Source organism: Thalassotalea crassostreae, assembly GCF_001831495.1.
In the GTDB taxonomy this organism is placed as follows: Bacteria; Pseudomonadota; Gammaproteobacteria; order Enterobacterales; family Alteromonadaceae; genus Thalassotalea_A; species Thalassotalea_A crassostreae.
This window is the reverse complement of record NZ_CP017689.1, coordinates 3,229,602-3,460,287: the sequence shown is the minus strand read 5'-3', so window position 1 is coordinate 3,460,287 and position 230,686 is coordinate 3,229,602. Positions and strand designations below refer to the sequence as shown.

Annotated in this window: 187 protein-coding genes, 7 tRNA genes and 6 rRNA genes (2 of these 200 only partly in view); 110 read left to right on the top strand and 90 right to left on the bottom strand. The window is 39.5% G+C overall.

What is annotated here, in order from left to right:
• A protein-coding gene (locus LT090_RS15020; protein ID WP_068544360.1) for a tetratricopeptide repeat protein crosses the window boundary here: on the top strand, positions 1–1,515 show its 3' portion. Its footprint begins 249 nt before the window's first position; 1,515 of the gene's 1,764 nt are visible here — the last part of the coding sequence; its start codon lies off the left edge, out of view; the stop codon is at positions 1,513–1,515.
• Between the two features lie 244 nt (positions 1,516–1,759).
• On the opposite strand, the gene LT090_RS15015 is transcribed toward LT090_RS15020, so the two are convergent.
• Both LT090_RS15015 and LT090_RS15010 read right to left on the bottom strand, forming a co-directional pair.
• Entirely contained in the window at positions 1,760–4,633 is a 2,874-nt protein-coding gene (locus LT090_RS15015) for a M14 family zinc carboxypeptidase (RefSeq protein ID WP_068544359.1), read from the bottom strand.
• 237 nt (positions 4,634–4,870) lie between these two features.
• On the bottom strand, positions 4,871–5,419 hold the full coding sequence (locus LT090_RS15010) for a hypothetical protein (protein ID WP_068544358.1): 549 nt from the start codon (positions 5,417–5,419) through the stop codon (positions 4,871–4,873).
• 355 nt (positions 5,420–5,774) lie between these two features.
• Between LT090_RS15010 and LT090_RS16870 the strand changes: the two genes are divergently transcribed.
• The 3 genes from LT090_RS16870 to LT090_RS15000 all read left to right on the top strand — a co-directional run bounded on the left by LT090_RS16870 (position 5,775) and on the right by LT090_RS15000 (position 8,622).
• Entirely contained in the window at positions 5,775–5,903 is a 129-nt protein-coding gene (locus LT090_RS16870; RefSeq protein ID WP_082897007.1) for a DUF3149 domain-containing protein, read from the top strand.
• A gap of 297 nt (positions 5,904–6,200) precedes the next feature.
• A complete protein-coding gene (locus LT090_RS15005) occupies positions 6,201–8,159 on the top strand; it encodes an alpha/beta hydrolase domain-containing protein (RefSeq protein WP_070796005.1) in 1,959 nt (652 codons plus the stop codon).
• A complete protein-coding gene (locus LT090_RS15000) occupies positions 8,152–8,622 on the top strand; it encodes a DUF6265 family protein (RefSeq protein WP_068544356.1) in 471 nt (156 codons plus the stop codon). The genes LT090_RS15005 and LT090_RS15000 overlap by 8 nt, the downstream gene beginning before the upstream one ends.
• Positions 8,623–8,642: 20 nt before the next feature.
• Here the strand turns inward: LT090_RS15000 and LT090_RS14995 are convergent, their stop codons facing one another.
• The 6 genes from LT090_RS14995 to cyaY all read right to left on the bottom strand — a co-directional run bounded on the left by LT090_RS14995 (position 8,643) and on the right by cyaY (position 14,560).
• A complete protein-coding gene (locus LT090_RS14995) occupies positions 8,643–9,833 on the bottom strand; it encodes an MltA domain-containing protein (protein WP_082897006.1) in 1,191 nt (396 codons plus the stop codon).
• Positions 9,834–9,901: 68 nt separating this feature from the next.
• Complete coding sequence (locus tag LT090_RS14990) at positions 9,902–11,086, bottom strand: heme biosynthesis HemY N-terminal domain-containing protein (RefSeq protein WP_068544355.1); 1,185 nt, start codon at positions 11,084–11,086, stop codon at positions 9,902–9,904.
• Positions 11,083–12,435: a uroporphyrinogen-III C-methyltransferase gene (locus LT090_RS14985; RefSeq protein WP_068544354.1), complete on the bottom strand. Its 1,353-nt coding sequence runs from the start codon at positions 12,433–12,435 to the stop codon at positions 11,083–11,085. Before LT090_RS14985 ends, LT090_RS14990 begins: the two co-directional genes overlap by 4 nt.
• A gap of 63 nt (positions 12,436–12,498) precedes the next feature.
• Positions 12,499–13,245: a uroporphyrinogen-III synthase gene (locus LT090_RS14980; protein ID WP_068544353.1), complete on the bottom strand. Its 747-nt coding sequence runs from the start codon at positions 13,243–13,245 to the stop codon at positions 12,499–12,501.
• Positions 13,232–14,164 carry a hydroxymethylbilane synthase gene (gene hemC, locus LT090_RS14975; RefSeq protein ID WP_068544352.1) on the bottom strand — a complete coding sequence of 311 codons (933 nt, stop codon included), beginning with the start codon at positions 14,162–14,164 and terminating at the stop codon, positions 13,232–13,234. The genes LT090_RS14980 and hemC overlap by 14 nt, the downstream gene beginning before the upstream one ends.
• Positions 14,165–14,239: 75 nt before the next feature.
• Positions 14,240–14,560, bottom strand: a complete 321-nt coding sequence (gene cyaY, locus LT090_RS14970; RefSeq protein ID WP_068544351.1) for an iron donor protein CyaY — start codon at positions 14,558–14,560, stop codon at positions 14,240–14,242.
• 131 nt (positions 14,561–14,691) lie between these two features.
• Between cyaY and lptM the strand changes: the two genes are divergently transcribed.
• The 6 genes from lptM to LT090_RS14945 all read left to right on the top strand — a co-directional run bounded on the left by lptM (position 14,692) and on the right by LT090_RS14945 (position 20,122).
• The gene (gene lptM / locus LT090_RS16865; RefSeq protein WP_157726574.1) at positions 14,692–14,844 is read left to right on the top strand and encodes an LPS translocon maturation chaperone LptM; all 153 of its coding nucleotides are present in this window, start codon (positions 14,692–14,694) and stop codon (positions 14,842–14,844) included.
• A 57-nt stretch (positions 14,845–14,901) separates the two neighbouring features.
• Positions 14,902–16,149, top strand: a complete 1,248-nt coding sequence (gene lysA / locus LT090_RS14965; protein WP_068544350.1) for a diaminopimelate decarboxylase — start codon at positions 14,902–14,904, stop codon at positions 16,147–16,149.
• Between the two features lie 41 nt (positions 16,150–16,190).
• Positions 16,191–17,021 (top strand): diaminopimelate epimerase, encoded by an 831-nt coding sequence (gene dapF, locus LT090_RS14960; protein WP_068544349.1) that lies wholly within the window; start codon positions 16,191–16,193, stop codon positions 17,019–17,021.
• Positions 17,018–17,752: a DUF484 family protein gene (locus LT090_RS14955; protein WP_226996491.1), complete on the top strand. Its 735-nt coding sequence runs from the start codon at positions 17,018–17,020 to the stop codon at positions 17,750–17,752. The genes dapF and LT090_RS14955 overlap by 4 nt, the downstream gene beginning before the upstream one ends.
• 1 nt (position 17,753) lies before the next feature.
• Positions 17,754–18,467 (top strand): HAD-IA family hydrolase, encoded by a 714-nt coding sequence (locus LT090_RS14950; protein WP_068544348.1) that lies wholly within the window; start codon positions 17,754–17,756, stop codon positions 18,465–18,467.
• A gap of 140 nt (positions 18,468–18,607) precedes the next feature.
• Positions 18,608–20,122, top strand: coding sequence for a S10 family peptidase (locus tag LT090_RS14945; protein WP_068544347.1), 1,515 nt, complete (start codon positions 18,608–18,610; stop codon positions 20,120–20,122).
• A 128-nt stretch (positions 20,123–20,250) separates the two neighbouring features.
• Here the strand turns inward: LT090_RS14945 and LT090_RS14940 are convergent, their stop codons facing one another.
• The gene (locus tag LT090_RS14940) at positions 20,251–21,519 is read right to left on the bottom strand and encodes a cytochrome-c peroxidase (protein ID WP_082897003.1); all 1,269 of its coding nucleotides are present in this window, start codon (positions 21,517–21,519) and stop codon (positions 20,251–20,253) included.
• A gap of 200 nt (positions 21,520–21,719) precedes the next feature.
• Between LT090_RS14940 and uvrD the strand changes: the two genes are divergently transcribed.
• On the top strand, positions 21,720–23,891 hold the full coding sequence (gene uvrD, locus LT090_RS14935) for a DNA helicase II (RefSeq protein ID WP_068544346.1): 2,172 nt from the start codon (positions 21,720–21,722) through the stop codon (positions 23,889–23,891).
• 64 nt (positions 23,892–23,955) lie between these two features.
• Here the strand turns inward: uvrD and LT090_RS14930 are convergent, their stop codons facing one another.
• A complete protein-coding gene (locus tag LT090_RS14930) occupies positions 23,956–26,397 on the bottom strand; it encodes a penicillin acylase family protein (protein ID WP_068544345.1) in 2,442 nt (813 codons plus the stop codon).
• Positions 26,398–26,409: 12 nt separating this feature from the next.
• On the bottom strand, positions 26,410–27,678 hold the full coding sequence (locus LT090_RS14925; protein WP_068544344.1) for an MFS transporter: 1,269 nt from the start codon (positions 27,676–27,678) through the stop codon (positions 26,410–26,412).
• Between the two features lie 181 nt (positions 27,679–27,859).
• On the opposite strand from LT090_RS14925, the gene LT090_RS14920 reads away from it, so the two are divergent.
• Positions 27,860–29,764 (top strand): DUF885 domain-containing protein, encoded by a 1,905-nt coding sequence (locus tag LT090_RS14920; RefSeq protein ID WP_226996490.1) that lies wholly within the window; start codon positions 27,860–27,862, stop codon positions 29,762–29,764.
• Positions 29,765–29,790: 26 nt separating this feature from the next.
• On the opposite strand, the gene rarD is transcribed toward LT090_RS14920, so the two are convergent.
• On the bottom strand, positions 29,791–30,699 hold the full coding sequence (rarD, locus tag LT090_RS14915) for an EamA family transporter RarD (protein WP_068544343.1): 909 nt from the start codon (positions 30,697–30,699) through the stop codon (positions 29,791–29,793).
• Between the two features lie 158 nt (positions 30,700–30,857).
• Here rarD and recQ point away from each other — a divergent pair, with 158 nt between their 5' ends.
• The gene (gene recQ, locus LT090_RS14910; RefSeq protein WP_082897001.1) at positions 30,858–32,783 is read left to right on the top strand and encodes a DNA helicase RecQ; all 1,926 of its coding nucleotides are present in this window, start codon (positions 30,858–30,860) and stop codon (positions 32,781–32,783) included.
• 26 nt (positions 32,784–32,809) lie between these two features.
• Here recQ and LT090_RS14905 read toward each other — a convergent pair whose 3' ends face one another.
• From LT090_RS14905 to LT090_RS14875, 7 genes are all read right to left on the bottom strand, one after another.
• Entirely contained in the window at positions 32,810–33,109 is a 300-nt protein-coding gene (locus LT090_RS14905) for an antibiotic biosynthesis monooxygenase (protein ID WP_068544342.1), read from the bottom strand.
• 28 nt (positions 33,110–33,137) lie between these two features.
• Positions 33,138–34,010: a 4-hydroxybenzoate octaprenyltransferase gene (gene ubiA, locus LT090_RS14900; protein ID WP_068544341.1), complete on the bottom strand. Its 873-nt coding sequence runs from the start codon at positions 34,008–34,010 to the stop codon at positions 33,138–33,140.
• Positions 34,011–34,074: 64 nt separating this feature from the next.
• Positions 34,075–34,638: a chorismate--pyruvate lyase family protein gene (locus LT090_RS14895; RefSeq protein ID WP_068544340.1), complete on the bottom strand. Its 564-nt coding sequence runs from the start codon at positions 34,636–34,638 to the stop codon at positions 34,075–34,077.
• Positions 34,638–35,522, bottom strand: coding sequence for a rhomboid family intramembrane serine protease GlpG (gene glpG / locus LT090_RS14890; protein ID WP_068544339.1), 885 nt, complete (start codon positions 35,520–35,522; stop codon positions 34,638–34,640). The genes LT090_RS14895 and glpG overlap by 1 nt, the downstream gene beginning before the upstream one ends.
• A gap of 3 nt (positions 35,523–35,525) precedes the next feature.
• The gene (glpE, locus tag LT090_RS14885) at positions 35,526–35,852 is read right to left on the bottom strand and encodes a thiosulfate sulfurtransferase GlpE (protein ID WP_068544541.1); all 327 of its coding nucleotides are present in this window, start codon (positions 35,850–35,852) and stop codon (positions 35,526–35,528) included.
• Positions 35,853–36,009: 157 nt separating this feature from the next.
• On the bottom strand, positions 36,010–37,035 hold the full coding sequence (gene tdh, locus LT090_RS14880; RefSeq protein WP_068544338.1) for an L-threonine 3-dehydrogenase: 1,026 nt from the start codon (positions 37,033–37,035) through the stop codon (positions 36,010–36,012).
• A 58-nt stretch (positions 37,036–37,093) separates the two neighbouring features.
• Positions 37,094–38,287, bottom strand: coding sequence for a glycine C-acetyltransferase (locus LT090_RS14875; RefSeq protein WP_068544337.1), 1,194 nt, complete (start codon positions 38,285–38,287; stop codon positions 37,094–37,096).
• Positions 38,288–38,595: 308 nt separating this feature from the next.
• Between LT090_RS14875 and waaA the strand changes: the two genes are divergently transcribed.
• Entirely contained in the window at positions 38,596–39,879 is a 1,284-nt protein-coding gene (gene waaA, locus LT090_RS14870) for a lipid IV(A) 3-deoxy-D-manno-octulosonic acid transferase (protein ID WP_226996489.1), read from the top strand.
• A 28-nt stretch (positions 39,880–39,907) separates the two neighbouring features.
• Here waaA and LT090_RS14865 read toward each other — a convergent pair whose 3' ends face one another.
• The 7 genes from LT090_RS14865 to LT090_RS14835 form a co-directional block, all read right to left on the bottom strand.
• On the bottom strand, positions 39,908–40,216 hold the full coding sequence (locus LT090_RS14865) for a DUF1272 domain-containing protein (RefSeq protein WP_068544336.1): 309 nt from the start codon (positions 40,214–40,216) through the stop codon (positions 39,908–39,910).
• A gap of 36 nt (positions 40,217–40,252) precedes the next feature.
• Positions 40,253–40,657: a hypothetical protein gene (locus LT090_RS14860; RefSeq protein WP_068544335.1), complete on the bottom strand. Its 405-nt coding sequence runs from the start codon at positions 40,655–40,657 to the stop codon at positions 40,253–40,255.
• 86 nt (positions 40,658–40,743) lie between these two features.
• A complete protein-coding gene (locus LT090_RS14855) occupies positions 40,744–41,118 on the bottom strand; it encodes a hypothetical protein (RefSeq protein ID WP_068544334.1) in 375 nt (124 codons plus the stop codon).
• 325 nt (positions 41,119–41,443) lie between these two features.
• The gene (locus LT090_RS14850; RefSeq protein ID WP_068544333.1) at positions 41,444–41,728 is read right to left on the bottom strand and encodes a hypothetical protein; all 285 of its coding nucleotides are present in this window, start codon (positions 41,726–41,728) and stop codon (positions 41,444–41,446) included.
• Positions 41,729–41,906: 178 nt separating this feature from the next.
• Positions 41,907–44,006 (bottom strand): alpha/beta hydrolase family protein, encoded by a 2,100-nt coding sequence (locus LT090_RS14845; RefSeq protein WP_068544332.1) that lies wholly within the window; start codon positions 44,004–44,006, stop codon positions 41,907–41,909.
• Entirely contained in the window at positions 44,006–44,566 is a 561-nt protein-coding gene (locus LT090_RS14840) for a hypothetical protein (protein WP_068544331.1), read from the bottom strand. Before LT090_RS14840 ends, LT090_RS14845 begins: the two co-directional genes overlap by 1 nt.
• Positions 44,567–44,727: 161 nt before the next feature.
• Positions 44,728–45,777, bottom strand: a complete 1,050-nt coding sequence (locus tag LT090_RS14835; RefSeq protein WP_068544330.1) for a glycosyltransferase family 9 protein — start codon at positions 45,775–45,777, stop codon at positions 44,728–44,730.
• Positions 45,778–45,834: 57 nt separating this feature from the next.
• On the opposite strand from LT090_RS14835, the gene LT090_RS14830 reads away from it, so the two are divergent.
• Positions 45,835–46,575, top strand: a complete 741-nt coding sequence (locus LT090_RS14830; RefSeq protein WP_082897000.1) for a 3-deoxy-D-manno-octulosonic acid kinase — start codon at positions 45,835–45,837, stop codon at positions 46,573–46,575.
• 2 nt (positions 46,576–46,577) lie between these two features.
• On the opposite strand, the gene LT090_RS14825 is transcribed toward LT090_RS14830, so the two are convergent.
• Positions 46,578–47,240, bottom strand: a complete 663-nt coding sequence (locus LT090_RS14825) for a TetR/AcrR family transcriptional regulator (RefSeq protein ID WP_068544329.1) — start codon at positions 47,238–47,240, stop codon at positions 46,578–46,580.
• A 189-nt stretch (positions 47,241–47,429) separates the two neighbouring features.
• Between LT090_RS14825 and coaD the strand changes: the two genes are divergently transcribed.
• Together coaD and LT090_RS14815 are read left to right on the top strand one after the other, a co-directional pair.
• Positions 47,430–47,903: a pantetheine-phosphate adenylyltransferase gene (coaD, locus tag LT090_RS14820; protein ID WP_068544328.1), complete on the top strand. Its 474-nt coding sequence runs from the start codon at positions 47,430–47,432 to the stop codon at positions 47,901–47,903.
• A 54-nt stretch (positions 47,904–47,957) separates the two neighbouring features.
• Positions 47,958–48,374: a MaoC family dehydratase gene (locus LT090_RS14815; RefSeq protein ID WP_068544327.1), complete on the top strand. Its 417-nt coding sequence runs from the start codon at positions 47,958–47,960 to the stop codon at positions 48,372–48,374.
• Positions 48,375–48,465: 91 nt separating this feature from the next.
• Here the strand turns inward: LT090_RS14815 and LT090_RS14810 are convergent, their stop codons facing one another.
• The 6 genes from LT090_RS14810 to radC all read right to left on the bottom strand — a co-directional run bounded on the left by LT090_RS14810 (position 48,466) and on the right by radC (position 53,079).
• The gene (locus LT090_RS14810) at positions 48,466–49,458 is read right to left on the bottom strand and encodes an oxidoreductase (RefSeq protein WP_068544326.1); all 993 of its coding nucleotides are present in this window, start codon (positions 49,456–49,458) and stop codon (positions 48,466–48,468) included.
• Positions 49,459–49,628: 170 nt separating this feature from the next.
• Entirely contained in the window at positions 49,629–50,462 is an 834-nt protein-coding gene (gene mutM / locus LT090_RS14805; protein WP_068544325.1) for a bifunctional DNA-formamidopyrimidine glycosylase/DNA-(apurinic or apyrimidinic site) lyase, read from the bottom strand.
• 64 nt (positions 50,463–50,526) lie between these two features.
• Positions 50,527–51,219: a hypothetical protein gene (locus LT090_RS14800; RefSeq protein ID WP_068544324.1), complete on the bottom strand. Its 693-nt coding sequence runs from the start codon at positions 51,217–51,219 to the stop codon at positions 50,527–50,529.
• Positions 51,220–51,723: 504 nt separating this feature from the next.
• Complete coding sequence (gene rpmG, locus LT090_RS14795) at positions 51,724–51,879, bottom strand: 50S ribosomal protein L33 (RefSeq protein ID WP_033078277.1); 156 nt, start codon at positions 51,877–51,879, stop codon at positions 51,724–51,726.
• 11 nt (positions 51,880–51,890) lie between these two features.
• On the bottom strand, positions 51,891–52,127 hold the full coding sequence (rpmB, locus tag LT090_RS14790; RefSeq protein ID WP_068544323.1) for a 50S ribosomal protein L28: 237 nt from the start codon (positions 52,125–52,127) through the stop codon (positions 51,891–51,893).
• A 277-nt stretch (positions 52,128–52,404) separates the two neighbouring features.
• A complete protein-coding gene (gene radC / locus LT090_RS14785) occupies positions 52,405–53,079 on the bottom strand; it encodes a RadC family protein (RefSeq protein WP_068544322.1) in 675 nt (224 codons plus the stop codon).
• A 183-nt stretch (positions 53,080–53,262) separates the two neighbouring features.
• On the opposite strand from radC, the gene coaBC reads away from it, so the two are divergent.
• The 4 genes from coaBC to LT090_RS14765 all read left to right on the top strand — a co-directional run bounded on the left by coaBC (position 53,263) and on the right by LT090_RS14765 (position 57,674).
• Positions 53,263–54,504, top strand: a complete 1,242-nt coding sequence (gene coaBC, locus LT090_RS14780; protein ID WP_068544321.1) for a bifunctional phosphopantothenoylcysteine decarboxylase/phosphopantothenate--cysteine ligase CoaBC — start codon at positions 53,263–53,265, stop codon at positions 54,502–54,504.
• 80 nt (positions 54,505–54,584) lie between these two features.
• Positions 54,585–55,169 (top strand): nucleoid occlusion factor SlmA, encoded by a 585-nt coding sequence (slmA, locus tag LT090_RS14775; protein ID WP_068544320.1) that lies wholly within the window; start codon positions 54,585–54,587, stop codon positions 55,167–55,169.
• 119 nt (positions 55,170–55,288) lie between these two features.
• Positions 55,289–56,746: an aminoacyl-histidine dipeptidase gene (locus LT090_RS14770; RefSeq protein ID WP_068544319.1), complete on the top strand. Its 1,458-nt coding sequence runs from the start codon at positions 55,289–55,291 to the stop codon at positions 56,744–56,746.
• Between the two features lie 154 nt (positions 56,747–56,900).
• Positions 56,901–57,674: a hypothetical protein gene (locus tag LT090_RS14765; RefSeq protein ID WP_193408707.1), complete on the top strand. Its 774-nt coding sequence runs from the start codon at positions 56,901–56,903 to the stop codon at positions 57,672–57,674.
• 63 nt (positions 57,675–57,737) lie between these two features.
• Here LT090_RS14765 and yrfG read toward each other — a convergent pair whose 3' ends face one another.
• A complete protein-coding gene (gene yrfG, locus LT090_RS14760) occupies positions 57,738–58,406 on the bottom strand; it encodes a GMP/IMP nucleotidase (RefSeq protein WP_068544318.1) in 669 nt (222 codons plus the stop codon).
• Between the two features lie 205 nt (positions 58,407–58,611).
• On the opposite strand from yrfG, the gene nudE reads away from it, so the two are divergent.
• The 3 genes from nudE to LT090_RS14745 all read left to right on the top strand — a co-directional run bounded on the left by nudE (position 58,612) and on the right by LT090_RS14745 (position 60,667).
• Complete coding sequence (nudE, locus tag LT090_RS14755; RefSeq protein WP_068544317.1) at positions 58,612–59,169, top strand: ADP compounds hydrolase NudE; 558 nt, start codon at positions 58,612–58,614, stop codon at positions 59,167–59,169.
• Between the two features lie 11 nt (positions 59,170–59,180).
• Positions 59,181–59,999, top strand: coding sequence for a 3'(2'),5'-bisphosphate nucleotidase CysQ (gene cysQ / locus LT090_RS14750; protein WP_068544533.1), 819 nt, complete (start codon positions 59,181–59,183; stop codon positions 59,997–59,999).
• A gap of 95 nt (positions 60,000–60,094) precedes the next feature.
• The gene (locus LT090_RS14745) at positions 60,095–60,667 is read left to right on the top strand and encodes a YceI family protein (protein ID WP_068544316.1); all 573 of its coding nucleotides are present in this window, start codon (positions 60,095–60,097) and stop codon (positions 60,665–60,667) included.
• Positions 60,668–60,674: 7 nt separating this feature from the next.
• Here LT090_RS14745 and LT090_RS14740 read toward each other — a convergent pair whose 3' ends face one another.
• The 3 genes from LT090_RS14740 to LT090_RS14730 all read right to left on the bottom strand — a co-directional run bounded on the left by LT090_RS14740 (position 60,675) and on the right by LT090_RS14730 (position 62,408).
• Positions 60,675–60,899, bottom strand: a complete 225-nt coding sequence (locus tag LT090_RS14740) for a YheU family protein (RefSeq protein WP_068544315.1) — start codon at positions 60,897–60,899, stop codon at positions 60,675–60,677.
• The gene (locus tag LT090_RS14735) at positions 60,899–61,873 is read right to left on the bottom strand and encodes a hydrolase (protein ID WP_068544314.1); all 975 of its coding nucleotides are present in this window, start codon (positions 61,871–61,873) and stop codon (positions 60,899–60,901) included. Before LT090_RS14735 ends, LT090_RS14740 begins: the two co-directional genes overlap by 1 nt.
• Positions 61,874–61,955: 82 nt before the next feature.
• Entirely contained in the window at positions 61,956–62,408 is a 453-nt protein-coding gene (locus tag LT090_RS14730; protein ID WP_157726573.1) for an META domain-containing protein, read from the bottom strand.
• Between the two features lie 224 nt (positions 62,409–62,632).
• On the opposite strand from LT090_RS14730, the gene LT090_RS14725 reads away from it, so the two are divergent.
• Positions 62,633–63,208 (top strand): PhnA domain-containing protein, encoded by a 576-nt coding sequence (locus LT090_RS14725; RefSeq protein ID WP_068544312.1) that lies wholly within the window; start codon positions 62,633–62,635, stop codon positions 63,206–63,208.
• A 59-nt stretch (positions 63,209–63,267) separates the two neighbouring features.
• Here the strand turns inward: LT090_RS14725 and LT090_RS14720 are convergent, their stop codons facing one another.
• Entirely contained in the window at positions 63,268–65,181 is a 1,914-nt protein-coding gene (locus LT090_RS14720) for an ATP-binding cassette domain-containing protein (RefSeq protein ID WP_068544311.1), read from the bottom strand.
• 85 nt (positions 65,182–65,266) lie between these two features.
• On the opposite strand from LT090_RS14720, the gene LT090_RS14715 reads away from it, so the two are divergent.
• Positions 65,267–65,458 (top strand): YheV family putative zinc ribbon protein, encoded by a 192-nt coding sequence (locus LT090_RS14715; protein ID WP_068544310.1) that lies wholly within the window; start codon positions 65,267–65,269, stop codon positions 65,456–65,458.
• A 15-nt stretch (positions 65,459–65,473) separates the two neighbouring features.
• Here the strand turns inward: LT090_RS14715 and LT090_RS14710 are convergent, their stop codons facing one another.
• Complete coding sequence (locus LT090_RS14710) at positions 65,474–65,704, bottom strand: SlyX family protein (protein WP_198360632.1); 231 nt, start codon at positions 65,702–65,704, stop codon at positions 65,474–65,476.
• Positions 65,705–65,980: 276 nt separating this feature from the next.
• Here LT090_RS14710 and LT090_RS14705 point away from each other — a divergent pair, with 276 nt between their 5' ends.
• Positions 65,981–66,721: an FKBP-type peptidyl-prolyl cis-trans isomerase gene (locus LT090_RS14705; protein ID WP_068544309.1), complete on the top strand. Its 741-nt coding sequence runs from the start codon at positions 65,981–65,983 to the stop codon at positions 66,719–66,721.
• 124 nt (positions 66,722–66,845) lie between these two features.
• Here LT090_RS14705 and LT090_RS14700 read toward each other — a convergent pair whose 3' ends face one another.
• Together LT090_RS14700 and LT090_RS14695 are read right to left on the bottom strand one after the other, a co-directional pair.
• Positions 66,846–67,313, bottom strand: coding sequence for an Rsd/AlgQ family anti-sigma factor (locus tag LT090_RS14700; protein ID WP_068544308.1), 468 nt, complete (start codon positions 67,311–67,313; stop codon positions 66,846–66,848).
• A 200-nt stretch (positions 67,314–67,513) separates the two neighbouring features.
• Positions 67,514–68,389, bottom strand: coding sequence for a S1/P1 nuclease (locus LT090_RS14695; RefSeq protein WP_068544307.1), 876 nt, complete (start codon positions 68,387–68,389; stop codon positions 67,514–67,516).
• 531 nt (positions 68,390–68,920) lie between these two features.
• On the opposite strand from LT090_RS14695, the gene hemE reads away from it, so the two are divergent.
• The 8 genes from hemE (at position 68,921) to LT090_RS14655 (ending at position 73,454) form a co-directional block, all read left to right on the top strand.
• Positions 68,921–69,988, top strand: a complete 1,068-nt coding sequence (hemE, locus tag LT090_RS14690; RefSeq protein WP_068544306.1) for a uroporphyrinogen decarboxylase — start codon at positions 68,921–68,923, stop codon at positions 69,986–69,988.
• Between the two features lie 158 nt (positions 69,989–70,146).
• Positions 70,147–71,178, top strand: coding sequence for a UDP-N-acetylmuramate dehydrogenase (gene murB / locus LT090_RS14685; RefSeq protein WP_068544305.1), 1,032 nt, complete (start codon positions 70,147–70,149; stop codon positions 71,176–71,178).
• A complete protein-coding gene (gene birA, locus LT090_RS14680; RefSeq protein ID WP_068544304.1) occupies positions 71,178–72,152 on the top strand; it encodes a bifunctional biotin--[acetyl-CoA-carboxylase] ligase/biotin operon repressor BirA in 975 nt (324 codons plus the stop codon). Before murB ends, birA begins: the two co-directional genes overlap by 1 nt.
• Positions 72,152–72,880, top strand: coding sequence for a type III pantothenate kinase (locus LT090_RS14675; protein ID WP_068544303.1), 729 nt, complete (start codon positions 72,152–72,154; stop codon positions 72,878–72,880). The genes birA and LT090_RS14675 overlap by 1 nt, the downstream gene beginning before the upstream one ends.
• A gap of 156 nt (positions 72,881–73,036) precedes the next feature.
• Positions 73,037–73,112, top strand: a tRNA-Thr gene (locus LT090_RS14670).
• 48 nt (positions 73,113–73,160) lie between these two features.
• A tRNA-Tyr gene (locus tag LT090_RS14665) sits at positions 73,161–73,245 on the top strand.
• A gap of 32 nt (positions 73,246–73,277) precedes the next feature.
• Positions 73,278–73,351, top strand: a tRNA-Gly gene (locus LT090_RS14660).
• A 27-nt stretch (positions 73,352–73,378) separates the two neighbouring features.
• Positions 73,379–73,454 (top strand) — tRNA-Thr (locus LT090_RS14655).
• Between the two features lie 190 nt (positions 73,455–73,644).
• Here LT090_RS14655 and LT090_RS14650 read toward each other — a convergent pair.
• A complete protein-coding gene (locus LT090_RS14650; protein ID WP_068544302.1) occupies positions 73,645–74,337 on the bottom strand; it encodes a FadR/GntR family transcriptional regulator in 693 nt (230 codons plus the stop codon).
• A gap of 232 nt (positions 74,338–74,569) precedes the next feature.
• On the opposite strand from LT090_RS14650, the gene LT090_RS14645 reads away from it, so the two are divergent.
• From LT090_RS14645 to LT090_RS14580, 14 genes are all read left to right on the top strand, one after another.
• The gene (locus tag LT090_RS14645; RefSeq protein ID WP_068544301.1) at positions 74,570–75,325 is read left to right on the top strand and encodes an SDR family NAD(P)-dependent oxidoreductase; all 756 of its coding nucleotides are present in this window, start codon (positions 74,570–74,572) and stop codon (positions 75,323–75,325) included.
• Positions 75,325–76,266: a 2-dehydro-3-deoxygalactonokinase gene (locus LT090_RS14640; protein WP_068544300.1), complete on the top strand. Its 942-nt coding sequence runs from the start codon at positions 75,325–75,327 to the stop codon at positions 76,264–76,266. The genes LT090_RS14645 and LT090_RS14640 overlap by 1 nt, the downstream gene beginning before the upstream one ends.
• Positions 76,267–76,360: 94 nt before the next feature.
• Entirely contained in the window at positions 76,361–76,981 is a 621-nt protein-coding gene (locus LT090_RS14635) for a 2-dehydro-3-deoxy-6-phosphogalactonate aldolase (RefSeq protein WP_068544299.1), read from the top strand.
• A gap of 34 nt (positions 76,982–77,015) precedes the next feature.
• Positions 77,016–78,578 carry a sodium/sugar symporter gene (locus LT090_RS14630; protein WP_068544298.1) on the top strand — a complete coding sequence of 521 codons (1,563 nt, stop codon included), beginning with the start codon at positions 77,016–77,018 and terminating at the stop codon, positions 78,576–78,578.
• Positions 78,579–78,584: 6 nt separating this feature from the next.
• On the top strand, positions 78,585–79,484 hold the full coding sequence (locus LT090_RS14625; protein WP_068544297.1) for an SMP-30/gluconolactonase/LRE family protein: 900 nt from the start codon (positions 78,585–78,587) through the stop codon (positions 79,482–79,484).
• A gap of 208 nt (positions 79,485–79,692) precedes the next feature.
• A complete protein-coding gene (locus LT090_RS14620) occupies positions 79,693–80,574 on the top strand; it encodes an aldose 1-epimerase (protein ID WP_068544296.1) in 882 nt (293 codons plus the stop codon).
• A gap of 346 nt (positions 80,575–80,920) precedes the next feature.
• Positions 80,921–81,865: a 2-dehydro-3-deoxygalactonokinase gene (locus LT090_RS14615; protein WP_068544295.1), complete on the top strand. Its 945-nt coding sequence runs from the start codon at positions 80,921–80,923 to the stop codon at positions 81,863–81,865.
• Between the two features lie 46 nt (positions 81,866–81,911).
• A complete protein-coding gene (locus tag LT090_RS14610) occupies positions 81,912–83,390 on the top strand; it encodes a sulfatase-like hydrolase/transferase (RefSeq protein ID WP_068544294.1) in 1,479 nt (492 codons plus the stop codon).
• A gap of 11 nt (positions 83,391–83,401) precedes the next feature.
• A complete protein-coding gene (locus tag LT090_RS14605; RefSeq protein ID WP_068544529.1) occupies positions 83,402–84,955 on the top strand; it encodes a sulfatase family protein in 1,554 nt (517 codons plus the stop codon).
• Positions 84,956–85,027: 72 nt separating this feature from the next.
• Positions 85,028–85,345, top strand: a complete 318-nt coding sequence (locus tag LT090_RS14600) for an EF-hand domain-containing protein (RefSeq protein WP_068544293.1) — start codon at positions 85,028–85,030, stop codon at positions 85,343–85,345.
• 107 nt (positions 85,346–85,452) lie between these two features.
• Entirely contained in the window at positions 85,453–87,018 is a 1,566-nt protein-coding gene (locus LT090_RS14595) for a sulfatase family protein (protein ID WP_068544292.1), read from the top strand.
• A 172-nt stretch (positions 87,019–87,190) separates the two neighbouring features.
• Positions 87,191–89,290, top strand: coding sequence for an Ig-like domain-containing protein (locus LT090_RS14590; protein ID WP_068544291.1), 2,100 nt, complete (start codon positions 87,191–87,193; stop codon positions 89,288–89,290).
• Positions 89,291–89,340: 50 nt separating this feature from the next.
• Entirely contained in the window at positions 89,341–91,368 is a 2,028-nt protein-coding gene (locus tag LT090_RS14585; protein WP_157726572.1) for a beta-galactosidase, read from the top strand.
• A gap of 16 nt (positions 91,369–91,384) precedes the next feature.
• Positions 91,385–92,863 carry a sulfatase gene (locus tag LT090_RS14580; RefSeq protein ID WP_068544289.1) on the top strand — a complete coding sequence of 493 codons (1,479 nt, stop codon included), beginning with the start codon at positions 91,385–91,387 and terminating at the stop codon, positions 92,861–92,863.
• 88 nt (positions 92,864–92,951) lie between these two features.
• On the opposite strand, the gene LT090_RS14575 is transcribed toward LT090_RS14580, so the two are convergent.
• From LT090_RS14575 to LT090_RS14555, 5 genes are all read right to left on the bottom strand, one after another.
• Complete coding sequence (locus LT090_RS14575) at positions 92,952–93,341, bottom strand: DUF3718 domain-containing protein (RefSeq protein ID WP_068544288.1); 390 nt, start codon at positions 93,339–93,341, stop codon at positions 92,952–92,954.
• Between the two features lie 225 nt (positions 93,342–93,566).
• Positions 93,567–94,139, bottom strand: a complete 573-nt coding sequence (locus LT090_RS14570) for an RbsD/FucU domain-containing protein (protein ID WP_082896996.1) — start codon at positions 94,137–94,139, stop codon at positions 93,567–93,569.
• Positions 94,140–94,176: 37 nt separating this feature from the next.
• Complete coding sequence (locus LT090_RS14565; RefSeq protein WP_226996589.1) at positions 94,177–95,973, bottom strand: LamG domain-containing protein; 1,797 nt, start codon at positions 95,971–95,973, stop codon at positions 94,177–94,179.
• Positions 95,974–96,055: 82 nt separating this feature from the next.
• Complete coding sequence (locus LT090_RS14560) at positions 96,056–98,833, bottom strand: GH116 family glycosyl hydrolase (RefSeq protein WP_068544287.1); 2,778 nt, start codon at positions 98,831–98,833, stop codon at positions 96,056–96,058.
• Between the two features lie 85 nt (positions 98,834–98,918).
• Positions 98,919–101,276, bottom strand: a complete 2,358-nt coding sequence (locus LT090_RS14555; RefSeq protein ID WP_082896994.1) for a glycoside hydrolase family 2 protein — start codon at positions 101,274–101,276, stop codon at positions 98,919–98,921.
• Positions 101,277–101,464: 188 nt separating this feature from the next.
• Here LT090_RS14555 and LT090_RS14550 point away from each other — a divergent pair, with 188 nt between their 5' ends.
• From LT090_RS14550 to LT090_RS14540, 3 genes are all read left to right on the top strand, one after another.
• On the top strand, positions 101,465–102,958 hold the full coding sequence (locus LT090_RS14550; RefSeq protein ID WP_089152972.1) for a sulfatase-like hydrolase/transferase: 1,494 nt from the start codon (positions 101,465–101,467) through the stop codon (positions 102,956–102,958).
• 96 nt (positions 102,959–103,054) lie between these two features.
• Positions 103,055–104,488 (top strand): sulfatase, encoded by a 1,434-nt coding sequence (locus LT090_RS14545; RefSeq protein WP_068544286.1) that lies wholly within the window; start codon positions 103,055–103,057, stop codon positions 104,486–104,488.
• Between the two features lie 179 nt (positions 104,489–104,667).
• Positions 104,668–105,948 (top strand): NADH:flavin oxidoreductase/NADH oxidase family protein, encoded by a 1,281-nt coding sequence (locus tag LT090_RS14540; RefSeq protein WP_068544285.1) that lies wholly within the window; start codon positions 104,668–104,670, stop codon positions 105,946–105,948.
• A gap of 142 nt (positions 105,949–106,090) precedes the next feature.
• Here LT090_RS14540 and LT090_RS14535 read toward each other — a convergent pair whose 3' ends face one another.
• From LT090_RS14535 to LT090_RS14515, 5 genes are all read right to left on the bottom strand, one after another.
• Positions 106,091–106,420 (bottom strand): hypothetical protein, encoded by a 330-nt coding sequence (locus tag LT090_RS14535; RefSeq protein WP_157726571.1) that lies wholly within the window; start codon positions 106,418–106,420, stop codon positions 106,091–106,093.
• A 154-nt stretch (positions 106,421–106,574) separates the two neighbouring features.
• Entirely contained in the window at positions 106,575–106,796 is a 222-nt protein-coding gene (locus tag LT090_RS14530) for a hypothetical protein (RefSeq protein ID WP_068544283.1), read from the bottom strand.
• A gap of 29 nt (positions 106,797–106,825) precedes the next feature.
• Positions 106,826–107,266: an acetyltransferase gene (locus tag LT090_RS14525; protein ID WP_068544282.1), complete on the bottom strand. Its 441-nt coding sequence runs from the start codon at positions 107,264–107,266 to the stop codon at positions 106,826–106,828.
• Positions 107,267–107,395: 129 nt separating this feature from the next.
• Entirely contained in the window at positions 107,396–107,854 is a 459-nt protein-coding gene (locus LT090_RS14520) for a hypothetical protein (protein WP_068544281.1), read from the bottom strand.
• 192 nt (positions 107,855–108,046) lie between these two features.
• Entirely contained in the window at positions 108,047–111,253 is a 3,207-nt protein-coding gene (locus LT090_RS14515) for a putative Ig domain-containing protein (RefSeq protein ID WP_068544280.1), read from the bottom strand.
• 351 nt (positions 111,254–111,604) lie between these two features.
• Here LT090_RS14515 and LT090_RS14505 point away from each other — a divergent pair, with 351 nt between their 5' ends.
• The gene (locus tag LT090_RS14505; protein ID WP_068544279.1) at positions 111,605–114,247 is read left to right on the top strand and encodes a di-heme oxidoredictase family protein; all 2,643 of its coding nucleotides are present in this window, start codon (positions 111,605–111,607) and stop codon (positions 114,245–114,247) included.
• 395 nt (positions 114,248–114,642) lie between these two features.
• On the opposite strand, the gene LT090_RS14500 is transcribed toward LT090_RS14505, so the two are convergent.
• Entirely contained in the window at positions 114,643–115,542 is a 900-nt protein-coding gene (locus tag LT090_RS14500) for a LysR family transcriptional regulator (protein ID WP_068544278.1), read from the bottom strand.
• Positions 115,543–115,682: 140 nt separating this feature from the next.
• Here LT090_RS14500 and LT090_RS14495 point away from each other — a divergent pair, with 140 nt between their 5' ends.
• The gene (locus tag LT090_RS14495; RefSeq protein WP_068544277.1) at positions 115,683–116,660 is read left to right on the top strand and encodes a zinc-dependent alcohol dehydrogenase family protein; all 978 of its coding nucleotides are present in this window, start codon (positions 115,683–115,685) and stop codon (positions 116,658–116,660) included.
• A gap of 356 nt (positions 116,661–117,016) precedes the next feature.
• Here LT090_RS14495 and LT090_RS14490 read toward each other — a convergent pair whose 3' ends face one another.
• Together LT090_RS14490 and LT090_RS14485 are read right to left on the bottom strand one after the other, a co-directional pair.
• Positions 117,017–120,049, bottom strand: a complete 3,033-nt coding sequence (locus LT090_RS14490) for a TonB-dependent receptor (protein WP_068544276.1) — start codon at positions 120,047–120,049, stop codon at positions 117,017–117,019.
• A 114-nt stretch (positions 120,050–120,163) separates the two neighbouring features.
• Positions 120,164–122,860, bottom strand: a complete 2,697-nt coding sequence (locus LT090_RS14485) for a glycoside hydrolase family 16 protein (protein ID WP_068544275.1) — start codon at positions 122,858–122,860, stop codon at positions 120,164–120,166.
• Positions 122,861–123,251: 391 nt separating this feature from the next.
• Between LT090_RS14485 and LT090_RS14480 the strand changes: the two genes are divergently transcribed.
• The 7 genes from LT090_RS14480 to LT090_RS14450 all read left to right on the top strand — a co-directional run bounded on the left by LT090_RS14480 (position 123,252) and on the right by LT090_RS14450 (position 133,294).
• Positions 123,252–126,701: a hypothetical protein gene (locus LT090_RS14480; RefSeq protein WP_068544274.1), complete on the top strand. Its 3,450-nt coding sequence runs from the start codon at positions 123,252–123,254 to the stop codon at positions 126,699–126,701.
• Positions 126,702–126,746: 45 nt separating this feature from the next.
• Complete coding sequence (locus LT090_RS14475) at positions 126,747–127,643, top strand: glycoside hydrolase family 17 protein (RefSeq protein ID WP_082896992.1); 897 nt, start codon at positions 126,747–126,749, stop codon at positions 127,641–127,643.
• 149 nt (positions 127,644–127,792) lie between these two features.
• Positions 127,793–128,734, top strand: coding sequence for a glycoside hydrolase family 17 protein (locus LT090_RS14470; protein ID WP_193408706.1), 942 nt, complete (start codon positions 127,793–127,795; stop codon positions 128,732–128,734).
• 377 nt (positions 128,735–129,111) lie between these two features.
• Positions 129,112–130,017, top strand: coding sequence for a sensor histidine kinase (locus LT090_RS14465; protein WP_332452269.1), 906 nt, complete (start codon positions 129,112–129,114; stop codon positions 130,015–130,017).
• A 29-nt stretch (positions 130,018–130,046) separates the two neighbouring features.
• Positions 130,047–130,889: a LytR/AlgR family response regulator transcription factor gene (locus LT090_RS14460; protein WP_068544272.1), complete on the top strand. Its 843-nt coding sequence runs from the start codon at positions 130,047–130,049 to the stop codon at positions 130,887–130,889.
• Positions 130,890–131,001: 112 nt separating this feature from the next.
• Positions 131,002–132,234 (top strand): imidazolonepropionase, encoded by a 1,233-nt coding sequence (gene hutI, locus LT090_RS14455; RefSeq protein WP_068544271.1) that lies wholly within the window; start codon positions 131,002–131,004, stop codon positions 132,232–132,234.
• A 190-nt stretch (positions 132,235–132,424) separates the two neighbouring features.
• The gene (locus tag LT090_RS14450) at positions 132,425–133,294 is read left to right on the top strand and encodes an acetoacetate decarboxylase family protein (RefSeq protein WP_068544270.1); all 870 of its coding nucleotides are present in this window, start codon (positions 132,425–132,427) and stop codon (positions 133,292–133,294) included.
• A gap of 20 nt (positions 133,295–133,314) precedes the next feature.
• Here LT090_RS14450 and rraA read toward each other — a convergent pair whose 3' ends face one another.
• Both rraA and rpmE read right to left on the bottom strand, forming a co-directional pair.
• On the bottom strand, positions 133,315–133,800 hold the full coding sequence (gene rraA, locus LT090_RS14445) for a ribonuclease E activity regulator RraA (RefSeq protein ID WP_068544269.1): 486 nt from the start codon (positions 133,798–133,800) through the stop codon (positions 133,315–133,317).
• A 218-nt stretch (positions 133,801–134,018) separates the two neighbouring features.
• Positions 134,019–134,231 (bottom strand): 50S ribosomal protein L31, encoded by a 213-nt coding sequence (rpmE, locus tag LT090_RS14440; RefSeq protein ID WP_068544268.1) that lies wholly within the window; start codon positions 134,229–134,231, stop codon positions 134,019–134,021.
• 275 nt (positions 134,232–134,506) lie between these two features.
• On the opposite strand from rpmE, the gene priA reads away from it, so the two are divergent.
• The 12 genes from priA to LT090_RS14380 all read left to right on the top strand — a co-directional run bounded on the left by priA (position 134,507) and on the right by LT090_RS14380 (position 145,117).
• Positions 134,507–136,753: a primosomal protein N' gene (gene priA, locus LT090_RS14435; protein ID WP_226996488.1), complete on the top strand. Its 2,247-nt coding sequence runs from the start codon at positions 134,507–134,509 to the stop codon at positions 136,751–136,753.
• 118 nt (positions 136,754–136,871) lie between these two features.
• Positions 136,872–137,459 (top strand): SPOR domain-containing protein, encoded by a 588-nt coding sequence (locus LT090_RS14430; protein ID WP_068544266.1) that lies wholly within the window; start codon positions 136,872–136,874, stop codon positions 137,457–137,459.
• 86 nt (positions 137,460–137,545) lie between these two features.
• Positions 137,546–138,064, top strand: coding sequence for an ATP-dependent protease subunit HslV (hslV, locus tag LT090_RS14425; protein WP_068544265.1), 519 nt, complete (start codon positions 137,546–137,548; stop codon positions 138,062–138,064).
• A gap of 87 nt (positions 138,065–138,151) precedes the next feature.
• On the top strand, positions 138,152–139,480 hold the full coding sequence (gene hslU / locus LT090_RS14420) for an HslU--HslV peptidase ATPase subunit (RefSeq protein WP_068544264.1): 1,329 nt from the start codon (positions 138,152–138,154) through the stop codon (positions 139,478–139,480).
• A 44-nt stretch (positions 139,481–139,524) separates the two neighbouring features.
• The gene (locus LT090_RS14415; RefSeq protein ID WP_068544263.1) at positions 139,525–139,893 is read left to right on the top strand and encodes a gamma-butyrobetaine hydroxylase family protein; all 369 of its coding nucleotides are present in this window, start codon (positions 139,525–139,527) and stop codon (positions 139,891–139,893) included.
• 8 nt (positions 139,894–139,901) lie between these two features.
• Positions 139,902–140,390, top strand: coding sequence for a YehS family protein (locus LT090_RS14410; protein ID WP_068544262.1), 489 nt, complete (start codon positions 139,902–139,904; stop codon positions 140,388–140,390).
• On the top strand, positions 140,390–140,770 hold the full coding sequence (locus LT090_RS14405; protein WP_068544261.1) for a YbaN family protein: 381 nt from the start codon (positions 140,390–140,392) through the stop codon (positions 140,768–140,770). Before LT090_RS14410 ends, LT090_RS14405 begins: the two co-directional genes overlap by 1 nt.
• Positions 140,771–140,965: 195 nt before the next feature.
• Positions 140,966–141,523: an RNA polymerase sigma factor gene (locus LT090_RS14400; protein WP_082896991.1), complete on the top strand. Its 558-nt coding sequence runs from the start codon at positions 140,966–140,968 to the stop codon at positions 141,521–141,523.
• Position 141,524: 1 nt separating this feature from the next.
• Entirely contained in the window at positions 141,525–142,019 is a 495-nt protein-coding gene (locus LT090_RS14395) for a hypothetical protein (protein ID WP_068544260.1), read from the top strand.
• A 12-nt stretch (positions 142,020–142,031) separates the two neighbouring features.
• Positions 142,032–143,012, top strand: a complete 981-nt coding sequence (locus tag LT090_RS14390; protein ID WP_068544259.1) for a DUF4097 family beta strand repeat-containing protein — start codon at positions 142,032–142,034, stop codon at positions 143,010–143,012.
• 269 nt (positions 143,013–143,281) lie between these two features.
• A complete protein-coding gene (gene dnaB / locus LT090_RS14385) occupies positions 143,282–144,709 on the top strand; it encodes a replicative DNA helicase (protein WP_068544258.1) in 1,428 nt (475 codons plus the stop codon).
• A gap of 183 nt (positions 144,710–144,892) precedes the next feature.
• Entirely contained in the window at positions 144,893–145,117 is a 225-nt protein-coding gene (locus LT090_RS14380; RefSeq protein ID WP_068544257.1) for a DUF2375 family protein, read from the top strand.
• A 17-nt stretch (positions 145,118–145,134) separates the two neighbouring features.
• Here the strand turns inward: LT090_RS14380 and zur are convergent, their stop codons facing one another.
• On the bottom strand, positions 145,135–145,569 hold the full coding sequence (gene zur / locus LT090_RS14375; RefSeq protein ID WP_068544256.1) for a zinc uptake transcriptional repressor Zur: 435 nt from the start codon (positions 145,567–145,569) through the stop codon (positions 145,135–145,137).
• Positions 145,570–145,776: 207 nt separating this feature from the next.
• On the opposite strand from zur, the gene dusA reads away from it, so the two are divergent.
• The 8 genes from dusA (at position 145,777) to LT090_RS14335 (ending at position 151,636) form a co-directional block, all read left to right on the top strand.
• Positions 145,777–146,760, top strand: a complete 984-nt coding sequence (dusA, locus tag LT090_RS14370) for a tRNA dihydrouridine(20/20a) synthase DusA (RefSeq protein WP_082896990.1) — start codon at positions 145,777–145,779, stop codon at positions 146,758–146,760.
• Positions 146,761–147,483: 723 nt separating this feature from the next.
• Entirely contained in the window at positions 147,484–147,822 is a 339-nt protein-coding gene (locus tag LT090_RS14365) for a hypothetical protein (RefSeq protein ID WP_068544255.1), read from the top strand.
• Positions 147,823–147,847: 25 nt separating this feature from the next.
• Entirely contained in the window at positions 147,848–148,510 is a 663-nt protein-coding gene (gene pspA / locus LT090_RS14360) for a phage shock protein PspA (RefSeq protein WP_068544254.1), read from the top strand.
• 252 nt (positions 148,511–148,762) lie between these two features.
• Positions 148,763–148,972: a PspC domain-containing protein gene (locus LT090_RS14355; RefSeq protein WP_068544253.1), complete on the top strand. Its 210-nt coding sequence runs from the start codon at positions 148,763–148,765 to the stop codon at positions 148,970–148,972.
• 13 nt (positions 148,973–148,985) lie between these two features.
• Positions 148,986–149,327 (top strand): hypothetical protein, encoded by a 342-nt coding sequence (locus LT090_RS14350; RefSeq protein WP_068544252.1) that lies wholly within the window; start codon positions 148,986–148,988, stop codon positions 149,325–149,327.
• Between the two features lie 119 nt (positions 149,328–149,446).
• Complete coding sequence (locus LT090_RS14345) at positions 149,447–149,893, top strand: copper chaperone PCu(A)C (protein WP_068544251.1); 447 nt, start codon at positions 149,447–149,449, stop codon at positions 149,891–149,893.
• Between the two features lie 10 nt (positions 149,894–149,903).
• Positions 149,904–150,896 (top strand): DUF2333 family protein, encoded by a 993-nt coding sequence (locus LT090_RS14340; protein ID WP_068544250.1) that lies wholly within the window; start codon positions 149,904–149,906, stop codon positions 150,894–150,896.
• Between the two features lie 29 nt (positions 150,897–150,925).
• Positions 150,926–151,636, top strand: coding sequence for a TIGR04219 family outer membrane beta-barrel protein (locus LT090_RS14335; RefSeq protein WP_068544249.1), 711 nt, complete (start codon positions 150,926–150,928; stop codon positions 151,634–151,636).
• 72 nt (positions 151,637–151,708) lie between these two features.
• Here LT090_RS14335 and LT090_RS14330 read toward each other — a convergent pair whose 3' ends face one another.
• Positions 151,709–152,629, bottom strand: a complete 921-nt coding sequence (locus LT090_RS14330; RefSeq protein ID WP_068544248.1) for a manganese-dependent inorganic pyrophosphatase — start codon at positions 152,627–152,629, stop codon at positions 151,709–151,711.
• Positions 152,630–152,857: 228 nt separating this feature from the next.
• Between LT090_RS14330 and fadB the strand changes: the two genes are divergently transcribed.
• Together fadB and fadA are read left to right on the top strand one after the other, a co-directional pair.
• Positions 152,858–155,029 carry a fatty acid oxidation complex subunit alpha FadB gene (fadB, locus tag LT090_RS14325; RefSeq protein WP_068544247.1) on the top strand — a complete coding sequence of 724 codons (2,172 nt, stop codon included), beginning with the start codon at positions 152,858–152,860 and terminating at the stop codon, positions 155,027–155,029.
• 13 nt (positions 155,030–155,042) lie between these two features.
• Positions 155,043–156,206 (top strand): acetyl-CoA C-acyltransferase FadA, encoded by a 1,164-nt coding sequence (gene fadA, locus LT090_RS14320; protein WP_068544246.1) that lies wholly within the window; start codon positions 155,043–155,045, stop codon positions 156,204–156,206.
• A 104-nt stretch (positions 156,207–156,310) separates the two neighbouring features.
• On the opposite strand, the gene LT090_RS14315 is transcribed toward fadA, so the two are convergent.
• Positions 156,311–157,051 (bottom strand): hypothetical protein, encoded by a 741-nt coding sequence (locus LT090_RS14315; RefSeq protein ID WP_068544245.1) that lies wholly within the window; start codon positions 157,049–157,051, stop codon positions 156,311–156,313.
• Between the two features lie 720 nt (positions 157,052–157,771).
• Between LT090_RS14315 and LT090_RS14310 the strand changes: the two genes are divergently transcribed.
• The 12 genes from LT090_RS14310 to LT090_RS14255 all read left to right on the top strand — a co-directional run bounded on the left by LT090_RS14310 (position 157,772) and on the right by LT090_RS14255 (position 174,007).
• A 16S ribosomal RNA gene (locus LT090_RS14310) occupies positions 157,772–159,312 on the top strand.
• Between the two features lie 80 nt (positions 159,313–159,392).
• Positions 159,393–159,468: transfer RNA gene (locus LT090_RS14305), tRNA-Ala, on the top strand.
• Positions 159,469–159,491: 23 nt separating this feature from the next.
• Positions 159,492–159,568, top strand: a tRNA-Ile gene (locus tag LT090_RS14300).
• Between the two features lie 467 nt (positions 159,569–160,035).
• A 23S ribosomal RNA gene (locus LT090_RS14295) occupies positions 160,036–162,926 on the top strand.
• Positions 162,927–163,146: 220 nt separating this feature from the next.
• A 5S ribosomal RNA gene (gene rrf, locus LT090_RS14290) occupies positions 163,147–163,261 on the top strand.
• The 16S, 23S and 5S rRNA genes sit together here with 3 tRNA genes alongside, the layout of an rRNA operon.
• Before the next feature lie 10 nt (positions 163,262–163,271).
• Positions 163,272–163,356 (top strand) — tRNA-Tyr (locus LT090_RS14285).
• A 381-nt stretch (positions 163,357–163,737) separates the two neighbouring features.
• Entirely contained in the window at positions 163,738–164,898 is a 1,161-nt protein-coding gene (locus tag LT090_RS14280) for an IS256 family transposase (protein ID WP_068545814.1), read from the top strand.
• Between the two features lie 387 nt (positions 164,899–165,285).
• Positions 165,286–166,437: an alpha/beta hydrolase gene (locus LT090_RS14275; protein ID WP_068547902.1), complete on the top strand. Its 1,152-nt coding sequence runs from the start codon at positions 165,286–165,288 to the stop codon at positions 166,435–166,437.
• A gap of 804 nt (positions 166,438–167,241) precedes the next feature.
• A 16S ribosomal RNA gene (locus tag LT090_RS14270) occupies positions 167,242–168,782 on the top strand.
• A gap of 572 nt (positions 168,783–169,354) precedes the next feature.
• Positions 169,355–172,246 (top strand): 23S ribosomal RNA (locus LT090_RS14265).
• Positions 172,247–172,509: 263 nt separating this feature from the next.
• Positions 172,510–172,624, top strand: a 5S ribosomal RNA gene (gene rrf / locus LT090_RS14260).
• Positions 172,625–172,846: 222 nt separating this feature from the next.
• The gene (locus LT090_RS14255; RefSeq protein ID WP_068545814.1) at positions 172,847–174,007 is read left to right on the top strand and encodes an IS256 family transposase; all 1,161 of its coding nucleotides are present in this window, start codon (positions 172,847–172,849) and stop codon (positions 174,005–174,007) included.
• Positions 174,008–174,504: 497 nt separating this feature from the next.
• Here LT090_RS14255 and LT090_RS14250 read toward each other — a convergent pair whose 3' ends face one another.
• The 3 genes from LT090_RS14250 to LT090_RS14240 form a co-directional block, all read right to left on the bottom strand.
• Positions 174,505–175,431, bottom strand: coding sequence for a mechanosensitive ion channel family protein (locus LT090_RS14250; protein WP_068545815.1), 927 nt, complete (start codon positions 175,429–175,431; stop codon positions 174,505–174,507).
• 11 nt (positions 175,432–175,442) lie between these two features.
• A complete protein-coding gene (locus tag LT090_RS14245; protein ID WP_068545816.1) occupies positions 175,443–178,118 on the bottom strand; it encodes a P-loop NTPase family protein in 2,676 nt (891 codons plus the stop codon).
• 273 nt (positions 178,119–178,391) lie between these two features.
• Positions 178,392–179,360, bottom strand: coding sequence for a class 1 fructose-bisphosphatase (locus LT090_RS14240; protein ID WP_068545817.1), 969 nt, complete (start codon positions 179,358–179,360; stop codon positions 178,392–178,394).
• A 194-nt stretch (positions 179,361–179,554) separates the two neighbouring features.
• On the opposite strand from LT090_RS14240, the gene LT090_RS14235 reads away from it, so the two are divergent.
• From LT090_RS14235 to LT090_RS14200, 8 genes are all read left to right on the top strand, one after another.
• The gene (locus tag LT090_RS14235) at positions 179,555–181,972 is read left to right on the top strand and encodes a zinc-dependent metalloprotease (protein WP_068545818.1); all 2,418 of its coding nucleotides are present in this window, start codon (positions 179,555–179,557) and stop codon (positions 181,970–181,972) included.
• Between the two features lie 27 nt (positions 181,973–181,999).
• Positions 182,000–183,364: a UDP-N-acetylmuramate:L-alanyl-gamma-D-glutamyl-meso-diaminopimelate ligase gene (gene mpl / locus LT090_RS14230; protein WP_068545819.1), complete on the top strand. Its 1,365-nt coding sequence runs from the start codon at positions 182,000–182,002 to the stop codon at positions 183,362–183,364.
• Between the two features lie 113 nt (positions 183,365–183,477).
• A complete protein-coding gene (locus tag LT090_RS14225; protein ID WP_068545820.1) occupies positions 183,478–184,095 on the top strand; it encodes a flavin prenyltransferase UbiX in 618 nt (205 codons plus the stop codon).
• A 124-nt stretch (positions 184,096–184,219) separates the two neighbouring features.
• Positions 184,220–186,481, top strand: coding sequence for a tetratricopeptide repeat protein (locus LT090_RS14220; RefSeq protein ID WP_068545821.1), 2,262 nt, complete (start codon positions 184,220–184,222; stop codon positions 186,479–186,481).
• Positions 186,481–188,769: a hypothetical protein gene (locus tag LT090_RS14215; protein ID WP_068545822.1), complete on the top strand. Its 2,289-nt coding sequence runs from the start codon at positions 186,481–186,483 to the stop codon at positions 188,767–188,769. Before LT090_RS14220 ends, LT090_RS14215 begins: the two co-directional genes overlap by 1 nt.
• A 210-nt stretch (positions 188,770–188,979) precedes the next feature.
• Positions 188,980–192,186 (top strand): amidohydrolase family protein, encoded by a 3,207-nt coding sequence (locus LT090_RS14210; protein ID WP_082897113.1) that lies wholly within the window; start codon positions 188,980–188,982, stop codon positions 192,184–192,186.
• Positions 192,187–192,530: 344 nt separating this feature from the next.
• Positions 192,531–193,175 (top strand): single-stranded DNA-binding protein, encoded by a 645-nt coding sequence (gene ssb, locus LT090_RS14205; RefSeq protein WP_068545823.1) that lies wholly within the window; start codon positions 192,531–192,533, stop codon positions 193,173–193,175.
• A gap of 181 nt (positions 193,176–193,356) precedes the next feature.
• Positions 193,357–195,051: an RluA family pseudouridine synthase gene (locus LT090_RS14200; RefSeq protein WP_068545824.1), complete on the top strand. Its 1,695-nt coding sequence runs from the start codon at positions 193,357–193,359 to the stop codon at positions 195,049–195,051.
• Positions 195,052–195,217: 166 nt separating this feature from the next.
• Here LT090_RS14200 and LT090_RS14195 read toward each other — a convergent pair whose 3' ends face one another.
• The 7 genes from LT090_RS14195 to LT090_RS14165 form a co-directional block, all read right to left on the bottom strand.
• Positions 195,218–196,072, bottom strand: coding sequence for a tryptophan 2,3-dioxygenase (locus tag LT090_RS14195; protein ID WP_068545825.1), 855 nt, complete (start codon positions 196,070–196,072; stop codon positions 195,218–195,220).
• Positions 196,072–197,448, bottom strand: coding sequence for an FAD-dependent oxidoreductase (locus tag LT090_RS14190; protein ID WP_068545826.1), 1,377 nt, complete (start codon positions 197,446–197,448; stop codon positions 196,072–196,074). Before LT090_RS14190 ends, LT090_RS14195 begins: the two co-directional genes overlap by 1 nt.
• 1 nt (position 197,449) lies before the next feature.
• Positions 197,450–199,495, bottom strand: coding sequence for a kynureninase (kynU, locus tag LT090_RS16860; protein WP_082897114.1), 2,046 nt, complete (start codon positions 199,493–199,495; stop codon positions 197,450–197,452).
• A 97-nt stretch (positions 199,496–199,592) separates the two neighbouring features.
• Complete coding sequence (locus tag LT090_RS14180; RefSeq protein ID WP_068545827.1) at positions 199,593–200,585, bottom strand: amidohydrolase family protein; 993 nt, start codon at positions 200,583–200,585, stop codon at positions 199,593–199,595.
• A gap of 1 nt (position 200,586) precedes the next feature.
• Positions 200,587–201,150: a 3-hydroxyanthranilate 3,4-dioxygenase gene (locus LT090_RS14175; RefSeq protein ID WP_068545828.1), complete on the bottom strand. Its 564-nt coding sequence runs from the start codon at positions 201,148–201,150 to the stop codon at positions 200,587–200,589.
• A 1-nt stretch (position 201,151) separates the two neighbouring features.
• Complete coding sequence (locus LT090_RS14170; RefSeq protein WP_068545829.1) at positions 201,152–201,592, bottom strand: RidA family protein; 441 nt, start codon at positions 201,590–201,592, stop codon at positions 201,152–201,154.
• 2 nt (positions 201,593–201,594) lie between these two features.
• Positions 201,595–203,064 carry a 2-hydroxymuconic semialdehyde dehydrogenase gene (locus tag LT090_RS14165; RefSeq protein ID WP_068545830.1) on the bottom strand — a complete coding sequence of 490 codons (1,470 nt, stop codon included), beginning with the start codon at positions 203,062–203,064 and terminating at the stop codon, positions 201,595–201,597.
• Between the two features lie 276 nt (positions 203,065–203,340).
• Here LT090_RS14165 and LT090_RS14160 point away from each other — a divergent pair, with 276 nt between their 5' ends.
• Entirely contained in the window at positions 203,341–204,174 is an 834-nt protein-coding gene (locus tag LT090_RS14160) for an alpha/beta hydrolase (RefSeq protein ID WP_068545831.1), read from the top strand.
• A gap of 64 nt (positions 204,175–204,238) precedes the next feature.
• Here the strand turns inward: LT090_RS14160 and LT090_RS14155 are convergent, their stop codons facing one another.
• Entirely contained in the window at positions 204,239–205,171 is a 933-nt protein-coding gene (locus LT090_RS14155) for a LysR family transcriptional regulator (protein WP_068545832.1), read from the bottom strand.
• A 163-nt stretch (positions 205,172–205,334) separates the two neighbouring features.
• Here LT090_RS14155 and LT090_RS14150 point away from each other — a divergent pair, with 163 nt between their 5' ends.
• The 3 genes from LT090_RS14150 to dmpG are packed head-to-tail and all read left to right on the top strand — an operon-like array spanning position 205,335 to position 208,058.
• A complete protein-coding gene (locus LT090_RS14150; protein WP_068545833.1) occupies positions 205,335–206,123 on the top strand; it encodes a fumarylacetoacetate hydrolase family protein in 789 nt (262 codons plus the stop codon).
• Positions 206,124–206,143: 20 nt separating this feature from the next.
• A complete protein-coding gene (locus LT090_RS14145; protein WP_068545993.1) occupies positions 206,144–207,037 on the top strand; it encodes an acetaldehyde dehydrogenase (acetylating) in 894 nt (297 codons plus the stop codon).
• Between the two features lies 1 nt (position 207,038).
• Positions 207,039–208,058, top strand: a complete 1,020-nt coding sequence (gene dmpG / locus LT090_RS14140; RefSeq protein WP_068545834.1) for a 4-hydroxy-2-oxovalerate aldolase — start codon at positions 207,039–207,041, stop codon at positions 208,056–208,058.
• A 117-nt stretch (positions 208,059–208,175) separates the two neighbouring features.
• On the opposite strand, the gene LT090_RS14135 is transcribed toward dmpG, so the two are convergent.
• From LT090_RS14135 to LT090_RS14125, 3 genes are all read right to left on the bottom strand, one after another.
• Positions 208,176–208,367 carry a hypothetical protein gene (locus tag LT090_RS14135; RefSeq protein ID WP_068545835.1) on the bottom strand — a complete coding sequence of 64 codons (192 nt, stop codon included), beginning with the start codon at positions 208,365–208,367 and terminating at the stop codon, positions 208,176–208,178.
• Between the two features lie 122 nt (positions 208,368–208,489).
• The gene (locus LT090_RS14130) at positions 208,490–209,605 is read right to left on the bottom strand and encodes an anhydro-N-acetylmuramic acid kinase (RefSeq protein WP_226996487.1); all 1,116 of its coding nucleotides are present in this window, start codon (positions 209,603–209,605) and stop codon (positions 208,490–208,492) included.
• Positions 209,595–210,926 carry a peptidoglycan DD-metalloendopeptidase family protein gene (locus LT090_RS14125; RefSeq protein ID WP_226996486.1) on the bottom strand — a complete coding sequence of 444 codons (1,332 nt, stop codon included), beginning with the start codon at positions 210,924–210,926 and terminating at the stop codon, positions 209,595–209,597. Before LT090_RS14125 ends, LT090_RS14130 begins: the two co-directional genes overlap by 11 nt.
• Positions 210,927–211,083: 157 nt before the next feature.
• Here LT090_RS14125 and tyrS point away from each other — a divergent pair, with 157 nt between their 5' ends.
• From tyrS to LT090_RS14110, 3 genes are all read left to right on the top strand, one after another.
• Positions 211,084–212,283: a tyrosine--tRNA ligase gene (gene tyrS / locus LT090_RS14120; RefSeq protein ID WP_068545837.1), complete on the top strand. Its 1,200-nt coding sequence runs from the start codon at positions 211,084–211,086 to the stop codon at positions 212,281–212,283.
• Positions 212,284–212,463: 180 nt separating this feature from the next.
• Entirely contained in the window at positions 212,464–213,006 is a 543-nt protein-coding gene (locus LT090_RS14115; RefSeq protein ID WP_068545838.1) for a DUF4136 domain-containing protein, read from the top strand.
• Between the two features lie 69 nt (positions 213,007–213,075).
• Complete coding sequence (locus LT090_RS14110) at positions 213,076–213,402, top strand: ribonuclease E inhibitor RraB (RefSeq protein WP_068545839.1); 327 nt, start codon at positions 213,076–213,078, stop codon at positions 213,400–213,402.
• A gap of 86 nt (positions 213,403–213,488) precedes the next feature.
• Here LT090_RS14110 and LT090_RS14105 read toward each other — a convergent pair whose 3' ends face one another.
• The 16 genes from LT090_RS14105 to gltB form a co-directional block, all read right to left on the bottom strand.
• Positions 213,489–214,115: a trimeric intracellular cation channel family protein gene (locus LT090_RS14105; RefSeq protein WP_068545995.1), complete on the bottom strand. Its 627-nt coding sequence runs from the start codon at positions 214,113–214,115 to the stop codon at positions 213,489–213,491.
• Positions 214,116–214,179: 64 nt separating this feature from the next.
• The gene (locus LT090_RS14100; RefSeq protein ID WP_068545840.1) at positions 214,180–214,587 is read right to left on the bottom strand and encodes a rhodanese-like domain-containing protein; all 408 of its coding nucleotides are present in this window, start codon (positions 214,585–214,587) and stop codon (positions 214,180–214,182) included.
• A 231-nt stretch (positions 214,588–214,818) separates the two neighbouring features.
• A complete protein-coding gene (gene mtnN, locus LT090_RS14095) occupies positions 214,819–215,529 on the bottom strand; it encodes a 5'-methylthioadenosine/S-adenosylhomocysteine nucleosidase (RefSeq protein ID WP_068545841.1) in 711 nt (236 codons plus the stop codon).
• Positions 215,530–215,594: 65 nt separating this feature from the next.
• Entirely contained in the window at positions 215,595–217,931 is a 2,337-nt protein-coding gene (locus tag LT090_RS14090) for an FdhF/YdeP family oxidoreductase (RefSeq protein WP_068545996.1), read from the bottom strand.
• 73 nt (positions 217,932–218,004) lie between these two features.
• Positions 218,005–218,754 carry a formate dehydrogenase accessory sulfurtransferase FdhD gene (gene fdhD / locus LT090_RS14085; protein ID WP_198360672.1) on the bottom strand — a complete coding sequence of 250 codons (750 nt, stop codon included), beginning with the start codon at positions 218,752–218,754 and terminating at the stop codon, positions 218,005–218,007.
• 76 nt (positions 218,755–218,830) lie between these two features.
• A complete protein-coding gene (locus LT090_RS14080) occupies positions 218,831–219,460 on the bottom strand; it encodes a dUTP diphosphatase (RefSeq protein WP_068545842.1) in 630 nt (209 codons plus the stop codon).
• Between the two features lie 138 nt (positions 219,461–219,598).
• Positions 219,599–220,048 carry a YaiI/YqxD family protein gene (locus LT090_RS14075; RefSeq protein ID WP_068545843.1) on the bottom strand — a complete coding sequence of 150 codons (450 nt, stop codon included), beginning with the start codon at positions 220,046–220,048 and terminating at the stop codon, positions 219,599–219,601.
• Positions 220,049–220,050: 2 nt separating this feature from the next.
• Positions 220,051–220,299: a DUF2164 domain-containing protein gene (locus LT090_RS14070; protein ID WP_068545844.1), complete on the bottom strand. Its 249-nt coding sequence runs from the start codon at positions 220,297–220,299 to the stop codon at positions 220,051–220,053.
• A 220-nt stretch (positions 220,300–220,519) separates the two neighbouring features.
• Entirely contained in the window at positions 220,520–221,200 is a 681-nt protein-coding gene (locus LT090_RS14065; RefSeq protein WP_068545845.1) for a response regulator transcription factor, read from the bottom strand.
• A gap of 23 nt (positions 221,201–221,223) precedes the next feature.
• Complete coding sequence (locus LT090_RS14060) at positions 221,224–222,993, bottom strand: sensor histidine kinase (RefSeq protein ID WP_157726607.1); 1,770 nt, start codon at positions 222,991–222,993, stop codon at positions 221,224–221,226.
• A gap of 4 nt (positions 222,994–222,997) precedes the next feature.
• Positions 222,998–224,656: a vWA domain-containing protein gene (locus LT090_RS14055; RefSeq protein WP_068545847.1), complete on the bottom strand. Its 1,659-nt coding sequence runs from the start codon at positions 224,654–224,656 to the stop codon at positions 222,998–223,000.
• Positions 224,657–224,915: 259 nt separating this feature from the next.
• Positions 224,916–226,652 (bottom strand): sugar phosphorylase, encoded by a 1,737-nt coding sequence (locus tag LT090_RS14050; RefSeq protein WP_068545848.1) that lies wholly within the window; start codon positions 226,650–226,652, stop codon positions 224,916–224,918.
• A gap of 28 nt (positions 226,653–226,680) precedes the next feature.
• Positions 226,681–227,925 (bottom strand): glycosyltransferase family protein, encoded by a 1,245-nt coding sequence (locus LT090_RS14045; RefSeq protein ID WP_068545849.1) that lies wholly within the window; start codon positions 227,923–227,925, stop codon positions 226,681–226,683.
• A 9-nt stretch (positions 227,926–227,934) separates the two neighbouring features.
• A complete protein-coding gene (locus LT090_RS14040; protein ID WP_068545850.1) occupies positions 227,935–228,765 on the bottom strand; it encodes an HAD-IIB family hydrolase in 831 nt (276 codons plus the stop codon).
• A 314-nt stretch (positions 228,766–229,079) separates the two neighbouring features.
• Positions 229,080–230,522 (bottom strand): FAD-dependent oxidoreductase, encoded by a 1,443-nt coding sequence (locus LT090_RS14035; protein WP_068545851.1) that lies wholly within the window; start codon positions 230,520–230,522, stop codon positions 229,080–229,082.
• Positions 230,523–230,531: 9 nt separating this feature from the next.
• Positions 230,532–230,686: the end of a glutamate synthase large subunit gene (gene gltB / locus LT090_RS14030; RefSeq protein ID WP_068545852.1), read on the bottom strand. The gene runs 4,306 nt beyond the window's last position; 155 of the gene's 4,461 nt are visible here — the last part of the coding sequence; its start codon lies off the right edge, out of view — the gene reads right to left on this strand; it ends in the stop codon at positions 230,532–230,534.

Sequence of the window (230,686 nt, the reverse complement as noted above, 5' to 3'; positions counted from 1 at the left end):
GATGGGGATACATGGTACATATTAGGGCTTACCTATTTTCAATTGGAGCAATGGGAAGAGTCAGTTAGTGCGTTTAAAAAAACGTTGGCCTTAGGCACAATCATTTCGAATATTCCTACAGGCTCAGCACCTTCGAATGACATTATGATTAATATTGCTGAAGCATATTCTGAGCTTGGAGAAGAGTCTAATGCGATTGCGTGGATCAATAAATCCTTGCAAGCACGTTACGATGGCAGAAAAGATTTGATTGGTAATGCTCATTTTAAACGAATTAGTGACTCTAAAGCATTTCAAAAAGTCTCAGGCAGTTTTCTTCCTAATAATTTAACCCGAATTCAGTCATGGCAATTTGACCTAGAATTTCTTGTTGCTGAAATAAAGCGACTTCATGTCAATATCTATCATTCCGTCAATCAAGAGAAGTTTGAACAAATGGTAGCTAGCATTAGCAAGAAAATACCTTCTCTTTCAGATCAGGCGATAGTGTTTGAATTTATGAAATTGGTTGCGGCTATGGATAATGGGCACAACTTTATTGTTCCAGCGTACGCTGACAAAGGTTCTTTCAATCAATTGCCGTTACAATTTTATCAATTTAGCGATGGTCTTTTCATCGTAAGAGCTGATAAAGGGTATCAACAGTTAGTGGGCAGTAAAGTTGTCTCTATCGGAAACACTGAGGTAAAAGAAGCATTAGAAAGAACTAAAATGGTTAATGCAAGAGATAATGAGATGCAACACCTTTGGTTGGGGCCTCACTACTTAGGATTACCTGAAGTACTTAAAGGGTTAAACATAGTTAATGACGCCCAAGATATTTCTCTTACTATTGTGGATATTAAGGGAAAGCAACGGGTGATAAATCCAAAAATAAAGACAATGGGGTTCAATGGCTTTCCTAAGTTACCAGCATTAGCTAATAGTGATGCAATCTATAACCTACGAATCAAAGAATCGTATTGGTATCAGCATATTCCAGAGCAGGCAGCAATTTACATTCAATACAACTATGTTCATAACGCAGCTTCGCAGTCTTTTGAAGAGTTTAATAGTGAGCTTAGAGAAAAAATTTCACAGTTTAAAGCTGAAAATCTTGTTTTAGATCTAAGACATAATGCTGGTGGGAATGGCAGTACTTACCCTCCTTTATTAAAAACACTTATTCAATTTGAAGCGTTAAGGCCAGATGGGAAAATATTTGTTCTTATTGGCCGGAATACTTTTTCAGCAGCGCATAACTTATTACTGGATATTAACCGATTTACTAACCCTATTTTAGTTGGTGAACCAAGTGGCTCTAGACCTAACGCGCTAGGTGAAGCTGGCTGGTTTAAACTGCCATACAGTGGTACTTGGGGCATTATTTCATCACAATTCCACCAAGCGTCGAAGGCCGAAGATCATCGAATTTGGGTACCACCCCACGTTCCTGTAAGTTTATCTTCCAAACAGTATTTCTCAGGAGATGATCCTGCGATGCAAGCAGTAATGAATATAATTTCTAAACTTTAATTCGATTATAGATGCATAATAATAAGCTTTACGTTTCTTTTGGTGAGTTCTGATAAAAGTACAGATATTTCATTAGTTGAGAGATATATGACCGCTCGACAGGCTGGGGACTATCAACCACTTACTTAACTCCATCCTAAAGATATTTGCTATGTATTCAAATATAAAAAAAGAGCTAGAAAAATATCATTTCTAGCTCTTTTATATCTGAAACCTGTAATGGTCCAGATTTAAACTAAACTCTCTATAGATTTAAAGGCTGATTTGTACCTAAACCAGGCCCATAAACAATGGCATTAAGTAACAGTCTTGCTGTGCCTTTTGTTGCCCCTCTAAAGTTAGGTGAATTTGCAAACATGATAACTTGACCATTGCCTTTTCTATCACGAGTCAGGTAGGCGGCGTTACTAATTCGTTGCGCTGCTTCAGGCCATACTAAGCCACTCATTCTAAGGTATAGATCTTTACCGTCAGGAATTGTTGACCAACCGATTAAACGCTCTTTAGCTTTGCCGTTATCGACTAACACACCAAATCGAACTACCGCGCTTGTTGGGCTTTTGGTCATTAACAATGGCGTATTGTCAGTGAGTACCGGTAAGGTTTCATCGACTCCGAAAGTTAACCAGCTTTTTTGATCGGTACGCGTCGCAAGTAAAGCACCGGATGGCATAAATTGCGCGGTCCAATTATCCCAGCGAATTAATTGCTCTTTACTCATAGGCTTTAAATCCTGGTGATTTTGCCATGGGTACCATATTGAATCAGATACCGTGTGATCAGTGATTAGCTTTTGATTCGATATCGTTGTTTGCTGTGCAAGCCATTCTTTGTATAGAGCAATATTATAGTCTTCTATCTTTTCGAATGAATCCGATAACACTGTGGTTTCAACAAATTTATCAGTCTTCGCAAATTGTACTGTCGAGTTGCTCGTAACGATTAAGGTTCCACCCGCTTTCACCCAAGTATCTATTGCTGCGATATTGCCACTAGTTAATTCGCCATACCAACGACCCGGAATGATAAGTACGTTGTATTGACGTAAATCCATTGAGCTAATTAGCTCTTGGCTTAAGTGCGAATGACGCACACCTAATTCAGTATCTAACATATGCCAAATATGACCATAGTCATAAGGGCTGATGCCACTTTGTGTAAGCATGGCGATTTGTGGGCGCTTTAACAACTTAAAGTGATCACCACCAATATCAGGTAGATCTTCATCACCTAAGCCTTGATTAATCGCATGAACATTAACGTTCTTGTCTTTGGCTGCTTGCGCAACAAGTTCTGTCACATTCGCAATATGTTTATTATCGTGAGTAGTAACAGCAATTGAACCTCGATTAAATGATAATTCGTTAAATATGCCTTCTTTATCTAGAGCTCGAACATTAACGCCTTGTTCTAACAATCTTGCTGCAAAGCCCACGGAGCCGTCATTAGCGCCATCTACTAGGTAAGCAATCGTATATTCTGTACTCGCAAAATCAGTAGAGACTTGGCGGGTCAAAGGTTTAAGGTTATCTTCAAAGTGATAACCAATTTCAAATGCTTGTAGGCCATACAGCATGGTTAAATTCCAAGCTGTCGAGTCATACATTACTGAACTACCGTCACGTAATGTCTTTTGTCGCTCCTCTAGCAGTACCGCATCATTTATTCTGGCGTCGAACTCCAAGATTGCCGCAATAAGTGGCGCATCATATTGCCTATTTGGAATGATGATTGAGCCAACAGGCAATTCTGTGGAGTAAAGCTTTTGACCGAGTTGATTTATTGCGTTTTGTACTTTCGTTTTACGCGTTAATTCAAAGTAGTCAATTCCTTGTAGATCGAGTAAGTCTAAGAATTTATTCAATCGGCTATGGTTTTCAGTTGGCAAAACAACGAAACTCTTGTCGGCGTATATACCTGAGCTTGCGACGTGACTTTTTCGGTTTTCAACGAAGTCTGAAAAAATCTTTTGTCGATTATTACTTAATGTTTTGAGGTTAGTCATTGAGCTATAAAATTGATGATCGACAGATTTTTTATAGCTACGGATCTGACCGTTCTCTAGTCTTACGCCGTCTTCTGCAGTGCGAGCTTGTTCGTATAAAATATGTATCGAGCCTTTGTACTCAGAATAATTGGAATATCCAGGGTATAGGTTTTCAAACCATTCACCGGTGTAGTAAGGCCAAGCCTTTTTATCAAAGGCTTCGGCTTGCTCTTTTGCGAAAACTTTACTCCATTGATTGATACTTGGGGCAATATGTTCATTTATAGGCTGACGCGGAGGTCCAAATAAGAAAGTATCTAATGCCCCCATTTCATGACCATCAATCATCAGTAGTGGCAACCATTGATTAATGGCTTTGATACGGCCTATTGATTCAGGGTTTTCCGCAAAATAAAAATCTCTATTCAAATCAAAGTGGTAATGGTTAGTTCGGCCGAAGGGCCAAACACCATTGTGCAATAAAGACTGGACATCAAAATTTGGTGTAGCACTTCTGTTTTGCTCTAATTGCTTAGTAAATCTGGCGCGACCGTCAGGGTTCATCATAGGATCGACGAGTACAACAAGGTTATCAAGTAAGTTGTTGACCTCTTCATCTTCACTTGCAATTAAATGGTAAATTAGGGCTAGCGAAGAGTCTGCGCCTGAGGATTCATTACCGTGAATAGAATAAGCCATCCACGCCGTAGCAGGGGTCTGCTCGATTAACTTGACAATGTCGCCTTTGGATAAGTCATCCGGTGTGCTTAGCGCAGTAATATTGGCTTTGATAGTATCTAAGTCATTAATGTTTTTGGCGCTAGAAATCGTAAGATAGTGCAGTGGTCTATTTTCATAGGTACGCGCATACTCAACAATATTGGCACGTTCACTTTGCTCAGCCCAAATATTCACTAAGGTATTAATTTGTTCCGGTGTAGCCGTTTTTTCACCAACTTCAAATCCGAGGAAATCCTTGGGTGAGGTTATTTTTGTATCATAAGTTCCGGTTAAAATATTTGGATATTTTGCCTCAGCTAGGGGAGTCGGCTTCATCACCGTTGTTGCGGTAGCGTTAAAAGCTGCTGCAAGCAGTAATAAAGGTGCAGCTAATCGTGTTGAAATTCTCATAGTCCCTTCTTTTATTTATTGTTTTTTTAAACATGTTAACTATAGAAGTGGATATCAAAAAGATAAAGGTAGTTGATTAACTGTAAAGGGTTAACAGCCATCGATAGCGATAAATAGGCAATAAATGCTTGCTCTGAAGGTAAATGAAAAAGCAGGCCAACGCCTGCCATTTAGTAATTAGAAGTTGAAAGCCTATAATTGAAGCCTCACTTTATAATCAATCTGATAGTTAACGGATTAATTAGCTGCATAGCAGTTAATGTTTTGTTGTTTGTTTTCAGCTGAAGAAATGCGCATTTGATCATATTTTATATCGGGAACATTGGCTTGAATTGCTTGTTCAAAAACCATTGCTACATCACCAATTTTTCGGCCTTGTTTATTGAGTTTATCGAATGATGGTTGATGCTTTTTCATTAACGTACTCAACTTTGAAGAGAGTTTATTTAGTTCTTTTACTTCGGCGGTATTGTGAAAATTACCAGCTTCAGTTTGCTGTTCAATTTTTTCTGATAAGCGTTCTATTTCATCGCTGTATTGCTCTATTTGATGCTGGATCTCTTCAATAGGTTGCTCTAAATCTTGCATTTCTTGCTCCGCATTTTGCAGCTCTTTGTATGCCTGAAACTGAGTACTGTTCATCGCATATTCACTAACAACTTTACAATTATTCATCAAAGTGATTGTGTATTCACCGTCCTTTAAAGCGTCTGCGTAACTGCTACTAAGTACCGCTGATACTAATAATGCAGCTACTGCTGTTGTGGTTTTTTGAACTAAATTCATTGTGTTAATCCTTAATTAATTTTTTAAACTTTTATTCAAAGATGTGGATCTAATCATTGATTAGAGCTTTTTATTTGTTGTTCTCTTAATTAGTTAGTCGCGTAAAAGGCGTAAAAGGTTTGAAATTATTTGAATGAATGAGTTAACTCAATTTTACAGGCCAAATTAACGAGTCAATTTAGCTGCTTAATCTACAAGTAACATTGTACTTCATTAATGCACACAAACATTCCGGCGTTCTAGTTACAAAAAGTAACGTAAGTTAATCAATTGTTGATCTAGATCAGAGTGGTCTTTATGCACTGTTTTATTCTATAGGAAACACATAGTTGAATAACTTTTATGGAGAATTTTTATGGATAACTTAGCTTTCTTATTATCGGACCCGATCGTACTATTTTCAGCGGGCGGACTATTAACTGTGTTGGTAATTATAGCGTACTACGTTTATTACTTTATGACTAAGATTAACAACAACGAGTAAACCATTACTGCTATTTTTGAAACACACTGTGTTGTTAATATGCCTCATATTCTGTGGGGCATAGGCACGTCTTTAATAAAATCTGCAATCAATCGAGCAAATACTAAACCTGCCAATTGACGTTACAGAGTAACTTGTCACGCTATGCCATTCTCAACGAATAGATTCAATCACTTGCAATTGATTTCAACAAGGTTAAGCTGTAGCTAAGTAAATAGAATTTAAGTTTTGACAATCTATCTAAGTAGAAATGGCTTTCTACACGCGCTTAGATAATTAAAAATAATGGAATTAGTAATGAAATTTGTTCAGGTATTGTTGCTTATATTAGCAGGGGTTTCGCTGTCTAGCCAAGCTGCCATAGTCAAGCATACGGTAAACAGTAGTAAAACTATTCATATGAAAGATATGACACTGCAAGTTTTTAGCGGTGAATTTTATTTTGAGTTTGATCCTAACAATGCGGTAAACAAAGAGATTGTCGATATTGAGTTAGCGATACCTAATGCTGAAGGCATGGTAAGCGCAAAAGCTAATTATTTTATTATCCAACCAAAGAATCCAAAAGATCGACGCGGCGCAATTGTCGAAGTAAGCAATCGTGGTGGCAAATCGGCTCTTTCATATTTTAATCTAGCTCCTAGAGTGGCAATGCCAGATAAAAGCGCCGCACTTGGCGATGGCTTGATCCAAGAATTAGGTTTGTCACTTGTCTGGGTAGGTTGGCAAGGCGATGTGCCCCATAAAGACGATTTAATGTACGCAGAATTACCACGTATTATTGATCTCGAAGGATGGGTTAGAAGTGATTGGACCGTTGATAATAACAAATCATTATTAACATTAGCGCACCGCGATAATATAGAAACAATTTACCCCGTAGACTTTGCTACTCAAGATGAAGCCTGGCTTACCAAGCGAATGGGACGTGATAGTTTGCGAGCAATTGTGCCTCGTAATCAATGGCAATTTAGCTCCGACGGTAAATCGATCGTTGGTGATTTCAGTCCTGGCATATATGAATTAGTGTACCCTGCGAGAGACCCTCAAGTTGCTGGCATTGGCTTAGCGATAATACGTGATACAGCCGCGTATATTAAAGAAGAAAGCAATCCGTTTTACGTACCCAAAGCAATTGCCTATGGGGTGTCACAAACTGGTCGATTTTTACGTCATTTCCTACATCAAGGATTTAATGAAACTGAAGATGGGATAATTGCCTACGATGGGATGTTTATTCATACTGCTGGCGCAGGTCGCGGCAGTTTCAATCATCGATTTGCGCAGCCGTCTCGTGATGCTCATCGCATGTCTGCATTTTTCTATCCAACCGATGTTTTTCCGTTTACCTCTCAACGTATTCGATCTGACATAACCAATCAAAAAATTGGTTTGTTAAAACGTAATCATGAACCATTTTATCCTAAAATTTTCTATACCAATACGGGATATGAATATTGGGGACGTGCTGCAGGTCTTACCCATAGCCATAAAGTATTTGATATGGCGCCATTAGAAAATGAGAGAATCTTTCACTTAGCTTCAGCTCAACACTTTGTTGAAAGCACCAACAATATAAAATTAGTTGATAAAGACAATCTAATTTTTCGCGGTAATAATCTTAATTTTAAACCTCATTTACGCTCGCTGTTATCGCATCTGAGTGAGTGGGTTATCGCTGACCGTAAGCCTCCGAAAAGTAAGTATCCTAGGTTTGCTGATCAAACCCTAACAAACTATGCTCACTTTCAACTTCCGAATTGGCTTGGTGTTGAAAAACCATTTAAACCGCATACCGCTTATGAGATTGATTACGGTAAGAATTGGCACAAAGGGGTGATAGATAATCATCCTCCAGTATTGCTTGCAGAAATACTACCGCCGGTACCCAAACTCGATAACAATGGCCACGAACTCGGCGGCATTTCACATCCTTTACTAAAGGCTCCAATCGCTACTTTTATGCCGTGGGTCTTACGCTATGATAAGTTTTCAAGCAATGAGATTGAAGACTTTCGTGGTGCTATAAAACAATGGAAGAAAAAGCGTATTCTTTCTCGTTATGCAAATAAACGTGCCTACATGACACATCTAAATAAGATGATTTTAAAAAGCTTAGCTGAAGGTTGGATATTAGCGCGAGATGTTAGCCGTATCAAACAGCAAGGTAGTTGGTTGTGGGATTGGAGTATGCTACAAAAAGACCCTGTTTATGAAGAAGAAGACGATAAAAAACGGAAATTATTAGATGATTAAAATTTTAAGCTTTTGTTTGTTATTGTTGCCTTTTTCTAGCCTTGCTAGCGCCTGTAATGAGCTTTCAAAAATCAGCTGGCTGTTAGGTGATTGGCAGTCACCTAGTAATAATAATATTATTGTTACGGAGCAATGGCGAGCGCAGGGGAGTAGTATATTTAATGGTATTGGCCAAACAATTAAAGAAGGCAAAGTGAGTTGGTCTGAACAATTACGTATTGGTGTTATTGATGACAAAGTTTATTATTTTGCGAAGGTGCCAAATAATGAAGAGCCAGTGCCATTTGAACTGACTAATTGTTCTGAGAATTCTGTTACATTTGAAAATCCAGAACACGACTTTCCCAAGAAAATCCATTATTTATCACCAACGCCAACTGAGCTCATGGTGATTGTATCCGATGGAAAAGATAAAATGTTTACCGTTGAATTTGGTAAGGTTACCCGCGCAAAAGACGAATAGCCGCTTTGCTAGGTCGTTTTTTATTCTGTTGTTTTTTTCTTAATTAAAATCCAAGTATTAGCGTAGTCAGGCAAGTGCTTATTTGCCTGATGGTAATCGCTCCAGCCATAGTAACTGTCTACAAGAAAGTCGAGTTGAAATAGATTGTTATCGAACGCGCCGCCGGTGTCTGCTAATACGCCTAGCTGGCTAATTGACTGCTGGCCTTGGGGATAATTAATCATCACCAACTTGCCCAGACCTAATTGTTTAATGTTACCGGCAAATGTAGCGTGGGCTTTGATCGCAATCTTAGTTTCCATGCTATTGCCGTAACCCATAATTGACGGCACCTCGGCAAAGTACCAATAACGGCCTTGTTGGTTTTTACCGATGGCATAATCATAACTAATGCCATTATTACGATGTACGTTGAAGTAGCGGGTTTTACCGTCAACATCCAACACCCCAGTGCCTTGTAATAATACGTCATGTAAACCGTCTTCAGTTATCCAAATGAGTGGTTTCGCTAGATTATTATTTTCCAGCGCTCCATCGATGATTTGTGCACGGGTATATTTGAATCGAGTTAGGGTCGCTTTGTGATTTTCAGCCTCTACTTTAGTCATGCCTTGTTCATCATAAGGCAGTGCATACAGTGCTTGGTTATAAAGTTCAGTTTTTACATTACTGGCTTTTAACTTTTTGGTGTAGTACTTGGTGATGAACAGCTTATCTTCAGGAATGTTGTTTAATAGCCTGTTTTTGACGTCGTTCGTGCTCTTTTCGCGTATTTTGTCAGCGTAGTCTTTATCAGGGTACCAACGGTAAAAGTCAAAATTAGCCTTTAAAAACTCGCTATCATGCATTCTTCCAGGGTGTTTGTTTTTAACATCTTGGCGGTAGGTTTCACATATAAAGGCTAATGTCAGGCCAACATCTTTCAAGCTTATTTGCTCATTTACCACGCTGCCAGGGTGAATCGCATCGTTATCATCGACCAGCATAAGGTAATCTAAAGTATTGCTAGCCACTGAGCAGAGCTCACTGGTTTTGGCGATCTTCATTTGACCAATGTCAGGGTTTTGCTCTAATACAAACTGGCCACTTTTATTTTCATTTATGCTTTCGTTAATAGCATCATTTGGGGTTGATTGTGCATTGGCTGCAGCGTGATCACTTATCGCGCTACAGGCAATGCATACGATAGTGATAAGCGGTAATAATTTCATTGACTGGCTATCTTAATTCTTGATGTTGTTAAATACTGACTATCGAAGGCGTATATCGACATAGGGCACTAATGGTTGGCCATAATTTCTTGGTAAACACGAATTGCCTGCTGATCTTCATTCATCAAAACCAGTACATTGGCGTAAACTTCTAGATCTTCTTTGTTTTGCTCTAGTTTTAACAGTGATACAAAGGCTTTTTGCGCTTTTTCAAGCTCATTATTACCAGCACATAAGTGCGCAAGTGCACTTAACCACAATGTGTTTTCTTGATCTTTTTGTAATAGTTTTTGAACTACTTGGATGATATGTTGGCTTTTAACGTAAGGCAGAGTTTTTATTTTATTAATGAAACTTGCTGACGCGCCTTTTTTCACTAACGGCAGCACTAAATCTTCTAACTGATTTTGTAAGCCATTGTTTGCCAAGACTTTTGCATAAGCTAGCGTAATACCTTCACTTTGCCTTTCCTTACGACCTAAACCTTTATAATGCTTGGCAACCGATTCAACGCTTTCAGCAGTGATTAATTGTTGATAATACGCAGTAAACGCTAAATGCTCCCAAGCACTTAATTGCTCTGCTTGGTGCTGTTTGTCTTTGCGGATCGCTTTTAAATTATCGAAGGCTTTGTCATAGCTCTGCTCACTAACTAAAAGCTCAACTTCTAGACCGAGTAGTCGCCAATCATGATTGATAAAACGATGATTGCTGTCGAGTAATGCTCTAAGTTTGGCAAACTGTTGTTGCTTTAAATAGATACGACCAGCGACTAATAGAGTTTCAAAGCTAAAATTCTCTTGAGCTTTAGGATGTTCATTGATCAACTGTAGAAAGTTTTGAGCTTGTGCAGTATCTGCCAATTCATCTGCAGATTTAGCGGCAACTAACCAAGCACTATTGGCCATTTCCGATTGCTCAGCACATTTAGACATTAAATCTTGCGAATGCTTATAGTCACCAACTAAGTAAGCGCCAATACCTTGTTGAAAACTGCGTTTGGCTTTGGTTTTATTGCCAAATGCGAAGCGCTTTATCGTAGTTGAGCCAAACTTAAAGCCAATACGCGTCCCCCAAAATAAGAACATTAAGACAAAGGCTAATAGGGTTAATAATACTAAGGCGCTTACGACTGTTAATTCATAAGTCAGATCGCCCATGGCGATCAAAATATAACCTTTCTCATCAATCAGCATCGGCGCCAATGCGATCAATGCAATGACTAGAACAAACTTAATAATGTTACGTATCATAAGTTGTTCTCCTCAACAGATTCTGCTGAACTTATGATTGGAGCTGATTTTTTATTAGCGTTCTTATTCGCTTTTAATAGCTTTTGTAATGCCACTGCAGATTGCAAGTTTTTAGGGTATTCAATATTCACTTCCATGTTTTTAACTTCACCAAGGCGAGCATTAAACTGCTGAGTCGTCGCTTTGGTCATATCAAAATATTTTGATAACCATAACTGCATATCGGTGACTGTTTTACGGAATAAAATGGTATTTCCTTGGGTTACTGCCCACTGAGCTTGCTGAAATTTCAGCTCAAAATTATGATATAAATTTTGCTCAAATTTTGGTTCCATCAATGGCTCAACATCGCCCTTACGACGTCGAATGGTAATAAATTCATCTTTAAATTGTTGCCACGATTTCGATAGGTTTTCACGCCAATCACTTATATCTTCGGATAATGCGGTACTTTCTTGTATTTCAGTAACGTCAGGCAATTCCACCGAGGCCAATGGCAAGTCATCAACCTGTTTTGATAGTCCCATTAAAGACAGAACGATGTCGTCACGCTCAAGTTTTGGTAGTACTTGTAGCTTCTCAATATCCTGATGTAACAATTCGCGGATTTCTAATAGTCTCGGGTCACGTAAACCTTTCAAGCGAGCGTCGGCATCTTCGATTAACGATATCGCTGTTTGCGCATCTTTTTGTAACCATAATACCCGACCAGCCATACGCACTAAATATTCAGCTTCAACAATTTGCCAGTTTGCAGGCTGACTATCGATAAGCTCTTGAATTTGGTTTTCAAGCTCTTTTATACGACTACCACTTTTTTCTTCAACTTCTTTAATTAATGCCGATATTTGTTGTCTCGATTGTGTTTGAAGTTTGCTTATTTGTTGCTGTAAATGTTGGTCAAGTCGCTCAACGGCAACTGCACTTTTTTCTGTTACTCGGCTTTCTAATAATTGACTTTGTTGCTCCTGCCACCAGTAATGGGCTCCGACACCACCACCGGCAGTAATCGCCACAAGTAGCGCTAATATCGCTGTTTTAGATATCTTTTGTTTAGCCGGTAATGATCTCGATGATGACTGAGATTTAGATAGCGGTTTAGCCGTTGATTTAGAAACTGGCTTGCTTGTTGAGGTCGTTTTAGCTGAGCTGCTCGTTGACGACTTTACCTTTGAGCTGGTGCTTTTTTGTTGACTGGCTGATTTTGCTTGCGCCGCTAATTTTGTCGCATTAACGACAGGTTTAGACGCAGAGCTGGCTGCTTCTTTAGATGCTGCTGAAGTGTCAGCCGCTTTATTGTCTGCAGGCTTTTTACTTTCATTTTCTTTGTTGTTGTCTTTATCAGTCATATTTATATTCCTGGCCGTTCCTGCAGCCTTGATGTACAGCATCTGCGCTAAAGATAAAGGATGTTAATCTATAGCCTTTAAAATTTGTTGATGGGACGCACCTTCGGCGTTAATGACCTTAGTCAAACCATACGCTTTTGCCTGTTCGGCAATTCGCTTGCTCGCCACAATCCAAGTGCAGCGATTCGCCCAATTCATATCATCTATATAAGATAAGGTTTTATCGAACAACTCGCCAGAAGTAATTACAATAAAATTAATATTATCTTTTCGCCATTTTTCAATAGTTTGGCTTTTGTTTAGTGACAACCAATTACGTTCATACACTTCATTATAGGCAACAATTGCACCTCGGTGCTGTAACTCTTGTTTTAGAAGTTCTCTACCACCATTACCTCGAATGATGAGGATAGACTTTTGTTCGACTTGTTGAAATTCTGGCAACGCCAAAATGCCTTCACTGTTATGGGTTGTCGGCACTGTGATTGGTTGCGATAAATATTCCTGCAGTACCAGTTTGGTTGCGCTACCAACGGTAATGATTTTGCACTTTGAAAAACAGCGTTGCATTTCTTCATTAGAATCAAAATGCTGAGATGCAAAACGCACCGCAGCAGGACTAATAAAAATAACAAAATCTGGAGAGAGTTGTCTTAGCTGGTCGCTTAATATTGAAAATTGCGGACCTTGGCGATAATTAAATAACGGCGTAATGTCGATATGATCGGCTATAGGTGCAAGCACCTTAGCCAATTCATCGGATTTGTCTTTAGGCCGGGTTAGCAGAATATTACGATTATTTTTGCTCATATACCTGCTTTAAAATCACATCGGCACCAAGTTTAAGTAACTGCTCAGCTAGCTGGTTGCCTAACTGCTCACCGTCGTTAACGTTACCGCTTACTTCACTGTGTAAAATTGTGCTGCCATCAATTGCGCCCACTAAGCCACGAAGGAAAACTTCATTACCAGTGATAGTGGCATAACTGCCAATTGGTACCTGACAACCACCTTCAAGTGCTCTGTTCATTGCTCGTTCCGCCAATACACGATGACGAGTTTCTGTATGCTCAAGTGGCGCAAGTAACGATTTAACTCGTTCATCATCAACACGACACTCAATACCAACAGCACCTTGACCATTCGCTGGTAACATGACTTCTGGCTCGATAAATTCACGAATACGCGCAGGCATTTCTAAACGAATCAATCCCGCTGCCGCGAGAATAATGGCATCGTACTGACCATCGTCTAATTTCGCTAAGCGGGTGTTAACGTTGCCGCGTAAATCTCTGATATCTAGATCAGGACGTAACGCCTTTATTTGACATTGACGGCGTAAACTCGATGTACCAACAATCGCGCCTTGTGGCAGTTCGGCCAAACTATTTATAGTGTTAGAAACAAAAGCGTCACGCGGGTCTTCACGTTCACAGATAATTTCCAAACCTAAACCTTCTGGAAACTCAACAGGAACATCTTTCATTGAATGCACAGCGATATCGGCGCGGCCTTCTAACATAGCAACTTCAAGTTCTTTGACGAACAAGCCTTTACCGCCCACTTTTGACAATGGTGAATCAAGGATAATATCGCCTTTAGTTACCATTGGCACTAATTCTACGGTGAGTTCAGGATGAAAGTGCTCCAGTCGAGCTTTAACAAATTCAGCCTGCCATAAAGCCAATGCACTTTTTCGAGTCGCTATTTTTAGCGTTTGTTGGGTCATTTTAAATTCTCTTGCTTACTAACGGTATTGACCATTAGTTAAATGTTAGAAGTTTAGCGATTAATTTGAATGCAATTATTCTGCGCTAAGTAAAACTTGTGCGTCTGCTTGTACGCTTACGGCGTTTGACATAAATTGCCAAAATTCACCGCCTTCGCGTTTATCAATCCATTTGCCATCGATATAATCAAAGTGGTGGCCGTTGAATTTTGTTGCCACCCAAACTTGATGCAGTGGAGCTTGCTTATTAATAATGATTTTTGTTCCATTTACAAAAGTTAACGTTAATAATCCGCCAACGCTTTCATAATCAATATCTTCACCGCAGTCTTCAATTGCCTCTTCAAGGGCGAGTAATAAGTCTTCGGCGAGGATGTTGTATTGACTATCGTTCATATTTTTTTCCAATGCTTTGGTAAGTAATAAAGTTCGGTATTGATACTATTTATGCTAAAAGTTGTTATTTTACTTAAATTTTTCAACGCTGCATGCGATTATAAAACGATATCTTGTTAATGGAAAATAAAATGATTAATAAAACCCGACTAAATGTTGTATTATCCATACTTATTTTTACGCTTGCAGGCTGCGGCTTAAAAGGGCCGTTGTACGAAACTGAGTCTGAAACTGAAAAGACAGTAGAACAAACTAAAAATAACGAACAACAAAACAATAACTGATTTTAATGAAAGAACATAAATAAATGTTTTTTTAATGGACAATTCCAGGAACAACTAGTGGATTTTTTTAACCGTCAAAATAATAGCTTATATGCAGAACAATGTTCAGTAAGCGAACTTGCAAAAACTCATGGCACGCCTTTATACGTGTATTCTCGCGCGACAATTGAGCGTCATTGGCACGCATTTAATGATGCTGCCAAAGGTATGAAACATTTGATTTGTTACGCAGTGAAAGCGAGTTCAAATTTAGCAATTCTAAATGTAATGGCGAGATTGGGTAGTGGCTTTGATATCGTATCAAAGGGTGAGTTGGCTCGTGTTATTGAAGCGGGTGGTGATCCGGCTAAAGTTGTGTTCTCGGGTGTTGGTAAAAAGGCTGACGAAATAGCCTATGCTTTAGACAAAGGTATTCATTGCTTTAATGTTGAATCCGAAGCCGAGCTTAGCCGTATAAATGAAGTTGCTGTAGCTAAAAATATGCGTGCGCCTATTTCGATGCGAGTAAATCCAGATGTAGATGCTGGTACACATCCATATATATCGACCGGATTAAAAGATAATAAGTTTGGTATTCCAATTGACCAAGCAGTAAGCATTTATAAGAAAGCAGCGGCGATGTCTAATTTAGATGTACGAGGCGTTGATTGCCATATCGGTTCACAGTTAACCGAAGTACAACCATTTTTAGATGCCCTTGATAGAGTATTGATGCTTGTAGACAGTCTTGCTGAAAACGGCATTAAGTTAAGTCACTTAGATGTTGGCGGAGGTTTAGGTGTACCTTATCAAGGTGAAACACCACCGCACCCGAGTGAATATGCAAAAGCAATAGCGGATAAAATGCAGGGTTACGATCTAGAGCTTATCTACGAACCAGGTCGAGCAATTATGGCAAACGCTGGCATTTTAGTAACTGAAGTTGAGTTTTTAAAAACCAACGAAGATAAGCATTTTGCCATTGTTGATGGGGCCATGAACGATTTAATTCGTCCGGCTTTATATCAAGCATGGCAAGAAATTGTACCTGTTACCATTAATGAAAGCGCCACTTCTCGTGAATACGATGTGGTTGGTCCGGTATGTGAAACCGGAGACTTTTTAGGTAAAGAACGTGAACTGGCAATTGAAGCTGGTGACTTACTTGCCGTTAGAAGTGCTGGTGCCTATGGGTTTACCATGAGCTCAAATTATAATTCACGTCCACGAGCGTGCGAAGTAATGGTTGATGGTGAAAACGCTTATGTAATCCGTGAGCGCGAAACTATCAAATCTTTATGGCAAGGCGAAGCCTTGTTACCGTAACCTTTTAGGTTGCATTCAAACTACGGAATTTAGACGTTACTATGTTAGTTAATTTTTCCAAAATGCATGGTCTAGGTAATGACTTTATGGTGCTGGACAATGTTACGCAAAGCGTATATTTGTCAAATGAGCAGATCAAAAAATTATCTGATCGTAATTTTGGTATAGGCTTTGACCAGTTATTAATTGTCGAGCCACCTTATGATCCTGATTTGGATTTTCATTATCGAATTTTTAATGCCGATGGCAGTGAAGTAAGTCAATGCGGTAATGGTGCTCGATGTTTTGCTCGTTTTGTCTTGATGAAAGGCTTGATCAATAAAAACAAAGTGAAAGTGACCACCGCTTCCGGTCGTATGACTTTACATATTGAGCGCGATAACCAAGTGACAGTAACCATGCCGATCCCTAAATTTGATCCGGCGAAAGTACCATTTACGGCGCAAAAAGAAGAAGGCACTTATATTTTACGTGCCGATGACCAAACGGTTTTTTGCGGCACAGTATCTATGGGCAACCCGCACTGTGTTGTGACCGTTGATAATGTGTTAGAAGCACCAGTAAATACTTTAGGTAAATCATTAGCTGAACATGAACGTTTTCCTGAAGGTGCGAATGTTGGTTTTATGGAAGTAGTTAGCCCTAAGTACGTTAAGCTTCGCGTATATGAACGCGGCGCAGCGGAAACATTAGCCTGTGGCAGTGGCGCTTGTGCTGCTGTGGTTGTTGGTATTACTCAGGGTAAATTGGCAAACAATGTAACCGTAGAATTACCAGGTGGAAAACTAAAAATTTATTGGAAAGGTCCTGGAAATCCAGTGAAAATGACCGGTCCAACTGAACATGTATTTGATGGACAACTACAACTATGAGCGACTCAAACGCAGTGAATAATAAAAATAATGCACCAATCAATGCCGATGATTTAGATGTAGAAACGTTGGCGATTACTGATGAGATGGTAAGTACTTACCTACAAGACAATCCAGATTTTTTCGCTCGTAACCCTAATGTCGTGGCCAACCTTAGGTTTTCTGACAGCAGTCGAGGTGTGGTGTCGTTAGTCGAGCGTCAGCAACAAATCCAACGTCAAAAGATTCATTTATTAGAAGAAGAAATTACCTCGTTATTAACGGTGGCTAATTACAATGAACAATTGTTCACGGTTTATAATGATCTGTATTTAAATCTTATTGATAGCAATAATCCAAGCGAATTTCTTGATTACTTAACCAACACCACGACTCAATTGTTAAACTTATCTTCGTTTAAATTATTTTTAACGAATAAAGAATTTGAGCTAGGTCATGAATCCATTGTTAAAAACGACTGCGGTTCAATTATAGAAAAACGTTTTGCTAATTCTGAATACTATTTTGGTCGATTAGCCGATGATGAAAAACAACAGTTATTTGATGATGCCGTTGTTGGCTCTGTGGTGTTAGTACAACTTTCTCATGAAGATGAGTGCTTAGGTTTTATTGCCATAGCATCGAGTGATGCAGAGCACTTCAACCCATCTATGGACACCTTGTTGTTGAATCAGTTTCGCACGCTAGTTGCTAAGTTGTTAGTAAAGCAGTTGCGCAAAATAGGCCTGTAACATGCGCTTTTATCGTCGCTTGTCCTCATTCAAGGCCATAAGCTTTGATCTTGATGATACGCTTTACGATAACCATCCTGTGATCAGTAAAGCGGAATTAGAGCTGCAGCAATTTTTAATGTCTGCAGCACCTGAATGTTCGGCATTGGGCAGTGATTATTGGTGGCAACACCGCCAAGTTTGTTTAACCAATCAACCTGAACTTTGTCATGATGTTACTGCTTTACGCCTCGCTTGTATCCAGTCAGGAATGCAAGCGCTAGGATACTCAAGCCTTGATGCTGCGAACAAAGCGCAACAAGGTTTAGACTTCTTTTTATCTCATCGTAATAACCTGCAAGTGCCACAACCCGTAAAAGAATTACTAGCACAATTGCAACAACGTTTCCCATTAGTGGCAATTTCCAACGGCAATGTTGGCATCGACGAAATCGGCATTAGTGAATATTTTGAGCATTGTTATTTTGCTGGCGCTGGTAACTTACAAAAACCTGAAAATGATATGTTTAGTAAAGCCTGCGACGATCTTGCGATAACACCAAGCGAACTGCTACATATCGGTGATTGTACTCACGCCGATATTTATGGTGCCTTGTCGGCAGGTTGCCAAACGATTTGGGTAAACAACAATGAGTTTGGTATTCGCAAAAAGCCTCTTAAAGTGCTGCCAAATGCAGAGTTTGATTTCGTTGAGCAGCTGACTATTTTCCTATAATAGATTCTGCAATAGACAAAGTAGCCAAGCCAATCTGTTTATCAGGTTTAATCAATTTGTATAATTTGCACTAGCCATCTAATATAACCTACAAAATCACCAACTTTGGTGACAACGATTGTTCTAAGCTAGAGAATACAATGAAAAATTTAATAATAAGTTCTTTCCTTTTCTGTATAGTTTCAACCTTTTCAATTGCACAAGCTGGCGATAATGCGCTGAGCTTTGATGCCGACCATAAAGTGGTTAGCAAACACAAAACTAAGGTTAATGGTGATACCTTCACCTATACCGCTACCGCAGGTACGCAGCCATTGTGGAATGATAATGGTGACGCTATTGCCAGTCTTCATTACACTTACTATCAACGAGATAATGTAAAAGACCGAGCATCACGTCCATTACTGATTTCTTTTAATGGTGGTCCTGGTTCAGCCTCTGTGTGGATGCATATTGCTTATACCGGACCTATGGTTATTAATATCGATGACGAAGGGTACCCGTTACAGCCTTATGGTGTGAAAACAAACCCGTATTCAGTACTAGATGTTGCTGATATCGTATTTGTAAACCCAGTAAATACCGGTTATTCACGCATTCTCAAAGATAAAGACGGCAAATACCCAGCTAAAGATAAACAAAAGAGTATGTTTTTTGGGGTCAATGCCGATGTAAAATATTTAGCCGAATGGTTGAATACTTTTGTGACTCGCAATGAACGTTGGCAGTCGCCTAAATACCTTATTGGTGAGAGTTACGGTACAACCCGTGTTTCAGGTTTATCTCTTGAATTACAAAACCGTCAATGGATGTATTTAAACGGCGTAGTTTTGGTATCACCTACGGGCATTGGTATTGAGCGTGATGGTCCGGTAAAAGTTGCTAATCGTTTACCTTACTATGCAGCAGCTGCTTGGTATCACAAAGCGCTTACCGAAGAATTACAGCAGTTAAGCCTTGCTGATTTACTTGCAAAAGTTGAAACCTTCACTATCAATAAATATCTGCCAGCGCTAGCAATGGGCGGCTTTATTGAAGCAGAAGAAAAACAAAAGGTTGCTGAGCAAGTAGCAAAGTACTCGGGTTTGACCGTTGATACTGTGATTAAGGCCAACCTAGATATTCCTACTCGCTTTTATTGGAAAGAATTATTGCGTGAACGTGGATTTACTATCGGCCGTTTAGATTCACGCTACCTTGGCATTGATAAGCAAGACATCGGCGATAGCCCTGATTTTTATGCGGAACTAACGTCTTGGTTGCACTCATTTACGCCGGCAATTAATTACTACATGCGTGAACATTTAAATTATAAAACCGACATCAAATACAACATGTTTGGTAATGTTCATCCATGGGATCGCGAAAACAATAATACTGGTGAAAACCTACGCCAAGCAATGGCGCAAAATCCATATTTAAATGTGATGTTCCAGGCAGGCTACTTTGATGGCGCAACAAATTACTTTGATGCCAAATATACAATGTGGCAACTTGACCCAAGTTCTAAAATGAAATCTCGATTGAGTTTTAAAGGTTATGAAAGCGGCCATATGATGTATCTTCGCCATGAAGATTTAAAGCAATCAAACGAAGATTTACGTCAATTTATTAAAGCGACTATGGTTGGTAAGGACCAAGCTGCAAAATACTAAATAAAGACTCTAAGATGCGAAATTTGTTTATCGCATTAGTTAAAGATAAAAAAGCGACCTAGTCGCTTTTTTATCTCTATTCGCTTTTAAATTACTATCTAATTCTAGCCCAGATTCTAAATCTGGAATTAAGGTTGAAGAAAGGGGTTGCTGTACTTTTCATGAGTAATAATGGTGGTATCGGTTAGGGTGTTCAAAAAACTCACTAAACTAATTTTTTCACTCTCGGTAAAGTCATAATTTATCACTTCACCCTGCTCATCAAGCAAACCATTGTCTAAATTCATATGCGGCATTATGCCGCTACTATAATGCTCCACTACTTCTTCTAAGGTATTAAAACGACCATCATGCATAAACGGCGCACCAACGGCAATATTTTTCAGAGAGGGCACTTTAAAACGACCAATATCTCGATTTAAATTGCTGCTTTCAAAGATACCTAGATCTTCACTACTAACAATATCTAAGCCATTGTTCGTTGCTGCACTACGGACGCCATCATTTGCGATACTGTTGCCGATAAATGCGTCGCCATTATGACACCCTGAACAAGCACGCGCTCCATTTTTTCCATTGAAAAACAATGATTTTCCGATGTTTTCATCGACACTGAAGTTATCGAAATCTGCGCGGGAATTGTTTGCTGTTGCCCTGCCTCTATCGTATTTAGTATCCGTGCTCACCATACTCCGAATAAATTGAGCCAATGCCTTCGCGATTAATTCGCTGTTTATCGAATTATCACCAAACGCGTCGCTAAATAGTGCAGGATAAAACGACTGTTGTTGAATCCTTAATTCCAATTGTTCAAGGGTTAACCCCATTTCGACAATATCTTGGATTGGCATTAATACTTGTTGCTCTAGTGAATCTGCCCGCTCGTCCCAGAAAAACTTACCAGACTGATAAAAACGTGCATTGGTTAAACTCATTGAGTGGCGGCGGGTTAAACCGTCTTCAAAACCAATACTTAATCTATTCTGGTCGGTAAATCCGTGTTCTTGTCGGTGACATGATGCACAGCTAACTGTTTGATTAAGGCTGAGTTGAGTGTCGTAAAAAAGTACGCGCCCTAACGTTGCTCCTGCATTAGTTATTGGATTATTCTGCGGGGTATTATCATGTTCAATAGTGATGAATCGGTTATTTCCAGAGGGTAAGTTTAAATAGCTGGGTAATTCAATGTCTGCATAGTTAAAATAGGAAATAGGTAAATTGATTTGTTGCTCTTCATCGTTGTCACTTTCTGAGCCATTTTCAGAGCTAGCTTCATCAGTTTGCTCGGTATTTATTATCATTAACTCTGGTTGCTCAGTATTGCTTTGCTCATCACAACTTGGCAAAAAACTAAGACAACATATAAGTATAATATCGGTACTCTTTAATTGACGCATGATGCAGTTCCCTCGAGTAATAAAAAGACAAACTGTATTGTTAAAAAGTTTAGCTAATTTACCGAAAAGTAGTGTCAGCCTAGCGTAAAGGTTTAGTAAATTTTAAAATGCGGCTCAAAATATAACTGTTTTTACATACAGTGCTAATTTTTATTGATATACTTGCCAATCATTAACTTTCAAGATCAAGAATAACGCTAATGGATGTTTCAGAATTACTCGACGGCTTAAATGATAAACAACGCGATGCAGTAGCGGCGCCAGCAAAAAATATGTTGGTCTTAGCCGGTGCTGGTTCGGGTAAAACACGTGTTCTAGTGCACCGAATTGCTTGGCTGGTGCAAGTTGAGCAAGTGTCAGCGCACAGCGTATTAGCGGTAACGTTTACTAATAAAGCAGCCGCTGAAATGCGCGGTCGAGTAGAGCAAGCCGTTGGTAGTAATGTTCATGGTATGTGGGTTGGTACTTTCCATGGGTTAGCCCATCGGTTGTTACGCATGCACTTTCAAGAAGCGAACTTACCGCAAACCTTCCAAGTATTAGATTCTGATGATCAGCTTAGATTAGTTAAGCGTGTTGTGCGCAGTTTGCAGCTCGATGAAAAAAAATGGCCAGCAAAACAGGCGATGTGGTACATCAATGGCAAAAAAGATGAAGGCTTACGTCCGAAACATATCGATGCGCAGTTCGATCCAACCGAGCAAACGTTCGTAAAAATCTATCAAACTTATCAAGAAACCTGTGATCGAGCTGGCTTAGTAGACTTTGCCGAGTTGTTATTAAGAGCGCACGAATTATGGTTAAATAATCCAGTGTTACTCGAACACTATCAACGTCGATTTTCTCGTATTTTGGTGGATGAATTTCAAGATACCAATGCGATTCAGTACGCTTGGTTAAACTTGCTAGGTAAAAAGCACGGCAACATCATGATCGTTGGCGATGATGACCAATCGATTTATGGTTGGCGTGGAGCAAAGATTGAAAATATTCAGCGATTTGTTGAAGACTTCGACGCTGAAACTATCCGTCTTGAGCAAAATTATCGTTCAACATCCAATATTCTAAACGCATCTAATTCATTGATTAGCAATAACAATAATCGTCTTGGTAAAGATTTATGGACCGACGATAAAGCCGGCGAAACCATTTCTGTTTATACCGCGTTTAATGAAATTGATGAAGCTCGCTTTATTGGCGATAAAATTAAGCAGTGGCTTGATGATGGTAACTCACTTGATGATGTTGCCTTGCTGTATCGTTCAAATGCGCAATCTCGTTTATTAGAGGAAGCGTTACTACAAGCACAATTACCTTATCGAATTTATGGCGGCTTAAAGTTCTTCGAACGCCAAGAAATCAAGGATGCCCTGGCTTATCTGAGAATTATTAACAACCGTAACGATGATGCATCTTTTGAGCGCATTATTAACACCCCGACACGTGGTATTGGTAACCAAACATTAAGCATTGTGCGTGACGCTGCTCGTAGCCATGGCTCGACGTTATGGGATGCTTGTGTGCATATGTTGAAAAATGATGAATTAACCGGGCGTAGTGCTAAAACCATTACCACCTTTGTTAATTTAATTAATCAATTAGAAGATGATGCAAAAGACTTAACCTTAGATAATCAAGCCAATCATGTGATTGTAAACTCTGGTTTGAAAGCGATGTATCAAGCAGAAAAAGGTGAGCGAGCAGCGGCTCGAATAGAGAACTTAAACGAACTTGTTACTGCCTGTTCTACTTTTGAAGTTGACCCTGAAGCGGAAGAAGAGTTGACGCCGTTAACGGCATTTTTGACTCATGCGGCATTGGAGTCAGGTGATTCTCAGGCCGATGAATATGAAGCCGCGGTGCAATTAATGACACTGCATTCTGCCAAAGGCTTAGAGTTTCCATTAGTGTTTATGGTGGGGATGGAAGAGGGAATGTTCCCGTCGCAACAATCAGCCGAAGATATTGTTCGTTTAGAAGAAGAGCGCCGCTTATGTTATGTCGGCATGACCAGGGCGATGCAAAAGCTATATATGACTCATGCAGAATCACGTCGCGTATATGGTCAAGAGAAATATCATCGTCAATCTCGCTTTTTAAAAGAAATCCCAGATCAATACATTGATGAAATCCGTATGCGCAACCAAGTATCAAAACCGAAAACTACCGGACGTTTCAGCAATACTATTACCATGGAAACCTTTGAAAATACTGGCTTCAAATTAGGACAACAAGTGCGACACAGTAAGTTTGGTGATGGCGTGGTATTAAACTTTGAAGGCACGGGCGCACAAAGTCGTGTGCAAGTGAATTTTGCAGATCACGGCACTAAATGGTTAGTTGTTGCTTATGCACGGCTCGAAGCAATTTAATAGTAATTTCAAACCGTTATTAAATACAAATAATGTAACTCAACATCACTTAGTGTCGTCGGCATTAGTTGATGACATTAGTTGGCGGAGTTTTACGTTTTAATATTGTTTTTCCCGAACTTTTCTCTATTTTCGCAGAATTTAACGGAACTTTTAATAACTCTTTATCTAGCCAAAGAGAAAACTGGTCCTCGTAATTTGGCGATAATGGATGTCCCGATTGCCCACCGGAGATAACAGAATTTACCGAAATTTCCTTTGCTAATTCAGCCGTTACTCTCAGGGTTGCACCATGTGTAACGGCTAACGAATCGTTGTATTTGTAACTGGTGTTACCTACCGTATTAGTCGAGCCACCAGTGGCGTACTTATTACTGTTAAGTAGTATTTCCAACTCTTCAATTTCTTTGGCAATTTCATGCTGTAATTGTACTGTATGAAGTTTTGCTAAATACCATCGGCCCGTGTTTTCAGAGATTAGTTTAGTCAACTGTTTCATGGTTAAGTCAAACGCCTCAGTAATAAATTTTGACCGTTGATGTTGCCACCATGGGTTTTCAATATCATCTAGCAATAGATAATCGAGAGCATGATTAACCAAATATTTTTGTGACAAGACTTTATTTAGTAATGGCTTTTCCAGTTTGCTCGAAAACAAGATTTGGGCTAAATTTTTGTACCAAAGTTGATAGATTAATGCGCCTTGACTGTATTCATCAGCAATCGGTTGTTGCAACCAGTCGACGACGATTTTCTGCACCTCTACGCTGACAGCATTTTTGCTGTTGAGCTCTGCTAACATGACTGGCAGCAACTTAGCCGCTTGTTGATCGTACCAATCATTTTGTAGGTTTTGTAGGTCGTCAATGGTCAACAAAGACGGCTTCGATAACACTTGGCTAATGCGGTTAAAACGGTATGCTGGGGCATTATCGGCGGATATCAAAACACCACTTTTAGGGGCGTTTTGGTTAGCATTGGCAGCCGCAATAAAGCCTGAGTCAGGATTAAATAACCGTGGCATATCTTTATCTGCGACAATTCCTTTCCATCGATTTTTCTGTATTGAACCATCCACTGGGACTAGTCCTTTACCTACTCCTCGGATCGGCAATAATCCAACGGTTCTTAGACCAATATTACCTTCGTTATCTGCATAACTTACATTTAGTGTTGGCGCTGCGATTAAATTACTTGCGTGATTAAATTCGGTCCAATTTCGAGCTAAGTTTAATGCCAAAATTGCATCGATATTTTTGTCGCCAATATCTTGTATCGTCCAACGTAAAGATATCGCAGGATTTTCTGAAATGAGTACGCCGTTTTTAGTGGTAACTAAAGTGAGTTGCTGTTTTTTAGTACTGCCTTTAACCGCTATATCGACTGTTGTAGTCGTCGCTTTATACCAATTATCACCGTCTTTAAAAGTATGAGGCTCTGTAGGATGAGCCGTTTCTAAAAACAGATCTTGAGTGTCTCCAATATTAGTGAAGCCCCAGGCGATGGACTCGTTATAACCGTTAATCACTCCCGGCATACCGGCAATTGACCATCCGCGTATTTGTCTTGGGGCTTGTTCATGTTCAAAGAACATATGTAGCTCATAATATAGGTTTGGTAATCCTAGATTATCGTGCGAATCAAATGCAAAAAGAGCATTTTTAGAAGCGCTTTTTTCACTACTAACAACAAAGCTGTTCGAGCCAAAAGCTAGCCTTGGCATATTTGAGTTGTAACTGGAATTGGTGCGTTCAAGACTGTCTATTACCGCGACAATGTCTTTGCTGTATAAGCTTTTGTTCTGCTTATTGTTTTGCTTTTTGATTAAATCATTACGGTGGCTAACTGCCGTTAACACTTCTTCGCTTCTTTGTTCTTCGCTCGGTTGTTCATCATGAGGAAGAAAAACTTTGGCTAATTCAACATCTAACTGCTGTTGCAAGGCAAGACGAATTAACTCTTTTTCGTGATTGTTGGCTGTTTGAAACGCTAACAGCGCACCAACGGCGTATACATCTTTTGCTGTCCAGGGGGCAACTTTATTGTCTAATAGCAAAAATTCAACAGGGGCAACGCTATAGCTTTCTATCGCTTTGTTGATACCCGATACATAGCGAGAAATATGGTGTCTATTTTGCTTTGATGCTGTATTGAATAACGTATTGGCAAGGGTAGGAACGCCAATTCGCCATAGTTCTTTATCAGTTTCAAGCAAAGACTGGCCAAATACTGTACTTAGCTGTCCTTGTGCAGCCTTGCGGAATAATTCCATTTGCCACAAGCGGTGACTGCCATGCAAATATCCTTGCGCATAAAGCGCATCATCTAGCGAGTTGGCATTGACAAAGGGCCGTTGATATTGGTCGTAAACTATTTCTATATCGTGATCTATATCGTCAATCACGACTTCTCCTTCTAGCGGCGCTAGAGAAGCATATACTAGCCAAAATAAAACAACGAAAAACGCGGCAATAATTGCCAATATAATCGAAGATAAAGTTTTCACAATGACCTCAAATTAGTATTTTACCGTTCTATAAACGCTGAACAGCATTAATGCATTAACGATGCAAATGGCAGAGATAACCCAAGTGCCATCACCATCACCTATTATAGGTGATACAACAAGTGGACCTAAACCTCCACCAACCATAGTTGTAATACCATTATATACGCCAGTGCCGGTCGCTACTTTTTCCTTTGGCAACAAACGTTGAATGATGGCATATTCACAGGCATTAAAAGACGCGATAAAAAGTATGGCAGTGGAAAAAAGAATCGCAATTATCCATAGAATATTCGCATTCAGAGCTAAATACAGCATTAATGCACAAGCTAAATAGCCTAGCCCAGCGATTAAGGCGCGTGCATTATGCTTGTCTCCTAGATACGACCATATGGCGATGCCAATCAAAGAAAATACGTAGGGCAAAGATACTAACCAAGCAATATCTGCAAAAGGAATGCTTTTTTGAGTGATGAAATATGTTGGGATCCAACTGGAAACACCAATGGCGACGATGTTATTGAAAATACCAATAGCAGTCAGCAATAAAAAGCTTGGGCTTGTCACGAGGAGTGATAAGCTATCGGTGGCACCAGTCAGTTGCTGTTCTTGCTCACCACTTTTTTGTATTAGTTCGATTTCATTTTGACTGACACCTTTGTGGCGATTAGGAGTATCTTGGATAAAGGTATAAACCAAAGGCAGTGAAATAAATAAGCCAAACATCGCCAGAACAATAAAGCCTGAGCGCCAGCCGTAAGAAGCCATCATTGGCACTAGGATTATTGGCGCACATAGAACTGCTACAAAAGCACCACTTATCCATACGCTATTTGCTTTTGCCCGCTCGGCTAACGGAAACCAATTTTTAGTTAATTGCGCCATCATCGGAAAGTGCACGCCTTGGCTGACACCAAGTAATATGCGGCTGGCAATGAATATCATCATAAATTGACTTACCCAGGCGCCAATAGCAGTAAAAAAAGACCAAAGTATCATGATTGCTATAAGGCTTTTTCTAGGGCCAAATTTAGCGGCAATGGGAGTAAGAAATATATTGGAAAAGCCGTAGCCTAAATAGAAAATACCCATTAATAACGAACCGTTATCGCGAACTTGTTGTTCATTCCAGTTATATTCACTGGCCATCAAAGGGATTGCAAAAGAGATGTTTAACCGATCGAAATATCCCACTAACACAGTACCAAATAGCACCAACGCTATACGCCAACGGTACTGTTCATGGTTATTAAAAAAATTGCGAAATGTGTTTTGCAGCATAAGCGCGAAAGTTAGTTATTTGTATTAATAGATTAACAGCTTTTTCTACATTCTGAAAAGTAGATAAAACTAACTGCCAAACATGGTGCTTATGACGTGCTAAATCAACACTGTCGATTTTGGCTGCTTTTATTTTTATAGACTATGCTTTGTTCTTCGAACTTAAAAAAAGAATAGTAAAGTGAAAGAAAATCATACCAATGCGCCACTTTTTAGTGGCCAATTAAATAGTAACCTATTAATTAGTAGCCAGGGCAAGCCGAAAATAATCTCATCTATTATCACAATGCTATTAGTTGTCGTCGCTATGGTGGTTTTGTCTAGTTGTTCTCAATCGCATAATGGCTCATCGGCACCTGACTCGGATAAAAGATCATTGTCGACATCAGAATCTCAACTGGAATCAGAAAAGCTTTATAGCATCATTGATGAAGATTGGCAGAGATTTATGAAGCAAGTGCCAGAAATGGCTTCTTATTTAGGAGATAAACGCTACAACCAAAAGTGGACTGATATGTCTATTGAAGCAATGAATGTGGCGCATCAACAGGATAAGGCCGTTTTAGAAAAACTCGCGACTATTGACGAAAAAATGCTAAATAGCACTGATAAAACGAACTACGATCTGTTTAAGTGGCAAACTCAATCGAATATTGAAAAATATAAATATTCAGCGCATTTAATGCCAATTAATCAATTAGAAGGTGTTCACACAGTTTATCAATACGCAAGCTTTTTTCCTTCAACCACATATCAGGACTTTGCCGACTGGCTGCAACGTTTAGAGGCTTTACCCGTCCTAATTGAGCAAAACATTAGTTTAATGAGGCAGGGGATAGAGCAGGGCATATTGCCACCTAAGATTACTATTTCGCGAATACCTGCGCAGATTCAGCAACTGTTAGTCAACAACCCCGCTGATAGTCTTTATTATAATAAATTTACGTCATTTCCTGACAGTCTAACTGAACAACAGCAAGCGCAATTATCTGAAAAGGCTTTGGAGGTCATTGCCAATAAGATAACGCCAGCCTATCAAAAGCTATATGATTTTATGAACGATGAATATTTACCGGCTTGTCGGGATACCGCCGGAGTATGGGGCTTAACCAATGGTAAAGATTATTATCAACATTTAATTCAATTTTACACGACCACATCGCTAACCGCTGACGAGATCCATGAAATCGGGCTTAAGGAAGTTGCTCGAAATAGAGCTGAAATGGAAAAGGTTATTCAAGAGGTCAACTTTGATGGTAGCTTTGAAGAGTTTTTACACTTCTTACGAACAGACCCACAGTTTTATTATCAAACATCGGAAGAATTGCTAGAAGGTTATCAGGCCATTAGTAAACGACTTGATCCACAACTGCCGAAGTTATTTGGCAAGTTACCGCGTATGCCATACGGAGTAATTCCAATCCCTGATTCTATAGCGCCAGATACCACTACGGCGTACTATTTTCCTCCGGCTGCCGATGGCACCCGAGCAGGTCATTACTATGTAAATCTATACCAACCTGAAACTAGGCCGAAGTATGAAATGGAAGTTTTAAGTGTTCATGAAGCCGTTCCAGGTCATCATTTACAAGTAGCGTTGCAAATGGAGTTGGGTGACTTACCAAGTTTTCGTCGCTATTTAGATTTTACTGTGTTTACCGAAGGTTGGGGTTTGTACAGCGAGCGTTTAGGGTACGATATGGGATTGTACACAGACCCATACTCTCGTTTTGGTCAGCTTACCTATGATATGTGGCGCGCAGTGCGCCTGGTTGTCGATACTGGGATGCATCACAAAGGCTGGACACGCAAACAAGCAATCGACTATTTCTTAGCAAATGCAGCGAAATCAGAAGAAGATATTACCAATGAAATTGACCGCTATATTTCTTGGCCAGGTCAAGCATTAGCCTATAAGATAGGGCAGCTAAAAATTATCGAGCTACGTGAACAAGCCGAAAATTCTCTTGGGGAGAAGTTTGATATTCGAAGTTTTCATGACATGGTTTTAGGCAGTGGTTCAATACCACTGAATGTTCTCGAGCAAAACGTTAATCAATGGATTAGCGACCAGCAGGGCTTGTAGCCATTATGTCATTGGTAAAGCCGCTGTTATGTAGCGGCTTTGTCTGCTTTACGTTTTTTAAGTTTTCGAATCGAATCCCAGCTGTATATAGCGATCGCTGTCCAAATAAAAATAAAAGTTAATAGCTTTTCAAAAATTAACGCTTCATTGAAGAGTACGATTGCTAGTACAAACATTAATGATGGGCCGAGGTATTGAAAGAAGCCCAGTGTCGCCAACGATAATCGTTTTGCTGCTGCAGTAAAGCACAGTAACGGCGCAGTTGTGACAATGCCAGCCGCTATCAAGGTGATATTTAATTCGCTGCTGTTGGCCATCATATCGCTCGTTGGCGAATCCATAAACAACCACCAGTAAAGCAATGCAAGTGGTAGCATTAATGCTGACTCAATCAGTAACCCTGGTACTGATTCAACCATAAGCTTCTTGCGCAACAAGCCATAGATACCAAACGACCCTGCAAGTCCAAGTGCAATAATGGGAATGCTGCCAAGACTTACCAACTGAATGATCACGCCTACCAATGCTAGTAATACGGCAATTAATTGCCATTTTCGCAACCGTTCTCCTAGAAACAACATGCCAAGCGCAACAGAGAATAAAGGATTAATAAAATAACCAAGACTAGCTTCAAGAATGTGATTGTTATTGATTGCCCAAATAAATATCAGCCAATTAATTGCTAAAACAAACGAGGTTAGCAATAGCCAGGCGATTGTTTTAGGGTGCACAATTATTTTTTGAACCTTGCGCCAATGACCCATGGCGACAACGACAACAATCAATAAAATAAATGACCAAATAATGCGATGCACTAAGATTTCAGGCGCAGATACATTTTCCAATAATTTGAAATATAGCGGCGCTAGCCCCCACATTGAATAGGCCGAAATTGCGTTTATTACACCGCTTTTGTTTTCATTCGATTGAGTCATATATTACTGTTTATTAATAGTTAGAGAGCGAGTTTTGTTGAACTAGATTGTAAGCGCCGCATTCTACCATAACACGTTGCGAATAAGGCCTTTATGGCGAAGAAATTCGCCAGTGCCGGTAAAAAACATTTTTTGCTTATTTTTCCCTAGAATAACAAATGCTTAAATATCAAATATTGGATTTACCTAATAAAGAACTGATAAATGTCTACCTGAACGCGGTTAAAGTCGGTAAAATAGCGAGCAATAATAATATTAAGTACCGAATCCCTTTGAGCCCAATTAGCGAAAGCAAATCACTAAACCTACAACATTCTCTTAAACATCATTTTGGTTTTGAGACATTTCGTGTTGGTCAAAAGCAAGTCATCGAACAACTGATGCAGGGCCGTGACAGTTTAGTGTTGATGCCAACCGGTGGTGGTAAATCTTTGTGTTATCAATTGCCTGCAACTTTGATGGATGGTTTGACGGTTGTCGTCTCTCCATTGATTGCATTGATGAAAGATCAGGTCGATGGCTTGGTTAGGCAAGGTATTAATGCTGGGTTCGTCAATTCAAGTTTAGATAGCCAGACCATCAATGAGACCATGAAAAAGGTTGGTTCCGGCGAAATCAAGATCCTCTATGTTGCTCCTGAACGCTTGCTTAGTTATTACTTCTTACAATCATTACAGCAAATGAAGATCAGCTTTTTTGCCATTGATGAAGCGCATTGTATTTCCCAATGGGGGCACGACTTTAGACCTGCTTATACCAAGCTAGGATCATTGAAAGAGCATTTTCCTTATACGCCGATAATGGCGTTAACGGCCACTGCTGATGTTACCACTCGTAAAGATATCTTAAATCAACTAAAGCTTAATAACCCGTTTGTTCACCTTGATAGTTTTGATCGCCCCAATATTCGTTATACGTTAACTGAGAAATACAGCGGTGAAAAACAACTGCTTGAGTACTTAAAACAAAACGTCGATGATAGCGGGATTATCTATTGCAACAGCCGCTGGCAAGTGGATAAGTTGGCTAAGTTTTTGGGTGAACGAGGCTTTAATTGTGCCGGCTATCATGCCGGTTTAGAACCAGAAATCCGTAATCTAATTCAAGATGGTTTTACTAAAGATAATATTCGCCTGGTGGTGGCAACTGTCGCTTTTGGTTTAGGTATCAATAAACCGAATGTTCGTTTTGTGATCCATTATGAAATGCCGCGTACCTTGGAGTCTTTTTACCAAGAAACAGGCCGAGCAGGGCGCGATGGTTTAGAGGCTGAAGCCGTGTTTTTATATGATTCGCAAGATATCGATAAAATTAAAAAGCGCATTCAGCAAAATGATAATGAACAACGAGTGAATGTAGAGTTACAGCGTTTCTCTGCCATGGCAGGATTTGCCGAGGCACAAACCTGCCGTCGCCAAGTGCTACTTAACTACTTTGCTGAATATACTCATTCAGGCTGTGGAAACTGCGATATCTGTCTCGACCCGCCGAGCCGTTATGATGCGACAGTCGATGCACAAAAAGTTCTGTCTTGTGTGTTTAGAATTAACCAATCGGGTGATATTCATTATGTGATTGATGTGCTTAGAGGTTTGGATAACGACAAAATCAAACAAAACCAACATCAGCAAGTCAGCACATTTGGTATTGGTAAAGACAAAACCCGTGGTTACTGGTTCTCGGTAATTCGCCAATTGATTCACTTAGGTCTGTTACAGCAAGATATTGAGCAGCAATCTGCGTTGTGTTTAACCAATGCCTCAAAATCTGCATTAAAAGGCGAACAGCCTTTAATGATAGCTCGTCCGCGATTACAGCATCAAAGTTACTGGCAGAAAAACAAAACCACAGGCGGTTACGATAAAGTATTATTTAAACAACTTAGAGAGTTGCGTAAGGAAATTGCTGATTTAGAAGATATTGCACCATTTATTGTATTCAATGATGCAAGTTTGATTGAAATGGCTCGTTTGAAGCCGACCAACTCGACTGAGTTTTTAGCAATTACCGGTGTTGGTGATACTAAGTTATCCCGCTACGGTAAGCCATTTATGGAAGCCATCGTTCGTTATTTAGGCCGATAAAGCTTTATAGAGTATTTTGCTGGACACTATTTAACTATTTCATCGGTCATTAGTGTCATTTCAAGTGGCTCAAAACGTTGTACTATATATTGCTGCATTTCTTGCACAATGTCATTGATTTCGTCAGAGCGACCAAAGGCTTCAATTCGAGACTTCTTATCTGCCCATTGGGCATAAGCAGCGTAATGGTTTTCACTCACTTGGTGTAAACGAAATTCCATTGCGCCATATTCATCAATGTAGTGGCGTGTCATTTTATGCCATGCTTTCACAAACTCAGTTTTCTTGCCTGGAATTATTACCCACTGATAAAGAATGCAGTACATTGTGTCTCCTTGAGTTCAGTTCAATTCATTAAGAATAATATTGAATGATGATAGCGATTAATACAATTAATAAACCGTAATGGTTGTTTAAAAATGCTTTAAAGCATTTATCACGTTCTCGGTCTTTAATTAAATCTTGCTGATAAAAGAATAAACCTGCGGCAATACTGATTCCGAAATAATAAAACATATTAAACTGTGAAATCTGACCTACTTTTACTAATAACATTATCGTTATTAACTGTAAAAAACCGATAATGACTTTGTCAAAACGTCCGAAAACAATCGCCGTTGATTTTACCCCAATTCGAATGTCATCATCTTTATCGACCATGGCATACATAGTGTCGTAAGCAATAGTCCAAAGTAAATTGGCAAAAAACAGCAGCCAAGCAATTGGCGGAATTTGTTGTTGGACTTCAGCAAATGCCATGATCATGCCCCAACTAAACGCCGCGCCTAAGACAACTTGAGGGAAGTGTGTAAATCGCTTCATAAACGGGTAACTAGCGGCAAGCGCCAAAGCAACAACGGACAAATAGATGCTTTTCCAAGACAAGCTAAAGACTAACATTAGAGCAATGCTAATAAGTCCAAAAAATAAGATTAATGCTTGTTTTGTGGTCATTAAACCACTGACTAGTGGTCTTTGATTAGTACGTTTTACTTGGCCATCGACTTTGCGATCGGCGATATCGTTAATCACACAACCGGCGCTGCGCATTACAAATACGCCAACGGCAAAAACAATGAAAAGATGCCAGCCTGGAAATCCTTGAGCAGCAACAAATAGTGCCCAAAATGTTGGCCATAATAATAGGTAAGTGCCAATTGGCTTATCCATGCGAGTGATGAGTTTTACTGCAGGCCAATGTTTTCTGATGTGACTAAATTCAATCATCTCGTTATTCTTTTTATATCAACTTAGGATGGTTTAAAATTTTTCTTAGTTTAACTTACTAAAGTTAAAGATGATAGGCTCTCGCACCGGGTAGAAACACCTCGGCTACCATCAGTGGTTTATCATCAATATAGAAGAGTGAGCGTCTACCCCAAAGGTTATGCTCAACCTTTAAATTGAGCGTGCTAGCGAGCTCAGAGACCCTTAAACTCGGCTCTATTTCTGCCACTTGCACTACTTTTCTGCGTAACTTGGGATTGTTAAATAGTACTTGCCCTAGCGGCTGCTCACCAAGATTAGCTAATGCTTTTTGTTCACCGGTAAGACTTTTTAATGGTAGTAGGCTGCGGGCAAATACGTGTGGCTTGTTGTCACATATCAATAATACTTCGCGCACTAACACTTGCTCATCAAGCAAAATATCATCATTTGCTTCATGAGCCTGACATGCTTCAATGTGTTGACCGACAACCTCTACTTTGAACTCAGAGCATTGACTCTTAAGTCTCGCGGTAAGGGATGCAGGATCGAGTAACCAATCATTTAGTCTAGCTGCTGCTGGTGCTTTTTCTGCGCTAACCCAATTTACATTCAAGCCCACAGGGAAATGCTGCTTAAGTTCAAACATTAGGTATTTTTCTTGCGATTATTTTTTTTGTTAAAAGTTACTAGTAAAGCTAGGCCAATGCCAGACAGTAAACCGACTAAATGAGCGGTATTAGCAACATTAATTGGCATAAATTCGGTAAAACCTAATATCAACCAAAACAACATGAAACCAACGATAGATTTAGATACACCAATGCCTTGATTTGGGTTTAGATGTTGATACCACCAGACAAATCCTAATGTTGCGTAAACAACGCCAGATAAACCGCCAAAACCAGGACCTGAGACTAAATATTGTGCGCTGTTTGAAATAATCGCGGACAATAAAAATAACGAGACAATGGTATTTAATCCTAAACGTTTTTCTATTTGGCCGCCAAGTTGCCACCACCACATAGTATTAAAAGCAATGTGTAATAGAGAATAATGAAATATCGCCGGTGTTATCAAACGCCAAGGTTGAGCCATTGTTTGGCTAATATCGCCGTGTTGGTTAAAAATAACTAGCTGATAAACGTCATCACCAAAAAGCAAAAACGTTGCCGCAAAAACGAACCAACACAGAGCAAAAATAAAGATGCTAAATGGCCCTGCTTGGGCAAGGAAGTTTGCTTTGAATTGTTTTCCGAACTCATCATTGCTGGTGAGTTTAACGCCATGGCCACTTTGCCATGCAGATTGTTGGTACTTGGGATGATTCGGCATGCTAATAAACTGTTCAAATTCAGCTTTAGCTTGATGATGATGGGCACCTTCTACTAGCACTGTCCAACCGTCAGTTGTACCGTTATCATCTTTAGCGGCAATAACTTTAGAGTTTATTTTAATCGAACGTAAATAGTCGACAAACTGCAATGCGACTGCCTTTTGATGAATATTTACTAATGCCTGAAGTTCTGCCATTAATTAGCGTTCCATTAATGTTGGAAATGCTTGCTGCCAACCTTCAAAACCACCATCTAATGAATACACTTCGGTAAAGTCTTGGCTGATCAAAAACTGAGCCGCTTGTTGACTTGAAATTCCATGGTAACAACATACTACGGTTGGTACGTCAAAATCAGCGTCACGTAGAAAGTCACCTAAATTATCGTTAGTTAAATGAATTGAACCAGGGATATGATTCAATGCAAAAGAGTTTGCATCACGAATATCAACGACGACAATTTCTTTATTACCCATCTGTTGTTCTAGTTCCACAACATTCATGTGGATAAATGTATCTTGTTCTATTGGCACTGAATGACCTTGTTTGATTGATATGTTAATAAGCGTATTATGCCAGAAAAAACAAATAAAAAAACTAGGGTCAGAGTCAAGTTATCTTAGTTTGAATTAGCTTAATTCCAATAACTTGACTCTGACCCTAGTTTATATTTTCAGTTAAGGATTAATCCCAACTTAAGATTACTTTACCTGAGTTTCCTGATTGCATGGCATCAAAGCCTTGTTGGAAATCATCAATGTGAAAATGGTGAGTAATGATTGGGCTTAAATCTAGGCCTGATTGGATTAAACTTGCCATCTTGTACCAAGTTTCAAACATTTCACGTCCGTAAATACCTTTGATGGTAAGACCTTTAAAGATAACTTTAGACCAGTCAATAGCCATATCTTGTCCAGGAATACCTAACATGGCAATCTTGCCGCCATTGTTCATGCTATCTAGCATGCTGTGGAAAGCCATTGGTACACCAGACATTTCAAGACCAACATCGAAGCCTTCGGTCATGCCAAGTTCTGACATGACGTCGTCTAGGTTTTCATTAGCAACGTTTACTGCGCGCGTCGCCCCCATTTTACGAGCCAAGTCTAATCGATATTCATTAATGTCAGTAATAACCACGTGACGAGCACCAACATGTTTAGCAACAGCAGCGGCCATTATGCCAATTGGGCCCGCACCAGTGATCAGTACATCTTCACCAACTAAGTCGAATGATAATGCGGTATGTACTGCATTACCAAACGGGTCAAAAATTGATGCTAAGTCATCTGAAATTTCGTCAGGTAATTTGAAGGCATTGTAAGCAGGGATCACTAAATACTCAGCAAAACTACCGGTACGGTCAACACCAACACCAACAGTGTTACGACATAGGTGAGTACGACCACCACGACAGTTACGACAATATCCACAAGTGATATGACCTTCACCAGAAACACGGTCGCCTTCGCTAAAACCTTTTACTTCGCTACCCATACCCATAACAACACCGGCATACTCATGACCCACAACCATAGGTACAGGAATAGTCTTTTGTGACCATTCGTCCCAGTTGTAAATGTGCATGTCGGTACCACAAATAGCGGTTTTATTAATTTTGATTAATAAATCATTCGGACCCACTTCTGGCTTTGGTGAATCTGTCATCCAAATGCCCGGTTCCGCTTTTAATTTTGCTAATGATTTCATATCAATATCCTAGACTTTATTCTTTCTTCTAAACGTAATTCTAATTCAATATTAAAAATTAAATTACGCCCATTTCTTTACCAATGCGGGTAAAGGCTTCAATCGCTTTGTCTAATTGTGCCTTGGTATGTGCAGCCGAGATTTGCGTACGAATACGTGCTTGGCCTTTTGGCACAACAGGGAAAGAGAAACCAATGACATAAATGCCTTCCGCTAATAATCGATTGGCCATATCAGCTGCAATTTTTGCATCGCCTAACATTACCGGTACGATTGCGTGATCTGCGCCAGCACAAGTAAAACCAACAGCTTCCATATTATTACGGAAATAGGCAGCGTTATCTTTTAAGGTTTTTCTAAGTTCACCACCATCAGCCAACATATCTATAACGCGAATTGATGCGCTAACAATTGCAGGTGCTAATGAGTTTGAGAAAAGGTAAGGACGAGAGCGTTGACGTAACCATTCAACGATTTCTTTTTTACCTGAAGTGAAACCTCCTGAAGCGCCACCCATAGCTTTACCTAAAGTACCAGTGATGATATCAACGCGATCCATTACTTCACAGTATTCATGTGAACCACGACCTTCTTCGCCAACAAAACCAACTGCATGTGAGTCATCAACCATAACCATAGCGTCGTACTTATCAGCTAAATCACAAACACCTTTAAGGTTAGCAATTACGCCATCCATTGAGAACACGCCGTCGGTTGCGATCAGTTTAAAACGCGCACCAGCCTCTGTTGCAGCGATAAGTTGTGCTTCAAGATCAGCCATATCATTGTTAGCATAACGAAAACGCTTAGCTTTACATAAACGCACGCCATCAATAATTGACGCGTGGTTTAAAGAATCCGAAATAATCGCATCTTCTGCTGTTAAAATAGTTTCGAATAAACCCGCATTCGCATCAAAACATGAAGAATATAAAATGGTATCTTCCATACCTAAGAAATTACTTAACTTGTCTTCTAATGTTTTATGAATATCTTGCGTACCACAAATAAAACGAACTGACGCCATACCAAAACCGTGATCATCAAGACCAGATTTTGCTGCTGCAATAAGCTGTGGGTGATTGGCTAAACCTAAATAGTTATTAGCACAGAAGTTTACAACTTCTTCGCCAGTGTTTACTGCGATATCTGCTTGTTGAGCGGTAGTGATCACTCGTTCAGCTTTATAAAGGCCTTCTTCTTTAACTTGATCAATTTGTTGTTGAAGATGGTTAATAAAATTTGATGACATATCAGCCTCAGTAATTTGTGGTTAAATTGGGCGTGATGGCCCATAAAAAATTTTGCCGCATTGTACGCTTTATTTTTCATCGTTCCTAGTACTAAAGTGCAGATAAAACAGACAGTTTAGTCAAGTTTTGTGAACAGCAATATTTGTCACAATTTACTAACAATAAAAGCGTTATTTTTCACAAGAAATTATAGCAGCAGATTACGTAATCGCAGTTATTCTTGTTTCGGTGTTGAAATCGCTTTCATTTATCTGCCGTCGTTGGTTATAATTTTTTATGACTTAACATGAAAAAATGAAGAATAAGATTGAATAAACAGAGCATTGCATTTCGACTATATCAACTAACGATTCTATTATTAGCGCCGATCTTAGTTATCGTATTTTTGATCCGTTCTATTAGCCAAAAAGAATATCGTCAGCGTATGACTGAGCGTTTTGGTTGGTTGCCTTCAAGAATGAGGACCGGTGGTATTGTTGTTCATGCGGCAAGTGTGGGCGAAGTAATTGCAGTAAAACCTTTTGTTGAGCAATTACTTATTCAGTATCCTGATTTACCAATCACGGTAACCACATTTACCCCGACAGGCTCGGCTCAGGTTAAGCGTTTCTTCCTAAATAAAGTACAACACTGTTATTTACCATTAGATATTTCATTTTGTGTGCATTTATTCTTTCGCTTATTGCAACCAAAAGCATTAGTACTCATGGAAACTGAATTATGGCCAACGTTGATTCATCGCTGTCATAAATCGCAAGTTAAGATCATGCTGATAAATGGTCGATTATCGGCAAAATCGCTAAAAGGCTATAAAAAACTAACACCATTAATCACTCCGGCTTTAAATAAGTTTGATGCGATTTTGTGTCAATCTGCCGATAACGCTCATCACTTTGTGGAGATGGGCGCAGAGCAGAGCATCGTTCATAATTCAGGTAATTTAAAATATGATATTCATGTGACCCAAGCGGTCGAAAATAAAATTGCGGAGCTGAAACAGCAACTGCCAGAAGGGCGCAAAGTTGTGGTGGTTGGTAGTACTCACCAAGGTGAAGAAAAACATGCAATTGAAGCATACAAAAAACTTAAACCGCAACATCCAGACCTATTATTGGTATTAGTGCCTCGTCACCCAGAACGATTCGATCGCGTTGCAGACATTTGTCTTCAACACGAACTTAATGTCGCGAGACGCAGTCAGTCCGATGCAGTAGAGAGCACTGATGATGTGTGGTTAATTGATACCTTAGGTGAGTTATTAGCTACTTATTCTTTTGCAGATGTCTGTATTGTTGCCGGTAGCTTTTCAGATATTGGCGGTCATAATCCGTTAGAAGCGGCACTGTTTGCCAAACCGATTATTGTTGGTACCAATATGGCTAACTTTAAAGATATTAACGACAAGTTCTTAGACGCAAATGGTATCGTGCAGCTAGAAGATAATATACATTTAGCAGAGAAGCTTCATGTGTTATTAACCGATAAAGAGTTGGCCGAAGGCATTGGTAAAAATGGTTATGACGTGGTGCGTCAAAATCAAGGTGCAACACAAACAAGTATTAATAAACTAGCGGCACTGCTTAACCAATAAGCTTGATAAGAAGTACTGCTACTGCTATTTACCTGTTTTCAGGCAAAGTATCTTTTAGTGTGCCAGCAAACTGTTTAATCTCATCAACACTGTATTTTGTATTCACTCGATTATTTGATTGTGGTTGGTGAGATAGGCTAACTCCTTGGCGGTGTGCTGTTGTCGGCCTAATTGGACGAGATGAAAAACCGCCACCACAATTTGGGCAGACGTTTTTCAGTAAGTTATCGACGCAATCACGACAAAAGGTGCATTCATAAGTACAAATGCATGCCTCGCCAGACGATGGCGGCAAATTTTTATCACAAGCTTCACAATTAGGTCTTAGTTCTAACATTAACACTCCCTCATTGTTCTTGATTTTGTTAACTTACTACTTAAAGTTAACAGCCAAGTTTGCTTGAGTCCAAAGCTTCCAACTACCATTCTCTTTTTTGAATATCTGCAAAGACTCTAGCTCATTGTTGCTAAACGCAGGTCCAGTTATCTTTTCGGTTAACTGCTTCACCCTTGCATATGCATAGCCGCCTTCTTCGGCGATAAATTTAAATTCAAGTAAACTATATTTTAGATCGTACGTTGAAAAAATCTGATTAAGTGCATTTTGAGATGGAGCAAAAGATGCTGATTGTGAATGAATGGTTTTAAGCGTGGCATTCAAATCTTCTGCTTGGGTCGCTCGAAAATTTTCTTCTACAACAGACTTAATTTCACTTTCTGTGTTCGCTTGAGCAAAAGGTGAAAGCAAACATAACGTTAATATTCCAAGTTTTTTCATTTTATTATCCATTAGTGAATTTATGCCTCATCAGAGGCTAAACAGTGTTTCAAAATAATATTGAGCTAAGAATTACTAATCTCGCTTCAATTTTGATTTGTTTTCAAATGTTGATGCTCTTTAATTGTTATAAAAATTGGCAAAGTACTAGCGAGCATTAATGAGTACATCATTTCCTGAACCGTAAAGAAATAAAAGGCTGCTAATACAAAAGCTATCCAATTAAATAAAAGTGCGAATTTATATATTTGTTTACTCGCTATTTCTTTAGATAGTGTTTTGTACAATTGAAAACTTGGAAAACCTAGTAAGATTGCTAACACAATAAAATAAAGCGATTCAGTTCTGTAGCCTTTTGAAAAGAAATCAAAAACAGGCTCGATTGTTTGAGGAGAAAACATCATTAGTAAATACGGTAAAATGAAAATAGAACAAATGCTGTAAGTAAAAACTCGACTCATAAATTAATCCTTATTATTAGTTTGTACAAAGTTTATATGCGTCTATCTATATTTGTAATAGAGGTATTATTGCCAACCTGTTTTTTAGGCTGTTTGATATTTATTTCTTCACGATTTATAAATATAACTAACAATGCGCCAATTAAAGGTACTAGCCAAATAAAGAGTAATTGATAAAACCGTCGCTCTTTCACTTTAAAGTAAGTCGTGGCAGCAACATAACTCGCAAATACATTTAGTACTAATAAGGGGCAAAAGAAAATTAGTATCGATGTATAGAAATTAATTGTGAGGCTCCTTAAATTCGTCTTGCTTGAGTAACTTTTTACACACTATCTAATTGGTTATTTAGTTCTATTCGGGTTTCTGTAGAAGCGTTTGGCTCATCGACCCGGCGAACGCCAAAAGTAACTGATGGTGGAACTCCCATACCAAGTTCAATGTCTGCAACCAGATAATTGCAACCTTTTTCTTTTAAAATTGCATTTACTCTTTCTTGTTTTTCGACGGCTTTAATTACCGTATTGGCAATAACTTCATCACTACTAAAAGACGTAACAGATTCAGAAACTTTATCTGTAATCTCTTTTGCTTTATCAAATATTTTCACAAATTAACCCTTATATTTTTTTGAGAGCCTAGGGCATATAACAACATGCTAAATAGAAAGTATCTATAATTTTTGTTAACAAATGCCAATATTAATTTACTTATACCAGTAACTATTACATCGCTTTTGTGTGTAGGCAATACTAGAACGTTAACTACCTAGCAACGATAAGAGGAGTTTACGGGCTTTCGGCATTATCTTTTATGTCGCTTTCTTCGCTTTCTTCAATGTCAGGTTCTTTTGAATTTGACGACACTTCATCTATTGGTTTTTCTTGATCTGCTTTTTCTTCAATAGGGTCAGTATCCCAGCCTTTACTAATTCTGCGTCGTTCTTGCGCTTTAATCTGCATATCGTTTTTTGCAGTAGGGTATGGCAACTCGAGCTTTCTGCGAATAAAATCTTCGATATAAACAATTTGATGTCGATCGCCGCCCCATTTATCGTGGTAACCGTGACCAACATTATTGTAAAAAATGGTTTCCAACTCTTTGTTTAATTGTTTTAAACGATACTTCATACGGTTGGATTGTTCGAAATAAGCTACTTTGTCTTTTTTACCTGCAATTAGTAATACTGGTGCCTTGATCTCATTGGCTAAATATATCGGTGATACACCTTTTAATGAGTCATTATATCCACCAATTACTTTATCAAGTGCTTCCTGGTGCTCATCGGTATAGACTCGGTTATTGGCATTGTAAAGATGAGGTAAATCATAAATACCATACATAGCAACTATACAGTCGTAATCGTTAGGGTTCTTGATCGCCAACATCATAGCTGAATACCCCCCATAACTGCTGCCAATAGAACACATTTTAGTAAAATTGTGCTTGCTTTTTACATGCTTTACGGCAGCACTAATATCGTGTTCAATCAATTTACCAAATTCGCCTCTTCCTTCATCCATGAAGTCTTTGCCATAACCTGAAGATCCTCTGAAGTTTACTTTCAACACAGCATAGCCACGGTTGGCAAAATATTGGGTAGTAGGGTCGTATGTTGCTAAATCTCTAATGCCGATTGGGCCACCATGTGGATTAACCAAAAGAACACCATTTGAATGCTCAAGTGGCACCGTAAGCAACGCTTCGACATACACGTTAGGTTCTACTTCAACTTGAAAAACTATGGTTGGGCTTAGCATTGAAGTGGATAAGTTTTTTTGTTTTCTAGCAATCAACGTCGCTTTATTTGTGTCAGTTTCATAGTAGTAGAAGCTCCCTGGATTGGTTGAACTAAAAGCACTAATTAGTTTTTGTCGTTCATCAGCACTCGAATCTATAATCGAGACCTGCTGGGTTTTAAAAGACTGTTTTAAATTGTTTGTCAGTGTTTCTTTTTCTTTAGCGAAGTAATGGTTATTTGGTATACCTTGCTCCAAGTAGGTGACAAAATTAACACCTTCCCCCATCTTATTAAGTTTAGCGCCAGTCAAATCGTAGTTAGGATGTTGATAAATAACTTGTCCAAGAGATTTTGATTCAAGATCAAATTCGACCAATGAAATACGATCTAAGTTTTTATTTGTTAACACCGCAATAGTGTTTTCATTTAGCAAGCCTATCGGAATAAATTGGTTTTCCTTTCCAAGTTCATAGTATTTTTTCCATTCTTTAGTGCTCGGTATTTGAAACCAGAATTCCAACGTTTCGTCATCTAAAACCGCGGCCATAAGGCTCTGGTTTGGTTCATTATAGATGTAATAAAATGCGCCATCTAAGGTGTTTTCAATTTCGATTGCTTGCTCATAATTACTCGAAGCCAATTGTTCCGGGGTTATTTTATAAAGCTTAAATTTAGGATACTTGATTTTTTTGGTGACGTTGCGGGCAAATAAGACGATATTGTCTTCATCTGGCAACGTTGAAACCATAAAGCCCTTTGTACCAAGCGGCATCCATTCACCTGATACTTGTTCGCCGTCTTCGACAATTTTGATAAAGCCTTTTTTTGCTTTCATTTCAAGATAAATGGTTTTGTCGTCAACCCATTGATAATCTTCAACACGCGAGTGACCATTTCTGTCCATACGAAACATCGGTACAGAAACACGCTTTTTGGGATCGATTAAGCTTACAATATTGTAGTTTTGCATGTGCTCATAAGAGAATATGTATTGCCCATTTGGGCTCAACTTCATTGAATACACAGATGAAGATCTCATTAACTCTTCAACAGGGATCAACTCTAATGATTTAGCCCATAGGTGGCTGCTTTGTAAAGCAAGAGCGATAAAAATTACACGAGAAAAGTTTGAAATTAGTTGGTTCATTATTCACTCTCCTCAACAGGAGTTTGTGGTTTAATTAATTCGAAAAAGTTTTCATTTCCAGGGCCGGCATAGGTGATCGGGTGTTTTTGCAATAATGGAGAAAAGTTATTTTCCATAAACTCTAAAGCAATTGAAGAGTTGTTATCTAACGACATTTTCGAATAAACATAATACCAAAATAAATAACTATTTAGCTTTAAGTGACCAGCATAATTTACCTTTTGGGCTTCTACCGTAAATGACCAAATATCGTCTTCAAAACTTTTTATGTAAGCATAATTATTGTACTTAACCTTGCTGATTTCATATTGACCGGCAGGCAAAGGAATTAGAATGTAATTACTTCCCTTTTTAAGGTCTTCTTGAGATAGGGCGATGCGCTTAGTACCGGTAAAAACGATTTCTTTCAGTGAGCGGTTGGTGTCGACAGCGAGTAATAAGTAACCTGAATTTTCTTCGAGTATATGCTGGTTTTCTAATTTAATGCTTTGAATCTGTGTCGTACAACTAGTTAAAATTAGTACACCTAAAAACAGGCTAATTAATTTTATTATTCTCATTTTTGTTATGCTGCCTTGCTATTTATTTAATCGCTAATCCGATCAATCCCTTGCCAGACTTCCAGTCTATCTAATTCTATTTTAATTGTACATATGTAAAATCAATGTTAAAAGATTGGGTTTTATTGAAAAATGAGTGTGAGCAAGGAGCAAGAAAAGCTCTAAATTAAAGTACTTTCTACTTTCTCAATAACCATTTCTGTGCTGATCAAGTGCATTAAATTTCCTTTGGCACGTATTCCCCAAGGTAAGTCTTTAACCGCTTTTCCTTGTTGCTCAGCTATGCATTGTGGGTAAACACTAACGACATGGTCAAGAGAGTTATAGGGACCAGTGCGTTGCGGGTTTGAATGAGCGTATAAACCAACTACAGGAGTACCGACCGTGGTCGCCATATGAGCTGGACCGGTGTCTGGTGCAATAACCAGTTTTGCCGACTCAAGTACTGCCAATAATTGTTTTAGGTTAGTTTTGCCAACTAAGTTGACTAGCTTGGTGTTGGCATGTTGTTCGATATCTTTTGCTAATGTTTTTTCTAACTCGGTTGGGCCACCACAAAGTATTACTTGCAGACCTTTCGCAACGATATGATCGGCTACCTGCGCGTACCCTTGAGCATGCCAATTACGCTCTGCTTTACTTGCAGCAGCGCTGATCACTACATAAGGCGTGTCTTGATTAATGTGTTCTTTAACCCAGCTACGTTCGTTGTCGCCAAATGGCATATTCCAATTTGGCGTTTTGATATCGACGCCGATAGCTTTGGCAAAGCCGTTAAAACCATCAAGTACATGGGGCTCGCTTTGAGCTTCAATGCGCTTATTAGTAAACAGCCATTGGCCTTCTTTTGCTCGGCTTTTATCAAAACCTACTTTTATTTTTGCTGGGACAAATAAACTGGCAATGCTGGCTCTTAAAGCGACTTGCATATGCAACAGAACATCAAATTTGCGGCCCTTCATTTGCTGGCGCAATGCCTTATAACCGTCTATTCCTTTCGATTTATCAAAGACAATAAACTCAATGCCCGGTAAGTCTTTTAATAACATATGCTCAACTTTACCAAGGATCCAAGTGATCTCAATTTCTGGATATTGAGTTTGAATTTGTTGTACCATAGACACCGCATGGCAAACATCACCAATAGCGGAAAGTCTTAATAAACAAAGAGATTTTGGTGTCGCAATTGGTTTAACAATTTGACCTGGCATAAAGCATTCACCACAATAAGCGTATAACGCTAATAAAATAAATTAAGGTCTATTATCTTGAACCTAGCGAGATTTGTAAAACATTCAAAGCTAAATCTTTTTAAAGAAGGCAATATAACCTGTTTATATGAGCAAGAATTGCTGCCAGATTTTTGTCTAGAAATGTTCGATGCAGACTATTGGCAAAATAAAGATGCCGTGCTTGGAAAAGCGACAGGCCGCGGTATTACTTGGTTTGTTAAACATGAGAATGTCGAAATAGTATTGCGCCATTATTATCGCGGTGGGCTTATAGGTAAAATAATCAACGACAGTTATTTTTTTACTGGAATAATGAATACGCGAGCGGCAAAAGAGTTTGAATTGCTAGCGCAGATGAATAAAGTTGGCTTACCGGCGCCTAAACCTGTGGCGCTAAAAATCAATCGCAGTGGACTTACCTATCAAGCCGATATTTTGATTGAGCTTATTGCTGGTGCAACTGATTTAGTTGGCATTTTGTCGAAATCCGAATTGCCTGAATCATTATGGATCGAAATTGGCAAATGCATCCGCCAGTTCCATCAGCACAACATTTATCATCACGATCTAAATGCCCACAACATTATGATTGATGGCGATAACAAAATTTGGCTTATCGATTTTGATCAAGGTAAAGAAATGGAAACGGCCGGGCACTGGCAACAACAAAATTTGCAGCGTTTACTTCGTTCGTTTAATAAAGAGAAAGGAAAATTGCCAGAATTTAATTTTACAGATAAATGCTGGCAATTATTAGAGCAGGGTTACCAAGGCTAAGCTTATACGGCTAGATCTTGTTGTACCTGTTGTTGTAAGTTTCGATAATGCTCTCGAGCTTGTTCAAATTCTTCACGAGCATTTTCAGTTACGTATGGGCTGAACAGTGCGAAGATTTTCAATAGACCTTCATACAAACTCACATCATCTATGGTGATATCTTCAGATTGAGTCTGTAGATAACTTAACCAGAATGTCGTAGTGATTCTTACTAAGGTAGTAAGATCTGAAATTTCTTCATCTTTGATGGCAATAATGTCTGCATCTTTTAATGACACTAACATTGTTCTAACCTTGACGATGATGTCTTTTTGTATTTCTGAATATCGTTTTTTTAGAGCAGGGTTTTTAGCTAATAGTACGGGCAAATTTGAATAGAAAAAACGGAATTTTGAAATCAACGCAAAAACGATATCCATATAACGCATAATGCTGTTAAGTGGGTTCTTATCGAGTGTATCCATTGATTTAAATTCATTAATTAAATCATCTGCATACTCACTATAAATTGCGAAAATAATGTCTTCTTTATTACGGAAGTGGTAATAAAGGTTGCCTGGACTAATACCTAAATGAGATGCGATGTGATTTGTGGTGATATTACGCTCACCTTCTGCATTAAATAATTCGATACTGGCGTGAATTATTTTTTCTCTTGTTTTCATTGCCAATAAACCTATCTGTGTTTGATATCTAACTCATCATACAATCAAAAACGACTAAATTGAAAGAATTTTGAGTAAATACTTTAACATTGTATTAATAATTTCATTATTGAATTTAAATCAATAGTTTGCTTTGTTTGATGTGACAGCTAAAATGACATCATAAACACTATCTTGAAAATACTTAAAATGAAAAATACAGCTATATATCCGGGTACTTTTGATCCTGTAACCAATGGTCATTTTGACTTAATAGCCAGAGCGTCACAGTTATTCGATAAAGTGATCGTTGGAGTAGCCGCTAGCCCTAGCAAGAAACCGCGTTTTAATCTTGAGCAAAGAGTACAGATGATCAGTGAAATTACCAGTGATTTAGATAATGTTACTGTAGTTGGTTTTAGTGGCTTATTAGTCGATTTTGCAAAAGACTGTAAAGCGCAGGTTTTAGTTCGAGGTCTAAGAGCAGTTTCAGATTTTGAATATGAGTTTCAATTAGCAAACATGAATCGACGATTATACCCAGAACTTGAAAGTGTTTTTCTAACGCCAGCGGAAGAAAACTCCTTTATCTCTTCGACTTTAGTGAAAGAGGTATCATTGCATGGTGGCGATGTAAGTGAATTTGTTCACCCAGTGGTTAAATTAGCCTTAGAAAATAGTTAATCATCCACAGTATCATTTATTAATCAAAAAACTTTGAGTATATAAGGAATCATTATGTCTCAACCTTTAGTTGTTGGCGCTCGCGCTTCAATAAAAAAAGCTTTTACGTCTGCCGATGTAGAAAAATTCGCTCAGGTATCACTTGATACCAACCCTATTCATTTAGATGAAGCTGCAGGTGCTGCGTCAATCTTTAAACAACGCGTTGTTCATGGTGCATTGGTGAGCAGCTTATTCTCTGCAATCCTAGGCTGTGACTTACCTGGTGAAGGCACAATCTTTATGGGACAAACGGTACAGTTTAAAGCGCCAGTGTTTTTAGATGATGAAATAACGGCGTCAGTTGAAGTAACTGAAATTCGAGCAAGAAGAGCGGTTGTGACATTCAAGCTAGAAGCAGTTAATTCAGAAGGCAAAGTAGTAATCGCTGGTGAAGCGACAGTAATGGCGCCTAAACATTTGATTGCTTAGGCGTGTTTTAAAACCCAATAACAATTAATGAAATAGTAAAAAGCCCTAAGGTTGTATCAACTTTAGGGCTTTTTGTTGTGAAAAATAATCGCTATTGCAGGTTGACCAAGTAGCGACCAACGACACTGCCATTGATAAACTTATCTAAATACTCGGGCACTTGTTCAAGGGTAATTTCTTCGCAAAATTGGTCAAGATTATCTAATTTCATATCAGTCGCAACGCGATCCCAAATATGCTGCTTAGCGGCTAATGGAATTTGCACCGAATCAACGCCAAGTAAGGATACTCCACGGGTGATAAAGGGGAATACATTAGTCGGAATATCCATTGATGAAGCGAGTCCACAGGCAGAAACACTGCCACCAGGAATTATTTGTTTTAGTAAATTGGCGAGATAATCACCGCCTAAGGTATCAATCCCGTTGGCCCATAATGGCTTACCAATTGGGCGTTTGCCTATCTCGTTAATTACATCACGATGTAATACTTCGTTGGCGCCTAATGCTTTTAATTTCTCGCTTTGCTCTGGCTTTCCAGAAAACGCTGTGACTTGATAACCAAGTTTGGCGAGTAAGGCGATACTGACGCTACCAACACCTCCGGTTGCCCCTGTTACTGCGACATTTCCATGTTCTGGAGTTGCGCCCATACGCTCCAATTTTTCAATACAAAGTGCAGCAGTTAAACCTCCTGTGCCGTATATCATTGATTCACGTAACGTTAACCCATGCGGACACATCACTGCCCAGTTGGCTGGAATTGCTATACGTTGGCCTAAGCCACCAGGTGTATTCATACCCAAGTCATAACCAAATACTAATACGTGGTCGCCTTTAGTGTAGGTGCCGCTTTTGTCAGAAATAACCACACCAGCGGCATCAATGCCTGGTGTGTGTGGGTAAGATTTAGTAATGCCTTTGTTGCCATGTGCAGACATGGCATCTTTAAAATTAAGTGATGAATAGTGCACATCAATCAATAAATCATTATCAGGCAGGTGAGTTAATGGTAATTCTTTTATCGATTTTACGAATTCTTTTTCGCCGACTTCTTCGACATACAACGCTTTATAATTGGTCATGATATTCCCAAGCTTTGTGAGTGATAGGTTTTAAATAATATTTTAATACTAGTCATTAAAATTAATCGTGTTCATTAAAACCTAGCACTGAGAATCTACAATCGCAATTAGACTAAAGAGTAATATCAACATTGATGCTCACTTTGCACTGAAAGAGCAGTGGTTGATTGCTATTTCTTTTGACAGCTTGGGCAAAATACTGACGCTCTGCCTGATTGGCGAATTTCTTTTAACGTGGTTTTACAGCTCACGCATTCTTCACCGCCACGGCCATAGACTTGCAAAGATTGCGCAAAGTAACCGGGTTTACCGTCAACTTGAGTAAAATCTTTCAGTGTCGTGCCGCCTTGCTCTATGGCCTTAGCCAATACATCTTTGATAATAACCGTTAAATTGTTGTATCTCGCTTTGCTAACTTTTCCGGCAATAGCTGTCGGTAAAATGCCTGCTTGGAATAGCGCTTCGTTGGCGTAAATGTTGCCAACCCCGACAACAATATGGTTATTCATAATAAAGGTTTTAATTGGCACGGTTTTTTTGCGTGATTTTTCAAATAAATAGTCATCAGCAAAATCAGAGCTAAATGGCTCAGGGCCGAGTTTTGCTAATAATTCATGTTGAAGCTCATTATTTGGGTTTTGATGATCGCGCTTTATCCATAAAACAGCGCCAAAACGGCGAGGGTCATTGAGACGAAGTGCTACATTAGTGTTGAGTACCAAATCAAAATGGTCGTGTTTTTGTATCGCAGATTCTTTGGGGATCACTCGGATGGTGCCTGACATTCCTAGATGTAACATCAGCGTACCTTTGTTTGTTTGTATCAAAAGGTACTTGGCGCGACGTTCGACTGCGGTAATTGTCTCGCCGATGATTTCGTCAATGGTGTCAGTAATAGGCCAGCGCATCTTACTGTTACGAACGACAATGTCAGTAACTTTTTGATTTAATATGTGTGGCGAAATACCGCGTCGACATACTTCTACTTCTGGTAATTCAGGCATGATTCACTATTGCAGATGCAAAATTAACATAGAAAAATAGTGTAAGAATTATCTTCATCGATTGTTACTCTATAGGCATTGGTAGTATACAAGGAAAATCAGGATCTTCCTTTTGTAATTCTTTACAACTCTTTGGTGTACCATTAACAAACTTCTTTACTGTTAATCTTCTTGTAATATTGCGATATTCCGGCCCATAAAGAGGAGAATCTTTAAAGTTCTCTTCTAGATGTTTGTAGACAACATGTAATGGGCCTTCAAAAATTAGCCCTTCACGCTTAATGATAACGAATGTATTTGGATCTAAGCGGCCAAACTTTTTAAATGTTGTACTAAATGCTGAATTTAGGAAATTCCTCTTTAAAAGAAAATCACCAAGGCTCGCTGATGGATAATAACATGGTAAACTCATTGCATACTTATAAAAGAACTCCCTTGGATCACCATAGTACTTTCGAATGTCTTCCATCGATGCTCTAAAACTTGAAGCGTCTGTTGCCTTCATTAAACTGTCACAAAGACCATCAACATTCCCCCTAGTTATTCTATCAAAGTTAGGTGGAAGCTTAGGATAGCGTTTTCGAATATACCTTGGTGGCTTCTTTGGTTTTTTTTCAGGCCCTGCTAGTCTTTCAAGCTCGGCCATATTGCTTTTATCTAGTGTTTGAGGATCTTTCGACTTATCACTCTCCTCTGCAGCAATTGCTAAATTACAAACTAAAAGAAATGGAACAATTATCCTTAATGCTCTATGCATAAATACTCCTAACAGTACAATGGGTGTTCTTATATAGTATACGATGACATTAGTTTGAGTAAAACCGCTATTCTTTGTCCATAATCGAATCATAAAAGTTAGAAGATTTATATCCTGAAAATATGTGGAAACTAATGGTTTTGGGTTAAGTGATTGTTTATTAACAACTTGTTCTCAATGTAAATGATTGCGTTTATATTAGCTTTTGTGAATAACTTTAAGGTAATTTTCCGCTACGGTTAAAGGGTGATATGTAGTTAACCTTTTAAAAGTAGTAAGTTTTTATATTTATATTTATGTATATATTTAGATTGGCTTAAGTAAACATGTTCATGGTGTAAAGCACAATCTATGCTCTGTAGACAAACACAACTATTAATGGATGAAGAAATTGTGTACTAGGAAAGATAGTTTGATAACAGAAGTTATCATTTGAATGGATTTCAAAAATATATGGAAAAAAAAACCCAGCAATAGCTGGGTTTTTTATGAGAAGAAAATCAATTACTTGATTTTAGCTTCTTTGTAGATCACGTGCTTGCGAGCTTTCGGATCAAACTTTTTGATTTCCATCTTTTCTGGCATAGTCTTTTTATTCTTGTCAGTAGTATAAAAATGACCAGTACCTGCAGATGAAACTAAACGGATTTTATCGCGCATGATTCAGTTCCTTAGATCTTTTCGCCACGGGCACGGATGTCTTTTAATACAACATCAATACCATTCTTATCGATAATACGCATACCTTTCGGTGTTAAACGTAATTTTACAAAACGGTTTTCACTTTCAACCCAAAAACGGTGTGTTTGTAGGTTTGGTAAAAAACGACGACGAGTAGAGTTCAACGCGTGAGAACGGTTGTTACCTACCATCGGTTTCTTGCCTGTTACTTGGCAAACTTTAGACATGTGAGTCACTCCAAAATATTTCAGCTATAGCTTATTTGTAAATCCCCAGGCCGTCGCCCACGGGATCCTGAAAAGGGCGCAGATTATATATAGCCCTCACTAAATGATCAAGCTTTATCGGCTACAAATTAAACTGATGTTAAGATTTGCCGCGATTATACTGATCTTTGGGCTAATTCCAAGTAAAAAACGCTATTTTGCTTCAAATTATAGGATATTTTTCGTTATTAATTGTTACTGACGTTTTTTACAACGACTTAAAAATCAATTTTTGACCCTACATATCGCCTCGTTCAGCTAATGAACAGGTAAGATGGCCGGCAATAATAATGTGATCTAATACTCTAATGTCTATTAATGCCAACGCTTTAATTAGCCGTTGGGTAATTTGTTTGTCGGCTAAACTTGGCTCGGCAATTCCTGACGGATGATTATGGGATAAAATTATTGCTGCCGCTCGATGCTTTAATGCCGTTTCAACAACAACCCGTGGATAAACTGTTGCGGCATCTATAGTGCCAAAGAATAATTTCTTGAAACAAATAATATTATGCTGGTTATTTAAAAACAGCACGGCGAAGACTTCATGGGGCTCATGACGTAACTCAGCAATAAGATAGTCTTTGGTTTGGCTTGAAGAGGTTAGATTTTTACCATTAGCTAATTGTTCGGCTAAATAACGTTTTGATATTTCTAAGCAGGCTTGAAGCTGCGCGAAACTGGCACTGCCCAATCCGTGAATACCACAAAAGCTTTCACAATCGGCACATAGTAAATTATGCAAGCTACCAAAATGCTTCAACAGCCGGCGAGCTAGCTGAACAACGTTTTCACCTTTTACGCCGGTGCGCAGAAATATTGCTAATAATTCAGCATCGGTTAATGTGTTTGCGCCCTTATTTAATAATTTTTCTCGCGGTCGATCTTGGTTTGGCCAGTGTTTCAACATAATTGCATCCTTGCATTAATGGTATTGGGTTAATCGTGGAACATTCCGTGTACACTTATATATGTACGCCACTTTTTAATAAAATGTGAATACTTACTATTTCACAACTTACTGTTTTATATAGCGCTAAGTTCGTGTTATCGTAGCCTCACTTTTATCTATCTTATGTAATTTTAGCAGGTGCAGATGTTTTTACAGAATAAAAATATCGTATTAGGCGTTACTGGCGGTATTGCAGCATACAAAGCGGCAGAGCTGGTTCGTCGATTAAAAGATCAAGGTGCTGACGTGCGCGTTGTTATCACTAATGGTGGTAAAGCATTTATTACGCCACTTACTTTGCAAGCGGTTTCAGCAAACCCAGTAAGTGATAGTTTGTTAGATCCTGCGGCAGAAGCGGCAATGGGACACATTGAATTAGCTAAATGGGCTGATTTAATTCTTATAGCACCAGCAACAGCAAATACCCTAGCTCGTTTAACCGCTGGTATGGCAGATGATTTGCTTTCGACAATTTGTTTAGCAACTGCTGCACCAATTGCTATTGCTCCGGCAATGAACCAACAAATGTGGCATGCGCTACCTACCCAAGAAAACTTAGCACGATTAATTAAACGTGGCTTATTGATCTTTGGCCCTGGTGCTGGTGAACAAGCCTGTGGCGATGTTGGCTATGGTCGAATGCTAGAGCCGCTAGAAATTGTGGATTTGGTGGTAGAACACTTTCAATCAGATTCTCAAAGCTCAGCTCAAACCTTAGCTCAAACCTCAGCTCAAACATTAGCAGGACAACACTGGGTGATCACAGCAGGGCCGACGCGCGAAGCAATCGATCCGGTACGTTATATCTCTAATCATTCTTCTGGAAAAATGGGCTACTCTATTGCCGCCGCCGCTGCAAAGTTAGGTGCGAAAGTGAGTATCGTTAGTGGACCTGTAAATTTATCAACACCTAATAGCTGTGACCGTATTGACGTGGAAAGCGCTGTTGATATGCATAAAGCGACGATGGCATTAGTTGAACAAGCAGATGTCTTTATTGCCTGCGCTGCGGTAGCCGATTATCGTGTTGCTAACGTTAGCGAACAAAAAATTAAGAAAACAGCCGACAATGACGATATGTCTATCGCGTTAGTTAAGAATCCAGATATTGTCGCCGATGTTGCGGCATTAAAAACGAAACCGTTTACCGTAGGCTTCGCTGCAGAAACACAAGATGTTGAACGTTATGCATTGGCTAAGTTAGCAGCTAAGAACCTGGATCTAATTTGTGCTAATGACGTTGCTAAGGCCGGCCAAGGGTTTAATAGCGATGATAATGCTTTACGAGTTTTCTGGACTAATGGTCATCACGATTTACCTTTAGCGAATAAGCAGCAAATTGCCGATTCGTTAGTAAATCTTATTGCCGAAAAGCAGCAAAATTAGCTCGATGCTAAAACAAATACAAAAACACTACACAAAAAACTATACAAACAAAAAGAACAATCATTTAAGTAAGAATTAATATGTCAGAGAATCAAAAACCAAACCGTCGCCAGCAAATTTTAGAGTGCTTAGCTCATATGCTTGAGACAAGTCCAGGTCAGAGAATTACTACGGCTAAATTAGCGGCCGAGGTTGGCTTTTCAGAAGCAGCTCTTTATCGTCACTTTCCGTCGAAAGCGAGAATGTTCGAAGGTTTGATTGAGTATATTGAAGAATCAATATTTTCACGGATCAACATGATTTTAGCCGACCAAAAAGAAACATTAGTTCGTTGTCACCATATTACTCATGTGTTCTTAATGTTTGCAGAAAAGAACCCGGGTATGTGTCGCATCTTAGCTGGTGATGCATTAGTTGGTGAAAATGATCGACTGCGAACTCGTGTTCATCAATTTTTTGAAAAACTAGAAACTCAATATAAGCAAATTTTACGTGAACGAAAATTACGTGAAGGAAAAAACTTCAATATTAGTGAAGCTGCATTAGCAAATACACTATTGAGTTACAGTGAAGGTAAAATTTCAGGCTATGTACGCAGTGGCTTTGCCAAAAAGCCGAGCGACAACTTTACCGAGCAATGGCAATTTTTAATGGCTGGCGTTTAGCCCATATAAATTTGGTGTGGTTATTAATCTGTAATAGCCATCAACCTTTAATCAAAAATTAATAATCGTTTTGGCAATAGAGCTCTCTATTGCTTGTAGTATTCAATTAGAGAAAAGTTATGAGTGAATTAAATCAATTACATCCACAAGGTTTGTGGGAAATATTTGCTGGCATCTGTAGCATTCCACATCCATCTAAGCATGAACAAAAAATATCTTTATGGATCCAAGAGTGGGCCAAAGAGAAAGGTTTAGATGTTAAAGAAGATGCGGTCGGCAATCTATTTATTAAAAAGCCGGCGACCGCTGGGATGGAAGATCGTAAAGGCGTTATTTTGCAAGCGCATATGGATATGGTACCGCAAAAGAATAATGACACTGCCCATGATTTTTTAACTGATCCTATTCGTCCTTATATTGACGGAGAATGGGTAACTGCTGAAGGAACAACATTAGGTGCTGATAATGGTATTGGTCTAGCTTCGGCAATGGCTGTATTGGCAAGCAACGATGTTGCCCACGGTCCTCTTGAAGTATTGGTTACTATTGATGAAGAAGCGGGAATGAGCGGAGCTTTTGGACTTGAAGCAGGTTGGTTAGAAGGCGACATTTTAATTAACACCGATTCTGAGCAAGAAGGTGAAGTGTACATGGGGTGTGCTGGTGGTGTTGACGCTAGTGCTACTTTTACCCTTGAAATGGAAGATGTACCGAGTGGTTATGAGTCTTTCAATATCTCAATCTCAGGTTTGAAAGGTGGCCACTCTGGTGTTGATATCCATACCGGACGCGCTAATGCCAATAAGTTACTAGTACGTTTCTTATTACAGGCAACAAAACAGTTTGGTATTCAGTTAACGGAACTTAATGGCGGTAGCTTACGTAATGCAATTCCACGTGAAGCCAATGCAAGTTTTGTTGTGGCGAGTGAAAATATTGCTGCACTTAAAGTAGCATTTGAAAGCTACCTTGCGACAATCCAAGAAAACTTAAAAGTAATCGAAACTGATTTAACCATGATGTTGATTCAACCTGAAACATTTGATCAAATGTGGACTAAGGCTTGTCAATCTAACATCTTAAGCGCATTAAATGGCGTTTCTAACGGCGTTATTCGCATGAGCGATGATATTGCCGGAGTTGTAGAAACCTCGCTTAATTTAGGTGTGCTACGTTGCAAAGGACCTAAGTTTGTTGCCTTATGTTTAATTCGTTCACTGCACGATGATGGTCGTAGTGAAACTGAAGAAATGATCGAGTCCGTATTTACCTTAGCTGGCGCAAAAGTTGAGTTTTCGGGTGCCTACCCTGGATGGAAGCCAAGCACTGATTCAGCAATTATGAATATCGTTCGTGAAACTTATCAGCAAAACTTTAATAAATTGCCTGAAATAATGGTAATTCACGCGGGTTTAGAATGTGGTTTATTTAAAACTGAATACCCGCATTTAGATATGGTATCAATTGGACCAACGATTAAATTCCCACATTCACCAGATGAAAAAGTGGAAATTAAAACTGTTGGCGAATACTGGAAATTGTTAACCGCAGTGTTAGCCAATATTCCAAGCAAATAATATCTGCTCCAACCTTGATAACAACACTTATGTAAAACATGGGGTTATTACCTATGTGCATAAGTGTTGACTCATTAAAGTCATTATCGTTATAAGTCTTAACCAGTTAAAATCACCTTATTAAATATTAGGTAGTTCTTTAATGAGGTGATTTATGAAACTGATGAACAAAACTTTACTAGCAAGTATGATGTTGCCTTTGGCATTTGCAGCAAGTGCTGAAGAAGAAGTACAAGACATGTCAGATCCAACCGCCGTTTATACACAAGGTGGTGTTGGCGTAACCAATAAAGGTTTAAATTTTAAGTACGGTGAATCCTATGATACAGGTGATCCGACTAAAATGGGCATGAACATAGTGGAAATTATGGGCGTTGCCGGTGAAGAGTTGGGTTGGGATAGCAATGTTGCTAAAGATAACTCTATTGATTCATTTCGTTTTCGAAACTTTGAGCTAAATACCGTTAACGGCCGCGGTACGCAAATTGATATAACCTACGATGTGGAAAGTGAAACAGGTAATGCTGGTTACAGTTTTATGCAAGCCTTACCGAAAATGGGCGCGTTTCAATTCTTCCCTCTCGCTGGTGCAGGTGTTGCATTTGGCAATAACGTGGTTGAAGATGACGGCACTATCGATAGCGGTTATTCAGTTCGTGGTACATACGCAATGGTGGGTATGTACTCAAAAGTGACGATTACCGACAAGATTTGGTTAAACTACAATCCATTCTTTAGCAAAACTATCTCGGGATCTGATAACTACAAAGATTTCGGCATGGAAGGTGATGATGCAGTATTAACTCACGAATTTGCAGCATCTTATCAAATTACGCCGAGAATGAACGTGCGTTACTTTGCTAACTGGTCAGAGAATGTTGATATTAGCGACGGTAACCATCGCATAGAAATGAACTATCAATTCTAAACGCAAACGTTATCGTTAAAAAAGCCCAAATTGCAATGCAATCTGGGCTTTTTTCTTACTAAACTATTTACTATTTTTAATACCGTCTAACAATATTGAATAATCAGCAATATAAGGGTATTCATCTATTTGTCGATGCGGCTGTTTGCTGTCTGGATTGGCAATGGCAAGTAAATGTTTTATGCCAAATTGTTTGGCTGAGTCGAGTATATTAATACTATCGTCAACAAAGATAGTCTTGTCTGGATCAAAGTTTAAATGCTGCTGCAGGCGCTGCCACAACAATTGAGATTCTTTAGTGACACCAAACTGATGACAAGAAATCAACTGATCAAAATACTTATCTAATTCCGTTCGCTCTATTTTTAAACTCAAACTATCCGGATGGGCATTAGTGACGAGAATAATATCTTTACCTGCCGCTTTTAATGCCTGTAAAAAATCATGGGCATCTGCTCTTAATTGAATCAAATGCTGTACTTCTTGCTTAAGCTCAACAATCGGCATATTGATTTGCTCAGCCCAATAATCAAGACAATACCAAGAGATCGTTCCTTCAACTTGTTGATAACGAGAGCTTAAATATTGTTGAGCTTGCTCTAAGCTTATTTCGGCAGTTTCTGCGTAACGTTTGGGTAGGTGTTCAAGCCAAAAATGATTGTCAAAATGTAGGTCTAAAATCGTACCATCCATATCAAGTAGTACTGTTTCAATTTTTGACCAATCAAACATGCATATATTCCTGTAAAACAACGAACTTATTGAGTATATTAATATTTAAGCCAAATCGGTAAGTGCTATGCTCATTTTCATCACTAAAAAGTAGCAAATACAATTTATCGAAATGGTATTAAATTAACGCCTAGCTATGGTAGGCATATTTCCCTGTAAGTAAAAGAATTACTTTTCACATTTCCAATTTTAGGTTGAAAATTAAATGAATAAATCAGCTAAACTTATATTACCAGATATTTTAGAGAGTAAGGAAGTTGCTAAAAGCCGCTTAATTACTGTCGAACAAGTTGATTTAAAGTTCAGTAATGGTGAACAGCGAAGCTACGAAAAAGTCAAAGGTAAAGGTCGCGGCGCCGTGCTGATTGTACCCATGCTTGATCAGGACACTATGATATTAATTCGTGAATATTCAGCTGGTACACACTCGTATCAGTTAGGATTTCCAAAAGGCTTAATTGACGAGGGCGAAGAATCAATTGAAGCAGCAAACCGAGAGCTGCAAGAAGAAATAAACATGGCCGCTACCGATTTAACTTACGTACACCAATTAAGTCTGGCGCCGCAATTTTTTGACGCTAAGATGGATATTTTCCTTGGTCAAAATTTGTATGAAAGTTCATTAGTCGGTGACGAACCAGAACCGTTGCAAACGGTACACTGGAAATTAAGTGATTACCAACAACTATTAGCGCAACCTGATTTCACTGAAGCTCGCAGCATTGCCGCGTTAATGTTAGTTAAAGATTTATTAAAGGCCTAACGATGTCAACAATGGACAATTTATTAGAAATCGCTATCAGCGCTGCCAAAAAAGCAGGGCTGGAAGTGATGGATTATTATAAAGACGGAAACTTTGAAGAGTTTACTAAAGATGATCAGTCGCCGCTTACTAGCGCTGATTTAGCGGCGAATACTGTGTTGACTGATATGTTGACGCAACTAACGCCAGATATCCCAATTATCTCTGAAGAAAGTACCTATTTGCCGTTAGCAGAACGTGAACACTGGAATCAGTATTGGTTATTAGATCCAATAGATGGTACCGGTGAGTTTATTGCTGGTTCCGGCGATTTTGCTGTAAATGTTGCCCTTGTAACGAATGGCTGGCCAAGTATCGGCGTTATACACGCTCCGGCGCACAATCTTACCTACTTTGCTCAAACTGGCAAAGGCGCATTTAAAGACGATGGCAACGAAACTAAACAAATATTTGTTGCTGAATATGATGGTAAACGAGCGTTAAATGTTGGTGTCAGTCGTCGTCAAAAAGTCTCTGTAATGGGGCAATATTTAAATGATGAATTAGACTATGCACATATCCCGCTTGGTAGTTGTTCACTTAAAAGTTGTCAAATAGCTGAAGGCACGACCGATTGTTATTTACGAATTGGCCCTACTGGAGAGTGGGATACCGGCGCAAGTCAATGTATCCTAGAAGAAGCTGGTGGCACGATTTTAGATAGCGAACTTCAAGATTTAAGCTATAACAAACGAGATAGTTTAATGAATCCAGATTTTGTTGGCTTAGGTAATCAAGCTATCGATTGGTCACATGTAATCATCAAGCACCGCTGCGAACGCGAATATTAGCTCGCGCAAATATTTGCTAAGCGCGAATAATATACTCGCGCAATTATGACAACATCGAAAATACAAAAATTGCGAAACAAAAAAAAGGAATAACAATGCGTTTATTAGTTCTACTTGTTACGACACTGTTTAGTTTTCAATCATTAGCCGTTTGGACTCTGCAAAGCGATGATTCGATCATTAGTTTTACTAGTACCAAGAATCACCACATTACCGAAGCACATTTATTATCGACCTTAAAAGGCAATATCCAAGCCAGTGGTTCGGCCAAAATTATCGTTGATTTAAACGACGTTGACACCAAGATTGATATACGTAACCAGCGCTTAAAAGAAATGTTTTTTGAAACGGTAAAATTTCCAACGGCTGAGTATCAAACAAATGTAGGTCAGAAGTTTATTAAAGAGCTGCAAGTTGGCGAGAGTAAAGAGCTAATGTTACAGGGCAAGCTATCTTTACATGGCGAAAAGAAATCAAAACAAATACCTGTGTATGTAACCAAGGTCTCAGAAAAGAAAATACTGGTGGTAAGTATTACCCCATTAATCATCAATACTGATGAATTTGCACTCACTCAAGGTTTAATGAAGTTACAAGAGATAGCTAAGCTAGATATGATCAGTAAGAGTGTAAACGTAAATTTTGTACTTACTTTTGCTTTTGAATAAATAAAAGTTATGTTTGAGCATTAAACTGGCTTATCGGCATTAGATTTACTGTTTCGTGCAGTTCAGAATAAACAACAACGATTTCACCGTTAATTAACTGTTGATTGAGTTGTTGTTTTTTTTCATCTAAAGACCACTCATGCAGGCCGTAGTCGGTACCTTCACGCAAAATAAAAGACTCAATAATATTATCTAACGTTTCTGCGTTAATTTGGTCAATTGGAATGATCACTAACTAAACTCTCCAGCAAAAAAGTCTAGTACTCGTTGCTCTAAGTAGTATTGAGGTTTTAATGGATTATTACCACCAATAAAGCCCACATGACCACCGTATTTGCTCACTTCGAAGTGTACGAGCGCATTATCTAGATTTAAATTGTCGATATAGTTATGACACAAAAACGGATCGTCTAATGCATGAATTACCAAAGTAGGCGTCTGAATATCATTTAGTACATATATACCACTCGCTTTTTCGTAGTAGTCATTAGCACTTTCAAAGCCATTAATGAGCGCTGTTACTTTATGATCGAAATCATATAGTGTTTTAATGCCCTCCAATTCATTCAAAGTGAGGTGATTTACCAAGCCCAACTTTATTTTCTCGGACGTGCTGTCTTTTAGCATATCAACCAAATACTTTTGGTATACCTTAGAGAAACCTCGATTGATTCGTTCGGCACAGCTTGCCAGGTGTAATGGTGCACAAAGTACCGCTGCGCATTTAAAAGGGTTGCTAGTATCTTCTGCTAAATACTTAGCGAGAACATTGCCACCTAATGAAAAACCTAGAATGCCCATTTGTCTTTGCGCAAACCGCTTTGATAGCCAATCAACGCAATAATGTACATCGAAAGTATCACCACTATGATAAGACGGACCCTGACGATTAGGTTTGCTGCCACAGCCTCGAAAATGCATTAACATGCCAACAAAACCACGCGCTTTTATCGAGCTCATCATACCTTTTGCATAATGGCTGTCGATTGAACCTTCTAGGCCATGTAATACAAATACTATTGGCTTAGTTGGGTATTTATCTGGATCTTCGGTCCACGCCAATTCAACAAAGTCTCCGTCAGGAAGCTCTAAAACTTCTTCAATAACAGGTAATTGTTGTTTTCGGCGTAAGATCTTCCCTGCCATGGTTTGTAGGTGGCGATTAGCAAGCCACCAAGCTGGCGTGAATTGACTTGTTTGTTTCATTGTATTCTCAGCAGTTTAAGCGCAAGAATTATAACCTTTCTTTACGCTTAATAAACCTTTTTCTCAATACTACTGGGATGTGCTATTTGCTGCTGGGAGTTGGGCCTTGCATGACAAAGACAGCAAGCACCTGATTTACATCACTACCCACGGTTAATGTATCTTTACTTAATTTGTATGAACTTGCTTTACTTAGTATCTCGAACAAGGCTGATTCTTGGTCCATAGTGGTTTGGCAAAACTTACGAGTTGCACGCGCAGGACCAAAGCTAATCGTGTTTTGTTCTTTTTCGAAACTACCAGAATAATTATTACAACCACCGAAACCGCGATAAATATTGTTTTCAGCTAGAAATTCGATACTAACCGGCTTATTATTTTCGCCTTTAATGGCGCTCTTGCCAGCTATTGTTTTCAATACCCAATAATGCCCTTCAAGAGTTAGGTTTTCTTCATTTTCTGCTGCGTTATTATTTTGACAACCCATGGTAATTGTCATGGCTGTGATTATTGCGATTATATTTTTAAAATTCATTGCTGTTCTCATTTTGCGCCTTCAGTTTTACAAATGTCGTTTAAAGAAGTTATTGAGTCTTGTCGTTAAGCATAGTGTGTTAATGGTCTATAGGAAATAGTGAAACTCTATTTTTTCTATTAACCTATTATATTTGCTCTAAATTAAAGGCTAAATGTGGTTAATTCTTTTTTTATTGCTAAATTTATGGATAATGAGCGGCTTTTATCATCCAGGAAATCTTCATGTCAATTGAACAAACTTTAAAAACACGTTGTGATAGCAAATGCGAACTATGCGGATCCGTAGATAGTTTAAGTGTTTACGAAGTCCCGCCGGTTGCTGAACCTAATTCTGACAAAAGTGTATTAGTTTGTGCGTTATGTGAAAGCCAAATAAATAGCACCGATGGTAAATACGATACCAATCACTGGCGTTGTTTGAATGACAGCATGTGGTCACAAGTACCTGCTGTACAAGTAATGGCTTACCGAATGCTTAAACGCCTTGATTCTGAGGGATGGGCACAAGATTTACTTGATATGATGTACCTTGAAGATGATGTACGAGCATGGGCAGATTCTGCTGCCGGCGACGCTTTAGAAGCTGACGAGCCAACGTTAGATAACAACAAAGCGCCATTAGCTGCCGGTGATAATGTCGTATTAATTAAGGATTTAGTGGTAAAAGGTGCCAATTTTACCGCTAAACGAGGCACGGCAGTACGTGGTATTTCATTGACGTCAAACCCTTTACATATCGAAGGCAGAGTCAACGGCACACGCATTGTTATCATCAGCGATTACGTGAAAAAGATGTAATAAAAACTGGGGTCAGAGTCAGGTTTAGCGAGCTAAACCTGACTCTGACCCCAGTTTATTTAGCCGTTGATAATTTCTTCGATTTGCTCTTCTAGCTCCATCCATTGCTCTTCCGCTTCTTCCAATTGCGGTTTGATTTTCGCTTGTTGTTGCATTAATTCGTTAAGCTTGGCTTTATTTTCAGCTTCATAGGTTTCAGGCAATGCAAGTTGGCTTTCAATTTCCTCTAATTGTTGCTGCCATTTTTCTACTTGTTGTTCTAACTTTTGCGTTTTTTTACGCATTGGCGCTGCTTTTTGACGGAGTTCAGCTTGTTGCTTACGTTGCTCTTTCTTATCAACTTTTTCTTTGCCTTGGCGCTCTGATTGTCCATCTGCTTTACTTTTGCTTTTGGCTGCTTTATTTTCATCGCTAAGCCATTTTTGATAATCGTCGATATCGCCGTCAAACTCTTCAACTCGGCCATTGCCAACAATGTAAAACTCATCAACACATGATTCTAATAAATAGCGATCATGGGCTATAAGGATGATTGCACCACTAAATTCTTGAAGTGCTAACACTAAGGCTTGACGCATCTCTAAATCAAGGTGGTTAGTTGGTTCATCTAAAAGTAATAATTGTGGTTTCTCCAGGACGATTAGGGCAAGCACTAAGCGAGCTTTCTCACCACCAGACATAGTGTGAATGACATTAAGTGCTTGGTCGCCACTAAAGCCAAAACGGCCTAAATGATTTCTCGCTTGTAATTCGGTGTATTCAGGTTTAGCCAGTAATATTTGATTCAATGCTGTTTCGTCGGTGCGTAACTGCTCAAGTTGATGTTGAGAAAAGTAACCTATGGTAAGCTCTTGTGCGCAAAATCGCGTACCTTGCAATAATGCTAAGTCGCCTGCTAACGATTTTATCAGCGTAGATTTACCTGCGCCATTTCGACCTAATAGACCGATGCGGCTACCAGGCACTAAATTGATTTTAACGTCCGTTAGTATTTTAGCTTGTTCCGAATAGCCGCAATCACTGTGTTCAAGAGATAACAGTGGATAAGGCATATATTCTGGATTTTCAAATTGAAAACTAAATTGACTATCGACGTGTGCTGGCATCAAATCAGGCAGCTTTTGTAAACGCTTTAAACGGCTTTGTGCTTGTTTGGCTTTTGTCGCTTTTGCTCTAAAGCGATCGACAAAAGAGGTAAGGTGTTTAACTTCTCGCTGCTGTTTTTGATACATCGCATCTTGCTGGGCTAAATGTTCGGCACGTTGGCGTTCAAACGCTGAATAATTGCCGTTATACATTTTCGCGTGTTGATGTTCGATATGCAAAATTTGACCTATTACATCATCGAGAAAGTCTCGATCATGAGAGATTAGTACTAGTGTGCCTTCGAAACGTTTTAACCAACGTTGCAACCACAAAACCGCATCTAAATCTAAGTGGTTGGTTGGTTCATCGAGCAATAATAAATCTGCACGGCTAATAAGCGCCTGAGCAAGGTTTAAACGCATTCGCCAACCACCAGAAAAGCTACTGACACTATCGCTTAATTGTGCTTGCATAAAACCCAGTCCATGCAGCAATTCGCCAGCGCGAGCAGGAAGGCTATAGCCTTGAATCACATCTATTTGATTGAGTAGGTGAGCTTCTTCGCTACCATTATTGTTTGCACGGGCCTGCTCTAATTTTTGTTCTAAGAGACGATATTCGGTGTCGCCATCAATTACGTAATCGAGCGCCGATTGAGTAAGCGCAGGTGTTTCTTGTTTTACCGTGGCTATTTTCCAATTACGCGGAATTTCTAAAGAACCACTGTCGATTTGTAATTCACCAAGTAAGGACGCAAACAATGATGATTTACCGCAGCCATTAGCGCCTACTAAGCCAACTTTATGTCCAGGATGGACGGTAAAGCTAGATGACTTTATTAAGGTTTTAACCCCGCGGTATAAGCCCATTTCAGATGCAAAAATCAAAATTTAATCCTTTGCTAATTTTTAGCTGTTACATCTGCGTTATTTCACGGTAAAATAACGCAAATGCTTTAGTTTGTAGACACCAATGAAAAAACGATTTATTTCTGGCGCTAAATGCCCTAAATGTAATGCCTTAGACACTATGGCGTTATACAAAGAACATGATGTTGAAAAAGTTACTTGTGTAAGCTGTGACTTTGAAATGACCCAACCTGACGAAAACGTTGAGCAAGAAGTACGTTCAACGGAACAGGTGATTGGTGTTTTCAAGCCTTAGCATATTGCCGCTACTTTAATAATGTGGCGGTGGTGTTTCGTCTTCTACTTTACCAACGGGTGATGAATTCATATCTTTAACTCGTTGGCCAATCAAGTGCAGTTGTTCGACTAAATCTCTGATCTGTTCTTGATGCACGGCAATCTCATTATTCAATTGTTCTATGATATGGTCTTGAAACGCCGTTTTTGTCTCTAAGCTTTCAATTTGCTGTTGCATAGTCGCCAATAAATTTTGCTCTGTCATGATATTCATTCTCAAATAATTTCCGCCATTATCGCTAAAAAACAATAACCATTAAAGAAAATTTACCACTGTTGTGCATATTTCATTAAATTTACCCTTTAAAACTCTAAAATTGTCACAATATTAAACATACGTATAAAAATAACTCCTAAATAGAGGCATTTTCGGTCTATGAAACCATCGAATTAGTCGCTAGTATATGGTGTCTTTTTAATAAACTTAATAATTATCGATGTATTTGGGGTTTTCTCCTTATATGTGGTTCTGGAGAAATAAATGAAATTTATCGTTAAACCAACTTTGGTTGCTGTTGCCGTAATGGCAATGATGGGCTGTCAAGAAAAAGAAGCTAAGCCTGCTGTACTTGAAACTGATCTACAAAAACAAGCGTATGCATTAGGTTCTAGCATGCATTTAAATATTGCTGATCTTGACGAAATGGGTATTCAATTAGACCACGATCTAATTATGGCTGGTTTTGAAGAAAGCGCAGCTGGTAATGGCCAGGTTGATAAAGAACAAATCCAACAATTACTAATGGCCTTAGGTCAAACTGTGCAAACGAAACAACAAGAACTTGCTGCCATTGAAGCGGAAAAAGCACAAGCTGCAAGCGCTGCTTTCTTATCGACTAATGCTCAAGTAGACGGTGTTGTAACAACTGAATCTGGTCTTCAATACCAAGTATTAACTGCTGCTGAAGGTGCTAAACCAGCTGCAACTGATACAGTAAAAGTTCATTACCATGGCACATTAACAGACGGTACAATATTTGATAGCTCTGTTGACCGTGGCGAGCCAATTGAATTTCCTTTAAACCGTGTTATCCCTGGTTGGACTGAAGGTGTTCAGTTAATGAGTGTTGGTTCTAAGTACAAGTTCGTTATTCCGTCAAACTTAGGTTACGGTGCGAACCCAGCTGGTCAAATCCCTGCAAACTCTACACTAATTTTTGAAGTAGAATTATTAGATATTACTACGCCTGCTCCAGCTGCAGAAGACGCGGCTGCAAAATAGCATCTGCGTTATAATATTTAAGGTATTAATTAGCGGCTAACGTTATTTATAACCTAGCAAATATAAACAAAAAACGAGGCTTTAGCCTCGTTTTTTTATGTATATTGTATGAACTATGAAACGTTTAGCTATGCTTTTTATATAACGCTTCAATTAATTGATCTTCAAGCTCAAACCTTTCTTCGAGAGCTTGTCCTAGTACTGACAAACTTGCATCAAAACTTTCTAAAAACGAATCATCTTCTGGTTCGGCAAATTTATCATTAAATGCCAGCGCAATGTCGGTAGTTTTTGAGATCTCGGGATAAATCTTTTGGGCTAGTGCTAATGAGTCTGGACCATTCTTTTTACATTGGGCAACGATTTGATCGAATACTTCAAAATGTCCGGCAGATAAGTAGTCCATTAGTAACTGACAAAATGCTTGGATATCGGCAGCGTTAGGCAAAGCTCTATCTGTTTGATCTGATGGTGCTAAGCCTGCTAGTTGATAGTAACTAACTAAAACTTCTTGACGTTCATTGAGCCAATTATCAATTGCACTGAGTGAACCGCCCCATTGTTGTTGTGCTTGTTCTAAACGAGTTAGCATTTTCCCTCCGACAAGTCGTCAACGCATTAAAGATAATTAATATAACACTGAATTTTGAAGCAAATTGCAACACTTATTTTACAATTGTCGGTCAGCAATTTATTGTAATAATACAAATGTACGGTTAAATACAATGATATTTTTATCACTATTTTGAGTATAGATCCTATTTCTGGTTTATAAACTCATCGTTATTATAATTATAAGTCACTGTTAATCATCAAGAATAATCTTTTTGCAGCAAGGTTTATTTGAGTAAGTAGAACTTCTTGTTGCTCAAGTTGATAGTTCTTAGGCAAGATGATTGGCTGCTTATGTGGTTGGCAGTGACTATCAATAATCTGACAATACATTGTCTTGGGTAGACGACTAATTTTGAGTGATTGCGTCGCCCAATAATTTATATTGTCTTGACTATAATGGTCTTTGCTATCGATTTTAAAGGTTTGATCAATAACATAAGTTTTTCGATTCAGATGATTGATTAAACAGCTATCCCATACTCGATGTAAATTTGAACAATATTTGGAAGCGTCTTTAATTAAGCTTTTGTTGCCCCCTAAGTCTGATTTGAAACTTACATGCAATGGTTGATGAATATCACCAAGCCAATGACCTAAAAACAACAATGCTTGCAGTTTTAACCATCCTTTTTGTTGCGACTGCAATTGTTTTTGATGATAGCTAATCGCATCGATGATGCAGTTTAGCTTACAGTTACTTTTGACAAAACTACTATCTATTATCGTGCGATCGCGACCAACGTTAATAAAATGCCATTGGTTGAACTGTTTATATTGCTTTAATTGTTTGATGCTGTCGGGCCATGAACAGGCATCAGCAAACGTTAGTTGATGTTTTTTAGGTAATCGTAAATGTTTTTTCAGACGTTTCCTTTCACTTTCAGGAAAATAGCTCATTAGTTGTTTAACGTCTGTTTGTTGTGCTGCTGAAAGTTGCTGGTAAGCAAGTTGACAAACAAGGTAGTGACCTTTCTCACCTAAGGCATAGGCTTTGTCCCCCCAAGCATAAGAGGTGATTAGAATGAAAATTAATAAGTAGAATTTATTTAGCATCTCAATATCATAGCTAGAAATTCACAAATTGTCTGGAACAATATTTCTTCGAACGGAGTGAGCCCCGAAGGGACTTGAATCCATAAAATCAAAAATTATCGGGAATATTTTTTCTTCGAACGGAGTGAGCCCCGAAGCAATCCTTTACCTGAAATACAAATCTTTCGGGAAAAGATTTGATACGCGAAGCGGCCCCGAAGGGGTTTTTACATGGATGTAACAAATAAAATATTGTCTGGAACAATATTTCTTTGCGAAGCAACCCCGAAGGGGTGAGTATAGGGATATACGAAATAAAAAGGCCTTATCAATGATAAGGCCTGAAATGCTCGCTGTTTGGTCTAGTTAAACTAGCTTCTTATTAGTTATTTTTTAAAAGCTTGCCAATTTTATAACAAAGGGTTTTCATTAGTGCAACACTTTTTTACAAAAAACTTTCAAAAGATAAATTAGTTTTCGCTGCTTTATAGTATCTTTTTCGATTATTAGTTAGAATACTTTCAATTTTTCAACACCATATCTAAATAGAAAATGACCAACTTAAAAAATGATACTTATTTACGCGCTTTGATGCGTCAACCTGTAGATTACACTCCAGTATGGATGATGCGCCAAGCCGGTCGTTATTTGCCTGAATATAAAGAAACGCGTAAAGATGCTGGCGATTTTATGAGTTTATGTCGTAATACTGAATTGGCAACCGAAGTTACTATTCAACCATTGCGCCGCTTCCCTCTAGATGCTGCTATCTTATTCAGTGACATCTTAACTATCCCAGATGCAATGGGACTTGGTTTGTATTTTGAAACAGGTGAAGGTCCAAAATTTGAACGTCCGATCACTTGTGCGGCTGATGTGAAAAAAATTGGCCACCCAGATCCAGAAGGCGAGCTGCAATATGTAATGAACGCCGTTCGTTCTATTCGTAAGGCATTGGATGGTCAAGTTCCATTAATTGGATTCTCTGGTAGCCCATGGACATTAGCAACCTATATGGTTGAAGGTGGTAGTTCAAAGGCTTTCACTAAGATCAAAAAGATGATGTTTGCTGAGCCGCAAACATTACATTTGTTATTGGACAAGTTAGCAGACTCTGTCATTTCTTATTTAAATGCACAGATCGCAGCTGGCGCTCAATCGGTAATGGTTTTTGATACATGGGGTGGTGTTTTGTCACCTGCAATGTACAAAGAGTTTTCTTTGCAATACATGGCAAAAATCGTTGACGGACTTACTCGTGAAAATGAAGGCCGTAGAGTGCCTGTAACGCTGTTTACTAAAAACGGTGGCATGTGGTTAGAGTCAATCGCTGCAACGGGCTGTGACGCGGTAGGTCTTGATTGGACTATTAACATCGAAGATGCGAAGGCTCGTGTTGGTGATAAAGTTGCTTTACAAGGTAACATGGATCCATCAATGTTATATGCACCTAAAGAGCGTATCGAACAAGAAGTTAAAACTATCTTAAATGGTTTTGGTGACACCGGAACTGGCCATGTATTTAATTTGGGCCACGGTATTCACCCTGACGTAAATCCTGAACATGCAGGCTATTTTATTGATGCTGTGCACAAGTTTAGTAAGCCATACCATAAATAAGCCTAAAAGAGCTTAGGTTATTTATGTCGGTATTATCTGAGGAGCTTAGGCTCCTCTTTTATTTGTTAACTGCAAACATCTCGTATATAGAATCTATTGCCCTTATCCGCTACAATCGAATCCACATTAACTAAAGCAGTGTTAGTACAGCAATATTCATGCATTATCAAAATTACTCATTAGAACAGCTCAATAGTTTCGCATTAAAGGCTAACGCTAAGTCAGTTGTCATAGCCGAGTCTGTAGACGCTGTTCGTCAATTTAGTGAGCAATTACCTGAACAGTTTTATATTTTAGGTGGTGGTAGTAACTCGTTATTTATTGATAATTATCAAGGCACAATCTTTTGCCCTAATATAAAGGGCATTGAAATTAGCGAAACCAATGAAGATTACCTATTGCATGTCAGTAGCGGTGAAGATTGGCACGACTTAGTAGAATATTGCTTAGCGAATAATATGCCAGGCCTTGAAAATCTGGCGCTGATACCGGGTAATTGTGGCGCTGCACCAATTCAAAATATTGGTGCTTATGGGGTAGAATTGGCTCATTTTTGTGACTACGTACAATGGTTTGATTTTCAAACTAATAAAGAGGTTCGACTAACCGCCGAGCAATGTCAGTTTGGCTATCGAGACAGTATTTTTAAAGGTGCGTTGAAAAACAAAGGCGTAATTATTGCGATAGGATTACGTTTAACGAAAAAATGGCAACCTACGTTAAAATATCAAGGACTAAATCAATTAGGTGAAACCCCTACCGCTAAACAAGTTTTTGATGCTGTAGTCAATATTCGCCAAAGTAAATTGCCGGATCCTGAAGTGTTACCAAATGCTGGAAGCTTTTTTAAAAACCCGGTCGTTAGTCATCAAGTATATGCAAAGATAAAAGCTCAGTACGAGCAAGTTCCGGCGTATCCTGCAAATGGCTGTGATATGAAATTAGCCGCTGGTTGGCTAATCGAACAAAGTGGCTTAAAAGGCGTTAGTATAGGCGGTGCAGCGGTGCATACATTGCAAGCATTGGTGCTAGTGAATAAAAACAATGCGACAGGCCAAGATGTTGTCGCTTTAGCCCAGCATGTGCAGCGTGTAGTCAATGAAAAATTCAATGTCATGCTTGAGCCTGAGGTTAGAGTCATAGGCGAAAGTGGTGAACAATTAATTGCCGATATAGAAGTAGTAAAATAATGGCTAAAGTAGTTAGAGAAGAATTAATACGACGATTATCAGAAGGTAAGTTTGTGTCAGGGCAGTTACTGGCAGAACAATTAGATGTAAGTCGTACCGCCATTTCAAAGCATATAAAAGCACTCGGAGAAATGGGCTTAGACATTTTTTCTGTGCAGGGCAAAGGTTATAAGTTAGCAAGTCCAATTCATTTGTTAAACCAACAACAGATGCAAGATAATCTGCGTGAACTTGACTGTAACAATATGGTTGAAGTACATAGTATTATTGACTCAACTAACTCGTATTTAATGCGCCGCTTACCGAATAATGTTGTGCATGGGCAAGCCTGTGTTTCGGAGTTTCAGTCCGCTGGCAGAGGCCGTCGTGGCAAACAATGGGTTTCACCATTTTCATCTCATCTATACTTATCAATGTATTGGCGTTTGGAGCAAGGCATCGCTGCGGCAATGGGGGTGTCTGTCGTTGTAGGTCTAGCTGTAAGTGATGTATTGCAAAGGCATTATAATTTAGACGTCGAATTGAAATGGCCTAATGATATTTATGTTGAAGGTAAAAAGCTTGCTGGTATTTTAGTGGAGCTTGAAGGGCAGAGTATCGGTCCGGGAAATTGCGTTATTGGCTTGGGCTTAAATATCAATATGCCTCAGATGATGGCAGAGCAAATTGATCAGCCGTGGACCGACTTAAATCGAGAACTTGCTCGACAGGTAGATCGAAATCTATTGGCGGCGCAACTTATCGCAAGTATAAGCGCTCGTTTAGAGCAGCATTTGCAATTTGGCTTAGCGCCAATGATTTTAGAGTGGCAACGCCAGGATTACTTTTATAACAAACCAGTTAAGCTCATTGCCGGCAGCAACGAGACCCGCGGGATCTGCAAAGGTATCAATGCCAGTGGTGCACTGTTGTTAGAAGTAGACGGTAAAGTTCAACCAGTTTATGGTGGTGAAGTAAGTCTAAGAGGTGGTTAATGGATCTACTCGTTGATGTAGGTAATACACAAGTTAAATTTACCAAGGTTGAAAGTGGTGTATTTGCCAATATAGAACGCTGCTTGGCCACTGACTTTCTCGATATTATTGGTCAATATACTAACATAAAGAGAATTATGTTGGTCTCTGTGGCCAATCAGAGCTTCTCTCAATCTCTACAAACTTGGGCAGGACTTAATGACGTTGAGTTCACTCAGGTAAATACTCAATCTGAAACCTTTGGTATTCAAAACAGTTATCTTCAGTACTCAACTATGGGGGCCGATCGTTGGTTAGCTGTGCTTGCAGCAGAAGCGCTTTATCCAAATAGAAATATACTCATTATTGATGCCGGAACGGCAACGACGTTTGATTTACTCGATGCCAATAAACAACATCAAGGTGGTTGGATATTACCGGGCATAGACATGATGATGCAGAGTTTATTTCAAAATACCGACAATGTATTCGGTGAAACTGGGGTCATTGATTCAGTCGCATTCGGCAAAAGTACAGCAGACAATGTTAAATATGGCGCATGGTCGACGACGGCTGGTGCAATACAAACTGCCCTTAATGTTGCACAGCAGCAAAATTTAACTATCGATGAAATTATTCTTACCGGCGGATATGGTGAAGAGCTAGAAAAACTGTGTAAGCAACTTGGTCTTAACAATTGTCATTTTATTGAGCAGTTGATTTTTGTTGGTTTACAGCGTTTCTTATAAATCGTTTTGTTAAAAATATTTTTTTGCACAAAAATTAATATATTTCTAACAAATTAGAGCGAAAAATAGGCAAACAATAAAAAAGCTGAAGTTTTTTTAATTTTTCTATTGCAAGGTACAAAGCATTGCTCTAAAATTCGCTCCACTTAATGTAGTGCCGTCTTAGCTCAGTTGGTAGAGCAACTGACTTGTAATCAGTAGGTCGCCAGTTCGACTCCGGCAGACGGCACCATTAATACACAATGACTGTTCATATAGTTAATTGTGGCGAAAAAATAATGGAGGGGTTCCCGAGTGGCCAAAGGGATCAGACTGTAAATCTGACGGCTCCGCCTTCGGTGGTTCGAATCCACCTCCCTCCACCATTTTTTCAACTAAAGATAATCGTAATAGATATGCGGACGTCGTATAGTGGTAATACCTTAGCCTTCCAAGCTAAAGCTGCGGGTTCGATTCCCGCCGTCCGCTCCACTATCTTTATTATCTTCATCTTATCGTGCTGATATAGCTCAGTTGGTAGAGCGCACCCTTGGTAAGGGTGAGGTCGGCAGTTCGAATCTGCCTATTAGCACCATTTCTCTGAATATCCCTAGCTTTAAATATTAAATTTAAACAATAAATCTAGAATAATATAAACGAATTTATCAAATATATTTTTTCGTAACACTATTTATCCACATATAACATTACACAAAATTGCATGCGAAAAAAAAGGATGCAATTGCACCCTTTTAAATAAATAAGTATTAACTACCTAATTCAAATTAGCTCAAATTGCTTTCAATTAAGGCTAGTGCTTCGTCTAAGATCTCTTTTACTGCTAAATGAGCCTTTTCAGGATTTCTAGATTTAATGGTATTTAAAATATGAGCATGCTTTTCGATATCACCAGATTCACCTTTAGTTGCATTGGTATAACGAATACTAACTTTTAATGCGGTACTGATAAATTCGGTTAATTGCATGATAAAAGGGTTACCACTCGCTTTAAGAACACCTGTATGGAAAGCGATATCTGAATCTAATGGATCATCTAACCCTTTCTCTGCAGCTTCCATTCTTGCTAGAGCTTTTTCAATTTCTTCTAGTTCTTCGAAAGTCGCGTTTACTGCCGCTAATGCTGCAGCTTGTGGCTCAATCGCAGCGCGAACTTCAGTAAATGATTTCAATAATGTTAATGATGGATTAGAGCTAAGGATCCAGCCTAATACATCAGTATCAAACATATTCCAATCCGACTCAGGTAATACTTGAATACCTTTTTTAGGTCGTGAAGCAATCAATCCTTTCGCGGCAAGCATTTTTACGGCTTCGCGTGTTGCACTGCGACTTACGTCATATTGTTCACAGAGCTCTGCTTCCGTTGGCAGGCCTTGGCCTATTTGATATCGACCAGTGACTATTGCTTTACCAAGGTCGTGCGTTAGTTGATAAGTTAAGTTATGTTTTTGAGCCATGACCAAATTCCCTTAATTATATTATTTGATATTAAATCATATAATTATGCAAAAGAGTATCTTGTTGTGCATATAAGATTGATTTAATTAACGAAATAATAATCATTCTTGTTTAAAGACTGTTTTAAGAGCTTTATTGATTGATTAAAACAGATAAATATGTGAAATTGATGTTATTAAAATAATTATAAATTTGATATCAAATGATATTTGAAAATCCTGGGAGTCAGTTGTGAGTTATTCTTCTCATTACCCGTGTATAAAAAATAAAGTCGTATTTATCACCGGTGGGGCGAGTGGTATTGGCGCAGAAATGGTACGTTGTTTCGTCGGACAAGGAGCAAAAGTTGCTTTTATCGATCTAGATGAAGAAGCAGGCAGATCATTATGTGATGAATTGCAGGATAAAGTATGGTTTCATGCGTTAAATGCGACCGATGAAAATGCATTGCAGCAATCTGTCCAAGATGCCGCAAAAGAGCTAGGCACAATAAATGTTTTGATAAACAATGTGGCTAATGATATGCGTCATCACGTATCTGAAATCACCGAAAAGCAGTGGCATAACTGCATGAAAATCAATCTTGATCCAACCTTCTTTGCCTCGCAAGCGGTTTATCCTTACCTTAAAGAAAATGGTGGTGGTAGCATCATCAATTTCAGTTCAATTAATGCCATAGTTGGTTTAGCCAATATGTCTGGCTACGTAACAGCAAAAGCTGGAATTATCGGCATGACCAGAGGTATGGCAAAGGATTTCGGCGATGATAATATTCGTGTCAACGCTATCCTACCGGGTTGGGTTGCCACTGAAAGACAGTTAGATACCTGGTTAAATGCCGAGGTTGAAGCCCAGTGGATGGAATCTATGGCAATCAAAAAACGCATACTTGCAAGTGATGTGGCTAAGTTGGCGCTATTTTTAGCGTCGGATGACAGCTCAATGATCACTGGACAAAAACTGGTTATAGATGGCGGTAAAATTTAATGACCAGTCAATACGTAATTACAGTCGATTGGGGAACCAGTTTTCTGCGTGCCTATTTGTGTGAAGTATCAGACCAAACACAACTAAAATTAATCGATACGCAAATTGCTCGCGGTGTGTGCAAGTGTGACGGTGAGTTTGAAAAAGAATTGATGACCTGTATTGCTGTTTGGGAAGCGCAATATGGAAAATTACCTGTCTATTTAGCAGGCCAAATCAGCTCAAGTCTAGGCTGGCATAATACTCAGTACCTCCCGTGTCCATTAAAACCCAAAGATATCGCTTTTGGCGGGATTAATTTTACCGCAAATGGTCACGACTTATATATTCTTCCCGGAACATCTTGCCAATATCCTGATCAAAGCTTTGATGTTATGCGCGGTGAAGAGCTGCAAATATTAGGATGGCTGCAATTAGATCCTACTCACGCACAAGGTAGACACATGCTATGTTTACCGGGCACGCATACTAAGTGGGTTTTAGTCGAGGATGGCATCATAAAGTTGTTTAAAACGGCAATGACGGGTGAGCTGTTCGATATCATTTCAAATAACAGTATTATTATTGAAGAACCAAGTCAGGATTTTAACCAGGATGCATTTAATGACGGTGCAAACTATGTTCTAGCGGGGGATATTGGTGATTTTAGCCACGACCTATTCAGCGTTCGTACGAAGCAAGTTATGGAGCATTTGAGCAAACAAAAAGCGACTTCTTATTTATCTGGGGTATTAATTGGTACTGATGTAAGGGCTGCTCAACGCTCATCACATTGGAAGCTTGACCACGTTGAATCTATCCACATTATTGGTTCTATCAAGCTTAGTGAATGCTTCGCAACGGTTTTAAATCTCATTGATTGTCCGAGTAAAATTTATGATGCTAAGCAAACATCAATTCAAGGTTTCACTTCGATAATTATGCAAAGAAACAATACTTAATAGAGTTTTTAAGCCGCGATTAACAATAAAAGCTTTTAATTACGTATGATTTATATTATAAAACAGGTGTAATGTAGAATCTAAAGGTAATAGTGTGCTTCAACTGTCAATAAATCCATGCATTGCAATTCTTAGAGGATTGCAACCTGCGCAAGCAAAAGATATTGGTGATTTACTTTATCAGGCAGGAATTAGAATAATGGAAGTGCCTCTTAACCGTGATAATGCCTATAAAAGCATTGAAGTATTACAGCAGGAAATGCCGGAAAATTGTTTAATTGGTGCAGGTACAGTTACAACAATTGAACAGTTAGAAACATTACATACAATGCAAGTGAAATTAGCAATATCACCGAATACTGATATCGCAATTATTAAAAAAGCTAACGACTTTGGAATGATTCATACACCTGGTGTCGCAACGCCTTCAGAGGTTTATCACGCGTATAATAGTGGCGCACGTTGGCTAAAGTTGTTTCCTGCTGGGTCATATGGAACTGGGCATTTAAAGGCATTAATAAGCATTGCTCCCCAAGATGCTAATTTTGTTGCTGTAGGCGGCATTAATGCCAATAATATGCAACAATGGATGGAGACTGGTGCGAAAGGCGTTGGTATTGGCGATAGTATTTATAATGAAAAAGATAGCTATCAGCAAAGTAAAGTGAAAATTGAGAAGTTTTCGAATTTTACTGACGAAATAAATTTAAAATAACAATAATCTTAACGAATATTTTCAGAGGAAAATTATGAACTTATCAACCTTAGACATTTCAGTCTTTGTATTTTATGTAGTCTCACTTATTGCGGTCGCATATATGGTTTCTCGCGAAAAGGCCGGTCATGAGAAAAATTCAAATGACTATTTTTTGGCAGGTAACTCTCTTCCTTGGTGGGCAATCGGTGCTTCTTTAATTGCAGCAAACATTTCCGCTGAGCAAATCATCGGTATGTCAGGCTCTGGTTATAAGATTGGCTTAGCAATTGCTTCTTATGAGTGGATGGCGGCAATTACGCTAATGATTGTAGGTAAATACTTTTTACCGATATTTTTAGAGAAAAAAATATACACCATGCCGCAGTTTTTGGAACAACGCTTTGATCATCGCGTTCGTACGGTAATGGCAGTATTCTGGTTAGGTGTTTACGTATTTGTTAACTTGACCGCAATCCTTTGGTTAGGCGCATTAGCAATTAACACTATCACTGGTGTTGATGTTGTCTATGGCATGATATTTTTAGGTGCATTCTCTGTCGCTTATTCATTATACGGTGGACTAAAAGCCGTTGCACTTACCGATATAATTCAAGTTGTCTTGCTTGTTGCTGGTGGCCTGTTCTTGTCGTACATGGCGCTTGATTTAATCGGTGGTGGTCAAGGTATCGTTGCAGGCTTTAATAGTTTAGTTGAGCAAACTCCTGAGAAGTTTGACATGATTCTAGCCGAAGAAAGTGAACACTATATGGACCTACCGGGGCTATCTGTATTGGTTGGTGGTATGTGGATTATGAACTTGTCTTACTGGGGCTTTAACCAATACATTATTCAACGTACATTAGGTGCTAAAAACTTACGTGAAGGCCAAAAAGGTATCGCGTTTGCTGCATTCTTAAAGCTATTAATGCCTGTAATTGTAGTATTACCGGGTATTGCTGCAGTACTTCTTGTTCCGGAATTACAAAAACCTGACCAAGCGTATCCTGCACTATTAAATATGATGCCAGAAGGCTTAAAAGGTTTAGTGTTTGCTGCATTAGTTGCCGCAATTGTTTCTTCACTTGCCTCTATGACTAACTCCATTGCGACTATCTTCACTATGGATTTATACAAAAATGATAACAAACCTAAGAGTGAAGAACATTACGTAAAAGTGGGTCGTATCGTAAGTTTATCAGCTCTTGTAATTGCGATGCTTGTTGCTAAACCTTTACTTGGTCAATTTGATCAAGCGTTCCAATATATCCAAGAATTCACTGGCTTCTTTACCCCTGGTATCGTGGTGCTATTCTTCTTAGGTATGTTTTGGAAGAAAACAACAGCAAACGCAGGTTTGGTTGCGGCAGTAGGTTCTGCAGTACTTTCTTTTGCACTTAAAATGTTATGGCCAGAATTACCATTTATGGACCGTGTTGGTTTAGTCTTCGTACTATGTATGTTACTTGCTGTTATCGTTTCACTTATTGAAAAGAAAGGTGAGCATGAACATGCAGTTGATTTAAAAGGCATCGACTTCAGTACTTCGAAAAGTTTTAACGTATCAACCGTTGCAGTTACTTTAATTCTTATCGGCTTCTATTCTGCTTGGTGGTAAACACTGATGGCAAACGTAACAGTAGGTAAGCTTTTAAACGTTATCGATGTTACCAATACTTTAGGCGAGGGCGTGCAATGGCACGCCCTTAGTCAATGTATATGGTGGACAGATATTCAAGAGTCCTGTTTATACAGTTACTCGACAAAAAGCAGTCAATTGAATAAGCATACAATGCCTGAGCGTGTCGGATGCTTCGCCTTTATTGAGAATGACCCAAGAATTATTGTCGCCTTTGCATCAGGTATTGCGTTTTACGATTTTAGCTCTAAATCATTAGAGTGGATTGATAAGCCAGAAGAGCATATCAAAGGTAACCGATTCAATGATGGCCGCGTCGATCGCCAAGGCAGATTTTGGTATGGCTCTCTGGTTGAAAACAAAGAAAGCTCCGAACAATCTGCTTTCTTGTACATGCTGAATTCGCGCGGCAAATCTATTGCTAAAGAAACCAATATTGAAATTGCCAATGGCCTTTGTTGGAGCCCTGATGGCAAAACACTTTATCATGCCGATTCTCCTCAACAAAAAATACATCAATACGATTTCAATACAGCAACCACAGAACTATCAAACAAAAAGCTTTTCGCTAAAACTGCACCAGGCTCATTTCCTGATGGATCTACAATAGATTCAGATGGCTACCTTTGGAATGCACAATGGGGTGGTTCAAGGGTTGTTCGCTATAATCCCCAGGGTGAGATTGATCTTTGTATAGATGTACCAGTGTCACAACCTAGTTGTGTTGCTTTTGGTGGGCCAAATTTAGATTGGTTAATGATCACTTCAGCGCGGCAGGATCTAAGCGAAAACGAGCTTTCGCAACAACCACTCGCTGGAAATTTATTTATTTACCAAGTTAACGGAACTACAGGTCTAGAAGAAAATAAATTTATCTTACCGTAATAAGTTTGTTGGAAAATAAGCTGATACAAAACCAATTATCAAGTTGAAAATAGGGATTTTCTCTGTGTGACAAATTGCTAATTGGTGAATTTGTATGAAGATTCTCATTTCTGATACAAATTAATACACAAAATCAGTTACTTCTTATTGCATTATTGCCAAACAAAAGGTAAATTATTATATATTATAAATAGTATTTTTGATATCGATGAACATTACCATTAAAGACAATATAAGCGAAGTAGTTATAGCACCTGATTTAGGTGCTAGTATTTTAGCTTATACTTATATTGCCAATAATAAATCTATATCAATTTTCCCTAATCGAATCGGCGTTGAAGATGTTACAAGCACCGCTTGCTTCCCATTAGTACCGTTTTCAAATCGCATCCGCGAAGGCAAGTTTACTTGGCAAGATAAAGACATCCAATTACCACTAAATCAATTACCTGAGTTACACGCTAATCATGGTCATGGATGGCAAGTTAAATGGCAAGTTATAGAGCAAAGCGATGCTAGTGTCACTCTAAGTTATTCGTATACGTCAAATGATTGGCCATTTCCTTACCAAGCGATTTATCGTTTCGAACTGCAAAATGGCGAATTACTGCAAACATTAACATTGAAAAATGTCGGTACATCTGAAATGCCTGCGGGACTTGGATTGCATCCATATTTTTCTCGTACAAAACAAGCCTCTTTAGTTGCTGATGTAAGCAAGATGTGGGAAGTAGACCATGAATCTATGCCGATAAAAGTGATCGATGCCCCAAGTTGTATTCAAAGTACCAGCGGCATGGTTATGAATAGTCATCAATTAGATAATACCTTTATCGACTTTCCTGCAAAAGCTGAAGTGTCTTGGCCAGAGTGGAATGTTAAAGCAGATATTACCGCATCTGAAAACTGTAAGTTCATGGTGGTTTATAGCCCTAAAGAAGAAGACTTCTTTTGTGTTGAACCAGTCACCCATTCGCCAGATGCAATCAATATGCACTCTCAAGGAATTGAAAATACTGGATTTTCAAGTTTGAGACCGAATAAAGAAATGAGTATTTGGATGAAAGTAGCTCCTAAAATGAGTCACTAGTCAAAATTTACCAGCTCCCATAGTAAAAGGCCCTGATATTTATGATTAGGGCTTTTTGCTTTCTCATATTTAGTGAGCAGCTGTTCGATTTTAATCATACAAAGTTTCTTGTGTTATAGGAGCTCAGTATTAAGGACAAAATTGACGTTCAATCAAAATAATTCTTCCCTTAATCACTAAAATATTATATATAATACAATAAGGTTTTTTAATTACCCTTATATAATCTAGTTGCGATTATAAATTAGCTTCTAAAAAACTTATGTAGTTGGCTAATAAGCCAATCGAGAAAATGGAAAAGATGTAGATTACGGGCTTAGGACAAAGCGCGTAACGAAGGAATATTTTGTTAAACATTGAACATGTCATAGTTGCAGATTGGGGCAGTACTCACTTACGAGCCTATTTATGCAAAGTAAACGATACTAATAATTTAGATGTAATAGATACAGCTAAAGGCTTAGGCATAACTAAAATTGACAAACAATTTGAACAGCATTTATTTCAGCTTATTGCACCTTGGAAGGATTATGGCCAACTGCCAATCATTCTTTCTGGTCAAGTTGGTTCAACAGTAGGTTGGAAAGAAGCTGACTACTTATCATGTCCGGTGTTGCCGAAAAAACTAGCGTCTTCTTGTTTTGAGTTTTCTTGCCAAGGTCACCAGATATTTATTGTACCAGGCTTAAGTTGCGAGACAGCAGATCATAACAGTGATGTAATGCGCGGCGAAGAGTTGCAGATATTTGGTTTGCTATTAAACAAACCACAATATCAGCAAGGCCGTCATCTAATTTGTTTACCTGGTACTCATACCAAATGGGTGTTAATTGATAATGGCGAAGTTCAATTATTCAAAACCGCGATGACCGGTGAGTTGTATGACCTACTCACCAATCATAGTGTGTTGATTCAAAAACAGACTGATAATTTTGATTTAGATGCTTTCACTCTCGGTGTTAACCAAATTAAAAATAGTGAAGTTGCCAGTTTAAGTCACAACATTTTTAGTGTTCGAACCAAACAGCTATTTGGCCAAATTAACGAAGATAATGCCTGCTCCTATTTGTCGGGAATATTAATTGGTAGTGATGTTCATGGTGCCATTCATGCAAACGAATGGGATATATCAAATTTTGAAAGTGTTCTAATCGTCGGTTCTAAAAAATTAGTGCAAAGCTTTGCCACGGCCTTGAATATATTTGGCTATGAATCAATTTTGCTTGAAGAAGCAGATGTCGCGATTGCAGGTTATTCACAGTTATATAAGAGCCTTTTTTCAAAAACATAAGGTTATAAATTCTAATAACAAAGAATTAACCTTGTTAGGGGACACAATGAAACATCCATATTTTAAAAATACGCTTAAATTTAATGCCTGTGCAGTATTATGTGTTGTTTTTAATTTTTGTTTTTCAACTACTTTGCATGCCAGTGAAAAACCGAACCTAATTGTCATACTGACCGATGATCAAGGTTATGCAGATGTCGGCTTTAATGGTTCTAAAGAGATCTTCACGCCGCACATTGACCGAATCGCAACTGAGGGCACACGATTTACTCAAGGTTATGTTTCATATCCTGTTTGTGGACCTAGTCGTGCGGGCTTATTAACGGGTCGATATCAAGACAGATTTGGTTTCGTTGGTAACCCCACCATTGATCCTACGGTAGACAACGCCGGTATTCCAAAAGACGAAAAAAACATTGCAGAAGTGTTGAAACCAGCAGGATATACCTCAGGCATTCTTGGTAAATGGCATATGGGGACTCACCCAGATTTGCACCCAAACAAACGTGGCTTTGATCATTTCTTTGGTTTTCTATCCGGCGGACACCGTTATTTTCCTGAAGAATTAAATATCAACGACCTTTCGCAAGTTACCAAAAAATGGCAGTGGTATAACACTCGTTTATTGCGCAACAATGAACGAGTCGATATCAAAGAGTACTTAACCGATGAGTTATCTAACGATGCCGTTGACTTTATCAAGCGTGAAAAAGACAATCCTTTCTTTTTGTATGTTGCCTATAACGCCCCGCATGCACCATTGCAAGCCACCCAAGAATACTTAGATAGATATCCACATATCAAAAACAAGCGTCGTAAAACCTACGCGGCGATGATCAGTTCTGTCGACGATGGCGTTGGTAAAATTTTAGATACCTTAAAAGAGCAAGGTATAGATGACAATACCATCATATTTTTCTTGTCTGACAATGGTGGTCCATTAGAAAAGAATGCGTCGGATAACGGTGTATTGCGCGGTGGCAAAGGTGCGCCATTTGAAGGCGGTGTAAGAGTACCATTTGCTGTGCGTTGGCCAGCTAAGATACCTGCCGGCCTCGACTACCATGAGCCTGTGATCTCATTGGATATTCTAGCGACGATTGTTGATGAAGCAAAAGTAGATATCAGTAAAAACAAACCACTCGATGGTGTCAACTTAGTTCCGTTTTTGACCGGTGAAAATAAAGGTCAGCCACACGATGTTCTGTTTTGGCGCAGCCATGGTCGTTGGCAGGCATCGCTTACTAACAATACGAAAATGATCAAACAGAAAAATAGTCAAATGCTCTACGACATAAATACTGATATTTCTGAGCAGAACAATGTCTATAAGAAAAATAAATCACAATACAACAAGCTACAACAGAGTTACCAACAATGGAATGAAGAGCTTGAAGATGGAGCTTTTCCTAAGCTTGGTTCGTGGGATTTTAAAAAACAAAATGCAGAAGCTGTAAATGCAGAAGCTTCCAAAAACCAAAAAAATAACAAGAAAAGTGCTGAACAAAGCGACGCACAAGAATGAGAAACTTCAATATGAATAGTAAATTTAAACTGGCATTGGCAGGTGTTGTATCCATTGCGTTAACCGCGTGCTCTCAGCCTGAATCAAACGAACAAACAAAAGTACATGACTTAAGCAAAACAGCAAAACCAAACGTGGTTATCTTCTATATTGACGACTTAGGTTATGGTGACCTGAGTAGTTATGGCGCGACTAAAGTTCAAACGCCTGAGATTGACAGGATTGCTAATAACGGCATTCGCTTCACCGATGCGCACAGTTCTGCTGCAACGTGTACACCATCTCGTTATTCCTTACTTACAGGTGAACATGGTTTTCGCAGTAGTGCAAAAATTCTTAAAGGTGATGCTCCAGCGTTAATTCAACCGGGTAAACCAACGCTAGCGAGCATGCTTAAAAAAGCCGGTTATGCAACCGGTGTTGTTGGTAAATGGCATTTAGGTTTAGGTAACGGTGATGTTGACTGGAACAGTGATGTAAAACCAGGGCCATTAGAAATTGGCTTTGATTATAGTTTTTTATTACCAGCAACAGGCGACAGAGTACCGGCGGTATATCTTGAGAATCATCGCGTGGTAAACCTAGATCATAACGACCCAATATCTGTTAGTTATAAGGGTAAAGTTGGTAATCGTGAAACCGGCTATGAAAACCCAGAATTATTGCGTTTTGTTGCTGATAAACAACATAACGAAACCATAATTAATGGCGTAAGTCGCATTGGTCATATGGCTGGCGGTGAATCAGCGCTTTGGACTGATGAAGATTTTGCCGAAGTATTTTCTGATAAGGCGATTAACTTTATTCGTAGCAATAAAGATAAACCTTTCTTCTTATTCCATTCTTACCATGATATTCACGTACCACGTTTACCTCATCCAAAATTCATCGGCTCAACCGATATGGGACCACGCGGTGATGCAATTGCACAAATGGATTGGATCACTGGGCAAGTGATCAGAGAACTTGAAGCGTTAGGCATTGCTGAAAATACGTTATTAATTTTTACCAGTGATAATGGCCCAGTACTTAATGATGGTTATGAAGATGAATCAGTAACTAGACTTGGTGACCATAAACCGGCGGGCCCATTTAAAGGCGGTAAATACAGCCGTTATGAAGCAGCCACTCGCGTACCAACAATCGCTTATTGGCCAGGTACAATTCCTGCGCAAGTAAATGATGCTTTGGTTTCGCAAATCGATATTTATGCGTCACTTGCAAAATTAGTAGGCCAACCACTGGCGGAAAATGAAGCACAAGATAGTCAGCAACAACTAGCAGTTTGGTTAGGGCAATCTAATGAAGGGCGCGTAGATTTAGTTGAAGAGTCTATGGGTAGCGGTGCGTTGCGTGAAGGCAATTGGAAATACATTCCAGGAAGTAAAAAGAAACATACTTTTATTAAGGATAATAAAGGCATTGCTGGCGGTTATATGAAAAAACCACAATTATTCGATTTATCGAATGATGCAGGCGAAACTAAAAACTTAGCTGAACAATATCCTGAACGTGTCAAGCAAATGGATGCAAGACTAAAACAAATTATGGCTACAGGTTACTAACCCAAATTTGTTGAGATTAGGAACAACTCAAATAGAAAGAGCTAAGAAAAACAACGACAAAAGGTGATAACAATGAAAACAAAATTATTAGCATTATCAGCGTTAATGGCATTAAGCTTTTCAGCCGCTGCCAACGACTACTTTAATAAATTCGATACAAATAAAGATGGTTCTATCGACGTTAACGAGCATAAACAAATGACTAAAGGCTGGATGGATAAAGCCGGTCTTAAAGGCGAAAAACGGGCTCAAATGAACCAAAATGGCTTTAATAAAAAAGACACTAACAAAGACGGCAAAATTTCGTTAGAAGAGTTTAAAGCAGCAAAAGCTCAACAGAAAAAAGCTAAAAATAAAAACAAGAATAAGAACAAAAATAAAAACAAATAATTAAATTTGTTTTATTAAAGCCGAAGTTTAAGTATCAGCAATATTTCCAAATGCTTTTGTTTATTGCTTCGGCTTGCTTATTTCTAATGGCCTAACAAAGAGAAATTATGTTGAATAATACATTTAAAAAAATACAACAAACTTTATTAGGGGTTCTTGTATTGACCGCTATGGGGTGTAGTGAACAATCGACTGTTGTAGATTCCAATGATAAAAATACGCCAGCAAAGAAAAAGCCGAACGTAGTTATCTTTTATGTGGATGACTTAGGTTTTGGTGATTTATCAAGCTATGGCATGACGGCAACTCAGACACCTAATGTTGACGAATTAGCCGCCCAAGGCATTCGTTTTACTGACGCACACAGCTCTGCTGCAACGTGCACACCGTCACGATATTCATTACTGACCGGTCAATATGCATTTCGAAATAATGCCGCTATTTTGCCTGGCGATGCGCCATTGATTATTGATTACACTAAGCCGACGCTGCCTAAAATGATGAAAAAAGCTGGCTACAAGACCGCAGTTGTCGGTAAGTGGCATTTAGGTCTTGGCCGTGGAACCGTCGATTGGAACAAAGACGTAAAACCGGGGCCATTAGAATTAGGTTTTGATTACAGCTTTTTAATGCCTGCAACGGGGGACAGAGTGCCTACTGTGTATTTAGAAAATCACAAGGTTGTTAATTTAGATCCAAATGACCCGATCGTTATTAGTTATGAAGACCGTATTGGTGAACGACCTGTAGGGACTGAGTCGCCTGAGCTATTAAAACAAACAGCTGATTTGCAACACAGTGCCACTATCGTAAATGGCATAAGCCGAATTGGTTGGATGCAAGGTGGGAAATCAGCTGAATGGATTGATGAAGACTTTCCTCAAGTATTCACTGATAAGGCAATAGACTTTATTCAACAATCAAAGGATGAACCATTCTTATTGTTTTTCCCATTTCATGATATCCATGTACCAAGAGTGCCTAATGAAATGTTTGCAGGTAAGTCAGGAATGGGGCCAAGAGGCGATGCCATTTTACAAATGGATTGGATGACAGGGCGCATTGTTGATGAACTTAAAAAACAAGGTATCTATGACAATACGCTGATTATTTACTCTAGTGATAATGGCCCGGTCATGGACGATGGTTATGACGATCAAGCTGAAGAAATGCGTGGCGCACACGATCCAAGCGGTGGTTTTAGAGGTGGCAAATACAGTGCCTATGAAGCCGGTACTCGCGTGCCAATGATTGTTACCTATCCTGATGGTATGGTAGCTGCTGGTGTAAGTGACGCGTTAATTAGTCACATTGATTTATATCGCACGCTTGCCACGTTTACCGGTGTTGAGTTAGCAGAAAATGAAGCAGTGGATAGTGAGAACGTTTTAGCTGCATTACTTGACAGCAACGCTGATGCTAGAGATGAAATGTTAGAAGAATCTTTTACTATTTCACTGCGCAGTGGCAAGTGGAAATATATCGAACCGTTTAATGGTGTAACTCCTGACTGGTTAGCGAATAAAACAGCGATAGAAAATGGATTAATGACCGTGCCGCAATTGTTTGATATGAGCAACGATGTAAAAGAGCAAGTAAATATTGCCGACAAATATCCCGAAAAAGTTGCTGAATTGCAGCAACGAATTGATGATATTCGTTCGTTAAAATAATACCTTCAACAAAGTTAAATGAGCGTTAAATTAACGCTCTTTATAGTTTAAGCCAGTTTATTGATAGTCTTGATAAACTGGTTTTTTATTTGTCAAAAATGCGGTCTAAAGATTGATCAATTTATCCATCTGTTATAATGTGTGATTTATATTATAAAATAAAAAGAACACTATGAAAGTTATCACATCAGTTATTAAAAAAAGTACTTTAATTGCAAGTATTGTCTTATCACTTCCTGCTTTTGCTACCGATTACTATGTGGACAACACTGGTAGTGATAATTTTGATGGATTATCGCCAGAGCAAGCATTCCAATCGTTAAGTAAATTAAATTCTTTAGCGTTGCAGCCGGGCGATAACATCTACCTTGCTGGCGGCCAAACGTTTCTAGGAACCATTAAGCTAAGCAACATCTCTGGCAATGCAGAATCACCCATTTCAATCAGCAATTTTGGCGATTTAGAGCAACGAGCAATTATTGATGCTGCAGGGGAATTAGCCGGCATAGAGCTGATAAATCCACGCCACATTAATGTCAGTAATATCGAAATAACTGCCGATGGCGGTATTAAGAAAAAGTATCGAGGCTCGAGTCCAATGCGTCTTGGTATATTAGTTGATATAAACTCGTTTGATAATGCTGCAGACTTTGGTCACATTACTTTTGATAATTTGTATATCCATGACGTGTACTTTGAAGAGTTTGGTTACGAAGGTCGTGGTAGCGATGTTAATACACCAAACGGTACACAAGCATATGGTTGGGGCGTACGCTTATACAATAATAACAACGGTACGACCAAGTTAACCAATGTCACTATGCAAAATTCTGAAATAGGCGATGTAGCGCACACTGCGTTTAAGGTGACGTCTAATTCAAATAGGAACATAGAAGAACGTCGTTGGGGAAATGTTTATGATGTTGAGCTAACTAACAATTACTTCCATGATATTGGTGGACCAGGAATTCAATTTGGCGGCACTAACAGTGGTTATGTTGGCCATAACAAAGTACACCGAACGGGTAGCGGCAGTGATAGCCGCAAATGGAATCGTGGCAGTGGTATGTGGCCATGGGGTAGTAAAAACTTATTAATTGAGCATAACGAATTTTTTGATGCACAAGGACCGGCAGACTCTGCAGGTTTTCATATCGATTTTAACTGTACCAATATTGTGGTGCAGTATAACTTGAGTAAAAACAATGCCGGTGGCTTTATAGAGATTTTAGGCAACAATGAAAACAACAGTTATCGCTATAACGTTAGTGTTAATGATGGTAATCGCAAAAAAGGTGTGAATGGTGCTTCACATGACGGCAAAATATTGTGGACAAGTGGTTATGTTGGTAAGAATAATCCACAAGTTGCCGCCAAGAATAACTACATATACAACAATACTGTTTACGTAAAAAGTGATCAGCTAGCTCAGTTCGCCGTACATAATGAAACCAATGGTCTGCTAGTGGCTAATAACCTATTTATTATCGAAGGTGATACTCACTATATCACGCAAGATATATACAATTTGGTGGACGGCGAAAATCCGACTCAAGATATCTTAGTGACTAATAACGCTTTCTTAGATGCGACAGATTGGCCTGTTGAATCCTTGGCTGTAAGCACAAATCCGATTGTTGGTGATCCGCAATTTGCTAATCAAGGTGGATTTACCCTTGCTGATTACATCCCTGCAAATCAAGACTTGATAAGTAATCAAGGTATCGAAATTGTTGCCTTTGCGGATGACCCAATCGGGTTGGTAGCAGGGTTTGCGCTAAGTGAAGATATCTTAGGAAATCCAATCACCGGTAATCAACATTTAGGGGCAATTTACCCATTTGATAGCACGGCGCCGCAAGCGGACTTTTCATCTGACGAAACCGATACTACTTCATTAACAACCTTTACCGTTACCATTTCTTTTGATGAGTTAATCAGTGACTTTTCATTATCTAATTTAACAGTTAGTAATGCTGAATTAAGTAATTTGATTAAGCTTTCTGATAAGCAGTGGCAATTTGATGTCGCGCCAATAAGTGATGGCGAAGTATCAATACAGCTTGCTGAAAATAGCGTTGTTGATGCAAGTGAAAATGGCAATGTTGAAGCACACTATACAATTACATACCAAGCAAGCACTACTGAAACCGAAACTGAAAGCTCTAATGAACAGGAAACTAAATCGTCAAGTGGCTCGGGCGGTACGTTTTACTATGTGTTGCTGCTACTTGGTTTAACTTCTTTTAGACCAAAAAGAAGACATTTATAATGACTCTTTACAGCAAAGGAAGGGCACAACCTAGGTTCAAATTAGCATCAATGATGTTGTTTTTTTTAATGCTAATTAACGTGATTGTGTCTTTTTCATTTGCGATAGAAATTGAGTTAAAAGAACAGTCCATTAAGTTACAGCGACAAAACGCTAATGCCAGTTTTTCCCTCGACAACAGTCTAAGTATTGAATTTAGTTCAAGAAAGAATAGTAAAGTTGTCCTCGTACCAACAGCTGGGAAAGGTTGGGATTTCTCAAAATTTCACGGATTACAAATCAAGTTAACCAATACTGGCAATGCGCGATTTATGCCAGCAGTTCAACTCACCTCTCCAAATAGTGCCAAGTGGCAAAAGATTGAAAATTCTTTATATCTAGACTCCGGCGAGACAAAAACATTAGTGGTTTATTTTTATCAAACTGGCGAAAGTTTCGCCGCTGCGCATCCTCAATATCAACAAATGAACGCCGGGCCATATACAGTCCCAAGTCATTGGGCAGGTATTGATAATGCAAATATTGATAAAATCACAATTTCACCGTTAACAGACGATGGTTATATTTCCAAAGGCGGCTTAATTCGAATCGAGTCAATAATACCTTTTACTCTTGATCAATTACATGATTATCAATCATCGCATCAATTTCCTTTTGTTGATAAGTTTGGTCAATACCTTCACGGTGATTATCCGTCAAAGTTAAAAGACAGTAAGCAGTGGCAAGTGCGCGAACAGCAAGAGCAAGCCGATTTAAGCGCGAATCCTGGCCCTGATGACCGTTCAAAATATGGTGGCTGGCTCAAAGGTCCAAAGCAAACAGCAACAGGCAATTTTTATACTAAGCAAGTCGATGGTAAATGGTGGTTTGTTGATCCTGAAGGCTATTTGTTTTGGTCTCACGGCGTAACTGGAGTAGGGTTTAAAGGTGCAAATACGCGAGTTCAAGGTCGCGAGCATTACTTTAAAGACTTACCTAATATTAATGGTTACTATAAAAAATTCTATTCAAGCCATGGTCCTCTGCGTTTCGACTATACCATGGCAAATTTATATCGAAAGTATGGTAGCAATTGGAAGCAAATATCAATTGATCGCAATCATCAACGACTAAAAAGTTGGGGGATGAATACTTATGGCAATTGGTCAACGGCAGAAGATTATAGCGAGGAGAAGACCCCTTTCACCGTCGCAGTAAATTATAAAACTAGAATGCTCGAGGAGAAGTTTCCAGATCCATGGGATAAGGATTTTGCTAACAATATTCGTCGTTCGTTAGTTGATAAAAAGAAAAATGGCAAAGCTGATTCACCATTCAATATTGGATTTTTTGTCGACAATGAATTGCACTTTTTCCAATCGTGGAGCTATGCAAAAATTATTACCAGTAGCCCAAAAGATCAGCCTGCTAAACAGTTTTTTGTTAGCCACTTGCAGGATAAATATAAGACTATCGAGCAACTAAATATCGCATGGAAAACGTCATTCCAGTCGTTTGAAGAATTACTCGCTAATCGCAAAGAGCTTAACAAAGATACAGTAGGTGAAGACGGTGAGTGGTTCTATCAGCAGATGGTTGAACAGTACTATCGAATTTGCCGAGAATCAGTTAAATCTGTGTTTCCAAATCATTTATACCTTGGTAGCCGAGTACATGGTGACACTAACGCCGTGGTATTGCGAGCGGCAGAAAAGTATGCAGATGTGATTTCTTATAATCTTTATCGCAGGAATTTACGTGACTTTACTAGCAAGGCAAAAGGTCTAACTAAACCATTAATGGCAACAGAGTTTCATTTTGGCGCGCTAGATCGAGGTGTTTTTCATACTGGTTTACAAGAAGTTTCAAATCAACAAGAACGTGCTCAGCATTATTACGAATATGTGCGCAGTGCGTTATCCAACCCTTTATTTGTCGGTACCCATTGGTTTCAATATCGTGCACAAGCAATCACAGGCCGAGGAGATGGTGAAAACTATCAGATAGGTTTAGTTGATATCACCGATACACCTTATGTAGAAACAATTAAGGCTGTCAGAAAAATTGGTTATTCACTATATGAACATCGTAAACAATAATTATAAGAGTAGTTATATGAAAAATTTGAGTGTGAAAGTCATATGCGCTGTGAGTATATGGGCGACAAGTTTCGGTTTGCTCGCCAATGACGCTAGCCAAACCAAATCGGTCGCTAAAACATCGATACAAGCAGAGCAAAAGCCGAATATATTATTTATCGCTTTTGATGATTTAAGACCGCTGATTGGTGCTTACGGTGAACCAGAGCCTATAACCCCAAATATTGATGCATTTGCGCAAGATGCAGTAAGGTTTGAGCGCTCTTATGTAAGTTACCCATTATGTAATCCATCGAGAGCGTCTATGTTAACGGGCGTTCGCTTTGATCTTCAGGCGGAAAACTGGAAAGACAATAAGCACCCTAAGCTTATTAGCAAACAAGATACTTGGCCGGGTGTTCTAAGGGATAACGGTTATTGGACTGCCACTAGAGGTAAGTTATATCACGGAAAAGTGCCGGGCAATGAGAAAAAATCATGGGATTTAGGCGGTAAGTTTTGGGGCAAGATTCAAGATGGCGGTCCTAAAATCTTAGAAAAAATTGTCGATATGGGCGGCCGTGAAGATCAGATCCAAATATACAAAGACAAAGGCGCTGGACCAGGTTCATTGATGTATGCTGCAGTTGATGGTCCTGATGAAATATTAAATGATGGTAAGGTTGCTGTAGATGTCGTCGATTTTATTAAAAATAAACGTGATAAAAGTAAACCCTTTATGATCGCATCTGGTTTTGCCAGACCTCATATGCCTTGGGTTGCGCCGAAGAAATATTTTGATATGTACCCTAAAGATGCCGGTAAATTAGCGTATTTTCCTCAGGGCGCAAAAGCCGCATTTGATAATGCAAAGTATAAAAGCAAAACCCGTGACCATGGGTGGAATGAAGGCGTGGATGATAATACTGCGCAAAAACTTATACGCGGTTATATGGCTAGTACTAGCTATGCAGATGCGCAAATGGGTAAGGTTATAAAAGCGTTAAAAGACGAAGGTCTGTACGACAATACCATTATCATTGTTTGGGGCGATCATGGTTATCATTTAACTGATCATGGTTTATGGCGCAAGAACACGCCATTCCATATTTCACTACGCAGTCCATTGCTTATCAAAACACCAAAGACAATTGGCGGCACAGTAGTTGACAAAATCGTGCAAAATATCGATTTGTATCCAACGCTTATGGAGCTTACGGGTGCTAAGGTAGATAGCAAGATTAAATTGCATGGCACGAGTTTAGTTCCTTTATTACATGCAAACGGCAGTGATGTTGAATGGGAAAATATTGCTCACACCAGCGCTAAAGGAAGCCATGGCGTTGTAACCGACAGATATCGATTTACCGTAATGGCAGACGGCACTCGTCATTTATACGACTTAGAACAAGATCCTGATGAATGGAATAATTTAGCAGGTGACAAACAATATAAAGATTTGATCAAAGATTTTGAGCAAAAAATGAGTGAGGTTGTTTGGAATAAAGCCGAGTGATAAACCTAGCTCTGAATAAGAGTGTACTCAAAAAGGCATTAGCTATTTTGGATTAGCTAATGCCCATGTTACTCAGATTTAAACCGCTCTAGTTACTTACAACATAAATAACCTGACCTTGTGGGTTTTTAGCAATATCTTCAATTTCTATATCATCGATATTAATTTTATATTTTTTAGGTGCGTGCATACTTAAATATTTTGTCGTCTTTGAAGCGCCATACTGGGCGGCAAAACTGGTAACGTCTGTATTATTACAGGTTAAATTTTCAGTGATATCTCTAACACCATATTCATCCATTCTCGATAGGGCTTTTAGCTTTCTAATGTTGTTGCTGGCTGAGGCGATACATATCAGAGTATTTCGCGAGTTATCCATAGCCTCAAATTTAAGCGCAACATTATCTAGTGCCGATAAATTAAAGGAAGTCATTGCGGTAGCAATTAGAGTCGATAATAAAAGCGGGCTAAGTTTCATAAATCCTCCTAGATTTGTGACTTACCCGGTAAAATTAGTCGTTTATAATTTTCATGTATAAAATAAAGCTAATTTTATTCATATTTTTTTCAATAAATAAGGTAATAAATAGCTTAGAGGTAAGCTATATAATAGAGCACTTATAGGATTCAATATCTGTAATATAAATAAGACCAGCCAGTTTGGTCGAGTTCGAGTTTGTTGTATAACGACAGGTCTTTTGGTTTATTTCATGCTGTTTCTAAGTTCGCTTTCTGACTTTTCGTCCCAATAACCCGCACCGAGCTCAATAAATACCGAAGTGTAAGGTAATGTTAAGTCGGTTTTTAAGATTAATACATTAAACAGGTCACTGCTGGCATCAAGCTTTTTAATTATTTCCATATGTTCAAGGCGCTGAATGTCACGGTTAGCTAAGGTTTTATCGAGTGCCTCTCTGTACGCCTCAATACCTTTAGCGTTGTGCTCTGGAATAAATGAAAGTTCTTTATCAATATAGATTGTACCATTGACATGCGACGCTTTATCGACTGCAGCAAGAACTTCTTTCAATACTGCAATTTGGCTATCACCTGTATAAATGGTTTTGATACCTGAATTACTCTGCTGCGGGTAAGCAGAATCGGCAATAACAATAAAATTACGATGGCCAAGCACAGGGAGTTGTTTGGCTAGTTCAGCGCGCCAATCTTGCACTATTTTTAAGTTTTCATTTGATTCTTTCGCGTAAGAATATGGTGCGATGTATGCACTAATGGTTAACAGCAGGCCAGTTATCATTAAAGTCAATTTATTCATTATTACAATCCCTTCTTATACGTTAGTCCACTGCTTGCTACAGAGTCCATAGCGACACATCGTCAATCAAGCCAATAAAATTAGTCACCGGCACTGCCTTTAAGGCATTACGGCTATAACCCATACCGCCAATGGTAAAACGCATACTTTGATTGAGCTTTATTTGTCCATCGCCGTTAGTTTGCGTTGCCTCGACAACCTCGCCGTCAATTTCAATAATAAGTTGTGAAAGCTTTGCATTGTCATGTGGCATACTCACCTTAATGCGATGCCACTTGCCATCATTAAGCTTATTTGATTGAGCTTTAAGCATTTTTGAATCTGATATTGCAACCGTCGCCACTCCGTCATCTAAATATAGATTTAGAAAATCCCTCGTTCTATTACCCCAAATGGTTGCCGTGTTAATTAAAATTTGATTGGCTTTTGAGTCAGTTTTAAAGGACAGTTCAAACGCAACAGCATGTTTACCTTGTAATGGCCCCATGGCAAAAGAAGCCATACGTGATTCTTTTGAGAACTTCCCAGCGTTACCATTTTGCCCCTTTACAAGTTTTACGTCACACTGCAAGGCGTCATATTGATCGCCAAACGTACCTAAATTAGGCAACACTCGCTCACAGCGCTTACCATCAAGAACATAACTGCTTTTCTTTTCGCTAAGTCCATTGATAGGGCGGTCTTGCTCGGCATAATCTTGCTCAAAGGTGTAATTCAATAGTTTAGATTTTGTCGCAAGTAATGCTAATTCACCACTGCTGCTTATCTTTGTAGAAGAGCCTGATTTATCAACACTTAATATTCCTGCTTCGCGATAGTTTCCATCTGATGTGTCTTCGCCATAATGTCGCAACAAAGTCATTTTAATTTTGTCATCGCTAACATCAATGGTTTGAAAATTGGTGAAGAAGTTACCCCGAGTTACTACTTGCAGTAAATCAGACTCTGGATCTTTGGTCACGGTATTAGCATGAACTTCGCCGGCAAAATAGATGTCCACTTTATATTTCCGCATTAATTGCCAAAACGGGCTTTCGACGCCATCATCAATCAACATGCCACTGCTACTTACTTTACGAACAGGGTAAATTACCGGCAAATGCGATTGCACAAATATATGTTTTATTGAAGTATCTTTACGTGCTTCGGATAACACCGACTCTAACCAAGCTAAATGTGGACCTACAACGGTGCCGGTAACACTACCTTGCTCACCTAAAGCGGTTTTATAATCGACTTGATGGAATACATCCATAGTGACAAATAACGCGTTTTTATGCTGATAAGCGTACGATGTATCTTGATACTTTGTTGCTAATGGTCTTGAGTCAGCACTGCCAATTTTTTCACTGTACTTAAACCGACTTCCATCTTTTGTGTAGTTAAAAGCGTTTGCAAAACTTTCTCTAAACTCAGCTTGGTACTTGGATACATCTGAGCCTACAGGCCAAGGGTTGTCGCCTACTTCGTGATCGCCCACAGCCATTAGTAAGGTGTCATAACCGCCTCTGGTGAAGGTATCAATCATACCGTCATAACAAAGTTTTCCAGCTTGTAATATCGATTGCTGAGGCGTTAATTTTGGATTGAATTTTTTGATGAACTTCGGCGTATCCCAATGACCACCATTGCTGTCACCAGGTAAAATAATAAGATCGCCACCATAATCACGCTTCATCATTTTTAAGGTATCAATGTTTTGATCAACCGAAGCGGGGTAATCCTTGAAACGTTCCCCCATAATGTGTTTTTCAGCCCAGTGCCAATCGGCAAGGCTGATAAAGCGCCAACTCTTTTCATCTTCTGCGTAGGCATTAATATTAGTCAGTAACACTGTTGTCAAAACACATGACAGTTTTATAAATGAGTTTTTTATCTTGGTGTTTCTCATATTAAAGTTTTTCATATTAAAAAGGTTAAACCTCAACGTTAAATGTTTCGCCTTTGGCGAGTTTAATTGCTGTGGTAAAAGTCAGGGTAATGTCTTTACCTTTGCTTATTATTGATGCGTTTCCATGTGATGTTTTCACCATTGATGGAATACTCTTTGGCAACAGTTCGTTAGCTTCAGTTCTAAACGAAAGTGTGTTTAGCGATAACGTACCGTAATGCAAAGTAATATTTATTTTAGAGGCTGATTTTTCATTATTTATATCAACTGAACCCCAGCCTTCGGCGCTAGTAAAGGCCGATTTAAAACTGCCTTTGTCCGTCATCCTTGGTTTAAACCCTAAATGACCTTTAGGAGCATTACTTTCAAAACCAGCTGCGGCTAAATACACACCATAAGATGCCATAGCGCGGGCGTAGTGATCGGAACATTCAATTTCATTATATGGGTTACGTTTGCTGCCATGGTATCGGTCATGAATCGCTCGAGTGATGGCTAAGCCTTTGGTTAAAAATTCTGGTTCTTCATCACTTTCCCAAACCATATGGCCGGCAACTTGATATTCAAAGCCGGTCATACATTCTTGGAAATAACCGTATTGCCAATATTTTTCCCAGTCGCCTTGACGGCCGCCTTTTGGCCAAGTACACATGACTAAGCCTGCTTCGCCGGCAAGAGCATAAGTGCGACCTTTTGCAGTTGGTGTTGCTATCGAATCTCTAAAAGGTCCCATATCAGGGCAAAAGTTATAATCCCATAAACTCGATAGGGCAGAGCGAATGGTATCGCCATCGTATAAGCGGCCAAGGTTAAGCTGATTTGCCCACCATTGCCCCATCACTTGGTCAATATAACAACCTTCACCTATGCCAATAGCATCACTGTGATTAGGGTCAATTTCTTGGGTAAAAAAGCCATGCTCAGGGTTAAATAATTTCAGTATATTCTTTTGCCCTTGCTGATAAATTGCCGCGCAAAGTTTGGCAAACTCTTTATCGCCTACCACATCAGCCATTTCTTCACCGGCGCGCAATGCTGCAATATAAAGTGAGCTTAATACCGGTATTTTTCCATACCAATCGGCATCCAAGGTATTGTGTTGTTCACCTTCCGTAATACCGTCAGGCATACCGCCTTGAGCATCTGTTAAAATGAGATACTCTAGAGCCTTTTTAGCCTTTGGATACACGCGCTTTAAAAACGCGTCATCTTCACTCATTTGATGTTCGCGATAGGTTCTTAAAATAACGCCAGCTTGACCATCGGTAGCATCTTTGTTGTTGTATTCACCTCGAAACAGAATTGCGCCATTGTCTTGAAAGCCAATCTCGTAATCGGTGCGTTCACGTAAATCTCGTTCTAAGTCAGGGAATAAGCGGCCAACAGCCTGTGCATAGTGCCATACGTGAGTACAAGTTCCAGCACAACAACCTACTCCTTCCCATGCCCAAAAACGGTTGTTATCGAAGCGATAAGCGGTATTTGTTTGTAAGGCGTTTGTTGGAATAATGGCGCGCTCTAACAACCAATGCGGTAAAGTGCTGTCGTACCAAGTATCGCGCCATAATCGGGTTAAGCTGGTTAAGTCGTTAATAGAATTTGCGATATCTAATGCCACTTCTTTCGCATCGTTATAGTTGCAGGCATACCAACGTTTAATGTTTTTGTGTTCTTTTTTAAATAGCGCCGTTTGATTTGGGAAAAACCAAGACACAATAAAAGAGACTTCTTTTGTTTCACCAGGCTCAAGTTCTAAGTTTGCTGTTAACGTGGCTAATTCTGAGTCAACAGCCACAGAGCTGTTACTATCAAGGCACATCATTGCAAACGAACCAAAGTCTGGCAGGGCGTTGATCGCCTGTTGTGCTGTTGCGTCATTACCCTGTGCGGTGGAAATAAAGCCAATACCGCTTTTATCCGAATACTCTGATGTTAATAAACGGGCATTTTGCTGTTTAGCCTTTCCTTGCAAAACAGGGTTTTCTGACCAACCTTCTACCGACAAAAGCATTGAACTTGCGCTTTTATTGGTGAAAACATAACGCATAATAGTTGCAGGATAACTTGAACGGTCTGTATCAAGCGGAATGTAAGGCGTCATTGCTTCAAGCTCAACGTTTAACTTTGTTGAAGCGTCATAGTAACTAATATCAGCAATTGGTGATTGACCTTTAAAGGTAATATCAGCAAATCCTTTATGGTCTAAGGTACGGCGAATTTTGTGTCCTTGTTGTTCAATAGAAACAGCAAAACCTTGCTCAAAATGCCATGGGCTTGTTTGTGCAGGAGGGCTAATATAATTGGCCCCATTACGCTCTTTAATTTTACTATCTCCATGTTCATTACGCAGAGTAGGGTGGTTATAGACTTGCGGCACAACGCCTTCGTGGTGCTCGTTAAAGATGTCCCAAACCCATAACTTACCATCACCACCAATATAAACGGTGCCGGTGCCAAGACCACTAATCGGCATACCAATATATTGAAGTTGTTGCCAGCCTTTGTAGGTAGTAGCACTGCCTCTTGCATAGAGAGATTTAACCCAGTCTTTATCCAGCTTTTTATCGATCGGAATAGGGCCTTCAGCTTTAGTTGTAAAAGAATCGGCACTATGAAAAGGTCCCGCCATTCTTGGCATAGAGAAAGTTGGCATAGAGAAAGCTGGCATAGAAAACGCGCCGGTCATCGTCGCCATCCCCGCACTCAAACCTTTAAGCATTTGACGTCGCTCGATACTCGGTGCACAACTGGTATTTGATGCGCAACATGAAGAGTTGTTCGATGTTTTTTTTATATCAGTCATTTAAAGCCAAAATTTTTTATTTAAAAAAAAGCCATCAAACAGTGATGGCTTTGTATTTTGTTCATTTAAGTGCTTTGCCTAAACGTTAAAACGTAAAGGTTTGCTTAATACCTGAAGCATGTGTTGCTGTTATTGTTGCACCCTTTAACGTGTCACCAATTTCAATCAATGTTGATGCAATACCTTGTTCAGATTTAACCGCAATTTTGCTGATTAGGCTGATGTCACCTTGCGTCGTAAATACAATATCTTCATGATTTACTGGCACTTTATTACCCTTAGCATCAACAAAGGTCGCGTGTACAAAGACAACATCTTTGCTGCCAGTTGCTGGCGCAACACCACTTTCATCAATGGCTACGGTAAGCTTGGCGAACTGCTCAGGTGTAGTCACGCTATGAGTTGCCACTTCGTTACCGTCAATAAATGCTTTTGCGGTTAGCGTACCTGTACTAAAGCCATCTAAATTAAATACAAACGGAGGATGATTAAGCTCGGTTGAGTACTTATCATCTGTTGGTTTGTTGCGACTAATAAGCGTGTCGTTTAAGTAAAGCGCTACTTCGTCGGCATTACTAAATACTTTTACGTCAGTGCTTGAACCTTCGCGCCACTCGTTAGCGATAAACACCATAGGACCTGATGCATATTCATCTGATTGAATGCTCGCATCACGTTGACTTTGGTAAAAGTAATAACTGTATTTCGGCAGACGATTAATGCTCATGATGCCTGATGATTCTAAGTCGTGATAATAACCACGGTTATAATCGAACATTACCCAGTAACCATCGGCAAACGCAGGGTAAGTAAGGTTGTCATTGTGCGATTCTTGTAGATTAAACGCTTGTTGTAATAAGCGCTGTTCGCCGGCGCTTAGCAGTTGACGACTTGTTCTTTCTTCTTTCTTTAAGTCTTTCCAAGCATCTTGGTTTAAACCAGCATTTTGGGCGTAGTATTCCCAATCGCCATATTCAGAAACGTTATATGGTTGAGTTGGCTCATGATAATGGCCTTTCTTTCTACGGTGTTGACGGGCCTGTAAATAGATATCAAAGTCTGGTTTCCAGCCCGCCGATAAACGAGTGTGATCTTCAGCGTGAACAATATTATTTAGTTGCTTCATAAAGCCTTTGGTCATCTTAGATTCATTTAGCGAACATTCCCACGCTAGCACGCTAGCATGGTTACGATCGCGGCGGATCATGTCATGACAAGTACGTAAAACTTGAGCTTTAAATTCTGGTGTATTAGCAAAGAACTGCCAACCTAAAATCGCATCGAGTAATACCAAACCAAGTTCATCAGCGGCATTCATAAATGCTTTAGAGTGAGGGTAGTGAGACAAGCGTACATAGTCAAAACCAGCAGATTTAATTTTTACTGCATCACGATAATCTGCTTGTGGCGACGTTGCATAACCTACATATGGGTATTCCTGATGACGATTCACACCGCGCAAAAATGTTACCTTGCCATTAATTAATAATTCGTGTTTTTCATTAAACTCAAACGAGCGAATACCAATACGAGTACTTTGACTTTCTACTAACGCATTGTCTTTAATAAGGTCAGTTTTTACCGTATACAAATTTGGTGAATTAGGGCTCCAAAGTTTGGCATTATTTACCAGTAAGTCTTGGCTAAATTGCTTGTCGGTGTTAGCTGGTAAAGAAACTAATTCAGAATAAGAGGCAACTTCTGAATTGTCACTGTTATAGATAGTTTGACGGATAGTAAATTTCGTTTCGCTATCTTCAGTATTAGCAATATGTGTTTTTACATTAACACTCGATTGTTTTTCATCAACTACTGGCGTGGTAATGAATATGCCGCCACTCGCCACTTTGTTTGCGGCAATTTCATCGGTAATGTGTAGTGGGTTTTTAACGATAATATTGACATCGCGGTATAAGCCACCATAGGTATTAAAATCTAATCGTTTTAATGGCTTAGGACCAATATCAGGATTGTCTTGGTTATTTAACTTAACCACTAAGGTATTTTCTTCACCAAGTTTAATGATGTCAGACATGTCTAAAGCAAATGGTAAATAACCACCCATATGCTCGCCTATTTTTACGTCATTTAAAAATACATGGGCATGACTCATTGCCGCTTCAAAACGAACTAAAAGTGTTTTGTTTTGCCACTCTTTCGGCGCAGTAAATACTTTTTTGTATTCTGCTAAGCCTTGCCATTGATCGTTGACGATAATAGGTTCGACATTGGCGGTATGTGGTAAAGTGACATCAACCCACTTAGAGTCAGTTAGCTCGACCTCTTTATTAGTAAGCTTTTTGAACTGCCAGTCTTGGTTAAATGGAACAATTTTGGCAGTAGCGGAAATATCTAATGTGGCATCTGCTTCACTCTGCTGACAAGCCACTAAGGTTGGCAATATTAAGAGACCAATAAAAAAAGATTTAAATAAAGTTTGCAACGTATTTCTCCTGAAGCGCTGTTACATGTGCGTTGTCGATTTGATTCGTAGATCAAAAAATTAACAATTTTCATTAGTATCTAACAAAATTTAAATTAAATAAACATATTTATCATATAAAATGTTGATTTGCATAAATGTAGGCATTACTATCTAGAGATAATAATATCAATTGGTTTGGTTTTTTCATGCTACAACGTTCAAAAAAAGTCACGACAAAATTATCAATAGCGTTTACATTAATAACTGCTTGTTTCACTTCTATGGCTAGTGCAGAGCAATCTAAAAATGCCGCTCAAACATCTGAAAATAAACGTCCTAATATTGTGTTTTTACTCGCTGATGACTTAGGTTATGGTGAAATAGGCGCCTATGGGCAAACTCAAATTAAAACCCCTAACTTAGATAAGCTTGCGACAATGGGTATGCGCTTTACCGATTTCTACGCGGGTAATGCGGTTTGTGCACCATCTCGTGCAGTATTGATGACAGGTAAGCACTCAGGACATGCCACCATTCGCGGTAATCAAGGTTACTATGAAGACAGGCAGCAGTGGGATCGAGTAGCGCTTCGAAAAGACGAACAAACATTAGGCGAATTAATGCAAGACGCGGGCTATAACACCGGGTTTGTCGGTAAGTGGCATTTAGGATTACCAGAGGATACGTCTACTTGGGCTCATGGTCGTGGGTTTAATTACGCAGTACAAGAACAATGGGGCAAAGCCGATGACGACACAACCTTTGATGAACGTGAGCATTGGGTAAATGGTCGTGAATCTAGCAGTTTTTATGATTACACTCAATTTGATAATCTAGATGAATTTAGAACTAATTTTGCCATTAAATTTTTAGATAAACATAAGCAAAATAAAGCCACGAAAGAACAACCTTTCTTCTTATTTATGTCGTACCGTGCTCCACATGGACATGAATGGACAGTGCGTAATGTGAATATGTATAAAGAATACAACTGGCCTGAAGGTGAGCGCCATCATGCCACTAAAGTTACGCTATGGGATCAACAAGTAGGTCGTTTAATTGATTACCTAACGCATATTGGCGAAATCGATAATACCTTAATCGTGCTTACTAGCGACAATGGTCCTCATAATGAACGCAGTACAACATCGGGTGAGCATGACTATCGATTTTTTGATAGTAATGGCCAATATACTGGCTTTAAACGAGATTTGTACGAAGGCGGCCTGCGCGTTCCACATATTGCTGTTTGGGCAAATAAGATTAAACCTGGTTCAGTATCAAAACACATAGGTGCATCACAAGATTTCATGACAACGTTCGCTGAAATTGCTGGCGTAGAAACTGATAAAAATCTTGATGGTATTTCGTTATTGCCAACTTATTTACAACAGGGTACGCAGCAACAGCATCCTTATTTATATTGGGAAGAGCAGCGCAAATTCACTGAACAACCGAGAAAATCACTATTGCGTGCTGTAAGAGAAGGTACCTGGAAGGCGGTACAAGTTAACCTTGATAGACCAATAGAAATTTATAATTTGGATAATGACCCTAGTGAAAAAAATAACCTAGCCAAGCAATACCCAGAAAAGGTAGAGCATTTCAAAAAGTTATTTGAGCAATCGAGTGTACCTACTGAGTTGTTTCCGTTTGCTCATAACGATAAACCAATTATCGTAAAACCTAAAAAGAAGTAATTGAGTAACTTTACAGTAAGTTGAAAACGCTAAGGCTGATAATCGATTATCAGCCTTTTTTATTTAAATTTGAGCATAATTAACCTTAGGAATCCGATGCAAAAGTTAGCAAAACTGTTATTTGTTTTATCAATCTTCGTTGGCTTTAACAATGCAAATGCACAGACAGAGGGTGAAGAATTACAACCCAATATTTTGTTTATTATTGCTGATGATTTACGTATGAATATTGGCTGCTATGGGGATAAGCTGGTGGTCACTCCAAACCTGGATAGATTTTGCAAGCAAAGCATGCAATTCAATCGCTCTTACGTTCAATTCCCAAGCTGTAATGCGTCACGAGCGTCAATGTTAACCGGCATGCGCCCCGATTCAATTAAGGTGTGGAAGTTAAATCAAAACTTTCGAAAAATAAATCCTGATATCATCACTTTACCTCAATATTTTAAGCAACATGGTTATCATACCGAGTCGATAGGCAAGGTTTTACATAACTATAATAAGATTCAGGACAATGACAAGTCATGGTCGGTACCTGCAAGGTTCGATCAAGAAAATCACTTTAGAGATTACGCACTAGAGTCTAATAATTGGCAAGGAAAAATACGTGGCACAGTGACTGAAAGTGTTGATGTCAGTGATGACTCCTATGTTGATGGACGCATAACATCAGATGCAGTGAATACCATCCGTCAGTTGGCCAAAAAAGATAACCCTTTTTTTCTTGCCGTTGGTTTTATGAAACCGCATGCGCCATTTAATCCTCCTAAAAAGTACTGGGACTTATATCAGTCGAATGATATTCAGCCACTTAGTTCGATACAACGAGTAGAAAACGCTGGCGCTTACAATTGGTTTAACTATAGAGAAATAAGAACGCTAAAAGATGTACCAAAGCAAGGTGAAGTATCAGCGCAATTAGCTCAACGTATGCGTCATGGGTATTATGCCGCAACCAGTTTCTTTGACGCCAATGTGGGGCAGTTACTCAATGCATTAAAACAATATGGATTAGATAAAAATACCATTGTTATCGTGTCTTCCGATCATGGTTATCACTTAGGTGAAAACGACCATTGGACAAAGGTGATGGTACGCGAACTAGATGCACAGGTACCACTCATTATTAAAGTGCCAGAAAAAAATGCTGGGCAAACACAGGCCATTGTCGAATATACAGATATCTTTCCAACACTTATTGAGCTTGCTAACCTGCCTGAACTTGAGGCATTAGATGGACAAAGCTTTAGCCAAGTTTTTAATGACCCCAATTCAAAAGCCAGGCAAGCAGCGCTCACCCAAGTCAGTAGACCGTGGCCCCAAGGCGAAATAAAGAAGATGGCTTATTCACTAAGGGATGAGCGGTACCGTTACACGCAATGGGTCAACTTTGAAAATCAAGAAATTATCTCAGAAGAGTTATATGACCACTTTAATGATCCCGCAGAACAGTATAATTTGATGCCACAAGACGTTAACCAAAAGACGTTACAAAAGTTTAGAATTTTAATGAAAAACAATCGTGAATAACACTGATGTGCGATATGATAGGCACAGTTTTAGCGAAGTTTGTTACTTTTTACCCTAAGTTCCGTTTATGCATATTGTCCTTTTAACTTGTTAAACAATCATCTGTTTGACGAGTATCGAACAACTTTTCACCTCAATGTGTCTATTTATAATTTTTATTAAACAGTAAGGTTTTAGCGATGACAGATACTGCCGAAAAAGCCAGTGTAACCAAGTCTAGTGTGATTAAGTTAAATGATAACTTTGTTCTTACAAACGGACAAACGATTAAAAACCGTTTGTTTAAATCGGCAATGAGTGAGCAGCTAGGTACAAAAAACCATGAACCACAACCGGGTATCGCAACGCTTTATGGCCGATGGGCGAAAGGCGGTATAGGATTGGCAATGACTGGTAATGTGATGATTGACCGCACTGCGTTAGGCGAACCAAAAAACATCGTTTTAGATGACCAAAGTGATTTGCAAAAATTTAAGCAGTGGGCAGAAGCGGGCAAACAGAATAATGCGCATATTTGGGTGCAGTTAAATCACCCTGGTAAACAAATTCCCAGCTTTTTGTGTGATCAACCTGTTGCTCCGTCTGCTATTTCATTAGGTCGAGGTTTAGATAAAGGCTTTAATACACCGCGCGAACTCACCGAATCAGAAATATTAAGCATCATTAATAAGTTTGCCATCAGCGCAAAACTATCACAACAAGCTGGGTTTAGCGGCGTTCAAATACATGGCGCACATGGTTATTTAATCAGTCAATTCTTATCTTCTCGACACAATCAACGAACTGACAAATGGGGCGGAAGCCTAGAGAATCGTATGCGTTTCGTATTGTCGGTGTATCAGGCAATTCGATTACAAGTAGGACCAATCTTTCCTGTCGGTATAAAGTTAAATAGCGCTGACTTTATGAAAGGCGGCTTTACCGAAGAAGAATCAATGCAGGTTGTTCAGGCTCTTTCTGATGCTGGAATAGATTTAATTGAAATATCTGGCGGTACGTACGAAAGCCCTTCTATGATGGGCGCAAAAGACAAGAAAGAAACGGTAAAGCAGAGCACCATAAAACGCGAAGCTTACTTTCTAGATTATATGGAAAAAGTTCGTAAATTGGTGGCAACGCCGCTAGTTGTTACTGGTGGATTTCGCAGTGGTTCGGCAATGAATGAAGCGTTACAAACAAGTGCGACCGACTTTGTTGGTCTTGCTCGTACCATGGCCATTGATCCTGAGTTTCCTAATAAATTGCTAGCCGATAACAGTCATAGTATGCCTTTAGCTGTGCCAACGACAGGCAAACCCGTATTAGATAGAATGGCTTCGGTTGGCTTGGTTTGGTATGAACACCAAATGTGGCGAATAGCAAAAGGTAAAAATTCAAAGCCAAATTTAAGCGCACTAGGTGTTGTGTTTAAAACTTTGTTAAGTGCAGGTTTGTTCGCATTTAAGAAGCGCAGAGCGTAACCCAAATATCCATAATAATTGCTTTTGTTATTCGAGCAAAAAATAAAACTGTTCAAATTGTTTTGCAGCGATATTTGGCCTATTGAGTCTCCGTTAGCCGTATATACACTATTTAAAAACTTCCTTAGAACTCATTCTTGCTTTAAAAATAGCGCTGCATTTCAAAAGCAAAGAAAAAAGCAGATAAAGCTCCTGTTAGCACCAAGCCTAAAGCGTAAAACCTGGAATTGACCGATGTAGAGTAATAACGCCGAAATTTTGATAAAACAAAGTGAGTGAAGAAAAAAAAGGAAATACCAAACCAGAAACAGGCTACTAGATAGGCTGAAAAACCGTAGAAATAAACTGGATAATCGTCAAAATAAAATACGGCTTCAGAATCAATAACTAGATACGGCAATGTCCAGATTAAAATAGCAAGGGGGAGGAATACACCTAAAACCCAAAGTTCTACTTTTTCATACTTTGTCAAAGGTGAGAATTCCGCGTAATGCATCTTAAACCTAACGCCTCAATTGTAAACTTTTAATCGTTGGCTACAATGTAAAACTAAAATGTAAAACTAAGCAGAACCGAACCAACAATTAAAAGTCCTGCTTGAATGCCTTGTAAGGATAGTTACTTATTTAATAAAGCAAACTTTGTAAAGATAAAGCTACCATTAAAATACCAAGAAATAAAACTAGACCCGGACGAATTTTGGCTTCTTCTTTCGGAATACTTCTTAAACTTAATTTATTACTGAATCTAAAAAATATGGAAAGAATATTGGCTCCGGTTACGGGCTTAGCAATTAGAAATAAACCGCTGCAGCCTATTAAAATAGCAATAACTAATAGAAAATCCATTTTTTAACCTAACCTCCTTAAACAGTTTGTTATATTTCGCTTAATATCATGTGCAGTAATGGAAAAGGGTTACCCTGACCATCTAGTGGAGAGCGACCTACAACTTTAAATCCAAAATGCTTATAAAAACCTATTGCATCAGGGTTTTGTTCATTTACATCAACCTTGGTTGCAGATTGAGTCTGAATTGCGTTTTTAAGTAACAGCGAGCCAGCGCCACAATTACGAAAATTAGGTGTGATAAATAACATTTCAATATTACCTTCAGCAACACCAATAAAACCAACAATATCCTCTTTGTCATTTTTAGCGACTCTTAAATCAACAGCATCAAAGTAATGTTTAAGAATAAGAGGTTTTAACGATTTTATATTTTCTTCCGGTAAAAAGTCATGAGTTGCTCGGACAGATAGCTCCCAAATTTCAATTAAAGTTAAGTAATCTTCTTTTGATGTGATGTCAATTTTCATGGTGAACCTTTGTGATATATAACGCCCTGTTAAGGGGCTGACAAATGTTTGGCTAAACTGGATAGCGTAGTGGAACCGAGCCAAACTTGAACATTGTCACTTAAACAGCTTGCATGTTTTGACCTCAACTTATCGCTTCTTTCGCCATAACGACAAAACGAGCATTAGAGTAAATAAAAGCATGAAAGGCAGATTAATTAATGCCCCTGGAGCTTCTCCTAAAGTTTCAACTGACTTATGGGGACCGATATAGAAAGCTCGCACACCGTACTCAATTATTCCTAGTAAGTACATTAAAGGAATTATTGCTCGATATCTTACGCACGCAAATAGATAAATAATACCTATTATTAATTGCGACAGTCCCCACAACGCAAAAATACCGATAATCGTTAGCGATGCTCCTTGTGCATATGCATCGAGAGGAATTGTAGCTATAGATTGTGCTCCACCGTCAGACGAAAACAAATGATGCTGGCTTCGCCATAAGGTTACAGCGGTCAATAAATAAAAAAACCAAAGGGCAATCTTATTACCAAGAAAACTGTTGTCGATTTTTTTTGGCAGCAATAAGCTTAAATCCAACATTTATAACTCCTTTGGTTGGCAAAACGATAAAATCAAAACACCTTATTAACAAGAGAACATCTACATCTTAACGATTAAATGCAGATTATAAAACTAAGTATTTTATTTAATAAGTATATAAGTCGAGCCAAAAAAAAAGCGATAACTTTCGTTATCGCTCTTTACTTGTCTTTAAAACTATTTGGATGTTAACTACATTGCCTCTACGAAGCTTGCTTCATCCCAGTAGTAAGTCTTCTCGCCAGCAGTGGCACCATCAGTACCAAAGTTGAAGAAGATAGATGCTTTGTCGAATACCCAATCAGGGTGAATCAACGGTTCAGTACCTGTCGCTTCATTATTGAAGTCAAAGGTAAGCTCTTCCCAAGCGTTAGCTACTGTAGTCATTGCTTCAGTTTCAACGGTATGAGTTGCGTCATCGTGATCTTCAAGCTTCAAACGAACTGGAATATTTGCGTCTGGAGAATAAACCCAAACTTTCATTTTACTGTTCGTTGTAGTTACTGGGATCACTGTCGCAAAACCTTCATCCGTACCCATTGTAGTACCAGCCCACAATGCTGCGGAATCAGACTTAGTTGTTTTCACAACAGTACCTTTAGTGCCTGCAGGATCTGCAACCAATTCACTTGTATTACCACCAAAGTCAGTAAGCGTGTAATCAACATCCATCGCTTCGAAGTTAAGTGGTAAGTCAATTTGTGAACCACTAGGTACAACTACATCAGAACCAGTGTTAAGAATTTGAACATTGTCGATGCGGTATACGGCATTGGCACCAGTTCCCCAACCTGGGAACATCATAATGACATCAATCTTACTTAAATCTAAGCCTGCTGAAGCTAAATCTGAAAGATTAAATGTATAGGTCTGCCATGTATCTAATACTGGAGCAGCATGACCTTCTTGACTAGAAGATAAAGCGATATCGCCTGTACTTGTCGCAGCGCTATCACTTTCAACTTTAAGGAACCAGTTAACATCACCAGGTGTTGCAACAAGTTTTAGATCAAAAGTTAATACACCGGTATCTTTACTGCCACTTGCGTCAAATGGCATGCTATCTACAGCACCATCAGCTGCTCGTGAATTAAATCCATTCACTGTTTCTGGGTTAACGATACTAAATTCAATAGTATTACCGTGATCACCATCAACTACTTCAGCGAGTGAATTCACATCAGTGTTACAACAAACCCATGCAAACCAGTCAGCTCGATTTGTTTCATCAAAAACAGTAATTTCGTTACCGTCAGGGGCAGGTGGTTCTACATCAGAGTCGTTTCCTGTTTTAAGTATTTTTACGTTATCAATGCGGTATACCGCGTTAGCACCAGTACCCCATGCTGGGAATACCATAACAACGTCAAGTTTACTTAAATCTAATCCGGCAGCTGCTAAGTCTGAAAGATTAAATGTATAGGTCTGCCATGTATCTAATACAGGAGCAGCATGACCTTCTTGGCTAGACGATAACGCAATTTCACCCGTAGATGTCGCAGCATTATCACTTTCAGCTTTTAAGAACCATGTAGTATCACCAGGGGTAGCAATAAGTTTTAAGTCAAAGGTTAATACACCTTCAGCAGCTATCGGACTTGCATTAAATGGCATACCACCTACTGCACCATCGCCAACGCGTGAATTAAACCCATTCACCGTTTCAGGGTTTACAATACTAAATTCGATAGTATTACCGTGATCTTCATCATCAACAACTTCAGCTAGGCTATTCACGTCAGTGTTACAACAAACCCATGCAAACCAATCAGCACGATTTGTATCATCAAAAATAACGATTTCATCTGGTTGTGGTTCAACAGGTGGCTCAACCGGTGGATCAACAGGCGGTTCAACAACCGAGTCGTTACCATCTTTTAAGATTTGCACATTATCGATACGATAAACGGCATTAGCGCCAGTGCCCCATGCAGGGAATATCATCACAACATCGATTTTACTAGTATCTAAACCTGCAGCTGCTAAATCTGAAAGGTTAAACGTATAAGTCTGCCATGTATCTAATGCAGGAGCAGCATGACCTTCTTGGCTAGAAGATAAAGCGATATCGCCTGTACTTGTCGCAGCATTATCACTTTCAGCTTTTAAGAACCATGCGGTATCACCAGGTGTTGCTACAAGTTTTAAATCAAATTTAATTACACCCGTATCTGTAATATCGCTCGCATCAAATGGCATGCCATCAACAGCCCCATCACCAACACGTGAATTAAATCCGTTAACTGTTTCAGCATTTACAATACTAAATTCAATTGTATTGCCATGATCTTCATCATCAACTACTTCAGCTAATGTATTTACGTCAGTATTACAACATACCCATGCAAACCAATCAGCACGATTTGTATCAGCAAAAATTGTAATTTCATCAGCAGATGGTTCTACTGGCGGCTCTACCGGAGGCTCAACCGGTGGCTCTGGCTCATCATCGCCACCTTCAGGAGCAAACATCACGTTATCGACTAGGTATACAGCACCTTCACCTGTACTCCATGCTGGGAAAATCATGATTACGTCGATTTGTGTAGGATCAAAACCTGCAGAAACTAGGTCTGAAATTTTGAATGTATAATGCTGCCAAGTATCTAATTCTGGTGCAGCATGTGCTTCAACACTTGTTGAAAGAGGGACTTCAAGTGCACTTGCACCACTATTACTTTCAAGCTTTAACATCCAAGTAGTGTCACCTGGAGAAGAAGTCATTTTTAAATCAAATGAAAGGGTTCCGCCCGGTAATAACTGCTCACTAGCGTTATACGGCATAGGGTTAACAGCACCGTCACTTGCACGGCTAATAAAGCCCATAACGGTAGGCTCAGCGCCAATTGAGAATTCAACTGCATTACCATAGTCACCACCAGCATTTACCATTACTGGAGTAGAGCCACCACAACAGTCCCATGCTGGCCAACTAGCTAATTGATTGTCAGCAAAAACGACAAAGCTAGTAACATTTACTTCGTAATCTTCTGGTAAAACAACCGTGATTTCGAAGGTTTGTCTTTGAACATCAAAGCCATCACTGACCGCTAGACTAACAGTATGAACACCTGCATTTGCCGCAGTCGGTGTACCTGATAACACCCCTGTGTCAGGGTCAAAGTTTAACCAATTTGGCAAAGTGCTTGCAGACATTGTAAGGCTTGTATCTGCATCTGAATCGGAAGCAATAAATATATACGTATATTCTTGATCTACTTCAATAGAAGCTGCCGCTGTGCTTTCAATTACAGGAGCGGTATTCGCTGTCACTGTAGAAGCACTAACTACTTCCTCGTCAATTGTTGTTGAATTTCCACCACATGCTGTTAATGCGACCGCTAAACTCGCGGATAACAAAGCTCTTTTTAGGTGGACTTTGCTGTTAACTAAAGTCATTTCTTTCCCCATTTAGATTTATATATTTTTTAGGTAAATTGATTAAGATTAAAAAATATCCAATATCACCATGGAACATCGAAAATCTATCATCAACTATAAAGCGGTGAAGTGGGATGAGGGGAGCGATGAAGTGGAATATCGGTTGTTTTTTATTCTTGTAACCGTAAAAAAAATAACCATTTTTGCCAATAATTATCGTTTACTTGTCCAGTTTATCGCGATAGTAATCCATCCTATCTATTTAGCCTTGAGAAACCAGAGTTGCTGTTGTGTTATGTATAAATATAAAAGTAAAAACATTAAAACTATAAGCATATAAAGAAATGATAAAATGATAAGAGTTTATCTATGAACAAATTGACCACCTATGGCATCAAACACATAAGAAAAAGAGTTGAGAAGATTCTCGTTTTATTTTTGACGACGCTAATTTTTTCATGTGGCGGCGGTAGCAGCGACGAAGTTGATACAGTTGACACTCAGGTTGACCAAAATGCAGGTTCTGAACAACAGAACTCAAATAATAACAATTCAGATAACAGCGATGCCGACAATGACGGTGTAGTTGATTCTGAAGATAGTTGCCCAAATTCTGAAGCGCAGGCTAATGTTGGTGACGATGGCTGTGATATTCACCAAGACTTGTTAGAAGTAGCAGTAAACTATGGTGTTCTTGTTGGTGGTGAGAACGCTGATAAACCTGGATTTACTTTGTATGTTTTTGATGATGACTTAAATACAGATGGCAGCAATTGTATTGATTCATGTGCTAGTGCCTGGCCACCAGTATTAGTTACTGATGGAATCGCTAGTGGTATTGATGACCTAACAACAATTGTTCGAAGTGATGGTACCTTACAAGCGGCATATCGAGGCCGACCTTTATATTACTATGTGAACGATTTAGCTGCCGGCGATGTTAATGGTAGCGATATAAATGGCTGGGATATTCAGCTTTTTCAATACACTAATGTGGACCCAGATAAAGATAAAGATGATGATGTGGTTCCTGAGCCGGATCCAAATTTAGGCGATATCGTACCCTTATACAACGCTTTAACTGAACAAGAACCGGCTATTTTATATGAAACCGATGACGCGGTAATTACCAAGTTTGCCGATCGTGGTCGTGACCGTCATGCCAAAGAAGACCAATTTCAACAATACGACCATTATCTGTCACATTATTGGACCCATCGCACGGCGAGATTTAAGTTTACCGATTATGTTGCTAAAGGTGGTTCTTCGATTAAAGTAGAGTGGGTATCTGAATGGAAGCTGCAAGCACTAGAATTTAGAGCTTGGTATTCTGGCATGAATACAGTGGCAGAATATCACGGTAATTACGAGCCACAAGTTGTTGTTGAAGGTAAGGGAACCTTTGATAATGACCTACAAAAAACCAGTAGCCAAGGCGATCAATATAAGTACTCACTTGTTATCAATGATTATAGAGCGTTAAATGGCAGCAGTTCAGCGTTGGCAATTGGTCAATATATGGAAGTGGAAATCAGCCAATTTCTCGATGGCGTACCAGAAGGGCGTGCGAACTACTATGGAACTACATATCTTTATCAGGTAGGTAAAGGTGGTATGGTGCCATGGAAAACCGTTGGTGACTTTGCCATAAAATCTTCAGAGCGTGAAAATTCTCACCCTATTGACAAAAGCGGTTGGTTAGGTGGCGATACCACATTGCCATATCAATATACCAACGAACCGAACGATCACTTTATGCAAATGGCGACTAACCTTTCTAGTGTTAATGGTCAGCCTTTCGTCTTAGGTAGAAGAGTTCTACATACTTCATTTGTGGACGGTCAACACGATGAAGATCCTGCCAATGGCAAATTTAATGAATTATCTGGCAAAGCTGGACCTCATTTTATTAACGAAAGCTGTACTAGCTGTCACGAACGTAATGGCCGCGCGGCTCCTGCTGAAGTGAATGAGAACCTAGATAAGTGGGTATTTAAGATCGCGGATAGTTACGGCGATAGTGAATCGTCACGCGGTAATGTATTACAGCCTAGAAGCTCCGGAGATGTGATAGGTGAAGGTGAGGTGTCAATTGCATCTTGGACTGAAGAAAATGGCTTACGCTCACCAAATTATCAATTTTCAAAAGGTGCGCCAGCGAAATTCTCTGCGCGCATAGCACCACAACTTGTTGGTTTGGGTTTATTAGAAGCCGTGTCTGAAGAAAGTATTTTAGCGTTAGCTGATGAAAACGATGAATTTGCTCCATTTGGTATTTCAGGTAAAGCACAGAAAGTTATCGATCCTGTGACCAAACAAACTCGCCTCGGCCGATTCGGTTGGAAAGCGGGTACTGGCAGTATTAAACATCAAGTCGCAGCGGCGCTTAATACTGATATGGGGGTAATGACTAGCGTATTACCAACCCCTGATTGTGGTGCAACCCAAAAACAAAATAATGAATGTGGAAGTAACACTACTGAGCTAAGTGATGAACATCTAGAAAATTTAGTTAAGTATATCTCTTTATTAGGCGTAAGAGCGCAGCGTAATTTAGACGATGCTGGCGTACAAAATGGTAAAGTGCTATTTAACAATATCGGATGTGTTGACTGTCATACAGATACGCTGACAACAAGCGAACATCATCCTCTAACCGAATTGGTTGGCCAAACAATCCATCCATACAGCGATATGCTATTGCACGACATGGGTGAAGGCTTAGCTGATAATTTAGGTGAAGGCCTTGCAACCGGTGCAGAGTGGCGCACAACACCGTTATGGGGTATCGGCTTATCGGCTTGTGTTACAGGCGGTGTAATTAATCCGATTGGCGGTCAAGGTAATGAAGTTTGTTCGCCAGTTCACAGCTATTTACATGATGGTCGAGCTCGTACCATTGACGAAGCGATACTATGGCATGGTGGTGAATCAGAGGCATCGAAAGTTAAATACCAACAACTTAGTGCCAGTGATAAAGAAGATTTATTGAGCTTTTTAAATTCGCTGTAAGTTTAACTGATATTCCCGTCTGCCACCGATACTATTCATTAAATTGAATACTATCGGTGGCTTTTTTAGTTCTTCGCTACTCATAAATCTAATGCGAGAAAAAATAGACTTCTTGAACACACTTGATTCGACTTCCTGAACACACTTGATTCGACTTCCTGAACTAGTTTCAGGATCTGTTTCAGCAACGCAGTGACCAGCTTAAAAGTGCATTAGCGGAATAAATATAACCTAGTAAAACCCCCGAAGAAGTACACACATAATAAGAAAAAATACAACGTCATCCTCGAGGAGCATAAGCGATATCGGGGACCTTCTGAAGCAAGTTGTGACTAAATTATTGAGATGCTTCTACGATTGTTTTGTACCAGAAGGAAAAGTCGATAAGAGCAGCGTCAAATACCCAGTTTAGCAATACTTTCAACTAAGAAATTTAAAAAAACCTTTGTTTTAGGTGGGATCATATCTCGACTTAAATAAATGGCATAGGTAGAACTCAGCTCTTCATAGGGACTAAATACATCTTCTTTTAGTACTTGGGTTAGCTGCCCATTTTCTAATTCTTTTTTTACCGCCCAAAAGGGCATTAAAGCTAACCCGGCATCATTAAGAACTAATTGCTTTTGACCGTTGACTGAGTTCACAGTAAGAGCATTACCAATAACAAGCTTTGATCTTTCATCGGTCATTAAATACCAATCCTTCCATCGAGAATAACCATATCGAATACATTGAAAGTTAACTAAATCATCAGGGTCTTTAGGAGTACCGTGATTCGCTAAGTAGGAAGTACTTGCACATAATATAAAGTTGTTTGATGCTAAACGTCGGGAAATAAGGCTTGAGTCAGGTAAGCGGCCACTGCGAATGGCTATATCGATATTTTCTTCCACTAGGTCAACCACTCTTTCTGTCAATTCCAGCTGTACATTGATGCTTGGATACAAGAGCATGAAGTCGTTAATTAAAGGCAGCACAACACTTTCACCAAAACCAACCGTCATACTTAATTTGAGCTTGCCTTGTGGCTTTTCTTGCAGGTCATTTACTGCTCTTTTAGCATCATCGAATTCGGTAACTATTCGTTGTGAGTATTCATAGTATTTTTTTCCAGCTTCTGTTAAACCGGAATTTCTGGTGGTCTTGTTTAATAGTTTTACTCCAAGCTCTTGCTCAAGTGCGGCTAGCTGTCGCGAAATTGAAGATGGCTGGACATCATAGATTCGACTAGCTGCTGAGATGCTGCCTGTTTCAACTACGCAGTTAAAATACAACAATCGATTTAATGAGCTCATGACTTTACCTTTCAAGTTAGTTAGTAATAACTTTAACTCTGCATTGCTTAAAAGGCAAAGGTGATTTGCTTTTGTGATTATTGTTTGCCTTATCAGCAATCGGTAAAATGCCCTCACTTTAAACCAACAGAGTAAATATTATGAAGGCAATGATAATTAAAGAGATCGGTACAACTGATGTATTCCAGATGGCAGACAAAGCTAAACCTGCTCTCAAACGTGGCCATATGGTAGTAGAAGTCAAAGCGACGAGTGTAAACCCGATTGACGTCATGTTGAGATCTGTTGAACTTCCTTGGTCTGCTAACTTACCAGAAATACTACATGGTGACGTTGCCGGTATCGTTGTAGAAGTTGGCGAAGATGTGAGCGACTTTGCTATTGGTGATGAAGTGTATGGAATGGCTGGTGGTATAAATGGTGTAGACGGCGCTTTAGCGGAGTATATGTTAGTTGATGCTCGTCTTATGGCTAAAAAGCCTAAAACACTTTCTATGAAACAAGCCGCGGCACTCCCATTAGTTGCAATAACTTCATATGAAGCACTTGTAAATAAAATGAATGTCTCTGCAGGTGATAACGTTTTGATTCATGGAACAACAGGCGGAGTTGGCCATATTGCAGTGCAGCTTGCTAAGGTATTAGGAGCTAATGTTACTTCAACACATTCACCGGCTAACGCAGAACTTGCTAAAACGGTAGGTGCAGATAATTTGGTTGATTACACCAGTGTAAAAGTTGAAGATTATGTGCAAACTTACACAAATGGTGTGGGCTTCGATAAAATATTTGATACTGTCGCAGGTGAAAATATTCAACAATCATTTGAAGCTGCTAGGTTTAACGGTCATGTATCCACTATTTTACCGATTGAGGATCCGTTACAAGTTGCGCTTAAAAGCTTGTCGTTTCATAGTGTATTAATGTTGATCCCACTTGTTCATGGGATTAATCAACAATCACATGGTCGTATTCTCACTGAAATTGCAGCGTTAGTTGATGCTGGAAAGATCACCCCAATTATTGATGAGAGCAATTATTCGATCTGGGATGTGGCTAAGGCTCACGATAGATTTTCATCAGGTAAAGTGGTAGGAAAGCTTGTACTAACAGCTTAAAATTCATCAGAATGAAAGGTATCGGCAGGATTTGTGTTATTTCCTACCCGATACCTTAAACAACAATAGAAATAAATACGATGGTCTTTTACTAATATTGTGCGTCTGAATCTTCGCTTATTCGAGCTAATCACTACTTCTTCTTTTTAGATGATTTTGCTGCGATAAAAATAATAATCATTACCACGACAATGCCACCAATTGCTGACCAAGTCATAAATACTCCTTTTTAATTTATTTCCGTAACTATTTATATGAGCTTAGGGTTACTTTAATAATTTACGCTATTTAACATGACTTTGTATAGATAGGCATAAAAAAGCCGCTCAGGAGAGCGGCTTTAGTTCACAACATTATTAGTCACCTAAAGTGTATCTAAATCCGACTGCATATCTTGCACCGTATTGAGCTGCACTTAAGAATTGACTCTCGAAACGACTGTATGAACGCTCGGTTTCTTCAGTTAAGTTTACACCTTCAAAGAATACGGTCATATTTTTCGTCACATCGTAGTTAATGCTTAGGTCCCATTGAAGAAATTCTTCTGCGTATTGCGGAGGAGAACCTGCTGCATCTGGAAGACCTTGGCCAATTAGGTACTCATCGCGCCATGCACCAGTGATCTTAACTGACAATCCATCTTTTTCATAGAATCCCTGCAAGTTAGCTGAATCACTTAGCCCGGCCAGTACTGCTTGTGATAACAAGCTATAATTATCGTATTCAACATCGCCATCAACAAACGTTGCATTGAATCCAGTACCAAAACCAGAGTCACCAAACATGTGTTGAATTGCTAACTCGATACCATTAACTTTACGTGAGCCAACATTTTCTGGAGAACTAATTGTCCAGTCAATCAATGGGTCACTGGCAGGGTCTGGTAGAACTCGATTGTTCTCACCAATACCTACGCCGTTGCTCACGATCTCATTGTATATAGCAGTGTCAGTCGCTTGCTCACCTCGTCCTTCTATAGTGCTTACAGCATTGTTCCAGCGTTGACCTTGGTAGACATCATGTAAATGATCATACGTAGTAGTGACTTCTGTATTGTCAATCCAATCATCTACATCTTTCCAAAATAAACCTGCAGCTGCATAACTTGCATCGTCATAGTAATATTCTAATGTAAGGTCTATGTTAGTCGATTTAAATGGCTTCAAATTTGGGTTGCCTCGGCTACCACTTCTTGAACCAATTTTCGGTGATGGTGTTAAGCTTAGGTTTCCAAGCATATCACCAAGTGTAGGTCTGGTGATTGATTGTCCCCAAGATGCTCTAGCAACTAAATCGTCGGTAATATCAAGTTTTATGTCTAGCATTGGAAGAAGTACGTCGTAGCTACCTTCATAGTCAACTTCAACAAGTTCACCACCACTAGCAAACTGTGTTATCCATTCTGAACCACCTGCCCAATAAACGAGCTCAGCTACTTGACTCTTTGCAGGGCTCACTATTTCGGTTTCTTCATAGCGCACACCAACATTTACTTCGATGTAATAATCGCTAATTTCAAAGTCCCAATCTGTTGATACATAGAAACTGGTTGTATCTTCTTCTATTTTATTCGTTGGAAAACCATCGAAGGTTCCAATTTCATATGCATCACTACCAAGCACTTCTTCAGTTAATACAGCTTCTTGTCTAGCGATTGCTTCTTCGATATCGTACGTATACGCGTAACCTGGAGCTACGCCACCTGAACCGAAAGAAAACTGATCAAGGAAGCCGCCTAGGTCGACTCTTGTAAACATACCGTCTGGAAAGATCTCAGCAAAAGTACCATTATTGAAACCTGGTGCATTTGCGTTGTTTGAACCACCCCAGCCACTAAGAGATTGTTCCGTGTAAGCTGCGCCAAACTTCACGGTGTTTAACCCGATGTCAGTTTCAACTAACCACTTACCGTCTAACTGAATTTGGGAAACTTCAGACTCACCTGGTGTTCTTGTAAATATACTGAAGTTTGAACCGATTTGACTTGGGTGTATTTCTTGAGAACCGTTATTCCAGTTGATATTAAAGCCTGGAATGTCGCCTCCTCGGAAAAAGTATTCTTTGCTTGCAAGATCGGCAGAGCCTAAGATAACTCTTGCGTTTGCCCCAAGGCCAGAATCTGCACCATTGTCGGTTTCAGTTTTAGAATTATGTGCATCAAGGGTAAAGCTCAAATCATCAGTCACGTACCATTCGATATTGATACCGGTTGCAGCTGAGTCAACTTCACTGGTTTCTCTAAAGGAAGTAAATGAACCATCATCGCCTGATGAATTGTAATAAATCGCAGTACCGTTTTCATCTACCTCATATGAATTTGCGTTACCACCAAAGGAGCCATTCCATATCCCCCATGAAAGAGAGTTATTGCCTGTTTCTGCTTTAGTGATGGTATGGTCAACGGTAAAAATCAGATCATCCGTTGCTGCAAATTGAAAAGTTACTTGCGCATTGATACGTTCACGCTCTACGTCATCTCTAGAAAAGCTGATTTCTTGCGGGAAGAAAGTTGCAGCCATTGGCCCTACAGATTGTTCACCTGTTTCTGGATCCGTTCTCATACCGACATACTGTTTAACTACTTCACCATTAGCATCCACAGGTCTGTTGTCAGTGATATTTTCATCGTCTACTGACAATGAAGGGTTAACTATCCAAGAGCGAACATTCGCTGCTTGTCTCTGAAAATCCCTACGCTGATAAGAGAAATTGGCCGATATACCATATCTATCGTCATCAAAGGTATTACTGTAAATACCTGAAATTTCAGGCGTTAAATCATCTCCAGCTTCAACTGAAGTGTCGTGTATTCCTTTGGCCATAAACGAAAACTTTTGACCTGGATTTTGAAATGGCTTAGACGTTACAACATTTATTGTTGCACCAAGACCACCTGTTGGAACATCTGAACGTGCAGTTTTGTATACTTCTAATGTACTTACACCTTCAGATGACAGGTTTTCAAAATTAAATGAACGAGTAAATCCCGTTCCTGCCATTTGTCGACCGTTTAGAGTTACTAAGTTGAATGAAGGACCAAAACCACGAACCGTTACTTGGCTACCTTCACCGTTGGCACGGCTTACTGAAACACCAGTAATACGTTGCAAGGATTCAGCTAAGTTGGTATCCGGAAATTTACCCATTTCTTCTGATGAAATTGCATCAACAACACCAGATGAACTACGTTTTACATCCATTGAGCGAACTAAACTGCCTTTGATACCTTGAACTTCAATGACTTCTATTTCATCTTCTTGCTGCTCTGTGACAATCGCCTCATTAGCAGCCTGTTCTTCTTCGGCATAAGCCGGCATTAGCATACTTGTGCCTAGTAGTATTGAGATAGTGGCAGCAAGTTGTTTTTTATTAAAGTTAACTTGTTTCATAATTTTCCTACTTATTTTTTAAGTATTTATGTTCAATGTGAAGTCAACGTATGACTGATTTATTGTCATTTTTAATGTCATACGTCGCACATTAATATTTGTTATTGATTAATATTAAGGGTTAGCAATTTTCAGATTATCAATTCGATAAACCGCGCCTTCACCCGCTCCCCATGCTGGGAAAATCATCAATACATCAATATCACTAATATCAACTTCAGCATCGAATATATCTAGAATAGTAAATGTGTAGGTTTGCCATTCACCTGTTACTGGTGCTGCACCTTCAAGACTTTCAGTTAAAGAAAATTCTTTAGCTTTATCACCGCCGCCCGATTCAATTTTAAATTTCCAATCGGCACTTGAGTCAATTGGCGCAGATACAACTTTCATATCAAATTGCACGACACCACTTGATAATAACGCGCTGGCATCAAATGAAACACCGCCACCGCCATCAACAGAACGTGAAGTAAGACCCATTACCGTCGCTGTTGCCCCGATAGAGAATTCTGCTGTCGCACCGTGATCTTCATCATCGGTTTCAACCGTTGGTGTAGAGCCTGCACAACAATCCCATAACACCCAACCTGATGTCGCGTTGTCTTCGAACAGCATGCCAGACGCTGAACCGCCACCACTACTTGCTGCACTTGGAGAATAAATCTTGGCATTATCTACGCGGTAAACTGCACCGGTACCTGTTCCCCAAGCTGGGAATATCATGACAACATCAATGGCACTAACATCTAGACCCGCTGCAGACAAATCTGCTAACTTGAATGTATAGGTTTGCCATTCCCCTACTACTGGTGCGACTTTTTCTTGGCTATCTAGAACAAAATCTAAATCAAGAGTAGTATCACCTTCAGCCGATTCTAATTTTGCTTTCCAATCAACATCACCACCATCAGCTGGTGTCATTAGTTTTAATTCGAATTGGAATACGCCATCAGCGAGAATTGCTGTTGCATCAAATGGAATACCTGCACCACCATCACCTGAGCGAGAGTTGAAGCCCATAACAGTTGCGCCGTCACCGATAATTGTAAATTCAACGGTTGTACCGTGTGCTTCGTCATCGATTTCTTCTGTAGGCATAGTGCCGCTACAACAGTCCCATACCGCCCAATCAGAGTTAGCCGTATCTTCGAATAAAATAAGCTCTGGAGCAGATACGCCTTCTTGTGCAATAGTTACGTTATCAACATGATAAACCGCACCTTCACCTTGACCCCATGCTGGGAATATCATTACCACGTCAATTGCTGAAAGGTCTAAACCAGCATCAGCTAACGTTGAAAGGTTAAATGAGTAACGTTGCCATTCACCAACAACCGGAGCAACACCTTCTATGCTTTCGGTCAGTTGGAACTCAGCTTCAGTAGTACCTTCACTACTTTCTACTTTCAGGTGCCATGTAGCAGTAGCATTAGCCGGTGCTGTGACAATTTTCATATCAAAAGCGATTTTACCATCTGCAATCATAGGTGACGCATCAAAAGGACCACTGCCTTCAACGCCGTGACCTTCACGTGTGGTATAACCCATTACTGTTGGGGCAGCGCCGATTTCAAATCTTGAAACCGCACCGTAATTAGCATCTTCGTCATCAACGACTTCTGGAGTTGAACCGCCACAGCAATCCCATAATTGCCATAAAGGATTTTCAGCGTCATCAAAAATAGTTAAGTTAACCGGGATACCTGATGAAGGTGGCGATGGAATAGGCGCTGCACCTATAACAAGTGCGTCTTCTTCATCTTTATAACCGGCACGTACTGTGTCACAACCTTTACCCGTGTCTGGGTCTATAGAACACTCATAAACACGTACGTAATCAATTGAATAGGTTTGACCATCGGCAAATGCTGCCGGGTCGATACCGCCGTCATTTACATTACTTGCCCAAGTACCGCCAACAGCCAAGTTGAGTAATAAATGAAATTCTTGATCAAACGGTGCTTCATCCCAATGAGTTTCAAGCTCACCAGTAACTTGGTTGTAGTATTCTACAAACCAACCACGATGACTTAGTCCAATTGCGTCACCTTTTGAGTTATATCTCACTTTTGAAGCCATTTGAGTCGCGTATAAGTAACCATCTACATACCAACGCATTTCACCTTCTTGCCACTCAACTGCATAGGTATGGTAGTCATCAGCAGGATTTGAGTCAGCTGGCATCATGTATTCTTTACCAGAGCGAGAATTGTTCGGTGAATCTTTACCGTAATGTAACGTACCGTAAATGTGAGATTCAGTAACGCCTTCATCGTTAATTGTTTTTAAATTAACGGCTTCTAAAATATCGATTTCACCAGAATTTGGCCAGCCACCGTATACGTCATCCGTAGGTAGCATCCAAAATGCGGGGTGTGAACCTTGACCGTATGGAAGTTTCGCTCGCATCTCAAAACGACCATATTTAAAGTCGCCTAAGTTTTTTGTGTTTAAACGAGCTGAAGTGTATGGCTGAGGTGCGCCTTCTTCTGCTGGTAATGCGACAATGTTTAATACACCATCGGCAACATATGAGTTTTCAGGGCTATCTGTATAACACTGCTCTTCTTGGTTACCACCACCATCACAATTAATTTCATGGAACCATTTGCTCGAATCGATTGAATCACCATCGAATTCATCATTCCAAACCATTTCCCAATCGCTAACCGGCTGGCTAACGTCGATTGATTTATAGTCCGTGTCTGTGTTTGTGTCGTCACAGCCTGCTAAGCCTACTGTTACGGAAACACCGATCATTGTTGCAATGGCGCTAGACTTAAGTTTTGCGCTACCTATTTTAGTCATGTTCTCTCCCCAGAGATTTTGTTCAGCTCGCATTCTTATAGTTGTAGAGATTGAATGTAAAAATGAACAAATTGTTAATGTCTTAGCTTAGTGGTACCACAGCAAAATTTTAAATAGTAATGAAATACGGTAAAACGGATTAAGGAAAAGTTAAAATGGACAAATCCATTTTTTCGTCCTGAATTTGCTGCAATATTGCTTTCTATAGAACAACATAAATAGCAGTCATCATCCAGCTAAATTATCGACAAAGTGGACTTCCTGTCGCTCCTTAAGTCCGCTTGAACTTATTTCGATTGCACTAGATATTTTATTGATTAATGTCGGCATTAAGTAAAATTACGCAATATGCAAACGCAAAACATTTAAACCTATTTAGGTTGGACTTAATATGAACCCTAAAGCGATAAACGGTAACTTCGTTACTTTAGCTGACGAAAGATACTATGCAATTAATAATATGGATCAAATGGATCCATTTTTTATAAGCGTTATATCAAACAGTGATCATTGGTTATTTATTTCATCTACTGGCGGCTTAACCGCAGGTCGTGTTTCACCCAATACGCCACTTTTTCCTTACGTTACCGTGGATAAAATTCATGACAGTTATTTACACACTGGCAGTAAAACTCTTTTTAGAATCAAAGATAATAACAACTACCTTCACTGGGAAGCATTCAATAAGGAGCATGACGGTAGATATGATATAACTCGTAATCTCTATAAAAACATCTTAGGTAATAAATTGTGCTTCGAGGAAATTAACCACGATTTACAACTTACGTTTAGATACACCTGGTTGTTCAGTGAAGAATATGGTTTTGTCCGTAATAGTGAACTTATAAACCATGGTTCAATGGCAAGAAATATAGAGCTAATCGATGGCTTACAAAACTTGTTGCCAGCTGGTACCCCGCGTTTTACACAGACCAACTCAAGTAACTTAGTCGATGCTTACAAATGGAGTGAGGTCGATGTTCAAACAGGACTAGCGTGTTTCACTTTGTTTTCTGCCATTACCGATAGAGCAGAACCTGCTGAGTCATTAAAGGCTAATACCGTATTTAATCTGGGTCTTGATAACGCATCTGTACTACTTTCGGCTGAGCAATTAAAAGCATTTAGACAGGGACAAAGTATTAATGCAGAACCGCATAAACGCGGGATCCGTGGTTGCTATTTTGTTAACTCAAGTTTTGCATTGAGTGGCCAAAGCAGTAAGAGCTGGCAAATAGTTTCCAATGTAGAACAGACACAGACACAAGTGGTTAGTTTAGCAAGTCAGCTAAATGACCGCAGCGCTTTAGCCAATACGATTGAGCAGAGTATTGCTCATGGCAGTGATGAATTATCTAGAATCATGGCTTCAGGTGATGCATTCCAGATGACCGCAGAAGAAGAAGTTTCGGTGCATCACTATGCCAATGTACAGTTCAATTTGCTTCGCGGTGGTGCCGTTGATAATCAATATTTGATTAATACGTCCGATTTTGTTCATAGCATTAAACACTTCAACCTTGATGTATTTAATCGTCATCAAGAGCTACTGTCTGGATTACCAAAGCAAGAACTTTTCCCAAGTCTGTTAACACATATTAAACAGGCTAATGACCCGCAATTATTGCGCATTTGTTATGAGTATTTACCAATCGCTTTTGGTCGTCGTCACGGTGATCCGAGCCGTCCTTGGAATGACTTTGCCATTAAATTGAAAGACGAAAATGATAATCGTTTGCTGACTTATCAAGGCAACTGGCGTGACATCTTCCAAAACTGGGAAGCGCTAACGTTTAGTTATCCTGAGTTTATCGAAAATGTCATCGCTAAATTTGTTAACGCCTCGACGATTGATGGCTATAACCCATATCGGATCACCAAAGATGGCATCGATTGGGAAGTAGAAGATGAAGCGGATCCGTGGAGTTATATCGGCTACTGGGGTGATCACCAGATCATCTATCTTGAAAAGCTACTTGAGCTTTCTCAACAGTTTCATCCGCAACGATTAAATGAATTATTAACTAAACAGATATTTAGTTATGCCAATGTGCCTTATCGCATAAAGCCTTTTTCTGATCTTGTTTTTAATGCTAAAGATACCGTACTTTTTGATGAAGAATTAGCGCAAAAAATTGAACAGCGAGTCGAAAAAATTGGTGCTGATGGCAAGTTGTTGCTCGATAACAATGGCAATGTTTACTTAGTTAACTTACTTGAAAAATTACTGGTAACCTTGCTGGCCAAACTTGGCAACTTTGTTGTTGAAGGTGGTGTCTGGTTAAATACACAACGCCCGGAATGGAACGATGCTAACAATGCGCTCGTTGGACAAGGGTTATCCATGGTAACGCTGTCTTACTTGCGTCGCTATGTAACGTTTTTGCAAAAGTTATTAGTTGATCAAACAAGCGATGTTTTGCTGTCAACGGAAGTGAATCAGTGGCTACTCAAAACCGCTGAGGCAATGAATGAACTAGAGCCGCTGATTAGTGGTGGCAAGCTAAATGGTAATCAACTGACAGATCAGCAACGCTATGAACAGTTAGAAAAACTTGGTAATGCTGCCTGTGAATACCGTCAAACTATTTATAAACAACAAGTATTTTCTGGACAACAATCACAATCTGTTGAAGTGATTAATAACATGCTCAGTAATGCTCTAGCGGCAATTGATCATACAATGGCAGTTAATGAGCGCAGTGATGGTCTGTATAATGCGTACAACTTGATCAGCTTTGAGCAGCAATCGGCACAAGTTGATACTTTATATCCAATGTTGGAAGGACAAGTTGCTGCATTAAGCTCAGGTACCTTAAGTTCAGAACAATCGATCAAGGTATTTGAATCATTGTTTGCAAGCACCGTTTATCGTCAAGACCAGCAAAGCTTCTTACTTTACCCAGAACGCAAATTACCAAGCTTCTTAGAGAAGAATGTTATTGCAAGCGATGACGTTTATGGCTCTACCATATTACGTAAAATGCTGACTTTAGATGACCGTCAAATTATTGAAAAAGATTCAAATGGTGCATTTAGATTTAACGCAGAATTTAAAAACGTTAATGATTTAATCGCAACTATCGATGCGTTAGAAGGACGCTACGGTGATGAAATAATTGCTGAGAAAGAAGCTCTTATTGCGATATATGAATCGGTTTTCAATCATCAACAATTTACCGGCCGTTCGGGTGGTATGTTTGGCTTTGAAGGTTTGGGTTGTATCTATTGGCATATGGTATCGAAACTATTGTTAGCGGCAGAAGAAGTATTCTTTAAAGCGGTTGAAAATAACGAAGATGCCGAAGTTTGTCACCAATTAGCAAACTATTACTATCGCGTTAGAGAAGGCTTAAGCTTTAACAAAACGCCGAAAGAGTATGGCGCATTCCCAACCGACCCTTATTCACACACGCCAAAACATGCTGGTGCACAACAACCAGGTATGACCGGACAAGTAAAAGAAGAAATCTTAACTCGTTTTGCTGAGTTTGGTATTCGAGTGAACAATGGTTCAGTATCATTTTCACCTTATCTATTACGTCAATGTGAATTCTTAACTGATGCAAGTGAATTCCGCTATTTAGATGTGCACAGTGAATGGAAAACTATTGGTTTGTCGGCGAAGCAGTTGGCGTTTACTTGGTGTCAAATTCCGTTTGTTTATAACTTAACAGAAGACAATGCAGCACCAGTAACTGTTAAGTTCAACGATGGCAGTACACAAGTAATAGATTCACTTGCATTAACTACTGATTTAAGTGCCGATGTATTTGAAAAAAATGGCAACATCAGTCAAATAACAATCAATGTTTCGCCAGCTAAATTGCATGGCGAATAACACTAACTAATTTTATTTTTACTACTATTTTCTTTGGAGTTTAACGTGTCAGGTAATGCTTATAAAAGACAGCTGTTGGCAGGAAACGATTATAAAAATGTTTCGACTGATGAGCTAAAATCAATCGCGAAAGCTGTGCTTGATGACAAGATACACGGTATTTCTTTTAGTCCTTACGTTGAAGGGCAAGGGCCGGGCAGTCAAATTAGCAAACAGCAAATTAAAGACCGTCTGCAAATAATACAAAACAATATTAATTGGGTGAGAACGTTTTCTTGTACTGAAGGCAACGAACAAATTGCTGAGATAGCAAAGCAACAAGGGTTAAATACCATGGTTGGCGTTTGGTTGGACGATGACTTGAAAAACAATGAATTAGAGCTGAATAATGCGATTGAAATCGCAAAAGCAGGTCATGTTGATATTCTTGCGGTCGGCAATGAAGTGCTACTTAGGGGCGATTTAACCGAAGACCAATTAATCGATTATATCAATCGTGCAAAACAGGCGTTGCCCGATATCGAAGTTGGTTATGTTGATGCATATTATGAATTTGAAGACCACCCAAGAGTAACGGATGCGTGTGACTTAATCCTTGCCAATTGTTACCCGTTTTGGGAAGGGTGTGCACTAGAATATTCATTGCTTTATATGAAAGATATGTACCAGCGCGCATTAAAAGCAGGTAATGGTAAGCGGGTTATTATTACTGAAACTGGTTGGCCAGAAATGGGCACAGCGGAATACGGTGCTATCCCATCTACCGATAATTCTTTGAAGTATTTTATCAATACATTCGCTTGGGCTGAGCAAGAAAATATCGACATTTTCTATTTTTCATCATTTGATGAGGCATGGAAAGTTGCTGCCGAAGGTGATGTTGGTGCCTATTGGGGAGTATGGGATAAAGACGGAAATCTAAAATACGATCAAGCGGTTTAGGTTAAGCGGCTTAGATTTAGGGGTATATAACTAGCATTTAACAGCACCGTTTAGTTTTTAGACGTTTAAAACATAAAAAATTAAAATCAAAACTAAAGTAAAAATAAGAATAAAAAACAAAATAAATAACAAATAAAGGTTGTAACGAAATGAACATAAAGCATGGTAGCGCAATTTGCTATTCAGGTTACCGCGAGGACCAAAATCCACGACTAGGAATTTATCCAAGCTATGACCAAGTTAAAGAAGATTTATTAATATTATCAAAGTATTGGCAACACATTCGTATTTACGATTGTGGGCCACATGCAGATATTGTTTTCAATGTTCTTGAAGGCGAAAAAATTGATCTTAAAGTGATGTTAGGCGCTGATATTGGCGCAGAAGTTGGCAATCCAAACTGTCCTTGGGGAGCCCAATACTCAGATAGCCAATTGCTCGAAAACAAAAATGCAAATGAAGCGCAAATTGAACGTTTAATCGTGCTCTCAAAACGCTATGAGGCTTATATTTCTTCAGTTTCGATAGGCAATGAAGCCAGTGTTGATTGGAGTGATCACTTAGTACCCGTTGATCGCTTAATTGGTTATGTTCGTCGTATTAAAGAAGAGATAAAGCTACCGGTAACTTTCTGTGAAAATTATCTCCCTTGGGTTGAAAAACTTGCGCCGTTAGTTGCTGAGCTAGATTTTATTTCGATTCATACCTATCCGGTATGGGAGTATAAGACTATTGAAGAAGCAATTGATTATACAAAACAAAATTATGATTTTGTGGCTAACAGATACCCGGATAAGCAAGTCGTTATAACTGAAGCTGGTTGGGCTACTCAATCGAATGGTCGAGGTATTGAAACATGGAATGCATCGCCAGAGTTACAAGCGACATATTATCAGCAGTTACTTGATTGGAGTTACAGCGATAATATCTTGATTTATGTGTTTGAAGCCTTTGATGAACCTTGGAAAGGCTCTGACCATCCACAAGAGCCGGAAAAACATTGGGGTTTATTTGACGTAAATCGCAAACCTAAAAAAGTCATGGCGGAACTATTTAAGACTAGCGATAAGGAGCTGACAGCTGCTTGTTAGTTTTTTAAGGTGTTGATAGTAAAGAAATGTTTATAAATGTCAGCAAGAAATATAGTATCTTTATTTAAATTTATAGCTTTAAATACTGAAACTAAGTACGATAAAGTTAACCTTACCCTAGTAACTTATATTCTAGGGTGTTGCTTACTGAGATTTATTGAATGTTTAAAGATATCCTCAAAAACCAATCAAGCCATTTTTGGTTAATTCAACTAGGCTATTGGTTTTTTATATGTCTGATTAGCTTATTCACGCTAACCGTTTGGTATGGGCCTTTCAATATCACCAATGTGATGCATACCTTTGTGCAGTCGGTATTGGGCTTTATACTTTCAATTCCTTTGTGTAAATTCATTATGGCTTTTTGGGAATCCCCGATGAGCCGCAGATTATTCGCAACACTTATTGGTGTAATATTTATTTCATTGGTTTGGACTTTGATCCGAATGCAAATATTCATCGTAATGATGGTACCAGAGGATAATATTTGGGTTGAGTTTGGCGGTTGGTTTTTTTCTAGTATTTTCGTATTTTTGAGTTGGACAGGTGTCTTCTACGGCGTTAGGTATTATCAACTTTTGCAATTAGAACATCGCATCATGTTAAAGGCTGAAGCCGAAACCAAGCAAGAGTTAATGAAGCGAATTATTGCCCAAACTGAAGCTAGAGAAGCGCAAATTAAGATGTTGCGCTATCAATTAAACCCCCACTTTTTATGTAATACGTTAAATGCGATTAATGCGTTGATAGAAACGGAAGAATCTAAGATCGCACAAGATATGACAGTCAAATTGAGTAAGTTTTTACGCTACTCATTAGATCATAACCCCGATAATAAAATTGCTTTGCGCAACGAAATCAATGCATTGAATTTATATTTAGATATTGAAAAAACTCGCTTTGGCGACAGATTAGCACTGGATTTTCAAGTAAGCTCTGAGGCGCAAAATGCAAAGGTGCCGAGCTTGATTCTACAGCCAGTAATTGAAAACTCGATGAAACATGTGATTGCCCAAAATGAAGAAGGCGGTACGATTAGCCTCAAAGCTGATGTTATTGATGACAAGTTAGTTTTGGAAATGTCAGATACAGGCTCTGGTATTAAAGTGGGGCGCAGTAAATTACAGATATCTCAAGGCAGGGGCGTTGGACTTCGTAATATTGACGAACGTCTTAAGGTACTTTATCGTGAGAACTTCAGCTTTGAGTTGAACATCTCTGCATCGGGGGGGTTGAAAACTACGATCACCATCCCGTATGAATCAGCAGTTAGTTCATCATAAATTTTATTAAGCAGTAACGTTGAAACACTATGACTAAATTAAAAGCTATTATCGTCGATGATGAACCACTTGCATTAAAACTGCTTCGCTCAAAGCTTAGTAAGTTTGACGAATTGGAAATAATTGCTGAATGTAAAAATGGTCGCGAAGCCATTCAAAAGACAATGGATTTGGCACCAGATATTATCTTTTTAGATATACAAATGCCTGGCACAGATGGCTTTGGAGTCATTAAAAAATTACAAACCGATGTTGTGCCTATGGTTGTTTTTACTACTGCTTTTGAACAGTATGCTTTAGATGCGTTTGATGTTCATGCGGTAGATTACATTTTAAAGCCTATCGATGAAGAGCATATCCAGCGTGCAGTAACACGAGCAATTAATCGCTTTAATCGTGGTGATGGCGAAAATAGTGAAGATAACAAAACGAGAATTATTGGTGCTATCGATAGTATCAATGAAAAGCAAACTGTTGAAACTCGATTTACCTCACAATTTAACGACACAGAGCAAGGTTATGACCTACAACAAGCAGCTGTAGAGCGTAAAGTCGTGATTAAAGACAGAGATGATATCACTTTGCTTAAACAAGCTGATATTGAATGGATTGATGCTGCTGGAGATTATGTTTGTTTGCATGCCGACGGCGTAACTCACATTAAACGCAGTACACTTAAAAGCTTATTAGAAGAATTAGATCCGAGTATCTTCAAGCGTGTGCATCGTTCGACCATCGTAAACCTTAATTTTATTCAAAAAGTAATTCCGCACACTAAAGGTGAATTCTTTCTAAAACTTGGTGAGTACGACCAGGTTAAAGTCAGCCGAAATTACCGCGATGTCATTAAAAAATTCTTAACGGATATGTAATTTTTAAAGCGTTTTTGCAGCGACACTTGTATATACATGTGTTGCTCATTACTGCATTTTGGGTTACATTGCCCATCGTTTTCAAACAGCAGTAAAATCATAGGAACGTCTTATGTCTTCATCACATTCTTGGCAAACTCTTTTTATCAATGTAAACCTTGCGACTATGACTCAAGGTGGCACTTCCTATGGTGAAATTGAAAATGCGGCACTTGCTCTAAGTGACGGTAAAATTGCTTGGTTAGGTAATATCGAGCAACTGCCACAATACGACACAGAAAACGTTGAGGTGATCGACGCCCAAGGTAAATGGATCACCCCAGGTCTCATTGATTGTCATACTCATATTGTCTATGGCGGCAACCGTGCAAACGAATTTGAATTACGTCTAAAAGGCGCGAGTTATGAAGAGATTGCCCAAAATGGTGGCGGTATTGTTTCAACGGTAAAAGCGACGAGAGAAGCGACTGAAGATGAATTGTTTGCAAGTGCTTACAAACGTCTTGGCGCCCTACATAATGAAGGTGTAACAAGTTTAGAAATAAAATCTGGCTACGGTCTCGATTTAGAAAATGAAGTTAAAATGCTAAAGGTCGCAGCACGTTTACAACAAAGTTTACCGGTCAGCGTACAAAAAACATTTTTAGGTGCTCATGCATTGCCTGTCGAGTATAAAGATGACAGTGATGGCTATATCGATTTAGTTTGTCAGCAAATGATCCCGGAAGTTGCCAATCTTAATTTAGCCGACGCAGTTGATGTATTTTGTGAAGGTATAGGTTTTAGTTATGAGCAAACCGAACGCGTATTTAAAGCAGCTAAAGAACATGGCATTAATGTTAAAGTACACGCCGAACAATTGTCTGATTTAGGCGGTACTGAGTTAGCCGCTAAATACAATGCGCTTTCTAGTGATCATCTAGAGTATTTGTCTTTAGCTGGCGTCAAAGCAATGCAGCAAAGTGGCATGACTGCAGTATTGCTTCCAGGTGCTTTTTACTTCTTACGTGAAACTAAATTACCACCGGTACAGATGTTACGTGATAATAATGTGCGTATTGCAATTGCCACGGATGCTAACCCTGGCTCTTCTCCTATTAACTCGATTCAATTAATGCTGAATATGGCCTGCACCTTATTTAGATTAACGCCGACGGAAGCACTGGCAGGAGTTACTTGTAATGCCGCGCGTGCATTAGGCATCCAAGATAAAGTAGGCGAGTTAGCAGTAGGTATGGATGCTGATATTGCCCTTTGGGATATTCAACAACCGGCCCAATTGTGCTACCAATACGGTGTAAACCCATTAAGTAGCCTCTACAAACAAGGTAAGAAAGTTATCTAAACCGTTTTCCTTGTTGCTGCGGTTAAGTCACTATTATGCCGGAGTATAGAGTGAGCAATTCGGCCGAGTAATTTGCCCGGCAGTATCATTAGGTAATTTTTACTATTACACTTATCGTGATTTTCACTTAAACTTTAGCTAATACAAATGATATACCATTAATAGCCAGAGTTTATTTGAAAGTGAGCCTATGAAAGCTAACAATAATATAGATGTAGATTTACTTGATAACCTAAGTGAATTTAACGACCCTTTTTTCAAACAGTTTACTGTGAATAAAAGAGATACACCGCTGGAATTAACACCAAGCCTATCTAAAGACTATTTATTTCCAACTTTTTATGGCGATACATCGTGTGCAATCGCGGTTTTCCTTTGTGATTATGAACAAGCGAAAAAGCTTCTGCCGCATTCATCATTAAAACCTGTCAGCATGCTAAAAGGCCGAGCGTTAATTACCTTTTCCTGCTATCAATACCGAAATGTTTTAGGTGTAGCACCTTATAATGAAATAGCGATGACTATCCCGGTGATGACCGACGACGGTATTGATATGCCACTTCTACCGATGGTGGCGGAAAAATTATTTAAAAACTTTGGCTATCATGTATTTCATATGCCGGTAACGTCTTTGGAGAATCAAATCCGAGGTCGTAAAATTTGGGGCCTGCCAAAAGTAGTTGATGATATAAACATCGACGTTGTTAATGATGTAAGTCATATCGCGGCGACAGACGAGTGGGGCAATGAATATTTTTCGTTAAAAGTGCCAACTAACGGCAAACCAGTGGCTTTTGACGTGCGTTCAAACTTGTATTCGGTTCTAGATGGCAAACTAAAACAAAGTGCGACTCAATTTAAGGGAGAATTTAATCTTATCAAACATATGGATAGATTATTTAAATCTGGCGGAGATGATCCAGGCGTATTAAAGATAGGAGAAGGGCCTTACGGCGATATGCTGAAAAAGTTGAAAATAGAGCCTCAACCTTTCCAGTTTAGACATGCAAACTCTATGAATGCATGCTTTGAATTACCAAACAAAAACTTTAACGGTTAATGTTTAAAAGCTAAAAATTACTAGTCTATATCGAGCGCTTCTTGCGATAAGATAATGCCAGTATTGTCAGCATAGATAAAATCGTCGGGTAAAATAGTTACGCCGGCGAAGTTCACCGCAACGTCATCCTCTCCAACATTACTATCGTCAGCTCCGACTGGAATAGAAACCATTGCTTGGATACCAATTTCAATATCTTCTAGTGCATCTACATCGCGAACACTACCGTAGCAGACGATACCTTGCCAGCCATTTTTAGCCGCAGTTTCTGCAATATATACGTCAATTAACGCGCGTCTCGTAGAGCCACCACCATCGATAACTAAGACTTTACCTTCACCGTTTTGCTCGACGGTTTCGCTGATCAAACCATTCGCTTCAAAACATTTTATTGTCACTACACTGCCACCAAACGAACTGATGCCACCATAATTGCTCAACATTGGCTCTAAAACATCGATAGAATCAGCGTAAAGGTTGCATAGCTCAGACGTGTTGTATTCCATCGGGAACTCCAGTATTTGTATGGTTTGAATTAACGTTAGTATTAGTAAGTATTTGAATTAACAATAAGTATAACGTCTTTGATATTGTCGACAAGTGAAAATTTATTATTCATTGCTTGAATAAAACGATGTGACTTTTCTTTAGGCATTAAAAAAGCGCCTTTTAGGCGCTTTTTTCAAACTGTCAGACTTAAGTAGTCCAAGTAAGTAATGTAATATTACTTCTTGCTTAAGATGCTGAAACGCTTGTTGAACTTGTCTACTCGACCACCAGTTTCTACAGCTTTTTGCTTACCAGTGTAGAATGGGTGACATTCAGAACAAACATCTAAGTAGATGTCTTGGCCTTTAGTTGAACGAGTTTCAATAACGTGACCACAAGAACAAGTTGCTTTCATGGCTACATAATTTGGGTGGATACCGTCTTTCATGGGATTACCTTATTTAGGCCGTATCGCCATCTGGTCATTATTGCCAGACACCATACGAGTTACATTTATTTAAGGGTGCGAATCATACGGCAACATTCGCATGAGTTCAACTAAATCAGTTAAAAAATAGCCAAAAACATAAAAACTTTACAATTTGAAACGGATTTTAGCGCGCAATCAATAAAATTTCCGTTAAATTGTCTTGGCAAAGTGATCATTACTAGTCAAAATGAATGTATTAATAAAAGTATAAATGAATAATTTGAATCACTATTTTGGCTAATAAACCTAACTATCTGAGCGTTGCTGTTCCTGTGCCTATGCGGCAGAGTTTTACTTACTCGATCCCAGATAAATTGGCTGATCTAGAGTTTAGTATTGGCGATCGTGTGCTCATTCCATTTGGCAATCGACAAGTGGTAGGCATAGTTCTCAAAACAGTCTTTGCCGATGAGCTTGGTGATATAGGCCTTGGTGATATAGATAAGGACAAACTTAAACCAATAATTAGCCGATTTGATAACACTACTCGCCTATCGAAGGAGCAAGTTAATTTTCTAAATACCTGCTCCCGCTATTACCATCATCCAATTGGGGATGTTATCTCTCAAGCGTTGCCGGTATTACTTCGACAAGTAAAGCCTGTTGATTTAACGCCACCAGCATGTTGGCGAATAAATGATGAGCTATCAGCGGCAGATTTTGAAAAAACAAAAGCCACTATTAGCAAAACAGCGAAAAAACAAGTCGCTTTGCTTGACTATATTGCCAACCAACAAGAGTTAACTTGGCCAGAAATTCGACTGGCGGGTTTTACTAAGGCTCAAATTAACGCGCTACTAAAAAAACAGCTGATTTTTGAAGATCAAATTAAGCTGCGCCCATTTAGCATGTCTAAAGCAGCGGTAAATGAAGCTGATAAACCGCAATTATCCATTGAACAATCGGTAATTGTTTCTGCTATTAATCAGCAACTCGATAAGTTTTCTTGTCATTTAGTCGATGGCATCACCGGTAGTGGTAAAACCGAAGTGTATTTGCAAATAATTGAGCAAGTATTACTTAATAGCAAACAAGTACTGATTTTGGTTCCTGAAATTGGTTTAACGCCGCAAACCTTATCGCGTTTTGAGAAACGCTTTAAGGTACCGGTGGTCTTGCATCATTCTGGACTCAATGACAACGAACGCTTACAAACCTGGAGTCAGGTTAAGCAAGGACAGGCGGGTATTGTCATTGCCACTCGTTCGGGGGTATTTTCACCGTTAGCTAATCCCGGCATCATTGTTGTTGATGAGGAGCATGACGCGTCATTAAAACAACAAGAAGGGTTTCGATATCACGCTCGTGATTTAGCCATTTTAAGAGCACGAGCGCTGAATATTCCTATCGTGTTAGGTAGTGCCACACCATCGTTAGAAACACTGCAAAATGGTTTGCAGGATAAATACCAATACCATCAACTAACAAAGCGTGCAGGAAAAAGCAGCTTAGCAAGTATAAGTTTGGTTGATATGAACACCGAACAAGTTGAATTTGGCTTATCCGGTACATTAAAAGCACAAATAGCAAAGACTCTAGAACGCGGCGAGCAGGTCCTAATCTTTCTAAATCGACGTGGTTTTGCGCCGGCAATTTCTTGTGAAGAGTGTAATTGGATTTGTGAATGCCAACGTTGTAATAAACCCTATACATTGCATCAAACTCAGAACCTTTTGGTTTGTCATCATTGTGGTAGTCAAAAACGTATTGTTCGACAATGTGGTGAATGTGGTAGTGTTCGCATAAAGCCGCTCGGACAAGGTACTGAGCAGCTGGAATATCGAATCCAAGAATTATTTGCAGACTATTCGTCAGTGCGCATCGATAGAGATAGCACTCGTCGCAAAGGTGAATTGGCAAAACTATTGGAACAAGTGGCGAACAAAGAACATCAAATCTTGATTGGCACACAAATGTTAGCCAAAGGTCACCATTTTCCCGACGTGACCTTAGTTGCCATTCTAGATGTTGATGGCGCTCTGTTTAGTTATGACTTTAGAGCGCCAGAAAAAATGGCACAATTGTTAGTACAAGTATCAGGTCGCGCTGGACGAGAAAGTAAACCTGGTAAAGTTATTGTACAAACAAGGTTTCCTGAACATCCGTTACTACAGGACTTGGTTAATAATGGCTATGGTCATTTTGCTCGATATGCACTTATCGAAAGGGAACAAGCCATGCTACCACCATTTTCTTTTCAATCATTGTTTCGCGCTGAAGCAAACTATGCAGACTTACCCATGTCGTTTTTAAGGGATATAAGTCAAGGTCAATTTGAACAATGCATGGTTAGTGGTCCTATCGCTGCCGCACAAGAAAAGAAAGCCGGAAAATATCGCTTTCATTTGTTGTTACAGGCGAAGAGCCGCAATCATTTACACCAAGCGGTAGCGCAGATCATTGCCAATATCCATTGCCATCCGGCACAACATAAAGTACGTTGGTCAGTGGACGTCGATCCGCAAGAGTTATCTTGGTAGTATTGAATAATCATGCGCTAACTTAATATTTACAGCAGTATCAAGATAAAACACTGTACATTAAGGTTTGGTTGGTTAAAATTGACCTTAATATTCTAATAATAAGTTTTTTGATTGTATGGCTCATCAAGATTACATTTCCCGTCCTCGTACGACAAAAAAAAAGAAAAACCCTTATCAAAAAAAAGCTAAGGGTAAAAAAGCTACGCCACAAAACGGTATGAAAGCAATGATCAATATCTTTACCATCGTAGCTATTATCGCTGCTGTGGTATGGGCGCTAACAAGTTTACGAGCGAATAAACCAGATGATGTCACGGTACCTGAAATAGAGTTAACGCCAGCGGAAACGACTAAGCCGAAAACAAAAAGCAGCGATTTACCTGAGCCGCCAGAAGACAAATGGACCTACGATGATATTTTAGAAGAGCGTGAAGTCTCTGTTGAAGGAACCTATGAAACAAAGTCTAAAGGACCGCAAAAATTACAATGTGGTTCGTTTAGAACATCAGCCAAAGCAGAAGAGTTAAAGGCAAAAATTGCATTTTCTGGGTTAAGCTCACAAGTTCGAAAATCTAATGGTAAAAATGGGGTTTGGTACAAAGTGGTTTTAGGACCGTACGAGAACAAACGCGGTGCTGAAAAAGCCAAACATAAATTACGCGCCAATCAAATTAATTACTGCAAAATTTATCCTTGGACTTGAAAACCAAGGGATCTATTCCCACATTAAAGTTAAGACATTGTCCGGAGTGCCTATTTGCACTCCGGTTTTATTTATAGAGGTTTAATGTGACTACTATCGTATCTGTTCGACGTAACGGCAAAGTATGTATTGGCGGTGATGGCCAAGTTTCCCTAGGTAATACCGTAATGAAAGGTAACGCCCGTAAGGTTCGTCGTTTATATAATGACAAAGTATTAGCCGGTTTTGCTGGTGGTACAGCAGACGCTTTTACCCTGTTTGAACGTTTTGAAAGCAAACTTGAAATGCATCAAGGCCACTTAACTAAGTCAGCTGTTGAACTTGCCAAAGACTGGCGCAGCGACCGTGCACTTCGCAAGCTAGAAGCGATGTTAGTTGTTGCCGACGAAACCGCATCATTAATCATTACCGGTAACGGTGATGTTGTGCAGCCAGAAAATGATCTTATCGCAATCGGCTCAGGCGGAAACTACGCACAATCAGCAGCCATTGCGCTACTTGAAAATACTGAATTAAGCGCCCGTGATATCGTTGAAAAATCTTTAACTATCGCTGGCAATATCTGTGTGTTTACCAACTTAAATCACACTATTGACGAAATTTAATCACAGTGAGTTTTAATCAAGTTGCTAACAATTAACAATTAACTATCAACGATTGAAATTCGCTGTCAGACATATAGGAATGTTTTCATGTCAAATATGACTCCACGTGAAATTGTTCACGAACTAGATTGCCATATCATTGGTCAAAATGACGCTAAAAAAGCCGTCGCAATTGCATTGAGAAATCGCTGGCGCCGCATGCAACTTGACGATGAATTACGTGCAGAAGTAACGCCTAAGAATATTTTGATGATAGGTCCAACGGGTGTTGGTAAAACTGAAATTGCCCGCCGACTAGCCAAGCTAGCTAATGCACCATTTATCAAAGTGGAAGCGACCAAATTTACCGAAGTAGGTTATGTTGGTAAAGAAGTTGAAACCATTATTCGTGATCTTGCAGATATGGCAGTAAAGCTGACTAAAGAACAAGAGATGAAGCGAGTAAAGCATTTAGCCGAAGAAGCTGCTGAAGAACGCATTTTAGATGTTTTGATCCCTAACCCCCGCAATAACTTTGGTGAAGAAGAAACAACGGATAATTCATCGACTCGTCAGGTATTTCGTAAAAAGTTACGTGAAGGCAAATTAGACGACAAAGAGATTGAGATTGATGTTGCCCAGCAGCAAATTGGCATGGAAATCATGGCACCTCCTGGAATGGAAGACATGACCAACCAATTACAAGGTATGTTCCAAAACCTATCTCAAGATAAAACTAAAAAACGTAAACTGAAAATCAAAGACGCGTTTAAAGCATTGCAAGAAGAAGAAGCGAGCAAATTAGTTAATCAAGACGATTTAAAAGAAAAAGCGATTTATGCGGTAGAGCAAAATGGCATTGTCTTTATCGATGAGATTGACAAAATTTGTAAGCGCGCAGATACCTCTGGTCCTGATGTATCTCGCGAAGGTGTACAACGTGATTTACTACCATTAGTCGAAGGCTCAACAGTAAGCACTAAACATGGCATGGTAAAGACAGATCACATTTTGTTTATTGCCTCTGGTGCATTCCAGATGTCAAAACCGAGTGATTTAATTCCAGAATTACAAGGTCGTTTACCAATTCGTGTTGAGTTAAGAGCCCTTAAGGTTGATGACTTTGTTCGTATTCTTACCGAACCTAATGCGTCATTAACAGAGCAATACATTGCTCTTATGGCGACGGAAGGGGTGAAGGTTGAGTTTACCGAAGACGGTATTAAATCGATAGCTACTGCAGCATGGCAAGTAAATGAAACAACCGAAAACATTGGTGCCCGTCGTTTACATACAGTTATGGAACGCCTGATTGAAGAATTATCTTTTAGTGCGGACTCAAAAAGCGGTCAAACCATTAGTATTGATAAAGCATTCGTTGAATCTAAATTAGATGTGTTAGTTAAAGATGAAGACTTAAGTCGCTTTATTCTATAATTAACGACATACTGATAGCAGACGGTTTTAACGAGGGAGCATAAATGCCAATCGAACGCATAACAATTGATCGTAGCAATAATCAATTAAGCATTGAGTTTGCCGATAAATTTCAACAAAACTTAAGTTTTGAGTTCTTACGTGTTTATTCTCCCGCAATTAAAGCCGCGAAAAAAGGTCAACCAAACCAGCCGGTAAGCAACCAAAAAATGGTGAATTTAGTCGCGATTGATACGGTTGCTAAACATGGTTTTCGATTGCACTTTGATGATACGCATAATGCTATCTACAGCGCACAGATCCTAGAAGAATTCGCCCACAATAAAGCTCGTCTATGGCAGGAGTATCTTGATGCGCTTGCCACGACTGGTCATAGCCGCGAAGCTATGATCGAAATAAAACAAGTACTATAGGCATTGTAATGACCAATAACGATATTTTACGCCGCATCCGCTACATCTTTAATTATGGCGATTCACACATGCTTAGTATTTTTGCTGAAGCGGATTTGACCGTTGATATTGAACAATATCATCACTGGATGCGAAAAGAAGAGGATGAGAAATACGTTAACTTAACGGATACTAATTTAGCCATCTTTTTAAACGGATTTATCAACAAAAATCGCGGCAAAAAGGACGGTCCTCAAGCAAAACCTGAGTCAAATTTAAATAACAACATTATACTACGTAAGCTTAAAATCGCATTAAACCTTAATGACGTCGATATGATAAACATTATGGAACTAGCCGATGTTCGCATAGGCAAGTCAGAATTAAGTGCGTTTTTTAGAAAGCCTGCCCACAAAAACTTTCGACAGTGTAAGGATCAATTTCTGCGTAACTTCTTAAAAGGTATGCAAGTTAAGTATCACGACGGTGATCCTTGGGCTAAACCAGCAGCTGAGTAATGAAGCGCTACCTTCTTATCGCGGTTGGTTTTGGTTTCGTCGCGCTGGCACTTGCTGGCGTCGTCTTACCGGTATTACCGACCACGCCATTTTTATTAGTCGCAGCGGCTTGTTTTGCTAAATCATCAAAACGCTGCCATCAATGGCTGCTAAACAATAAACTATTTGGTCCAATCCTACATAACTGGCATCATCGTCGCTGTATACCTCTAAAAGCGAAACGTATCGCGATGCTAAGTATTATTGTTTTTGGCGGCAGTTCAGTAATCATGTTGCCTAACGTATATGGCCAAATCGCGACAATTGTGCTGCTGTTAATTGGCTTTTTAGTGGTTTATAACTTAAAAGTTTGTCAATCGACTGAGCCTTCTCATAAGTAGTTTTCCTTTCTAAATAAACTCTAGTGTTTCTAATTTCTGATAAATTTAAATAAGTCGTTGATTAATGTTGTATATTTAAATCAATAACAACAATCTTAGTGTGCGAAAAATAAATTTAATTTTTTTTAAACCTTTTCAAAAGTTTTCGCATCTTATTTAACAAGCTTACAGAATAACTAAAAACTGGAAATAAAATTGTCAGCACAAAGTTCAGTCATCGATGCCAAACAGGTATTCGCCGAAAAGCAAGAGCTCGAATGGATCTTGCAGGCGAAGCAGGGCGATAGACAGGCGTTTAATCACTTATACCAACTACATATTGGTCGTGTTTATGCACTATGTTATCGCATGCTATCAAGCGCCGACCAAGCAGAAGACGTCGCCCAAGAGGTGTTCGTACAAGTGTGGCTGAAAATGGACAATTTCCGTGGTGATGCAAAATTTTCTACCTGGTTGCATTCCGTGGCAACCAATACGGTATTAACTCATATTCGTAAGCAAAAAAATTGGCTGCAAAAAGTGTTTAGTATTGAAGAGCAGCCACAGGCGGAACAAGCGGGTAACGAAATTTCAGATCTTTCTGATATGGATAAAATGATTTTACGGTTACCAGAGAAAGCTCGATTAGTTTTTGTATTATTTGCGGTGGAAGGATATCGCCATGAGGAAATAGCGACCATGTTGAATATGGCGGTAGGCTCAAGCAAATCACATTATCATCGAGCGCGTAACTTACTTAAAGAGTGGTTGTAGTATGAATAAATCAATGACAGATGCCGAACTACAAAAGCAAATCGATAATTTGCAGTCAGAGATCAAACCTAGCCGCGATTTATGGCCAGGCATAGAGCATGCGTTAGAGCACCAACGCCAAACGGCTGAAAAGCCTAAAAGTATAAAGCCTTATGCGTTTGCTGCCTCATTAGCGTTAGCGATGTTATTAACGTGGAAGGTCGATTTTAATAAATCTGAGGTTGTTGCCAAGGTAAGTGCGATCGACACGCTAACTGAACAATATGATCAACATAAGCAAACCATGTTGGTGAGTTTTGGTAGACCGGATTTAACTGCGTTGCCTATTGATATGCAAAAGCAATTTGCTGACTTACAAGCAGCCAGAGAGTCCTTACTAACAGCATTAAAAGATGACCCAGAAAATGCCAACTTATTGAATTTGTTGCAGTGGACCCAACAACAAGAGTTGAATTTACTTGAACAAATTTATACGCCGAAATGGCAAACTATCTAATTTGGAAACGTTATGTCTGATTACAAAATAATTAACAAATCTATCTTCGCCATTTTCTCCTTAGTTATGGCAGCCACAGTGATGGCTGGCAGTGCGTTTGCCAAGGCAGTTGATCAACGTATTACAGTTAAAGATGCTGACAATGTCATTATCGAAAATATGCGCGGTAAAGTAACTATCGTCGGCACATCAAATCAAGAGGTTTGGGTAGTAGGTCGTTTAGACGAAAAGTCGACAGAATTTATCTTTGAACAACAGGGCAAAGATGTTGTTGTTAAAGTAAAAATGCCGAGCCACGTTGGTGGCAGTTTTTGGAATAGTGAAAGTGAAGAATCTAATTTACTGATTGAAATTCCGGGTGGATTGAATGTTGATTTTTCTGGTGTCTCTACCGATGTTGAAATTTCTAATGTAAACGCCGATGTAAATTTAAATAACGTCAGTGGAAAAGTATTAGCGAGCCAGTTAACCGGCGAAATTAACGTTCAAAGTGTTAGCGGAAATGTTAAAACTACAGCATTAAGTGGCAGTGTTACGCTATCTACAGTTAGTGGCAATATTATCGACAAAGGCTCTAAAGGCGACTTGCGTTATCATGCGGTGAGCGGTGACGTAAATGCAACGAGCGATGCTGAAAAAGTGAAAGCATCGGTTGTATCAGGTGACATGATCCTTGCTCTAGCTAAGGTTGTTGAACTAAGTATGAATACTGTTAGTGGTGATATCGACGGCGAATTAGATTTAAGCGACGATGGCATAGTAAAGTTTTCTACCGTAAGTGGTAATGTTAGCTTAGCTTTAAATGAATCATTAAATGCCGATATTACCATTCGCAGTGATGCTGGCGGCCGCTTGATTAATAAATTAAATGATACACCGGTTGATAAAGCCAAACATGGACCTTCTTCAAGACTAGATACCGTTGTAGGCTCAGGCGGCGGTGTGATTAAAGCATCAACAGTGAGTGGCCGCATTAAACTGTCTTATCAATAACATCGACAAATAAATCAGCATTATATTATCGAGTGACAAACTTTGTTGTCACTCGATTTTTTATATTAGTTAAGTCTTTGATAAACATATGCTCATAGTAAACTCATAGCCAATTGACCCTAATAAAAAAAATAACGTTAAAAATAATTTATTCTCATCTACCGAACTTTTACTTCTATATTTCCCTTAAATAGCTTAAATTATGCAGTTCAATAAAATCTCGTCTAGCTCGAGTAAATTTCTCAAATTATCACAGGAAAACGGCAGTAATGGCGCAAAACCAGGCTAAGGGCCAGTCTAAAAAACAGGCTAACAATCAGTTTAAAGATAAACAGGTTGAGCAACTTAAAATGACTCCACATTCTATGGAAGCTGAGCAATCGGTGATAGGTGGTTTACTGCTTGATAATAGTGCCTGGGATAACGTAGCCGAACGAGTTGTTGCTGCAGATTTTTATTCACGTGCGCACCGTATTATTTTTGAATGCGTTGCGGAATTAATTGAAAAAGGCAATCCGGTTGATTTAATCACTTTGTCAGAGGCGTTAGAAAGCCAACAACAAATTGATGATGTTGGTGGTTTTGTATATCTTGCTGAAATGATGCGAAATACGCCATCAGCTGCAAATATTTTGGCTTATTCCGATATTGTTCGTGAACGAGCGATTACTCGTGAGTTAATTAAAGTCGCCAATGACATCGCCGACGCAGGTTATGATCCGCAAGGTCGAGATAGTGCAGAATTACTTGATTTTGCCGAGTCGAAAGTATTCAAAATCGCAGAGCAGCGTGCCAATAAATCAGAAGGCCCTGAAAATATTCATTCTGTAATGGAAAAGACCGTTGATAGAATTGAAAAACTATATGGAACACCACACGATGGTGTAACTGGTGTATCGACCGGTTTTACCGATTTAGATAAAATGACTGCTGGTATGCAGCCGTCGGACTTAATCATCGTTGCTGCCCGTCCATCAATGGGTAAAACAACATTTGCGATGAACTTGGCAGAAAATGCCGCGATGATGCAGGACAAACCTGCCCTGATCTTTTCATTAGAGATGCCATCAGAACAGATCATGATGCGTATGTTGGCATCATTGGGTCGTATTGACCAAACCAAAATCCGTACTGGCCAATTAGGCGATGAGGATTGGGCTCGCCTATCTTCAACGATGGGCTTGTTGATGGAAAAAGGTAAAATGTTCGTCGATGACGCTGCAGGTCTAACACCAACAGAAGTTCGTTCTCGAGCTCGCCGTATTCATCGTGATAATGGCGGCCTATCAATGATCATGATTGATTATCTACAGCTTATGCGGGTGCCTCAATTTAGTGATAATCGTACCTTGGAAATTGCTGAAATTTCTCGTTCATTAAAGGCATTAGCAAAAGAATTAAATATTCCAGTTATAGCACTTTCTCAGTTAAACCGTGGCCTAGAGCAACGTGCTGATAAACGTCCTATCAACTCAGATTTGAGGGAGTCAGGTTCCATAGAGCAGGATGCTGATTTGATTATGTTTATCTATCGTGACGAAGTATATAACGAAGACTCTCCTGATAAAGGCACCGCAGAAATCATCCTCGGTAAACAACGTAATGGTCCGATAGGACGCGTTCGTTTAACCTTCCAAGGTCAATTTTCACGTTTTGATAATTTTGCCGGACCTGGCGGAATTATGGATGAAGATTAAGCTTTATTTTTGTCCCCGACCTCCTAACCAATGTAGCAGTTAAGATTGTCTTCCACTTTAACTGCTCATAAAATAGACGAATGTACTAATAACAGCTATAGTGTGCTTAGCTCAAAAGAATGTTAAGAGCAAAGGGATACTCACTAAGTGAGGTATATCTATACTTTTCAAAGGGTTAGTGTAATGGGAAATAACGTAGATAAAATCACTGTACTTTATTACGATCACAACGATATGACTTCAATATGCTCGGATGTGCTAACAGATCTGGATGTTGGCGAAGATGAACGAGTTGTTTTTCCATCTTCTTATCGAGATAACAAAATCATTGTCGCGGTTTTAGATGGTATTTGTAATGTACGAAATGCATTGGGTGACCGTTCTATATTTGCGAAAACAGCAAGATAAAGTAATGGCGGGCGTCTTTACTGGCAGCTTTGACAGTGGCCGTGTGCCTCTACTATTTGCTGGCTGATCTTAAATCCACTTGCATCTGCCATCGCTCGAATAGCTAAATCTAGGTTGTTCGACTGAATTTCCTCTACACTCCCACAATTATCACAAATAAGTAACTGTACTGGATGATTGCAATCACTGAAATGGTGGCATAACAGAAATGAGTTAATAGATTCAATTTTATGGACAAACCCTTGGGCAGCAAGAAAATCAAGTGCACGATAAACCGTGGCAGGTTTAGCTCCAGGGTCGATTACTTTAAGCTTTTCTAATAAATCATAAGCACCTATAGCACCTTCATTTTCTGCCATAAGCAAAAATATTTGTTCTCGAGCGGTAGTTAAACGCGCTCCACTTTGTTGACAGCGCTTGCGGGCTTGTTCAAGTAATTGTGTTGAGTCCATCTGAGTTATCGTAAGTTTGTAAAAATGCTAAGTAATGCCGACAGTGTATCACAGTGTTTATTAAGTAACAGCCTCACTCATATTGTGAGTTAAATTTCTATAACACTTAAGAGTACCGTAACATTTGCTTGCAGTAGCGAAGTGAATTAGTGATATAATAATTCACTTAACGTCTTTTCATAATCATCTTGTTTAAGGTTTTTAGCATTGAATTCTGCACCATTTATTGAAAAACTCTCAGTCGCTCCAATGCTTGATTGGACTGATCGCCATTGTCGTTTTTTCTTAAGACAGCTTTCGAGTCACACCGTGATGTATACCGAAATGGTTACGACCGGTGCTATCTTATTTGGTAAGGGGGATTACCTGTCTTATAACCAAGAGGAACATCCATTGGTGTTGCAATTAGGTGGCAGTGATCCAAAGGCATTAACTGAATGTGCGCAAAAAGCAGAGCAGCTAGGTTATGATGCGATAAACATTAACGTTGGTTGTCCTTCCGACAGAGTTCAAAATGGTCGTTTTGGTGCCTGTTTGATGGCAGAGCCTGATCTAGTCGCTGAATGTGTTCAATCAATGCAATCAGCAGTGTCTGTGCCTATCACTGTTAAGTCTCGAATTGGTATTGACGACCAAGACAGTTATGAATTTTTACATACATTTATCGACAAAGTTTCTTCAGCAGGTTGTGAACACTTTATCGTTCATGCTCGAAAAGCTTGGTTAAGCGGCTTAAGCCCAAAACAAAACCGTGAAATACCGCCGTTAGATTATTCCCGTGTGTACCAGATAAAGAAAGACTTTTCTAATTTACAGATTTCAATAAATGGCGGCATTAAGACATTACAAGAGTCCGTTGACCATCTACAGCATATTGATGGTGTAATGATTGGACGCGAAGTTTATCAAAACCCTTATCTGTTGAGTGAAGCCGATCAACTTGTCTATGGCGCCGTTAAAGCTCAAATTACTCGCGAACAAGTTATCGAAATTATGTGTGACTACATTGATCGAAACGTTGCAAACGGTGGGCGAGTTTGGCATGTAGTGAGGCATATGCTCGGCCTTTGTAATGGTTTGCCCGGCGCAAGACGCTACCGCCGCTATCTAAGTGAAAATGCTGGCCGCGAAGGGGCTGATTCGAGTGTGTTGCGTGAAGCGTTTGCGCTGACCGGCCAACTCGATTTTTAATTCTTATTAAAATCTCACTACCTAGTATCAATTTCAAGTTTCACTCATATCACACGACTTCCTAGCTAATTCCTCATATGGAGAAAATAGGTTCCATATGGGGTGTTAAAAAACTTTTAAAAAATAATTAACAAAAAATTAAACCTTTTTGTAATTAGCTGCGACTAATAGGTATATTCACAAGATCTTGATTGAGGTTTTTTATGGTTTTTTTAATTCAAATGTTTTGGTTATTGCTGCTACCGGGAGCTTGTTTATTAACAGGTTCGCTATTAGTTAGTCTAATGGAGACTATTAATGGTAACTCTTTATAGCCATTGCTCAGCATTATAATTCTTGCACTAACCCATAGAACAACCTTGAATGATAGCCTTAACACTTTGATGTTAAGGCTTTTTTATTTCTCCTATCTCGACCTATAGCAATTTTAACTAGTTTTAAGCAGCTTCTATTTATCCTTTCTTAGATACTTTTTGTGTGTTTTTGTTCGTCTAGAATTGTTTGGTCAAAATAACTAAATAGTTGGTGTATTTGACTATATTGTTTTTGTTGAATAGTGGTTTTTCTGAAACTGTTAAATTTATTAATAGTGCTGTAAGCCAATTAAAATAAAGGGTTAACAAGTTTTTTACATAGTTGGCACGGCACTTGTATTCATATCGGCAAGTTAACAAATTTATTATAAACAGATTACACCTAAACAAAATAGGCGAGGAAAACAAAATGAACACAGTAACTAATTCGGTAACTAAAAATGTAACTAAGAAAGTAGGTATTTTAGCAACATTATTAACAGTAAGTGCAATGGCAATGACTTCAGCTAAAGCTGAGCAACTAGTATCTCTAGAAACCGCTGTTGGCATGATGGTGAAACAACAAGCGTCTGCTGTGTTTAACCAAATTCAACAAGACATCAGTTATAGCATTGAAGAAGGCTTAGGTAATTTTAATATCAACTCAAGCTTTAAATCAGACAAGGGTATGCCAAAAGTTCAAATTCGTGAGATTGCACAAGTGGCTCATAACAAAGATCTAAAGCAAGTAGAAGTAGACCAATACTAATTAAACCATAATAAGGAGATAACTCATGGGAATGTTTTCAAGATTAACAGATATCATCAATGCCAATATCAATAGCTTATTAGAAAAGGCAGAGAATCCAGAAAAACTATTACGTTTGATCGTGCAAGAAATGGAAGAGACTCTAGTTGAAGTTAGAGCACAAGCAGCCAAAAGCATCGCAGAGAAAAAAACGTTTTCACGTCAACAACGTAATGTAGACAATCAACTTAATAGTTGGCAGCAAAAGGCAGAATTAGCGCTTGCTAAAGGCCGTGAAGATTTGGCTCGCAGCGCCCTTGTTGAAAAACAAAAGTACGTTCAACAACAACAAGAACTAGCTGAACAGGTTGCCATAATCGATGAAGGTTTAAATTCGATCCAAGAAGACTGTCAGCGTTTACAAGACAAACTGGCTGAAGCTAAGCAACGTCAAAAAACGTTTACCATGCGTCAACAATCTGCAGTAGTTCGTTTAAAAGCAAAGCAGCAACTTGATAGCGGTAATATCGATAACGCGATCGAAAAGTTTGAACGTTACCAGCAAAAAGTAGACGACTTAGAAGCTCAAGTTGAAGCATTTGATTTAACCCAAAAAAGTAGCTTAGAAAGTCAGTTCGCTGAATTAGAAAATGACGATTTAATAAACGAGCAATTAGCTCAATTAAAGAAAAAAGTAGTGAACGGCTAAGCCGTTCATGTTTAAACAGGTAGGATGTTATGTTTCCGTTTTCAATTATTTTTACACTTTGGTTAGTTCCAGTATTAACATTTTTTGTTGGTGCAGGGGTATTTGGTTTAGCAAGACGTTTACAGGCTTAAAAATTAAGTTGTGATATCACAACAAATAAAACAGCCCTGCAAAGCTAACAAAGGCAGCCAAGACTGAGAAAGTAAATTAGATTTAATTGCAATTGTTTAACTAAGAAATTTGGAGAAGATTATGACTAGCAGAAAATACGGCGTGGACCACGGGTTACGTAAAGATTTAGTCCACAAGAAAATAAGCGGTGTTTGTGCAGGTATTGCGCGTCACTTTGATTTACCAACATTTGGTGTAAGAGCTGCAACAGTAGTACTAGGTTTTATGATGCCAGTTGCAACCGTAGTCGCATATTTTGTAGCGGCGCTTTTAATGCCAAACAGATACTAATAAAGAGTTCGAAATGACTTTTTTCAAATCTTTATTATTGGCAATTATGGCGACGATACTGATGACCTATATACTAGGTATTAGCGTTATCGATTGGTTCAATATCGATATTTATATCGATCAAGATAAAATAGAACCAATCCAAGCTATTAGCATGTCAGCATTGGCTGCAGTAGTAATGGTGTTAGTCGCGTTGGCGATTATACTAAGTATATTCGGAGCGTTAATTTTTACCGTGATGGCGTTAGTAGCAACGTTTGTTGTGTTCGGCCTATCTGTTTTTTGGCCGGTACTGATTGTCGCATTGTTAATCTACGCTTGTACTCGAGACAAACCTCAAAGCCAGTATAATTAGGATAAAGTCTGATTTATTGGCTTTATTTCCATTTATTTCAAAATAAACCCAAAATTTCATTGTTCAATGTTAATAAATAAGGGATTATTCAAATAGTTAGTGTTAAATGGAATATCTTGATGAATATTAGACAAACTTTATCTATCCTTTCTTTATTATCAATTACTTTTAATGTTTTTGCCGCAGATATCGAAGTGAGCGAACAATATGTTCGTGAAACGATCCCTGGTACTAAAATTAGTTCTGCTTATATGTTGATCACCAATAACTCAGATAAAGAACTAATACTAACGGCTGCTAAGTCTAATGTCAGTTCTCGAATTGAGTTACACCAACATATAATGACAGAAGATATGATGAAAATGCAGCAAGTTGATTCTATTATTATAAAAGCAAATGACAATGTGAAATTACAGCCCCATGGCTATCATATAATGATTTTTGATATTGATAAGCCGCTCGTTGCTGATACTGAAATTACCATGGCGTTGGAGTTTGAAAATCACCCGCCAATTAAAATTTTAATGCCGGTGAAAGGCATTAAAAAGAAACGTCATCATCACTAAGGATTAGATCATGAAATTTAATTTTTCATTTAAATCAGTTACAACCATATCGCTGGTTGTGGTTTTTCTATTTTATTTATTGGGTGTGTTTTGGAGTTTTGAACCAGACATGTTTGATGTTCGTGAACAAGCTATTGCAGACGCCAAGGCAGAAGGTGTTAAGCCAGTTGTTGGCTATACCACAACAACGACATTAATCAGAGTTGCTGAAAAACTACAGGACAAACCAGGTGGTTACCTTTCTAATGATATAATGCCGCCATCATTATTTTTAGACAATATTCCTGCATGGGAATTCGGTGTTTTAGAAATGGTTCGAGATATGTCGTTGGCAATGCGTCAATCGTTTAGTCGTTCGCAGTCTCAATCATTAGAAAATAAACATTTAAAAGAAGCACAACCTAAGTTTAATATTGATGCATACAACTGGGCTATCCCAAGTGCTGAAGGTGAGTATTCGTCAGCAATTGAAGATTTATATAAGTATCGTAATAATTTAGCTGATCCTTTGATTCAAGATGCTCAGTTTTATGCTCGAACTGATAATTTAAGAGATTGGTTAAGAGAAATCGAAAAGCGTCTTGGTAGTTACTCTCAACGTTTAAGTTCTAGCGTAGGTAGAAACCAATTAAACACTGATTTAGCTGGCGAAAGAAATGCTCAACAGTCAACCATGTCTGCTTCAGCAGTTATTGTGAAAACAAGTTGGTGGAAAATAGATGATGTATTTTATGAGTCGCGTGGTGCATGTTGGGCATTACTTCACATGTTACAAGCGATAGAAGTAGATTTTGCTGATGTTTTAGAAACTAAAAATGCATCAGTAAGTGTAAGTCAAATCATTAGAGAACTTGAAGCGACACAAGAGCCGGTTTGGAGTCCAATGATTTTAAATGGCAGTGGTTTTGGTATTGGTGCAAATCATTCATTGGTAATGGCTAACTATATATCAAGAGCAAACGCCGCATTAATTGATTTAAGAGAATTATTAAGTCAAGGTTAATTCCAATAATAAAAACAGGGTAATAAAATATGAATAAAACAGCTGCGTTAATTAGTTCGTTAATGTTGTTAACAAGTACTTCAGCTGCTGCCGACACACTTTTTGGTGTTTACGTTGGTGCTCAAGGTTGGGATATGGCCGCTTCTGGTAGCCATGGTGAAACAAAAGACTTTCAGGATAATCAGTATTCATTTGAAGATGAAACGCTCGGGCGTTTTTATATTGAATTAGAGCACCCGGTTCCTTTTATTCCTAATTTGAAAGTAGCTCATTCAGAACTTACAACTAGCGGTATGTTGATTGATAACGCGAGTATCAGTATCGATAGTGAAGTTGACCTAACGCACACGGACTTTACGCTTTATTATGAAGTGTTTGATAACGGCCTTTTTTCATTTGATTTTGGTATAACAGGTAAACAATTAGACGGTGAAATCTCCGATGACTTTGATATCGATGAAGTAGATGAAATTATTCCATTATTGTACTTATCAACTGAAATCGGATTACCTCTTACAGGTCTGAGTTTGGTCGCCGAAGGAAACTTCTTAAGCATTGACGACAATACGTTATTAGATTATCAAGCGGGTGTTGCTTGGAAAGTTATTGATAATATGATCGTTGATGTTAGTTTGATGGCCGGATATCGAGTATTAGAAGTTGAATTAGATGATGTTGATGATGTTTATGCAGATCTAGAATTTGACGGTGCATACGCAGGTATTGAAGTTCATTTCTAAAAAATTCATATTCGAATTGATAAGATACAAAAACGGGAAGCATTTGCTTCCCGTTTTATTTTCTAACTCTGACTATGCTAGTGAGTCTTGCAGCGGTGGCACGACTTGTTTTTTACGACTAAGCACGCCATCCAACCATACTTTTCCGTCAGTCGTTGCTTTACCGTAAGCGTTCAAGGTTAAGTCATTATCATCACTTACCACTAATACTTCTGAGCCTTCTTTCATAATGTCTGTTAATAACAACATAACACTATGACGTTCACCTTCTGCTTTTAACGTGGCAATATCTGCTTGTAAGTCGTCTTTCATTGCATCGAAAATCGATAAATCTAGAACTTCCAACTGACCGATGCCAACCTTTTTACCGCCCATATTGAAGTCTTTAAAATCACGTAATACTAAATCCCTAATTGGTGTACCTAGCACTGCAGATTTCACTGTAAACATTTCCATACCGAATGCTTTGTAATCTTCAATTCCTGCAATGTCAGCTAATGCTTCTACACATTTGATATCTGCAGTCGTACAAGTTGGTGATTTAAAGATAACGGTATCGCTTAGAATAGCGCCCATCATTAAACCTGCAATCTCTTTAGGGATTGCAACATTGTGAAAATCATACATCATTTTAATGATGGTATTAGTACAGCCTACAGGACGAACCCAAATTTCTAGAGGTGTTGATGTAGTAATGTCACCTAACTTGTGATGGTCGATAATGCCTAATATTGTTGCTTCATCTATATCGTCTGGCCCCTGAACTTTATCAGAATGGTCTACAATATAAATCTCTTCACCTGCATAACTTGTTTTTAGCTCTGGCTGTTCAAAGCCAAATCTTTCTAACAAAAATAAAGTTTCTGGTGAAAGTTCACCTAAACGTGCAGGAACCGTTGGTTCGCCGATAGATGTTTTTAAATATGATAAAGCAATGGCAGACGCAATTGAGTCTGAATCAGGGATTTTGTGTCCCACAACGTAAGCTGGCATATAAGTAGTCTCCTTTAATTGCCCGCTATTCTAGCAAAATATTGTGAAAATGGGATATTTAATAAAAAATAATTTGTAGATTAAAACAACAAATTAAAACGCTTGTTTAAATAATGGTTGCTTTGCTATTTCAGACAAGGCAAACTTTGGCAACAAAATTAAAAAATATTGAACATTAATTTATTATGTTTGGTAATCAATAATCTAGCTATAAGAAGGAGTTAAGGTATGATCTATCAAGGCAATAGCCTGTCAGTTCAGTTACTTGACGATGGTATCGTTGAATTGTGTTTTGATGCAAAAGGTTCTGTAAATGCGTTAAATATTGCAACCTTACAAGAATATAAAAATGCGATAATTGCTATCAATGAATGTTCAGAAGCAAAGGGCGTAATCGTCACCTCTTCTAAATCAACATTTATTGTTGGCGCCGACATTACCGAATTCACTGAATTATTTAAAACCCCAGATGAAGAAATTGCTGGCGTATTTAAATCAAGTAGCGATATTTTTGATTTATTTGAAGATATAAACATCCCTACCGTTGCAGCGATTAATGGTTTCGCTTTAGGTGGCGGTTGTGAAGTTACCCTAGTTTGTGATTACAGAGTTGCTGATACTACTGCGAGCATTGGTTTACCAGAAGTTAAGCTAGGATTAATGCCTGGGTTTGGTGGAACAGTTCGCTTACCTCGTGTCATTGGTGTTGATAACGCTCTTGAATGGATGACTACGGGCAAAGCGTATAAAGCACAACAAGCACTCGACTTTGGTGCCATTGATGCCGTTGTTGCGCCAGAAAACTTAAAAGCTTCTGCTATTAGTATGGTTAAAGATGCAATCGCTGGTAATTTAGATTGGCAAGCTCGTAAACAAGAAAAACTATCTCCTGTATTATTATCGCCGATAGAACATGCAATGAGCTTTAATACCGCTAAAGGTATGGTGTTTGCAAAAGCTGGTAAACATTACCCAGCACCGATGGTGACAGTTAACTTATTAGAGAAAGCAGTAAAACTAGATCGTACCGGCGCGATGCTGCTAGAAAACGAAGCCTTTGGAAAGTTGGCTAAAACCGATGCATGTGCTGCACAGGTTGGTTTGTTTTTATCTGATCAAGTGGTTAAAGGTAAAGCCAAAAAGGCATCTAAAGTTGCTACCAAGAAAGTTGAACGTGCGGCTGTTTTAGGCGCAGGTATTATGGGCGGCGGTATCGCTTATCAATCGGCTTATAAAGGCACACCGATTGTTATGAAAGATATTAATAACAAAGCGTTAGATCTTGGATTATCGACAGCTGCAGGTATTTTAACAAAATTAGTTGATAAGGGGCGCATGGCACCCAAGAAAATGGCGCAAGTCCTTAATAGTATTACACCAACATTAACTTACGACAGCATGACTGACGTTGATATCGTGGTTGAAGCGGTAGTAGAAAATCCAAAAGTTAAAGCTGCGGTATTAAAGGAAGTTGAAGCAAGCGTTGCTGATGATGCGATTATTACCTCGAATACGTCTACAATTTCGATTGACTTATTAGCACAAAGCATCGACAAGCCGGAACGCTTTTGTGGTATGCATTTCTTCAATCCAGTTAACAAGATGCCATTAGTTGAAATTATTCGTGGCAAAGAGACTTCTGAGGAAGCCGTTGCAGCAGTTGTTGCATATGCAACGAAAATGGGCAAGTCAGCTATTGTTGTAAACGATTGCCCTGGTTTTTATATTAACCGAGTTCTATTCCCTTACTTTGCTGGGTTTGGGCAGCTATTAGTTGAAGGTGCAGACTTTACCGCCATTGATAAGGTAATGGAGAAGCAATTCGGCTGGCCAATGGGACCTGCTTATTTACTTGATGTTGTTGGCATTGATACTGCTGACCATTGTACAGATGTAATGGCTGCAGGATTTCCAACTCGAATGGCTAAAAGTGATAAAGATCCAGTGCAAGCGCTTTATAAAGATAATCGTTTTGGTCAGAAAAATGGTGTTGGCTTTTATGAGCATTCTAAAGACAAACGCGGTCGTCCACAAAAAGTGGCAAGTGAATCAAGTATTGCATTAATGTCGAGTATTTGTGCTGAACCTGCGCAATTTGAAGCGGACGAAATTATTGCAAGATTAATGATCCCTATGATCAATGAGACAATTCGCTGTTTAGAAGAAGGGGTTGTCGACACTGCTGCTGAAGCAGATATGGGACTAATATATGGTCTTGGTTTCCCTCCATTTAGAGGCGGACCAATTCGATACCTTGAAACTGTAGGTTTACAGTCTTTCATTGACACTGCCGATAAATATGCCCATTTAGGCGAAATATACCAAGTTACTGACGGTCTTCGCGAGATGGCGAAAACTGGCAAATCGTATTTCACTTCTGATGTTAAAACAGCTAAGTAGAGCGGAGTAAGTTATGAACGAAGTAGTTATTATTGATTGTATCCGCTCGCCAATGGGGCGTTCAAAAGCGGGTGTTTTTCGCAATGTTCGAGCGGAACAATTATCAGCAGATTTGATGAAGCAAATCTTGCTACGTAATCCTAAATTAGATCCTAATGACATTGAAGATGTTATCTGGGGTTGTGTAAAACAAACTAAAGAGCAGGGGTTTAATATTGCTCGCAACGCAGCACTACTTGCTGGCATACCTAAGTCAGTGGCTGGTGTTACAGTTAATCGCTTATGTGGTTCATCTATGCAAGCTTTACACGATGCATCTACGTCAATTATGGCAGGTCAAGGAGATGTATTTTTAATTGGTGGCGTTGAGCATATGGGTCACGTACCAATGATGTACGATGTAGACTTTGCTCCAGCGATGGCTAAGTATATGGCTAAAGCTGGTGGCAATATGGGCTTAACAGCAGAGTTACTTGGTAGACAGCATGGCATATCCCGAGAGTTGCAAGATGAGTTTGGTGCACGTTCCCATCAACGAGCTTTTGCTGCTCAACAAAAAGGTCGTTGGGATAATGAGATTGTTGGAATCAATGGTCATGATGCTACAGGAACATTGAAGCTTATTACTCAAGATGAAGTGATTCGTCCAGAATGTACCGTTGAAAGTTTATCTGGTTTGCGTCCGGTATTTGATCCTGTTAACGGCACTGTTACTGCTGGTACTTCATCTGCGTTATCGGATGGTGCAAGTGCGATGCTTGTCATGTCTGCGAAAAAAGCCAAAGAATTAGGCTTAACTCCAAGAATGAAGATCCGCAGTATGGGCGTTGCTGGCTGTGATCCTGCGACTATGGGTTACGGGCCAGTTCCGGCAACCAACAAAGCACTAAAACGTGCAGGCCTTAGTGTTGCAGATATAGATGTTGCTGAATTTAACGAAGCATTTGCAGCACAAGCGCTATCGTGTATGAAAGCTCTTGATATGTTAGATGTAATGGATGATAAAGTTAACCTTAATGGTGGAGCAATAGCACTGGGTCATCCGCTGGGCTGTTCTGGTGCTCGTATATCTACCACCTTGGTTAACCTAATGGAGGCAAAAGATGCAAATATTGGACTGGCGACTATGTGTATCGGTTTAGGGCAGGGTATCGCCACTGTATTTGAACGAGTTTAAAATCACAGAATTAAAAAAGGGAAGCATTAGCTTCCCTTTTTGATTTATTAACTTGTATTGTTAAGCTACAACGAACATATAATACGATAGAATAGTTTTACAATTTAACTTGGAAATATCTCTTCTACCGCTTCCTTTTCTACACCTGCATTTATAGCCGCATCGATTATAGTGCTATTACTTAATCCTGCTTTAGTTGCAGATTCTACAATTTCTTTTAAGTTTTTATCAGTACTATTTTTAAGTGATAAATTCAAAATATTCTCGCCATTATCGGGAAAATTCGTGTATGCGTTATTAGTCAATGATGTTACTGAATCAGGTAATTGCTCAAAAGCAATATTTAATAATTCGTCGAAATCATCTGGATATCGATGAATAACTGAGTTTACAACACTTGGTGCCATTACCGGTTTAGCATTAAGTGCAGTTATATATACTTGATTACGATCGTTTGGGTGGAGTTCACTTGCCATCAAAACAATGTCATCAGCATAAGCGGGTTCAAAGTTTATTGCGACTTTAATGATCTCATCGCAGTGTGCAACTTCTTGTTCCATACTAATTTCAATTACTTTATGTGCATGAGAAGGAGCTGCACTAAGAGAACCGCGGATCACTTGTTTATATTTATCTGGGTATTTTTTAAATGCTAATGTAATGATGCTCTCTTGTAATTCTGGATAACTCTTTAATAAGCTACTCACACTTCGTTCAACTGAAATTTGTTGTTCGTTATGTTTGTTGAACATCTTATTTAGAACTTGCTCTTGATTAGTAGCAGCAGTTGTAAGGCTACTTATACTAATACTGACGATACAGACTAAAATCTTTAGTACTTTCATTATTATCCTAAGAGATACTTTTATTATTTTTTTGAACATATATCTAACTATAAGTTCCCTCAATAAGCAATTAAAGATCCTTTTAATTTTAAGGTTCTCAAATTTTTAAGGCTGTTTTTTAATCATGATCTTTTCTTTTTGAGTGTTTTTTGCGCAAACGATCCTTATTTTTACTGGTTTAGAAAAAAAGCTATTGACGTTAACCAAAAAATCCCTAAAATGCGCACCTCTTCTACGGCGATTGCCTAGAATAGTTTGAAGGTTTGGGATTGCGTTTATCGCTGATTACAAACGTTGACAATTTAATTTGAAAATACTTTAAATTAGCTGTTGACTTCAAAACGAGGATGAGTAAAATACGCATCCTGCTTCGGGCCAAGGCCAACGGGGCACCAAGTGAATAACGAATGCGATTATCACTTCTACATGAAAAGAATACAAATCAATACGTTCATCCATGAACAGATTTGCATAACTACATCGTGTAGCCATCTTTAACAATTAGTTATCATGCAATTTGTGTGGACATTCACGTTGATGTAGATTTTACCAGAGTCTTCGGACTCAAAACTTACTCAGTGAATGACTACACAAATATACATACTTAAACGATGTTTTTATAACATTAGATAAGTACGTTTTATTTGAAACTTACTTCTTCGGAAGTAAGAGTACAGAATTCATTGAGCCGAACCACTTGTTGGTTCACATTACACTTTTTAATTGAAGAGTTTGATCATGGCTCAGATTGAACGCTGGCGGCAGGCTTAACACATGCAAGTCGAGCGGTAACATTTCTAGCTTGCTAGAAGATGACGAGCGGCGGACGGGTGAGTAATGCTTGGGAATATGCCTTTAGGTGGGGGACAACAGTTGGAAACGACTGCTAATACCGCATAATGTCTACGGACCAAAGGAGGGGCTCTTCGGACCTTTCGCCTTTAGATTAGCCCAAGTGAGATTAGCTAGTAGGTGAGGTAATGGCTCACCTAGGCGACGATCTCTAGCTGGTTTGAGAGGATGATCAGCCACACTGGGACTGAGACACGGCCCAGACTCCTACGGGAGGCAGCAGTGGGGAATATTGCACAATGGGGGAAACCCTGATGCAGCCATGCCGCGTGTGTGAAGAAGGCCTTCGGGTTGTAAAGCACTTTCAGTCGTGAGGAAAGGGTGTAGATTAATACTCTGCATCTGTGACGTTAGCGACAGAAGAAGCACCGGCTAACTCCGTGCCAGCAGCCGCGGTAATACGGAGGGTGCGAGCGTTAATCGGAATTACTGGGCGTAAAGCGTGCGTAGGCGGATTGTTAAGCGAGATGTGAAAGCCCAGGGCTCAACCTTGGAACTGCATTTCGAACTGGCTATCTAGAGTACTGTAGAGGGTGGTGGAATTTCCAGTGTAGCGGTGAAATGCGTAGAGATTGGAAGGAACATCAGTGGCGAAGGCGGCCACCTGGACAGATACTGACGCTGAGGCACGAAAGCGTGGGGAGCAAACAGGATTAGATACCCTGGTAGTCCACGCCGTAAACGATGTCAACTAGCTGTCTGTAGACTTGATCTGTGGGTAGCGTAGCTAACGCGCTAAGTTGACCGCCTGGGGAGTACGGCCGCAAGGTTAAAACTCAAATGAATTGACGGGGGCCCGCACAAGCGGTGGAGCATGTGGTTTAATTCGATGCAACGCGAAGAACCTTACCATCCCTTGACATCCAGAGAATTTTCTAGAGATAGATTAGTGCCTTCGGGAACTCTGAGACAGGTGCTGCATGGCTGTCGTCAGCTCGTGTTGTGAAATGTTGGGTTAAGTCCCGCAACGAGCGCAACCCCTATCCTTATTTGCCAGCGAGTAGTGTCGGGAACTCTAAGGAGACTGCCGGTGATAAACCGGAGGAAGGTGGGGACGACGTCAAGTCATCATGGCCCTTACGGGATGGGCTACACACGTGCTACAATGGCAGATACAGAGGGCAGCGAGACCGCGAGGTGGAGCGAATCCCAGAAAGTCTGTCGTAGTCCGGATTGGAGTCTGCAACTCGACTCCATGAAGTCGGAATCGCTAGTAATCGTGGATCAGAATGCCACGGTGAATACGTTCCCGGGCCTTGTACACACCGCCCGTCACACCATGGGAGTGGGTTGCAAAAGAAGTAGCTAGTCTAACCTTCGGGGGGACGGTTACCACTTTGTGATTCATGACTGGGGTGAAGTCGTAACAAGGTAACCCTAGGGGAACCTGGGGTTGGATCACCTCCTTACCTTAAGTAATTTCTCAACTTCGTTGAGTGTTCACACAAATTGCCTGATAACGAACGTAAAAAGACATACTCAGTAAAATGGGGCTATAGCTCAGCTGGGAGAGCGCCTGCCTTGCACGCAGGAGGTCAGCAGTTCGATCCTGCTTAGCTCCACCATTTCTGATTTGTAGTTATATAATAGGTCTGTAGCTCAGCTGGTTAGAGCGCACCCCTGATAAGGGTGAGGTCGGTAGTTCAAGTCTACTCAGACCTACCAATTTTAACTTTACTCTGCGTTGTTTAACGACTCGTGTAGAAAAACCACACGTCGTCATTAAACGCCTTGATTAAACTTAAAATACATTGTCTTTTTATTGAGAATTCAAACGAAGCATGACGCTTCGTTTGAGTTTTTAACTCACTGTTCTTTAACAATTTGGAAAGCTGATATTAAACCCGATAATTCGTGTTTATGATCACCAGTCATAAACGCATGCGAATTATCAACCAATGAGTTTCTGTTTACAGAAACACATTTAGACAATCATTAGATTGTCGAATTATAACTAACATAGTCGTTATGTTAGTTGTTCTTACTCAAGGCTCAAGCAGCAATGCTTGAGATAGATAACTTGTTGATAAGTTATCTCATTCTTATTGAATGCGTGAAAATGTCAGACGTACATTCAGATTTGGTTTTGTCACCAAGTCACTCGAAAGTTGAAAGACTGGTTGGGGTTGTATGGTTAAGTGACTAAGCGTATGTGGTGGATGCCTTGGCAGTTAGAGGCGATGAAAGACGTGTTAATCTGCGATAAGCGAAGACAAGGTGATAAAAACCGTTATAGTCTTCGATTTCTGAATGGGGAAACCCACCCGTCGTAAGGCGGGTATCGTAACGTGAATACATAGCGTTATGAGGCGAACCGGGAGAACTGAAACATCTAAGTACCCCGAGGAAAAGAAATCAACCGAGATTTCGTTAGTAGCGGCGAGCGAACGCGAATTAGCCCTTAAGTGGTTTGTAAGTTAGTGGAATGTTCTGGAAAGGACAGCGATACAGGGTGATAGCCCCGTACACGAAAATAAACTTATCATGAAATCGAGTAGGTCGGGACACGAGAAATCTTGACTGAATATGGGGGGACCATCCTCCAAGGCTAAATACTCCTAACTGACCGATAGTGAACCAGTACCGTGAGGGAAAGGCGAAAAGAACCCCTGTGAGGGGAGTGAAATAGAACCTGAAACCGCATACGTACAAGCAGTGGAAGCCGGATTTAGTCCGGTGCCTGCGTACCTTTTGTATAATGGGTCAGCGACTTATGTTCTGTAGCAAGGTTAACCGATTAGGGGAGCCGTAGCGAAAGCGAGTGTTAACTGCGCGTTTAGTTGCAGGGCATAGACCCGAAACCCGGCGATCTACCCATGGGCAGGTTGAAGGTTGAGTAACATCAACTGGAGGACCGAACACACGTATGTTGAAAAATGCGGTGATGACTTGTGGGTCGGAGTGAAAGGCTAATCAAGCCGGGAGATAGCTGGTTCTCCCCGAAATCTATTTAGGTAGAGCCTCGGACGAATACCATTGGGGGTAGAGCACTGTTAAGGCTAGGGGGTCATCCCGACTTACCAACCCTTTGCAAACTCCGAATACCAATGAGTACTATCCGGGAGACACACTATGGGTGCTAACGTCCATAGTGGAAAGGGAAACAACCCAGACCGCCAGCTAAGGTCCCAAAGTCATAGTTAAGTGGGAAACGATGTGGAAAGGCATAGACAGCTAGGAGGTTGGCTTAGAAGCAGCCACCCTTTAAAGAAAGCGTAATAGCTCACTAGTCGAGTCGGTCTGCGCGGAAGATGTAACGGGGCTAAACTATGCACCGAAGCTGCGGATTCTTACTTTGTAAGAGTGGTAGGGGAGCGTTCTGTAAGCCGTTGAAGGTGAGTTGTAAAGCTTGCTGGAGGTATCAGAAGTGCGAATGCTGACATGAGTAACGATAAGGGGAGTGAAAAACTCCCCCGCCGAAAGACCAAGGTTTCCTGTCCCATGTTAATCAGGGCAGGGTAAGTCGGCCCCTAAGGCGAGGCGGAAACGCGTAGTCGATGGGAAACAGATTAATATTTCTGTACTTCTATATATTGCGAAGGAGGGACGGAGCAGGCTAAGCAAGCATGGCGTTGGTTGTCCATGTGAAAGTATGTAGGTGGGTGTCTTAGGTAAATCCGGGACGCTGTTAACACTGAGATACGAGACGAGACTCTACGGAGTTGAAGTTGTTGATGCCTTACTTCCAGGAAAAGCTTCTAAGCATCAGATATATAGGAACCGTACCCCAAACCGACACAGGTGGTTAGGTAGAGAATACTAAGGCGCTTGAGAGAACTCGGGTGAAGGAACTAGGCAAAATAGTACCGTAACTTCGGGAGAAGGTACGCTCTCTAGTGTGAATCCCTTGCGGAGTAAGCACAGGAGAGTCGAAGTAACCAGGTGGCTGGAACTGTTTATTAAAAACACAGCACTGTGCAAAATCGAAAGATGACGTATACGGTGTGACGCCTGCCCGGTGCCGGAAGGTTAATTGATTGGGTTAGCTTCTGCGAAGCTCATGATCGAAGCCCCGGTAAACGGCGGCCGTAACTATAACGGTCCTAAGGTAGCGAAATTCCTTGTCGGGTAAGTTCCGACCTGCACGAATGGCGTAATCATGGCCACACTGTCTCCACCCGAGACTCAGTGAAATTGAATTTGCGGTTAAGATGCCGTATACCCGCGGCTAGACGGAAAGACCCCGTGAACCTTTACTATAGCTTGACAGTGAACATTGCTCCTACATGTGTAGGATAGGTGGGAGGCTTTGAAACCGCGTCGCTAGATGTGGTGGAGCCAATCTTGAAATACCACCCTTGTATGCGTGATGTTCTAACCTAGAGCCCTTATCGGGCTTGGGGACACTGTCTGGTGGGTAGTTTGACTGGGGCGGTCTCCTCCCAAAGAGTAACGGAGGAGCACGAAGGTTGGCTAAGTATGGTCGGACATCATACGGTTAGTGCAATGGCATAAGCCAGCTTAACTGCGAGACAGACACGTCGAGCAGGTACGAAAGTAGGTCATAGTGATCCGGTGGTTCTGTATGGAAGGGCCATCGCTCAACGGATAAAAGGTACTCCGGGGATAACAGGCTGATACCGCCCAAGAGTTCATATCGACGGCGGTGTTTGGCACCTCGATGTCGGCTCATCACATCCTGGGGCTGAAGTCGGTCCCAAGGGTATGGCTGTTCGCCATTTAAAGTGGTACGCGAGCTGGGTTTAGAACGTCGTGAGACAGTTCGGTCCCTATCTGCCGTGGGCGTTTGAGAATTGAAGAGGGCTGCTCCTAGTACGAGAGGACCGGAGTGGACGAACCCCTGGTGTTCCGGTTGTCACGCCAGTGGCATTGCCGGGTAGCTACGTTCGGAACTGATAACCGCTGAAAGCATCTAAGCGGGAAGCAGGCTTTGAGATGAGTTCTCACTGGGACTTTAAGTCCCCTAAAGGGTCGTTGGAGACTACAACGTTGATAGGTCAGGTGTGTAAGTCCTGTGAGGGATTGAGCTAACTGATACTAATTGCCCGTGAGGCTTAACCATACAACACCCAAACAGTTTTGTTTGAGTATGCACTGAAATTGTTCCAGACAATTTCTAGCACTTCCTCCATCCATGGAGGTCGTATGTTGTATGTTGTTTGACACTCTTTGAAAGAGAGTTCACGCATTAAAAAGAATACTTGAGAAAAACGTTTAATATCGACTTCCTGAACTTGTTTCAGGATCTCATTCAGCTTTCGAAATTGTTTAACAAGTTTTTGTCTGGCGACCATAGCATTGTGGCCCCACCTGATCCCATGCCGAACTCAGAAGTGAAACGCAATTGCGCCGATGGTAGTGTGGGAGTTCCCATGTGAGAGTAGGTCATCGCCAGGCTTCTAATTTTGGAGGGGTTCCCGAGTGGCCAAAGGGATCAGACTGTAAATCTGACGGCTCCGCCTTCGGTGGTTCGAATCCACCTCCCTCCACCATCATTATAAAGCCTGCTTCCGAGCAGGCTTTTTTGGTTTTTAAAGTTAAAAAAATAAAGCAAATATTTAACAGACGGCTCTGGCTATCTTGGGTGGTTCGAATCCACCTCCCTCCACCATCATTATAAAGCCTGCTTCCGAGCAGGCTTTTTTGGTTTTTAAAGTTAAAAAATAAAGCAAATATTTAACAGACGGCTCCGGCTATCTTGGGTGGTTCGAATCCACCTCCCTCCACCATCATTATAAAGCCTGCTTCCGAGCAGGCTTTTTTATTTCATACCGTCCCACTAAAGTGTGTCCGACTGGACAAATAAAAAAGTCTCTCTTAGTTTAGTTGATAGTTTCGACCAAAAAACAATCAACAACAAACGGAGAGAGACCATGAGTCATTTAACGCTGAATCCACAACAAATTCAAGCTGCACTTGAAGCTTTGGTAGAAAAACCTGGTGGTTTAAACCAAGTATTAGAATTAGCCCTTAATTCATTTATGAAGGCCGAGCGAACAGAATATCTAAGAGGTGCTAACGGAAATAAGGGCAATGGCTATCGTTCTATTACAGGACTTGGCATTGGCGACTCTCTTTCCCTTCAGGTTCCTCGTGATCGCCTCAATCAATTCAAGCCCTGGATATTGAATGTGATGAAGGAGCAAAGCGATACCTTGAACGAGCTTTGTTTTGAGTTGTATGCAAAGGGCCTAACGACTCGAGATATTGAATCGGTCACGGAATCGATTTATGGTCAAAAGCTCACACGCAGTGCTGTATCCCGTATAACCAAAAACCTTTATGACGAAATGAAATCATTTCGTGAACAGGCAATTAGTGAATACTACCCAATTGTTTACCTTGATGCGACATTCGTAAAAACAAAGCGTGATACCGTTTCTAGCGAGGCTTATTACGTTGCTTTAGCGGTAAAGCATGACATGACTCGTGAAGTGATTGGCATTTACAATGCACCCACAGAATCAGCCTCAAACTGGGATGACATCGTATTAGACCTAAAATCTCGGGGGTTGAAACAAACGGACCTAGTTGTGATTGATAACTTGAAAGGGCTTGATACTGCGATTGAGCGCCACTTTGACTGTCGCATACAGAAATGCGTGTTGCATCTGAAACGAAACATTCTCAGGAAAGTGAAAAAGGCCCATCGTTCGGAGCTTGCGGACGATTTGCGTTATGTGTTTAACCTAGACGAACGTAGTGATGATCGGGAAGAATTTATGATACGAGCAAAATGGCTTTATGAAAAATGGGGAAAGCTATATCGAACATTATCTATATTCAATGATCAAGATTATCTTCAATATTATGCTACTTACTTGGACTTTGAGCCACTGATCTGGAATATGATTTATACTACTAACTGGATTGAACGTTTGAATAAGTCGTTTAAACGTACCTTGAAAATAAGAAATTCTATGCCAAGTGTCGACTCAGTTCTTACGCTACTGAGTAAAGTAGCAATTGATATGAACAATACGACTTATCGATATCCAATAGGTAGATTTGAAAAAAGTGAGCTATTTAATTAATTAGATTTGAAACTGAAATTAAATTAAGAGAGACACACTTATTGGGACGGTACCTTTTATTTGTCCAGTCGGACACACTTTAGTGGGACGGTATGGATTTCGCTTAGGTTCTTCCGGAATGACGTTAAATTGATTCTAATACCCCCAAGTAAACACAAAAAATATCGCCGTCACCACTCCTGTGCATCCATGCACTCGCGGCATTCGTATATCCTATACATCATCCCATCATGCTTTTGGATGGAAGCTCCATTAGGTATTATGGGCCTTTAAAGTGCATAGCTATTTAATCTACGAACTTAGTTAACTCAATTTAGCGCTATTTGTTTTAGATATACCTATATGCTAAGTTGCTATTTCAACAATTCATTAGAAGCAACTTTATCAATGTTCAAGCAATTCATATTAATTATTGGTTTATTTATATATTCTTCAAACGTACTTTCCTTTGAAACAGAACCTGAAGTTATAACCGTAAATTCAAAGCTGCTTATTAAACCTGCTAAATTCGAGATAACTCTACCACCCGGATATAATGATAATAAAGATAAGAAATACGTATTACTTTTTGATTTTCATCCCAAAAGCATAAGCTACTTATCAGGCTCTCATGATTGGTTGAGTCACAATGGAGAATGGCCATGGCTTGAAACAATTATTGTCACACCTCATAAGAGTAATCAAGAAACTCATCCATTGTTTGTTGAGTTCATTGATAAAAATAACAGCAAGCCGCTAATAGACTTTTTGGAAAAAGACCTACTTAAGCAGGTAGATAAAAAATACAGAACCAATGGCTTTAGAATCTATAGTGGCTTTGTAAGCAACGCCTCGGCTGGACTAAGTATCCTGTTTGATAAACCAGATATGTTTAATGCTTACTTTCTTGCTAGTCCGATGCTTGCCAATAACTTTGCAAATATAATGAGCAAAGCCAGCAATTATCAAAAGCTTCTAAACGATAAGCCAAATTTTATTTTATTGTCCACTGGTAATAGTGGTTATGAAAAGCCACACCGTAAAGAGTTTAATAAGCTGGAAAAAATATTCGCTCAAAATTCATTTGATAATATGGAAATACACATTAAGTATTTTGACGATAGTTATTATATGACTCAACCTATAAATGCGGTATTAAGTGGAATTGAACTGTTGTTTAATGACATACATAACGATCTTAAGCCCGAATCTGAGATATCCAAACGAGGAGAAGTGGCTATATTGGAACATTACCAATATCTTTCTGAACAAAAATTTGGATTCGAAGTGTCGGCACAGGGCTCGCTAGAACTATTGGCTTTTTCGTTAATTGAGACTGATCCTGACAGAGCAATTGAGATATTAACTTTATCTGTCACTACATATAACAAGAGTGCTTATGCGTATCATTCTTTAGCGAAAGCTTATGCACAATTAAGTGACTACTCCGAGGCCGTTAAATATCAACACCAGGCGATTAAGTATTCGGTAGATCTCGGAGATTGGCATAAAAATAAAATTAAAAAAGCACTAAAGGATTACGAAGCTAAAGTTAATTAACATTTCTACTGAAAAAGAAGGATACTTTAGAGCTAAATAGGGGATTTTCAAAAATACAATATTTGTATTTTTAGTTAAATAAGCTATTTATAAAGTTTAAAGCCTCGAAAAGAATGATTTATACAACTCTATATATCTATTTTTACATTGTTACTCGTTAAAAATATATTTTAATCTTATGCTTCTTAGTTAGTTTAAAATGTTAATTTTCTGATCCGTTATTCTTGCTTTGTACATATTATGAACCCTTAATTATAAGGATTGTACGGAATATAGTCATTTTATAAGTTTTTTTTAATTAATTGAAAATAACTGTTGATCTTCTCTTAAAAATCCCTAAAATGCGCATCCACTTCTTCGGGACATCCCAAGGCAGTGTTTTGATAAGTTTGGTTATCGATATTGATAGCAAAACGGTTAAGAAAACTTTTTAATTTAATTTACGATTTAATGAAAAAAGTTGTTGACATCAAAACTGGATGGCGTACAATGCGCATCCGCTTCGGGCAAAGCCTCTAAGGCCTGCTGAAGCAAAGAGTGTAACGAATGCGATTATCACTTTCTCGAAAGAGAGCTCTTTAACAATTAGTTATCATGCAATTTGTGTGGACATTCACGTTGATGTAGATTTTACCAGAGTCTTCGGACTCAAAACTTACTCAGTGAATGACTACACAAATATACATACTTAAACGATGTTTTTATAACATTAGATAAGTACGTTTTATTTGAAACTTATTTCTTCGGAAATAAGAGTACAGAATTCATTGAGCCGAACCACTTGTTGGTTCACATTACACTTTTTAATTGAAGAGTTTGATCATGGCTCAGATTGAACGCTGGCGGCAGGCTTAACACATGCAAGTCGAGCGGTAACATTTCTAGCTTGCTAGAAGATGACGAGCGGCGGACGGGTGAGTAATGCTTGGGAATATGCCTTTAGGTGGGGGACAACAGTTGGAAACGACTGCTAATACCGCATAATGTCTACGGACCAAAGGAGGGGCTCTTCGGACCTTTCGCCTTTAGATTAGCCCAAGTGAGATTAGCTAGTAGGTAAGGTAATGGCTTACCTAGGCGACGATCTCTAGCTGGTTTGAGAGGATGATCAGCCACACTGGGACTGAGACACGGCCCAGACTCCTACGGGAGGCAGCAGTGGGGAATATTGCACAATGGGGGAAACCCTGATGCAGCCATGCCGCGTGTGTGAAGAAGGCCTTCGGGTTGTAAAGCACTTTCAGTCGTGAGGAAAGGGTGTAGATTAATACTCTGCATCTGTGACGTTAGCGACAGAAGAAGCACCGGCTAACTCCGTGCCAGCAGCCGCGGTAATACGGAGGGTGCGAGCGTTAATCGGAATTACTGGGCGTAAAGCGTGCGTAGGCGGATTGTTAAGCGAGATGTGAAAGCCCAGGGCTCAACCTTGGAACTGCATTTCGAACTGGCTATCTAGAGTACTGTAGAGGGTGGTGGAATTTCCAGTGTAGCGGTGAAATGCGTAGAGATTGGAAGGAACATCAGTGGCGAAGGCGGCCACCTGGACAGATACTGACGCTGAGGCACGAAAGCGTGGGGAGCAAACAGGATTAGATACCCTGGTAGTCCACGCCGTAAACGATGTCAACTAGCTGTCTGTAGACTTGATCTGTGGGTAGCGTAGCTAACGCGCTAAGTTGACCGCCTGGGGAGTACGGCCGCAAGGTTAAAACTCAAATGAATTGACGGGGGCCCGCACAAGCGGTGGAGCATGTGGTTTAATTCGATGCAACGCGAAGAACCTTACCATCCCTTGACATCCAGAGAATTTTCTAGAGATAGATTAGTGCCTTCGGGAACTCTGAGACAGGTGCTGCATGGCTGTCGTCAGCTCGTGTTGTGAAATGTTGGGTTAAGTCCCGCAACGAGCGCAACCCCTATCCTTATTTGCCAGCGCGTAGTGGCGGGAACTCTAAGGAGACTGCCGGTGATAAACCGGAGGAAGGTGGGGACGACGTCAAGTCATCATGGCCCTTACGGGATGGGCTACACACGTGCTACAATGGCAGATACAGAGGGCAGCGAGACCGCGAGGTGGAGCGAATCCCAGAAAGTCTGTCGTAGTCCGGATTGGAGTCTGCAACTCGACTCCATGAAGTCGGAATCGCTAGTAATCGTGGATCAGAATGCCACGGTGAATACGTTCCCGGGCCTTGTACACACCGCCCGTCACACCATGGGAGTGGGTTGCAAAAGAAGTAGCTAGTCTAACCTTCGGGGGGACGGTTACCACTTTGTGATTCATGACTGGGGTGAAGTCGTAACAAGGTAACCCTAGGGGAACCTGGGGTTGGATCACCTCCTTACCTTAAGTAATTTCTCAGCTTCGGTCGAAATTGTTCCTTACAATTTTTCGACATTTCCTCCATCCTTGGAGGTCATTGAGTGTTCACACAAATTGCACTGATAACAATTAATAAAGGATAGAAACCAAATTTAAAGTATCCTCTTGGATTTTTTAAATTTGGTTTTTTACCGAAATTGTTCCTACAATTTTCGGATTTTCCTCCATCCGTGGAGGTTACCAAAATCATCGCCGAATGTGAGCGTTGATTAGATCTTTAACAATTTGGAAAGCTGATATTAAACCCGATAATTCGTGTTTATGATCACCAGTCATAAACGCATGCGAATTATCAACCAATGAGTTTCTGTTTACAGAAACACATTTAGACAATCATTAGATTGTCGACATTATAACTAACATAGTCGTTATGTTAGTTGTTCTTACTCAAGGCTCAAGCAGCAATGCTTGAGATAGATAACTTGTTGATAAGTTATCTCATTCTTATTGAATGCGTGAAAATGTCAGACGTACATTCAGATTTGGTTTTGTCACCAAGTCACTCGAAAGTTGAAAGACTGGTTGGGGTTGTATGGTTAAGTGACTAAGCGTATGTGGTGGATGCCTTGGCAGTTAGAGGCGATGAAAGACGTGTTAATCTGCGATAAGCGAAGACAAGGTGATAAAAACCGTTATAGTCTTCGATTTCTGAATGGGGAAACCCACCCGTCGTAAGGCGGGTATCGTAACGTGAATACATAGCGTTATGAGGCGAACCGGGAGAACTGAAACATCTAAGTACCCCGAGGAAAAGAAATCAACCGAGATTTCGTTAGTAGCGGCGAGCGAACGCGAATTAGCCCTTAAGTGGTTTGTAAGTTAGTGGAATGTTCTGGAAAGGACAGCGATACAGGGTGATAGCCCCGTACACGAAAATAAACTTATCATGAAATCGAGTAGGTCGGGACACGAGAAATCTTGACTGAATATGGGGGGACCATCCTCCAAGGCTAAATACTCCTAACTGACCGATAGTGAACCAGTACCGTGAGGGAAAGGCGAAAAGAACCCCTGTGAGGGGAGTGAAATAGAACCTGAAACCGCATACGTACAAGCAGTGGAAGCCGGATTTAGTCCGGTGCCTGCGTACCTTTTGTATAATGGGTCAGCGACTTATGTTCTGTAGCAAGGTTAACCGATTAGGGGAGCCGTAGCGAAAGCGAGTGTTAACTGCGCGTTTAGTTGCAGGGCATAGACCCGAAACCCGGCGATCTACCCATGGGCAGGTTGAAGGTTGAGTAACATCAACTGGAGGACCGAACACACGTATGTTGAAAAATGCGGTGATGACTTGTGGGTCGGAGTGAAAGGCTAATCAAGCCGGGAGATAGCTGGTTCTCCCCGAAATCTATTTAGGTAGAGCCTCGGACGAATACCATTGGGGGTAGAGCACTGTTAAGGCTAGGGGGTCATCCCGACTTACCAACCCTTTGCAAACTCCGAATACCAATGAGTACTATCCGGGAGACACACTATGGGTGCTAACGTCCATAGTGGAAAGGGAAACAACCCAGACCGCCAGCTAAGGTCCCAAAGTCATAGTTAAGTGGGAAACGATGTGGAAAGGCATAGACAGCTAGGAGGTTGGCTTAGAAGCAGCCACCCTTTAAAGAAAGCGTAATAGCTCACTAGTCGAGTCGGTCTGCGCGGAAGATGTAACGGGGCTAAACTATGCACCGAAGCTGCGGATTCTTACATTAGTAAGAGTGGTAGGGGAGCGTTCTGTAAGCCGTTGAAGGTGAGTTGTAAAGCTTGCTGGAGGTATCAGAAGTGCGAATGCTGACATGAGTAACGATAAGGGGAGTGAAAAACTCCCCCGCCGAAAGACCAAGGTTTCCTGTCCCATGTTAATCAGGGCAGGGTAAGTCGGCCCCTAAGGCGAGGCGGAAACGCGTAGTCGATGGGAAACAGATTAATATTTCTGTACTTCTATATATTGCGAAGGAGGGACGGAGCAGGCTAAGCAAGCATGGCGTTGGTTGTCCATGTGAAAGTATGTAGGTGGGTGTCTTAGGTAAATCCGGGACGCTGTTAACACTGAGATACGAGACGAGACTCTACGGAGTTGAAGTTGTTGATGCCTTACTTCCAGGAAAAGCTTCTAAGCATCAGATATATAGGAACCGTACCCCAAACCGACACAGGTGGTTAGGTAGAGAATACTAAGGCGCTTGAGAGAACTCGGGTGAAGGAACTAGGCAAAATAGTACCGTAACTTCGGGAGAAGGTACGCTCTCTAGTGTGAATCCCTTGCGGAGTAAGCACAGGAGAGTCGAAGTAACCAGGTGGCTGGAACTGTTTATTAAAAACACAGCACTGTGCAAAATCGAAAGATGACGTATACGGTGTGACGCCTGCCCGGTGCCGGAAGGTTAATTGATTGGGTTAGCTTCTGCGAAGCTCATGATCGAAGCCCCGGTAAACGGCGGCCGTAACTATAACGGTCCTAAGGTAGCGAAATTCCTTGTCGGGTAAGTTCCGACCTGCACGAATGGCGTAATCATGGCCACACTGTCTCCACCCGAGACTCAGTGAAATTGAATTTGCGGTTAAGATGCCGTATACCCGCGGCTAGACGGAAAGACCCCGTGAACCTTTACTATAGCTTGACAGTGAACATTGCTCCTACATGTGTAGGATAGGTGGGAGGCTTTGAAACCGCGTCGCTAGATGTGGTGGAGCCAATCTTGAAATACCACCCTTGTATGCGTGATGTTCTAACCTAGAGCCCTTATCGGGCTTGGGGACACTGTCTGGTGGGTAGTTTGACTGGGGCGGTCTCCTCCCAAAGAGTAACGGAGGAGCACGAAGGTTGGCTAAGTATGGTCGGACATCATACGGTTAGTGCAATGGCATAAGCCAGCTTAACTGCGAGACAGACACGTCGAGCAGGTACGAAAGTAGGTCATAGTGATCCGGTGGTTCTGTATGGAAGGGCCATCGCTCAACGGATAAAAGGTACTCCGGGGATAACAGGCTGATACCGCCCAAGAGTTCATATCGACGGCGGTGTTTGGCACCTCGATGTCGGCTCATCACATCCTGGGGCTGAAGTCGGTCCCAAGGGTATGGCTGTTCGCCATTTAAAGTGGTACGCGAGCTGGGTTTAGAACGTCGTGAGACAGTTCGGTCCCTATCTGCCGTGGGCGTTTGAGAATTGAAGAGGGCTGCTCCTAGTACGAGAGGACCGGAGTGGACGAACCCCTGGTGTTCCGGTTGTCACGCCAGTGGCATTGCCGGGTAGCTACGTTCGGAACTGATAACCGCTGAAAGCATCTAAGCGGGAAGCAGGCTTTGAGATGAGTTCTCACTGGGACTTTAAGTCCCCTAAAGGGTCGTTGGAGACTACAACGTTGATAGGTCAGGTGTGTAAGTCCTGTGAGGGATTGAGCTAACTGATACTAATTGCCCGTGAGGCTTAACCATACAACACCCAAACAGTTTTGTTTGAGTATGCACTGAAATTGTTCCAGACAATTTCTAGCACTTCCTCCATCCATGGAGGTTGTATGTTGTTTGACACTCTTTGAAAGAGAGTTCACGCATTAAAAAGAATACTTGAGAAAAACGTTTAATATCGACTTCCTGAACTTGTTTCAGGATCTCATTCAGCTTTCGAAATTGGTCTTATTCGTTCCATACGAATTAAGACACTTCCTCCATCCGTGGAGGTCGTATACAAGTTTTTGTCTGGCGACCATAGCATTGTGGCCCCACCTGATCCCATGCCGAACTCAGAAGTGAAACGCAATTGCGCCGATGGTAGTGTGGGAGTTCCCATGTGAGAGTAGGTCATCGCCAGGCTCCTATTTCGAAAAGCCCGCTCATTTGAGCGGGCTTTTTTCGTTTTCAATTACTGTGCGTCTAATAGCTCGACCTACTGCGTAGTTATCAAAAATATGCATCCTGCATTTTTGATACATACCGTCCCACTAAAGTGTGTCCGACTGGACAAATAAAAAAGTCTCTCTTAGTTTAGTTGATAGTTTCGACCAAAAAACAATCAACAACAAACGGAGAGAGACCATGAGTCATTTAACGCTGAATCCACAACAAATTCAAGCTGCACTTGAAGCTTTGGTAGAAAAACCTGGTGGTTTAAACCAAGTATTAGAATTAGCCCTTAATTCATTTATGAAGGCCGAGCGAACAGAATATCTAAGAGGTGCTAACGGAAATAAGGGCAATGGCTATCGTTCTATTACAGGACTTGGCATTGGCGACTCTCTTTCCCTTCAGGTTCCTCGTGATCGCCTCAATCAATTCAAGCCCTGGATATTGAATGTGATGAAGGAGCAAAGCGATACCTTGAACGAGCTTTGTTTTGAGTTGTATGCAAAGGGCCTAACGACTCGAGATATTGAATCGGTCACGGAATCGATTTATGGTCAAAAGCTCACACGCAGTGCTGTATCCCGTATAACCAAAAACCTTTATGACGAAATGAAATCATTTCGTGAACAGGCAATTAGTGAATACTACCCAATTGTTTACCTTGATGCGACATTCGTAAAAACAAAGCGTGATACCGTTTCTAGCGAGGCTTATTACGTTGCTTTAGCGGTAAAGCATGACATGACTCGTGAAGTGATTGGCATTTACAATGCACCCACAGAATCAGCCTCAAACTGGGATGACATCGTATTAGACCTAAAATCTCGGGGGTTGAAACAAACGGACCTAGTTGTGATTGATAACTTGAAAGGGCTTGATACTGCGATTGAGCGCCACTTTGACTGTCGCATACAGAAATGCGTGTTGCATCTGAAACGAAACATTCTCAGGAAAGTGAAAAAGGCCCATCGTTCGGAGCTTGCGGACGATTTGCGTTATGTGTTTAACCTAGACGAACGTAGTGATGATCGGGAAGAATTTATGATACGAGCAAAATGGCTTTATGAAAAATGGGGAAAGCTATATCGAACATTATCTATATTCAATGATCAAGATTATCTTCAATATTATGCTACTTACTTGGACTTTGAGCCACTGATCTGGAATATGATTTATACTACTAACTGGATTGAACGTTTGAATAAGTCGTTTAAACGTACCTTGAAAATAAGAAATTCTATGCCAAGTGTCGACTCAGTTCTTACGCTACTGAGTAAAGTAGCAATTGATATGAACAATACGACTTATCGATATCCAATAGGTAGATTTGAAAAAAGTGAGCTATTTAATTAATTAGATTTGAAACTGAAATTAAATTAAGAGAGACACACTTATTGGGACGGTACCTTTTGATATTCACCACATCCATGTGGCTTATCGCCAGGCTCCTATTTCGAAAAGCCCGCTCATTTGAGCGGGCTTTTTTCGTTTTCAAACACTGTGCGTCTAATGGCTCGACCTACTACGTAGGTCACCGGCAAAACCGTTCATCCATGAACTTGCCGGCATTTGTGCATCCATGCACTTCATCGCCAGGCTTCCAATTCAAGAAAGCCCCTAGCTCGATAATTGCTCCTGCATTATTCTACCTACGTACATCCATGTACTAGTAACGCTAGGGGCTTTTTTACTTTTTGGGTTTTGTATCATAACCACAGCATACTGCAGGAGGTCCCGGACGCCGCTTGAGCTCCTCCGGTATGACGTAGTTAATTGTTTCTATTGCCCCCAAGATTATAAGAAGCTAAGAAAAAGGCGCCAATGGCGCCTTGTTTAAATAGTATTAATTATCACTGTGCGGCTTGACGCTGTACTGTATTAGTCACTTGCATGGTTGGAGCTTTAATATTTGCCTTTCTAAACTCTTCGTTAACGCGCAATGTGATATCAGTTTCTAATGCTTTTTCATATCGAGTATCAAGTACATAAACTTTTAGAGTAAGTTTATAAGCAATAAAGTTGTTTGTTAGAACTTGTGAAATAAGTACGTTAATTGGCTTATTTAAATAGGCGAATTTACTAAGTGCGGCACATTCCCTGATCAGGTTTTGAGCTGCAGACAAATCTTCATCTATACCTATATGAAACTGTATAGCAACTTGCATATCCAATTCACCATAGTTACCACATGAAGTTAACGTATTTAAAAATATGTTATTAGGAATAGTCACGACATTGTCATCAAGTGTTGTCATTTTTACTGAACGTAAGCCTATAGTCGTAATATCACCGTATTCACCACCGAATAATACTCTATCACCGACTTGGAAAGGTCTATCAAACATAATGATAATACCTGCAACAACCGATGCCGCGAGATCTTTCATTGCAAAACCAACAGCTACAGCTAAAGTACCACCAAGTATTGCGAGTAGTTCTTTACTAAACTCAAAGCTAAGCATTATCGCGGTAGATATAGAGAAGAAGTACGCGATAAATTGGAAAAACACTAAGGCTTTTTGTAACAATAATCGTTTTTCAGCAAAAACTTCACTGAGATCTGCGACAATTGTTTTTACTACTTTCAAGACCGCCCAAACAATAACGAATAAAACCACTGACATAAATAAGCCGCCAGGTTTTACAACTTGTGCGAGTGTAGTTATTACTTGAAGCTCTTTTGAATCGGGGATCTGAGCATAACTAGACGCCGAAACAAGGGTCAAAATTAACGCTAAAAAGCTTTTCAATAGAATATTACTATTTATAAATTTCATTGTTCTAGTCCTTAGCGAGTTAATAGATTTTGACGGGCAAGATATTTAGAAACTGATCTAAACCATAACCAACTAATTTGATAACGTCCGCCCACTTGAACTAAGATCCCCTGCGCGACACAGGCCGCTAAAGAACTATTTACAACTAGACCATGTAATCTTAAATTTTTCACTATGTCGTTAGTACTGCATCGACCAAACTGACAGATTACTCTTAACACTAACAAAGTATTAATCTCGAAAGATTCAATAATTTTGTTATCCGGAGAAGCCGGCAATTTTGCGACAAATCCGTCTTCATCTTTAATAATGGATTCAGCCAATGTTCTACAAGCCACCGCGGGGTTACCATCTGCGTATCCCCAAATGATTCTATAAATGCCTGTTTTATTTCGACCCTCTACCGTGTCATCTTCCATATCGGCAAGTTGCCTTGGTATCACTAACTTACTAAAATCGATGGTTAATTCTGCTTGTTTAAATCGCTCTTCGAATAACTCGACAATTTGTTCCTCGGTCCACTTTCTCAGTTGGATTTCTTTAGAAAAGAAACCGGCTGCGATTCCTAAAGCGTTGACCAATTTCCAAGAACTAACATCGAATGTTAGAACCCATAAAGCCATACCTTTTAATTCATTTATCCATCCGTATAAGCGGCGTATTTCACGTTGTCCGCTTGTTTCCGGACTTAATAATCGATGACAGTTATCAAGAAGTATTAAATCAATTTCTTGTTGTTTGATAGCTTTGACAATTTCACTTGTTTTAGTGTTTTCACTTTCTATCCCCAACTGCTCCTTAACAGACTTAATAATATCATCAAAATCTTCTGTACAACCTATAGTGAGAGAGTTTTTATACTGAGCAGAGACTTGTTTTAAAAACCTCGACTTTCCTATCCCTCGTTCACCAACAACAGCGACATGACTTCGCTCTTTTAAAGCAGCCATAGCCAATACTTTGTCTACAGGTTCATTAAATACAGAAGAGGTAAACGAACCATTGCCGTTAATAAATATGTCGTTAACTTCTTCAGGCAAGCTAGCCAATGCTTTTGAGCGCTCTAGTAAATCATTATTATCATTAAGTAGCTTTTTACGATAGATTTCAGCGGTTAGTCTGCGGCCAGATTCAACTTTAGAAACCAAGCTTAAAAATTGCTTTGTTAATAAGAAGTAAATTAAAAATGCGAGAGCTAAATTGGCATTAATAAAGCCTCTAATACCCGTTTTTATAACTAAATGTTTAGTGACAAACGCTGGTATGTCACGCTCGTTGTGGATGTAGGTAAAGCAATCATCTTTCCATTGCTGAACGAAAAATATATAAACGGGCAGTAAGATAATGAAAAAGAGCGTTTCAAGCCAAGCGAATATCGTACCATTTGCAATAAATATATCGGTTAATTCAAAACAGAGTTTGTACCAACCAGCCCACCATATGGCAATTTTAAGGGATGCAGATTGTTTCTTAGTAATGCCTTTTAATAAGTTCTGTTTTCCTCGTTCAATCATTTTACTGAGGAAGTTATAAACAAAGTACGTAACACAGATCCATAAAGTAATTGTGCTTAATACTTCGGTGAGAATATTAATCTGAAGGATATCAATGCTCTTAAGAATGAACGTAATAAAGATCAGCCACTCTATAGGTTTTCGAGTATTTTCAAAGTACCAAATAGCTCGTGCTATTTTCATTTTAGCGGTTGTTCTTGGACGCACTGCCATGATCTTTTGTCGCCATTCTGGTAATCCAGTTTTAGCCCACTTCCGCCACGTTCTCATGACTACTATGGCAACAAATATCATTACGATGTTGGAGAATATGTCGACCGGCGCAATGGTCAACCTTTCGGGTATTTCAAGTACTCGCTGTATTGTGCCTTTAAATATAATTAAGAATTGTAATTGTACGTAGCGTGCTTCTAGTTTTGCTTCATTAATGCCGGTTAATTTAGTGCCGGTGTATAAGTCTCTAAATTCTGGCGTTGCTTCAGTAAATACTCGTTGTCTTAGGGAGTAAAAATTTTTGATTTCTTGGGTAAGAGAAAGTATTTCAAGTAGCGTTTCATCATTTTCAATTTGAGTTAGGAGTCTAAGATCGATATCTCGTGCAGATATTAATTGATAAAGATGCTCAGTTTTAGCTTCAATGACAGGGTTCATACGACTGTATAGTTCACCGTAATCTTCTGCCGTGCGGCTTAGTGATGCGACCTTATCTTGTAATTCAACAAACTCTTTTTCGAATTTTTGTAGTGTCCCTTCACCAAGCAATTTTTCGTCAATTGATTGATCGACTATTTCCTTGATGCGCTTTTCATCAACTTTTTCTACTGTTTCATCTACGCTCTCTGCGTCGGCAGTGTTTGCATCTACTCTTTCGTTATCTACAAGGACTTGCTCGTTTTCATTTGTAGATGAATTTTCGTCAATAGCTGGTTCATCGCCTACTTCTTTTGATGCCTCGAGCTCTTTTTCTGCACTTTCTTTGGCTTCATCTTGTTCCTTTGCTAGCTCTTTGAACTTCTCTTTGACTTGTTCTTTTTGCTCAATCGGTGCCTGCTCTTTAGGTTGTTCCTCAGCTAAGGAGAGAGGTGAAATCAGTAGAGCAATAGCGAAAAGCAGGTGTGAGTACAGTGTTGTTTTTTGGCTAACATCAACGAATGATTTTATTTTTATTGTCATGCAGATCTCTAGCAAATAAAAAGAGTATCGTTTTAGTATGAATTAAATTATGAAAAATTCTAGTAATTATGTGTAAAAACAGACGTTTAATTTGAAACCATAACAGTGTTAATAGAACGACTTTGTTTCAGTGAAGAGACTGAAGGAGAGAAATCAAGGCTTATTATCATTTTTAATGATGCTGTGTATATGAATATCTGTTTCACTTCAATATACCTTTAGTCATAAAAAAATCCAGCCGAAGCTGGATTTTTTGTGTTGCTTAAACGTCGCTTATTTATAGTAACTTAAGCATTTTTCAACTTCATTCTTTGAGCCCAAAATAACTTCTACACGTTGGTGAATATCTGTCGGCTCAATTTCCATAATTCGTCCTTCGCTAGTCACACTCAAACCACCTGCTTGTTCGACTAAAAAGCTCATAGGGTTAGCTTCATACATTAAACGTAGTTTGTACGGTTTCTCAGGACTTTTATTATCTGCAGGGTATGTAAAAAAACCGCCACGAGTTAGTACACGGTGAACATCGCCAACCATAGCTGCTATCCAACGCATGTTAAAATTACGCTCGCGAGGACCGTCGCTACCTTTAACTAAATCGCCGATGTAATTTTGCATCGGTTGCTGCCAGAAGCGCTGATTTGACATATTAACGGCAAACTCAGAAGTATCTTCAGATATTTGTACATTCTTCTCCGTTAACATGTAACTTCCGTGCGTTTTATCTAAAGTATAAAAGTGAGTGCCTTTACCTGTCGTCATTGCTAAAATCGTTGCCGGGCCATATAAAACATAGCCAGCACAAACTTGCTTTGTACCTTGCTGTTTAAACATATCAGGATCTGCTGCATCCATGCCTTCAGGCGCTTCCATTATTGAAAAAATAGTGCCGATTAACGAATTGATTTCGATATTTGAACTACCATCTAATGGATCGAAAGAAACGATATATTTACCATTTTGATTACCTGCAACAGAAGTATCTTCTTCTTCAGATGAAATTGCTTTAACAAAACCTGATTCAAGTAAAATATCTTTTAATAGTTGATTTGCCACAACATCAAGTTCTTTTTGAACTTCACCTTGAATATTTTCATCAAGAGTAGAACCCATTACACCGCTTAATGCGCCTTGTCCAACACGAAAAGAAATTTCTTTGGTTGCAGCCAATACCGTTTTAATAAGGGAAATTAGATCTAGATTTACATTATCTGCGCGTAATGCTGGAGCAAGTCTTTGCATGGGGTTACCTAAAATGATGATAGTTAGAATTAATTTATGGGGCATATTGTACTAGAAATTTAGGTGAAGCCAAACCTAGAACCTAAAAAGATGTTATTTAGATGAAAATACAGTAATAATTTTAACTTTTTAACACGCTCTTCCTTTTCTGTTAGGTTATAGTATCTGGTATAAATCTCAATAATAGGATAGTTATGAAAATTTTAACCAAACTTGTATTACTACTGTCTCTTGTGCAATTTTCATTGCCTTTGATGGCTGCTGAAAATATTGCAAGTTTTAAGCAAGGAAAAAGCCATCAAGCTGGGTTTGTCCCGTTTTACTTTGACGATAAAACTGGCAAGGTTTTTGTTGAAATATCTGAGTTTGATCAAGAGTTTTTATTCCAAAGTAGTATGCCATATGGCGTAGGCTCGAATGATTTAGGCTTAGATCGCGGTCAACTCGGTGACACTCGTTTAGTTAAGTTTGAGCGTATTGGCAACAAAGTTTTCTTGCATCAAATGAATACCTATTATCGTGCGATTACAGATAACGAATTAGAAAGAAAAGCTATCGATGAAGCGTTTGCTAGCTCTATTATTTGGGGGTTTGACGTCGTTCTACAAGATGGTGATAAAACCATTATTGATTACACGCCGTTTTTGTTAACTGATATTCATGGGCTCGCAGATAGACTAAAGGCCAAACAACAAGGTAGCTTCTCTATCGATAAAAGTCGCAGTGCCGTATATCAAAAACGCAGTAAAGCATTTGTTGATAACACTGAGTTAGAAGCGGTTATTACATTTACCGGTAAAGGTACTGGTCAATACATTCGCTCTGTTACGCCTGACGCCAACGCAATTACGGTACATTTACACCATTCATTGATTCGATTGCCTGATAATAAATATCAAGTGCGTGAGTTTCACCCATTTTCAGGTATGTGGTCAGTTGAATACGCCGATTACGCAAGTGCTATTGACCAGCCATTGCAAAAGCGAATCATTCCTCGCCATCGTTTAGCGAAAAAAGATCCGAAAAGCGCTGTCAGTGAAGCAGTTGAACCGATTGTTTATTACTTAGACCCAGGTGTACCAGAGCCTGTGCGAGGTGCACTACTTGACGGTGCTAAGTGGTGGAACCAAGCATTTGAGACTGCTGGGTATAAAGATGCTTTTCAGGTGAAAATGTTGCCTGCAGATGCTGATCCAATGGACGTACGTTATAACGTTATTCAGTGGGTTCATCGAGCAACTCGCGGCTGGTCATACGGTGCATCGGTTGTTGACCCTCGTACCGGTGAAATTTTAAAAGGTCATGTAACACTGGGTTCTTTACGTGTTCGTCAAGATTACCTTATCGCGCTTGGTTTGACCTCACCGTTTAAAACTGATGGACAAACGGACACCACTGCTCAGCAAGAAATGGCACTAGCGCGTATTCGTCAATTATCGGCGCACGAAGTAGGGCATACGTTGGGCATAGCCCACAACTTCTCTGCAAGTGTTAATGACCGGGCTTCTGTTATGGATTACCCACATCCACTTGTTACTCTAGATAATAACGGAAATATCGATTTATCAAATGCATACGCAACAGATATCGGCGTATGGGATAAGCATGTTATTGAATATGCTTACGGTGAATTTGAGAATGAAGCAGAATCATTAGCGGCGATTATTAAAAAGGCTAAGGCGCAAGGTCTACTTTATATGTCTGATCCTGATGCTCGTCCAAAGTCGGGAGCAGACGCTAACGGTCATTTATGGGATAACGGAGAAAATGCCGTTGCCGAATTATTACGAGTGAAATCAGTACGAGCTACTGCTCTTGCAAATTTTGGCAAAAACTCAATTGCTAATGGCACGCCTTTTTCAGAATTAGAATCGGCTCTCGTACCAATCTATAACTTTCACCGCTATCAAGTTGAAGCGGCTGCTAAAGTGGTTGCTGGGGTAAATTATCAATACGCGGTAAAAGGTGAAGATGAAACCATTGTTGATGCTGTTTCAGCAGAGCAACAAACTGCAGCAATCGATGCGATTTTATCTACCATAGATGCAAACTTTTTAACCCTGGATAGTAATATTATTAACCTCATTCCACCTAAAGCATACGGTTATTCTCGTACACGTGAGAGTTTTAGTTCCAATACCGGTCTAACGTTCGACCCCGTGACTGCAGCACAAGCAAGTGCTAAACATAGCTTATCGTTATTATTAAACTCCGGTCGTTTGGCACGTTTAAGTCAACAAAATGCGATGAACTCTGAGGTACCGTCAGTGTCTGATTTACTCGCTCGTGTAACTGAAAGTACGTTCAAGCAACAACATAAAGGACTAGCAAGCCTTGTTCAGCAACGCATTAATCAGCAGACATTAGATTTATTGATTAGTCTGCAACAACAAGAGTCTCTTGTACCAGAAGTAAGAGCGCAGATTTATAAAGAATTAACAAATATTCAGAGTTGGTTAAAAGCTAATTCGTCTTATCACTTCAAGACAAAACCAATGTATGCTCACTATGTCTTATTGCAACAGCAAATTGCTTACGCATTGCAGCAAGGCAAAGCAATTGTTAAACCTTTAGAGGTTAAACTTCCGCCGGGTTCACCAATTGGTAGCTAAATAAATTTTAGGGTAGAAAAATATATAATGACTAAACATGTTCATATTCTTGGAATCTGCGGCACCTTCATGGGAGGAATTGCTGCAATAGCTAAACAGTTGGGTTTTCGTGTATCTGGTTGTGATGCCAATGTGTATCCGCCTATGAGTACTCAGTTGCAAGAGCTAGGTATCGAATTGATGCAGGGCTATAAAGTGGAGCATCTTGATGATGAACCGGATATTGTTATTGTTGGTAATGCAATGTCTCGCGGGAACCCACTTGTTGAACATGTTATGGCGCGAAATATTCCCTATACATCAGGGCCACAATGGTTACTGGAAAACGTTCTTAAAGACCGCTGGGTTGTTGCAGTTTCTGGCACTCATGGTAAAACCACAACCAGCTCAATGATTGCTTGGATTTTAGAGTATGCCAAGTTAACCCCTGGTTATCTTATTGGCGGAGTGCCGCAAAATTTTTCGACTTCAGCAAGATTAGGTAACTACCCATTTTTTGTTATCGAAGCCGATGAATACGACACCGCATTTTTCGATAAGCGCTCTAAGTTTGTACACTACAGACCACGTACGTTAGTGATGAATAACCTTGAGTTTGACCATGCCGATATATTTGATTCAATTAAAGATATCCAAAAGCAGTTTCATCATGTCATTCGCATGGTGCCTAACAATGGTTTATTGTTGGCACCTAAGAATGAACAAGCACTGACTGAAACCATCGCCATGGGCGCTTGGACTCCTATCGAGTATAGTGGTGATATTAATGGTTGGACTGCTGAAAAAATGAACCAGGATGGCAGTCAGTTTAAAGTGTTTTTTGATAAGCAGTTACAAGGTACAGTGCACTGGAACTTGATTGGCGACTTTAATATTGATAATGCCTTAATGGCGATTGCAGCAGCTCGTCATGCAGGCGTTCCAAGTCAGGTTGCTATTGACGCTTTAGGTGAATTTATTAACACTAAAAGACGGCAAGAACTGGTCGGTGATGTTAACGAGATAAAAGTTTACGATGACTTTGCACATCACCCAACGGCAATTGAGAAAAACTTAAGTGGTTTTAGAGCCAAGGTCGGTAGTGATCGAATTATTGCGGTATTAGAGCCTAGGTCCAACACGATGAAATCTGGTGTTCACAAAGATACTTTAGCGGCATCTTTAGATAATGCCGATAGTGTATTCTTGTACCAAGATGAAAATGTTAAATGGTCTGTCAGTGATTTAATTGAAGATTGTAAGGCACCGGCATTTTGTAGTGATGATATCGACAAATTAGTCAGCGATGTCTGTCAATATGCGCAAAAAGGCGATCATATTGTGGTTATGAGTAATGGCGGTTTTGGTGGTTTTCATACTAAGCTAGTAGCTGCACTGGAACAAAACAAGTAGTTAAAAAAGCTATACTGAACAAAAGTCGATTTTCTGAGCAACGAGTCGATTTCCTGAACAACGAGTCGATTTCCTGAACTTGATTCAGGATCTAAAAATAACGTGAGAAATAATTGAATACATATAATGGAAAAATAACACTAGCAATCACCGGCGCATCTGGCTCTTTGTATGCTTTGCGGTTGCTAGAATGTCTTGTAGCAGCAAATTATCAGGTGTATGTACTTATTTCTAGTGCTGCACGAGTCGTGCTAGATACTGAAGTGGGCATAAAACTTCCGGGCAATCCAGAAGCTGCAACGATTGCATTAACAGAGCGGTATAAAGCGCAGCCTCAACAAATCACTGTATTTGGCAAAGAGCAATGGTTTTCACCAGTAGCTTCTGGTTCAGCGGCGCCAAAACAGATGATTGTTTGTCCATGCTCTACGGGAACATTGGCGGCTATAAGCCAAGGAATGAGTGATAATTTAATTGAACGTGCTGCTGATGTAGTAATTAAAGAACGTGGTCAATTAATTATGGTGCCGCGAGAAACGCCATTTTCAACAATCCATCTAGCCAACATGCACAGCCTTTCGCAAATGGGGGTGACAATCATGCCTGCAGCACCTGGTTTTTATCACCAGCCTGAGTCGATTAATGATCTTATCGATTTTATGGTTGGAAGGATGCTAGATCATCTAGGAATTGAACAATCAATAATGCCACGCTGGGGGTATTCTAACTAATTCAATTTACTCTATTTTCCTTTGAATTATAAACAGATAAAAAGCGGCTATTTTTTAGCCGTTTTTGTTTTCTTGGTCTAGACTTAATTTATTATTATAAAAAGACTAAATTTAAGGGTTTTAAGTGACCGTTTTCAGGGAATTAAAACGACGTAATGTATTCAAGGTTGCAACAGCTTATTTGATCACTGCTTGGTTAATTTTACAAGTGGCGTCCGTTATCGAACCTCATATTGGATTACCTTCTTGGTTTATTCCATTTATCATCACTATTTTAGCTCTTGGTTTGCCTATAGCGTGCCTTCTTGCTTGGGCATTCGAACTTACGCCTGAAGGCATCAAAGCGACTAAACTCGTTACTAAAGAAGAATCTATAACTGCCACGACCGGCAAAAAAATGAATAATCACATTATCATTGCGATGGGGTTAGCAATGATATTTTTGATTTATAAAGCCTACTTTACCAGTGAAGAAACGGTCGAAGTAACCTCATCCCAAGAAGAAGTCATTGACGTCTCTAAGCCTAAAAGTGACGCTATCGATGCAGATATTGTATCTATTGCTGTTTTACCTTTTGTGAATATGAGTAACGATCCTGAGCAAGAATATTTTTCTGATGGTTTATCTGAAGAGTTACTTAATGTTTTGGCTCGCATCAAGCAACTAAAAGTTGCAGCAAGAACATCATCTTTCTTTTTTAAAAATAAGAATATGGATATTAAAGAGATTGCTGACAAGTTGGACGTTGAGCATGTACTTGAAGGTAGCGTGAGAAGATCGGGCAATAAATTGAGAGTAACGGCGCAACTTATTAAGGCTGATAATGGTTATCATATTTGGTCGGAGACATACGATTATGAATTTGATGACATATTTAAAATTCAAGATGAGATATCTGCAGCTGTGGTTCAGCAATTAAAAGTTACACTATTAAATGAAGAGCTTGTTAGCCTTACGGAACACGGTACAAGTAACCCTGAAGCTCAGGATGCCTATTTAAAAGGCCGTTATTTTATGCGCTCACGTACCCCTAAATCGCTAGCGAAAGCAGTTAAATCGTTTAAGTATTCGATCTCTTTAGATGGGAATAATCAACATGCTATTTCTGGACTTGTAGACAGCTATTCTTTGCAAGCTACTTATGCCAATTTGACGGTTCAAGATTTTATTGCCCTAGCAAAGCCGATATTAAAACCGTTTATGGAGTCTAATAGTAATTCGGCTGAAATGGATACTAGTATTGGTGCCTACTACAAAAGTATCAACAACATAGCAAAATCGAAAGAATTCTTTGAAAGGGCCATTGAAAAAAACAAAAATTATGTTCAAGCATATCATTGGCTAGGACACCTTTATCGTCTCGAGGGACAAGACATAGAAAAAGCAAAAACTAACTTTTTAAAAGGATTAAAGTTAGACCCATACTCGGAAATATTATTATTGAGCTTGTTTGGCGCTAATTACCAGTCTGGAAACCTATTGGAAGCTGAAAACTATTTAAGTTTGGTTAACGAAATTGCGCCTTCTGGCTCCTATGGTAATGCAGTAACGTTGGAATATTACTGGGTCACAGGGCGAGATTGGGAGCGAGCAATTAGGTTAATTGAAAGTCGCGCTATGGTGAAGTCACAGTTAAATTACAATGAGCAATTTGCATTCTATTTAGCCTTAGATGATTTAGAGCAAGCAGAAAAACAACTTGCTGCTATAGATTCAGCTGTTGCCTATCAAGCGAGTATAGTTTTTAACTATCAAGCATTGTATTTGACCAAGTTGGATAAAGGCTTAATTACTGAGCAGCAGTATCGTTCAAAGTTAAAAGAAAAAATAGTGTTGTACCCACACCATGACAACATCGGACTGGAAGTTGATATTTTTTTACGTCAACAAAATTACCAAGCGGCCTTTGATCTAATGACTAGCAAGTACCAACGACTAATAGGTCAAGAATCAATTCATATGGAGGATTTAGTTGCAGCAGCTTATTATTTATATTTAATTGGTAAGTTAGAAAAACCACTAGATGAAGCCCTAAATCGTGCGGTACTAAACAAGCTTTCGGCATTCGACAAGGTGAATACAAATCCTGAATTTGCCTCCTATTATAAAGCAATTCTTTATACCCTTATCGGCAATAATAAAAAAGCGCTAGAGCATTTAAATAAACTCTACGTCGAAGGAGATTTCTATAAATATGTGGTGCTGACTAAACGTTGGGTATTATTCGAAGATTTACGAAAAACATCTGAAATGCAAAACATAATTTCAACTGCCATGAATAAGCTTGATAAGAAAAGGGCAGAATTTAACGCTGTGAGATCTAATGCAGTCACAAATACACAAGACCCTCAAGTTGAGCAAGAAGGTCGAGGTGGCAATTTATAATGACCTTTATTAAAGAGTTAAAGCGCCGCAATGTCGTTAAAGTTGCAATCGCATATTTAATTACCAGTTGGTTGATTCTTCAAATATTATCGGTGCTAACGCCCTATCTGAAGTTACCAGAGGTTTTTGGCTCTATGGTAACAGTAATACTTGTCATCGGCTTTCCGATTGCTTGTTTAATTGCTTGGGCGTTTGAACTAACTCCGGAAGGGGTTAAGCGCAGCAAAGATGTGGTCTTAGACGAATCAATCACTACGATCACCGGCAGAAAACTTGATCTTGGTATTATTACTGCCTTGGTAATTACCGTTGTATTTCTAGTTTATGAGGCATATTTCTCTGCTTCTAAGGTAGAGCTAACGACAACTGATAATGAAGAAGTTGAAGCCGCTGGTGTAATTAAACAAAGTGAGAAGGTCAGTGAACTACCGGACACTAAAAATGAAGTTTCGACAGAGTTCACCTCAATTGCCGTATTACCATTTGTTAATATGAGTAATGACCCAGAGCAAGAATATTTCTCTGACGGTTTGTCGGAAGAATTGCTGAATGTTTTGGCTCGGTTAAAACAACTAAAAGTTGCCGCGAGAACCTCATCTTTCTATTTCAAGAATAAAAATATGGATATTAAAGAAATAGCTGAAAAGCTTGATGTTGAACATATTCTCGAAGGCAGTGTTCGGAAATCCGGAACGAAATTAAGGGTAACAGCGCAATTAATTAAAGCAGACAATGGATATCATTTATGGTCAGAAACCTATGACTATGAACTTGATGATATTTTCAAAATTCAAGATGAAATATCAGCGGCTGTTGTTCAGCAATTGAAACTCACGTTATTGGATGAAGAATATTCCGATTTACGTGAACATGGTACTGACGATATCAAAGCACAAGATGCTTATTTGGTGGGACGTTATCACATTCAAGCTAGAACCCCTCAATCCTTAGCAAAAGCAGAAGCGGCGTTTAAAAAATCTATTGCTATTGATCCTAATAATCAATTGGCAATTTCCGGCTTGGCGGATACCTATTCTTTGCAAGAGGCCTATGCTGATTTATCTCTAAAAGAATATACCACTAGAGTTAAATTGTTGTTAAAACCATACTTTGATAAAGCTTCTAACAGCGCAGAAATGCTCACTTCGATAGGGAGTTATTATCACCATAACACTCAATATGATAAAGCTCGCGAATTCTACCACAAAGCCATTGAAAAAAATCCTAACTATGCCCAAGCCTATCATTGGATGGGACAGACTTATGTTTGGAGTTATATAGAAGGTGACAAAGATTTTGGGGGGTTAGCAATTACAAACCTTGAAAAGGCGCTAAAACTCGATCCATATTCAAGTATTATTTTATCAACTCTCTATAACTTAGAGCTATTTGAAGGGAAATTGCTAGAAGCTGAAAATTATTTAAATCGAATGTTGGAAGTTAATCCAAACTCTTCACTCAATAACGCTAATGCAGTTTATTATTTTTGGGCCACAGGTAGAGATTGGTATAAAGCATGGCAAATCATGAATAGTCCAACCGTTGAAAAAACTTCTTTTTTCTTAGAAGGAAATTTTCACTTTTTACTAGCTCTAGATGAATATGAAGCCGCAAGTAATATTTTGCATCACTTAACCGAGTCTGGTTATGACACTATGTCGTTGGCATTAATGAAATTTGCATTGGAAAGTTACCGATTAAATCGAAATATAATTTCACAAGATGAGTTCATTATCGAATTAAAAACGTTTATGCAAAATAGGGACAAGGAAGATGCTCAATGGTTATTAGCACAAGCCTATCTTATAGAAGGTGATAATCAAGGCGTGGTTGATTTAATATTAAACGTTTATCCTGATATTTTGATTCAAGATAGTTATTTAAATAGTGATTTGTTGAGCGCAGGCCATTTGTGCTTAGCGCTTAAGCGTTTAGGCGATCCAAGGTACATACCGTTAGAACAAAAAATAAAAATTCGAGCGGATAAAATGCTAAATAATAACCTCAATTATGCACAAGCAGGGTTAATGTTGCCGTCTGTATTAATGTTATCAGGCAATGCTGAAGCGAGTCTGCAGGCACTGAAAAACATGTATGTAGATAACGAATTTTACAGCGAAGTGGCAATGCTTGAGCAATGGGATATGTTTGCTGAATTGCAGCAAAATCCAAAATTTATCGAAATTCTTGCTATCGCAAAACAAAAATTAGAAGCAAAAGTAACATCGTTCAAAGCAACCATAAAGCAAAAGTATGGTGATGATGAACTGTTTTATTCTGTTGAATAAAACGTTGGCTGCAATAAAAAAAACTTAATGGAAAGCCATTCATCGCTGTTAGTTGTTTATTCATCTAAAAATAGAAACGTTAACACACTGATAACTTTACACCGAGCAAGCAAGGTGTATGATCTATTGCCACTAGAAAAGTAATTTATTTTACTTAACAGAATAATCGTTATTTTCTAATCCTTATTACAACACAACAGGGCAGAATATATGTCAAAGTTTAAAACCAAACCAGCAATGATTGTGGCAACGTTGTCTTTGTTTTTGGCGTCTACAGGCACATTTGCAGCAGATGCAAATGAAGCTAAAGAGGACAGTAAAGTACAGTGGTCAGTCGATGAACCACAAGGTGAATTCCATACAATTAAAATCAACGTTGACCAAGGTACGTGGATGAACGTTGATATTTCACCAGATGGTGAATCAATCGTTTTTGATTTGCTTGGTGACATATATATCATGGACGCAGATGGCGGTAAGGCAAAAGCTTTAACATCCGATATTGCTTGGCAAATGCAACCCCGCTTTTCTCCTGACGGAAAGCATATAGCATTTACGTCTGACCAAGGTGGCGGCGATAATATTTGGGTGATGAATGTTGATGGTAGCGGGCAAACTGCAGTGACTAATGAAACATTTAGATTGATCAATTCTCCTGCTTGGAGTCCAGACAGTAATTATATTGTTGCTCGGAAACACTTTACCGGAACTCGCTCGTTAGGTGCTGGTGAAGTTTGGATGTATCACAAAACCGGCGGTAGCGGCATGATGCTTACCGAACGTCCTAATCAACAAAAAGATTTAGGCGAGCCGGCATTTTCGCCCGATGGCAAATACGTCTATTTCTCACAAGATGCAACGCCAGGTAAAACATTCCACTATTCAAAAGATTCGGAAAAAGGCATCTATAAAATTAAGCGATTAGATCGTGAAACTGGTGAGATCAAAGTCATTCTTTCCGGTCGTGGTGGCGCTATTCGTCCAACGCCTTCACCAGATGGGAAAAAGTTAGCGTATATCTCACGTGTAGACTTTCAATCAACAATGTTTATTTATGACCTTGAAACTGGCGAGAAAACTGCGGTTTACGACAAGCTTGATCGCGACATGCAAGAAACATGGGCTATTCACGGTGTATACCCAACAATGGCTTGGACTCCAGACAGTGACGAGATTATCTTCTGGGCTGGCGGTAAAATTAATAAGTTAGACATAGACGATAAAGAGTCAGAAGTTATTGAGTTTTCAGTTGAAACTGAAAAGAAAATGCAAAAAACGTTGCGTTACACACAAAACATTGATGTTGATAACTTTGACGTAAAAATGTTGCGTGATGTTGAAATTTCACCGGATGGCAAAAAAGTGGTTTTTGAAGCACTTGGACATGTTTATGTACGCAGTTTACCTGATGGAAAAGCGAAACGTTTAACTAAGCAAACTACTCACTTTGAATTAAACCCAAGTTTTTCTCGCGATGGCAAAAGCATTGTATTTGCTACGTGGGACGATAACAAACTAGGTAATATTCGTGTTGTATCCAGCAGCAGTGGTAAAGGTAAGAACTTATTATCTGAACCTGGTAAATACGTTGAACCAACGTTTTCACCAAATGGTAAAACCGTTGTTTATAAGAAAATTAGCGGTGGCTATATTACTACGCCTAAATGGGGTTTAAACCCAGGTTTATATCAAGTGCCTAGTAAAGGTGGCGACGCTAAACTTATCACTGAAGGTGGCTCAAGCCCACAGTTTGCTGCTAGCAACGATCGTATTTTCTTCCACACCTACGGTGAGCAACCAGAATTAGCACGTGTTGATTTAGATGGTCAAAATAAGAAATCACTATACACAGGTAAATACGCAACTGAGTTTAGAGTCTCACCCGATGGAAAATACTTAGCATTTGCTGAACGTTTCAAAGTATTTGTTACTCCGCTAACAGAAGCAGGATCGCTAATCCACATTGGTCCTAACGCGAAAAACATTCCTGTACAAAAGCTTTCGGCGCGAGCTGGTGAAAACATCAGTTGGAATGCTAAATCAAATGAATTGTATTGGAGCTTAGGTCCTGATTTATATCAAGCGAGCCTAAATGGTATGTTTGATATTGGTTATAAAGCTGATGAAGAAACTAAGCCGACAGTAACTAACCTAGGGTTTACCGCTAAATCTGACGCACCAGAAGGTGTTGTTGCTTTAGTTGGTGGACAAGTTGTTACGATGGAAGGCGACGAAGTTATTAATAACGGTGTTGTCATTGTTGAAGGCAAGCGTATTAAAGCGGTTGGAAAAAACGGTGAAGTAGAGATTCCTTCAGGCGCTGAAATTATTGATGTGACTGGTAAAACGGTTATGCCAGGATTAATTGATGCTCACGCTCATGGTTCACAGGGTACTAATGAAATTATTCCTCAGCAAAATTGGATAAACTACGCAACATTATCACTTGGTGTAACAACAATTCATGATCCTTCTAACGATACGACTGAAATTTTTGCAGCATCTGAACTGCAAAAGAAAGGTGATATTGTTGGACCGCGTATTTTCTCGACTGGTACGATTTTATACGGTGCATCAGGACCTGGTTACACGTCACATGTTGATAGCCTAGATGATGCTAAATTCCATATCGAACGTTTACAGAAAGTTGGTGCGTTCACAGTTAAGTCATATAACCAACCTCGTCGTAATCAGCGTCAGCAAGTTATTCAAGCGGCCCGTGAAGCGGGTATGATGGTGGTGCCAGAAGGTGGTTCATTACTTCAACATAACCTATCAATGGTTGCTGATGGTCACACGTCGTTAGAGCACTCTATTTCTACGGCAAAAATTTATGATGATATTCGTCAATTCTGGCAGCAATCAGAAACCGCCTATGTACCTACGTTAGTGGTATCTTACGGTGGTATATCAGGTGAGCATTACTGGTATGACAAAACAGAAGTGTGGAAACACCCACGTTTAAGTAAATACGTACCATCTAATATTTTAGATCCACGTTCAATGCGTCGGACAACAGCACCTGAGCATCATTACAACCACATTAACGTCGCTAAAGTTGCTAAAGAAATGCAAGACATGGATATTTTGGTAAGCATTGGTGCTCATGGTCAACGTGAAGGTTTAGGTGCTCATTGGGAAATGTGGATGATGGCGCAAGGCGGTATGACTCCGTTGCAAGCCCTTCGCACGGCAACAATTGACCCGGCTAAACACTTAGGTCTTGATAACAATATCGGTTCATTAAAAGCCGGTAAACTTGCTGATATAATTATTGTTGATGGTGATGTACTAAAAGATATTCGTCAATCAGATAAAGTGAGCCATATCATGATCAATGGTCGCTTGTTCGATGGTGATAGCATGAATGAAATAGGTAATTACGATAACGAACGTAAAGCGTTCTTCTTCGAATAATTAATACCTTATAAATTAATGAAGCCTTAACAATGAAAATTGTTAAGGCTTTTTCTTTTCTAGCAAAAAATCCTATCAAAAATAACTATTATTAATGATTTTAATGGCTTACAAAATAGGGACTAATTGGGCAGTCATAGTCTTATTTTTGACATCAAAATTAATCTTAAATTTGATCGCTATAAATGCTTTTTTTAATTATTTTTCAGTGCTAAACTGAGCGACCATTCTACAAAAAAATCATAAATTTAGTAGGGTGTTTAAAGCTTAACCAACCGTAACTCGTACTCACTCCTTAACGGCGAGTTATTAAAGTATAATTAAAAGTAAAACAGGAAATTCTCATGGCCAGTCGTGGTGTAAATAAAGTAATGATCGTAGGTAACTTAGGACAAGATCCTGAGACGCGTTTTTTCCCAAGTGGTGGCGCGGTTTGTAATATTACCGTAGCAACCTCAGAAAGTTGGAAAGATAAGCAAACTGGTGAGCCAAAAGAGCTTACTGAGTGGCATCGTATCGTTTTCAACGGTCGTCTAGCTGAAATTGCTGGCGAATACCTTAAAAAAGGTTCAAAAGTTTATATTGAAGGTCGTTTACAAACTCGTAAATGGCAAAATCAACAGGGCGTAGATCAGTACACGACTGAAATCCGCGCTAACGAAATGCAAATGCTTGATTCACGTGGTGCTGGTCAAAATGCTGGCGCTCAAAATGGCGGTTTCCAACAGCAACCTGCTCAACAGCAACAAGGTGGTTATAAGCCTCAAGCACAACAAGCTGCTAAGCCTGCGATGCAACAAGGTGGCTATCAACAGCAAGGTAGCGCTCAACAAGGCGGATACCAACAAGCAGCTAAACCTCAGCAAGGCGGTTATCAGCAGCAAGGTGGCGCTCCACAAGGTGGTTACCAACAACAAAACCAACAACAAGCTCCTAAGGTAAATCCACAAGAGCCAACAATGGATTTTGATGACGATATTCCGTTTTAACCAAAGACAAAGTTGGAAATATTGAAAAAGTCACTAAATGACTTGAGTAACTGATAATAAAAGCTCTTCGTTTGAAGGGCTTTTTTGTTTCCTAATATTCATTTAGTCTGTTTGTTTCTTTCTTGCTAAGAACAACTTAAAATGAACGATAAATCTATAGAGTCTAAATTTCTTATTTGCCATGCATTCAGCCCAGCAGTGTTTTATTAATTTTCAACAATCGGTCAGTGATATTGAACTGCCTGAGCGTTTTACTTTTCCGTTTTATTATAAGCCGCATCCTCTATGTGAAATCGCTGCAGCCGAATTACAACAGCATCTTAAAAGTCAAAATCAATGGCAGCATAACTTCGGCTTAGAAGATCACTTAAACGATAATTTAGAAACTGCTGATGGCAAAATGTTCGGTGTGTTAGTAGTAGAAAATAGTGAAGGTAAAATAGGCTATTTAGCAGGGTTTTCTGGCAAGCTTGCCAATCAAAGCGTGTTACCTCACTTTGTGCCTCCGGTATTTGATACATTTGGCGATGACAGTTTCTATCTTGCAGAACAAAAAATCATTAATAATATTAATGCTGAAATAGAGTTACTTAGTGCAAGTCCTGAGTTACAACAAATAACTGACATTGTTGCTGACTTAACTGCGAAATCTCAAACTGAATTATCGACGTTACAAACAGAAATGGCTGCCGCTAAAAAACAGCGCAAGCAGCAACGAGTAACGGCAAAATCAGAGTTAAATGAACAACAATATGAGGCATTGGAGATTGAGCTCGCCAAAAAAAGTGTCATTTATAAAATTAAACTTCGAGATTTAAAATTGCACTGGCAAGGTCAGCTCGAAAGTGCTCAGCTTGAACTCGATAAATTAACAAATCAGATAGAGCAGTTAAAAAAGCAGCGAAAGAAAATGTCGGCACGAGCACAAAAAAAGCTTTTTCAACAATATCGATTTCTCAATATCAATGGCGAGCAGCAAGACCTAACCGAAATATTTAGCGATACTGCGCACCAAGTGCCGCCGTCAGGTGCCGGCGAATGTGCGGCCCCTAAGATGTTGCAATATGCGTTTAATCATAATTTGAAACCAATCGCCATGGCTGAGTTTTGGTGGGGAGCTTCACCAAAGTCGGAAATTAAAAAACATAAAAATTATTACCCTTCATGTACCGGTAAGTGTCAACCGATCCTCGGTCATATGCTGGCGGGAATGGAGGTCGATGAAAATCCATTATTGGCAAACCCTGGTGCTGAAAAGAAAATCGACATTCTCTATGAGGATGAACACATATTGGTCATCAATAAGCCCGCGGGGTTGTTATCAGTCGCTGGGAAAAGTATTAAAGATTCGGTGCAACATCGATTGCGCCAACAGTTTCCAGATGCTGATGGGCCGCTTATTGTACATCGATTAGATATGGCTACATCGGGTTTAATGGTGATTGCCTTAACTAAGCGCGCCAATAAAAATTTGCAACAGCAATTTGTTACCAGAGAAGTGAAAAAGCGCTATGTTGCAATCGTCGATGGTCTTATTGACCAAGATGAAGGTGAAATTAATTTGCCAATGCGTGGCGATTATTACGATTTGCCAAAACAATTAGTGTGTTTTGAACATGGCAAACCTGCGTTTAGTAAATGGCAAGTGGTGGAGCGCAAAGGCGGCCAAACCAAAGTATATTTATACCCAAAAACAGGCCGTACCCATCAGCTTAGAGTACATTGTGCACACCATTTAGGATTGAATACCCCCATTGTTGGTGATTCGCTTTATGGCATCATCGAACCACGGTTGTTGTTGCACGCCGAATCAATAACATTTGAACATCCTATTACTAACAAGGCGATGCATATCCAAGTTGATGAAGAGTTTTAACAGATATTATTTAAATAATGATTACCGTTCTTTATATGTGAAAACTTAGTCTCACCAAAGACGCGAAATGTATTTATCGAAATCTATGTAATACAAATGCCCTAAATTGATACTTGATCTAGGGCATTTTTATTTTTCTGATTAATTTTTGCTGGCAAAGTTTTGATTACAACTGAGTTCTTAAGTCGAGAAGTTCAGGGAAGAAGCTAATATCTAGTGCCTTCTTCAGAAATTCAACACCCGATGAGCCACCTGTCCCCATTTTATTACCGATTATACGTTGTACGGTATACATATGTTTAAAGCGCCACTGTTGAAATGAATCTTCAATATCCATCAACTTTTCTGCGAGGTTGTATAATTCGAAGTATTCATCTGAGTTTTCATAAACCTTTACCCAGGCTTTAAGTACTGACTCATGCTTGCAATATGGTTGATTAAAATCACGATCAAGCATTTCATCGGCAATATCAAAACCGGCAGCGGCAAGCTGTTTGATCACTTCATCGTACAAGCTTGGGCTGTTAGAGATTTCAGTAAGCTCTTGATGAACCGTTGGGTTTGATTCGTGAACCTTTATTAGCGCGGTATTTTTATTACCCAATAAAAATTCAAGTTTACGATAACCATACGATTGAAAGCCTGATGAATGGCCTAACGCATCACGGAATTTTAAATAATCAACTGGTGTTAACGTTGACAGTACTTGCCAAGATTGGGTCAATTGCACAAATATTTGTTTCACTCGAGCGATAATTTTAAAAGCAGGACCAAAGTCACTATTTTGCACATGCTTAACCGCAGCATTAAGTTCGAATCCAGCAAGTTTTAACCATATTTCTGACGCTTGATGGATGGTGATAAACAACATTTCATCATGTTCATCAGTTAATGGTTTTTGTGCGCCTAATATTTTATCAAGGCAAAGATAGTCGCCATAGGACATTTCATTTTTAAAGTCGGTATGTATGGTATCTTCAACTTCGCGAACATTTTCACCTTGGTGATAAGGACAAGCCATTACGCTACCTCCAGTTTCTCTGTGGCAAGTGTATGCAACAAGTCATATACGTGTTGTTCTTGCCAGGTTTGTTTGATATCAGGTAACAGCATGATTTCGTCCATAATTTGTTTTTGAATGTCACCTGTTTTTAACGCGTAATCGTAAGAAATGTGAGGTGAGAATGTTACCATCGAATATAAAGGTACCCATAAGTCAGGGTACATATCATGAAACTTTGCTTCGATTTTTTTACGCAGTAAAAAGTTTTCATCGGCGCTTAACTCACTCATTTCGATAAAGTTACGTTTCGCTAACTCAATAATTGCGTCACCACTAGGTTTTCTTGAGGCTTCATATGCCGGCAGGACTTGTTGCCAGTCACCGTCAAATTTAGTTTCTAACTCATTTAATATACGGCAATCTTCGAAACCACAATTCATCCCTTGCCCATAAAATGGCACCATTGCATGAGCCGCGTCACCTATTAGTGCGACGTTATTATTAATTACCCAAGGGTAAATATGAACTAAGCACAATGGTGAAGGTTGTTTTGCCAGAAAATCATTAACCGGATCGTTAAGAAGAGGCATCGCATCTTTGAAATTAGTGTTGAAAAACTCACTAACTTTATCTTTATTGTTTAACGATGCAAATGATACATCGCCTTCGTGGTTTAAGAATAAAGTACAGGTAAATGAACCATCTGGATTAGGCAGGGCGATAAGCATAAAATCTTTTCGCGGCCATATATGCAGCGCATTTTTTTCGAGTTTATGGCTTCCGTCTTCATTGGCGTCAATACTGAGTTCAATATAACTTTGTGGCATATATTCCAGAGAATGACTAATGCGTTGTCCCGGTAATTCTTGGGCAAGACGGCGCACTTTTGAAAACACTCCATCAGCCCCAATGAGTAAATCACTGGCATGTTGCTTAGCACTGCCTTTATTATTAAACGTGCAATTAACATCATCAAAATTCACATTAGTTAAGTGATGCTCAAAGTGAATATTAACGCTGTCTTCTTGCTCTGCCATGGTGATTAATTGTTCATTAATGCCTGAGCGTGAAACTGACCAAATTGCTTGCCCATCTTTACCGTATGGAAACTCAGAAAGATTGCCATCAACATCGTGCATAATACGGCAATACATAGGAATGGCATGATCTCTAATTTCTTTATCAACGCCTATCGCTTGAAGTGCTAACCAACCGCGATCTGATAAGGCTAAGTTAATCGATTTACCTTGATAAATATTGGTTTGGCGAGAATCAGGACGTGATTCGTACAGGTCAATGCTATAACCTTTTTTTGCCAACATCACCGCCAGTAAAGCGCCTACTGGGCCCGCGCCGGCGATAGCGATATTCTGCTTATTTGCTGAGCTAGACATGTTATTTCCAATCCTTTAACAATGCTTTTAATGTTTCACCCATGCGGTAAACATCTTCGAAACTGTTGTATAACGGCGTTGGTGCCATACGCACCACATCAGGCTCTCGAAAATCTGCAATAATGCCGGCATCAGTTAATGTGTTGAAGAAGGTTTTATCGGTACCAACAAGTTTTATCGATAATTGACAGCCACGTTGTTTTGGATCCGTTGGAGTAATGATTTCAAGTTCAACATTTGGAAATTGGCTGGTGACATCATTGAACACAAACTCCAAAAACGCGGTCAATTGCAAACTCTTGTTACGTAGTTTTTGCATGCCAACTTCATCAAAAATATCTAAAGACGATTTAAGAACAGCCATGCCCATTATCGGCGCATTACTTAACTGCCAACCCTCGGCACCAGTCATCGGCTCAAAAGAGTTTTCCATTAAGAAACGGCGCTCTTTGTTGTGACCCCACCAACCACCAAAACGATTGAGTTCGGTATTGTTTCCGTGGCGGTCATGAACAAATAGAGCCGCAGTATTACCAGCACTTGAATTAATGTATTTATAGGTACACCATGCAGCAAAATCGACATTCCAATCATGAAGTTTCATTGGGATATTGCCGGCTGCATGAGCCAAGTCGAAACCAGCAAGAGCGCCAACACTGTGTGCTACATCAGTCAGCTTTTTCATATCAAAAACTTGACCGGTAAAGTAGTTCACGCCGCCAAAAAATACTAACGCGACTTCATCACCATGCTCTTTAATGGTGTTGATAATGTCTTCTTCACGAATTAAGTGCTCTCCGTCACGCGGTGCCACTTCGATGATTGCATCATCGGGTGCGAAGCCATGATGGCGAGCTTGAGTTTCAAGTAGATAACGGTCTGAAGGAAACATTTTTGCTTCAGAAATAATCTTGAAACGTTTCGCTGTCGGTTGATAAAAAGATACAAACAACAAGTGTAGGTTGTTCGTTAATGAGCCCATACAAACCACTTCCGACTCATTTGCACCAACAATCGCTGCCGATTGTGGCGTAAGAATTTCGTGATAACTAACCCATGGGTTTTCTGCATGGAAATGACCTTCAACACCCCATTTCGCCCATTCGTCTAACTCTTTGTTTACATAGTCTCGCGCTGCTTTTGGCTGTAAGCCGAGTGAGTTACCGGTAAAATATAAGACTTTTTTGTCATTAATTACCGGGTGACAAAATTTATCACGGTAACTTGCTAACTCATCGTTCTTATCCATTTGTTGAGCAAACTCAATAGTGTTGGCAAAATCTATGTTTGCTTGCGTGCTAAAGCCACAACTGCCAAGGTTTTCAACTTCAACTTGTATACTTTGTCCTGGTTCTAATGCAATAGCCGCGGTTGCCGCGCCGGCAAGAATAATTTGACCTGGCTTTAACTCTTCACCAGATTCAGCAATACAGCGGGCAGCTTCTACCAATGAATTTAGCGGATGCTCAAGAATTTCTGAGCTAAGCCCTGAAGCCGCTTCCTTACCATCAATGATAAGTTTCATTGCAAGCTCGTTAATGTCAGTATCTGGCGCATGCCAGTCGCCAACGATAAAACCTGTACTAGAACAATTGTCAGCAATGACATCGCTCAGTGAGAATTTAAAATTACTGTAGCGAGAGTCGATAATTTCTATCGCAGGGGCAATTGCTTCTACAGCGGCTAGTGCTTGTTCAGCCGTGACAATACCTGATAATGGTGACTTTAATTTAAATGCAATTTCAGGCTCTGCACGAGGGTGCACATAATCTGCTAAATCTATCGCCTGATCTTGCTCAATAATCATAGTATCGGTTAAGCGGCCCCAGATTAAATCATCTACCCCCATTTGCTCCATTTTTGCTTTCGAGGTGAAACCCATTTTGTAGCCGACAAGACGTTCGCCACGATTTAATCGTTGGTCAATACTAAGCTTTTGAATAGTGTAGGCATCATCTAGAGATAATTCTGATGTTAATGATAGTTGCTCAACGCTTTGTGCCGATACGGCTGCTTGGTCAAGCTTGATTGCTAATTTGTTCAGCATGGTAAATCCTAATTGTTATAACTTTTGGTTACCGACAGCTCTGTCGGTTTATATATTGTTTGTTAAGTTGCTTCTTAATTCTAAACTTAGACTTAATTTAAATTTGGAAAAACTGTTCCGCGTTATTGGCTAACAATTTTTGTTTATCTTCATCAACTAATGACGGTGCGGTTTTGATTAACTGACCCATCTGTTGTTCGCCCAATGGAAACGGATAGTCGGTACCAAACATCAAACGATCTGTGCCCATTTTTTTAACCAGTAACTCTAAAGAGTCATGATCAAAAACTGCGGTATCAAGGAAGAAACGATCAAGATAATGACTTGGTGGTAATTGCGATTTACCGCGAGCGATATCCCGATGATGCCAAGCATTATCTAAACGACCCAACAAGAATGCGAACGAGCCGCCGCCGTGGGCAAAGCAGATTTTTAACTTATCGCTAACGCGATCAAAGCCGCCACCAAGGATCATAGAGACGATGGATAATTGAGTTTCTGCTGGCATACCAACAGTCCAACCCATCATATAGTCTTTGGTGCGTTCGCTTGCCATCATGTCCCATGGGTGAACAAATACTGAGATATCTTCATTAGCGCAGTGTTGTAAAAAGGTAATTACGCCTTCATCATCCATGTTTTTAAGGCCAACGTGATTACCGATCTGTACACCGCAATGGCCAATCCCTTTGGCGCGACTAACTTCTTTACACGCCGCATCGATATCTTGTAATGGTACTTGTGACATCGCAAATAAACGATTATTACCACGACTACATATTTCCATCGCTGCATCGTTAAAGATTTGCGCACAATAGAGTGCTTGATCTACTGGCTTTTCGTAGGCAAACAAGATTGGTGTTGCAGAAATGATTTGTTTATCCACACCGTCACGATCCATTTCTTCAAGACGAACAGCAGGCTCCCAACAGGCAGAATAAATTGGTCTAAATTCTTTGTCGCCTTTCATCAACATGGCTTTGTTATCCTCAGTATGACGTAACCAAGGCCAATCGTTACCACCAAATTTTGCTTGTAGATCATCCCATGTTTTTGGGAAAAAATGAGAGTGTATATCGACAACGCGCATCTTATTTATCTCCATCTCGTGGTGGGATTGTCACCCAACCTTGTGGTGGTTCTTTACCAGGGTGTAAGTCACCACAAGCAGGGCAGGTACGAGCCTGCTCATCGGCGTAAAAAGCGTTATAGACTTTTGGTAAATCTTCAACGATTGACTTTAATATGACTTCGCTACGATGCACTAAGGCGTCACAGCTAAAGCAATACCATTCAAAAGCGTCTTTTAAGCCGTCAGGTCGCTTTGGTTCAATGACTAAACCAATGCTGCCTTCTTGTGGGCGTTGCGGAGAATGACGCACATGTTTTGGTAAGAAAAAGATATCGCCTTCACGGATAAATACATCTTTGCATTTACCGTCTTCTATTACTTTTAATACCATGTCGCCCTTTAATTGATAGAAAAACTCTTCCACCGGGTCATCGTGAAAATCAGTGCGCTGATTAGGTCCGCCAACGATAGTTACCATCATGTCGGTGTCATGCCAGATCTGCACGTTACCAACAGGTGGCTTAAGCAAATGTTTATGCTCTTCTATCCATTGATGGAAATTAAATGCTGTTAATGATGACATCTTACTCACCTTTATTTAGCTGTTGCACAAGTGGTTTGTAAGCCACTGCTTTACATTCGATTAAGAGGTGAGGGTGAGGTAATTGGTGCACAGCTACGGTTGTACGAGTCGGACCATCGAAATCAAAAAACTCAGCATACACTTCGTTGTAGCCGCCAAAGTCGTTCATATTTACTAAGAACGTGCTTATTTCTACCAAATCTGACAAATCGGCGCCTACCGATTGTAAAATATCTCTAATATTTTCAATAACCGCAGTTGTCTGTGCTTTGATATCTAGATTGGTAGTACCCATTTCATCAACGTTTACCCCGGCAAAACTATTGTCGGGTAATCTAGAGCTAGTACCAGAGATATAAATAAAATCTCCTGCACGTTTTACATGAGGGAATTTTCCGCGAGGTGTTGCTTTGCCACTTACTACTTTTGCTTGTGTTGTCATAATTAGTGCTCGTCAATCTTGATACAAATATTGGTAGGTTCACTATAAAACCCTAAAGAATGTTTACCGCCTTCACGGCCAACCCCAGATAATTTAACGCCGCCAAAAGGTGTACGTAAGTCACGTAAAAACCATGTGTTAACCCAAACCAAGCCGACATCTATTTTTGCTGATACTCGATGTGCTCGAGAAATATTCTCAGTCCATACTGAGGCAGCAAGACCATATTCTGTGTCGTTAGCTCGTTTGATCACTTCGTTTTCATCATCAAATGCCGAGATATGGCATATCGGCCCAAATATCTCTTCTTGATTAGTGCGAGCATGATCATCTAAACCAGTAATTACCGTTGGCTCAATAAAATAACCATGCTGTCGTTGATCTGAAAATTTTGGCGTGCCACCACCGGTGACAAAGTTGGCGCCTTCTTCTCGGGCCAATTCATAATAAGACAACACTTTTTGTTGATGCGCCTTAGAAACTAAAGGCCCCATAAAAACGTCTTCTTCAAGTGGGTAACCAATTTTAATATTTTCTGCTTGTGCTTTTAAGCCTTCGACAAACTCAACAAAGATACTGCGATGGACATAAACCTTTTCAGTACACAGGCACACTTGACCGCAATTAGTGAAACTTGAACGCGCAACACCGGCTATTGCTTTATCTAAATCAGCATCTTCAAATACAATGGCAGAGTTTTTTCCGCCTAATTCAAACGACACAGGTTTAACGGTATCACTTGCCGATTTCATAATTTGCTTACCTGTGCTTGATGCACCAGTAAACGTTATCGCATTAATACCAGAGTGTGATGTTAGGTGATCGCCTACATTAGAGCCTCTGCCAAGAATAAGATTGAAGGCACCGTTTGGGATACCTACTTCATCCATAACTTCGGCAAGTAAAAATGCGGTTGAAGAGGTTTCTTCTGAAGGCTTTAAGATGACACTATTACCACATGCCATGGCTGGCGCAATTTTCCATGTTGCTAATAACAAGGGTAAATTCCAAGGAGATATTACTGCGACCACACCAAGTGGTTTATTGACGGAATAGTTTATCGCCTTTTCACCATTTGCAAGCTCGGTAATAAAGGTTTCCCCGCTGTCAAATTTTACCATGTCTGCAAAGGTTCTAAAGTTAGCTGTGCCACGAGGAATATCGATGGTCTGTACTTGAAACAGTGACTTACCGGTATCGGCGATTTCAGCGTCGATGAATTCCTGTTCTCTTTCAGCCATACGATCAGCGACTTTATGCAGTAGAGCACAGCGGTCATTTACCGGCATTTGTCCCCATGCATTCTCTTGCGCGTGCTTAGCACTTGCGACTGCGGCATCGATAATATCTTTATCAGCTTCGGCAATCTTGCTAATGACTTCGCCATTAACAGGATTGATATTATTAAAGTAATGTCTGCTGTCGATGAATTTACCGTTAACGTACGATTTTAAAATTTTATTTTTCGGCATTTAACTGTCCAATCTTGATTTGGTTGCAGCCAACATGTGGTTGCCAATAGAATAATTCGAGCAAGTGCACTTAAATAAAAGCACTTTAAATTAGTTATCCATTAACTTTAGCCTGTTTTAATCAATAACTATAATTTTAAAATATTGAGATTTTGATAGATAAATTGAATGTATTGCATTCAATTTATCTATGGTTAGCGAAAATTAAATCAATTTATCGACCAGCAAATTAATGGTTATCATAATAATTCGCCCATTAGTCTGGAAACTATAGAGATGTTGTATCGCGACCTTGAACTAGAAAATTTAGAAAGAGAGTATTCTCCTAGTAGTTGTATTGAAGATATCAATATATTCATCAAAGAATATATAGAGCGCAGTAAAGACGCGTTAATTTGGGCGCAGCAACTTGGCAAGGTCGAAACCAATATTAGCTACGGCAATAATGTCGATGAACAATTAGATTTATTTTTACCAACTCAAGGTAATAGTCGCAAGTTACAGGTCTATATTCACGGCGGGTATTGGCAAGAACTTAGCAAGAATGAGTCATCTTTTGCGGCAAATAATTTCCAGCAACATGGTTGTTATTATGCAGTACTAAATTATTCTCTAGCGCCAAATGCTACGATGACAGAAATCGTTGCTCAAAACTGTAAGGCTATCGCTTGGTTATATAACAATGCCGAGCGATTTGGCTTTGATAAAAACGAAATTTATATTTCGGGCAGTTCAGCTGGAGCACATTTGGCCCTTATGGTTACGCAAATGTCTGGCCAGTATATTCAAGGAGTATGTGCAGTCAGCGGCATATACGATATTCGTCCGATTGCACTGACTTATATCAATGAACCATTACAGTTGACGGATAATGAAATTGAACAATATAGTCCTTTGTTTTGTTCAAAACAGTTATCAATGCCGATGATATATGCCGTTGGTGAAAATGAAACCAATGAATTTAAGCGACAAAGCCAAGAGATGGCAGATAAACACAACTCGTATAGTCAGGTAATTAAAAGTCGTAATCATTTTGATGTAATACTGGACTTGGCGGACGAAAAAAGCTGGCTTTGTAAGCAGGTGTTTGAACAAATGGGGTTGGCATAGATAAGAGTTGTATAGGCAATACATAACTCTTATTTTACTTAAGCCCATTTAGCTTATTTTACGTTTATTTTACCAGGTCTTTAGCAATCAGCTTTAATTGTTCACTTAAAAATAGGGCTGGCTCTTCAATTTTAGCCAGCTTTGAAAACACTAAGTGCCAATAAACTTTTAATCCCTTATCGCCAAGTTTTGCGGTTTTAATATTATGAGTAGTTAAATAAGGAGCCACTAACTGCTGAGACATAATAGACAATCCTAAATTGACATTGATCAGCTCAATGATTGCCTCATTAAAACCCACTTGCGTTACTTTTCTTGGAATGATGTTTTTCGGTTTAAAAAATAATTCATATTCTCTATCTTTTTCAGGAACCGTCGAATGGGTTATATAACTCTGATGAGTGAAATCTTCCGCATTTAATGCTTCTTGGTTAGCCAATTCATGTTCTTTGGACAAACAAGCAACAAGCTCGTCTTCTTGAATAAACACTGAATGATAACCTTTGTCGTCGATATCCAGCTTCTTGTTTGCTGATGAAATCATCGCAATATCAATATCACCGTTATAAAGCGAGTTTAATGGTTGATTTAAAGAATTAGAGGTAATTTCTAGCTCAATATTTGGCATTTGTTGTTGAAATGCTTTTACCGTATGCGGCAACCACTTAAACGACGAGTAGTGCGGCAAACCAACTCTCACTACCTGCTCAACCCCATCGGATAAACGCGCGATATCATGTTCAGCGCGAGCGAGCTCTTCTAATATCTTATTGGCTGAATGCAATAGTCGCTTGCCTGCGGACGAAATGATAAGTTTGCGACCGCGACGAACAAAAAGTTCGGTATTTAGGCGGCGCTCAGCTTCACGAATGCGGTTGGTCAAGGCCGGCTGCGTGATAAACAAGGTTTCAGCAGCCTCTTTTACCGTTTCTGAATTAGCAATGGTACTGATCATTTTCAGATGGCTAACGTTTAACTGGCTCTTTGAGATATCCATATATATTCTTACTTAATGTTATTTAGCTATTAAACTTATTGTTATAGTGAAAGTTGTTATATACAAAACTTGAATCATTTTGCTAAGTTTAATCAATTATTGTTATTCAATTTTATCAAGTAAAGTATCTATCGCAACATTTTTGTCCTAGGAACCTCAAATTATGAACGATCGTCGAATTGCTGAGCTTGCTCAAGAGCTGTTTAATGCGATGCAAACACGCTCTACTGTTTCACCAATAACAGAACGTGAACAAGACTTTTCAATTGAAGATGCATATAAAGTGTCTTTAGCATTTTTACAAAAGCGTCTCGACACCGGTGAACGAGTCGTTGGTAAAAAGATTGGCTTAACCAGCAAAGTCGTACAGGACATGCTTGGTGTGCATCAACCAGATTTTGGTTTTTTGACTGAGTCGATGATGTATCAATCAGGCGATGAAATTCCTTTTGACAAAGAATTGATTCAAGCAAAATCGGAAGGTGAAATCGCCTTTATTTTGGACAAAGACTTAAATGGACCTGGTGTTACTGCAGCCGATGTTTTAGCTGCATCAGCGGCAGTTGCGCCTTGCTTTGAAATTGTTGATTCGCGTATTAGCGATTGGAAAATTAAGATTCAAGATACCGTTGCAGACAATGCTTCTTGCGGTATTTTTGTCATTGGCGACAAAGTGTCGCCAGACAATATTGATTTTGAAAATTGTAAAATGACTATCAAAAATAGAGGTGAAGTCATTGCTGAAGGTGTTGGCTCAGCTGCACTTGGTTCACCATTAAATTGTGTCGCTTGGCTAGCGAATACGTTGGGTGAGTATGGCATATCGCTTAATAAAGGCGACATCATTTTATCAGGCTCACTGGCGGCCATGATCCCATGTCAAAACGATGATGATATGGTTATGGAAATCGACGGTATTGGCCGAGCAAGTTATAAATTTATTGCTGACTAAATTAGAGAATAACAATGACGATAAACAATAAAGTGAACGTCGCTTTAATTGGTTCGGGTAACATAGGTACCGATCTAATGATTAAGGCATTGCGCAGCGAAATGATTAATCCTCTATGGATGGTCGGTATTGATGCTGACTCTGATGGATTGAAGAAAGCGCAAGCGGCTGGATTAAAGACCACCCATGAAGGTGTTGATGGTCTATTGGAGCACATTGAAGCGGACAACATTCAAATTGCCTTTGATGCTACTAGTGCTTATGTACACGGCGAAAATAATGCAAAACTGCAAGCAAAAGGGGTCAAGGTAATAGATTTAACTCCGGCGGCAATCGGGCCTTATTGTGTTCCCCCTGTTAATTTGGCTGAACACGTAGACGCCAACGCTAATAATGTAAATATGGTGACTTGTGGCGGTCAGGCAACGATCCCTATCGTTCATGCTATTTCAAAAGTGCAAGAGGTCGATTATGGTGAAATAGTCGCGACTATAGCGTCAAAATCAGCAGGTCCAGGTACTCGCAAAAATATTGATGAATTTACTCGCACCACAGCCGGCGCCATTGAAAAAGTCGGTGGTGCAAAACGAGGCAAGGCGATTATCGTGATGAACCCAGCGGAGCCGCCATTATTAATGCGTGATACCGTGCATTGTTTAACGGTCGATACGCCAGATCAAAAAGCCATTACCGAGTCAGTATTAGCAATGATCGCCGAAGTGCAAAAATATGTACCAGGCTATCAGTTAAAAAATGGTCCTGTATTTGATGGTAATAGAGTGTCGGTATTTTTAGAAGTTAAAGGCTTAGGTGACTACTTACCAACCTATGCCGGTAACCTTGACATAATGACAGCTGCAGCGCTTAAAACGGGTGAAATGATTGCTACTCACCTTCGCCAAAAAGGGGAATAACATGGATCTTAATGGCAAAAAAATTATTTTACATGATATGTGTTTGCGCGATGGTATGCATGCTAAACGACATCAAATTAGTTTAGATGAAATGGTATCTTTATCGACAGCGTTAGATGATGCAGGCGTGCCTCTAATTGAAGTTACCCATGGTGACGGGCTAGGTGGTGCTTCACTAAACTATGGTTTTCCTGCACATAGTGACGAAGAGTATTTATCTGCCGTCGTACCATTAATGAAGAATGCTAAGATCTCAGCACTATTGTTGCCGGGTATTGGTACCGTTGATCATCTTCGTATGGCTCATGAACATGGTGTTAGTACTATTCGTGTCGCGGCTCAATGTACTGAAGCTGATGTAACCGAGCAGCATATCGCATTATCTCGAAATTTAGGTTTAGATACTGTTGGCTTTTTAATGATGGCTCACATGTTAGAACCGAAACAGTTACTAGAGCAGGCCAAGTTAATGGAGAGTTATGGTGCTAATTGTATCTATTGCACTGACTCTTCAGGCTATATGTTGCAAGACGACGTTTACCAACGAATTAGTGTATTAAGAGAGGGGTTAAAGCCGGAAACTGAGATTGGTTTTCATGGCCACCACAATCTTGCTTTAGGGGTTTCAAATTCGTTATCAGCGGTTGAAGCTGGAGCGAATCGAATCGATGGTTCTGCTGCTGGCCTTGGCGCTGGCGCTGGCAATACACCCTTGGAAGTATTTAATGCGGTAGCAACTCGAATGGGCGCACATACCGGTGTCGATGTTTTCAAATTAATGGCTGCGGCTGAAGAAATTGTGGTTCCTATGATGGAGCAACCAATTCGTGTAGATCGTGATTCATTGGTGCTAGGTTATGCAGGCGTATATTCATCGTTCTTATTACACGCTAAACGAGCTGGCGTAAAATATGGTGTACCATCGGAGCAAATATTGATGGAACTTGGCCGCATGAAAACGGTTGGTGGACAAGAAGATATGATTGAAGACGTGGCGATCAATTTAAGTAAGCTTAAGTGATCGTTAACAAGTTCTAATGAGCTTTGGATTAGTACTAATTTACTTAAAAACGCTAAATGTCACTGCATTTAGCGTTTTCGTTTATCGCTATGATTTTGTATTAAATTGGCTTAGCTTTTAGTAATACCAGTCTTGATGATCATGAATTTGCGGGTCATCAATAATATCTTCAATTCCTGCTTCCATCGGGTGATTATCATTCACACCATTTAAATACACCACTTGTGAGGCACCATCAATCATGCTCACAACGCCACTACCTTTATGAGTTGAGCAAATCATACCCACTCTAATTTTATCGAGATCCATAGAGTCCCCTAGCTTTTATAACTGCTTTTGTACAAATATTGGACAGAAAGATTGGGAATTAGTTCAGTGTAAAGATTTGCAAGCTTAGCAGTGATAGCTAGTTCGTATAGCTAAGATGTAGGTTAGGGCGTAAAACTAAGGCCTAAAACACATGATTTAGATGCACCGGTAACTTCTGGTAAGTTACCAGGGTGTTTGTTGACATATGCAAAGGCTAACCAGGCAAACACAAGAGCTTCTAAGCTCTCATTATCGACGCCGTATTTATCGGTAAAATCAATATCGTGGCCGTCACATAGTTGGCTAATGAGTTGCACCAAATGTGAGTTGTTTGCGCCGCCGCCACACAATATTATGACTGAATTTTTGCTGAGTTGCTGGACGGTATTTGCAATGCTATGGGCAGTTAACGCCAATAAGGTTGCTTGCACATCCTCAGCTGTCATTGCCTTATTTTCGATATGTCGTTGTAACCATTGCATATGAAAATATTCGCGACCGGTACTTTTTGGAAATGATTTTGAAAAATAGTCATCACTGAGCAACTCAGTTAAAAGCGTATGATTAACCGTGCCCGTTTTAGCCCAATCACCATTTAAATCGATACCTTGGTTGTCCGCTGGGTGGTTTAGCCTATACCAATCGTCTAAGAGGGCATTTCCTGGGCCGGTGTCAAAACCAACTACTTTATTATTTTCATCCGTGGGTAAATAAGTGATGTTGGCGATACCACCGATATTAATGACACAAACATCTCGTTTATGTTGACTAAAAATGGCCTGATGGTAGGCCGGTACTAACGGTGCACCTTGACCACCAAGGGCAATATCTTTATCTCTAAACTTACCAATTACTCGTATGCCAGTTAAACAGGCCAGTGTTTGTGAGCAACCAATTTGCAGCGTGAAAGCGTAATTTCCATTAGGACGATGCCTAATGGTTTGGCCGTGATTACCAATGGCGGTAATATCATCTTTAGTTAATGATTGCTCAGTAAGAAATTGCGAAATGGCGTTGGCAAAAAACATTGCTAGCGCTTTATCGAGTTGGCCGCTTCGGTCTATTTCCTCGCTGCCACTGACATACAAGGAGGTGATCATTTGCTTCAATGAATCGGGGTAGGGCAAATAAAAACTGGCGACTAGTTTGTGCGGCAGGTGATCAAAATCAACAAGCGCGAGGTCGACACCATCGGCGCTTGTTCCTGACATTAAGCCTATAAATAGATTATTCTGCACTCTCGCTCGTTACAACATCTGTTGCTGATTGAAGCGCTAATTTAGAACCCTCTAACTCTTTTAAAATCTTACGAGCTAACGTAGTAAATTCGGCTTTGTATTTCTTATTGATCGGTTCTGCATCAGGCAGTTTTACCGTACGAGGGTTGCGATGCACACCATTAAGCAAGAACTCGTAATGTAAATGCGGTGCTTGTGAAAGTCCGGTTGAACCGACATAACCGATAATTTGTCCCTGCTTAACTCGTTGGCCTTTTTTAACAGCGCGTTTAGAGAAGTGCAGATACTTAGTGACGATATTGTTGGCATGTTGAATAAATACATAGTTGCCATTGTATTTGTTGTAGGTAGCAGCAATCACTCGACCTTTACCGGCGGCTTTTACTGGTGTACCTGTTGGCGCTCTATAATCAACACCATTATGAGCTTTATAGCGTTTTAATATTGGATGATAACGCTTAGGTTTAAAGCTTGAACTGATATACTGGAAACTTACTGGCGCACGTAAAAATGATTTACGCATACTATCGCCGTTTTCAGCGTAATATTCACCATCTTTAAATCGAACTGCTTTAAATTCGTCATCTTGATTGATAAATTCAGCGGCTAATATATTGCCATGACCAACAAATTCACCGTCTATATATTGGTTTTCATACATCACTGAAAAACTATCACCTTCACGAATATCTAAGGCAAAATCAATATCCCAACCGAAGATGTTAGCAAGGTTCATAATTTGAGTGTTGCTCATCCCTGCATCTAAAGCTGCGCTCCAAAAGTTACTGGTGATGGTTGCTTGCGCGTAGCTAACACGAGTCTCAATGTCTTTTTGCTCGATGCTGCTGACATAGGTATCATTCTCACGGTTTATCGCAAGGGTATCTGTTACAGTGAATTGGTATTTCAACTGAGTTAGCTTACCGTCGTCGTCGGTTGCCAATTTAATTTCATCGCCAACTTTTAACAGGCGCAGCTTTTTACCGTGTTCGGAATTATCAATCGCATGGGTTGTACTTGCCGATTGACCAAAGCGTTTTAAGATTTTACCTAAAGATTCACCGCTTTTTACCGTGGCAGTTTGCCATTCAGTTTTGCGTTGCGTTTCGGCTGCAACCTTGATCAGCTCTTCTTGAGTTTCTTCGGGAATTTCTAACTTGTAAGTTTTACCAACTTTAATGTTTGAATTTGTTGTTGAACCTTGATTATTGGTGTCTTCTGCGGGAAAAAGGACTAAGATCAACAAAATCAGGCTAAAACCTGCGATCATTAATTGGTGCTTTCTAGGAAGCTCAAGGAATAAATTTTTTAATTTAATCAATGTGTTACTGCTAATTACTAAAACTTTTCTATATTGTCTGACCCCAACTATATCAAATAATTCAAAAAACTCACAACTATAGGGTTTCCAGATAGGTCATATTTGCAGTAAAATCGGCAGATTGTGATATATAAATAGTCAATTTAAGGCAAAATAGATGAGTGCTATCGAACAAGCGTTTAATGAAATAAAACGCGGCGCAGAAGAAATCTTATTAGAAGATGAACTTCTGGAAAAATTAAAAAAGGGCAAACCACTTAAAATTAAGGCGGGTTTTGATCCAACAGCACCTGATTTGCACCTTGGTCATACGGTACTTATTAATAAATTACGTCAGTTTCAACAATTAGGCCATGAAGTTATTTTCCTAATTGGTGATTTTACTGGCATGATTGGTGACCCAACAGGCAAAAACGTTACCCGTAAGCCATTAACTCAAGAAGACGTTCTAGCAAACGCCGAAACCTACAAAGAGCAAGTATTTAAGATTCTTGACCCTGCTAAGACTCGTGTTGAATTTAACTCTACTTGGATGGAGAAATTAGGTTCTGCTGGCATGTTAAAGTTGGCTTCACGTCAAACTGTGGCAAGAATGATGGAACGTGACGACTTCAAGAAGCGTTACAAAGAAGGTCAGGCAATCGCTATTCATGAATTTATGTACCCGTTAGTACAAGGTTGGGACTCAGTTGCTCTTGAGTCTGACGTTGAATTAGGCGGTACCGATCAAAAGTTCAATTTATTGATGGGGCGCGAATTACAAAAGTCTGAAGGCCAACGTCCTCAAACGGTATTAATGATGCCGCTTCTTGAAGGTCTTGATGGCGTTCAAAAGATGTCTAAGTCGTTAGGTAACTATATTGGTATTACTGACTCTCCAACAGATATGTTCGGTAAAATCATGTCAATTTCTGACGTGCTTATGTGGCGCTATTACGATTTATTAAGTTTTAAACCGCTTGAAGAAATTGAAGCGTTCAAAACAAAAATCGAACAAGGCATGAATCCTCGTGATGTAAAAATTGAATTAGCCAAAGAAATTATTGCAAGATTCCATGACCAAGCTTCAGCTGATGCTGCTCATCAAGAATTTATTAATCGATTCCAAAAGGGCGCTATGCCAGATGAAATTGATGAGAAAACGGTAACAACTGACGGCGGCGAAATGGGCATTGCTAATGTCTTAAAAGAAGCAGGTCTTGTTGCTAGTACTTCTGAAGCGATGCGCATGATCAAACAAGGTGCGGTTAAGATTGACGGTGAAAAGGTGAGTGATAATAAACTTGCCTGTGTTGCTGGTTCTGTTGCTGTATATCAAGTTGGTAAGCGAAAATTTGCAAAAGTCACATTGGCTTAATGCGAATTAAAACGAAAAGCCCGTTAATTCGGGCTTTTTAATGTCTAAAATTTATTGCTGCTCTTCTCAAGCGAATATCTTATTAACACTAATTAAATGATTTCTAAGTTAGTTTGTACCATTTTAACCTTAGATAACGTAAAGTAATTATATTGAGTTATTAACTAATAATAAGAAAACATGAAAATAAAAAATATTGGACTCATTATTGTTGCCGCCATCATGCTTGCTTCTTGCGCAAAATCGGCTGACATCACCCAGAAGCAAGGCTACGATTTTTCCAACATTCAAAGTTATAGTTTGTTTCCTCGAGAATCTAATTTTGTTGATATTCAAGCGTTAACCGACGTGCAAAGAAATGGTATTGAATTAACCATTGAAAAAGCAATGGAAGAAGCCGGCTATGAGTATAAAGATTGGTCTGAAAGCGACATGATTATCAGTTACTTTTGGGTACGTCGCAGCCTATCGAGTTTGCACAAATACAACAAGGCTGTAGGCGCTTGTTTAGCGTGCACTAAAAACGAACAAAGTGAATTAAATAAAGATATCAAAACCAATAACTTAATTATCGATGTTTTAGAGAGCGATCGAAAGCGTACGGTTTATCGAGGTGTTTTTCCTGTGGATATTGAAGCAGAAAACACTAGTGATGAGAACCTACAAGAAATTATAACAGCGGTAGATAATATTTTACTGACATTTCCTAAAAGACAAAACTAAATTGGTTTTGCTATAATGCCAACCCGGTATGTACAGTGCTGCCGTTAACAGTGTAACTAGAGAAAATTAATGACATTTCCAAACGATGAAAATGGTTCAGTATTGAGAGAGATGGAAGATGCTGGCATAGATCTTAGTAAACCATTATTGGTTGAATTCTTTCAGCTGTTTGAGCAAGAAGATAATGCCAAAGCAATGGCTGAATATATGCAAACCGAGGAATCGGGCTTTACCGTTAATTTTCACCCAGATAAAACTCCGAACGTTTGGGACGTAGATTGCACAGTTGAAATGCTACCAAGCTATGACAACATTGTTGCCATGGAAGAGAAGTTTGAAAAGCTTGCGCGAAAATTTGATGGTTATAACGATGGCTGGGGTATTCAAGTCGACTAAAGTCAAAGTATTATCGCTTAGATAAATATTGATACGAAAACGGCAGCTAATTTAGCTGCCGTTTTTATTGTTGTAAGGTAAATTGTTTAGTCTTTGATCTCATCATCAAAATGAAACGCCGGCAGCGAGACTTTCCAGTAAATCCCCGCGAGTCGCAGTATCAAAGCGCCGGCCATTGCTAATGAACCTGCAAGTGGTTCGGAAAAGCCAATATAGTCAAAAGCGACATATAATGCACCGCCTAGCATAGCCGCGGTTGCATAAATCTCTTGGCGTAAAATCAAAGGTATGCGATTACAGATAATGTCTCGTATCAAGCCGCCACCGACACCGGTAATGGTGCCCATGATAATTGCCGTTAGAATGGTTTGATCGTAACTGAGGGCTTTGTGGGTGCCTAAAACGGCAAACAATGCCAAACCAAACGCATCGGCAATGTGCATAAATCGTTTCGGTACTAATTTGGGCTGGCGAATAAAAAAGATGGTTGCTAGTGAAGTAAAAAAGATAACCAATACATATTCATTTTGCACTGTCCAAAATACCGGAGCGCCAAGAATAATGTCCCTGATAGTACCACCACCGACAGCGGTTACTGCTGCTAAAACCATCACGCCAAACGGATCTAGTCGAAATCGGCCGGCCAACAAAGCACCCGATAGCGCGAACACAATAACACCAAAGATATCGGCAAAATAGATAAAAGTACTGATAGGATTTCCAGTATCAACCATTGTTTATTTCTCTTATTGTTTTTATTACTTTTACTTACTTCAGTTAATTGGAAATTTTCTGCTTGGCTTGTTGCCAACCTTGCATATCACCTTCAAGATGATGTAATTGATTAAACCCTAATTCCGTTAGTTTATCAATTGCCTTGCCTGCTCTGCGACCGGAGCGACAATAAACAACAATAGGTTTGTCGGTATAAGGCATTAATGTCGCTATATTTTCATTAAGTTGGTCGTGCTCAATATTGACCGCGCCAGGAATATGACCCTGATCGAATTCTTCTTTACTGCGCACATCAAGCAATAAAAAGTCTTGTTTTTGTTGTTGCATAACAAGCAATTGTTGCTGTTCGATATCCGCTGGCAACTGAACTGCGCTTGCAATTTGTTTGTCGCTAACTGAACAGGCTGATAATACTTTGATTAAACTGATGACCAACAAAAACCGTCTCATTTTTGGTTCCAATAATTTGTTAAATGGATGGTATTAACACTATTGATTAGCGTTGCTGTTTGAGAATTAATACCAATGATTAGTTTTTATTGTAGCCGAAAAATCGAAAAACTTTACGGCGTTCTTACAGCGTTGTTTATGGACAAAAAAAATCCTGAAATTAATTTCAGGATTTTAAGCATCTACTATGGATGAGGGAAGCGGTTTAACTTGACAGTCTAGCTTAGCCGATTAATTTAGTGATGAACCTTTTAGTTCATTAAGCATGTTAAGTACTAATTCTGAAGAGTTTACTGACGCTGTTTCTAAATACGCTTCAAATGAAGTTGGTGACTCTTTACCGGCGATATCACTCATTGAGCGAATAACAACAAAGGGAACGCTCATTTGATGGCATGCTTGCGCTATTGCTGCACCTTCCATTTCTACCGCCGCCATCGTTGGAAAATTAGCTCGGGCTTTAGCAATATCATCGTCTTTAGTCATAAAAGTATCACCCGTTGTAATTAAACCGGTTAAAGTTTTAATCCCCGTTAACTTATCGATGCCAGCTTGTGCCGCCGATACAAGCATTGGATGAGGGGTAAAACCTGCTGGCATACCTGGCAACTGACCGATTTCATAACCAAAAGCAGTGACATCAGCATCGTGATGGCGTAACTCAGAGCTAATAACAATATCGCCAACTTTCAATGATTGTTCGAAACCACCGGCAGAGCCAGTGTTAACAATGTAATCAGGGGCAAATTTTTCAATCATCAATACCGTTGCAATGGTTGCAGCCACTTTACCGATACCAGATTGTACTAAAACAATTTCGTTACCATCAATTTGGCCGGTAAAAAAGTTATAACCAGCGTGTTGATGTTCTGAAAAATTTTCTAATTTTGCTTTTAAAATTGCTACTTCTGGCTCCATTGCGCCAATAATGCCTGCTTTCATTTTTTGTTTCCAAATGCCATTTATTAATGGCGGCAATTATAGTGTGAATTCACCAATAAAGGTAATTAAATTATGCGATTATCTGTAACTTTCGACAATATCACGGCAATTGATTTAGATGTCGGAGTAAAAGATTTATCGCCGACGCTATCTAGCGCGACTAATGGGTTTGTTTCTGGATAATAGGCGGCAAGGTTTGAACGAGGGATGTCGTAACAACGAATAATAAAGTCATGCACGCAGCGCGTTTGGTTATCATCCCAGATAGCGGTGATATCTACTTTGTCACCATCAATAAGCTTTAATCGAGCGGCATCTTTAGGGTTAATAAACAGTACTTTACGCTCACCACTTACACCGCGATAACGATCATTCATGCCATAAATCGTGGTGTTGTATTGGTCGTGAGAACGCATCGATTGCAAGGTGAATATCTGTTGCTTATCAATGCCATTTCGTTCGGCATTATTTGCTACATTATCCGATAAAATATCAGTTGGTAATTGTGCAGCGCTAAACTGCGCTTTACCTGAATGATTATGCCATTGCAGGTTTCGAGCGCTATTGCCTAAATAGAAGCCACCAACGTCATTTAATTTTTCTTCAAAATTATCAAAGCCAGGGATAGTGTCACTTATCATTGAACGTATGCGTGAATAGTCGCTAGCTAAAGCAAGCCAATCGATTTTGTCTGAGCCTAATGTGTGCTGAGCAATATGAGCAACGATGTCCACCTCTGATTTTAGTAAAGTGGTTAATGGTTCAACATTGCCCTGTGATGCATGCACCATTGAAAACGTATCTTCAACGGTAATGAACTGCTCACCATTAGTTTTTCTGTCAATTTCGGTGCGACCTAAGCAAGGTAAAATAAGAGCGTTTTTTCCGACCATCAAATGGGAGCGGTTTAACTTAGTACTGATTTGCACATTCAATTCGGTATTACGCAACGCTTGATAAGTTTGTTCGCTGTCAGGGGCAGCTTGTGCAATATTACCGCCGAGGCAAACAAGCACTTTTGATTGCTTTTTAAGTAACGCATTGAGCGCATGGTAAACGTTATGACCAGGCTGTTTAGGGATATCGATATCTAGGTAATCGGTTAAGGTGTTTAGGAACTCCAACGGCGCGTTTTCATTAATCCCCATAGTGCGGTTGCCTTGCACGTTAGAGTGACCTCTAACTGGGCAAAGACCTGCACCTGGTTTGCCAATGTTGCCACAAAGCAATTGCAAATTAGTGATTTCTTGAATAGTCGCGACCGAATGTTTGTGCTGAGTAATGCCCATTGCCCAAGTACAGATAACACTATCTGCTTGAACATAAATATTTGCCGCTTGCTCTAATTGTTCTTGGCTTAACCCAGATTGTTGTTCGATTTTTTGCCAACTTGTTTGTTCAACCACAGTTAAGTATTGTTCTAAGTTTTGACAATGTTGCTCAATAAATTCTTCAGCAAATATTGATGCTCGGTTGTTATCTAAAGCGCCTTTATTAAGTGCAATTATCGCCTTTACGATACCGCGCACCGCCGCCATATCACCACCAAGTTTCGGAGTGAAATATGCATGGCTAATTGTCGTCGCACTTGGGGTGAGCAATTCAACCGGATCTTGTGGACTAGCAAAACGCTCTAACGCGACTTCCTTAAGGTTATTAAAGGTGACAATTTTACAATTATTACGAGCGGCCTTTCTTAAGGCGTTCATCATTCTCGGATGGTTTGTGCCCGGGTTTTGACCAAATACGAATATAGCATCAGCCTGGTAAAAATCTTCGAGTACGACAGTGCCTTTGCCAATACCTATTGATTCTTTTAATGCTACACCACTGGCTTCATGGCACATATTGGAACAATCTGGAAAATTATTGGTGCCATACAGTCGACCAAATAATTGATACAAATAGGCGACTTCATTACTGGCGCGACCTGACGTGTAAAATTCCGCTTCATTTGGCGTTGATAATGCTGTTAAGTGCTTTGCGATTAATGCAAATGCATTGTCCCAAGAAATAGGCTGATAGTGATCAGATTCTGCGTTGTATTGCATCGGCTCGGTTAATCGACCTTGATACTCTAACCAGTAATCACTTTGCTTAAGCAGCTTGGTGACGCTATGCTCTGCAAAAAACTGTGCATCGACCATTTTACTTGTCGATTCCCAAGCAATTGCTTTCGCGCCATTTTCACAAAACTGTAATAACCCTTCTTTCTGATCTCCCCACGCGCAGCCAGGACAATCGAAGCCTTTATCTTTATTGGCTTTCATTAAATTCTTGATGTTAGTTGCAGGTTGTTGCGATTGTACAATGTGCTTTAACGTAGAAGTAAGCGATGTAAGGCCACCAGCTTTTTCTGGTTTATCTGTAAAAGAGCTAGAAAAGCTTTGCTGGTTTTCAATGCTGGTTGTGGTTTTATCTTTGTCTGTCACATTGACCTCGATGAGTTAATTACAGTTATTAACTTACTGCAAATTAGCTATAAATCATTGGCTGATCATATTTTGGTACTTGGATCAGGTTTAAATTATGTTGCCTGGCTCGGTTAACTGCTAATTCACTAGGTGAAGCTAAGCAGGCCAATGTAGGAATTTTGGTGATGATGGTTTTATTTACTAACTCTACCGAACAACGACTACTCACTAGAATAGTTAATTCGCTCGGTTTCAGTTGTTGATTAATGCAATATCCTATAAGTTTATCTAGTGCATTATGACGACCTATGTCTTCACGACAAGCGATTATTTTTCCATCTTTAATTAAACATGCAGCATGCATGGCACCGCAGTCTTTTGCCAATGTCTGCCATTGAGTTAAATCATCTTTTACCGCCAACAAGGTTTCACTGTCAGGTGGTGTCGATAACGGTAAAGGCATTAATGTCGGCATAGCTTGTGCCAATGCCTTTACACCACAGATACCACAACTGGCGCTACCATTAGCTTGCCGATTATTTTCATTGAGCTCGCTTAAACAACGATTGGCTACTACAACGTTAATGATCGCAGTATATTGCTGCCTATCTATGTTGATATCGATATCGTGGATATCATAGCGATGACTTATTACTTGCTCAGTAAATAAAAAACCTACGATAAAATCATCCAAATCATTTGGACTACACATCATAACAGCGTAATTAATTTCGTTGATACTAATAGCAACCGCAAACTCTTGGACGAGTTCTTTAACTTCGTTACTTTTCATAGGGTTAGTATCATTCATTCGATTAACTAATTATTGTCTAATAGATAGTAAAATGGGGTCAATTTGACCCCATTATAACAGATGTTGTTAAAGATTAAGCAGGGTAGGCAGCTTGTAATCCTTGGTAAACATTGGTTTGAAAATTTTCATCGCTACTATCAAGTGATGTGACTAAGTCAGCTAACACTTCGTTATCTTCTTTGCCATTCCAAATTTTGATGTAAGTACCGGCTTTATAACCGTTATCTTGACGGAAGAAATTCAATGTGTTTTTACCGACGTATTGGCGGAACAGTTCATCTAAATCCATGTTCATTAATGCCATACATGCGGTAAAGCTTTTACCGTCGAAATCTTTTTCTGTAACAGCTGCAGATGCTAAATCTTCTAAAGCTAATTTAAAGTCTGTATGTTCAACTGATTGTTGAAGTTCTTCTGCTAGTGTTTGTGCAATAACATCAACGTTAGATTCTTTCATCAAACGCAGTGCTAGGCCAAAATGGAAAATATCGACTAACTCTAATTGTACTTGTGGTACATCACACTCTTGATGTTTCCACCACTTCCAACCGTGATGATCTAGCATTTCGGCACATTCAACCCAAATAGCGCGATACCATTCAAAGTTATTTTCACGCCATGTTTCACTTACTTTAGTGTTCATAGCATCTTGCATGGTTAGCATTTGTTTAATTTGCTTAATAGCAGTTGATAAATCTGACATGATAGGCCTTATTCTTTAATAAAATTTGTAATGATAATTATCGTTATATAGTGCTATTTTGCCGTAAATAGCGAAGAAAAAACAGCTTTAATCTGCGCCAATCTAGTTTTTGAATTGTTCACTAATTTTAGCCAAGATTTATCGTTTACTGGCACTAAGAAATTTATCGAGTTGATTAGCGAATGCTTGGCGGTCTGCTTGGCTTAATGCTGGTGGTCCACCAGTTTGTACACCACTCGCTCGCATGGTATCCATAAAGTCACGCATATTTAAACGCTGCCTTATATTGCTTAAGGTATAGAGTTCGCCACGAGGGTTTAAAGCAATAGCGCCTTTTTCTATCACTTCTGCGGCTAAGGGAATATCCTGAGTAATGACCAAATCGTCTGTTGCTACGCGTTTGACAATTTCATCATCGGCAACGTCAAAACCACTTTGTACTTGGATAAATTTTATATATTTAGAACGCGCCACTCTTATTGGGTGATTAGCAAAAAATGAGGTTTGTGTTTGTGTTCTGTCAGCGGCTTTAAATATTATCTCTTTGATCACAACAGGGCAGGCGTCCGCATCAACAAAAATTTGCATGATTAAATATCCGTTGTTTTTTCAATTTCGAAAATAGCGTCGCTAATATCGGCGACTTTATTTTGTAAAATGGTTTGTGCATCGTACAAGCCTTGATTGTAAAATACCGCGCCCATTTCATTGCTAAAAAAGTCTAACAAAAATTCAGCGTCAAACTGACCGATTTCTTGATCAAGTTCCTGTTCAAAGTAGTGTTGTAATTTACTGATTAATGCTTCTTTTTGAGATTTTTTGAATGTTATTTCTGTCACTGATTACTCGAATTTTTATTTGTGTTATCAAGCCAATATAAATTGCTACTTCTAAGCTGATTTTTAGATGTTAAGCTCGAAGTAAGTGCTCTTAGGAAATACTAACATTTTCTAGGGACTTATTCTTTACTTCATCAACGAACTTAATAAAAATTATAAAATTTATTATCTCTCAATAGATTAAAAGTAACTAAAGTCCTAGTTAACATCTAAACCTTATTTACTCTTTGCTGACTAAGCTGTATCCAATGCCGCGTATTGTCTTTATTTGAAACCGCTGCTTGTCGGTTAAGTTTAACTGTCTTTTTAAGTTTGAAATGAAATTATCAACGGTACGGTTATCAATATATACATTCCCCCATACCTTTTGAAGTATCTCCTCTCTGCCACAGCTTTTATTTAAATTTGTGTGCAAAAAATGCAATATATCAAAGGCAGTTTTAGTTAAATGAATCTGTCTATCGTTTTGACGTATTTCACGTAAGTCAAAATCAACTAAGTAACCATTGATATCAACTTTTTGTTGGCAGTCTATTCTTTTTTGTCGTCTAAGTAGTGCTTTGATGCGCAGTAACAATTCTTGTGAGCGATATGGTTTAGTGACGTAATCATCTGCACCGGCAACAAAACCTTCAATAACATCATTATCCAAACTGCGAGCGGTCAACATTAATATTAACGCATCGGTATTTGAGGTGATCCACTGGCCAAGTTCGTAGCCATTGCCATCGGGAAGCATAATATCTAAGATCACTAAATCCACAGAGTTCGAACTTAACCATTGTTTTGCTTGGGCAACTAATTCAATTTGATCAACAATATAGCCATCTAATTCCAGGTTATCAGCTAACGTTTGTCTGAGGTTTTTATCATCCTCAATAATTAAAATGTGCTTAGCCAAAGCTAACTCCCTGTGTTCTAAATTCAACGTTCAAGTGCAATTTTCCAATCTGTGCCGTTTTCATCGGACTTAACAATTGCGATTTGACCATGATGCCTTTTAATAATTGAGTCAACTAAGGTGAGGCCAAGACCAGTGCCTGAAATTGATGTCGGATTATTCAGACGTTTGAATTTTTCAAAAATTAAATGCCAATCGTTTTTGTCGATGCCAGCAGCGTTATCGATAAAGTAAACGCTGTGGTCGGTATCATCGTATCTTATTTCTATCTTCACTTGGTTTTTGTCATTGTATTTTATGGCATTAGAAATCAAATTTGAAATCGCTAATTCAAACAATTGTTGATCGACATCTATGTATTTTTGCGGATCAATTTCATAACTAAAACAAACCAATTTGTCGGTTAAATGAGCGAACTTTTCTTCACAGTGTTTCATCAAAGTTAATAGATTAACCTTAGATTTATTGATCACAAAGCCATTGTCATCAACACGATTTACGTTGAGTAAGTTTTCAACCATTAGCCACAATTTGTCGACTTCATTGACGATTCTGTCGGGATAATCTTTGATCGGGAGTTCACGTTTAGCTCGTTTATCTAATGTTTCGCTCATCAACCTAATCGCCGCCAGTGGGGTTTTAAGTTCATGACTAACCATATTAATGAATTGCTCTCTAAGTGCTAAATATTGCTGCTTTCTCGTTTGCTTAATCAGAAATTGACGACTGACTAAAATTAAGAGATTGGTTAATATGAGTAATAAAACTATTTTTGATAAAAAGTAGCTTAATTGCTGATTTTGTTGACGCTGCCAAGAAGGTTTGACGATATTAATCTCAACATCATCGATTAAGGAACGCTGCCCAATTTGGCCAAGACTTATTTGATCTTGTGGACCAAGCAATCCTTGTTTTGTTAATGTTCGAGCGACATCGGCAATTTGCTGTTCGATATTAAAAGGGACAAATAATTGAGTGTTAACATCAATGTGTTTTAGCAGATACTTACCCTCGATAATCATATCGTTTTTAAGCGAGTCATCTAGAGCGAATTCAAGCTTTTTATGTAAATGAACAAGATGATAATTAAACCATTTAGATTCAATATTGGCGGATTCCAAAATGTTTGTAACTAGAGTTGACGCATGTTCTATATCAGTTTTACTAAACTGATTATTTTGTCTAAACAGGTAAAAGCTGATCGGTTTGAAAAACTTACCGCCAGATAAAGCGACTTGTTTTATTAGTGCATCATTCCAGCGAGATTCTTTATCAACGGATAAAAATTTAATTGCTGATATCACCTCTTCTAGCGGCGATAATTGATAATTTTCAACCAAACTAAAATATTGCTGACTCAAGCGAGTGATTTGCTGGTTATTTTTAGTCTTTACTGCTGCTTTCAAAGCAAACAAAGCGTTGATACGTTCTTGACTCGCCTGGGCCATTGTAACGCTTTTGCCTGTTTCATATTGTTCCCACAATATAGACAATTGCTGTTTATTCGTGCCATTAAATTTAAACGGGTAAAACTGTTTGTGATCTTTAAATGCCCAAACATTTGGGTAAAGGTTTTGCCATTGAACTGAAAACTCATCTTTATTCTGAGGGTATTGCACAAGCTCATTAGAAATGTTGATTTTGACTGTCGCCAGAACAACATCTTTAACTAGCTTTTTATTGTCAGCTAGCAAGTGACTATTTTGCTTATATTCAATGATTAACAGCGAAGCGATTATTAACGCAAAAGAAGTAATTGCGATATAAACGCTAGCTGTCGTTTTATTAGTCATACGATTACTCAATGACTGGTACTCTGTCAAAATTCATCTTGCTAATAGGGTGCTCACTTTCAAAAGGATCAGCGCGGTCGTCAATCAATTGAGCTTGGTATATATTTCGGCGTAATTGCTTAACTTGTTTTTGTTGCTGATACTGTGTTGGCAATGAATCTAACATGATCACAATATCGTTATAGCGGTAGGCTCGAGACCAATATGATTGACGTAGTTTCTCGGCAAAAGCTGCCATGGCGATTGAAAGCTTACTATCTGAAGAGGTTGAGGCAAGAGTATCTTTGAGGATTTGGTAAGGTATTGCCTTGTGGATGTAATTCACCTTTTCACCTTGAGGCAATTTATATGCAATGCTAATGTCAGCAAAATCAAGCGTTGGTAGTGCGTTTGCTAATTTGATTTCATAGATAACAGTCACGCTATGACCTGCACCAATTTCACCGCCATCTTTTGTCGCATCGGTAAAGTCATCTGTTTCGAGTGCACGGTTTTCATAGCCGAGTAAGCGATATTGCGACACCATATTAGGGTTGAACTTGATTTGCACTTTGCTATCTTTGGCTACAGTTTGTAGTTGCTTTGATAGCCCATCGACAAATGCACTTTGGATATCACCTTGATTGCCAACATATAAATAATTTCCATTACCTTTATTGGCAAGTTGTTCCAGTAAATAGTCATTGTACATGCCAAGTCCGACGCCAACGGTAGTTAAAAATATTCCTTTTTGTTTGTAATCTTCAATTTTGTTTAAGATCATTTTAGGGTCGGTAGAACCTACGTTTGCCATACCGTCAGAGGTTATAATTACTCGATTATTAAAGCCTGGTAAGTACATCTTCTCGGCAACCTCGTAAGCTAATAAAATGCCTTCTTCAGCATTTGTGCTACCTAGAGTTTCTAGCGAATTAATCGCTGCCATGATCTTTCTTTGGTTGTTTGCTTTCGTTGCAGGTAAAACCACAAAAGCGTCATCACTATAGCCAACAATTGCCACTTGATCGTTACTATCAAGTTGCGAAACCAAAGTGGTGAACGCTTGTTTAAGCAGTGCTAATTTATTGTCAGAAGCCATCGAACCAGAAACATCAGCAACTAAGACTAAATTACTGCCGCGTTTATTATCTTCTGTTAATTGTTGTGTTTGAATGCCAACATGCAAGACATGATAACCCTGTCTAAAAGGTGAAGGGAATACCTCAGCATTAACAGCAAATTTTTGTGAGGCCTGAGCGTAATTGTATTCAAGTGAATTCACGAACTCTTCAACTCTAATTCCTGCGCTATGAGGCATTCGTTGGTTTTCTAACATGTGACTGGCAAGTTTGTAAGAACTATTATCGACGTCCATGGCAAAGGTAGAAACTGTCGTATTTTTTGTGTCTATGGTTGGGTTAACGCCATAGGTTTTAAAAATTTGTTGGTTGTTGTCAATCCGATGATAAGATGCTGCTTTGTCTTTTAGTTCCATGTGCATTGCAGCTCTCGCACGAGCTTTTTCTGCGGCAGGTTGCTGTGCTCTTATTCTAGAGCCCGTTACTACAAACTCTTCAGCCGTTGCTGAATCGTGTTCAGTTTGCATTTGAGAGCTACAATTCATTAAGCAGGCTAAAAATATAGTGAAAGTAAATAACTTTAATGGCTTTAATATTTGTTGCATGGTGTGATCCTTATCTTCGTCTCAATATTTAAATCATAACGAAAATAATTGGCTTGATTGTCATGGTTTCATCATCATCTTTTTGTTTTATATCACGATTAAACCATGAACAAGGGGCGATTCTCTATTTAATTTTCAGTTTTTAGACTCTTTGGAATAAACATTAGGGCAATGAGAAAGCGATTAATCGGTGGTGTATTCGAAAATAAACTAATGTTTTTGTGCAAGGCAAATTATCAGGCCAATCTATTACCGACAATTAGCTATGGTAATTAGTTAACCAAAGACTTTGATAAGGAGCCATAATTATTTGTTGCGACAAATCGTTATACTCGGCATCGCCTATTAAATCTTTCCAGTTATCGGTTTCGATTAGATTTAAATCAGCTAGCGACAAACTCTGTGCTTCATCACTTACGTTATTGATACAGAAAATGCTTTGCTTGCGATTAGGACATTGGCGCCAGAAAGCAAATAACTTTAAGCCCAAATGCAGAGTATATTGCGTCGCATTTGGATGAAATGCCGGTTGTTTTTTGCGTAAATCAATCAAGGCTAGTAAGCGCGATAGAATTTGTTTGTGCTGACTGAAATCATTACTTAATTCTTTGTTTAGCTTTTTGTAATCCCATTTATGTCTATTGATACTGCGATTCTGATTGGTATGCTTTACTTTTTCATAGTCGTTTGATGTCGCTAATAAACTATGAATATAAAATGCTGGCAAGCCTTCTATGGCTAGCATAATGGTATGAGCACAAATAAAGCGTTGGTTCTGATATTTGTCTTTACCTTTATTTGTACCACTTAGCGCATCGATTAAACTGATATTAATTTCATAAACTTGGTTGCTGCCGTCTTTTAAGGCGCGCCATGATATTTTGCCGCCAAAATTAACCATGGTATTAATCAGTTCATCAATTTCAGTTTCTTCTAATAAACCTTCAACAGGTCTTAAGCCAATTCCGTCATGAGAAGCGATAAAGTTGAAATAGGTAGTACCACTTTGCGCCGGCGGTAGAGACATCAACCAAGTTTTTAAGTGCATACAGTTGCCCGTTGTTAGCGCATTGATTAACAGCGGCGGCAGGGCAAAATTATAGATAGCATGAGCTTCATTGGCATTGCCAAAATACATTAGGTTTTGACGATTTGGAACGTTAGTTTCAGTAATGATAATGGCATCAGGGTTTTGGCGTTCGACCAATAATCGTAATAGTTTTACCACCTCATGAGTTTCAACTAAATTGATGCAGCTAGTACCTGGAATTTTCCATAGAAAGGCAACTGCATCGAAACGGAAGATGGTGATGCCTTTATCTAAGTAAAACTTTAAGATTGAAACAAATTCTATTAGCACCGCAGGATTTCGAAAGTCAAAGTCGACTTGATCATGACTAAAGGTACACCAAACATATTTAGTACCGTCGGCAGTGGTTACTTGCTTTAGCAAGTCGTGAGTTCTTGGTCTTACTACAAGCGATAAGTCTAATGTAGGATCCGCTTCGAAAAAAAAGTCTTTACCTGGGTGTTTATTATTTTTAAAATTTTCAAACCAGCCGCTTCTTGCAGAGCAATGGTTTATTACTACATCCGCCATAACATCGTAATCTTGGCAAATGGCTTCAACATGTCGCCAGCCGCCAAGTGATTGATTCACTTGGTAATAATCGATTACTGAAAAGCCATCGTCAGAGCTATACGGATAAAACGGTAATATATGCACCGAGCTGACACTATCGCCAACGTGTGTCGTTAAGAAATTTTGCAAAGTCGTTAGTGGCGCTTCACCTTCTTGATAAACGCTATCACCGTAGGTAATTAAGTAAATATCATTTTCATCCCAATTATTGTGATGAGCTGGTACAACTTTGCCGCCATCTTCGATATCCATTACTTTCAGTAGTTCGTCGCAAAGGCTTGGTAAATCGCTTGGCGGATAAAGTTTTGATAAATGCTCAATAACTCGAATTTGAAATTCTTTCAGGGTCGTCATCTTAGGCTAACCTATAAATTTAATTGTTTTATGCTGATTTACTTATTGTTTGTGTTGAAAACTCTTCATAATCTAACTCAACCGCTTCTTTTATTTGCTCAAAAATATCTGGCACAGCGTTTACCACACGATTCCAACTCGGAATAAACGGTGTTTCCATTGGGTCTTCTAGAAACTTCTCGCCGGCCTTAATTATATTTTCTGCGAATAACTCAACGGCTTGTTCTTCTTTGTGAATGTCTAAATCTAAACCATTAATGATCGCATCATTTTTGTACGCTTCAATGAAGTCTAATGCCAATCGATAATAGGTGGCTTTAATTGTTCTAAACTTACCTTCATTAAAAACAGTGCCCTGTATTGCCAACTTTCTAAATAAGGCTTTAGCGATATCAATTGACATTTTTGATAGTCCACCGTCTTCATTCTCGGCGGAAAGGTCTTGGTGTTTATGGTCATAAATATCTGCGATATCAACTTGGCACAAACGGTTGGTAGAATAGTTGCGCCACATTTCCGCTAAAACACCAATTTCTAGGCCCCAGTCACTTGGAATGCGCAAATCATTTAGCACATCAATTCTAAACGAGAATTCACCTGCTAAGGCGTAACGGTAACTGTCGAGGTAATCGAGATAATCGCTATTATCCACTTGCTGTTTTAACGATCGAACCAATGGCGTTACTAATAACCTACTCACTCGACCGTTTAGAGTGTCATTGGCAATCCTAGAATAGAAACCTTTACAAAATTCGTAGTTAAACTTCGGATTGGCGACTGGGTAGATAAGGCGAGCGAGTAAGTCTCGCTTATAAGTTAAAATGTCACAATCGTGCAAAGCGATTGATTCAACCTCATTGCAGGCGAGGGTATAACCAAAGCAATACCAAACGTTTCGGCCTTTACCCATTTGATTTGGTGCTAACCCAAGAGCCTTTAGCTTTGCATCTATCGCTTTTAATCTTGGACCGTCGTTCCATAAAATACGGTGCTTTTGAGGAAGCTTACTAAAAAATTGCAGGGCATGGCGATATTCATCTTCAGTAGCGCGGTCGAGTCCTATGGTTATTTGCGATAAATAAGGCACTTTTGCAAGTTCTTCAACGATGTTAGGCAGTGCTTTTGTTTGTAGCTCAGAATAAAGAGATGGCAGCACTAACCCCATCGGTCGCTTTTCACTAAATTCGAGTAGTTCTTTTTCCACTACCTCAACAGGTCTTTTAGTTAAGTTATGCAATGTGGTGATGATGCCGTTTTGATAAAAATCACTCATGGTTCTCTCCTAATTTACCGGTTCTAATAAAGACATGACTGAATCGTTCCAGCCTTCTGGTCCAATATATTTCGAGCGGATCAAGTGTTTATGTTCACTAATAATTAATCTTTCGTGAGTAGGCGATTTAATGACGATGGCAATGTCAGCACAGTTGAGCATGTCCTTATCATTATCACCATCGCCCAATGCGATTAGTTTTTGTGATGTGTTATGAAAGCGTTGATATAGCGATTTTAAAAACATCAAGGGCTTTGATTTATCACTTTTTCCTTGCACATGGACAAAGCGACCGCCTCTAATGGCATTTAAACCAAATAGACTAATAAGCTTTTTAAAGTTAGATAACTGCTCTTCTGTTCCAAGCCAATTGATTGGCTCTGAGAACTGTCGCTCTTGAGCTTGAATAGCTTGTGTTAACGTCAAGCCTGTTAACTTGGCAAGTTCATGGCTTGAGTATTGTGAGAATCCTTTAAACTCGAAGTCGTGACTGCTTTTAAAGGTGACTAATCGAGATAAAATTTCATTGCGGTTTAAGCCAAATTTAAACAGCCAGTAGTCACCAGCGTCATAACAAGGGACACTCTCGTCTTCGATTGTCGGGAAATAGTCCTTTGGAATATATAAGGCTGAACCATTTTCAATGATAAAAGGGTGGATGATATCTAATTGCTTACAAAGTTTCTCTGTTTCGCTAAATGTTTTACTGGTATTAAAAATGATAGGAATGTTTTGTTCATCACAATACTCAAGTGCGGGAACCGCTTTGTTATATTTGTAAGTGTGATGATCTAGTAAAGTGCCGTCGAGATCTGTGCTTATGATAAATTGACTATCCAAAATTAACCCCTATTCATTATAATTAAGGTAACAGTTGCAACAACCGTGCCCTAACTTAAGTTACTGATATTTAAGTGATAATGGTGCGTTGGCGTTGTTGGGAAGTTGTTTATAGGGAATTGTGCGCACTATTTTGGTGCAAAAAAATAATGATGACGATTGAAGGGTATGTATCGAAATAGGGAGGTTTTTGTTGCAGGTGTTAGATGACCCAAATAAAAATACCAAGAAACAGAGAACTGTTTCTTGGTATCTAGTCATTTATATGACAGTCAGTATTTAACTGGTTGCTTTACTGTTCTTTAGTAGCTAATTTATGCCTGTTGTATCTGTATTAACTGTTCAGAAAGAACAAAGTCAAGAATACCGATGGCTGCTTTACGGCCTTCATCAACTGCGGTAACAACTAAGTCAGAGCCACGAACCATATCACCACCAGCAAAAATGTTTTGCTTGCTAGTTTGCATGGCAAAGCTTGAGTTTTCAGTAGCTATTACGCGACCTCTGTCATCAATTGATACACCAGCATCAATCATCCATTGTGGTGGGCTTGGTAGGAAGCCAAAAGCGATAACAACAGCATCAGCGTCCATCACAAATTCACTGCCAGCTACAGGTTGTGGAGAGCGGCGACCATTTGCGTCTGCTTCACCAAGTTCAGTTTTAACAAACTTAACGCCACAAGCATTACCATTTGCATCAATAGCAATGTCTAACGGCTGAATGTTAAATGCAAAGTTTACACCTTCTTCACCGGCGTTTTGGACTTCTCGTGGTGAACCAGGCATATTGCTTTTATCACGACGGTAAGCACAAGTTACATCTGTTGCACCTTGACGAATAGCGGTTCGAACACAATCCATCGCTGTATCACCACCACCTAAAACGACAACTTTTTTGTCTTTAAAGCTAGTAAACTTTTTCGCGTTTTCAGTGATGCCCATCTCGTTTTGAGTATTGGCAATCAAATAATCTAATGCATTATAAACACCAGTTGCACTTTCATTTTCAAAGCCACCGGTCATATCTGTGTACGTACCCAATGCAAGGAAGACGGCGTCATACTCATCGCTAATGTCACTAAAGCTTACATCTACGCCAACGTTAATATTGAGTTTAAATTCAATACCCATACCTTCGAAAATTTTACGACGACGGGCGATGACTTCTTTTTCAAGCTTAAATGATGGAATACCAAAAGTTAGAAGGCCACCGATTTCAGCTTGCTTGTCATAAACAACGGCTTTAACACCGTTACGGGTTAGCACGTCAGCACAGGCTAGACCCGCAGGTCCAGCGCCAATAACCGCGACTTTTTTACCGGTATCGATTACGTGTGATAAATCGGGTGTCCAACCTTGAGCAAAAGCAGTATCGGTAATGTACTTTTCAATATTACCGATAGTTACCGCGCCAAATTCATCATTTAGCGTACATGCTGATTCACATAGCCTATCTTGCGGGCAAACACGTCCACACATTTCTGGCAATGAATTAGTTTGATGGCACAGCTCAGCTGCTTCTAAAATCTTCCCTTCAGTAACTAATTCAAGCCATTGTGGAATATAGTTGTGAACAGGACATTTCCACTCGCAATATGGATTACCACAATCTAAACATCGGTCTGCTTGACCGGCACTTTGTTCGTTACTTAGCGGTTGATAAATCTCAACAAAATTTGCCTTACGAACATCAATTGCCTTCTTCGGAGGATCGATGCGCTTTACGTCAATAAATTGATAAACATTTTTACTCATACCAGCCTCCTACTGTGCCTGAACTCTAAGTTCTGCTGATGAACGACTACGATGGCCTAATAAGGTTTTCACATCTGTCGCTGTTGGTTTAATTAATTTGAACTTGCTGGCAAATTCACTAAAGTTTTCCAAAATATATTGCGCTCTTGGGCTGTTTGTTTGTT

Bases quoted from the DNA above. Each gene is read 5' to 3' on its own strand.
- LT090_RS15015 (WP_068544359.1), bottom strand. From the start codon at position 4,633: ATGAGAATTTCAACACGATTAGCTGCACCTTTATTACTGCTTGCAGCA.
- LT090_RS15010 (WP_068544358.1), bottom strand. From the start codon at position 5,419: ATGAATTTAGTTCAAAAAACCACAACAGCAGTAGCTGCATTATTAGTA.
- LT090_RS16870 (WP_082897007.1), top strand. From the start codon at position 5,775: ATGGATAACTTAGCTTTCTTATTATCGGACCCGATCGTACTATTTTCA.
- LT090_RS15005 (WP_070796005.1), top strand. From the start codon at position 6,201: ATGAAATTTGTTCAGGTATTGTTGCTTATATTAGCAGGGGTTTCGCTG.
- LT090_RS15000 (WP_068544356.1), top strand. From the start codon at position 8,152: ATGATTAAAATTTTAAGCTTTTGTTTGTTATTGTTGCCTTTTTCTAGC.
- LT090_RS14995 (WP_082897006.1), bottom strand. From the start codon at position 9,833: ATGAAATTATTACCGCTTATCACTATCGTATGCATTGCCTGTAGCGCG.
- LT090_RS14990 (WP_068544355.1), bottom strand. From the start codon at position 11,086: ATGATACGTAACATTATTAAGTTTGTTCTAGTCATTGCATTGATCGCA.
- LT090_RS14985 (WP_068544354.1), bottom strand. From the start codon at position 12,435: ATGACTGATAAAGACAACAACAAAGAAAATGAAAGTAAAAAGCCTGCA.
- LT090_RS14980 (WP_068544353.1), bottom strand. From the start codon at position 13,245: ATGAGCAAAAATAATCGTAATATTCTGCTAACCCGGCCTAAAGACAAA.
- hemC (WP_068544352.1), bottom strand. From the start codon at position 14,164: ATGACCCAACAAACGCTAAAAATAGCGACTCGAAAAAGTGCATTGGCT.
- cyaY (WP_068544351.1), bottom strand. From the start codon at position 14,560: ATGAACGATAGTCAATACAACATCCTCGCCGAAGACTTATTACTCGCC.
- lptM (WP_157726574.1), top strand. From the start codon at position 14,692: ATGATTAATAAAACCCGACTAAATGTTGTATTATCCATACTTATTTTT.
- dapF (WP_068544349.1), top strand. From the start codon at position 16,191: ATGTTAGTTAATTTTTCCAAAATGCATGGTCTAGGTAATGACTTTATG.
- LT090_RS14955 (WP_226996491.1), top strand. From the start codon at position 17,018: ATGAGCGACTCAAACGCAGTGAATAATAAAAATAATGCACCAATCAAT.
- LT090_RS14950 (WP_068544348.1), top strand. From the start codon at position 17,754: ATGCGCTTTTATCGTCGCTTGTCCTCATTCAAGGCCATAAGCTTTGAT.
- LT090_RS14945 (WP_068544347.1), top strand. From the start codon at position 18,608: ATGAAAAATTTAATAATAAGTTCTTTCCTTTTCTGTATAGTTTCAACC.
- LT090_RS14940 (WP_082897003.1), bottom strand. From the start codon at position 21,519: ATGCGTCAATTAAAGAGTACCGATATTATACTTATATGTTGTCTTAGT.
- uvrD (WP_068544346.1), top strand. From the start codon at position 21,720: ATGGATGTTTCAGAATTACTCGACGGCTTAAATGATAAACAACGCGAT.
- LT090_RS14925 (WP_068544344.1), bottom strand. From the start codon at position 27,678: ATGCTGCAAAACACATTTCGCAATTTTTTTAATAACCATGAACAGTAC.
- rarD (WP_068544343.1), bottom strand. From the start codon at position 30,699: ATGACTCAATCGAATGAAAACAAAAGCGGTGTAATAAACGCAATTTCG.
- recQ (WP_082897001.1), top strand. From the start codon at position 30,858: ATGCTTAAATATCAAATATTGGATTTACCTAATAAAGAACTGATAAAT.
- LT090_RS14905 (WP_068544342.1), bottom strand. From the start codon at position 33,109: ATGTACTGCATTCTTTATCAGTGGGTAATAATTCCAGGCAAGAAAACT.
- ubiA (WP_068544341.1), bottom strand. From the start codon at position 34,010: ATGATTGAATTTAGTCACATCAGAAAACATTGGCCTGCAGTAAAACTC.
- LT090_RS14895 (WP_068544340.1), bottom strand. From the start codon at position 34,638: ATGTTTGAACTTAAGCAGCATTTCCCTGTGGGCTTGAATGTAAATTGG.
- glpG (WP_068544339.1), bottom strand. From the start codon at position 35,522: ATGGCAGAACTTCAGGCATTAGTAAATATTCATCAAAAGGCAGTCGCA.
- tdh (WP_068544338.1), bottom strand. From the start codon at position 37,035: ATGAAATCATTAGCAAAATTAAAAGCGGAACCGGGCATTTGGATGACA.
- LT090_RS14875 (WP_068544337.1), bottom strand. From the start codon at position 38,287: ATGTCATCAAATTTTATTAACCATCTTCAACAACAAATTGATCAAGTT.
- LT090_RS14865 (WP_068544336.1), bottom strand. From the start codon at position 40,216: ATGTTAGAACTAAGACCTAATTGTGAAGCTTGTGATAAAAATTTGCCG.
- LT090_RS14860 (WP_068544335.1), bottom strand. From the start codon at position 40,657: ATGAAAAAACTTGGAATATTAACGTTATGTTTGCTTTCACCTTTTGCT.
- LT090_RS14855 (WP_068544334.1), bottom strand. From the start codon at position 41,118: ATGAGTCGAGTTTTTACTTACAGCATTTGTTCTATTTTCATTTTACCG.
- LT090_RS14845 (WP_068544332.1), bottom strand. From the start codon at position 44,006: ATGAACCAACTAATTTCAAACTTTTCTCGTGTAATTTTTATCGCTCTT.
- LT090_RS14840 (WP_068544331.1), bottom strand. From the start codon at position 44,566: ATGAGAATAATAAAATTAATTAGCCTGTTTTTAGGTGTACTAATTTTA.
- LT090_RS14835 (WP_068544330.1), bottom strand. From the start codon at position 45,777: ATGCCAGGTCAAATTGTTAAACCAATTGCGACACCAAAATCTCTTTGT.
- LT090_RS14825 (WP_068544329.1), bottom strand. From the start codon at position 47,240: ATGAAAACAAGAGAAAAAATAATTCACGCCAGTATCGAATTATTTAAT.
- coaD (WP_068544328.1), top strand. From the start codon at position 47,430: ATGAAAAATACAGCTATATATCCGGGTACTTTTGATCCTGTAACCAAT.
- LT090_RS14815 (WP_068544327.1), top strand. From the start codon at position 47,958: ATGTCTCAACCTTTAGTTGTTGGCGCTCGCGCTTCAATAAAAAAAGCT.
- LT090_RS14810 (WP_068544326.1), bottom strand. From the start codon at position 49,458: ATGACCAATTATAAAGCGTTGTATGTCGAAGAAGTCGGCGAAAAAGAA.
- mutM (WP_068544325.1), bottom strand. From the start codon at position 50,462: ATGCCTGAATTACCAGAAGTAGAAGTATGTCGACGCGGTATTTCGCCA.
- LT090_RS14800 (WP_068544324.1), bottom strand. From the start codon at position 51,219: ATGCATAGAGCATTAAGGATAATTGTTCCATTTCTTTTAGTTTGTAAT.
- rpmG (WP_033078277.1), bottom strand. From the start codon at position 51,879: ATGCGCGATAAAATCCGTTTAGTTTCATCTGCAGGTACTGGTCATTTT.
- rpmB (WP_068544323.1), bottom strand. From the start codon at position 52,127: ATGTCTAAAGTTTGCCAAGTAACAGGCAAGAAACCGATGGTAGGTAAC.
- coaBC (WP_068544321.1), top strand. From the start codon at position 53,263: ATGTTTTTACAGAATAAAAATATCGTATTAGGCGTTACTGGCGGTATT.
- slmA (WP_068544320.1), top strand. From the start codon at position 54,585: ATGTCAGAGAATCAAAAACCAAACCGTCGCCAGCAAATTTTAGAGTGC.
- LT090_RS14770 (WP_068544319.1), top strand. From the start codon at position 55,289: ATGAGTGAATTAAATCAATTACATCCACAAGGTTTGTGGGAAATATTT.
- LT090_RS14765 (WP_193408707.1), top strand. From the start codon at position 56,901: ATGAAACTGATGAACAAAACTTTACTAGCAAGTATGATGTTGCCTTTG.
- yrfG (WP_068544318.1), bottom strand. From the start codon at position 58,406: ATGTTTGATTGGTCAAAAATTGAAACAGTACTACTTGATATGGATGGT.
- nudE (WP_068544317.1), top strand. From the start codon at position 58,612: ATGAATAAATCAGCTAAACTTATATTACCAGATATTTTAGAGAGTAAG.
- cysQ (WP_068544533.1), top strand. From the start codon at position 59,181: ATGGACAATTTATTAGAAATCGCTATCAGCGCTGCCAAAAAAGCAGGG.
- LT090_RS14745 (WP_068544316.1), top strand. From the start codon at position 60,095: ATGCGTTTATTAGTTCTACTTGTTACGACACTGTTTAGTTTTCAATCA.
- LT090_RS14735 (WP_068544314.1), bottom strand. From the start codon at position 61,873: ATGAAACAAACAAGTCAATTCACGCCAGCTTGGTGGCTTGCTAATCGC.
- LT090_RS14730 (WP_157726573.1), bottom strand. From the start codon at position 62,408: ATGAATTTTAAAAATATAATCGCAATAATCACAGCCATGACAATTACC.
- LT090_RS14725 (WP_068544312.1), top strand. From the start codon at position 62,633: ATGTCAATTGAACAAACTTTAAAAACACGTTGTGATAGCAAATGCGAA.
- LT090_RS14715 (WP_068544310.1), top strand. From the start codon at position 65,267: ATGAAAAAACGATTTATTTCTGGCGCTAAATGCCCTAAATGTAATGCC.
- LT090_RS14710 (WP_198360632.1), bottom strand. From the start codon at position 65,704: ATGACAGAGCAAAATTTATTGGCGACTATGCAACAGCAAATTGAAAGC.
- LT090_RS14705 (WP_068544309.1), top strand. From the start codon at position 65,981: ATGAAATTTATCGTTAAACCAACTTTGGTTGCTGTTGCCGTAATGGCA.
- LT090_RS14700 (WP_068544308.1), bottom strand. From the start codon at position 67,313: ATGCTAACTCGTTTAGAACAAGCACAACAACAATGGGGCGGTTCACTC.
- LT090_RS14695 (WP_068544307.1), bottom strand. From the start codon at position 68,389: ATGCTAAATAAATTCTACTTATTAATTTTCATTCTAATCACCTCTTAT.
- hemE (WP_068544306.1), top strand. From the start codon at position 68,921: ATGACCAACTTAAAAAATGATACTTATTTACGCGCTTTGATGCGTCAA.
- murB (WP_068544305.1), top strand. From the start codon at position 70,147: ATGCATTATCAAAATTACTCATTAGAACAGCTCAATAGTTTCGCATTA.
- birA (WP_068544304.1), top strand. From the start codon at position 71,178: ATGGCTAAAGTAGTTAGAGAAGAATTAATACGACGATTATCAGAAGGT.
- LT090_RS14675 (WP_068544303.1), top strand. From the start codon at position 72,152: ATGGATCTACTCGTTGATGTAGGTAATACACAAGTTAAATTTACCAAG.
- LT090_RS14650 (WP_068544302.1), bottom strand. From the start codon at position 74,337: ATGGCTCAAAAACATAACTTAACTTATCAACTAACGCACGACCTTGGT.
- LT090_RS14640 (WP_068544300.1), top strand. From the start codon at position 75,325: ATGACCAGTCAATACGTAATTACAGTCGATTGGGGAACCAGTTTTCTG.
- LT090_RS14630 (WP_068544298.1), top strand. From the start codon at position 77,016: ATGAACTTATCAACCTTAGACATTTCAGTCTTTGTATTTTATGTAGTC.
- LT090_RS14625 (WP_068544297.1), top strand. From the start codon at position 78,585: ATGGCAAACGTAACAGTAGGTAAGCTTTTAAACGTTATCGATGTTACC.
- LT090_RS14620 (WP_068544296.1), top strand. From the start codon at position 79,693: ATGAACATTACCATTAAAGACAATATAAGCGAAGTAGTTATAGCACCT.
- LT090_RS14610 (WP_068544294.1), top strand. From the start codon at position 81,912: ATGAAACATCCATATTTTAAAAATACGCTTAAATTTAATGCCTGTGCA.
- LT090_RS14605 (WP_068544529.1), top strand. From the start codon at position 83,402: ATGAATAGTAAATTTAAACTGGCATTGGCAGGTGTTGTATCCATTGCG.
- LT090_RS14600 (WP_068544293.1), top strand. From the start codon at position 85,028: ATGAAAACAAAATTATTAGCATTATCAGCGTTAATGGCATTAAGCTTT.
- LT090_RS14595 (WP_068544292.1), top strand. From the start codon at position 85,453: ATGTTGAATAATACATTTAAAAAAATACAACAAACTTTATTAGGGGTT.
- LT090_RS14590 (WP_068544291.1), top strand. From the start codon at position 87,191: ATGAAAGTTATCACATCAGTTATTAAAAAAAGTACTTTAATTGCAAGT.
- LT090_RS14585 (WP_157726572.1), top strand. From the start codon at position 89,341: ATGATGTTGTTTTTTTTAATGCTAATTAACGTGATTGTGTCTTTTTCA.
- LT090_RS14580 (WP_068544289.1), top strand. From the start codon at position 91,385: ATGAAAAATTTGAGTGTGAAAGTCATATGCGCTGTGAGTATATGGGCG.
- LT090_RS14575 (WP_068544288.1), bottom strand. From the start codon at position 93,341: ATGAAACTTAGCCCGCTTTTATTATCGACTCTAATTGCTACCGCAATG.
- LT090_RS14570 (WP_082896996.1), bottom strand. From the start codon at position 94,139: ATGAATAAATTGACTTTAATGATAACTGGCCTGCTGTTAACCATTAGT.
- LT090_RS14560 (WP_068544287.1), bottom strand. From the start codon at position 98,833: ATGACTGATATAAAAAAAACATCGAACAACTCTTCATGTTGCGCATCA.
- LT090_RS14550 (WP_089152972.1), top strand. From the start codon at position 101,465: ATGCTACAACGTTCAAAAAAAGTCACGACAAAATTATCAATAGCGTTT.
- LT090_RS14545 (WP_068544286.1), top strand. From the start codon at position 103,055: ATGCAAAAGTTAGCAAAACTGTTATTTGTTTTATCAATCTTCGTTGGC.
- LT090_RS14540 (WP_068544285.1), top strand. From the start codon at position 104,668: ATGACAGATACTGCCGAAAAAGCCAGTGTAACCAAGTCTAGTGTGATT.
- LT090_RS14530 (WP_068544283.1), bottom strand. From the start codon at position 106,796: ATGGATTTTCTATTAGTTATTGCTATTTTAATAGGCTGCAGCGGTTTA.
- LT090_RS14525 (WP_068544282.1), bottom strand. From the start codon at position 107,266: ATGAAAATTGACATCACATCAAAAGAAGATTACTTAACTTTAATTGAA.
- LT090_RS14520 (WP_068544281.1), bottom strand. From the start codon at position 107,854: ATGTTGGATTTAAGCTTATTGCTGCCAAAAAAAATCGACAACAGTTTT.
- LT090_RS14515 (WP_068544280.1), bottom strand. From the start codon at position 111,253: ATGACTTTAGTTAACAGCAAAGTCCACCTAAAAAGAGCTTTGTTATCC.
- LT090_RS14505 (WP_068544279.1), top strand. From the start codon at position 111,605: ATGAACAAATTGACCACCTATGGCATCAAACACATAAGAAAAAGAGTT.
- LT090_RS14500 (WP_068544278.1), bottom strand. From the start codon at position 115,542: ATGAGCTCATTAAATCGATTGTTGTATTTTAACTGCGTAGTTGAAACA.
- LT090_RS14495 (WP_068544277.1), top strand. From the start codon at position 115,683: ATGAAGGCAATGATAATTAAAGAGATCGGTACAACTGATGTATTCCAG.
- LT090_RS14490 (WP_068544276.1), bottom strand. From the start codon at position 120,049: ATGAAACAAGTTAACTTTAATAAAAAACAACTTGCTGCCACTATCTCA.
- LT090_RS14485 (WP_068544275.1), bottom strand. From the start codon at position 122,860: ATGACTAAAATAGGTAGCGCAAAACTTAAGTCTAGCGCCATTGCAACA.
- LT090_RS14480 (WP_068544274.1), top strand. From the start codon at position 123,252: ATGAACCCTAAAGCGATAAACGGTAACTTCGTTACTTTAGCTGACGAA.
- LT090_RS14470 (WP_193408706.1), top strand. From the start codon at position 127,793: ATGAACATAAAGCATGGTAGCGCAATTTGCTATTCAGGTTACCGCGAG.
- LT090_RS14465 (WP_332452269.1), top strand. From the start codon at position 129,112: ATGAGCCGCAGATTATTCGCAACACTTATTGGTGTAATATTTATTTCA.
- LT090_RS14460 (WP_068544272.1), top strand. From the start codon at position 130,047: ATGACTAAATTAAAAGCTATTATCGTCGATGATGAACCACTTGCATTA.
- hutI (WP_068544271.1), top strand. From the start codon at position 131,002: ATGTCTTCATCACATTCTTGGCAAACTCTTTTTATCAATGTAAACCTT.
- LT090_RS14450 (WP_068544270.1), top strand. From the start codon at position 132,425: ATGAAAGCTAACAATAATATAGATGTAGATTTACTTGATAACCTAAGT.
- rraA (WP_068544269.1), bottom strand. From the start codon at position 133,800: ATGGAATACAACACGTCTGAGCTATGCAACCTTTACGCTGATTCTATC.
- rpmE (WP_068544268.1), bottom strand. From the start codon at position 134,231: ATGAAAGACGGTATCCACCCAAATTATGTAGCCATGAAAGCAACTTGT.
- LT090_RS14430 (WP_068544266.1), top strand. From the start codon at position 136,872: ATGGCTCATCAAGATTACATTTCCCGTCCTCGTACGACAAAAAAAAAG.
- hslU (WP_068544264.1), top strand. From the start codon at position 138,152: ATGTCAAATATGACTCCACGTGAAATTGTTCACGAACTAGATTGCCAT.
- LT090_RS14415 (WP_068544263.1), top strand. From the start codon at position 139,525: ATGCCAATCGAACGCATAACAATTGATCGTAGCAATAATCAATTAAGC.
- LT090_RS14410 (WP_068544262.1), top strand. From the start codon at position 139,902: ATGACCAATAACGATATTTTACGCCGCATCCGCTACATCTTTAATTAT.
- LT090_RS14405 (WP_068544261.1), top strand. From the start codon at position 140,390: ATGAAGCGCTACCTTCTTATCGCGGTTGGTTTTGGTTTCGTCGCGCTG.
- LT090_RS14395 (WP_068544260.1), top strand. From the start codon at position 141,525: ATGAATAAATCAATGACAGATGCCGAACTACAAAAGCAAATCGATAAT.
- LT090_RS14390 (WP_068544259.1), top strand. From the start codon at position 142,032: ATGTCTGATTACAAAATAATTAACAAATCTATCTTCGCCATTTTCTCC.
- dnaB (WP_068544258.1), top strand. From the start codon at position 143,282: ATGGCGCAAAACCAGGCTAAGGGCCAGTCTAAAAAACAGGCTAACAAT.
- LT090_RS14380 (WP_068544257.1), top strand. From the start codon at position 144,893: ATGGGAAATAACGTAGATAAAATCACTGTACTTTATTACGATCACAAC.
- zur (WP_068544256.1), bottom strand. From the start codon at position 145,569: ATGGACTCAACACAATTACTTGAACAAGCCCGCAAGCGCTGTCAACAA.
- LT090_RS14365 (WP_068544255.1), top strand. From the start codon at position 147,484: ATGAACACAGTAACTAATTCGGTAACTAAAAATGTAACTAAGAAAGTA.
- pspA (WP_068544254.1), top strand. From the start codon at position 147,848: ATGGGAATGTTTTCAAGATTAACAGATATCATCAATGCCAATATCAAT.
- LT090_RS14355 (WP_068544253.1), top strand. From the start codon at position 148,763: ATGACTAGCAGAAAATACGGCGTGGACCACGGGTTACGTAAAGATTTA.
- LT090_RS14350 (WP_068544252.1), top strand. From the start codon at position 148,986: ATGACTTTTTTCAAATCTTTATTATTGGCAATTATGGCGACGATACTG.
- LT090_RS14345 (WP_068544251.1), top strand. From the start codon at position 149,447: ATGAATATTAGACAAACTTTATCTATCCTTTCTTTATTATCAATTACT.
- LT090_RS14340 (WP_068544250.1), top strand. From the start codon at position 149,904: ATGAAATTTAATTTTTCATTTAAATCAGTTACAACCATATCGCTGGTT.
- LT090_RS14335 (WP_068544249.1), top strand. From the start codon at position 150,926: ATGAATAAAACAGCTGCGTTAATTAGTTCGTTAATGTTGTTAACAAGT.
- LT090_RS14330 (WP_068544248.1), bottom strand. From the start codon at position 152,629: ATGCCAGCTTACGTTGTGGGACACAAAATCCCTGATTCAGACTCAATT.
- fadB (WP_068544247.1), top strand. From the start codon at position 152,858: ATGATCTATCAAGGCAATAGCCTGTCAGTTCAGTTACTTGACGATGGT.
- fadA (WP_068544246.1), top strand. From the start codon at position 155,043: ATGAACGAAGTAGTTATTATTGATTGTATCCGCTCGCCAATGGGGCGT.
- LT090_RS14315 (WP_068544245.1), bottom strand. From the start codon at position 157,051: ATGAAAGTACTAAAGATTTTAGTCTGTATCGTCAGTATTAGTATAAGT.
- LT090_RS14280 (WP_068545814.1), top strand. From the start codon at position 163,738: ATGAGTCATTTAACGCTGAATCCACAACAAATTCAAGCTGCACTTGAA.
- LT090_RS14275 (WP_068547902.1), top strand. From the start codon at position 165,286: ATGTTCAAGCAATTCATATTAATTATTGGTTTATTTATATATTCTTCA.
- LT090_RS14255 (WP_068545814.1), top strand. From the start codon at position 172,847: ATGAGTCATTTAACGCTGAATCCACAACAAATTCAAGCTGCACTTGAA.
- LT090_RS14250 (WP_068545815.1), bottom strand. From the start codon at position 175,431: ATGAAATTTATAAATAGTAATATTCTATTGAAAAGCTTTTTAGCGTTA.
- LT090_RS14245 (WP_068545816.1), bottom strand. From the start codon at position 178,118: ATGACAATAAAAATAAAATCATTCGTTGATGTTAGCCAAAAAACAACA.
- LT090_RS14240 (WP_068545817.1), bottom strand. From the start codon at position 179,360: ATGCAAAGACTTGCTCCAGCATTACGCGCAGATAATGTAAATCTAGAT.
- LT090_RS14235 (WP_068545818.1), top strand. From the start codon at position 179,555: ATGAAAATTTTAACCAAACTTGTATTACTACTGTCTCTTGTGCAATTT.
- mpl (WP_068545819.1), top strand. From the start codon at position 182,000: ATGACTAAACATGTTCATATTCTTGGAATCTGCGGCACCTTCATGGGA.
- LT090_RS14215 (WP_068545822.1), top strand. From the start codon at position 186,481: ATGACCTTTATTAAAGAGTTAAAGCGCCGCAATGTCGTTAAAGTTGCA.
- LT090_RS14210 (WP_082897113.1), top strand. From the start codon at position 188,980: ATGTCAAAGTTTAAAACCAAACCAGCAATGATTGTGGCAACGTTGTCT.
- ssb (WP_068545823.1), top strand. From the start codon at position 192,531: ATGGCCAGTCGTGGTGTAAATAAAGTAATGATCGTAGGTAACTTAGGA.
- LT090_RS14200 (WP_068545824.1), top strand. From the start codon at position 193,357: ATGCATTCAGCCCAGCAGTGTTTTATTAATTTTCAACAATCGGTCAGT.
- LT090_RS14195 (WP_068545825.1), bottom strand. From the start codon at position 196,072: ATGGCTTGTCCTTATCACCAAGGTGAAAATGTTCGCGAAGTTGAAGAT.
- LT090_RS14190 (WP_068545826.1), bottom strand. From the start codon at position 197,448: ATGTCTAGCTCAGCAAATAAGCAGAATATCGCTATCGCCGGCGCGGGC.
- kynU (WP_082897114.1), bottom strand. From the start codon at position 199,495: ATGCTGAACAAATTAGCAATCAAGCTTGACCAAGCAGCCGTATCGGCA.
- LT090_RS14180 (WP_068545827.1), bottom strand. From the start codon at position 200,585: ATGCGCGTTGTCGATATACACTCTCATTTTTTCCCAAAAACATGGGAT.
- LT090_RS14175 (WP_068545828.1), bottom strand. From the start codon at position 201,150: ATGTCATCATTAACAGCATTTAATTTCCATCAATGGATAGAAGAGCAT.
- LT090_RS14170 (WP_068545829.1), bottom strand. From the start codon at position 201,592: ATGACAACACAAGCAAAAGTAGTAAGTGGCAAAGCAACACCTCGCGGA.
- LT090_RS14165 (WP_068545830.1), bottom strand. From the start codon at position 203,064: ATGCCGAAAAATAAAATTTTAAAATCGTACGTTAACGGTAAATTCATC.
- LT090_RS14160 (WP_068545831.1), top strand. From the start codon at position 203,341: ATGTTGTATCGCGACCTTGAACTAGAAAATTTAGAAAGAGAGTATTCT.
- LT090_RS14155 (WP_068545832.1), bottom strand. From the start codon at position 205,171: ATGGATATCTCAAAGAGCCAGTTAAACGTTAGCCATCTGAAAATGATC.
- LT090_RS14150 (WP_068545833.1), top strand. From the start codon at position 205,335: ATGAACGATCGTCGAATTGCTGAGCTTGCTCAAGAGCTGTTTAATGCG.
- dmpG (WP_068545834.1), top strand. From the start codon at position 207,039: ATGGATCTTAATGGCAAAAAAATTATTTTACATGATATGTGTTTGCGC.
- LT090_RS14135 (WP_068545835.1), bottom strand. From the start codon at position 208,367: ATGGATCTCGATAAAATTAGAGTGGGTATGATTTGCTCAACTCATAAA.
- tyrS (WP_068545837.1), top strand. From the start codon at position 211,084: ATGAGTGCTATCGAACAAGCGTTTAATGAAATAAAACGCGGCGCAGAA.
- LT090_RS14115 (WP_068545838.1), top strand. From the start codon at position 212,464: ATGAAAATAAAAAATATTGGACTCATTATTGTTGCCGCCATCATGCTT.
- LT090_RS14110 (WP_068545839.1), top strand. From the start codon at position 213,076: ATGACATTTCCAAACGATGAAAATGGTTCAGTATTGAGAGAGATGGAA.
- LT090_RS14100 (WP_068545840.1), bottom strand. From the start codon at position 214,587: ATGAGACGGTTTTTGTTGGTCATCAGTTTAATCAAAGTATTATCAGCC.
- mtnN (WP_068545841.1), bottom strand. From the start codon at position 215,529: ATGAAAGCAGGCATTATTGGCGCAATGGAGCCAGAAGTAGCAATTTTA.
- fdhD (WP_198360672.1), bottom strand. From the start codon at position 218,754: ATGAATGATACTAACCCTATGAAAAGTAACGAAGTTAAAGAACTCGTC.
- LT090_RS14080 (WP_068545842.1), bottom strand. From the start codon at position 219,460: ATGTCAGATTTATCAACTGCTATTAAGCAAATTAAACAAATGCTAACC.
- LT090_RS14075 (WP_068545843.1), bottom strand. From the start codon at position 220,048: ATGCAAATTTTTGTTGATGCGGACGCCTGCCCTGTTGTGATCAAAGAG.
- LT090_RS14060 (WP_157726607.1), bottom strand. From the start codon at position 222,993: ATGACTAATAAAACGACAGCTAGCGTTTATATCGCAATTACTTCTTTT.
- LT090_RS14055 (WP_068545847.1), bottom strand. From the start codon at position 224,656: ATGCAACAAATATTAAAGCCATTAAAGTTATTTACTTTCACTATATTT.
- LT090_RS14050 (WP_068545848.1), bottom strand. From the start codon at position 226,652: ATGACGACCCTGAAAGAATTTCAAATTCGAGTTATTGAGCATTTATCA.
- LT090_RS14045 (WP_068545849.1), bottom strand. From the start codon at position 227,925: ATGAGTGATTTTTATCAAAACGGCATCATCACCACATTGCATAACTTA.
- LT090_RS14035 (WP_068545851.1), bottom strand. From the start codon at position 230,522: ATGAGTAAAAATGTTTATCAATTTATTGACGTAAAGCGCATCGATCCT.